The 220,526-nt window shown below is 66.0% G+C and carries 205 protein-coding genes, 1 tRNA gene and 1 pseudogene; 82 read left to right on the top strand and 125 right to left on the bottom strand.

Annotation, left to right across the window (positions count from 1 at the left end; genetic code table 11):
• The 7 genes from QQK25_RS00005 to QQK25_RS00035 form a co-directional block, all read right to left on the bottom strand.
• Positions 1-1,127 (bottom strand): FGGY family carbohydrate kinase (locus QQK25_RS00005; protein WP_284186171.1); only part of this gene is annotated, 1,127 nt, incomplete at its 3' end.
• A gap of 78 nt (positions 1,128-1,205) precedes the next feature.
• Positions 1,206-2,075, bottom strand: a complete 870-nt coding sequence (locus tag QQK25_RS00010) for a hypothetical protein (protein ID WP_284186172.1) — start codon at positions 2,073-2,075, stop codon at positions 1,206-1,208.
• A gap of 63 nt (positions 2,076-2,138) precedes the next feature.
• Complete coding sequence (locus tag QQK25_RS00015) at positions 2,139-4,139, bottom strand: sigma-54-dependent Fis family transcriptional regulator (RefSeq protein ID WP_284186173.1); 2,001 nt, start codon at positions 4,137-4,139, stop codon at positions 2,139-2,141.
• Between the two features lie 300 nt (positions 4,140-4,439).
• Complete coding sequence (locus tag QQK25_RS00020) at positions 4,440-6,404, bottom strand: AMP-binding protein (protein ID WP_284186174.1); 1,965 nt, start codon at positions 6,402-6,404, stop codon at positions 4,440-4,442.
• Between the two features lie 104 nt (positions 6,405-6,508).
• Positions 6,509-7,012: an acetone carboxylase subunit gamma gene (locus QQK25_RS00025; RefSeq protein WP_284186175.1), complete on the bottom strand. Its 504-nt coding sequence runs from the start codon at positions 7,010-7,012 to the stop codon at positions 6,509-6,511.
• A gap of 24 nt (positions 7,013-7,036) precedes the next feature.
• Positions 7,037-9,361: a hydantoinase B/oxoprolinase family protein gene (locus QQK25_RS00030; RefSeq protein ID WP_284186176.1), complete on the bottom strand. Its 2,325-nt coding sequence runs from the start codon at positions 9,359-9,361 to the stop codon at positions 7,037-7,039.
• Positions 9,362-9,388: 27 nt separating this feature from the next.
• A complete protein-coding gene (locus QQK25_RS00035) occupies positions 9,389-11,536 on the bottom strand; it encodes a hydantoinase/oxoprolinase family protein (protein ID WP_284186177.1) in 2,148 nt (715 codons plus the stop codon).
• Between the two features lie 364 nt (positions 11,537-11,900).
• On the opposite strand from QQK25_RS00035, the gene QQK25_RS00040 reads away from it, so the two are divergent.
• Positions 11,901-13,199: a hemolysin family protein gene (locus QQK25_RS00040; RefSeq protein WP_284186178.1), complete on the top strand. Its 1,299-nt coding sequence runs from the start codon at positions 11,901-11,903 to the stop codon at positions 13,197-13,199.
• A gap of 1 nt (position 13,200) precedes the next feature.
• Here the strand turns inward: QQK25_RS00040 and QQK25_RS00045 are convergent, their stop codons facing one another.
• The gene (locus QQK25_RS00045; RefSeq protein WP_284186179.1) at positions 13,201-13,743 is read right to left on the bottom strand and encodes a hypothetical protein; all 543 of its coding nucleotides are present in this window, start codon (positions 13,741-13,743) and stop codon (positions 13,201-13,203) included.
• Positions 13,744-13,891: 148 nt separating this feature from the next.
• On the opposite strand from QQK25_RS00045, the gene QQK25_RS00050 reads away from it, so the two are divergent.
• From QQK25_RS00050 to QQK25_RS00075, 6 genes are all read left to right on the top strand, one after another.
• Positions 13,892-14,182, top strand: a complete 291-nt coding sequence (locus tag QQK25_RS00050; RefSeq protein ID WP_284186180.1) for a DUF2325 domain-containing protein — start codon at positions 13,892-13,894, stop codon at positions 14,180-14,182.
• Positions 14,183-14,308: 126 nt separating this feature from the next.
• The gene (locus QQK25_RS00055; protein WP_284186181.1) at positions 14,309-15,322 is read left to right on the top strand and encodes a sulfate ABC transporter substrate-binding protein; all 1,014 of its coding nucleotides are present in this window, start codon (positions 14,309-14,311) and stop codon (positions 15,320-15,322) included.
• Positions 15,319-16,152, top strand: coding sequence for a sulfate ABC transporter permease subunit CysT (gene cysT / locus QQK25_RS00060; protein WP_284186182.1), 834 nt, complete (start codon positions 15,319-15,321; stop codon positions 16,150-16,152). Before QQK25_RS00055 ends, cysT begins: the two co-directional genes overlap by 4 nt.
• On the top strand, positions 16,152-17,045 hold the full coding sequence (cysW, locus tag QQK25_RS00065) for a sulfate ABC transporter permease subunit CysW (protein WP_284186340.1): 894 nt from the start codon (positions 16,152-16,154) through the stop codon (positions 17,043-17,045). The genes cysT and cysW overlap by 1 nt, the downstream gene beginning before the upstream one ends.
• 1 nt (position 17,046) lies before the next feature.
• Complete coding sequence (locus QQK25_RS00070) at positions 17,047-18,156, top strand: sulfate/molybdate ABC transporter ATP-binding protein (protein ID WP_284186183.1); 1,110 nt, start codon at positions 17,047-17,049, stop codon at positions 18,154-18,156.
• 3 nt (positions 18,157-18,159) lie between these two features.
• Positions 18,160-19,107: a CysB family HTH-type transcriptional regulator gene (locus tag QQK25_RS00075; protein ID WP_284186184.1), complete on the top strand. Its 948-nt coding sequence runs from the start codon at positions 18,160-18,162 to the stop codon at positions 19,105-19,107.
• Between the two features lie 122 nt (positions 19,108-19,229).
• Here the strand turns inward: QQK25_RS00075 and QQK25_RS00080 are convergent, their stop codons facing one another.
• Complete coding sequence (locus QQK25_RS00080; protein ID WP_284186185.1) at positions 19,230-19,880, bottom strand: PEP-CTERM sorting domain-containing protein; 651 nt, start codon at positions 19,878-19,880, stop codon at positions 19,230-19,232.
• Positions 19,881-20,255: 375 nt separating this feature from the next.
• On the opposite strand from QQK25_RS00080, the gene QQK25_RS00085 reads away from it, so the two are divergent.
• The 4 genes from QQK25_RS00085 to QQK25_RS00100 all read left to right on the top strand — a co-directional run bounded on the left by QQK25_RS00085 (position 20,256) and on the right by QQK25_RS00100 (position 24,143).
• Positions 20,256-20,549 carry a hypothetical protein gene (locus QQK25_RS00085; protein WP_284186186.1) on the top strand — a complete coding sequence of 98 codons (294 nt, stop codon included), beginning with the start codon at positions 20,256-20,258 and terminating at the stop codon, positions 20,547-20,549.
• A gap of 214 nt (positions 20,550-20,763) precedes the next feature.
• Entirely contained in the window at positions 20,764-21,138 is a 375-nt protein-coding gene (locus QQK25_RS00090) for a hypothetical protein (protein ID WP_284186187.1), read from the top strand.
• Positions 21,139-21,639: 501 nt separating this feature from the next.
• Positions 21,640-23,286 (top strand): AAA family ATPase, encoded by a 1,647-nt coding sequence (locus QQK25_RS00095; protein WP_284186188.1) that lies wholly within the window; start codon positions 21,640-21,642, stop codon positions 23,284-23,286.
• Complete coding sequence (locus QQK25_RS00100) at positions 23,283-24,143, top strand: HNH endonuclease signature motif containing protein (RefSeq protein WP_284186189.1); 861 nt, start codon at positions 23,283-23,285, stop codon at positions 24,141-24,143. Before QQK25_RS00095 ends, QQK25_RS00100 begins: the two co-directional genes overlap by 4 nt.
• A gap of 553 nt (positions 24,144-24,696) precedes the next feature.
• Here QQK25_RS00100 and QQK25_RS00105 read toward each other — a convergent pair.
• The 30 genes from QQK25_RS00105 to bioB all read right to left on the bottom strand — a co-directional run bounded on the left by QQK25_RS00105 (position 24,697) and on the right by bioB (position 52,270).
• Positions 24,697-26,562, bottom strand: a complete 1,866-nt coding sequence (locus QQK25_RS00105; RefSeq protein ID WP_284186190.1) for a family 2A encapsulin nanocompartment cargo protein cysteine desulfurase — start codon at positions 26,560-26,562, stop codon at positions 24,697-24,699.
• On the bottom strand, positions 26,537-27,472 hold the full coding sequence (locus QQK25_RS00110; RefSeq protein ID WP_284186191.1) for a family 2A encapsulin nanocompartment shell protein: 936 nt from the start codon (positions 27,470-27,472) through the stop codon (positions 26,537-26,539). Before QQK25_RS00110 ends, QQK25_RS00105 begins: the two co-directional genes overlap by 26 nt.
• A gap of 94 nt (positions 27,473-27,566) precedes the next feature.
• Entirely contained in the window at positions 27,567-27,809 is a 243-nt protein-coding gene (locus QQK25_RS00115) for a helix-turn-helix domain-containing protein (protein ID WP_284186192.1), read from the bottom strand.
• Positions 27,802-28,785 carry a serine O-acetyltransferase EpsC gene (gene epsC / locus QQK25_RS00120; protein ID WP_284186193.1) on the bottom strand — a complete coding sequence of 328 codons (984 nt, stop codon included), beginning with the start codon at positions 28,783-28,785 and terminating at the stop codon, positions 27,802-27,804. The genes QQK25_RS00115 and epsC overlap by 8 nt, the downstream gene beginning before the upstream one ends.
• A 4-nt stretch (positions 28,786-28,789) precedes the next feature.
• Entirely contained in the window at positions 28,790-29,320 is a 531-nt protein-coding gene (locus QQK25_RS00125) for a rhodanese-like domain-containing protein (protein ID WP_284186194.1), read from the bottom strand.
• Positions 29,321-29,503: 183 nt separating this feature from the next.
• Positions 29,504-31,081: a diguanylate cyclase domain-containing protein gene (locus QQK25_RS00130; RefSeq protein ID WP_284186195.1), complete on the bottom strand. Its 1,578-nt coding sequence runs from the start codon at positions 31,079-31,081 to the stop codon at positions 29,504-29,506.
• A 292-nt stretch (positions 31,082-31,373) separates the two neighbouring features.
• Positions 31,374-32,705: a phenylacetate--CoA ligase family protein gene (locus tag QQK25_RS00135; protein WP_284186196.1), complete on the bottom strand. Its 1,332-nt coding sequence runs from the start codon at positions 32,703-32,705 to the stop codon at positions 31,374-31,376.
• 148 nt (positions 32,706-32,853) lie between these two features.
• Positions 32,854-33,684 carry a MetQ/NlpA family ABC transporter substrate-binding protein gene (locus tag QQK25_RS00140; RefSeq protein ID WP_284186197.1) on the bottom strand — a complete coding sequence of 277 codons (831 nt, stop codon included), beginning with the start codon at positions 33,682-33,684 and terminating at the stop codon, positions 32,854-32,856.
• 49 nt (positions 33,685-33,733) lie between these two features.
• Complete coding sequence (locus QQK25_RS00145; RefSeq protein ID WP_284186198.1) at positions 33,734-34,411, bottom strand: methionine ABC transporter permease; 678 nt, start codon at positions 34,409-34,411, stop codon at positions 33,734-33,736.
• Positions 34,404-35,255: a methionine ABC transporter ATP-binding protein gene (locus QQK25_RS00150; protein WP_284186199.1), complete on the bottom strand. Its 852-nt coding sequence runs from the start codon at positions 35,253-35,255 to the stop codon at positions 34,404-34,406. The genes QQK25_RS00145 and QQK25_RS00150 overlap by 8 nt, the downstream gene beginning before the upstream one ends.
• Positions 35,256-35,443: 188 nt before the next feature.
• The gene (locus QQK25_RS00155) at positions 35,444-36,112 is read right to left on the bottom strand and encodes an RBBP9/YdeN family alpha/beta hydrolase (protein WP_284186200.1); all 669 of its coding nucleotides are present in this window, start codon (positions 36,110-36,112) and stop codon (positions 35,444-35,446) included.
• Between the two features lie 11 nt (positions 36,113-36,123).
• Positions 36,124-37,131, bottom strand: coding sequence for a sulfate ABC transporter substrate-binding protein (locus tag QQK25_RS00160; protein ID WP_284186201.1), 1,008 nt, complete (start codon positions 37,129-37,131; stop codon positions 36,124-36,126).
• Positions 37,132-37,314: 183 nt separating this feature from the next.
• A complete protein-coding gene (locus QQK25_RS00165; protein ID WP_284186202.1) occupies positions 37,315-37,743 on the bottom strand; it encodes a DUF1841 family protein in 429 nt (142 codons plus the stop codon).
• A 178-nt stretch (positions 37,744-37,921) separates the two neighbouring features.
• Positions 37,922-38,548, bottom strand: a complete 627-nt coding sequence (gene nth, locus QQK25_RS00170) for an endonuclease III (protein ID WP_284186341.1) — start codon at positions 38,546-38,548, stop codon at positions 37,922-37,924.
• Between the two features lie 16 nt (positions 38,549-38,564).
• Entirely contained in the window at positions 38,565-39,245 is a 681-nt protein-coding gene (locus QQK25_RS00175; RefSeq protein ID WP_284186203.1) for an electron transport complex subunit E, read from the bottom strand.
• A gap of 12 nt (positions 39,246-39,257) precedes the next feature.
• Positions 39,258-39,923, bottom strand: coding sequence for an RnfABCDGE type electron transport complex subunit G (locus QQK25_RS00180; RefSeq protein WP_284186204.1), 666 nt, complete (start codon positions 39,921-39,923; stop codon positions 39,258-39,260).
• Position 39,924: 1 nt separating this feature from the next.
• The gene (locus QQK25_RS00185; protein ID WP_284186205.1) at positions 39,925-40,947 is read right to left on the bottom strand and encodes an RnfABCDGE type electron transport complex subunit D; all 1,023 of its coding nucleotides are present in this window, start codon (positions 40,945-40,947) and stop codon (positions 39,925-39,927) included.
• Between the two features lie 21 nt (positions 40,948-40,968).
• Positions 40,969-42,669 (bottom strand): electron transport complex subunit RsxC, encoded by a 1,701-nt coding sequence (gene rsxC, locus QQK25_RS00190; RefSeq protein ID WP_284186206.1) that lies wholly within the window; start codon positions 42,667-42,669, stop codon positions 40,969-40,971.
• Positions 42,670-42,710: 41 nt separating this feature from the next.
• Positions 42,711-43,262 (bottom strand): electron transport complex subunit RsxB, encoded by a 552-nt coding sequence (rsxB, locus tag QQK25_RS00195; RefSeq protein WP_153161782.1) that lies wholly within the window; start codon positions 43,260-43,262, stop codon positions 42,711-42,713.
• A 4-nt stretch (positions 43,263-43,266) separates the two neighbouring features.
• Positions 43,267-43,851: an electron transport complex subunit RsxA gene (gene rsxA, locus QQK25_RS00200; protein ID WP_153161781.1), complete on the bottom strand. Its 585-nt coding sequence runs from the start codon at positions 43,849-43,851 to the stop codon at positions 43,267-43,269.
• 113 nt (positions 43,852-43,964) lie between these two features.
• Positions 43,965-44,978, bottom strand: coding sequence for a quinone-dependent dihydroorotate dehydrogenase (locus QQK25_RS00205; protein WP_284186207.1), 1,014 nt, complete (start codon positions 44,976-44,978; stop codon positions 43,965-43,967).
• Positions 44,979-45,019: 41 nt separating this feature from the next.
• Positions 45,020-45,493: a hypothetical protein gene (locus QQK25_RS00210; RefSeq protein WP_284186208.1), complete on the bottom strand. Its 474-nt coding sequence runs from the start codon at positions 45,491-45,493 to the stop codon at positions 45,020-45,022.
• Between the two features lie 12 nt (positions 45,494-45,505).
• A complete protein-coding gene (locus tag QQK25_RS00215; RefSeq protein WP_284186209.1) occupies positions 45,506-46,246 on the bottom strand; it encodes an arginyltransferase in 741 nt (246 codons plus the stop codon).
• Between the two features lie 6 nt (positions 46,247-46,252).
• A complete protein-coding gene (gene aat / locus QQK25_RS00220) occupies positions 46,253-46,954 on the bottom strand; it encodes a leucyl/phenylalanyl-tRNA--protein transferase (protein WP_284186210.1) in 702 nt (233 codons plus the stop codon).
• Between the two features lie 39 nt (positions 46,955-46,993).
• Complete coding sequence (locus QQK25_RS00225; RefSeq protein ID WP_284186211.1) at positions 46,994-47,530, bottom strand: C40 family peptidase; 537 nt, start codon at positions 47,528-47,530, stop codon at positions 46,994-46,996.
• 249 nt (positions 47,531-47,779) lie between these two features.
• On the bottom strand, positions 47,780-48,610 hold the full coding sequence (serB, locus tag QQK25_RS00230; protein WP_284186212.1) for a phosphoserine phosphatase SerB: 831 nt from the start codon (positions 48,608-48,610) through the stop codon (positions 47,780-47,782).
• Positions 48,610-49,686, bottom strand: coding sequence for a 3-deoxy-7-phosphoheptulonate synthase (locus QQK25_RS00235; RefSeq protein ID WP_284186213.1), 1,077 nt, complete (start codon positions 49,684-49,686; stop codon positions 48,610-48,612). Before QQK25_RS00235 ends, serB begins: the two co-directional genes overlap by 1 nt.
• Positions 49,687-49,735: 49 nt before the next feature.
• Positions 49,736-50,383 carry a pyrimidine 5'-nucleotidase gene (locus tag QQK25_RS00240; RefSeq protein ID WP_284186214.1) on the bottom strand — a complete coding sequence of 216 codons (648 nt, stop codon included), beginning with the start codon at positions 50,381-50,383 and terminating at the stop codon, positions 49,736-49,738.
• 3 nt (positions 50,384-50,386) lie between these two features.
• Positions 50,387-51,271, bottom strand: coding sequence for a methyltransferase domain-containing protein (locus QQK25_RS00245; protein ID WP_284186215.1), 885 nt, complete (start codon positions 51,269-51,271; stop codon positions 50,387-50,389).
• A gap of 9 nt (positions 51,272-51,280) precedes the next feature.
• Complete coding sequence (gene bioB / locus QQK25_RS00250; RefSeq protein ID WP_153161771.1) at positions 51,281-52,270, bottom strand: biotin synthase BioB; 990 nt, start codon at positions 52,268-52,270, stop codon at positions 51,281-51,283.
• Between the two features lie 71 nt (positions 52,271-52,341).
• Here bioB and QQK25_RS00255 point away from each other — a divergent pair, with 71 nt between their 5' ends.
• Together QQK25_RS00255 and QQK25_RS00260 are read left to right on the top strand one after the other, a co-directional pair.
• Positions 52,342-53,064 carry a ComFC family protein gene (locus tag QQK25_RS00255; protein ID WP_284186216.1) on the top strand — a complete coding sequence of 241 codons (723 nt, stop codon included), beginning with the start codon at positions 52,342-52,344 and terminating at the stop codon, positions 53,062-53,064.
• Positions 53,065-53,097: 33 nt separating this feature from the next.
• Complete coding sequence (locus QQK25_RS00260; RefSeq protein WP_284186217.1) at positions 53,098-53,562, top strand: tRNA (cytidine(34)-2'-O)-methyltransferase; 465 nt, start codon at positions 53,098-53,100, stop codon at positions 53,560-53,562.
• Positions 53,563-53,564: 2 nt separating this feature from the next.
• Here QQK25_RS00260 and QQK25_RS00265 read toward each other — a convergent pair whose 3' ends face one another.
• Genes QQK25_RS00265 through QQK25_RS00290 form a run of 6 tightly spaced genes read right to left on the bottom strand, consistent with a single transcriptional unit; the run spans position 53,565 to position 56,544 of the window.
• On the bottom strand, positions 53,565-54,545 hold the full coding sequence (locus QQK25_RS00265; protein WP_284186218.1) for an NAD(P)H-dependent glycerol-3-phosphate dehydrogenase: 981 nt from the start codon (positions 54,543-54,545) through the stop codon (positions 53,565-53,567).
• A gap of 4 nt (positions 54,546-54,549) precedes the next feature.
• The gene (locus QQK25_RS00270) at positions 54,550-55,008 is read right to left on the bottom strand and encodes an SH3 domain-containing protein (RefSeq protein ID WP_306664075.1); all 459 of its coding nucleotides are present in this window, start codon (positions 55,006-55,008) and stop codon (positions 54,550-54,552) included.
• Positions 55,008-55,463 carry a protein-export chaperone SecB gene (secB, locus tag QQK25_RS00275; RefSeq protein WP_153161768.1) on the bottom strand — a complete coding sequence of 152 codons (456 nt, stop codon included), beginning with the start codon at positions 55,461-55,463 and terminating at the stop codon, positions 55,008-55,010. Before secB ends, QQK25_RS00270 begins: the two co-directional genes overlap by 1 nt.
• 42 nt (positions 55,464-55,505) lie before the next feature.
• Complete coding sequence (gene grxC, locus QQK25_RS00280; protein WP_284186219.1) at positions 55,506-55,775, bottom strand: glutaredoxin 3; 270 nt, start codon at positions 55,773-55,775, stop codon at positions 55,506-55,508.
• Positions 55,776-55,777: 2 nt separating this feature from the next.
• A complete protein-coding gene (locus QQK25_RS00285; RefSeq protein ID WP_284186220.1) occupies positions 55,778-56,188 on the bottom strand; it encodes a rhodanese-like domain-containing protein in 411 nt (136 codons plus the stop codon).
• Between the two features lie 38 nt (positions 56,189-56,226).
• Entirely contained in the window at positions 56,227-56,544 is a 318-nt protein-coding gene (locus QQK25_RS00290) for an ArsR/SmtB family transcription factor (RefSeq protein WP_153161766.1), read from the bottom strand.
• A 288-nt stretch (positions 56,545-56,832) separates the two neighbouring features.
• Here QQK25_RS00290 and QQK25_RS00295 point away from each other — a divergent pair, with 288 nt between their 5' ends.
• The 3 genes from QQK25_RS00295 to QQK25_RS00305 are packed head-to-tail and all read left to right on the top strand — an operon-like array spanning position 56,833 to position 59,521.
• On the top strand, positions 56,833-58,251 hold the full coding sequence (locus tag QQK25_RS00295) for a S41 family peptidase (protein ID WP_284186221.1): 1,419 nt from the start codon (positions 56,833-56,835) through the stop codon (positions 58,249-58,251).
• A gap of 20 nt (positions 58,252-58,271) precedes the next feature.
• Complete coding sequence (locus QQK25_RS00300; protein ID WP_153161764.1) at positions 58,272-58,727, top strand: hypothetical protein; 456 nt, start codon at positions 58,272-58,274, stop codon at positions 58,725-58,727.
• Between the two features lie 44 nt (positions 58,728-58,771).
• Positions 58,772-59,521 (top strand): HesA/MoeB/ThiF family protein, encoded by a 750-nt coding sequence (locus tag QQK25_RS00305; protein ID WP_284186222.1) that lies wholly within the window; start codon positions 58,772-58,774, stop codon positions 59,519-59,521.
• On the opposite strand, the gene QQK25_RS00310 is transcribed toward QQK25_RS00305, so the two are convergent.
• The 8 genes from QQK25_RS00310 to QQK25_RS00345 all read right to left on the bottom strand — a co-directional run bounded on the left by QQK25_RS00310 (position 59,513) and on the right by QQK25_RS00345 (position 68,055).
• On the bottom strand, positions 59,513-60,490 hold the full coding sequence (locus QQK25_RS00310; RefSeq protein WP_284186223.1) for a sterol desaturase family protein: 978 nt from the start codon (positions 60,488-60,490) through the stop codon (positions 59,513-59,515). The genes QQK25_RS00305 and QQK25_RS00310 overlap by 9 nt on opposite strands.
• Complete coding sequence (locus tag QQK25_RS00315; protein ID WP_284186224.1) at positions 60,487-61,230, bottom strand: polysaccharide deacetylase family protein; 744 nt, start codon at positions 61,228-61,230, stop codon at positions 60,487-60,489. The genes QQK25_RS00310 and QQK25_RS00315 overlap by 4 nt, the downstream gene beginning before the upstream one ends.
• Entirely contained in the window at positions 61,230-62,192 is a 963-nt protein-coding gene (locus QQK25_RS00320; RefSeq protein ID WP_284186225.1) for a YVTN family beta-propeller repeat protein, read from the bottom strand. Before QQK25_RS00320 ends, QQK25_RS00315 begins: the two co-directional genes overlap by 1 nt.
• Before the next feature lie 106 nt (positions 62,193-62,298).
• The gene (gene ribD, locus QQK25_RS00325) at positions 62,299-63,387 is read right to left on the bottom strand and encodes a bifunctional diaminohydroxyphosphoribosylaminopyrimidine deaminase/5-amino-6-(5-phosphoribosylamino)uracil reductase RibD (RefSeq protein ID WP_284186226.1); all 1,089 of its coding nucleotides are present in this window, start codon (positions 63,385-63,387) and stop codon (positions 62,299-62,301) included.
• A gap of 10 nt (positions 63,388-63,397) precedes the next feature.
• A complete protein-coding gene (nrdR, locus tag QQK25_RS00330) occupies positions 63,398-63,880 on the bottom strand; it encodes a transcriptional regulator NrdR (RefSeq protein WP_284186227.1) in 483 nt (160 codons plus the stop codon).
• Positions 63,881-63,909: 29 nt separating this feature from the next.
• Positions 63,910-65,160: a serine hydroxymethyltransferase gene (gene glyA, locus QQK25_RS00335; RefSeq protein WP_153161757.1), complete on the bottom strand. Its 1,251-nt coding sequence runs from the start codon at positions 65,158-65,160 to the stop codon at positions 63,910-63,912.
• Positions 65,161-65,277: 117 nt separating this feature from the next.
• Positions 65,278-67,311 carry a methyl-accepting chemotaxis protein gene (locus tag QQK25_RS00340; RefSeq protein WP_284186228.1) on the bottom strand — a complete coding sequence of 678 codons (2,034 nt, stop codon included), beginning with the start codon at positions 67,309-67,311 and terminating at the stop codon, positions 65,278-65,280.
• Between the two features lie 105 nt (positions 67,312-67,416).
• Positions 67,417-68,055, bottom strand: coding sequence for a histidine phosphatase family protein (locus tag QQK25_RS00345; RefSeq protein ID WP_284186229.1), 639 nt, complete (start codon positions 68,053-68,055; stop codon positions 67,417-67,419).
• Between the two features lie 249 nt (positions 68,056-68,304).
• Between QQK25_RS00345 and QQK25_RS00350 the strand changes: the two genes are divergently transcribed.
• Together QQK25_RS00350 and QQK25_RS00355 are read left to right on the top strand one after the other, a co-directional pair.
• Positions 68,305-68,895, top strand: a complete 591-nt coding sequence (locus QQK25_RS00350; RefSeq protein ID WP_284186230.1) for a TRAP transporter small permease subunit — start codon at positions 68,305-68,307, stop codon at positions 68,893-68,895.
• On the top strand, positions 68,896-70,419 hold the full coding sequence (locus QQK25_RS00355) for a TRAP transporter large permease (protein WP_284186231.1): 1,524 nt from the start codon (positions 68,896-68,898) through the stop codon (positions 70,417-70,419). It abuts the gene before it with no gap.
• A gap of 66 nt (positions 70,420-70,485) precedes the next feature.
• On the opposite strand, the gene QQK25_RS00360 is transcribed toward QQK25_RS00355, so the two are convergent.
• The 6 genes from QQK25_RS00360 to QQK25_RS00385 form a co-directional block, all read right to left on the bottom strand.
• Entirely contained in the window at positions 70,486-71,463 is a 978-nt protein-coding gene (locus QQK25_RS00360) for a GGDEF domain-containing protein (RefSeq protein WP_194271221.1), read from the bottom strand.
• Between the two features lie 241 nt (positions 71,464-71,704).
• Positions 71,705-72,985 (bottom strand): dihydroorotase, encoded by a 1,281-nt coding sequence (locus QQK25_RS00365; RefSeq protein ID WP_284186232.1) that lies wholly within the window; start codon positions 72,983-72,985, stop codon positions 71,705-71,707.
• Positions 72,986-73,002: 17 nt separating this feature from the next.
• Entirely contained in the window at positions 73,003-73,962 is a 960-nt protein-coding gene (locus QQK25_RS00370) for an aspartate carbamoyltransferase catalytic subunit (protein WP_153161750.1), read from the bottom strand.
• Entirely contained in the window at positions 73,955-74,455 is a 501-nt protein-coding gene (gene pyrR / locus QQK25_RS00375; protein WP_284186233.1) for a bifunctional pyr operon transcriptional regulator/uracil phosphoribosyltransferase PyrR, read from the bottom strand. Before pyrR ends, QQK25_RS00370 begins: the two co-directional genes overlap by 8 nt.
• Entirely contained in the window at positions 74,442-74,870 is a 429-nt protein-coding gene (gene ruvX, locus QQK25_RS00380; protein ID WP_284186234.1) for a Holliday junction resolvase RuvX, read from the bottom strand. Before ruvX ends, pyrR begins: the two co-directional genes overlap by 14 nt.
• Positions 74,867-75,388, bottom strand: coding sequence for a YqgE/AlgH family protein (locus QQK25_RS00385; protein WP_438696417.1), 522 nt, complete (start codon positions 75,386-75,388; stop codon positions 74,867-74,869). Before QQK25_RS00385 ends, ruvX begins: the two co-directional genes overlap by 4 nt.
• A 124-nt stretch (positions 75,389-75,512) precedes the next feature.
• Here QQK25_RS00385 and QQK25_RS00390 point away from each other — a divergent pair, with 124 nt between their 5' ends.
• The gene (locus QQK25_RS00390) at positions 75,513-76,949 is read left to right on the top strand and encodes a cryptochrome/photolyase family protein (RefSeq protein ID WP_284186236.1); all 1,437 of its coding nucleotides are present in this window, start codon (positions 75,513-75,515) and stop codon (positions 76,947-76,949) included.
• On the opposite strand, the gene QQK25_RS00395 is transcribed toward QQK25_RS00390, so the two are convergent.
• Genes QQK25_RS00395 through QQK25_RS00410 form a run of 4 tightly spaced genes read right to left on the bottom strand, consistent with a single transcriptional unit; the run spans position 76,946 to position 80,092 of the window.
• Positions 76,946-77,782: a class I SAM-dependent methyltransferase gene (locus QQK25_RS00395; RefSeq protein ID WP_284186237.1), complete on the bottom strand. Its 837-nt coding sequence runs from the start codon at positions 77,780-77,782 to the stop codon at positions 76,946-76,948. The genes QQK25_RS00390 and QQK25_RS00395 overlap by 4 nt on opposite strands.
• A complete protein-coding gene (locus QQK25_RS00400; protein WP_284186238.1) occupies positions 77,779-78,348 on the bottom strand; it encodes a YqiA/YcfP family alpha/beta fold hydrolase in 570 nt (189 codons plus the stop codon). Before QQK25_RS00400 ends, QQK25_RS00395 begins: the two co-directional genes overlap by 4 nt.
• Positions 78,345-79,283, bottom strand: a complete 939-nt coding sequence (locus tag QQK25_RS00405; protein ID WP_284186239.1) for an alpha/beta hydrolase family protein — start codon at positions 79,281-79,283, stop codon at positions 78,345-78,347. The genes QQK25_RS00400 and QQK25_RS00405 overlap by 4 nt, the downstream gene beginning before the upstream one ends.
• Positions 79,268-80,092, bottom strand: coding sequence for an undecaprenyl-diphosphate phosphatase (locus QQK25_RS00410; RefSeq protein ID WP_284186240.1), 825 nt, complete (start codon positions 80,090-80,092; stop codon positions 79,268-79,270). Before QQK25_RS00410 ends, QQK25_RS00405 begins: the two co-directional genes overlap by 16 nt.
• A gap of 158 nt (positions 80,093-80,250) precedes the next feature.
• Here QQK25_RS00410 and QQK25_RS00415 point away from each other — a divergent pair, with 158 nt between their 5' ends.
• The gene (locus tag QQK25_RS00415; RefSeq protein WP_284186241.1) at positions 80,251-81,474 is read left to right on the top strand and encodes an HD-GYP domain-containing protein; all 1,224 of its coding nucleotides are present in this window, start codon (positions 80,251-80,253) and stop codon (positions 81,472-81,474) included.
• Here the strand turns inward: QQK25_RS00415 and QQK25_RS00420 are convergent, their stop codons facing one another.
• Positions 81,475-81,711 (bottom strand): DUF2789 domain-containing protein, encoded by a 237-nt coding sequence (locus QQK25_RS00420; RefSeq protein ID WP_284186242.1) that lies wholly within the window; start codon positions 81,709-81,711, stop codon positions 81,475-81,477.
• Positions 81,712-81,901: 190 nt separating this feature from the next.
• Here QQK25_RS00420 and QQK25_RS00425 point away from each other — a divergent pair, with 190 nt between their 5' ends.
• From QQK25_RS00425 to QQK25_RS00435, 3 genes are all read left to right on the top strand, one after another.
• Positions 81,902-82,459, top strand: a complete 558-nt coding sequence (locus QQK25_RS00425; RefSeq protein WP_284186243.1) for a DedA family protein — start codon at positions 81,902-81,904, stop codon at positions 82,457-82,459.
• A gap of 50 nt (positions 82,460-82,509) precedes the next feature.
• Entirely contained in the window at positions 82,510-83,085 is a 576-nt protein-coding gene (locus QQK25_RS00430) for a Tll0287-like domain-containing protein (RefSeq protein ID WP_284186244.1), read from the top strand.
• Positions 83,086-83,170: 85 nt separating this feature from the next.
• Positions 83,171-83,638, top strand: a complete 468-nt coding sequence (locus QQK25_RS00435) for a c-type cytochrome (RefSeq protein ID WP_284186245.1) — start codon at positions 83,171-83,173, stop codon at positions 83,636-83,638.
• Positions 83,639-83,699: 61 nt separating this feature from the next.
• Here the strand turns inward: QQK25_RS00435 and QQK25_RS00440 are convergent, their stop codons facing one another.
• Positions 83,700-84,389, bottom strand: coding sequence for a cytochrome b/b6 domain-containing protein (locus QQK25_RS00440; RefSeq protein ID WP_284186246.1), 690 nt, complete (start codon positions 84,387-84,389; stop codon positions 83,700-83,702).
• A gap of 116 nt (positions 84,390-84,505) precedes the next feature.
• Between QQK25_RS00440 and QQK25_RS00445 the strand changes: the two genes are divergently transcribed.
• Genes QQK25_RS00445 through QQK25_RS00465 form a run of 5 tightly spaced genes read left to right on the top strand, consistent with a single transcriptional unit; the run spans position 84,506 to position 88,842 of the window.
• Positions 84,506-84,847, top strand: coding sequence for a YfiM family lipoprotein (locus QQK25_RS00445; protein ID WP_284186247.1), 342 nt, complete (start codon positions 84,506-84,508; stop codon positions 84,845-84,847).
• A gap of 4 nt (positions 84,848-84,851) precedes the next feature.
• Entirely contained in the window at positions 84,852-85,517 is a 666-nt protein-coding gene (locus QQK25_RS00450; RefSeq protein WP_284186248.1) for a response regulator, read from the top strand.
• Positions 85,514-86,887: an ATP-binding protein gene (locus QQK25_RS00455; RefSeq protein ID WP_284186249.1), complete on the top strand. Its 1,374-nt coding sequence runs from the start codon at positions 85,514-85,516 to the stop codon at positions 86,885-86,887. The genes QQK25_RS00450 and QQK25_RS00455 overlap by 4 nt, the downstream gene beginning before the upstream one ends.
• 36 nt (positions 86,888-86,923) lie before the next feature.
• Entirely contained in the window at positions 86,924-88,126 is a 1,203-nt protein-coding gene (locus QQK25_RS00460) for an efflux RND transporter periplasmic adaptor subunit (protein ID WP_284186250.1), read from the top strand.
• A gap of 8 nt (positions 88,127-88,134) precedes the next feature.
• Positions 88,135-88,842: an ABC transporter ATP-binding protein gene (locus QQK25_RS00465; protein ID WP_284186251.1), complete on the top strand. Its 708-nt coding sequence runs from the start codon at positions 88,135-88,137 to the stop codon at positions 88,840-88,842.
• Positions 88,843-88,922: 80 nt separating this feature from the next.
• Here the strand turns inward: QQK25_RS00465 and QQK25_RS00470 are convergent, their stop codons facing one another.
• Positions 88,923-89,366, bottom strand: a complete 444-nt coding sequence (locus QQK25_RS00470) for a CBS domain-containing protein (RefSeq protein WP_284186252.1) — start codon at positions 89,364-89,366, stop codon at positions 88,923-88,925.
• A gap of 145 nt (positions 89,367-89,511) precedes the next feature.
• On the opposite strand from QQK25_RS00470, the gene QQK25_RS00475 reads away from it, so the two are divergent.
• The 3 genes from QQK25_RS00475 (at position 89,512) to QQK25_RS00485 (ending at position 92,486) form a co-directional block, all read left to right on the top strand.
• The gene (locus tag QQK25_RS00475; RefSeq protein WP_284186253.1) at positions 89,512-90,675 is read left to right on the top strand and encodes an ABC transporter permease; all 1,164 of its coding nucleotides are present in this window, start codon (positions 89,512-89,514) and stop codon (positions 90,673-90,675) included.
• Positions 90,672-91,841, top strand: coding sequence for an ABC transporter permease (locus QQK25_RS00480; protein ID WP_284186254.1), 1,170 nt, complete (start codon positions 90,672-90,674; stop codon positions 91,839-91,841). The genes QQK25_RS00475 and QQK25_RS00480 overlap by 4 nt, the downstream gene beginning before the upstream one ends.
• 165 nt (positions 91,842-92,006) lie before the next feature.
• The gene (locus QQK25_RS00485; RefSeq protein ID WP_153161727.1) at positions 92,007-92,486 is read left to right on the top strand and encodes a hypothetical protein; all 480 of its coding nucleotides are present in this window, start codon (positions 92,007-92,009) and stop codon (positions 92,484-92,486) included.
• Between the two features lie 69 nt (positions 92,487-92,555).
• Here the strand turns inward: QQK25_RS00485 and QQK25_RS00490 are convergent, their stop codons facing one another.
• The 7 genes from QQK25_RS00490 to pcnB form a co-directional block, all read right to left on the bottom strand.
• Positions 92,556-94,067 carry a glycosyltransferase family 39 protein gene (locus QQK25_RS00490; protein ID WP_284186255.1) on the bottom strand — a complete coding sequence of 504 codons (1,512 nt, stop codon included), beginning with the start codon at positions 94,065-94,067 and terminating at the stop codon, positions 92,556-92,558.
• Positions 94,068-94,145: 78 nt separating this feature from the next.
• Positions 94,146-94,982: a pantoate--beta-alanine ligase gene (panC, locus tag QQK25_RS00495; protein WP_284186256.1), complete on the bottom strand. Its 837-nt coding sequence runs from the start codon at positions 94,980-94,982 to the stop codon at positions 94,146-94,148.
• Positions 94,983-94,989: 7 nt separating this feature from the next.
• Positions 94,990-95,808 carry a 3-methyl-2-oxobutanoate hydroxymethyltransferase gene (gene panB / locus QQK25_RS00500; protein ID WP_284186257.1) on the bottom strand — a complete coding sequence of 273 codons (819 nt, stop codon included), beginning with the start codon at positions 95,806-95,808 and terminating at the stop codon, positions 94,990-94,992.
• Positions 95,809-95,911: 103 nt separating this feature from the next.
• Positions 95,912-96,550, bottom strand: a complete 639-nt coding sequence (locus tag QQK25_RS00505) for a deoxynucleoside kinase (protein WP_284186258.1) — start codon at positions 96,548-96,550, stop codon at positions 95,912-95,914.
• 16 nt (positions 96,551-96,566) lie between these two features.
• Positions 96,567-96,908 carry a DMT family protein gene (locus QQK25_RS00510; RefSeq protein ID WP_153161721.1) on the bottom strand — a complete coding sequence of 114 codons (342 nt, stop codon included), beginning with the start codon at positions 96,906-96,908 and terminating at the stop codon, positions 96,567-96,569.
• Complete coding sequence (gene folK, locus QQK25_RS00515; RefSeq protein WP_284186259.1) at positions 96,908-97,414, bottom strand: 2-amino-4-hydroxy-6-hydroxymethyldihydropteridine diphosphokinase; 507 nt, start codon at positions 97,412-97,414, stop codon at positions 96,908-96,910. The genes QQK25_RS00510 and folK overlap by 1 nt, the downstream gene beginning before the upstream one ends.
• On the bottom strand, positions 97,411-98,757 hold the full coding sequence (gene pcnB / locus QQK25_RS00520) for a polynucleotide adenylyltransferase PcnB (protein ID WP_284186260.1): 1,347 nt from the start codon (positions 98,755-98,757) through the stop codon (positions 97,411-97,413). The genes folK and pcnB overlap by 4 nt, the downstream gene beginning before the upstream one ends.
• A gap of 135 nt (positions 98,758-98,892) precedes the next feature.
• On the opposite strand from pcnB, the gene hyi reads away from it, so the two are divergent.
• From hyi to QQK25_RS00565, 9 genes are all read left to right on the top strand, one after another.
• Complete coding sequence (gene hyi, locus QQK25_RS00525) at positions 98,893-99,660, top strand: hydroxypyruvate isomerase (protein WP_284186261.1); 768 nt, start codon at positions 98,893-98,895, stop codon at positions 99,658-99,660.
• Positions 99,648-100,520 carry a helix-turn-helix domain-containing protein gene (locus QQK25_RS00530; protein WP_284186262.1) on the top strand — a complete coding sequence of 291 codons (873 nt, stop codon included), beginning with the start codon at positions 99,648-99,650 and terminating at the stop codon, positions 100,518-100,520. Before hyi ends, QQK25_RS00530 begins: the two co-directional genes overlap by 13 nt.
• A 155-nt stretch (positions 100,521-100,675) precedes the next feature.
• Positions 100,676-102,154, top strand: a complete 1,479-nt coding sequence (locus QQK25_RS00535) for an amidase (protein WP_284186263.1) — start codon at positions 100,676-100,678, stop codon at positions 102,152-102,154.
• Positions 102,155-102,231: 77 nt separating this feature from the next.
• Positions 102,232-102,993 (top strand): FadR/GntR family transcriptional regulator, encoded by a 762-nt coding sequence (locus QQK25_RS00540; protein WP_284186264.1) that lies wholly within the window; start codon positions 102,232-102,234, stop codon positions 102,991-102,993.
• Positions 102,993-104,507, top strand: coding sequence for an FAD-linked oxidase C-terminal domain-containing protein (locus QQK25_RS00545; RefSeq protein ID WP_284186265.1), 1,515 nt, complete (start codon positions 102,993-102,995; stop codon positions 104,505-104,507). The genes QQK25_RS00540 and QQK25_RS00545 overlap by 1 nt, the downstream gene beginning before the upstream one ends.
• Positions 104,507-104,668: a hypothetical protein gene (locus QQK25_RS00550; protein WP_284186266.1), complete on the top strand. Its 162-nt coding sequence runs from the start codon at positions 104,507-104,509 to the stop codon at positions 104,666-104,668. The genes QQK25_RS00545 and QQK25_RS00550 overlap by 1 nt, the downstream gene beginning before the upstream one ends.
• Positions 104,640-105,704 (top strand): glycolate oxidase subunit GlcE, encoded by a 1,065-nt coding sequence (glcE, locus tag QQK25_RS00555; protein WP_284186267.1) that lies wholly within the window; start codon positions 104,640-104,642, stop codon positions 105,702-105,704. The genes QQK25_RS00550 and glcE overlap by 29 nt, the downstream gene beginning before the upstream one ends.
• Before the next feature lie 3 nt (positions 105,705-105,707).
• On the top strand, positions 105,708-106,955 hold the full coding sequence (glcF, locus tag QQK25_RS00560) for a glycolate oxidase subunit GlcF (protein ID WP_284186268.1): 1,248 nt from the start codon (positions 105,708-105,710) through the stop codon (positions 106,953-106,955).
• Between the two features lie 208 nt (positions 106,956-107,163).
• Positions 107,164-108,009 carry a PP2C family protein-serine/threonine phosphatase gene (locus QQK25_RS00565; RefSeq protein WP_153161710.1) on the top strand — a complete coding sequence of 282 codons (846 nt, stop codon included), beginning with the start codon at positions 107,164-107,166 and terminating at the stop codon, positions 108,007-108,009.
• A 56-nt stretch (positions 108,010-108,065) separates the two neighbouring features.
• Here the strand turns inward: QQK25_RS00565 and corA are convergent, their stop codons facing one another.
• Positions 108,066-109,148, bottom strand: coding sequence for a magnesium/cobalt transporter CorA (corA, locus tag QQK25_RS00570; protein ID WP_284186269.1), 1,083 nt, complete (start codon positions 109,146-109,148; stop codon positions 108,066-108,068).
• Positions 109,149-109,319: 171 nt separating this feature from the next.
• On the opposite strand from corA, the gene QQK25_RS00575 reads away from it, so the two are divergent.
• The 3 genes from QQK25_RS00575 to QQK25_RS00585 are packed head-to-tail and all read left to right on the top strand — an operon-like array spanning position 109,320 to position 112,115.
• Positions 109,320-110,444, top strand: a complete 1,125-nt coding sequence (locus QQK25_RS00575) for an NAD(P) transhydrogenase subunit alpha (protein ID WP_284186270.1) — start codon at positions 109,320-109,322, stop codon at positions 110,442-110,444.
• Positions 110,445-110,457: 13 nt separating this feature from the next.
• Entirely contained in the window at positions 110,458-110,742 is a 285-nt protein-coding gene (locus QQK25_RS00580) for an NAD(P) transhydrogenase subunit alpha part 2 (protein ID WP_153161707.1), read from the top strand.
• On the top strand, positions 110,742-112,115 hold the full coding sequence (locus QQK25_RS00585) for an NAD(P)(+) transhydrogenase (Re/Si-specific) subunit beta (RefSeq protein ID WP_284186271.1): 1,374 nt from the start codon (positions 110,742-110,744) through the stop codon (positions 112,113-112,115). The genes QQK25_RS00580 and QQK25_RS00585 overlap by 1 nt, the downstream gene beginning before the upstream one ends.
• Positions 112,116-112,181: 66 nt before the next feature.
• On the opposite strand, the gene sixA is transcribed toward QQK25_RS00585, so the two are convergent.
• The 5 genes from sixA to moaC form a co-directional block, all read right to left on the bottom strand.
• The gene (sixA, locus tag QQK25_RS00590) at positions 112,182-112,634 is read right to left on the bottom strand and encodes a phosphohistidine phosphatase SixA (protein WP_284186272.1); all 453 of its coding nucleotides are present in this window, start codon (positions 112,632-112,634) and stop codon (positions 112,182-112,184) included.
• Positions 112,635-112,705: 71 nt separating this feature from the next.
• Positions 112,706-114,214, bottom strand: a complete 1,509-nt coding sequence (locus QQK25_RS00595) for a CYTH and CHAD domain-containing protein (protein WP_153161704.1) — start codon at positions 114,212-114,214, stop codon at positions 112,706-112,708.
• Between the two features lie 95 nt (positions 114,215-114,309).
• Positions 114,310-114,627, bottom strand: a complete 318-nt coding sequence (soxZ, locus tag QQK25_RS00600) for a thiosulfate oxidation carrier complex protein SoxZ (protein WP_284186273.1) — start codon at positions 114,625-114,627, stop codon at positions 114,310-114,312.
• Between the two features lie 11 nt (positions 114,628-114,638).
• A complete protein-coding gene (gene soxY, locus QQK25_RS00605; RefSeq protein ID WP_284186274.1) occupies positions 114,639-115,109 on the bottom strand; it encodes a thiosulfate oxidation carrier protein SoxY in 471 nt (156 codons plus the stop codon).
• Positions 115,106-115,588: a cyclic pyranopterin monophosphate synthase MoaC gene (gene moaC, locus QQK25_RS00610; RefSeq protein WP_284186275.1), complete on the bottom strand. Its 483-nt coding sequence runs from the start codon at positions 115,586-115,588 to the stop codon at positions 115,106-115,108. Before moaC ends, soxY begins: the two co-directional genes overlap by 4 nt.
• A gap of 41 nt (positions 115,589-115,629) precedes the next feature.
• Between moaC and QQK25_RS00615 the strand changes: the two genes are divergently transcribed.
• Entirely contained in the window at positions 115,630-117,078 is a 1,449-nt protein-coding gene (locus QQK25_RS00615) for a M48 family metalloprotease (RefSeq protein WP_284186276.1), read from the top strand.
• 3 nt (positions 117,079-117,081) lie between these two features.
• Here QQK25_RS00615 and QQK25_RS00620 read toward each other — a convergent pair whose 3' ends face one another.
• Genes QQK25_RS00620 through QQK25_RS00650 form a run of 7 tightly spaced genes read right to left on the bottom strand, consistent with a single transcriptional unit; the run spans position 117,082 to position 121,702 of the window.
• The gene (locus QQK25_RS00620) at positions 117,082-117,714 is read right to left on the bottom strand and encodes a hypothetical protein (protein WP_284186277.1); all 633 of its coding nucleotides are present in this window, start codon (positions 117,712-117,714) and stop codon (positions 117,082-117,084) included.
• Entirely contained in the window at positions 117,707-118,267 is a 561-nt protein-coding gene (locus QQK25_RS00625) for a GTP-binding protein (RefSeq protein ID WP_284186278.1), read from the bottom strand. Before QQK25_RS00625 ends, QQK25_RS00620 begins: the two co-directional genes overlap by 8 nt.
• On the bottom strand, positions 118,257-119,609 hold the full coding sequence (locus QQK25_RS00630; RefSeq protein ID WP_284186279.1) for a hypothetical protein: 1,353 nt from the start codon (positions 119,607-119,609) through the stop codon (positions 118,257-118,259). Before QQK25_RS00630 ends, QQK25_RS00625 begins: the two co-directional genes overlap by 11 nt.
• Positions 119,610-119,637: 28 nt before the next feature.
• Complete coding sequence (locus tag QQK25_RS00635) at positions 119,638-120,114, bottom strand: hypothetical protein (RefSeq protein ID WP_284186280.1); 477 nt, start codon at positions 120,112-120,114, stop codon at positions 119,638-119,640.
• Positions 120,111-120,857 (bottom strand): phosphate/phosphite/phosphonate ABC transporter substrate-binding protein, encoded by a 747-nt coding sequence (locus QQK25_RS00640; RefSeq protein WP_284186281.1) that lies wholly within the window; start codon positions 120,855-120,857, stop codon positions 120,111-120,113. Before QQK25_RS00640 ends, QQK25_RS00635 begins: the two co-directional genes overlap by 4 nt.
• A gap of 2 nt (positions 120,858-120,859) precedes the next feature.
• Positions 120,860-121,324, bottom strand: a complete 465-nt coding sequence (locus tag QQK25_RS00645) for a PAS domain-containing protein (protein WP_284186343.1) — start codon at positions 121,322-121,324, stop codon at positions 120,860-120,862.
• 24 nt (positions 121,325-121,348) lie between these two features.
• A complete protein-coding gene (locus QQK25_RS00650; RefSeq protein ID WP_228111886.1) occupies positions 121,349-121,702 on the bottom strand; it encodes a roadblock/LC7 domain-containing protein in 354 nt (117 codons plus the stop codon).
• 258 nt (positions 121,703-121,960) lie between these two features.
• Here QQK25_RS00650 and QQK25_RS00655 point away from each other — a divergent pair, with 258 nt between their 5' ends.
• Complete coding sequence (locus QQK25_RS00655; RefSeq protein WP_153161693.1) at positions 121,961-122,191, top strand: sulfurtransferase TusA family protein; 231 nt, start codon at positions 121,961-121,963, stop codon at positions 122,189-122,191.
• A gap of 80 nt (positions 122,192-122,271) precedes the next feature.
• Here QQK25_RS00655 and QQK25_RS00660 read toward each other — a convergent pair whose 3' ends face one another.
• The 4 genes from QQK25_RS00660 to QQK25_RS00675 all read right to left on the bottom strand — a co-directional run bounded on the left by QQK25_RS00660 (position 122,272) and on the right by QQK25_RS00675 (position 127,621).
• On the bottom strand, positions 122,272-125,118 hold the full coding sequence (locus tag QQK25_RS00660; RefSeq protein ID WP_284186282.1) for a valine--tRNA ligase: 2,847 nt from the start codon (positions 125,116-125,118) through the stop codon (positions 122,272-122,274).
• A gap of 84 nt (positions 125,119-125,202) precedes the next feature.
• Positions 125,203-125,697, bottom strand: coding sequence for a hypothetical protein (locus tag QQK25_RS00665; protein ID WP_284186283.1), 495 nt, complete (start codon positions 125,695-125,697; stop codon positions 125,203-125,205).
• Positions 125,694-126,125 (bottom strand): DNA polymerase III subunit chi, encoded by a 432-nt coding sequence (locus QQK25_RS00670; RefSeq protein ID WP_284186284.1) that lies wholly within the window; start codon positions 126,123-126,125, stop codon positions 125,694-125,696. Before QQK25_RS00670 ends, QQK25_RS00665 begins: the two co-directional genes overlap by 4 nt.
• Positions 126,126-126,133: 8 nt before the next feature.
• The gene (locus QQK25_RS00675; protein ID WP_284186285.1) at positions 126,134-127,621 is read right to left on the bottom strand and encodes a leucyl aminopeptidase; all 1,488 of its coding nucleotides are present in this window, start codon (positions 127,619-127,621) and stop codon (positions 126,134-126,136) included.
• 105 nt (positions 127,622-127,726) lie between these two features.
• On the opposite strand from QQK25_RS00675, the gene lptF reads away from it, so the two are divergent.
• Both lptF and lptG read left to right on the top strand, forming a co-directional pair.
• On the top strand, positions 127,727-128,803 hold the full coding sequence (lptF, locus tag QQK25_RS00680) for an LPS export ABC transporter permease LptF (RefSeq protein WP_284186286.1): 1,077 nt from the start codon (positions 127,727-127,729) through the stop codon (positions 128,801-128,803).
• Positions 128,803-129,879 carry an LPS export ABC transporter permease LptG gene (gene lptG, locus QQK25_RS00685; protein WP_153161687.1) on the top strand — a complete coding sequence of 359 codons (1,077 nt, stop codon included), beginning with the start codon at positions 128,803-128,805 and terminating at the stop codon, positions 129,877-129,879. Before lptF ends, lptG begins: the two co-directional genes overlap by 1 nt.
• A gap of 18 nt (positions 129,880-129,897) precedes the next feature.
• Here the strand turns inward: lptG and QQK25_RS00690 are convergent, their stop codons facing one another.
• Genes QQK25_RS00690 through QQK25_RS00705 form a run of 4 tightly spaced genes read right to left on the bottom strand, consistent with a single transcriptional unit; the run spans position 129,898 to position 131,943 of the window.
• A complete protein-coding gene (locus QQK25_RS00690) occupies positions 129,898-130,359 on the bottom strand; it encodes an RDD family protein (RefSeq protein ID WP_284186287.1) in 462 nt (153 codons plus the stop codon).
• Positions 130,360-130,376: 17 nt separating this feature from the next.
• The gene (locus tag QQK25_RS00695) at positions 130,377-131,036 is read right to left on the bottom strand and encodes a DUF3106 domain-containing protein (RefSeq protein ID WP_284186288.1); all 660 of its coding nucleotides are present in this window, start codon (positions 131,034-131,036) and stop codon (positions 130,377-130,379) included.
• On the bottom strand, positions 131,009-131,383 hold the full coding sequence (locus tag QQK25_RS00700; protein WP_284186289.1) for a DUF3619 family protein: 375 nt from the start codon (positions 131,381-131,383) through the stop codon (positions 131,009-131,011). The genes QQK25_RS00695 and QQK25_RS00700 overlap by 28 nt, the downstream gene beginning before the upstream one ends.
• Positions 131,380-131,943, bottom strand: coding sequence for an RNA polymerase sigma factor (locus tag QQK25_RS00705; protein ID WP_284186344.1), 564 nt, complete (start codon positions 131,941-131,943; stop codon positions 131,380-131,382). Before QQK25_RS00705 ends, QQK25_RS00700 begins: the two co-directional genes overlap by 4 nt.
• A gap of 175 nt (positions 131,944-132,118) precedes the next feature.
• Here QQK25_RS00705 and QQK25_RS00710 point away from each other — a divergent pair, with 175 nt between their 5' ends.
• From QQK25_RS00710 to QQK25_RS00730, 5 genes are all read left to right on the top strand, one after another.
• Positions 132,119-133,828, top strand: coding sequence for an acetolactate synthase 3 catalytic subunit (locus QQK25_RS00710; RefSeq protein ID WP_284186290.1), 1,710 nt, complete (start codon positions 132,119-132,121; stop codon positions 133,826-133,828).
• 109 nt (positions 133,829-133,937) lie between these two features.
• Positions 133,938-134,429, top strand: a complete 492-nt coding sequence (gene ilvN / locus QQK25_RS00715) for an acetolactate synthase small subunit (protein ID WP_284186345.1) — start codon at positions 133,938-133,940, stop codon at positions 134,427-134,429.
• Between the two features lie 74 nt (positions 134,430-134,503).
• Positions 134,504-135,520 (top strand): ketol-acid reductoisomerase, encoded by a 1,017-nt coding sequence (gene ilvC, locus QQK25_RS00720; protein WP_153161681.1) that lies wholly within the window; start codon positions 134,504-134,506, stop codon positions 135,518-135,520.
• A gap of 152 nt (positions 135,521-135,672) precedes the next feature.
• Positions 135,673-136,461, top strand: a complete 789-nt coding sequence (gene pssA / locus QQK25_RS00725; protein WP_284186291.1) for a CDP-diacylglycerol--serine O-phosphatidyltransferase — start codon at positions 135,673-135,675, stop codon at positions 136,459-136,461.
• 132 nt (positions 136,462-136,593) lie between these two features.
• A complete protein-coding gene (locus QQK25_RS00730) occupies positions 136,594-138,126 on the top strand; it encodes a 2-isopropylmalate synthase (RefSeq protein WP_153161679.1) in 1,533 nt (510 codons plus the stop codon).
• 18 nt (positions 138,127-138,144) lie between these two features.
• Here QQK25_RS00730 and QQK25_RS00735 read toward each other — a convergent pair whose 3' ends face one another.
• Both QQK25_RS00735 and wrbA read right to left on the bottom strand, forming a co-directional pair.
• Positions 138,145-138,513: a DUF2069 domain-containing protein gene (locus QQK25_RS00735; RefSeq protein WP_284186292.1), complete on the bottom strand. Its 369-nt coding sequence runs from the start codon at positions 138,511-138,513 to the stop codon at positions 138,145-138,147.
• On the bottom strand, positions 138,510-139,106 hold the full coding sequence (gene wrbA / locus QQK25_RS00740) for an NAD(P)H:quinone oxidoreductase (protein WP_284186293.1): 597 nt from the start codon (positions 139,104-139,106) through the stop codon (positions 138,510-138,512). The genes QQK25_RS00735 and wrbA overlap by 4 nt, the downstream gene beginning before the upstream one ends.
• Positions 139,107-139,208: 102 nt before the next feature.
• Between wrbA and QQK25_RS00745 the strand changes: the two genes are divergently transcribed.
• Positions 139,209-140,444: a YihY family inner membrane protein gene (locus QQK25_RS00745; RefSeq protein WP_284186294.1), complete on the top strand. Its 1,236-nt coding sequence runs from the start codon at positions 139,209-139,211 to the stop codon at positions 140,442-140,444.
• On the opposite strand, the gene QQK25_RS00750 is transcribed toward QQK25_RS00745, so the two are convergent.
• A complete protein-coding gene (locus tag QQK25_RS00750; RefSeq protein ID WP_284186295.1) occupies positions 140,432-141,925 on the bottom strand; it encodes a cyclic-di-GMP receptor FimW-related protein in 1,494 nt (497 codons plus the stop codon). The genes QQK25_RS00745 and QQK25_RS00750 overlap by 13 nt on opposite strands.
• Before the next feature lie 214 nt (positions 141,926-142,139).
• Here QQK25_RS00750 and rpsP point away from each other — a divergent pair, with 214 nt between their 5' ends.
• The 4 genes from rpsP (at position 142,140) to rplS (ending at position 144,210) form a co-directional block, all read left to right on the top strand.
• On the top strand, positions 142,140-142,391 hold the full coding sequence (gene rpsP, locus QQK25_RS00755) for a 30S ribosomal protein S16 (RefSeq protein ID WP_153161674.1): 252 nt from the start codon (positions 142,140-142,142) through the stop codon (positions 142,389-142,391).
• 37 nt (positions 142,392-142,428) lie between these two features.
• Positions 142,429-142,932 carry a ribosome maturation factor RimM gene (gene rimM / locus QQK25_RS00760; protein ID WP_284186296.1) on the top strand — a complete coding sequence of 168 codons (504 nt, stop codon included), beginning with the start codon at positions 142,429-142,431 and terminating at the stop codon, positions 142,930-142,932.
• On the top strand, positions 142,932-143,711 hold the full coding sequence (trmD, locus tag QQK25_RS00765; RefSeq protein WP_284186297.1) for a tRNA (guanosine(37)-N1)-methyltransferase TrmD: 780 nt from the start codon (positions 142,932-142,934) through the stop codon (positions 143,709-143,711). The genes rimM and trmD overlap by 1 nt, the downstream gene beginning before the upstream one ends.
• 88 nt (positions 143,712-143,799) lie before the next feature.
• Positions 143,800-144,210 carry a 50S ribosomal protein L19 gene (rplS, locus tag QQK25_RS00770; protein ID WP_284186298.1) on the top strand — a complete coding sequence of 137 codons (411 nt, stop codon included), beginning with the start codon at positions 143,800-143,802 and terminating at the stop codon, positions 144,208-144,210.
• An 81-nt stretch (positions 144,211-144,291) separates the two neighbouring features.
• On the opposite strand, the gene folE2 is transcribed toward rplS, so the two are convergent.
• The 4 genes from folE2 to QQK25_RS00790 form a co-directional block, all read right to left on the bottom strand.
• Positions 144,292-145,098: a GTP cyclohydrolase FolE2 gene (gene folE2, locus QQK25_RS00775; RefSeq protein WP_284186299.1), complete on the bottom strand. Its 807-nt coding sequence runs from the start codon at positions 145,096-145,098 to the stop codon at positions 144,292-144,294.
• Between the two features lie 71 nt (positions 145,099-145,169).
• Positions 145,170-147,068, bottom strand: a complete 1,899-nt coding sequence (gene dxs / locus QQK25_RS00780) for a 1-deoxy-D-xylulose-5-phosphate synthase (RefSeq protein WP_284186300.1) — start codon at positions 147,066-147,068, stop codon at positions 145,170-145,172.
• Between the two features lie 46 nt (positions 147,069-147,114).
• Positions 147,115-148,008 carry a polyprenyl synthetase family protein gene (locus QQK25_RS00785; RefSeq protein WP_284186301.1) on the bottom strand — a complete coding sequence of 298 codons (894 nt, stop codon included), beginning with the start codon at positions 148,006-148,008 and terminating at the stop codon, positions 147,115-147,117.
• Positions 148,005-148,232: an exodeoxyribonuclease VII small subunit gene (locus tag QQK25_RS00790; RefSeq protein ID WP_153161667.1), complete on the bottom strand. Its 228-nt coding sequence runs from the start codon at positions 148,230-148,232 to the stop codon at positions 148,005-148,007. The genes QQK25_RS00785 and QQK25_RS00790 overlap by 4 nt, the downstream gene beginning before the upstream one ends.
• 126 nt (positions 148,233-148,358) lie before the next feature.
• Between QQK25_RS00790 and QQK25_RS00795 the strand changes: the two genes are divergently transcribed.
• Complete coding sequence (locus QQK25_RS00795; RefSeq protein ID WP_284186302.1) at positions 148,359-149,462, top strand: aromatic ring-hydroxylating oxygenase subunit alpha; 1,104 nt, start codon at positions 148,359-148,361, stop codon at positions 149,460-149,462.
• Positions 149,463-149,565: 103 nt separating this feature from the next.
• Here QQK25_RS00795 and QQK25_RS00800 read toward each other — a convergent pair whose 3' ends face one another.
• Positions 149,566-151,392 (bottom strand): TolC family outer membrane protein, encoded by a 1,827-nt coding sequence (locus QQK25_RS00800; RefSeq protein WP_284186303.1) that lies wholly within the window; start codon positions 151,390-151,392, stop codon positions 149,566-149,568.
• A 358-nt stretch (positions 151,393-151,750) separates the two neighbouring features.
• Between QQK25_RS00800 and QQK25_RS00805 the strand changes: the two genes are divergently transcribed.
• Together QQK25_RS00805 and QQK25_RS00810 are read left to right on the top strand one after the other, a co-directional pair.
• Complete coding sequence (locus QQK25_RS00805) at positions 151,751-152,416, top strand: transglutaminase-like cysteine peptidase (RefSeq protein ID WP_284186304.1); 666 nt, start codon at positions 151,751-151,753, stop codon at positions 152,414-152,416.
• 4 nt (positions 152,417-152,420) lie between these two features.
• Positions 152,421-154,352 (top strand): bifunctional diguanylate cyclase/phosphodiesterase, encoded by a 1,932-nt coding sequence (locus QQK25_RS00810; RefSeq protein WP_284186305.1) that lies wholly within the window; start codon positions 152,421-152,423, stop codon positions 154,350-154,352.
• A 261-nt stretch (positions 154,353-154,613) separates the two neighbouring features.
• Here QQK25_RS00810 and QQK25_RS00815 read toward each other — a convergent pair whose 3' ends face one another.
• The 12 genes from QQK25_RS00815 to queA form a co-directional block, all read right to left on the bottom strand.
• A complete protein-coding gene (locus QQK25_RS00815) occupies positions 154,614-170,348 on the bottom strand; it encodes a cadherin-like domain-containing protein (protein WP_284186306.1) in 15,735 nt (5,244 codons plus the stop codon).
• 226 nt (positions 170,349-170,574) lie between these two features.
• Complete coding sequence (locus tag QQK25_RS00820; protein ID WP_284186307.1) at positions 170,575-171,204, bottom strand: response regulator transcription factor; 630 nt, start codon at positions 171,202-171,204, stop codon at positions 170,575-170,577.
• 19 nt (positions 171,205-171,223) lie between these two features.
• Positions 171,224-172,642, bottom strand: coding sequence for an HlyD family type I secretion periplasmic adaptor subunit (locus QQK25_RS00825; RefSeq protein ID WP_284186308.1), 1,419 nt, complete (start codon positions 172,640-172,642; stop codon positions 171,224-171,226).
• Between the two features lie 4 nt (positions 172,643-172,646).
• Entirely contained in the window at positions 172,647-174,851 is a 2,205-nt protein-coding gene (locus QQK25_RS00830) for a type I secretion system permease/ATPase (RefSeq protein ID WP_284186309.1), read from the bottom strand.
• A gap of 211 nt (positions 174,852-175,062) precedes the next feature.
• Complete coding sequence (locus QQK25_RS00835) at positions 175,063-175,374, bottom strand: hypothetical protein (protein WP_284186310.1); 312 nt, start codon at positions 175,372-175,374, stop codon at positions 175,063-175,065.
• Positions 175,375-175,404: 30 nt separating this feature from the next.
• Complete coding sequence (gene ispH, locus QQK25_RS00840) at positions 175,405-176,337, bottom strand: 4-hydroxy-3-methylbut-2-enyl diphosphate reductase (protein ID WP_284186311.1); 933 nt, start codon at positions 176,335-176,337, stop codon at positions 175,405-175,407.
• A gap of 17 nt (positions 176,338-176,354) precedes the next feature.
• Positions 176,355-176,786, bottom strand: coding sequence for an FKBP-type peptidyl-prolyl cis-trans isomerase (locus QQK25_RS00845; RefSeq protein WP_153161657.1), 432 nt, complete (start codon positions 176,784-176,786; stop codon positions 176,355-176,357).
• Positions 176,783-177,277 carry a signal peptidase II gene (gene lspA, locus QQK25_RS00850; RefSeq protein WP_284186312.1) on the bottom strand — a complete coding sequence of 165 codons (495 nt, stop codon included), beginning with the start codon at positions 177,275-177,277 and terminating at the stop codon, positions 176,783-176,785. The genes QQK25_RS00845 and lspA overlap by 4 nt, the downstream gene beginning before the upstream one ends.
• A gap of 31 nt (positions 177,278-177,308) precedes the next feature.
• Positions 177,309-180,113, bottom strand: coding sequence for an isoleucine--tRNA ligase (gene ileS, locus QQK25_RS00855; RefSeq protein WP_284186313.1), 2,805 nt, complete (start codon positions 180,111-180,113; stop codon positions 177,309-177,311).
• A gap of 22 nt (positions 180,114-180,135) precedes the next feature.
• Positions 180,136-181,068, bottom strand: coding sequence for a bifunctional riboflavin kinase/FAD synthetase (locus tag QQK25_RS00860; RefSeq protein ID WP_284186314.1), 933 nt, complete (start codon positions 181,066-181,068; stop codon positions 180,136-180,138).
• Positions 181,069-181,140: 72 nt separating this feature from the next.
• Complete coding sequence (tgt, locus tag QQK25_RS00865; RefSeq protein WP_284186315.1) at positions 181,141-182,253, bottom strand: tRNA guanosine(34) transglycosylase Tgt; 1,113 nt, start codon at positions 182,251-182,253, stop codon at positions 181,141-181,143.
• Positions 182,250-183,278, bottom strand: coding sequence for a tRNA preQ1(34) S-adenosylmethionine ribosyltransferase-isomerase QueA (gene queA / locus QQK25_RS00870; protein WP_284186316.1), 1,029 nt, complete (start codon positions 183,276-183,278; stop codon positions 182,250-182,252). Before queA ends, tgt begins: the two co-directional genes overlap by 4 nt.
• 58 nt (positions 183,279-183,336) lie before the next feature.
• Here queA and QQK25_RS00875 point away from each other — a divergent pair.
• Together QQK25_RS00875 and QQK25_RS00880 are read left to right on the top strand one after the other, a co-directional pair.
• Positions 183,337-183,421 (top strand) — tRNA-Leu (locus tag QQK25_RS00875).
• A gap of 126 nt (positions 183,422-183,547) precedes the next feature.
• Positions 183,548-184,501 carry an alpha/beta hydrolase gene (locus QQK25_RS00880; protein WP_284186317.1) on the top strand — a complete coding sequence of 318 codons (954 nt, stop codon included), beginning with the start codon at positions 183,548-183,550 and terminating at the stop codon, positions 184,499-184,501.
• A gap of 36 nt (positions 184,502-184,537) precedes the next feature.
• On the opposite strand, the gene QQK25_RS00885 is transcribed toward QQK25_RS00880, so the two are convergent.
• Positions 184,538-185,434, bottom strand: coding sequence for an adenylate/guanylate cyclase domain-containing protein (locus QQK25_RS00885; RefSeq protein WP_153161650.1), 897 nt, complete (start codon positions 185,432-185,434; stop codon positions 184,538-184,540).
• 262 nt (positions 185,435-185,696) lie between these two features.
• Between QQK25_RS00885 and QQK25_RS00890 the strand changes: the two genes are divergently transcribed.
• Positions 185,697-186,941, top strand: coding sequence for a nitronate monooxygenase (locus QQK25_RS00890; protein WP_153161649.1), 1,245 nt, complete (start codon positions 185,697-185,699; stop codon positions 186,939-186,941).
• 50 nt (positions 186,942-186,991) lie between these two features.
• Here the strand turns inward: QQK25_RS00890 and QQK25_RS00895 are convergent, their stop codons facing one another.
• Together QQK25_RS00895 and QQK25_RS00900 are read right to left on the bottom strand one after the other, a co-directional pair.
• A complete protein-coding gene (locus tag QQK25_RS00895; protein ID WP_284186318.1) occupies positions 186,992-187,981 on the bottom strand; it encodes an HpcH/HpaI aldolase/citrate lyase family protein in 990 nt (329 codons plus the stop codon).
• 113 nt (positions 187,982-188,094) lie between these two features.
• Positions 188,095-189,087 (bottom strand): malate dehydrogenase, encoded by a 993-nt coding sequence (locus QQK25_RS00900; RefSeq protein WP_284186319.1) that lies wholly within the window; start codon positions 189,085-189,087, stop codon positions 188,095-188,097.
• A 228-nt stretch (positions 189,088-189,315) separates the two neighbouring features.
• Here QQK25_RS00900 and QQK25_RS00905 point away from each other — a divergent pair, with 228 nt between their 5' ends.
• From QQK25_RS00905 to moaE, 18 genes are all read left to right on the top strand, one after another.
• Complete coding sequence (locus QQK25_RS00905; RefSeq protein ID WP_153161646.1) at positions 189,316-190,044, top strand: GntR family transcriptional regulator; 729 nt, start codon at positions 189,316-189,318, stop codon at positions 190,042-190,044.
• Positions 190,045-190,162: 118 nt separating this feature from the next.
• Positions 190,163-190,552, top strand: a complete 390-nt coding sequence (gene sdhC / locus QQK25_RS00910; protein WP_153161645.1) for a succinate dehydrogenase, cytochrome b556 subunit — start codon at positions 190,163-190,165, stop codon at positions 190,550-190,552.
• Positions 190,546-190,893 carry a succinate dehydrogenase, hydrophobic membrane anchor protein gene (gene sdhD, locus QQK25_RS00915; protein ID WP_194271218.1) on the top strand — a complete coding sequence of 116 codons (348 nt, stop codon included), beginning with the start codon at positions 190,546-190,548 and terminating at the stop codon, positions 190,891-190,893. The genes sdhC and sdhD overlap by 7 nt, the downstream gene beginning before the upstream one ends.
• A complete protein-coding gene (sdhA, locus tag QQK25_RS00920) occupies positions 190,894-192,687 on the top strand; it encodes a succinate dehydrogenase flavoprotein subunit (RefSeq protein ID WP_284186320.1) in 1,794 nt (597 codons plus the stop codon).
• A gap of 19 nt (positions 192,688-192,706) precedes the next feature.
• Positions 192,707-193,420 (top strand): succinate dehydrogenase iron-sulfur subunit, encoded by a 714-nt coding sequence (locus tag QQK25_RS00925; RefSeq protein WP_153161644.1) that lies wholly within the window; start codon positions 192,707-192,709, stop codon positions 193,418-193,420.
• Entirely contained in the window at positions 193,417-193,653 is a 237-nt protein-coding gene (locus QQK25_RS00930) for a succinate dehydrogenase assembly factor 2 (protein WP_153161643.1), read from the top strand. The genes QQK25_RS00925 and QQK25_RS00930 overlap by 4 nt, the downstream gene beginning before the upstream one ends.
• Positions 193,654-193,710: 57 nt before the next feature.
• On the top strand, positions 193,711-195,006 hold the full coding sequence (gltA, locus tag QQK25_RS00935; protein ID WP_153161642.1) for a citrate synthase: 1,296 nt from the start codon (positions 193,711-193,713) through the stop codon (positions 195,004-195,006).
• A gap of 155 nt (positions 195,007-195,161) precedes the next feature.
• Positions 195,162-197,987, top strand: a complete 2,826-nt coding sequence (locus tag QQK25_RS00940; RefSeq protein WP_153161641.1) for a 2-oxoglutarate dehydrogenase E1 component — start codon at positions 195,162-195,164, stop codon at positions 197,985-197,987.
• Between the two features lie 36 nt (positions 197,988-198,023).
• Positions 198,024-199,208 (top strand): 2-oxoglutarate dehydrogenase complex dihydrolipoyllysine-residue succinyltransferase, encoded by a 1,185-nt coding sequence (odhB, locus tag QQK25_RS00945; RefSeq protein WP_284186321.1) that lies wholly within the window; start codon positions 198,024-198,026, stop codon positions 199,206-199,208.
• Between the two features lie 81 nt (positions 199,209-199,289).
• A complete protein-coding gene (gene lpdA, locus QQK25_RS00950) occupies positions 199,290-200,711 on the top strand; it encodes a dihydrolipoyl dehydrogenase (protein WP_284186322.1) in 1,422 nt (473 codons plus the stop codon).
• 102 nt (positions 200,712-200,813) lie between these two features.
• A complete protein-coding gene (gene zapE / locus QQK25_RS00955; RefSeq protein WP_284186323.1) occupies positions 200,814-201,926 on the top strand; it encodes a cell division protein ZapE in 1,113 nt (370 codons plus the stop codon).
• Positions 201,927-201,932: 6 nt separating this feature from the next.
• Complete coding sequence (locus QQK25_RS00960; protein ID WP_284186324.1) at positions 201,933-202,721, top strand: hypothetical protein; 789 nt, start codon at positions 201,933-201,935, stop codon at positions 202,719-202,721.
• 9 nt (positions 202,722-202,730) lie between these two features.
• Positions 202,731-204,689 (top strand): DNA repair helicase YoaA, encoded by a 1,959-nt coding sequence (gene yoaA, locus QQK25_RS00965; protein WP_284186325.1) that lies wholly within the window; start codon positions 202,731-202,733, stop codon positions 204,687-204,689.
• Positions 204,690-205,042: 353 nt separating this feature from the next.
• Entirely contained in the window at positions 205,043-206,416 is a 1,374-nt protein-coding gene (locus QQK25_RS00970; RefSeq protein ID WP_438696416.1) for an ATP-grasp domain-containing protein, read from the top strand.
• Positions 206,413-206,907, top strand: a complete 495-nt coding sequence (mobB, locus tag QQK25_RS00975) for a molybdopterin-guanine dinucleotide biosynthesis protein B (RefSeq protein WP_284186327.1) — start codon at positions 206,413-206,415, stop codon at positions 206,905-206,907. The genes QQK25_RS00970 and mobB overlap by 4 nt, the downstream gene beginning before the upstream one ends.
• Positions 206,904-208,127 (top strand): molybdopterin molybdotransferase MoeA, encoded by a 1,224-nt coding sequence (locus QQK25_RS00980; RefSeq protein ID WP_284186328.1) that lies wholly within the window; start codon positions 206,904-206,906, stop codon positions 208,125-208,127. Before mobB ends, QQK25_RS00980 begins: the two co-directional genes overlap by 4 nt.
• Positions 208,128-208,134: 7 nt before the next feature.
• Complete coding sequence (gene moaD / locus QQK25_RS00985; RefSeq protein WP_153161633.1) at positions 208,135-208,389, top strand: molybdopterin converting factor subunit 1; 255 nt, start codon at positions 208,135-208,137, stop codon at positions 208,387-208,389.
• Positions 208,390-208,422: 33 nt separating this feature from the next.
• Complete coding sequence (gene moaE, locus QQK25_RS00990) at positions 208,423-208,887, top strand: molybdopterin synthase catalytic subunit MoaE (RefSeq protein WP_284186329.1); 465 nt, start codon at positions 208,423-208,425, stop codon at positions 208,885-208,887.
• 71 nt (positions 208,888-208,958) lie between these two features.
• On the opposite strand, the gene QQK25_RS00995 is transcribed toward moaE, so the two are convergent.
• The 5 genes from QQK25_RS00995 to QQK25_RS01015 all read right to left on the bottom strand — a co-directional run bounded on the left by QQK25_RS00995 (position 208,959) and on the right by QQK25_RS01015 (position 215,133).
• Positions 208,959-209,618, bottom strand: coding sequence for a hypothetical protein (locus tag QQK25_RS00995; protein WP_284186330.1), 660 nt, complete (start codon positions 209,616-209,618; stop codon positions 208,959-208,961).
• A gap of 81 nt (positions 209,619-209,699) precedes the next feature.
• Entirely contained in the window at positions 209,700-211,502 is a 1,803-nt protein-coding gene (locus QQK25_RS01000) for a TRAP transporter large permease (protein WP_284186331.1), read from the bottom strand.
• Between the two features lie 771 nt (positions 211,503-212,273).
• Entirely contained in the window at positions 212,274-213,314 is a 1,041-nt protein-coding gene (locus QQK25_RS01005; protein WP_284186332.1) for a TRAP transporter substrate-binding protein, read from the bottom strand.
• Between the two features lie 27 nt (positions 213,315-213,341).
• Positions 213,342-214,235 carry a TRAP transporter TatT component family protein gene (locus tag QQK25_RS01010; RefSeq protein ID WP_284186333.1) on the bottom strand — a complete coding sequence of 298 codons (894 nt, stop codon included), beginning with the start codon at positions 214,233-214,235 and terminating at the stop codon, positions 213,342-213,344.
• A gap of 274 nt (positions 214,236-214,509) precedes the next feature.
• Positions 214,510-215,133, bottom strand: coding sequence for a YitT family protein (locus QQK25_RS01015; RefSeq protein WP_284186334.1), 624 nt, complete (start codon positions 215,131-215,133; stop codon positions 214,510-214,512).
• A 297-nt stretch (positions 215,134-215,430) separates the two neighbouring features.
• Between QQK25_RS01015 and QQK25_RS01020 the strand changes: the two genes are divergently transcribed.
• Positions 215,431-215,574: a hypothetical protein gene (locus tag QQK25_RS01020; protein ID WP_284186335.1), complete on the top strand. Its 144-nt coding sequence runs from the start codon at positions 215,431-215,433 to the stop codon at positions 215,572-215,574.
• A 43-nt stretch (positions 215,575-215,617) separates the two neighbouring features.
• Here QQK25_RS01020 and QQK25_RS01025 read toward each other — a convergent pair whose 3' ends face one another.
• From QQK25_RS01025 to QQK25_RS01035, 3 genes and pseudogenes are all read right to left on the bottom strand, one after another.
• Entirely contained in the window at positions 215,618-218,743 is a 3,126-nt protein-coding gene (locus QQK25_RS01025) for an efflux RND transporter permease subunit (RefSeq protein WP_284186336.1), read from the bottom strand.
• 12 nt (positions 218,744-218,755) lie between these two features.
• Complete coding sequence (locus QQK25_RS01030) at positions 218,756-220,288, bottom strand: efflux RND transporter periplasmic adaptor subunit (RefSeq protein ID WP_284186337.1); 1,533 nt, start codon at positions 220,286-220,288, stop codon at positions 218,756-218,758.
• A pseudogene (locus tag QQK25_RS01035) lies at positions 220,285-220,526 on the bottom strand (TolC family protein); the annotation flags it as partial. The gene QQK25_RS01030 and the pseudogene QQK25_RS01035, both read right to left, overlap by 4 nt.

A 220,526-nucleotide genomic window follows, 5' to 3' on the forward strand; every position in this document is an offset into this window, starting at 1 on the left:
CGGGCGAGGTGGGCGCGGGTGACGCCGGCGGTGAGCCCGACCAGCGCGCCGCGGGCGCTGCCGTCCCAGTACGGGGCGCCGAGCCCGGCGAAGGCGGGCACGAGCACCGCGCCATTGGTGTCGGGCACGCTTGCGGCGAGGGCTTCCACGTCGTCGGTGCGCGCGATGATTCCCAGCCCGTCCCGTAGCCAGCGCACCACCGCGCCGCCGATGAAGACGCTGCCCTCCAGCATGTAGGTGGGCGCATCGTCGCCAAGCTGCCAGCCGAGGGTGGTGAGCAGGCGGTTGGCGGACGCGACGGGCTCGGTGCCGGTGTTGAGCATCAGGAAGCAGCCGGTGCCGTAGGTGTTCTTGGCGCTGCCGGGCGTGTGGCAGGCTTGGCCGAAGGTGGCGGCCTGCTGGTCGCCGGCCACGCCGCCGATGGGGATCGCTGCGCCGAACAGTGCGGGATCGGTCTCGCCGATCACGCCGCTGGTGGGCACGACATCCGGCAGCAGGGCGCGGGGGATGTTGAACAGGGCGAGGAGTGCGTCGTCCCAGCGCTGGCGGTGGATGTCGAAGAGCATCGTGCGCGAGGCATTGCTGGGGTCGGTGACGTGCCGCCTTCCGCCGGTAAGCTGCCAGACCAGCCAGCTGTCGATGGTGCCGAAGGCGAGCTCGCCGGCTTGGGCCCGGCGGCGGGCGTCCGGGATGTGATCGAGCAGCCAGGCGAGCTTGGTGGCGGAAAAGTAGGCGTCGAGCTCCAGCCCGCTGCGGTCGCGGATCAGCCCGGCGTGGCCGGCGGTGCGGAGGGTTTCACAGGCGGGCACGGTGCGGCGGTCCTGCCAGACGATGGCGGGGGCGAGGGGCTGGCCGCTGCGGCGATCCCACAGCACCGTGGTTTCGCGCTGGTTGGCGATGCCGATGGCGGCCACGTCGCGGGCGGTGAGGCCAGCGTCGGCCAGGGCGCGGCGGGCGCAGTCGAGCTGGGTGCGCCAGATCTCGAGGGCGTCGTGCTCGACCCAGCCGGGCTGGGGGTAATACTGCTGGAATTCCTGCTGAGCCAGGGCAAGGGCGGTGCCCGATTCGTCGAAGACGATGGCGCGGCTGCTGCTGGTGCCCTGGTCGAGGGCGAGAAGGACGGGCATGGCGTGCACTCCTCGAAACGGCGCCGGCTTCGGCGCGATCTTCAGGCTTGCAGCATACGCACTTCGGGGTGGCGGGCGCTAGCAGCCGCTGCCTGATTTTCGGGTGAAGCCGAAGCCGCCGCCGCCCAGGCTGGGGGGCTGGATGCAGATCATCAGCGCGAGGGAGCGGGCCGACTTGGCGATGTCCGGCGGGAAGGCCGAGAAGGGCGCGGCCTGATTGACCACCGACTTCACGAAGGCGATCTCTTCCTGCTGGTCGCCGCTGCGCACGACGATGAAGCTCTTCAGGCTGCCGTCCGGGTTGAGGCGGACTTCCACCGAGGCGGGCTGGATGCCCCGGGCGCGGGGGTCGTTCTTCACGAAGCTGGCGCTGCGGTTGAGTTTCTTGACCAGGGAGTCCAGGTAGAACTCCAGACTGAAGGGGTCGATGGGCGGGCTGTTGGGGATGCGTTCGATGAGGTCGAACGGGTCGTCCCGGTGACGGCGGCTTTCCCGTGCGCCCTCGCGGGCACTTTCACGGGCGATCTCGCGGGCCATGCCGAGGGAGCGCTCGGCGAGGTCGGGCTTGGGCGGGGTGGGACGGGGCTTGGCTTCGGTGGCGAGTTCGTCGAGGAAATTGTCCATTTCCTCTTTCTGGGCGACCGTCCATTTGGGCGTTGACTCGGCCGCGCGCTGCGTTGTGGTGGAGGGCTTGCGGGCGGTGAGGATGCGCGGCCTGTCGGGGGTCGGCGCGGGCTTGGCGGTAGGTTTTGCTTTGGGCCGGGGCGCCGGCGCAGGGGGGCGGACGTCGGCCTTGGGTGCTGCGGCGACGGGCGCGAGGCGTGCCTGCAGGGCGGGCTGGGGCGGTGTTTCGGGCTTCTCGACGTGAAGCAGCAGGACGAGCGCGTGCGCGGCGACGGAGACCGCCAGGCCAAACAGCAGGCGGCGCGATGGAGCAGGACTGCGCAAATCGGACATCGGCCGGATTTTAGACCGGCCGATGTCCGAGCGCGAAGCTTTTCGGCGTGGGCCTCAGACCGGCGCGCGCACCCGCTGGCGATCCGGCTCAAGGCCGTAGCGCTTGAGCTTGAGGTACAGCGTGCTCTTGGCGACGCCCAGCTGCCGCGCCGCGCCGGTGAGGTTGCCGCCCGTGGCGGCGATGGCGCGGCGGATCAGCTCCAGCTCGCCTTCGGCCATGCTGCACACCGCGGGCGCTGCCTTGGGCTGCGGACCGGTTGTGTTGTCGGCGGAGACTTCACCGGTGCAGCCCGCGAGTTCGGGCGGCAGCGCATCGATGCCGATGACCGGGGTGCCGCTCATCAGCACCATGCTTTCGATGGCGTTGCGCAGTTCGCGCACGTTGCCCGGCCAGGCGTAGGCCTGCAGCCATTCGAGCACGCCGGGGCCGAGGGTGCGCGGGCCGGTGTGGTGGGCGGTGGTGAAGCGTTCGAGGAAGAGATCGGAGAGCGGCACGATGTCCTCGGAGCGTTCCCGCAGCGGCGGCAGGTGCAGGGTGGTGACCGCGACGCGGTAGTACAGGTCCATCCGGAAACGGCCGGCGGCGACCTCCTCGCGGAGGTTGCGGTGGGTGGCGGCGACGAGGCGGAAATTGACCTTGCGCGGGGTGTTCTCGCCGAGCCGGTAGAGCTCGCCTTCTTCAAGCACGCGCAGCAGGTGGGGCTGCAGGTCGAGGGGCATCTCGCCGATCTCGTCGAGGAACAGGGTGCCGCCGTCGGCCGCCTCGATCTTGCCCATCAGCCCGCCCTTGCGGGCGCCGGTGAAGGCGCCCTCGGCGTAACCGAAGAGCTCGCTGGCGAGAAGATCGCGGGACAGCCCGCCACAGTTGAGCGCCACGTAGGTGCCGCCGGCGCTGGGGCTGGCTTCGTGGATGCCGCGGGCGAACTCCTCCTTGCCGACGCCGGTCTCGCCCAGCAGCAGCACCGGCACCCGGGAGCGGGCGAGCTGGCGGGCCTTGTCCACGGCGGCGAGGAGCGGCGGGTGGTGGCTGACGATGGAGGCGAAGTTGCGCGGCCTCGGGGCTGCCGGCCTGGCGGCGGCTTCAGGGCGGGGCGTGGGCCGCCCGCTGCGGGGCACGGGCATGACCAGCAGGGTGCCGATGTGTTGCCCCTTGCTCATCACCGGCACCAGCCAGTCGTCGCTCATCCAGGCGGGCAGCGGGCCGATGGGCGCGCTGGGGCTGCCGTGGGTGAGGGCCATCGCCGGCAGCCGGGCGGGGGCAGCGACGTTGATATCCCCGCCCCGGGCGGCAATGGCGGTGGCCGCGTATTCGTTGATCTTGACCGGCCAGCCGCGCCGGTCGAAGAGCACCAGCCCGTCGCCGGCACAGGCGCTCCAGCGGTTCATCGTGCCTTCGAGGAGGCGGTAGCGCAGTTCCATCTCGCGGGCGGCGAGGCGGCTCTCGATGCGGCTGGCGGTGGTGACGGCGAGAGCCAGGCTCTGCCGGCTGTAGGTTTCGGAGAGGCCGGAGACGTCGATCACGCCGAGGATCTCGCCATCCTGCGGGTGGCGGATGACCGCGGCGGAACAGGTCCAGCGCTTGATGCCGGCGCAGTAGTGCTCGGACGAGTGGATCTGCACCGGCTGCCCGACGGCCAGCGCGGTGCCGATGGCGTTGGTGCCGCACAGGCGCTCGGCCCAGCTCACGCCGGGGACGAGCTGGATGGAGCCGGCGGTGTCCATCGTGGCCGGGTCGCCTTCCATCGTGAGAATGGTGCACTGGGTGTCGGCCAGCAGCATCATGGTGCCGGTTTCGGAGAGGAAATCCCGGGCGCAGGCCATCACCGGGGCGCTGGCTTCCAGCAGGTCGCCGTTGGTCTGGATGAGGTCGTGCAGGGCGTGGTCGGCGATGGGCGGTGGGGCGTGCTGGCGATCGGGGTCGACCCGGGCCTGCTGGCAGCGGCGCCAGGAGCGGTCCACCAGGCTGCGCAGGGTGTTGCAGCGGCCGTCATCGCCCTTGAGGAAGGATTCCCAGGCGGTCATCACCGCGCGGTCGTTACAGGGATCGGAGAACAAGGCAGCCTCCGACACGGGATTCGTTCATGTCATCCTCCTTTGGTGGCGCCGGGCGGGGGCTGCGTCCGATGGAGGCAGCGGCGTTGTTGTGGTGTGGCTTGCTCGACCGACCCGGGCGAGACCGGTCTGTGCCGGTCAGGTTAGAGCTTAGCAAATGGGATGCCATTTTTCTGCAATGGGCGGAGGGCGCGCGGGTGGTGGATCTGTGGCCTGACGCACGGCGCGCGGCCCCGTCCGGCCGTCCGGAAATCGGACGGTCGGACGGGGTGGGCGTCCGGTTTTCGGACGGTTGGACGGCGGTCAGGCGCCCGCCGGACGGCACTGGCGGATGTGATCCAGCGCGTCGGGGGATTCCAGCGAGGTGGTGTCGCCGGCGGCCTGGCCCAGGTAGGCGCTGCGCACCAGCCGGCGCAGGATCTTGCCGTTGCGCGTCTTGGGCAGGCTGCGGGTGAGGTGCACCCGCGCCGGTCGCAGCGGCTTGCCGAGCTGGGTGCCCACGTGCTCGGCGAGCTCGCGCTCCCATTCCGGCCACGGCCGGGCCGCCAGCCGGCGGGCGTCGGCGACGGTGACGAAGCACACCGCGGTCTCGCCCTTGACCGGATCGGGCACGCCCACGGCGACGGCCTCGGTGACGAGCGGATGGCCCACCAGCGCCGATTCGTACTCCGCCGGGCCGACGCGCTTGCCGGCGATCTTCAGGGTGTCGTCGCTGCGCCCGTGGATGTACCAGTGGCCGTCGCCGTCCACCTGCGCCCAGTCGCCATGCACCCACACGCCGGGCAGGCGCGACCAGTAGCTGTCGATGTAGCGCGCGTCGTCCTGCCAGAAGCCGGCCGCCATGCCGGGCCACGGGGCGCGAATGACCAGCTCGCCCACCTCGCCGTTGGCGGGTTGGCCGTCGGCGGTGGTGACGTCTGCCGCGATGCCGGGGATCGGGCCGGCGAAGGCGCAGGGCTTCTGGGGCAGGCCCGGGAAGCAGGCGAGGATGCCGCCGCCGATCTCGGTGCCGCCGGAGTAGTTGATGATCGGGCGGCGGCCCTGGCCGACGGTGTCGTACAGCCAGTGCCACGGGCCGTCGTTCCAGGGCTCGCCGGTGGAGCCGAAGACGCGCAGGGTGTCGGGCAGCGCGTCCGGCAGTGCGGCGGGACCGGCGGCCATCAGCAGGCGGACGAGGGTGGGAGACAGACCGAGGTGGGTGACGTCGTGGCGGCGTACCAGATCCCACAGGCGATCCGGGCCCGGGTGGTCCGGCGTGCCCTCGAAGAGCACCAGCGTGGCGCCGCGCAGCAGCCCGCCGAAGACCAGCCACGGGCCCATCATCCAGCCCATGTCGGTGACCCACATGAGGGTGTCGCGGGGCTTGAGGTCGAAGGCCATCAGTTGATCTTGCGCCGCCTTGATGGGAAAGCCGGTGTGGGTGTGGAGCACGCCCTTCGGTTTGCCGGTGGTGCCGGAGGTGTAGATGAGCATCAGCGGCGTGTCGGCGGGGTGGATCGCCGGGCCCTGGGTGACGGGCACGTGGGCGATGAGCTGCTGGTAATCCACGGTGTGCCAGTGGCTGCCGTCCGGTGGGGTGGCGGCGGGCGATTCGCCCCGGGCGACGACCAGCAGGTTGCGCACTGTCGGGCAGCGGGCGACGGCGGCGCGGGCGTCGTCGAGCATAGGTACAGATTTGCCGCGCCGCTGAAACGAATCGGCACAGATGAGCAGGCTCACGCCCGCGTCCTGCAACCGGCTGGCCACCGAATCCGGCCCGTAGCCCGAGAACAGCGACACGACGATGGCGCCGAGGCGGGTGGTGGCGAGCATGGTGACGACGGCCTCGGGGCACATGGGCAGGTAGAGGGCGACCCGGTCGCCGGCCTGGACGCCGAGCCCGGCGAGGCCGGCGGCGAGGCGGCGGGCTTCCTGGTCGAGCTCGGCGTAGGTGTGGGTTCGGGTGGCGCCGTCGTCGGCCTCCCAGCGTAGGGCGGGGCGGTTTGGGTCCTCGCGGGCGACGCGGCCGACGAGGTTGTCGTAGAGGTCGATGCGGGCGCCGACGAACCAGCGCGGCCACATGGGGCCGTCGGCGAGGTCGAGGATCTCGGTCCAGGGCTTCGCCCACTGGATGCCGAGGGCGGTGACGACTTCGTGCCAGAAACGTCGGGGGGCGGCGGTGGCCGTCTGACGCAATTCGTCGAGGCTCGTGTAGCGGTTGGTGCACAGGAACTGGGCCAGGGCGGTGTCGGCGAAACGGACGCCGGTGGCGGTAAGTGGGGCGTTCACTGGGGGCTCCGTCGGAAAAAAGACGGGGTGCGGCGTGGGCCGGACCCCGTTAAAGAAGAGAGAACTTGTCAGGCGGTGCCCGAGGGGAGGCACCGCCAGCCGGATCAGGCGCGCTCGGGCACCGGGAGGCCCAGCCAGTCCTTGTAGAAGGCTTCGATGTCCGGCTCGAAGTCGTGGATCACCGGATACCACGGGGTCGGGGCCTCCACGTCGTGCATGGTTCCGCAGGTGGGGCAGTAGTACTCGCGGTAGACCTGCCACTGGGTGTCGGGCGCCATCAGCTTGGGGTAGACCTCGGTCATCGCCTCCTCGGTGTCGCGCACGTAGATGGCGGCATTGAGCTTCCAGTTTTCGCGGTAGTCGCCGAAGACGTGGCCGCAGTCGCACTGGGTGACCCATTCCTTGGTCTTGGCCGACTGCACGATGTAGAGGTGCGGGCCCAGGGGCAGGACGATGCGGTCCGGGAAATTCACTTTGGCCTGCAGGGCGGTGATGTACTGCTCGAAGCGGCCCTGATCCTTGGGCATGGACAGCATGCGGAGGGTGGTTTCCCAGTCGAGGGTGCCCTCGACGAGGTGGGCGACCTGTTCGTTGGTGTAGGCGGACATTTTCAATACTCCTCGATTCGGTGATTACTCTTCGACCTGGACGACGGTGGTGACGTCCGGCAGCAGCGACAGATCCATGCGGTGCTTGGCGCCGTAGGAGGGCACGCCCAGCTCTTCTTCCAGCAGCTGCCAGTCGGCCGGCAGGCTCCAGAATTCCTTGAACTGGTGGGTGAACTTCTCCGACAGCGCAAAGCTGGTGGCGAACATGTGCTGCACCTGGGTGGCAGCGTGCTTGTTGATGATCCGCTCGCGTTCTTCCTTCATCCATTCGCGGGTCGGCAGGGCGCGGGCGAGGCGCTCCCGGCGGATCTCGGCGCGGCGGGCCTGGGTGGCGGCCGCATCGACGGTGAACACGCCTTTGGCGTCCTGGCTGAACACCGCGCCATACACCTTGCGGGCGTACTCGGGCAGCAGGAACTGCTGGTTGAGGTCGGCCTCGATGGCCTTCGGCTCGCGGTCGAGGGGATCGCCGAAGCCGGGGCCGCCGCGCAGGTAGTTGAGGTAGAGGTCGTGGTTGGCGTAGCAGTCTTCGGTGGTGATGCACTGCTTGTCGCGCTTGACGGTGGCGGTGGCGTCCAGGTGGCGCTCGTAGTCCGGGTTGCTCGGGTCGAGATCCGCGCCCAGCGGCAGGGTGTCGCCGATGGCGATGCGCTTCTCCAGCCCGGTCTTGTGGGCCTCGAAGCGGTAGCCGGTGGCCGACGGGTAGCCGCCCATCAGGCCCCAGTCACTGTTCATGAAGCCGTTGCCCATGAAGAACATCGTCCAGTCCTGGGCGTTCCAGACCATGCGCAGGGTCTCGAAACCGCAGCCGCCGCGGTACTTGCCGTAGCCGCCGGAGTTGGCCTTGACGTTGCGGCCGAGGTACAGGAGCGGCTCGGCCATCTCCCAGATCTCGATGTCGCCCATGTCGCCTTCGGGGTTCCAGATCGCGGCGGCGTGGTTGAGGCCGTCCTTCACCGCGCAGGCGCCGGTGCCGCAGCTCGATGCCTCGAAGCTGTTCACCGCGTGGATCTCGCCGTCCTGGTTGATCCCGCCGCCCTGCAGCCAGTTGGAGGTGTTGGCGTTGCCGGCGTTGACCTCTTCCAGATAGCCGCGGCTGAAGTAGGACTGCGAAAGCCCGCGCCACAGGGCCGCCCAGCCGGACACCAGGAAGTGCCAGGCGTAGGCGTGGCCGGTGCGGCGATCGTCCGGGTTGCACCAGGTGCCCTTGGGCAGGCGGAACTCGGTGGCGAAGTAGGCGCCGTCGTTGATGCGCTGGGTGGGCACGAGGGTCTGGCACATCATCACCCAGATGCCCGAGGTGAAGGCCACCTGGTGGGCGTTGAAGGTGTGCCAGCCCCAGCGGCTCGCGCCTTCAAAGTCCAGCCGCCACTTGCCGTCGGGCTTGATGGTCATCTCGCAGGGCGAGTGCATGATCGAGTCGAGCTTGGCGAAGGCGTTGGAGACCTGCACGTCCTCGTGCTTGTAGGGCACATCCACGAAGGACACCTTGCGGTACTTGCCCGGCAGGGTCATGGCCTTGATGCGGCTCATCAGGCCGCGGCGGCCTTCCTCGATGACTTCATAGGCAAACTTCTCGTAGGCCTCGATGCCGTCGGCGCGGATCACCTCTTCCACCAGGTCGCGGATCATGTGGCAGCCGGCGATGCGGGTCTTCTCGTCGAGGATCCAGTACTTGGGCGTGCGCACCGAGCGCTGGGATTCGTGCAGCCAGTCGCGCAGGGGCTCGTCGTTGATGCCGGTCTTGCGGCAGGTGATCATGTAGCCGTCGCCGAAGCGCTGGGTCTGGCCGGTGGACATGGAGCCCGGCGTCACCGAGCCGGTGTCGATCACGTGGGTCACGCCGCCGACCCAGCCGATCAGCCGGCCTTCCCAGAAGATCGGCACGATGGTGGCGATGTCGCACGGATGCACGTTGCCGATCGAGCAGTCGTTGTTGGTGAACATGTCACCGGGGTTGATGCCGGGGTTGGCTTCCCAGTTGTTCTCGATCATGTACTTGATCGCCGCGCCCATCGTGCCCACGTGGATGATGATGCCGGTGGAGGTGAGCACGCAGTCGCCGACCGCGTTGTAGAGCGTGAAGCACAGTTCGCCTTCCTGCTCGACGATGGGGCTGGCGGCGATCTTCTTGGCGGTCTCGCGGGCATGCACCAGGCCACCGCGAAGCTTGGAGAAGAGCTTCTCGTAGCCGATCGGGTCGCTGTCGCGGAAGTTGAGCTTCTCGAGCCCGTTGTAGTGGCCGCTGGCCTGGGTGCGTTCGATGATGCCGTCGCGGAATTGCTTCAGCGTCTGGCCGTTCTTGAGCAGGTCGGCAAAGCCGAGTTCCTTGGTGTTCAGCATGTTCATGTCGATGTCTCCTTGTGCGGGGTCGGCTTAGCGGACTTCTTTCAGGTGGAACAGGCGGTGCTTGTCCACCGTGGTCTCGAAGCCGTCCGGGACGACGAAGGTGGTGGCGTCGGATTCGATGATCGCGGGGCCGACGATGTGGTTGCCGGCCTTCAGGCCTTCCATCTTCCAGAGCGCCGCATCGACCCACTGCTTGTGGCGGTAGAAGGGGCGGGTGCCCAGGTAGGCTTCCTTCGGCGGGGTGGGGCCGGCGTCCGGGTCTTCCGGCAGCACCGGCTTCTGGGTGACGACCATGCCGCGCAGGATCGCGCCGGTGATCGAGAAGCCCAGCTCCGGCGAGCGGGCCGAGCTCGCGTAGACGCGGCCGTAGGTGGTCTCGAAGGCATCGACGATCTGGTTCCAGTCGGCGGCGGTGGCGGCGGTGCCTACCGGCGAGACGATCTCCAGATCATTGAGCTGGCCCATGTACTGCATCTTGTAGCCGGGGATCAGGATCACGTCCTCGGGCTTGTAGCCGTTGAGCACGAACTCGTCGATCACCTTCACCGCCAGCTCGGACCACGCCTCCTGCAGCGTCGCGCAGGCTGCGGCCTTGGCTTCGTCCGGTGCGTGCTGGGCAACGCCCAGATCCACCGACTTGTCGTAGCGGTACTCGAAATCGGCGCAGGCGCAGCCGAAGGCCGAGAAGCCCGCCGCCCAGGCCGGCACCACCACGTCCTTGAAGCCGACGCCTTCGGTGTAGCCGTAGGTGTGCACCGGGCCGGCGCCGCCGTAGGAGAAGCAGGTGAACTCGGCGGGGTTGTAGCCCTTGGCGCTGATGTTGGCGCGCAGGTATTCGGAGAGGGTCAGGTCGAGCAGCTCGATCACGCCGGCGGCGGCGTCTTCCACCGACAGGTGCAGCGGGTCGGCGATCTGGGCCTTGATGTGCTGGCGGGCACGCTCCACGTCGAGCTTGATGGCGCCGCCGAGGAAGTTGTCCGGGTTGAGGTAGCCCAGCACCACGTGGCAGTCGGACACCGTGACGGTGTCCAGCCCGCTCTCCGGCCAGCAGGTGCCGACGCGGTAGCCGGCCGAGTCGGGGCCGAGCTTGATCGACTTGCTGTACGGGTCGAGGCGCACGAAGCTGCCGGCGCCGGCGCCCACCGAGTCCATCGCCACCAGCGGCAGCGACAGCACCAGGCGCGCCATGTCCGGGTCGGACTTGATCGCGAAGTTGCCCTTGGTGATCAGCGCCACGTCGAAGCTGGTGCCGCCGATGTCGGAGCAGGCGACGTTCTCGTCGCCCAGCGCCTCGCCCAGCAGCTTGGAGCCGATCACGCCGCCGATGGGGCCGGAGACGATGGTGCGGGCGAGCTCCTTGGCCTTCCAGCTGATGGTGCCGCCGTGGGTGGCCATCACCCGCAGGTCGAACTTGGCGCCGTGCTTCTTGAAGCGGTCGCTCACCTTCTTCAGCGTCTCGCGGGACGGCTCGGCGCCGTAGGCCTCGAGGATGGTGGTGTTCATCCGGTGGCTTTCCTTGCGCGACGGGTAGTAATCCACCGAGGCGAAGATCGGGAGTTCCACCCCGAGGCGGTCCAGTTCCTCGCGGACCACGTCGCGGGCGCGCTGCTCGCTGGCCTCGTTCTTGTGGGACTGCAGCAGGCAGATCACGATGGCCTGGGAGCCGGCCTCCACCAGCTCGCGGGTGGCGGTACGCACTTCGTCCTCGCGCAGCGGGATCACGACCTTGCCCTGCACGTCGGTGCGCTCGGTGACGCCGCGGGTGCGCGACACCGGCACCAGCGGCTCGTCGTAGCGGTGGGTGTTGAGGTGGATGCGGTCCTCCAGCGCGTAGCCCAGGTAGCTCTGCAGCGCCCGGCCCATGGAGTGGATCTGCTCGAAGCCCTTGTTGCAGATCAGGCCGACCTTGAGACCCTTGCGCATCAGGATGCGATTGAGCATCGCGGTGCCGGAATACACGCAGGTCGCAAGCTCGGGATAGACGTCGTCCACCGTGCGGTTCCAGTGGGCGAGGGCGTCTTCGGATGAGTTGAAGATGGCCAGGGATTCGTCGGCCGGGTTGCTCTGAGCCTTGCCGACGACGAAACGACCGTCGGCACGCACGAAGAAGGTATCGGTCATCGTGCCGCCGGCGTCGATGCCCATCACCTGTACTTGCGATTGTTGGACTTCCATTCTTGTCTCCATGTCTCCTTGGTTTGGGTCGGCACCGCTTTCGCGGCACCCCGGGGAACGCGGGATTCCCTGCCTGACATATCGCAACGGCCGTGCCAGCGGTGGTGCGTGGAGTGCAAGTGACTGAACGGAAATGATTTTGGGTGGCGATGTGGCGATTGTTGCGGAGCAGCGACGGCGCCGCAGGGAGACCGGAATCCGGACGGTCGTGCGGGGATCGGACGTACGAACGGGCGCGCCGGAGATGCCCAGCGTGATCGGTGCCACGGGGCCGGGCTAGGCGTGCAGGGGGCGGCAGCGGCTACAATACGGCCCGTCTTCATTCCCGGGCCGCGGGTCGGATCGACTTCGGACGGCCTTATCAATGGATTTATTGCTGATCGTTCTGCTGATTCTTCTCAATGGCGTGTTCGCCATGTCCGAAATGGCCGTCGTCTCGTCCCGCAAGGCGCGGCTGCAGAACCTGTCCGACGACGGCAGCCTCGGGGCCGAGGCTGCACTCAAGCTCCACCAGGAGCCCTCCAGTTTTCTTTCGACGATCCAGGTCGGCATCACCCTGGTCGGCATCCTGAGCGGTGCCATCGGTGAAGCCGCGCTGGCCGATCCGCTCTCCGAATGGCTGGGCAGCTTTGCCTTCATGGAGCCCTACGCCCGGGGCGTCGCGCTGACCATCACCGTGGTCACGCTGACCTATTTCTCGGTGGTGGTGGGCGAACTGGTGCCCAAGCGTCTGGCGCTGCTGGCGCCGGAAGGCATCGCGTCGTTGATGTCGCGGCCGATGATGATCCTCGCCCGCATCACCCATCCGCTGGTGGTGGTGCTGTCGGGCTCCTGTACCGTGATCCTGCGCCTGCTGGGCGCCCGGCGCCGCGAGGAGCCGCCGGTGACCGACGACGAGATCAAGGTGCTGATGGAGCAGGGCGCCGAGGCCGGCGTGTTCCACGAGAGCGAGCAGGAGATCGTCTCCAACGTGCTGCGCCTCGACGAGCAGCGCATCTCGGCGATCATGACCCCGCGCCGCGACATGGTGGTGGTGGATCTGGAAGAGGACGAGGCCAGCTGCTGGCAGACCATCGTCGAGACGCCGTTCTCGCGGCTCGTGGTGTGCCGCGACGGGCTCGAGCACGTGGTCGGCGTGCTCCAGAAGAGCGATCTGCTGAAGGCCGCGCTGCCGGGCGGCGGGGTGACGGTGTCGGATCTGGAAGCCCTGCTGCGCCCGCCGCTTTACGTGCCCGAATCGGTGACGACCCAGCAGCTGCTGGAGAGCTTCCGCCGGGCGCGCCTGCAGTTTGCGCTGATCGTCGACGAATACGGCGACGTGCAGGGCCTGGTGACGCTGACCGACGTGCTGGCGGCGATCGTCGGCGAGCTGTCGGTGCCCGAGGCGCCGGAAGACCGGGACATGCTCCAGCGGGAGGATGGCTCGTGGCTGGTGGATGGCGACGTGGGCATCGAGCGGCTCAAGTCGGTGCTCGACATCGGCGACGACCTGCCGGGCGAGGAGGAGCGCTCCTTCAACACCATCGGCGGTTTCATCATGCACGTGCTGGGGCGCATCCCCATGGCGACCGATCACTTCGTGGCGGCGGGCTGGCGCTTCGAGGTGATGGACATGGACCGCAACCGGGTGGACAAGGTGCTCCTCGCCCGCGTGGCGGAATGATCTAGCGGCTGCACCAGTCCCGTCGGTTGCCGCGGCCCCAGGGCATCGAGAGGCGCTCGGTGCTGCTGAAGGTGCTGCGCACCTTGCCGCTGGTGCCGTCGAACAGCACGTTGAAGCGGGCGGGCTCGCGGAACACGTCGCAGTAACGCCATTCCCACACCAGCTCGTCGCGGGCCTTGTAATACACCGTCCAGCCCGGGTAGGACGGCCCCAGGGTGCGCAGCACCTCGTCCTGGCTCATGCCGGCCCGGATGCGGGCGAAGTGGGTTTCTTCCAGCACGTTCTCGATGCTCACCAGACGCCCATCGGCCCCCAGCACCGCCATCCATGTCTGGTAGCCGGCCGGTCCGAAGGGGTAGGCGAGACGCTCGCCGCCGTCGGCCTCGGCCCAGCGCAGGGCCGGGGCGCCCATCGCGGCATCGAGATCGCCCCGGGTGCTCACGCCCGGCTGCAGGCCGGGGCCGAGCAGGCTGGCGCAGCCTGACAGCGCCAGCGCGACAAGCCCGCCGGCGAGGCGTGGAATATGGGCAGTAAAGCTGTTCATCGTGGGGCTCCGGGTTGTTCGTGACCTGAAAAGCTTATTCGTATCCGCCTGATTTGCATCGCTGAAATGCTTGGTTCCGTCGTGGGGCCTGCCGCGGGAGACTCGCCCCGTTGTGGCTTGGAGCCACGCTAAGACGGGAGGTTTCAGAATGCAGGCCCTGATCGTGGGCGCCGATCGTGTCGATACGATCCGCGCGGAAATCTACCGGGTGGCCGACCGCCTGGGCATCCGGGATGTGGACCACTGGCCCGGCCGCAAGGCGGGCGAGGGCAAGCGGGTGCTGCCGCGGCGCACCCGGCTGGTGGTGTTCGTGTGCGATCGCTCCAATCACATGCTGATGCGTCACGTGCGGCGTCAGGCCGAGGATCTGGGCGTGCCGATGGTGTTCTGCCGGCACTCGGCCACCGAGCTGCGCGAGCGGCTCGAAGGGCTGAACTGAGCGCTGATCGGACACATCCCCGTTTCTATTTTCATTTTTGGAATATAAAAAGCCGTTTTTATTCGTTGGGCGCCGGATAGACGGTTTTTATACTCGGGCCAATAACCCATTCCAAGGAGAGCCCGAATGTCCATCCACCGCTTTTCCGCACGCCCGCTCCTCGGGCTTCTCGCTGGCCTGACGATCATCGCGGCCGGCCCGGCCCACGCCGATGCGACGCTGCTCAATGTCTCCTACGACGTCTCGCGGGAGCTCTACAAGGAGATCAACCCGGCCTTCGTCGCCCACTGGCAGAAGACGGCCGGCGAGAAGCTCACCATCAACCAGTCCCACGGCGGGTCGAGCAAGCAGATCCAGTCGGTGATCGCCGGCCTCGACGCCGACGTGGTGACCATGAACCAGGCCGCCGACCTGGATGTGCTGGCCCGGAGCGGCCTCGCCTCGGCCGACTGGCGCAAGGCCTTCCCCAACGCCGCCGCGCCCTACACCTCGGCGACGATCTTCCTGGTGCGCAAGGGCAACCCCAAGGGCATCAAGGACTGGAACGACCTGGCCCGTGCCGGCGTGAGCGTGGTGATCCCCAACCCCAAGACCTCCGGCAACGGTCGCTACACCTATCTGGCCGCCTGGGGCTACGCCCTCGGCAAGGGCGGCAACGACGCCGCCGCCAAGGATTTCGTCGGCAAGCTGTTTGCCAACGTGCCGGTGTTCGACGGCGGTGGCCGGGGTGCCACCACCACCTTCACCCAGCGGGGCATCGGCGACGTGCTCGTCACCTTCGAGAACGAGGCCGTGCTGATCGACAGCGAAGTGGGCGGCGACCAGTTCGACGTGGTCTACCCGTCGGTGTCCATCGACGCCTCGGCGCCGGTGGCGATCGTGAACAAGGTGGTGGACAAGAAGGGCACCCGCAAGCAGGCGACGGCCTATCTCAACTACCTGTTCTCCCCCGAAGGCCAGGAGATCATCGCCAAGCACCACTTCCGCCCGCGCGACCCGGCAGTGGCCAAGAAGTACGCCAGCCGCTTCCCGGCGATCAAGACCTTCACCGTCGAAGAGAAGTTTGGCAGCTGGGAGGCCGTGCAGAAGACCCATTTTGCCGATGGCGGCATCTATGACCAGATCGCGGTGAAACGATGACGACTGCTACCCGTCGCGTGCTCCCGGGCTTCGGCCTGAGCCTGGGTTACACGCTGGCCTATCTCTCGCTGATCGTCCTGATCCCGCTCACTGCGGTGTTCTTCAAGGCGGGATCGCTGGGCTTTGAACACTTCTGGGATGCGGCCACGTCGCCGCGGGTGCTGGCCTCTTACAAGCTGTCCTTCGGCGCCTCGCTGATCGCCGCAGCGATCAACGCGGTGTTCGGGCTGCTGCTGGCCTGGGCGCTGGTGCGCTACTCCTTCCCCGGCAAGCGGCTGGTGGATGCGCTGGTGGATCTGCCTTTTGCGCTGCCCACCGCGGTGGCCGGCATCGCGCTCACCGCGCTGTACGCCAAGAACGGCTGGGTCGGCAGCCTGCTCGACCCGCTGGGCATCCAGGTGGCGTTCACGCCGCTGGGCATCCTGGTGGCGCTGATCTTCATCGGCCTGCCCTTCGTGGTGCGCACGGTGCAGCCCATCCTCGAAGACCTGGACACCGAATACGAGGAAGCCGCGGTGAGCCTGGGCGCCAACCGCTGGCAGGCCTTCGTGCACGTGGTGCTGCCCACGCTGTTCCCGGCGCTCCTCACCGGCTTTGCGCTGGCCTTTGCCCGCGCGGTGGGTGAATACGGCTCGGTGATCTTCATCGCCGGCAACATCCCGCTGGTCTCCGAGATCACCCCGCTGATGATCATCACCAAGCTGGAGCAATACGACTACGCCGGCGCCACCTCGGTGGCGGTGGTGATGCTGATCTTCTCGTTCATCCTGCTGCTCATCATCAACGGCCTGCAGGCATGGACGGCCAAACGTACCGGGAGGGCCCGCTGATGGCTGGCGCCGCTGCTGTATTGCACGGGTCGGCGGATCACGCCGCCCGCTTCGAATCCAAGGCCGCCACCCGCGAGCCGACCCTCGTCAAGTGGGCCATCATCGGGGTGTCGCTGACCTTCTTCGCGGTGTTCCTGCTGCTGCCGCTCATCGCCGTCTTCTTTGAAGCGCTGCGCAAGGGTTGGGACACCTACTGGGGTGCGCTGATCGACCCCGACGCCCTGTCGGCGATCAAGCTGACGCTCATCGCCGCGCTGATCTCGGTGCCCCTCAACCTCGTCTTCGGCGTGGCCGCGGCGTGGTCGATCACCAAGTTCGACTTCCGGGGCAAGCATTTCCTGATCACCCTGATCGACCTGCCGTTCTCGGTGTCGCCGGTGGTGTCGGGCCTGATCTACGTGCTGGTGTTCGGCGCCCAGGGCTGGTTTGGCCCGTGGCTGTCGGATCACGACGTGAAGGTGATCTTCGCGGTGCCGGGCATCGTGCTGGCCACCGTCTTCGTGACCTTCCCGTTCGTGGCCCGCGAGCTGATCCCGCTGATGGAAGCCCAGGGCAAGGAAGAGGAAGAAGCCGCCGTGGTGCTGGGCGCGCGGGGCTGGCAGACCTTCTGGCACGTGACCCTGCCCAACGTGAAGTGGGGCCTGCTGTACGGGGTGATCCTGTGCAACGCCCGGGCGATGGGCGAGTTTGGCGCGGTGAGCGTGGTGTCGGGCCATATCCGTGGCCAGACCAACACCATGCCGCTCCACGTGGAGATTCTCTACAACGAATACCAGTTTGCGGCCGCGTTTGCGGTGGCATCCCTGCTGGCCCTTCTGGCTCTGGTGACGCTGGTCATCAAGGTGTGGGTCGAGCGTCAGGCCGGCAAGGCGGCTTCATCCGAGGACGAATGAAATGAGCATCGAAGTCAAGAACATCGGCAAAGAGTTTGGCAGCTTTACCGCCCTGAAGGACGTGTCCCTCGATTTCCCCACCGGCGAACTGGTGGCCCTGCTGGGCCCCTCCGGCTGCGGCAAGACGACCCTCCTGCGCATCATCGCCGGGCTGGAGACCGCCGACGCTGGCCAGGTGCTGCTCGACGGCGCCGACGCCTCCGACACCCACGTGCGCGAGCGTCAGGTGGGCTTCGTGTTCCAGCACTACGCGCTGTTCCGCCACATGACCGTGTTCGACAACGTGGCTTTCGGGATGCGCATGAAGCCCCGCGCGGTGCGCCCGTCCAAGGCCGAGATCAAGGCCAAGGTCACCGAGCTCCTCAAGCTCGTGCAGCTCGACTGGGTGGCCGACCGCTTCCCGGCCCAGCTCTCCGGCGGCCAGCGTCAGCGTATCGCGCTGGCCCGGGCGCTGGCGGTGGAGCCGCGGGTGCTGCTGCTCGACGAGCCCTTCGGCGCGCTGGATGCCAAGGTGCGCAAGGAGTTGCGCCGCTGGCTGCGCCGGCTCCACGACGAGCTGCACATCACCTCGATCTTCGTCACCCACGACCAGGAAGAAGCGCTCGAAGTGGCCGACCGGGTGGTGCTGATGGACCATGGCAAGGTGGAGCAGGTGGGCACGCCGGAGCAGGTGTATCGCCACCCGGCTTCGCCCTTTGTGTACAGCTTCCTGGGCTCGGTGAATCTCTTCCACGGTCGCGTGGAAGGCGATTCGGTGCACGTGGCCGATAATCGCCTGTCTGCCGAGAAGGTCGATCTGACCCACGGCAGCGAAGTGGTGGCCTTCGCCCGGCCCCATGAGCTTTCCATCGTCGTCGATCCGAAAGCCACCGACGGCGTGTCGGCGCGGGTCAACCGCATCCTGGCGTTTGGCGTCACGGCGCGGGTCGAGCTCGACGGGCTCAATGGCTCCACCGGCCAGGTCTTCGAGGTGGAAATCACCCGCGACGAAGTGGCGCGGCTGGGTGTTGAAGAAGGGCAGGTGGTACGCCTCGTGCCGTCGCGCCTGAGTGTCTTCGGCCGCGATCCGGCAAGTCCGATCGCCGTGCCGGCACCGAATTGGGAAATCTGAGCGATGAACTTCCAGCAACTGCGCATCATCCACGAGACGGTGCGCCGCAATTTCAACCTGACCGAGGTGGCCAACGCGCTGTTCACCTCCCAGTCGGGCGTCTCCAAGCACATCAAGGATCTGGAGGACGAGCTCGGGCTCGAACTCTTCGTCCGCAAGGGCAAGCGCCTGCTCGGGCTCACCGAGCCGGGGCAGGAGCTGATTCATGTGGTGGACCGCATGCTGATGGACGCGCGCAACATCAAGACCATCGCCGCCCAGTTCAGCGCCCGCGACCACGGCCAGCTCACCGTGGCCACCACCCACACCCAGGCGCGCTACGTGCTGCCCCAGGTGGTCACGCAATTCAAGCAGGCCTTCCCCAAGGTGCATCTGGTGCTGCACCAGGCCAGCCCCGGCGAGATTGCCGCGATGCTGCTCGATGGCCGCGCCGACATCGGCATCGCCACCGAATCCCTCGCCGCGGTGCCGGATTTCGTGTCCTTCAGCTACTACGGCTGGCACCACTCGGTGATCGTGCCCGCGGGGCATCCCCTCGAATCCGTCGAGCCGCTCACGCTGGAAGCGGTGGCCGAGCATCCGGTCATCACCTATCACGAAGGCTTTACCGGCCGCGCCAGGATCGACGAGACCTTCGCCGCCGCCGGCCTGTCGCCGGACATCGTGATGTCGGCGCTGGATGCCGACGTGATCAAGGCTTACGTGGAGTTGGGGCTCGGCATTGGCATCGTCGCCTCGATGGCCTACGACCCCACCCGCGACCAGAACCTGCGCATGCTGCCCAGCAGCCACCTGTTCGGCGAGAACGTGACCCGCATCGCGGTGCGCAAGGGTCACTTCCTGCGCGGCTTTGCGTACCGTTTCATCGAGCTGTGTTCGCCGGCCCTCACCGAGTCGGTTGTCCGCTCCGCGCTACGGCCCGAGGCCGAGAGTGAGGCCGTGGTGTATTGAGGGCTTCCGCCAGCGCCTGACACCTTCACCGGGCAGGCGCCAGAGACAAAACGGCCACCGCGATGGAATCGGGTGGCCGTTCTGTTTTGTGCCCCGGCATCACCGGGGCTGGCGTCTGTCGGTCAGCGAGCCGAGCGGCGACGGGTGCGCAGGATGGCAGCGATGCCGGCGCCAACGAGCGCAAGGCTGGCCGGTTCGGGCACCTTGCCCGGCGTCGAAGAGCCGAAGGTGATGTTGTCGTAACCCACCTGATTCACCGTGCCGCCAAAGTCGATGGACTTGGCGATGCCGGCGAAAGACGCGCCCACGGCGGTCCAGTTGCAGAACCCGCCGGTCGGATCGCCCGTGCAGCCCTGGTTGAACTGCGCCGTCAGCGGAATATCTGCGAGCAGGGTGCCGGTGGCGTCGATGCCGTCATAGACCTTCACCGACGCAGCCGTCGAGGACGAGTAGAAGAACGAGAAACCCGTGTCGAAACCAGCGGCGTAGTTGAGGACGGCGCTGCCGCTCAGGAAGAACATGGTCGTCTTCGACGAGGGTTCGTTGGCGAAATTGCCGCTGCCGCCATCATCACTGTCGATGGCCGCCAGGGCGTTGGAGCCAAAGCCGATACCGTAGTTGGTGCCGCTGTTGCCGGCGCTGTCGGTGCCGCCGTTGTAGAAGTTGAGCAGCTGTGCGCCACTTCCCGCACCTTCAAAGTCGAGCACGATGGTCGCGTGCGCGTTCTGGGATAGTGCGGCTGCGATGACTGTCATTGCGAGCAGTTTCTTCATGGCACGACTCCTTGTCGTTTTGGGGATATGTCAAAACTGATAGCAAGTCGCGTGCCTTTTGCAAAAGTTTGTTAAAAATTACAAACTTAGACCAAGAATGGGTAGCGATGCCAGCCGTGTATGTAAATTTAATCGACGCCCATTGTGGGTTATCGTCACCCTCCTGTTTTGAATGATCGGGCTGGGCGCGTGCCAGAAAAGGTGATGTTTCCACCGTTGCGGGCGCCCGTATCTCATCGCATCAATGACACGGCTCGACGCCGACTGAGCGCGGAGGGTATCGCGCCCCCCACATCCGCCACACACACGGCGCCGCCGTGATGCCGTCCGGCGGAACATCGTTTGCCGGCAGCGCGACGATCCGGCCACCTGCGGGTGATCGACACCACGCTGGCCGCAGTCCACGCGCGCCAGCGCGCAAGCCGCGACTGCCCCCGTGCAAACAAATCCACCCGCCGCGCGAACAGTTCCAGCGCCTGCGTATTCAATGTCGACGACGGTGTGATCAATACACGCACGTCGACATTCAATGTCGATGCCCGTGCGAAGACATCTCGCGCCCGCGCGTTGATCACACCGGCGCTGAAGTTGATGTCACGCCACGGTGTACTCAATGTCGACGCCTGCGCGATGAACACGCAGGCACCAACATTCAATTTCACTGCGTGATGATTGATTACACCGGGGGCGAATCAATCCAGCGCCCCCTGTGCTGCGAGCGCGCGGACCGACGAACCCAATGGCGAAAGGTTGGCGGAGGAGGGGCGTCGATCAGACCGGTAATCTGTAATGAGTATGCGAAAAGCTTGACTTGCAGTGGTGGCAGCAGTACGGTGCGCTCTGCAACATTTCTTTCATATTGCATAGACATTGAGGAGGCCACATGAGCAACGTCAACGAGAACACCCGCGTCAGTCCCAAGCAGATCCTGAAGGACATCGAGTCCTACCATGCTCTGTGCACGATGACCGACTACAAGGCCAGCAACCCCGCCAACAGCCGCGAAGCCGCCGATTCCGCCTACAAGGTCCTGCGCGAAGCCGAACAGAACGCCGTCGCCACCCAGATCGCCGCCGCCGCCGGCATGGACGCCCTCATCGCCGCCCGCCGCGGCATGCACGGCGTGATCCTCGGCGTGAAGAACGAAGCCAAGGCCTTCTACGGCCCCAGCTCCGATCAGGTCGCGGCGCTGGGCTTGAAGAAGAAGTCGGAGCGGTCCCGTAGTGGTCGTGGGAAGAAGGGGACTGAGGGGGTTTAAGGAGAGAAAGCCCGCCGCCTGCTGTGAGGTGGGCGGAGGGTTGGTTGTTGGCCAGAACGGCTGCTGAGTTTGTGGCGTGTGTCGGGCTGATATGTGTCGGATACTTGCTGCTCCGCGACTTACCCTGAACGGTAGTTTTTCATTCTAGTGAGTACTTACTGCGAACCCACGAGTCACCACTGATCCCACTGCCGAAAAGTAGTCACTCATGTCAGATCTGTCGCAGCGCTGGAAGCCACAGTCAATTATCCGTGAGCTATAGTTGTCGATGGCCATCGGCAATGCGATGCTTTAGCTTTATGTCAAAATTATTGTACCGTTCAACAAACAGGTTGGTCGATATTAGCAGGGTTCCCGCAGTCACGCGAATGAAATAAGTCCCTTTCGGCATATGATCGTCTTAATATCTCAAACTGTTTTTTATAGGGTTGCCGACTTTTTAGAGAAAAATCTATGTTTTGTGAATTTCTCTGAAAGTCCTGTCGATATTTGGAGGGGTTGTTGAAAAAATTTTCTTTCTTGGTGAGAAAACCGCGTGGGCCTTGGCCAAAAGAGGGGTTGCCTGCTTTCGTTCTGGAACAGGATAACTGGAATGACTACGGCTTTCAGACGTTGTATAGACTTTCCTACGTTACACTGGATGCGAACGGCAGGATCGTCGAAGATTTGATCGGTCCCGTGAAAATACTCCGAGCGGCTCAGAGTTCTTCAGATGGGCTCCTTATCAATTCTGCGTTCGAACGTCTGGGCGAGGAGTTTTGCTCTGTAGGTACATCACTTGACTATTACGAGCGACTCAGAGCTCTGCCAGCCAGACTACGTCGCGTGGCTTTGGACGCGCTACGAGACGTAGTAGCAAAGCCTGCCTTAGTGCCTCGTTTTCGGCAAGAGAAGGGCTGGACTGAGTCACTATTTAGAGACGGAAAAGATGAGGGGTACCTCAGTCTCGCCCGTGGTCTTTTGACCGACGACTACAGTGCGCTGCCCGGGGATGATCTGTGCTTTTCGTTCAAAATGGCCGGATGGCTGGAACCGACGGAGTTCAGTTTTATTTCGAACACTGCTCCTTCACCAAATTTGTTGGTAGATGCTCTGCCGGGACGAGTTGCTGTACTCGTGGGAAAGAACGGCTCAGGGAAGAGCACAATGCTCGCTCGACTTGCGCGTATTGCTCACGGCACTGTTGAGCAGCGGGGCAGAGAACCCCTTAGCGAGCTTGGTTGCATCGCGCCATCCGGGATCGGCTTTCCGCGTGTAGTCACTGTTACTTTTAGCCCCTTCGACAGCTTTCGACTGCCCGGAACTGACGGACGAGAGCATCGCAAGATTCTCGGGGAGCTTGAAGCAGGAGAAGGGCGCTTCGCATTTATCGGCCTTCGCGATATTGCGGCTAAAGCGAGATACTCCTCGAAAAGTAAAGCATCCGTTGGCATAAACGGAATCTTGGACGCAGATCGGCTTGCGACGTCTCGATTAAAGTCTATCGACCAACTTTGCTCGGAGTTTTTGGTTTTTCTTGATCGTGTTCGAAAAAAGAGGCGGAAGAGGCTATTAAATACGCTGTTAGCTTCCGTGTTGGATGGGTCTGCATTTTCTCCTTTGCTTGACGAAGGGGTGGGTGATGCCGATCTGAATGATGTTCAGCGGTGCTTCTTGCTTTGCAGTACAGGGCACAAGATTGCTGCGCTCGTCATTTCCGGGCTATTAGCTACCCTTGAGAAGTCTTCACTCGTCTTGTTTGATGAGCCAGAGACGCACCTGCATCCGCCGCTCCTAGCGGCACTGATGCATGCTCTTCGCAAGATTTTGGAGAAGCACGAGTCGTTCTGTGTGGTTGCAACACACTCGCCAGTTGTGGTCCAAGAGTCGCTGGCGCGCTCGGTCAAGTTAATCAGGCGCGAAGGTAGTGAATCAATTGTCAGGACGCCTAGCAGTGAGACCTTTGGGGAGAGCATCGGACTAATAACGGCAGAAGTTTTTGGTCTTAATGCGGAAGCCACCGACTACCATGCGGTTCTAGACAAGTTGGTGGCGGTGCATAGAAATCACGAAGAAATTGAGGCATTGTTTTTGCATGGACAGATGAGTCATCAGGGGCGCGCCTACGTGATGTCTAGGTTGATGCAAGCCAAGGAAGATTATTCGTGATGTGGAACCTGCCAAAGCCCAGCATTGCTACAGCTCAAGCGCATCTCGACAAGCTTTTTCCGGATGATCCCCCTGGCTCAGTATTGAGCAAGATCGAAAAGGAAAAGATTTTGGAGTTGTATTGCGAGTACGAACTAGCTGCGGGGCGTCCGAACGTAGACTGGAAGGATGCCGGACTGTCAGCTGCAGCGCGAGCGGCCTTGCTTGGAGCCTACAGTGCTGTCAGTGAGGTCGGGAAACTGAAGGACTTGCGCGCAACCCTCAAGTTGAATGTCAATGAGTGCCCCTATTGCGGATTTGGCGAGATCAAAGATCTCGACCATCATCTTCAGAAGGCGCACTTCAATTGCTTTAGCATCTTTGCTTTGAATCTCGTACCCGCTTGCTCCAAGTGCAATGGTCATAAGCCCCGTAAGCCTCGCACTGATCCGAAGAAGCAGCATATTCATGCTTATCTTGAAGATATGTCTCAGTTTCAGTTTCTTTCGGCAGAGGTGGTGATTGGTCCGAGGTCGATGCAGGTAAAATTCAAGATTGACAAGGTTGAAGGAATGAGCGACGAGCTATATGCGCGACTCGTTCAGCATCTGAAAGACTTTCACCTAAATGACCGATATCCCGCACAGGTTAATGTTTTTCTCAGTGAACAGAAGGCAGGCCTAGAATTCGCATTTGAATTCGGTGGAGCGGACGGCGTAAGGAGCCTGCTCGACCGAAGTCGTTTGGCAATAAGGAAGACATTTGGAGAAAATGACTGGCGAGAAGCGCTACTGCGAGCTTTGGCATCTTCCGATCTGTTCTGTGCAGGAGCATTCCGCCTTGCGCTTGGGTACGAGGCCATTGAAAAGCCACGTTAGGAGATAAAGGGAGTGTTACATGTTTGCTGTTATGTGGTCAGCCAACTGGGTAAGACCCTCGATTGTATTCATTTCGAGAAAAGTACATATTCTATAAACAACAGTTGTTGCATATATATAGCAATGAGTTTAGAGGTCGTAGTAGTCGTACGATAGATCGGTAACTATGCTATTTGAGATTATTCGAAAACCCTAGATTTACTTGGTTACAGCAAAGTTTGGTTAGTTTTTAAAACACGACGATTCGATTCGAAGGGCCGGACGATCGCTTCGGCCGACAAACAGTCCTCCTCACACTCGAATCCATCCCGCGAGACGGCTTGGTCGGCCTTTTACCCTACCCGCAGCTCCTTAGCATCTTCCCTTGCTGTAGCCACCAAAGGGCAGTTCCGAACATCTGTTAAGTACCTACGATATCGGTGATTAAGTCATTCATGTCAGCTCTGACGAGCATGAACGACGGCCGGGCTGTGATCGCCGATTCGCGAGGTGACAAAACAAAACGGCCACGGTTTTCACCGTGGCCGTTTTGCATTCAGCAGAGGGAAGACACCTATCTCCCAATTCGCCCCTTGCCCCTCGCAAGGCGATGCAGCACCGCCACCATCCGGTCGATCTCCTCGCAGGTGTTGTAGAACGCGATGGAGGGTCGCACCGTGGCTTCCTGCCCGAAGCGGCGCAGGATGGGTTGGGCGCAGTGGTGGCCGGAGCGTACCGCGATGCCTTCTTCGTTTAGGGCTTTGCCCACTTCTTCCGGGCGGTAGCCATCCATCACGAAGGACATCACGCTGGCTTTCTCCGCTGCGGTGCCGATCAGCTTGAGGCCGGGCACGGTGAGCAGGCCGCGGGTGCCGTACACCAGCAGGTCGTGCTCGTAGCGGGCGATGTTCTCCATGCCGAGGCGCTCGACGTAGTCGATCGCCGCGCCCAGGCCTACCGCGTCGGCGATGTTGCCGGTGCCGGCTTCGAAGCGGGTCGGGGGGCCGTGGTAGATGGTCTTCTCGAAGGTGACGTCGGCGATCATGTTGCCGCCGCCCTGCCACGGGGGCATGTCTTCGAGGATGGACCGCTTGCCAAACACGGCGCCGATGCCGGTGGGGGCGAACACCTTGTGGCCGGAGAAGACGAAGAAGTCCGCGCCGATCTCCTGCACGTTCACCCGCATGTGCGACACCGATTGGGCGCCATCGACCACCGCCACCGCGCCGGCCTGGTGGGCCATGGCGACGATCTCCTTGACCGGCACCACGGTGCCCAGGGCGTTGGAGACCTGGGTGACGGAGACGATCTTGGTGCGGTCGGTGAGGAGCTTGCGGTATTCGTCCAGCAGCACCTGGCCGGTGTCATCCACCGGGATCACCTTGATGCGGGCGCCCTTGGCGGCGGCGAGCTGCTGCCACGGCACGATGTTGGCGTGGTGTTCGAGGTGGGAGACGATGATCTCGTCGCCTTCGCCCACGTTCTGCCAACCCCAGGTTTTGGCGATGAGGTTGATGCCCTCGGTGGCGCCACGCACGAAGATGATCTCCTCGCTCGAGCTGGCCCCCAGAAAGCGCGCCACCTTGTTGCGGGCGCCTTCGTAGGCATCCGTCGCGCGGGCGGCAAGTTCGTGCGCGGCCCGGTGGATGTTGGAGTTCTCGTGCTCGTAGAAATACGCGAGCCGGTCGATCACCGCCTTCGGCTTGTGGGTGGTGGCCGCGTTGTCGAACCACACCAGCTGTCGGCCATTGACCCGCTCCTGCAGGATCGGGAAATCGCGCCGCACGGCATTTACGTCGAAAGCCGGGTGGGCGGATTGCTTTACCTCGGGCACGTCCGCTTGCCGGTTCGGTGCGCCGGCGGTGTCGAGGAAGTAGAACTGGCTCGGTGCGCTGGTGGTGGGCGTGGCGGCGGTGCGCCGTTCGCCGGCGATCTCGGCGAGCAGGCTGTGCAGCTCGGCTTCACCGGGCAGGCCGAAGCTTTGCGGGACGATGCGGTTTTCAGCCACCGGCGCGACAGTCTGCGGTGCAGACTTGGCCGCGCCCGCTTCACCCAGAAAGTAATACGGGGTGGACGGGGCGAGCGGCGGCGGCGATGCCGGCGGGCTGAAGGTGGGCAGGGCAGCGGCGTAGGCTTCGGGCACGCCGAAGGCCGGGTTGCCGGCACGGCCGGCAGCCGAGGCGTGATCGAGCGGCACGGATTCGGCGCGCACCGGGGAAACCGGTGCGGCGGCGGTCAGCTGCGGGCCCACGTCGCCGAGGCGGATTTCGGGCTGAACTTCGGGTTGTAGTGCGGACGGGCTGCCGACGCCGCCGAAGCTGCCGGGCAGGGCGGCGAAGAAATCGCCGGCCAGCCGCGCCAGGGTGGCTTCGTCAGGCAGGCCCGCCGGCACGCTGCCGAGGGCCGCCAGCCCCTCACTTGTAGGTGTCGGGATAGTCATGGTATTTGCCGATCTCCACGTCATCCAGAACAGCCAGTGCGTCGTCGGTCAGCACGGCCAGGGAGCAATACAGCGAAATCAGGTAGGACGCGATGGCGTTGCGGTTGATGCCCATGAAGCGCACCGACAGGCCCGGGCTCTGCTCGCCGGCAAGGCCCGGCTGGAACAGGCCGACCACGCCCTGGCGCTTCTCGCCGGTGCGCAGCAGGATGATCTTGGTCTTGCCGTCTTCCACCGGCACCTTGTCCGACGGGATCAGCGGAATGCCGCGCCAGGTGAGGAACTGGGCGCCGAACAGGCTGACGGTGGGGGGCGGCACGCCGCGGCGGGTGCATTCGCGGCCGAAAGCGGCGATGGCGAGGGGGTGAGTGAGGAAGAAGCCGGGTTCCTTCCAGACCTTGGTGAGCAGGTCGTCCAGGTCGTCCGGGGTGGGCGCGCCGGTGAGGGTGGAGATGCGCTGCTCATCGGTAACGTTGGCAAGCAGGCCGTAATCCGGGTTGTTGATGAGCTCGGATTCCTGGCGCTCCTTGATGGTCTCGACGGTGAGGCGCAGCTGCTCCTTGATCTGGTCGTGCGGGCTGCTGTACAGATCGGAGACGCGGGTGTGCACGTCGAGGATGGTGGTGACCGCGTTGAGGAAGTACTCGCGCGGGGCTTCGTCGTAATCAACGAAGGTTTGCGGCAGCTCGGATTCGTCGCGCTGGGAGCAGGCGACGCGCACGTCGCGGGGGTTCTTGACCTTGTTGAGGCGGTAGATGCCGGCCTCGACGGGCAGCCATTGAAGCAGGTGCACCAGCCAGCGGGGGGAGATGGTGGAAAGCTGGGGGACGGTCTTGGTGGCGTTGGCCAGCTGCCGCGCGGCGGTGTCGCCAAGGGCTGTCGCTGTCTGGACGTCGGTGTGCTCGGACATTGCGTTTCCTTATCTCTGGAATGAAAGACGTTATGCAAATGATTGATATGAAAGTCTGATGCCGCAGGGGTGTGGCTTCAACCGGCTATAGCCGTCAGCCTGCAAGGCGGCCGTCGGGTGCGCGTTCGAAACGGGCGATCAGGGCGGAGGGCAACACGCCCAGTGCGGTGGCCAGCTTGGCGAGGGTGGCAAGGGATGGCATGGCCTTGCCGCGCTCGATGTCGCCGACGAAACCGCGGTTGAGGTCGGCGTGTTCGGCGAGCTGCTCCTGCGACCAGCCGCGCTCTTCGCGCAGATGCCGCACCGCGCGCCCGAAGTGGGTCTGCAGTTCAGTCATGGCTCGGCGCTCCGTGCTCACCGGCGCCCTGGGTGGAGCTGGCCTGGGTGACGTGGCTGCCGGGCGGCACGCTGTGGGTGAGCCACACGTTGCCGCCGATGCTGGAGCCGCGGCCGATGGTGATGCGGCCGAGGAGGGTGGCGCCGGCGTAGATCACCACGTCGTCTTCGACGATGGGGTGGCGGGCAAGGCCTTTTTCGAGGCTGCCGTCGGCACCCACCGGGAAGCGCTTGGCGCCCAGGGTGACGGCCTGATAAACGCGCACGCCGCGGCCGATCACCGAGGTTTCGCCGATCACCACGCCGGTGCCGTGGTCGATGAAGAAGCTGCCGCCGATGGTGGCGCCCGGGTGGATGTCGATGCCGGTGGCCGAGTGGGCGAGCTCGGAGACGATGCGGGCGATCAGCGGCACGCCGCGCCGGTAAAGCTCGTGGGCGATGCGGTGGTGGATGATGGCCAGGATGCCCGGGTAGCACAGCACCACTTCATCCACACTGCCGGCGGCGGGGTCGCCCCGGTAGGCGGCTTCCACGTCGCTGTCTAGGCAGGCGCGGATGGCGGGCAGGGCGGCGGCGAAGTCACGCACGATGCGCTGCACGGCGGCGGGGCTGGCGTCGGCATCGGGACGACCGTGGCGGATCTGGTAATGCAGCTCCAGGGCGATCTGGTCGGCCAGGGCCTTGAGGGCGGTGCCGAGGGTTTCGCGGACGTAGCCATCCTCGTGTTCCTGGCGCAGGTCGGCGGGGCCGAGGCGCATCGGGAAGAGGGCGCCGCGCAGGTCATCGACGATGCTGCGCAGGGCGTCGCGGGCGGGCAGTTCGCGGCCGCCGAATTCGATCTGGCGGTGCTGGGCGGTGCGCCAGCGTTCGCGCACGGCGCGCAGCTCACTCACCACGGTGTCGAGGTTGAGGCTGGTGGGTGCGGGGGCGACGCCGGGGAAGCCGGTTTCGGCGCGGAGCAGGTTGGCGGTGCTCATGGGCTCAGTCCTGAATCCACGGCAGGCCGTGGATGCGCCATCCGCCCAGGTTGCCGCGCCGGCTGTTGGCGTCGAGCTCGCCCTCAAAGCCTTCGAGCACGTTGAAGGCGTTGCCGAAGCCGGCCTTGGCGGCGGCTTCGGCGGCGGCGGCCGAGCGCTTGCCGCTGCGGCACAAGAAGAGCACCACCGCGTCCTTCTTCACCTTGGCTTCGAGTTCCTTCACGAAGCGGGGGTTGCGGGTGAGGGCGGTGCCGGTCATCCAGGCCACGTGGAGGGTGCCCGGCACGTGGCCGACGAACTTGCGTTCTTCGGTGGTGCGCACATCCACCAGTACGGCGTGGCCGGCGCTGAAGAGTTCCCAGGCTTCGGTGGGGCTTACCCCGCCGGCGTAGGGCAGGCCGCGTTCGCGGGCCTGCTGGCGGGCGTGGTCGAGAAGGGTGTCGAGTTCATCGGGCTGGCTGTCGGAAGCCAGGTTGGCCGGCTGCGGGGCCGACTGAGGTGCGGCGGTCGTGACGCCGTGGTGGGTGTCGAGCATGGGTGTCTCCACTGACTGTTGCTGGAGGACGTGCGGTGCGGCACGTCCTGTCCGGGTGGAGACACATTAGCGGGCGGGTCCGGCGATACGAACCAATAAGAATTCAGATGGATTCCACTGGAATCCGAAAATGCTTTGCAGGATGCGGCCTATGGGCGCCGGAAGCATTCCTGCGTTTGCGGGTCAGGCGGGGACGGGCTCCGGTGCGTGGAGCACGTGGCAGTTGCCGCCGCGTTTCTTGGCTTCGTACATGGCGGCGTCGGCGTTCTTGAAGAGGGTCTGGGGGGCCTGGGCGTCGGTGGGGAAGATGCTCACGCCGATGCTCGCCGATACCGGCAGGCCGCCGCTGTGGGTGTTGCTGCGGGCGACGGCGGCGAGCACCCGTCGCATGGTTTCGTCGATCTGGTCGATGTCGGTGATGCCGGTGATGAGCAGGACGAACTCGTCGCCGCCCCAGCGGGCCACGGTGTCGCCGGCCCGCACGGTGGCCTTGAGGTTGTGGGCGATGTCCTGCAGCACGTCGTCGCCGGCCTTGTGGCCGAGCTTGTCGTTGATCGGCTTGAAGCCGTCCAGGTCGGCCAGGCAGATGGCGACCTTGCTGTTGGCGCGGTCGGCCTGGGCGAGGGCCTGGGTCAGGCGGTCTTCGAGGAGGTTGCGGTTGGGCAGGCCGGTGAGGGCATCCTGGTGGGCCATGTCGCTGAGCTTGAGGCGCGATGCCTTGAGGGCGACGTTGAGCTGGTGGGTGCGCACGTAGAGGATCGCCAGCCCGAGCACCATCAGGGCGAGCCCGATGGCGACCGGCAGCAGGTACTGGCGCAGGACATCCGCGAGGTTGATCGGTTCGGACTTGTCGTAGGGGTAGATGTGGTGGCGCCGCATGACGGCCTGCACCTGCTGGTATTCCAGCGGGGTTGACCAGCGGTAGTAGCGGGCGCTCCGCGCGGCCGGGTGGTCGGGCGGCATCATCAGCAGGGTGGCGGCAACCTGGTTGGCGACGTCGATGGGAACGTGGGGCGCCGCCGCGAGCGGCCATTCCGGATAGAGCCCGGTGCTCACCAGAAACGGGAAATCGCGATGGGGGGTTGGTTCGATGACGCGCAGCCGGGAGAGCTGGATGCTGCCTTCCCGGGCCATGGCTTCCAGCACGCCGCTGCGGGCAAAGCCTGCGTCGGCGCGGCCTTCGAGCACGGCCATGACGCAGTTGTCCTGGGGGAAACCGAGGAATTCGAGGTGCGTGTCCTTGTCGAGGTCAAGGCCGACCTGCCTGGCGAGGTCGTACTGGAGCAGGAAGGCGGCGAAGGAGGTGCGGTCCACCGCCGCGATGCGCTTGCCCCTGAGGTCTTCCAGGCGCTGGATGTCCGGCCGGTCGCTGCGGGTGAAGATCACGCCGCCAAAGCGGTTGACGGTGACGTCGTTCTCGCGCTTGACCAGCGTGGCGAGGCGCGAGACGCCGAAGCGCGTCTCCATGATGATGTAGTGCTGGGGGTTGGTGAGCACGAAATCCAGCTCGCCTTGGGCGAGGGCGATCTCGAATTCGGGCAGCGTGAGCGGTACGGCGACGAAGTGCGTGCCGGGCATCCGCGACGAGAGGTAGTCCATCGTCGGCTGCCATTCGCGGATGGTGACGGACTTGTCGCGGAATGACGTGATGCCGACCCGGCGGACCGTATCGGTCTCCGGCACCGCTTCGGCATGGGCATCTGCGATGAGGCAGAAAAAAAGCGCAAGCAGCGCCACGACGAAACCCGGCAGGCCACGCACGCAAAGGTGCCCCGGGGTGTTTCTGAGGGCGTCCCCTCTTGTTGTCATTGTTTCCTCGCACCGTTACCGGTGAATCGTCTCCCCGCTCCAATTGTATGCCTGCTGCTGGAGCAGCACCAAAGGAGACAGCCCGATTCAAGCCGACGAGCCCGGTGTGCTGTGGCAAATCGGTTGATGGGCGGGCGCCGGCAAGTTTTGCCGGATACGCCCCCGCGCAGGGGGCGGGCCGTGTTGCTTGGGTGGCATGGCGAGGCTTGGCGTTGGGGTGCGTGGGGCGGTGCCTGGCCGGGCTTCAGCCCCACACGCCGCTGCGGCGGTCTTCCACGCGCTTGGCCTTGTGGGTGGCGCGGGGCAGGGTGTCGGGCGGCAGGATGTTCACCACCGCGCTGACGCCGGTGACGGCCTTTAGGTGGTGGGCGAAGCGGCCGGCGAGTTCGGCATCGGTGGCCGTGGTGGCGGCGCTGCGTTCGACCTCGACGGTGAGGCGATCGAGATGGTTTTCGCGCTCGACGATCAGCCGGTATTCGCCGGTGAGGTCGTGGTCGCGCCGGGCGATGGCTTCCACGTCGCTGGGGAAGACATTGACGCCCTTGATGATGAGCATGTCGTCGAGCCGGCCGTGGATGCCCTGCAGGCGGATGGAGGTGCGGCCGCAGGCGCAGGGGGCGGACGTGAAGGACACGATGTCGCCGGTGCGGAAGCGGATCATCGGGCGGGCGGTCTTCTTGAGGGTGGTGAGCACCAGCTCGCCGCGGCCGCCCTCGGACACGGGCTCGTTGGTGTCCGGGTGGAGCACCTCGACCAGGATGTGATCCTCGGCCCAGTGCAGGCCGTCTTTCTCCTCGCACATGCCGGCGCAGGAGCCGAAGATGTCCGACAGGCCGTAGTAGTCGTACACCGACGCGCCCCACAGGGCTTCGATGCGCTGGCGGGTTTCGGGGATCGAGCCGCCGGGCTCGCCGGCCACGAAGATGCGCCGCACCGACAGATCCTTCCGCAGGTCGATGCCTTCCTTGATGGCGGTCTCGCCCAGATACCAGGCGTAGGACGGCGTCGTCCAGATGGCGGTGACCTGGAACTGGCGCAGGATGGCGAGCAGGCGCTCGGACGGCACGGTGCCGGCGTGGATCGACAGGGCGCCGAGCTTCTGGGCGCCCAGCACGCAGGGGCCGCCGACGAACAGCGAGAAGTTGAGCGAATGGGCGTAACGGTCTTCCGGGCGCAGGCCGGACGACCAGAACTGGCGCGCCTCGTAGTCGATCCAGTCGTCGAAATCCTGGGCGGTGAAGGGCGAGGCGGTGGGCACGCCGGTCGAGCCGCTGGAGGCGGAGATGTAGACGATGTCCCGTTCGGGCACGGCCACCAGATCGCCGAAGGGCGGCACGGCGAGCTGGCGCTCGCGCAGGGTGGATTTGTTGATGAAGGGAAAGCGCCGGATGTCGTCGAGGCTGCGGACGATTTCGGGATGCACACCGGCAGCGTCGAAGCTCGCCCGGTAGAAGGGCGAGTGGTGGTAGGCGTGGAGCAGATGCTTCTGCAGCAGTTGCAGCTTCAGGGCGTCCCAGTCGGCACGGGACTGGGTTTCGAGGGCGGCGTCCCAGTAGGGACGGGCGGGGCTCAGCATGACGTGAATCCTTGGGGGGCGGACTGTAGGTCGGTGTGGGTCGGTGTAGGTCGTTGTAGGTCGGACTTCAGTCCGACATCGCAATCCGGCCGGCTGACGGAAATGTCGGACTGAAGTCCGACCTACACCGACCTACAGGCAGGCTCGATTACTGGAGGAAGGCCGGGCGGGCGTAGCCGGCGAAGTGCTTGTCCAGCACGGCGCGGTATTCGGAGGTGTGGAAGGCGCCGGCGATGTCCTTGGCCCAGGGCTTGTCCTTGTCCTCGGTCTTGACGGCGACCACGTTGAGGTAGTGGTCCGGGGTCTTTTCCAGCGCCACGGCTTCGGTGAGCTTGAGGCCGGACGAGATGGCGAAGTTGCCGTTGATGAGGGCGAACTCGGCGTCGTCGAGGGTGCGCGGCAGCTGGGCGGCTTCGATGGGGGTGAGCACCAGCTTGCGCGGGTTCTCGGCCACGTCCTTCTCGGTGGCCTTGAGCGGATCGACGCCGGCCTTCACCTTGATGAGCTTGTTCTGCTCAAGAAAGACCAGCGCGCGGGCCAGGTTGCTCGGGTCGTTGGGCAGGGTGATGCGGTCGCCGTCCTTCACGTCGGCGAGGCTCTTGCGCTTCTTGGAGTACAGGCCCAGCGGGGCGATGGGCGCCCTGGTGATGTCGGTGAGGTTCAGCCCCTTGTCGGCCGAAAATTTCTTCAGGTAAATGATGTGCTGGAAGAGGTTGGCGTCCAGCGAACCCTGGGCGAGGGCCAGGTTGGGCTGCACGTAGTCGTTGAATTCGACGAGCTTGACGGTGTAGCCCTTCTTTTCGAGCACAGGCTTGATGCCCAGCTTGAGCTGGTCGAAGTTGGAGCCGGCGGTGGCGCCGATGACGAGGGTCTTCTTTTCCTGGGCGTGGGCGGTGCCAAGGCCGAGCCCGGCGACGAGGCCGACGGTGGCGGCAAGCTGGGCAAGGCGCAGGGCGAAGTGGCGGCGGGTGCTGTGCATGGTGGTGTTCTCCGGAACGATTGGGTTAGAGGTGTTGTTGTTTTGGGGTTTAGCGCTTGTCCACCCGGCGGGCGAGCCACTGGCCGGCAAACTGGACGCTCTGGACGAGGGCGATGAGCAGGACGATGGTGATGACCATCACGTCGGTCTGGAACCGGTAGTAGCCGTAGCGGATCGCCAGATCGCCGATGCCGCCGCCACCCACCACGCCGGCCACCGCCGAGTAGGACAGGAAGCTCACCGCCAGCACGGTGATGGCCAGCACCAGGCCCGAGCGGGCCTCGACCAGCAGCACGTGGCGCACGATCTGCAGCGGCGAGGCGCCCATCGCTTCGGCGGCTTCGATCACGCCCCGGGGCACGTCGCGCAGGGTCTGTTCGATGAGGCGGGCGAAATAGAAGGTGGCGGCGATGGATAGCGGCACGCTGGCCGCCAGCGGCCCGATCGATGTGCCGGCGATCACCCGGGTGAACGGCGAGATGGCGACCAGCAGGATGATGAACGGGAAGCTGCGCACCACGTTGATGACGCCGTTGGTCACCAGATTGAAGACGCGGAAGCGTTCCAGCGACTGGCCGCGGCTGCTGAGGAACACCAGAATGCCCAGCGCGCCGCCCAGCACGAGGGCCACCGACAGGCAGATGGCGAGCATCAGCAGGGTCTCGCCGGTGGCTTTGAGGATCTCGGGCTGCAGTTCGATCAGCGTGTCGAGGAGGTTTTCAGGCATGGGCGGCCTCCAGGGCGAAGTGGTGCGGGGCGGGCGCAGCCGCTTCGGACTGCGTGGGGGACGGGCTGGCGGCCGGGCCGACGGCGCCGAAATCGGCCAGCCAGCTGGCAAGCCGGGAGCCTTCGGGGATCGCGCCGTTGGCGATGTCGAGCTGCTCGACGATGCGGCCACCCTCCATCACCGACACCCGGTGGCACAGTCGGCGGACCACTTCCATCTCGTGGCTGACGAGGAGGATCGTCACGCCGAACTGGCGGTTGGCGTCGGCCAGCACGTCGAGCAGATCCAGCGTGGTGCGCGGGTCGAGGGCCGAGGTGGGCTCGTCGGCCAGCAGCACATGGGGCTCGGGCGCCAGGGCGCGGGCGATGGCGACGCGCTGCTTCTGGCCGCCTGAGAGGCGACCGGGATACACATCCGCCTTGGCCGCCAGCCCGACGAAATCCAGGCAGGTGGCGACGCGCTTTTTGATGTGCGCCGGGCTGGCGCCGGCGATGCGCATGGGCAGTGCGACGTTCTCGGCGACGGTCTGGTTATGGAGCAGGTTGAAGTGCTGGAAGATCATTCCGATGCGGTGGCGGGCCTGGCGCAGGCCGGCGGCCGAGAGCCGAGTGAGGTTCTGGCCGTGGACGATCACCTCGCCGGCGTCGGGGCGCTCGAGGAGGTTGGCCAGGCGCAGGAGGGTCGATTTGCCGGCGCCCGAGAAGCCGATGATTCCGTGGATCTCGCCCTGGGGAACCACCAGATCGGTGGTGCGAACGCCGACCTCGCCGCCACCGGGGTCAGTGAAGCGGCGGGAGACGCCCTTGAGCGCGATGGCGGGCGTGGATGCTGGGGTAGCGGACATGGTGCGGTGCAAAAGTGCTGGGAACGCAGCCACTTTATTCGCCGGGGTCTGGCACCTGAACCAATTAAATCTGCAGAGCTATGCAGATGATTCGTGCAGAGCTTTGCATGCCTGACGGCCGGGCGACGTGCGTCCACGGCGAGCGGCCCGGTGTCCTTGCGGACCCGGGCGCGGGCGGTTTGCGGTGGTCAGATGCCGGCGAGCTGGCGGGTGCGGTGGCGGAGTCTGGCGAGTGCGCTGTGGCGGCCCCGGCGCCTGATCGAGCTGTTGTCGATGCTGCCGAGCGGCAGGTCTTCGCAGGCGGCCTGAAGACGCTGGAGCAGGGCGAGGCCCTGGGGCCACGGGCCGTGGCCGGAATCCACGTTGATGTGGCCGGCTGGCCCGATATCCACGAGCTGGCTGCCCCAGCAGTCGGCCCAGTAGGCGGCGGACGACAGCCGCACCCACGGGTCGTTGGTGCTGGCCACCACCAGGCTGGGGGCCGGCAGGGCGTGGCGGGGAATCCACTGGGCGAGGCTGTCCTGGTCGTGGTAGTCGGTTGCGTCCCGCAGGCCGGCGGGGGTGAAGCGGTCCGGATCGGCCGGGGCGACGAGCATGAGGCCGGCAACCCGGTCGGGGCGGTCGGCCGCCGCTACCACCGAGGCGAGACAGCCGAAGCTGTGGGCCACCACCCACACCGGCCCGGGCGAGCGGTCGATGGCATCCCGCACGGCGTTGGCCCAGCGGGCGAGGATCGGCCGCTCCCAGTCGATGTCGGCGACGCGGCGTGCGCCGGGCAGCTGCGCCTCGATCCAGCTCTGCCAGTGCGCCGGCCCGCTCCCCTGAAAGCCGGGCACGATGAGGGTGGTGTGGGGCATGGCGTGTGGCCTCAGCGGACGGTGGTGATCTGGTCGAAGATGCCGCCGTCGGCGAAGTGGAGCTGCTGGGCCTTCGTCCAGCCGCCAAAGGTGTCGTCGATGGTGAACAGCTTGACCGGGGCAAACTGCTTTGCGTACTTCGCGGCGATCTTCGGGTCGCGGGGGCGGTAGTAGTTGTCGCCGGCGAGGGTCTGGCCTTCGGGGGAGTACAGGTATTCGAGATAGGCCGTGGCGAGCTTGCGGGTGCCGCGCTTGTCCACCACCTTGTCCACGATGCTCACGGGCGGTTCGGCGAGGATGGAGATGGACGGGGTGACGAGGTCGAACTTGTCTGGGCCGAGCTCCTTGATGGCCAGGTAGGCTTCGTTCTCCCAGGCGATCAGCACGTCGCCGATGCCGCGCTCCACAAAGGTGGTGGTGGAGCCCCGGGCGCCGGAATCGAGCACCTTGACGTTGGCGTAGATCTTCTTCACGAAGTCCTTCGCGCTGGCGTCGGTGCCGCCGGGCTGCTTGAGGGCGTAGCCCCAGGCGGCGAGGTAGTTCCAGCGGGCACCGCCGGAGGTCTTGGGGTTGGGGGTGACCACCGCGACGCCTGGCTTGGCGAGGTCGTTCCAGTCGCGGATCTGCTTCGGGTTGCCCTTGCGCACCAGGAAGACGATGGTCGAGGTGTAGGGGGAGGCGTTGTGGGGGAGGCGCTTCTGCCAGTCGGCGGGGATCAGCTTGGCCTTGTCGGCGAGGGCGTCCACGTCGTAGGCGAGGGCCAGGGTGACCACGTCGGCTTCGAGGCCGTCGATCACGGAGCGGGCCTGCTTGCCCGAGCCGCCGTGGGATTGCTTGACGGTGACCGTCTCGTTGGTCTTGTTCTTCCAGTATTTCGCGAAGGCCGCGTTGAAGTCCTGGTAGAGCTCGCGGGTCGGGTCGTAGGAGACGTTGAGCAGGGTCTGCTGGGCCAGGGCCGGGGCGGCGAGGCCGAGGGCGAGGAGGCCGGCAAAAAGGCGGCGCTTGAAGTGTCGGGGCATGGTGATTTCCTTCTGGTTCTCGTGAATGGATGTGCCAAGTCTAGGGACGAGTCAGCGCTGGCCGAACCAATTAAAAGGAAGAAGCTAATCACCGGGATGGGATTGGGATTGGACGCGCCAATGGGCCGGCCCAAATGAAAACCCCCGGCGGGGCCGGGGGCGGATAGGGTGCTGCGGCTTGGCTTAGCTGCCGGCGCGCTTCCACACGCATTCGACGTAGGCCTTGCCGTCGAGGGGCGCCTTGTCGCGCTGGGCGCGCCAGATGGTTTCGCCAAGGCATTCGAGCACGTCGTGGAGCGCCGCGTGGCGATCGCCGTGGCGGGCCTGGGCGTGCTCGAAGGCTTCGCGGATGCCGGGGGGCTGGTTGATCGAGAGCTGTTCCTCGATCGCCAGATGCAGCGACAGGTGCAGGAAGGGGTTGATCTGGCCGTCGTCGGGGCTGAAATCCTTCTGCACGCCGTCCGGGTCGTTGATGAGCCCGTGGTACTCGGGGTGATGAGCGACGAGGTCGGCGGCGATGATCTCGAGCTGGGTCAGGACTTCGCGGTTCTGGTGCTTGCGCCAGGAATCGACGAAGAACTGGCGGGCCTGGTCACGGGAAGGATCGAACATGGTTTTTGGGGAGTGGGTATTGGGTATTGGGTATTGGATATTGGGGAGTGGGTAATGGGGAGTGGGTAATGGGGAGTGGGTAATGGGGAGTGGGGAGTGGGGCGCTGGAGCCGGGGAAGTGGCTGCGTCCCACTTCCTATTTCCCATTACCCATTACCCATTTTCCACCTCCCAGTCCCTACTTCCCTTTATAGAGGCATAGATCGCGGATGATGCACTCGTCGCACTTGGGCTTGCGGGCGACGCACACGTAGCGGCCGTGGAGGATGAGCCAGTGGTGGGCGTCGCGCAGGTATTCCTTGGGGATGCGGCGCAGCAGGCGCTTTTCCACCTCCAGCACGTCCTTGCCGGGGGCGAGGCCGGTGCGGTTGGCGAGGCGGAAGATGTGGGTGTCCACGGCCATCGTCGGCTCGCCGAAGATGGTGTTGAGCACCACGTTGGCGGTCTTGCGGCCGACGCCGGGCAGGGCTTCGAGGGCTTCGCGATCGTTGGGCACCTCGCCGCCGTGACGCTCGACGAGCAGGCGGGAGAGCTGCGCGGTGTTCTTGGCCTTGTTGCGGAACAGGCCGATGGTCTTGATGTATTCGGCGATGCCGTTCTCGCCCAGATCCGCCATCGCCTCGGGCGTGGGGGCCGCCGCGAAGAGCTTGCGGGTGGCGATGTTCACGCCCTTGTCGGTGGCCTGGGCCGACAGCACCACGGCCACCAGCAGCTGGAAGGGCGAGGCGTATTCGAGTTCGGTGGTCGGGTTGGGGTTGGCGTCGCGCAGCCGGCGGAAGGCTTCGGCGACCGCCGCGAGGCGCATGTCGGCCATGGCGTGGTCAGGCCTCGGCGGCCTTGGCCGCGAGGGCGGCGGCGTGGGCGCGGGCCAGCTTGCGGGCTTCGATCCAGTTGCGGCCAGCGATCAGGCAGCCCAGTGCGATAAAGGCGCCCGGCGGCAGGATGGCGACCAGGAAGCCCGGGTAGTCGTCGCCGAACAGGACGATGGGCTGCATGCCGGGGAAGATCATGTCGATGCCGGAGAGCAGGGTGCCGCTGCCGACCACCTCACGCATGGCGCCCAGCACGGCCAGCACGAGGGTGAGGCCGATGCCCATCGCGATGCCGTCCACCGTCGAGCCGCCGGGTTCGTTCTTGGCGGCGAAGGCCTCGACCCGGGCGAGCACGATGCAGTTGGTGACGATCAGCGGGATGAAGATGCCGAGCACCAGGTAGAGCTCGTGGAGGTAGGCGTTGAAGGCCAGATCGACCACCGTGACGAGCGCCGCGATGATCAGGATGAACACCGGGATGCGGATTTCGTAGGGGATGAAATTGCGCAGTGCGGCGATGACCAGGTTGGACATGGCCATCACCACGATGGTCGCGAGGCCCAGGCTGACCGCATTGACGATGTTGGTGCTGATCGCGAGGATCGGGCACAGACCGAGGATCTGGACGACGCCGGTGTTCTGCTTCCAGACGCCGTTCCAGGCGATGTCTTTATAGGCTTGGAGGTCCATGGCGGGGCTCCGTCAGGGGTTGCCGGCAAACTTCTCGCCGTTCTGCGCGGCGAAAAGGCGGTCGTGGTTGTCGGCGGCAAAGCGGGCGGCGCGGGCCACCGCGTTGGTCACCGCGCGGGCGCTGATGGTGGCGCCGGTGTGGTAGGCGATCTGTCCGCCGTCCTTCTTCACCTTGCAGCCGGGCAGGTCGGCGGCCTTGATGTCGGCGAACTGGGCGATCCAGGGCGAGGCCTTGTTCTTGTCCTTCTTGGGGTCGATGTAATCGCCGAGGCCCGGGGTTTCACGATGGGTGACGGCACGGACGCCGGAGACGCTGCCATCGGCGCGCACGGCGACGATCAGGTCGATGCGGCCGCTGTAGCCGTCGGGCGCGACGGTTTCGAGGAGCAGCCCGGCGGGCGCGCCGGCCTTGCGGGCACGGTAGATGCGGCCGCCTTCGTCGAGACCCAGCGCGGGCGTGGGGCCGAGGGCGACGAAGTCGTCGAGCAGCACGTTGTCGAAGCTGCTGGCGGGCAGGACTTCGGAGATGAGCTTCATCTTCTCGTCTGCCGCGGCGGCGTCGATCTGGACTTTGGTGGCGCCGTAGGTGAAGGCCATCAGGGCGGTGAACACCACGGTGAAGGCCACCATGATGGTGCCGGTGCGGGCGGACAGCCGGAGGGCGGTGGTCTCGCTCATGTCAGTCTTTCTTGTGGCCGAACACCGGCGCCTGAGTCTTCATGTCGATGATCGGCACGAGGATGTTCATCAGCAGGGTGGCGAAGGCGACGCCGTCCGGATAGGCGCCGAAGGCACGGATCACGAAGGTGAGCACCGCCGCGCCGGCCGCGAACAGCAGCTTGCCGCGGGCGGTGGTGGCGCCGGAGACCGGATCGGTCAGGATGAAGAAGGCGCCGATCATCGCGCCGCCAGAGGCCAGGTGGAACAGCGGCGAGGCGAAGCCGTCGGGATGGAGGCCCCACATCATGCCGGACACGACGAACAGCGCACCGCAGAAGGCCGCCGGGATGTGCCACGTGATGATGCGCTGCTGGATCAGCCACAGGCCGCCGACGAGGTAGCCAAAGGCCACCCATTCGCCGCCCTTGCCACCCATCATGCCGAAGGCCGGACCATCCTGGAGCTGGCTGGCGCGCAGGCCGTGGAATGGGGAATCTGGGTTGGTGGCGCCGCGCAGGGCGGTGCGCAGGGCGTCGAGGGGTGTGGCGCCGGTGATGGCGTCCACATCGCGCAGGCCTCCGAAGATCAGCTTGAGCTGGGTGCCGAAATCCAACTGGCCGGCGGCGGGCCACTGGGACATCAGCGCCGGGTAGGCGACGATCATCAGGCAGAAGGCCGCCATGGCCGGGTTGAAGGGGTTCTGGCCGAGGCCGCCATACAGCTGCTTGACCACCACCACCGCCAGCAGGGTGCCGGTGACGGTGAGCCACCAGGGCACGATGGGCGGAAAGGTGAGGGCGATCAGCCAGGCGGTGACGATGGCGGAGAGGTCGGTGAGGAACAGCGCTTTGGGCTTGCCGCGGATGGCGAGCATGGCGGCCTCGCCGGCCAGGGCTGCGGCGGAGGCGATGGCGAGCTGAACCAGGATGCCGGCGCCAAAGAACCAGACATAGGCGGCGATGCCCGGAACGAGGGCCAGCAGCACCTTGAGCATGACCTGCTGGACGCTGGCGGATTTGCGGACGAAGGGGGAATTGATCATCAGAGTGTGCGCGAAAGGGGCTCAGGCGCCGGCAGCGGGCGGCGCGTTGGTGGGCTTGTCGGCCCCGGCGGCTTCGCGGCGTGCGTCGATGGCGGCCATCTCGGCCTGGATCTCGGGGGCGGCGACCTCGGTGTTCTTGGGGGCGGCCTGGGCCTTTTGTTGGCGGGCCTTTTCCATCGCGGCTTCGATCAATGCGAGCTTGGCCGGGTCGACGGAGGGCTTGGGCTTGGCCGGCGCGGCAGCCGCGTCGGTGGCCGGGGCGGCGCCTTCGGCGGCGACCTTCTCGCGGGTGGCTGCAGCCTTGGCGGCGAGCTTCTCGGCCTTTTCCTGTTTCTCGCGTTCCTGGCGGTAATTCTTGAACTCGAAGCGGTCGCGGGCGGCGTCGGCGGCTTCCTTCTCCCGTTCGCGGGCCCAGATCTCGCTCTTGGAGAAGCGGAAGTAATCCACCAGCGGGATGTGGGACGGGCACACGAAGCTGCAGCAGCCGCACTCGATGCAGTCGAAGAGGTGGTATTCCTGCGCCTTGCCGAAGTTCTTGGCGCGGGAGAACCAGTACATCTCGAAGGGCGCCAGATCGGCCGGGCAGGCCTTGGCGCACTCGCCACAGCGGATGCACGGCATCTCGGGCGCCGGGGCCGGGAACAGCGCCGGGCTGCCCACCAGGATGCAGTTGGTGGCCTTGACCACGGGCACGTCGAAGCGCGGCAGGCGCACGCCCATCATCGGGCCGCCCATGATGTAGCGGTCGGTGTCGGCGCGGGGGCCGGCGAGGCGGACCACGTGGTCCATCGGCGTGCCGATCAGCACGTCGTAGTTGCGCGGGGCATTGACGTTGCCGGCGACGGTGACGACGCGGGAGATCAGCGGCCGGCCGAACTCGAGGGCTTCGTGGATGCTGAACGCGGTACCCACGTTGAAGCACTGCACGCCGAAATCGGTGGAGCGCCGGCCGTGGGGGACTTCGATGCCGGTGAGCACGCGGATGAGCTGCTTGGCGCCGCCCGCGGGATAGCGGGTGGGGATGGCGACGGCCTCGATGCCGGTCTCGCCGCTGGCGGCGATGGCAGCCTGCACGGCGGCGACGGCTTCGGGCTTGTTGTCCTCGATGCCGATCAGAACTTCCTCGGCCTGCAGCATGTGGCGCATGGCGATGATGCCCTTGAGCATCTCGGGGGCGCGCTCGCGCATCAGCAGGTCGTCGCAGGTGATGAAGGGTTCGCACTCGGCGCCGTTGATGACCAGCGTCTTGAGGCGGCCCTCCTTGCCCGGCTTGAGCTTGGCGTAGCTGGGGAACACCGCGCCGCCCAGGCCGACGACGCCGGCGTCGCGCAGGTAGTCGCGCACTTCGTCGGGCGCGGCGCTACGGAAGTTGATGGTGTCGAGCTGGCCCCAGGCGTCGTCCCCGTCGGGTTCGATGATCACCGACAAGGCTTCGAGGCCGGAGGTGTGGGGCATCAGTGCCGGCGCCACGTCGCGGACGATGCCGGAGGTGGAGGCATGCACCGCGGACGACAGGTTGCCGTCGGCGCCGCCGATGCGCTGGCCCTTGAAGACCTTGTCGCCGGGGGCCACGAGGGGCCGCGGGTGACCGCCCACCGCCTGGTGGAGTGGGATGACCAGACGATCCGGCAGCGGCACCTGCCCGATGGGCGCGGTGGTCGATTCGGTCTTGTTGGTCTGCGGCTTCACGCCGCCGTGGAACTTGAAGAGTTTGCGCAGCATGTCAGGCCTCGCCGGGGCAGGCGCGTGCGGAATGGTTCATGTCAGGCGGCCGCCTTGATCTCGAAGACCGGATAACGCCACTTCCAGGTATCGACGGTTTCGGCGATGGGCTCCATCACGATGCAATCCACCGGGCAGGGGGCGAGGCACAGCTCGCAGCCGGTGCATTCGGAGGCGATGATGGTGTGCAGCTGCTTGGCGGCGCCGACGATGGCATCGACCGGGCAGGCCTGGATGCACAGGGTGCAGCCGATGCAGGTCTGCTCGTCGATGACGGCCACCGACTTGGGTTTTTCGACGCCGTGCTCTTCGGAGAGGGGCTTGAACTCGCGGCCGAGGAGATCAGCCAGCTTGCGGATGCCTTCCTCGCCGCCCGGGGGGCACTGGTTGATCTCGGCTTCGCCACCGGCGATGGCCGTGGCGTAGGGCCGGCAGCCGGGAAAGCCGCACTGGCCGCACTGGGTTTGCGGGAGGATGGCGTCGATCTTGTCGACCAGCGGGTCGCCTTCAACCTTGAACTTGATCGATGCAAAGCCGAGCAGCGCCCCGAGGACGAGGGCGATGCCGGTCATGACGAGAAGCGCGGTGAGCATGATGTCAGTGGTACTTGTCGAGGCCGGCGAAGCCCATGAAGGCAAGGCTCATCAGGCCGGCCGTGACCATGGCGATGGCGGTGCCCTTGAAAGGCGTGGGCACGTCGGCGCCATCGAGGCGTTCGCGGATGCCGGCAAACAGCACGAGGGCGAGGGAGAAACCGACCGAGCTGCCGAAGCCGAACAGCAGGGATTCAAGCAGGTCGTGGTGCAGCGCGACGTTTAGGAGCGGAACGCCCAGCACCGCACAGTTGGTGGTGATGAGCGGCAGGTAGATGCCCAGCACCTGGTGCAGCGTGGGGCTACTCTTCTGGATGACGAGTTCGGTCACCTGCACGATGGCGGCGATGATGACGATGAAGGCCAGGGTGCGCAGGTATTCGACACCGGCCGGCATCAGCACGTAGTGGTCGACCAGATAGCTGGTGCCGCAGCCGAGGGTGAGCACGAAGGTGGTGGCCGCGCCCATGCCGACGGCGGTCTCGAGTTTCTTCGAGACGCCCATGAAGGGGCACAGACCGAGGATGCGGACCAGCACGACGTTGTTCACCAGAACGGCGCCGAGGATCACGAAGAGATAGCTTGTCATGGATGCCAGGAACGCGAAGATCCAGAGGGCAGGACGAAAGAGGGATTATCCCGCGCCGGCTGGCAGGGACTCAAGCCCGCCATAAGGTAGGGTTTTGGCCGGCGCGTGACGCATCAGGCGAAATCGCGGGTTTCGGCGACGGATTCGCGGACCAGCGCCGGTCCGCGATAGACGAGGCCGCTGTAGAGCTGGACCAGCTTGGCGCCGGCTTCGAGCTTGGCCCGGGCCTGGCGGCCGTTGAGCACGCCACCCGCGGCGATGATCGGCAGTTCGTTCTGGAGCGCCTTGGCCAGCGCGGCAACGACCGCAGTGGAGGCCTCGAACAGCGGCGCGCCAGAGAGCCCGCCCTGCTGGTCGCCAAATTTGATGCCCTGGACCTTGTCGCGGGCCAGGGTGGTGTTGGTGGCGATCACCGCGTCGATACGGTGGCGGCGCAGGGCGTCGGCGATGTTGGTGATCTGGGCGTCGTCGAGATCGGGGGCGATCTTGAGGGTGATCGGCACGTAACGTCCGTGCTTGTCGGCGAGCTGGGCCTGGCGCGCCTTGAGCTGGCCGAGGAGGGCGTCGAGTTCGGATTCGCCCTGCAGCTGGCGGAGATTTTTGGTGTTGGGCGACGAGATGTTGACGGTGATGTAACTCGCCAGCGGGTAGGCCTTGTCGAGGCAGATCAGGTAGTCGTCGGCGGCGCGCTCGATGGGAGTGTCGGCGTTCTTGCCGATGTTGATGCCGAGGATGCCGCGGTATTTCATCTGCTGGACGTTGCCGATCAGCGCGTCGATGCCGTGGTTGTTGAAACCCATGCGGTTGATGACGCCCTTGACCTCGGGCAGCCGGAACATGCGCGGCTTGGGGTTGCCGGGCTGGGCGCGGGGCGTGATCGTGCCGATTTCGATGAAGCCGAAGCCCATGCGGGCGAGGCCGTCGATGGCTTCGCCGTTCTTGTCGAGGCCGGCGGCAAGGCCGATGCGGTTGGGAAACTGCAGGCCCATGACCTCGACCGGATTGGCCGGAAGCGGGCGGGCGGCAGGCAGCAGGCGACCGGCGAGATTGAGGCCGGCGAGGGTGGTTTCGTGGGCGGTTTCCGGATCGAGGGAAAACAGCACCGGGCGGGCGATTTCGTAGAGCATCCGCCATTCTACCGCAGTGCGGAAAAGTCTTGTTTCTTCAATCAATCCACGGCGATACGCAGCTGTAGCCCGACGTAACCGCTATAGCCGGGAAGATTGGGCAGGGCGACCAGATTGGCACCCACCCGGCCGATCTGCGCCGATACGGCGGGCAGCACGAGGATGGGTGACGGATAGCCGGTGGCGAGCAGTCCGAAGGCACCAAAGCGGAAGGGCCCGGCTTCGAGGGGCATCCAGCGCCCGCCCAGATAGAAGGTGTTGCGGTCGTAGCTGTTGCGGAAGTAGCCGGCCGAGGCCACCCAGGGCGTGCCGGTGAGTTCGCGTTCCACGCCGATGCCCGGGTTCACTTCGCGCCAGTCGCGGCGGTCGGGCTGAAAGTGATGGGAGGCACCGGAGAGCGTCAGCCAGTCCCGGTGCGGGGCGGTGGAGAAGTCGTCAAGAGTGGGCGTGGCGTTGGCGCTGATCGCCGAGCAGGTGAGCGCGGCGGCCCACAGGGCTCGGATAGTGAGGGTCATGGCGGCGTGGAGTCAGTCGAGGCGGGTGAAGTCGGCGTCGGTGAGGGTGCGCCATTGGCCGCCGATGCGCCCCTGGAGCGGCCGGAAGCGCGCCTTGTAGGCCATCTTGCGGCTGTCGCGAATCCAGTAGCCGAGGTAGAGATAGGGTAGCCCGAGTTCGCGGCACACTTCGATCTGCCACAGCACCCCGAAGGTGCCAAGGCTGCCGGTGGTGATGTCCGGGTCGTAGAAGGTGTAGACGCTGGAAAGGCCGTCGGTGAGGCAGTCGATGACGCTCACCATGCGCAGGATGCCTTTCTCGCGGAACTCGATGAGGCGGCTGTCCACGTGGCTTTGCAGCAGGAAGTGGGTGTATTGCTCGCGGTTGTCCTGGTCCATGCCGCCGCCAGCGTGACGGCTGGCCTGGTAGCGCTGATAGAGGGCGTAGTGCTCTTCGGTGAATTCCAGCGGCAGCTCGCGGGGAAGCAGGTGGGCGTGGGCCGACCACGCACGGCGCTGGCTGCGGTTGGGTTGGTATTCGGCCACCGGGATGCGTACCGGCACGCAGGAGCGGCAGGCGTCGCAGTACGGGCGGTAGGTGAAGATGCCGCTGCGGCGAAACCCGCTGCGTACGAGCTCGCTGTAAAGCGGGGTGTCGATCAGGTGGCTGGGGGTGGCAACCTGGGAGCGTGCCTGGCGCTCGGGCAGGTAGGAGCAGGCGTAAGGGGCCGTGGCGTAGAACTGCAGCAGGGAATAGGGGTAGTCCTTGAGCATCGCACGTCAGGTCCAGGGGGCTTGGGCACCGTCAATCGGCCAGCGGGCGGGCAGCGGGCCGTCGCGGGTGAGGGTGTCGAGCAGCTTCACGAAATCTTCGCGGGGAATCTCGCGACCACCCAGTGAGGCCAGGTGGCGGGTGGTCATTTGACAATCTAGCACGCGAAAATCCCGTTGCTCAAGGAAGCGCGCCAGGTGCACGAAGGCAATCTTGGAGGCGTCGGTGCGGAGGCTGAACATCGACTCGCCGTAAAAGGCGCGTCCGACCGCCATGCCGTAAAGGCCACCCACGAGCTCGCCATCAACCCAGGTTTCGACCGAGTGGGCGTAGCCGAGTTCGTGCATCCGGATGTAGGCGTCCTGGATGGATTGGGTGATCCAGGTTCCGGTGGTTTCGCGGGTTTCGGCGCAGGCACGGATGACCGCGGGGAAGTCGCTGTCGAGGCGGACTTCGTAATGGGCGTTGCGGAGCGTCTTGCGCAGGGAGCGGGTGATGCGGATCTGATCGGGGAAGACCACCATCCGTGGGTCGGGGCTCCACCACAGGATGGGCTCGCCGTCGTTGAACCACGGGAAGATGCCGCGACGATAGGCGGCGAGCAGCCAGTCGGGCGTCAGGGCGCCACCGGCCGCAAGGAGGCCGTTGGGGTTGCGCAGGGCGCGGGATGTGGGGGGAAAATCAGGTTGGTCGCCGAGCCAGGGAATCATGTCACAGCGAACCAGGAAGCCGGCGGTGCCGGCAACGGATCAGTTGGCCTGAGTGGGCCGGGCCGAAGCGCTGGGCAGAACGCGGCGGGCGCCGTCGTAGCGGGCAGCCCAGTAGGAAACACGCATGTCCTCGACGCGAACCACGCCGCCGGCAGAAGGTGCGTGCACGAACTGGTAGTTGCCGAGGTAGATGCCCACGTGGGAGAAGGCACGGCGCATGGTGTTGAAGAACACCAGATCGCCGGGTTTCAGATCGTTGATCTTGACCTGTTCGCCGGTCTGGGACATTTCGGCCGCCGTGCGCGGGAGGCCGAAGCCAAGGGCGTCGGAGAACACCTTGCCGACAAAACCGCTGCAGTCGAAGCCGGTGAGGGGGCTGGTGCCGCCCATGCGGTAGGGGACGCCAAGGAAGTTGAGGCTGCGCGTGACGAGCGAACGCATCGAATCGGAGTAGCGCTCCAGCACGGTGGGTGCGGGCGCTTCTTCCTGAGCCGGTGCGATGGGTTCCGCAGCGTTGGCTGCGCAGGAGAGCGCGGCCGCTACAAAAAAGCCGACGATGGTCTTTTTGATAGGCATCTAATCAGTCTACCGAATGACGCAATTAGTGTAAAGAATTTCGACGGATATCGATGTTGCATTGCGCAATGTGCACTGCGCCACAGTATGCCGATGGCAGTGTCGGTAGTATTCGTTCCGCACTGGTCGCGGGCAGTAACGTCCGGGAGGCCGCGCGGAAGATGAGCTGAACCGGTCAGTACATCTTCACAAAAGGGCCCTTCGGCTTTCTGCGGCGAAGCACCCGCGCCAGTCGCACCAACAATCAGGTCACGCAAACAGGTTCAGGATGCCGTCCAGGCCGCTGTGGTTGAGGGCGTAGGAGGCCTTCTCCCGGACGACGGGTTTTGCGTGATAGGCGATGCCGACCCCGGCTGCGAGCAGCATCGGCAGATCGTTGGCGCCATCGCCGGCGGCGATCACGGTTTCGGGTGCGAAGCCGTGATGCCTGCGGACGAGTTCGAGGGTGTGGCGCTTGGCCTCACCGTCGATGATGTCGCCCTTCACCTTGCCGGTAAGCTTGCCGGCGCGGATTTCCAGTTCATTGGCCACGGCGTAGTCGAAACCGAGCTGTTTCTGCAGGCGCTCGGTGAAATAGGTGAAGCCGCCCGATACCAGTACGGTGACGATGCCGGCCTTCTTGAGTCCGGCGATCAGGCTTTCGGCGCCCGGGTTGAGCTTGAGCCTTTCGTGAAAGACGCGGCCCAGCGCATCCTCCGGCAGCCCTTGGAGCAGCGCGACACGGCGAGTCAGGGATTCGCGGAAATCCAGTTCGCCCCGCATGGCGGCTTCGGTGATCTCGGCCACCTCGGCCTTCAGGCCCTGCATGTCGGCGATCTCGTCGATGCACTCGATGGTGATGAGCGTCGAGTCCATGTCGGTGACGAACAGCCGGAAATCGGCAAGCCGCCGCCCTTCGGGCACGAAGGCGAAGTCGAGTTCGTGGGTTTCGCAGTACGCGGCGAGTTCCGGGTGCGGGTTGGCATTGATGAGGCGAACCGCATTCGGGCCAAGCCGACCCACCCCCTCCGAGCCGGTGAGGGTGGTCAGATCCTTCAGAGCGCGTGTTTCGAGCTTGCGTCCCTGGACAACCAGATTCATCAAGCCTGGCTCCGCTGGGGCAGGACCTCGCGCAGGATGTCGCGGGTGTTGCGGATCATCTCTTCGGTGGTCGCCCAGTCGACGCAGGCGTCGGTCACCGAGCAGCCGTAGCGCAGCTGGGTGAGATCGGCCGGGATCGGCTGATTGCCGGCTTCGATGTTGCTCTCGATCATCAGGCCGACGATGGAGCGATTGCCTTCGCGGATCTGGTGGGCCACGTCGCGCATCACCAGCGGCTGGTACTCGGGGTTCTTCCAGGAGTTGGCGTGGGAGCAGTCGATGACGATGTTGGCCGGCAGCTTGGCTTTGGCGAGGGCCTTCTCGGCAAGAGAGACGGAAACGGTGTCGTAATTGGGGCGGCCGCCGCCGCCGCGCAGCACCACGTGGCCGTAGGCGTTGCCGCGGGTGCGGATGACCGACGACTGGCCCTGGGCGTTGATGCCGAGGAAGCTGTGAGGCGCGGCCGAGGACAGGATGCCGTTCACGGCGGCGTCGAGGGAGCCGTCGGTGCCGTTCTTGAAGCCGACCGGAGTCGACAGGCCAGAGGCCATCTCGCGGTGGGTCTGGGATTCGGAGGTGCGGGCGCCGATGGCGGTCCAGGCGATGAGGTCGCCGTAGTACTGCGGGGCGATCGGGTCGAGGGCTTCGGTGGCGGCGGGCAGGCCGGCTTCGTTCACCTGCAGCAGGAAGTGGCGGGCTTTCTCCATGCCTTCGTCGATGCGGAAGGAGTCGTCCATGTACGGGTCGTTGATGTAGCCCTTCCAGCCGGTGGAGGTGCGCGGCTTTTCGAAGTAGACGCGCATCACGAGCACCAGGGTGTCGGAGACTTCGTCGGCGAGCTTCTTGAGGCGCTTGGCGTAGTCGAGGCCGGCGACGGGGTCGTGGATCGAGCACGGGCCGACGACGACGAAGATGCGCGGATCCTTGCGGTCGAGGATGGCCTGCAGGGTGCGGCGGCCTTCGAGGACGACGTTGGCGGCAGCGTCGGTCAGCGGGACGCGAGCGACGATCTCTTCGGGGGAGGGCATGCGGTCGAAGGCCGCGATGTTCAGGTTTTCAGTCTGGGCGGTGGTCATGGCAGTGGCTGCTCATCAGCGTGGCGCGCGGGGCGCCGAGTCCGGCATTTTACCTCGAAGTGACGCCGCGCATCGCGCGCCGCGCAAGGCCAAGCACCGACGGCAGGCGGTGATCGACGAAAGGCGGCTTGCGCAGGCTGCGGCTGATCCACACAGTGGTCATGCCGAGGCGTTTGGCGGTACGCAGGTTGACCGCGCTGTCTTCGACCATGATGCAGCGGGCCGGGTTGAGGCGGTGGTCGCGGAGCAGGTGCCGGAAACCGCGGGTGCCGGGCTTGGGGTGGAAGCGCATCTGCTCGACCGAGTAGACGTCGGCAAAGTGATTACGGATGCCCATCACGTCGAGCACGGCTTCGGCGTAACGCCGGGGGCCGTTGGAGAAGACGATCTTGCGTCCCGGCAGGCGACGCAGCAGGTGATGGAGGGCGCTGTCGAAGACGACCATCCGGGCGAGATCCGGAAACTGATGGGTGTCGTCGAGGAAGTGGCGAGGGTCGGTGCCGTGATGGCGCATGAGGCCGAGCAGCGTGGCGCCGTAGCGTCGCCAGTAGTCCATGCGCATCCGGTTGGCGGCCGGTTCGTCGAGATCAAGCTCGCGCATGAGGTAGGCCGTCATGCTGCGGTTGATGTGGGGGAAGATGTGCGGGCTGGCGTTGTGCAGCGTGTTGTCGAGGTCAAACAGCCAGACAGGTTGCATCGGTCAGACGGGTTTGGGCTGGAAGCGGACGATGGCGCGGCCGTCGTCGGCGACCTTGGGTTCGGCCTTCCAGGCGTGGCCGTAGACGACTTCGACGGTGACGGGCAGGCGGTCGTTCTTGCGCAGCTTTTCGTAGTGGCTGCGCAGGTGTTGCCAGTGTCCCTTGCCGACGAGCCCGCGGGGGCGGCTGGTGGAGGCGTTGGTGGAGCCGCTGGTGCGCAGGGCATTGAGCAGGTCGTCGAGCCCGGCGTAGGTGACGGTGATCATGTCCATGTCCATCACCGGATCGGCGAAGCCGGCCTTGACGAGGGCGTCGCCCAGATCGTGCATGTCGATGAAGCGGTGCAGGTGCTCGGCGTCGGACGGCGGCAGCGATGCGCGGAGTTCTTTCAGCGTGTCGGGCCCAAGGGTGGAGAACATCACCATGCCCCCCACTTCGAGCACCCGGTGGGCTTCCTTCAGCGCCGGTAGCGGATCGTGCAGCCACTGGAGCATCAGGTTGGACCACACGAGCGACACGCTGCTGCGGGCGAGGGGCAGGGCGGTGGCGTCGGCGCAGACAAAATACGGCTCGGCAGGCTTGCCGAAGCGCATCAGACGCTTGAGGAGGCCGGTGTCGCCGCGGGCCTGGGCGAGCATGGCCGGCGCCGAGTCGATGGCGATGCGGGGGATGCCGGGGTAGCGCTGGGCGAAGCCGGGGAGGTCGGCGCCGGGGCCGCAGCCCAAGTCGAGGATCCGCGTCGGGGTGATGCGGATGTAGTCGAGGCGCTCACCCATGCGGCGGGAGACTTCCCGCGCGAGGGTGTCGACCTTGCCGTAGCCCGCAGCAGCCCGTCCGGCCCGACGGCGCACGAGGCGCGGGTCGAGCTGGAAATCGGGAGCGGTCATCGGGCAGGCTTAGATGGACTTCAGGCCGAGACGGGCGAAGAGCTTGTCGTCGGCGTCGGCGTCCGGGTTGTCGGTGGTGAGCAGGCGCTCGCCGTAGAAGATCGAGTTGGCGCCGGCCATGAAGCACAGGGCCTGGAAACCATCGCCGAGCTCCTGGCGGCCAGCGGACAGGCGCACGTAGCTCTCGGGCATGGTGATGCGCGCGGCGGCGATCACGCGGACGAAATCGAACGGGTCGATGGCTTCGGCGCTGCCCAGCGGGGTGCCTTCGATCTGCACCAGGTTGTTGATGGGCACGGAATCCGGCGGCGGATTCATGTTGGCCAGCTCGGCGATCAGCGCGGCGCGGCTCTTCTTGGTCTCGCCTAGGCCGACGATGCCGCCACAGCACACGTTGATGCCGGCGTCACGGACCTTCTCGAGGGTGTCGAGGCGATCCTGCAGGGTGTGGGTGGTGATGATCTGGCCGTAGAATTCGGGCGAGGTGTCGATGTTGTGGTTGTAGTAGTCGAGACCGGCTTCCTTGAGCTGCTCGGCCTGGCCGTCCTTCAGCATGCCGAGGGTGACGCAGGTCTCGAGGCCCATGGCCTTTACCTCGCGGACCATGTCGAGCACCGGGGCGAGATCCTTTTCCTTCGGGCCGCGCCAGGCGGCGCCCATGCAGAAGCGGGTCGAACCCTTGGCCTTGGCGGCGCGGGCGTTTTCGAGCACCTCGTTCAGGGGGAGAAGGGTTTCCTTCTCGAGGCCGGTATCGTAGCGGGCCGACTGCGAGCAGTAGCCGCAGTCTTCGGAACAACCGCCGGTCTTGATCGAGAGCAGGGTGGAGCGCTGCACGGCGTTCGGGTCGAAATGCTCGCGGTGCACCTGCTGGGCGCGGAACAGCATGTCGTTGAACGGCAGCGCGAACAGGGCTTCGACCTCGGCGACGGTCCAGCGTTTACGGGTCGGCGTGGTTGCGGCGGTCGGGGCGCTCTCTGCGCAGGCGACGGTGGCGGTCATTGTCATGAACCCTTATTTTGGCTGTAATTCAAAATTACGAAGCCTTTTAGTTTCTCCGAAGGGGTCTGGATTTGTCAAATCAAGCACCTGGCCAGCGTGACTGGCTGGCCGTTGCGCGGGATGCCGTGGCAACGGCGATCTTTCCCCAGCAGTGCTTTGCCTGCGGCGCTGCCAGCGGGAGCGACGTGCTGTGCTCTGTCTGCCTTGCAGAGCTGCCCGGAAAGGGCGATGCGCGCTGTCCGGTGTGCGCCATCGGCCAGCCGCTGGGCGAAATCTGCGGCGCCTGCCTGCGCGAGGCGCCGCCCTTTGATGCGACCCGCGCGGTGCTCGATTACGGTTTTCCGGTGGATCGATTGATTCAGGCGCTCAAGTATGGCCATCGGCTCAGCACGTCGAGGTTGTTCGTCGACCTGATGGCGGCGGCGCCGGTTCCCGAGGCTGACATTGTTTTGCCGATGCCGCTCCACCCGGCGCGCCTCAGGGAGCGCGGCTTCAATCAGGCCGCCGAGCTGGCCCGTCCGCTGGCGCAGCGCTGGGGGTTGCCGGTGCTGCTGGATGGTGTGGTGCGCGATCTCGATACCTCGCCCCAGGCGAGCCTGCCCTGGAAGGCGCGGGTGGCGAACATCCGCGGCGCCTTCCGGGTGACCGCGCCGCTGGCGGGGAAGCGGGTGGTGGTGATTGATGATGTGATGACCACCGGCGCAACGCTGGCGGAGTTTGCCCGGGCGCTGAAGGCGGCGGGCGCCGAGCGGGTCGAGAACCGGGTGGTGGCGCGCACGCCTGCGCCGGCTTGATCGGGCGGGGACGGGCGTGCACAATCCGCGCCCATGTTCCATGTCGTCCTACATCAGCCGGAGATTCCTCCGAACACCGGCAACATCATGCGCATGTGTGCCAATTCGGGCGCGCGGCTGCACCTCGTCAAACCGCTGGGTTTCACGCTCGAAGAAAAGCAGCTGATCCGCGCCGGCCTGGATTACCGGGATATGGCGGTGGTGACGGTGCATGAAGACTGGCCGAGCTGCCGGGCCGGCTTCGAGGGGCAGCGCATCTTCGCGCTGACCTCCCATGGCGGGCGAAATTACGCGGAGGTGGCCTTCCAGCCGGGGGATGTGTTCGTCTTCGGGTCGGAATCCCGCGGCCTGCCGCCAGAGCTCCATGCGGAATTCGGCGACGAGCGCCGGCTGCGCATTCCGATGCAGCCGGGCAACCGCAGCCTCAATCTGTCGAATGCGGCTGCGGTGGTGGTCTATGAAGCCTGGCGCCAGTCGGGCTTTGCCGGCGGCGCCTAGGCTTATTCCTGCTTGGGATCGCGGGCGAGGAGCTGCTCGACCGCATCACGGGCCGACACGGTGCCGTTGAGCACGCCGTCGACGGCCAGCGTGATCGGCATGTCGACACCCAGCCGGCCGGCCAGGGCGGCGACTTCGTGGGTGGTGCTGACGCCTTCGGCCACATGGCCCAGGGCTGCGAGGATGTCTGGGAGCGTCTTGCCCTCGGCGAGCATCAGGCCGACGCGGCGGTTGCGCGACAGGTCGCCCGTGCAGGTAAGGACCAGATCGCCCAGGCCGGCGAGCCCCATGAAGGTGTCGCGACGGGCGCCGAGCTCGACACCCAGGCGGGTGATCTCGGCGAGGCCGCGGGTGATGAGCGCGGCGCGGGCATTGAGCCCGAAGCCCATGCCGTCGGCGACGCCGGCGGCGATCGCCATCACGTTCTTGACCGCGCCGCCCACTTCGGCGCCGACGAGGTCGTCGTTGGCGTAGAGGCGCAGCCGGTTGTTGTGCAGGGCTTGCACCCAATGGCGGGCAAAGCCGATGTCGCGGGCGGCGACGGTGACCGCCGCCGGCAGGCCTTTGGCGACTTCGGCGGCAAAGCTCGGGCCGGTGAGCACGCCGCAGGGCGCGTCTTCGCCGAGTTCTTCGGCGACGATCTGGTGCGGGAGCTTGGCCGTGCCGGCTTCAAGGCCCTTGCAGGCCCACAGCAGCGGGGTGCCCGGCGCCGCGGCGCGCAGGGCGCGGGCGGTGTCGCGCAGGCCGGCGAGGGGCGTGACGACGAGGTGCAGATCGGCCTTCGCGGCTTCGGGCAGGCTGTCGGTGAGCTCAAGCTCGGTCGGTATCGGAATGCCCGGCAGGTAGCGGCGGTTTTCTCCGTCGGCACGCAGCGCGGCGATCTCGGCGGATTCGCGGCTCCACAGCACGACCTGATGACCACGGGCGAAGGCGAGGGCGAGGGCGGTTCCCCACGCCCCTGCGCCAAAGACGGCGATGCGCATCGGCTTACAGACCCCAGACCTGGTTGATGCGGATGAATCCGCTGCTGCCATCGCGATGGCGGACGCCCACCCAGCCATCGGCGGGCGGCTTGTCGCCGAGCTCGAGGACTACGTCCTTCGCGGCCTCGAAGACCACGGAGGCGCCGGTGTCGGGCTTCTGGCGGATTTCGGCGCGGGCGGCGGTGATGATCACCGTGCGCTTGTCGGAAAGCTGGCGGCGTTCAAGCCATAGCAGACTGCCGGCGGGTTCGCGGACCTTCACCCAGCGGTCGATGTTCACGACCATCTCGACGGGCGTGTAGCGCTGGATCACGAACAGCGGCTTGCCTTGCTTGGACGGCGCATCGTAAAGGATGGCCGGCTCGGCGAGGGAGCGGAAATCCGAGGCGGCGCTCGCGCCTGCCGCCGCGAAGGCGAGCGACAGCGCGAGCAGCGCCGCAGTGGTGCGGCGGCGCATCGTCATTACTGGACCGGAACGTCGGTACCCGGGGCCTGCTGGCGGTTCTGCTGGAACAGGGCCTCGAAGTTGACCGGGGCGAGCAGCACGGGCTGGAAGCCGGCGCGGGTCACGGCATCGGAGACGGCCTCGCGGGCGTACGGGAAGAGGATGTTGGCGCAGCCGATCATCATGATCGGTTCCAGGTCTTCCTGGGGCACGTTGCGGATCTGGAAGATGCCGCACTGGGCGACTTCGACCAGGAAGACGGTTTTGTCTTCGGGCAGCTGGGCGGTCACGGTGACGGTCAGGGTGACTTCGAACACGCCTTCGTCGATGCCGTTGCCTTCGGTGCGCAGCTGGACGTTGATCTGGGGGGCTTCGCGCTCGAGGTAGATCTGCGGTGCGTTCGGCACCTCGAGGGACAGATCCTTGACGTAGAGCTTTTCGATGGAGAAGACGGGTTGGGCGTTTTCGGACATGGTGGTCTTTCCGGTTGAGAAATCAGGATTTCGTTGATCGGGTCAGGCGGCTTCGCCCTTGAGCAGGGCGTCGAGCTTGCCTTCGTGGTCGAGGGCGAAGAGGTCGTCGCAGCCGCCCACGTGGTAATCGCCGATGTAGATCTGCGGCACGGTGCGGCGGCCGGTGCGGGCCATCATCTCGTCACGGCGCTCCGGGTCGGTGTCGATGCGGACCTTCTCGATCTCGGTGACACCCTTGCGACGCAGCAGGCCTTCGGCGCGGACGCAGTAGGGGCAGACGGCGGTTGAGTACATCAGGATTTTGGGTTGCATGGTCACTTCTTCTTCTGACGGCTGATCGGCATGCCGGCTTGCACCCAGGCTTCGATGCCGCCTTCCAGGTTGTGTACGTTGGTGAAGCCGGCCTTGGTGAGGATCGCACAGGCGCTGGCCGAGCGACCGCCGCTCTGGCAGTTGAGGATAACAGGCTTGTCCTTGAATTTTTCGAGCTCGCCGATGCGCTTCTGGAGGTCGCCCAGGGGGATGTGGCGGGCGTTGAGCAGGTGGCCGGCGGTGAACTCGGCGGCTTCGCGCACGTCGACGACGAGGGCGTCTTCACGGTTGATGAGGGCGGTGGCCTGGGCGGGGCTGATGCCACGGCCGCCACGCAGCGAAGTGACGACGAGCATCACGCCGCTGACGGCAGCGAGCGCTGCCCAATACCAGTTTTGCTGGATGAATTCCACGAAACAAACTCCGGGGCTGAGGGAAAAGGGACGGGATATTACGAGTCTTCGCCGCAGAACACTTCACGCATCATGGCGATGAGCTGGAGCGTGCGTGGATCTCCCACGCGATAGAATACCCGGTTGGCATCCTTGCGGGTGAGCAGCACTTCCTTGTCGCGCAGGATGGCGAGGTGCTGGGAGATGTTGCTCTGGGAGGTGCCGACGGCATCCACGATGTCCTGGACACAGGCTTCCTCGCTGCCGATGACGCACAGGATCTTCAGGCGCAGGGGGTGAGCGATCGCTTTCAAGGCCCGGGCCGCGGTCTCGATGTGCTCCTGGTTGGCGATGAGTTCGGCGGTGGTTGTCTTCACGAACGATTCGGGTAGGCGCGAGTCAATATTATAAAATAGCATTTTTTGCACCACTGGTGCGGATGGCCCGGTCGGCCAGGGCCGGTGGGCGGCGGGCAGCAACGGTGGGAAGCGTTGATTCCGTCACGAAGCGTCTGTTCGGGCCGTGTGCAGATACGGGCGTTTGTGCCCGATTGGGCTGGCGGATTTCCGGTTTATACTTCCTGCCAATCATGGAATTCAGCCCGTTTACGGGCAGTACGGCCTGATCGAGACGGGCCAGGCGTTCAACGCCGCGACGGAGACTTTATGCGCAGCAAACTGCAACAAGCTGGTCTGGTGTTTACCGGGCTGTGTGCCGGGGTTCTGATCAGCCTCAACTTCTCGGCCAACGCGGACAAGTCGCCGCTGTCCCCGCTTCCGGTCGAAGAGCTGCGCAATCTGGCGGATGTCTTCAATGCCATCAAGCAGGGCTACGTCGAGCCGGTCGAAGACAAGAAGCTGATCACCTATGCGATCAGCGGGATGCTGTCCAACCTCGATCCCCATTCGGCCTATCTCGACGCCGAGGCCTTCAAGGAGCTTCAGGTTGGCACCCAGGGCGAATTCGGCGGGCTGGGCATCGAGGTTGGGTCGGAGGACGGTTACGTCAAGGTGATCTCCCCGATCGAGGATACGCCGGCCTTCCGCGCGGGCATCAAGGCGGGCGACCTGATCATCAAGCTCGACGAGACCTCGGTGAAGGGCATGGCCCTCAACGATGCGGTCAAGCGGATGCGTGGCAAACCCAAGACAAACATCGTGCTGACCATCATGCGCAAGGGCGAGGCCAAGCCGATCGTCGTGACGCTGGTGCGTGAAGTCATCAAGGTCCAGAGCGTCAAGTCGAAGGTCGTCGAGCCCGGTTATGGGTATGTGCGCGTGGTGCAGTTCCAGGAGCAGACCGCGGCGTCGCTGGCCCAGCATCTGGATCGGCTGGTCAAGCAGGGCGATCTGAAGGGCCTCGTGCTGGATCTGCGCAACGATCCGGGCGGGCTGCTGCATGGTGCAGTTGGCGTGTCGGCAGCCTTCCTGCCGCCGGGCGCGCTGGTGGTGTCCACCGACGGCCGGGCCGACGACGCCAAACGCAAGTACGTGGCTTCGCCGGAGGACTACCTGCGCGGCTCCCGTGACGACTTCATCCGCGGAATTCCCGCGTCGATCAAGACGGTGCCGATGGTGGTGCTGGTCAATGGCGGGTCGGCGTCGGCTTCCGAAATCGTTGCCGGCGCGCTGCAGGATCACAAGCGGGCGGTGGTGATGGGCACCCAGAGCTTCGGCAAGGGCTCGGTGCAGACGATCCTGCCCCTCAACAGCAACGCGGCGATCAAGCTGACCACGGCGCGCTACTTCACGCCGAATGGCCGCTCCATCCAGGCCAAGGGCATCGTGCCGGACATCATCGTCGAGGAAACGCCGGGCGGTTCGTCCCGCGAGCGTCTGCGCGAGGCGGATCTGGATCGCCACCTGGGCAACGGCAAGGAAGCCGACGTGAGCGCGCCGAAGCCGGTCGATCCTGCGCCCACGATGCCCAAGAAGGATCCGGCGTCGAAGGGCAAGGACAAGCCGAAGGATGCGGACGACGAGATGAAGCCACCCTTCGAGATCGCCGGCAAGGACGACTACCAGCTGGCCCAGGCGGTGAATTTGCTCAAGGGCCTGCAAATCCTCCAAAATAGCGCGAAATAATCCAGGAGCGAGGGGGCGATATGCGACGGGAGACTGCGTACAAGCTGGCCGGACGCAAGCATGATCATGCCTCGCATCACGCCGGCAGCGGGATCGCCAAGACGCGGGAGATCCGCTTCAAGGCCTTTCCCCCGGGGCAGGTTGTTCAGGCCCGTCGCTCGCTGGCAGCGTTGCGCGGCGTGCAGGTTGAAGAGGGTGGGGATGAGCTCAGTCTGCTCGTCCATTACAACGTGCTCGACTTCACCCTCCAGCTGCTCGACGAGGCGTTGATCGGCGCCGGCTTCCATCTCGACCGCTCGCTGCTCACCCGGCTTCATCGGGCGCTGATCTACTACGTCGAGGAGACCCAGGTGCACAACCTGCGGTCGCCCGAGCGGCTGATCAAGCAGTCCCACGAGGTGTACATCCAGGCGTACGCCCACCATCCCCACGGCGATCACGACGATACGCCGCCCGATCTGCGCGACTTCAAGTAACCGGAGGCTGCCTGCGGGCGGCCTGGGTTCACGCTTTAATTTCCATGAACGACGATCAGCTGCTGCGCTATTCGCGCCACATTCTGTTGCCCCAGATCGGTATCGAGGGGCAGGACGCCATCGTGGCTGCCCGCGTGCTGGTGGTCGGGGCTGGGGGCCTCGGTTCACCGGCCGCCATGTATCTCGCGGCGGCGGGGGTGGGCACCCTGGTGCTTGCTGACGGCGACACGGTCGATCTGACCAACCTGCAGCGCCAGATCCTGCACTCACAGGAGAGCGTCGGTCGGCTTAAGGTCGAGTCCGGCCGGGATTCCCTGGCGCGGCTCAATCCGGAGGTGCGCGTGGTGCCGGTGGCAAGCCGGCTCGAAGGCGCCGATCTGGACGCCGAGGTGGCTGCCGCCGATGTGGTGCTGGATTGTTCCGACAACTTTGCGACGCGCCACGCCATCAACCGGGCTTGTGTTGCCCATCGCAAACCGCTGGTCTCGGGCGCGGCGGTGCGCTTTGACGGTCAGGTGTCGGTGTTCGATCTGCGCAAGGACGAAAGCCCCTGCTACCACTGTCTCTTCCCCGAGGGCGAGGATGTGGAGGAGGTGCGCTGTGCGGTGATGGGGGTTTTTGCGCCGATCACCGGCATCGTCGGGGCGATCCAGGCGGCCGAGGCGCTCAAGCTGCTGGCGGGTTGCGGCGAGCCGATGGTCGGGCGTCTGCTGCTGCTCGACGCCCTCGGGGCGGACTGGCGGACGATCCGCCTCGGGCGGGATCCGGCCTGTCCGGTCTGCGGGTCACGCTGAGCGGGATTTCCCCGGGCCCGTAAGGGCCTTCCAGAACAGCACCAGCCCCAGCTTCTGTTGCGCCCAGAAGTTGTCGCGGGCGGCGATCTCTTCGGCGTTCCGCTCGTGGATGCCGGTGGGCGGCAAGCCTTTTTCGAGATACAGCGTGCCGAAAAGGATGTCCCAGATCGGCAGCAGGATCGCAAAGTTGCAGCCTTTCTGGAAGCGCGGATCGGCCGGCAGGTCGATGGCGTGGTGCCAGCGGTGGTAGCGCGGGCCGACAATCAGGTAATCGCCGATCGTGCCGAAATCCAGTCGGGTGTTGGTGTGCGAGAGGTTCTCCACCAGCCGCAGGGCGATCAGCAGGCCGATGAAGTGCCCGGGCGGCACACCGATCAGCAGCGACAGGCAGGCAAACCACACGCCGGCGATCACGTCGTCGAGCAGATGGTTGCGGGAGTCGGTCCAGAACGACATCTGCCGCTGCGAATGGTGGATGCCGTGCAGCGCCCACCACCAGCCAAAGGTGTGGGACAGGCGATGGCGCCAGTACTCGGCAAAGTCGAGGATCACCAGATAGATCACGAAGCTTGCCAGCGGCTTGGTGTCGAGGCCGGGCAGCCAGTCTTCGAGCTGGCGCGGGATGACGTCGTGAAAGCGCAACCAGCTCTCTAGCTCCATGAAAACCGGGGCGAGCAACACGAAGACCACCAGCGGGATCACGCCCATCCGGTTGAGCACCGAATAGATGATGTCCACCTTGACGGCGCGGCGTTCGGCCCATTTTTCGGCGGGCCACCAGGCTTCGAGGGGGCGCATCAGCAGGTAGGCGATGACCAGCTCGATGCAGCCCAGCAGGACGAATTCCACGCCCTCGAAACCCATTTCCACGTAGCTGGCGAGGCCCAGGGCAAACAGCACCGGCTGGACGAAGGTGTCGAACAGCCAGCCCTGGATCGTAATGAACAGGTCGGTCAGATGCTGCATCATTGGTTTGGAATGGTGGCGAAGCAGAAGCCGCGGTCCTTGAGCCCGGCGATCAGCGGATCGAGCATCGGGGCGAAAGGATCCTTGCGGGACCAGATGCCCAGGTGGGCCATCAGGATGTCGCCGTCGCGGATGTTGGCGAGGGCGCGCTTGAGCAGGGCTTCGTTGGGATAGACGTCGGACGGCAGCTCGTCGCCGAGGAAGCCGGCGGGCGCCCAGTGGACGTGACGGTAGCCGCAGGCTTCGGCGGCCTTGAGGGTGTTGGGCGTGGTGCGGCCGCCCGGGGCACGCCACAGGGCGTCGAGCTTGCGGCCGGTGAGTTCGGCGAAGCGGGTGTCCGGGGCCTTGAGTTCGGCGCAGATCTGCGCGGCGTCGAGGGTGGTCTGGCTGCCGTCCATCAGGTGGTAGCGCACCTTGCCGCCGGCTTCGTCCTTGCGGAACGAGCCGTGGCGCCAGGTGTGGCTGCCGAAGGCGTGGCCCTCGGCGACGCGGGCTTTCCAGAAATCGGCCCAGGTGGGATCGAGGGCCATGTCGCCGCGCAGGGTTTTCTCCTGGGCGACGAAGAACGTGGCCTTCACCCGGTGCTTTGCGAGGATGTTGGCGATGGCTTCGGCGTGGCGCATGTTGCCGGTGTCGAGGGTGAGGTAGACCGTTCCCCGGCAGGTGGCGTCAGCGGCCTGGGCGATGCCCGCTGCGGTGAGCAGCGGGGCGGCGAGGGCGAGCACGGCCGTGCGGAGCGGCATCACTGCCTCGGGGCGTGGCTGATGAAGGAGACGCCGTGGGGCGAGCGGCCGACCGGGATCGAGTAGGCGAGCTTCTTCTGCTCCAGATTCACGACCTGTACCTTGCGGGCGAAGCGGGCGGTGGCCCACAGCTCCTTGCCGTCGGCGCGGATTTCCATGTCGTCGGGGCCGCCGGGCACATCGTACTTTTCGACTTCGGTGAGGGTCTGCATGTCCACGAGGGAGATGCTGCCGTTCATCGAGCGGTTGGAGACGAACACATGACGGCCGTCGCCGCGGGCCAGGAAGTTGTGGGCGGCCTTGGCAGTGACGATCTTCTTGACTGTCTTGCGGGCACGCCAGTCGATCACTTCCACGTAGTCGGCGCCCATGCTGCCGACCAGCAGGTATTTGTCGTCCGGCGTCATGTGAATGCCGGCGGGCGTCGGGCCGACGGGTACCTTCCAGATGGGCTGCTGGGTCTTGAGGTCGATGGCGAGCACCTCGTTGGAATCCTGCAGGGTGATGAAGACGAACTGACTGGCCTTGTCGAAGGCCATGTGGGACGGCGTTTTTGCGGCGGGCACGCGGGCCACCAGCGAGTAGTCTGCCGCCCGGTACAGGTCGACCCGGTCAAGGCGCAGCGAGTTGGCGACGAACCACTTGTTGTCCGGCGAGAAACCGAGCTGATAGGGGTCGGAGATGTTCTTGATGCGCTTCTGTTCTTTGCCAGTTGCGGGATCGAAGAACACCAGTTCGTTCGAGACGGCACACGCGACGATCACCGAGCTGTCGTCAGGCGTGGCGATCAGATGGTGAGGTTCCTTGCAGGCCGGAGCGCGGCCGGTTTCCTTGTAGGTCCGGGTGTCGATGAAGCTGACGTTCTCGTCCACCGAATTGAGGACGATGGCAGTTTCAGCCTGGGCGGCGGAGATCGATAAAAGGGCGGAGGTGATGAGACCGGTCAGGAGGGGGAGCTTCATACGCTGGACGAATGACAAGGGAGTCCAGATTAACGGCCGCCGATGGCCGACGTTGACCCCCTCGGCGATCTATTTCAAACGTTTGCAATTCGCCGCTACAGGCGGCTCAGGCAGGCCTGGCAAGGATGCGCAGATCGGGGCCGATCTGGCGAATGTCATGAAAGACGAGCTGGCGCTTGTCCTGCAGGCTGGTGAGCGCCGGCAGGTTGAAGAGGCCCCGCGCGGCGTCGCCGACGAGGGACGGGGCGAGGTAGAGGACGAGTTCGTCCACGCAGCCTTCGCGCAGCAGCGAGCCGTTGAGCTTGAAGCCACTTTCGGCGAGCACCTCGTTGATGCCGCGCCGGCCGAGTTCGAGCATCAGCGCGTTGAGGTCGACCTTGCCGCCGTCGTTGGGCAGGATCACCACGTCCGCGCCCCGGCGTTGAAGGGCGGCGATGCGCTCGGGCTGATCGACGGCACCGGCGATGAGCACCTTGCCGCCATCGAGGAGCTTGGCGTTGAGCGGGGTTTCGAGGCGGGCGTCGACCACCACGCGCAGGGGCTGGCGTTCGGTGGGGATGGCGCGGACGGTGAGCTGCGGATCGTCGTCGCGGACGGTGCCGATGCCGGTGAGCACGGCGCACGAGCGGGCGCGCCAGCGATGGGCGTCGCGGCGGGCGTCGTCGCCGGTGATCCACTGGGATACGCCGTTGTCGAGGGCGGTCTTTCCATCCAGCGTGGCGGCAACCTTGAGGCGCAGCCACGGGCGGCCGCGGGTCATGCGCGACACGAAGCCGATGTTGAGCTCGCGGGCCTGGGCTTCCTGCACGCCGGACAGCGTCTCGATGCCTGCGTCGCGCAAACGGGCGAGGCCGCGGCCGGCGACCAGCGGGTTCGGGTCTTCCATCGCGGCCACGACGCGGGCGACGCCGGCCTTGACGAGAGCGTCGGCACAGGGCGGCGTGCGGCCGTGGTGGGAGCAGGGTTCGAGGGTGACGTAGGCGGTGGCGCCGCGGGCTGCCTCGCCGGCCATCGCCAGGGCATGGACTTCGGCGTGGGGCTCGCCGGCGCGCACATGCCAGCCCTCGCCGACGATCGCGCCGTCGCGCACGATGACGCAGCCGACACGGGGATTGGGCGTGGTGGTGAACAGGCCGCGCTCGGCCAGGACGAGGGCGCGGGCCATCCACCGGTAGTCGTCGGCGCTGGCGGTCATCGGCAGGGAATTACTGAGGGGTGTTGCGGGGGCGGCCGCGGGGTTTGGTGGTGACTTCGCGGATGACTTCCGAGAATTCGTCCACGTCCTCGAAGGCGCGATAAACGGAGGCGAAGCGGATGTAGGCGACCTTGTCGAGCTTCTTGAGCTCGCGCATGACGAGTTCGCCGATGCGTTCGGAAGCGATCTCGCGCTCGCCGGAGGAGAGCAGCTTGGCTTCGATGCGGTCGACGGCGGCTTCGACGCTTTCGGCGGTGACCGGCCGCTTGCGCAGCGCCAGCGTCAGGCTGCCGAGGAGCTTGTCGCGGCTGTATTCGGCGCGGCTGCCGTTCTTTTTGACGACCTGAGGCATCTTGAGATCGATGCGCTCGTAGGTTGTGAAGCGCTTGTCGCAGGAGAGGCACCTGCGGCGGCGCCGAACGATGTCACCGTCCTCGTTTTCACGGGTGTCGGTGACCTGGGTGTTGTCGGCGCCGCAGAAGGGGCAATGCATGGGCTTGCGCTAGCTGGCCGGGTGGCTGCTTACGCGCCGTACACCGGGAACTTGCGGCAAAGTTCGGCAACCTTGGCGCGCACGTTTTCGGTGGTGGCTTCGTCGTTGGGCTTGTCGAGCACGTCGGCGATGAGGTGGGCGATGCGCTCGGCCTCGATCTCGGTGAAGCCACGGGTGGTCATGGCCGGCGAGCCGATGCGGATGCCGGAGGTGACGAAGGGCTTCTGCGGATCGTTGGGGATCGAGTTCTTGTTGACAGTGATGTGGGCACGGCCCAGCGCGGCTTCGGCTTCCTTGCCGGTGATGTTCTTGGACTGCAGATCGACGAGGAACACGTGGCTTTCGGTACGACCGGAGACGATGCGCAGACCACGCTCTTCACCCAGCACGCGCGCCATCACGCGGGCGTTGGCGATGACTTGCTCCTGGTAGCGCTTGAAGCTGGGCTCGGCGGCTTCCTTGAAGGCGACGGCCTTGGCGGCGATGACGTGCATCAGCGGGCCACCCTGCAGGCCCGGGAAGATGGCGGAGTTGAGCGCCTTCTCGTGCTCGGCCTTCATCAGGATGATGCCGCCGCGGGGGCCGCGAAGGGTCTTGTGGGTGGTGGAGGTGACCACGTCGGCGTGGGGCACCGGGTTCGGGTAGTAACCGGCAGCGATGAGGCCGGCGTAGTGGGCCATGTCGACCCAGAAGATGGCGCCGATTTCCTTGGCGATCTTGGCGAAACGCTCGAAGTCGATGCGCAGGGCGTAGGCGGAGGCGCCGGCGATGATGATGCGCGGCTTGTGCTCGCGGGCCAGCGCTTCCATCTTGTCGTAGTCGATCTCTTCGTTCTTGTCGAGGCCGTAGGCGACGACGTTGAACCACTTGCCGGACATGTTGAGCGGCATGCCGTGGGTGAGGTGGCCGCCTTCGGCCAGGCTCATGCCCATGATGGTGTCGCCGGGCTTGGCGAAGGCCATCAGCACGGCCTGGTTGGCCTGGGAGCCGGAGTTGGGCTGGACGTTGGCCGCCTCGGCGCCGAACAGGGTCTTGAGACGGTCGATGGCGAGCTGCTCGGCCAGATCGACGAACTCACAGCCGCCGTAGTAGCGCTTGCCCGGATAACCTTCCGCGTACTTGTTGGTGAGCTGGGAGCCCTGGGCTTCCATGACAGCTGCACTGACGTAGTTTTCGGAGGCGATCAGTTCGATGTGATCTTCCTGACGGCGGTTTTCGGCCTCGATGGCCTGCCAGAGTTCAGGGTCGACCTTGGCAAGGGTATTTTGCTTGGAAAACATGGCTATCCAGGTGGGCTTGAGTCAAATTCGAATTTTAGCATGCCACTTTGGGCCGTGCAGAATGCAAGCGAGCCCGCAGGCCCTCGCGGGGCTGCGGGCTCGGGTCCGGCGGAGGCTTCAGACGTTGAAGTGACTGACCTTCGACTGGAGGTTGGCGGCCAGTTGTTCGAGCAGGGCGGCCTGTTCGTTGGTCTGGCGGGTGACCTGGTTGTTCTGGTCGGCCATGCGGGCGATGTCTTCCACACCGCGGGCCACTTCCTGGCTGGCGATGCTCTGCTCGCGGGTTGCGTCGGCGATGTCATTCACGGCGCTGGTGGTGCGGTCGCTCTCGTTGCGGATCGTCTCGAGCACGGCGCCGGAATCGGTGGCAAGGCGCACGCCGTCCCGCACCTCTTCGGTGACGCCGCGGATCATCGACACGACCCGTTCGGCCTCGGTCTGGACTTCGCTGACCGTGGAGCTGATTTCCCGGGTCGAGGTGGCCGTCCGTTCGGCGAGCTTGCGCACTTCGTCGGCAACCACCGCAAAGCCCCGGCCGCTCTCGCCGGCGCGGGCCGCCTCGATGGCGGCGTTGAGGGCGAGGAGGTTGGTCTGGTCGGCGATGTCATTGATGATCTTGCCGATGTTGGAGATTCGGGCCGAGCGTTCGGAGAGCAGATTGACCGCCACACCGGCGTTGTCGATCTCGGTAGAGATGCGGTCCATGCCGTGGATCATCTGGCGGACGGTGTCGCCACCGCTTTCGGCCTGTTGCTGGGCGCTCTGGGTGATGTTGCGCGCGGTGGCGGCGCTGTCCGAGACGTGGGTGATGCTGACCGAGAGTTCCTCGATGGCGGCGGCGAGGCTGGTGGCGGCTTCGTTCTGCGCGGTGGTGCTGCCCACGACGTTGTCGGAGCTGGCGCGGACGGATTCCGCCACCTCACGCACCGAGGCGCTGGCACGCTTCACTTCGCCAATCAGGGCGCCCACCTGACGGGTGGTGTTGTCGAGGGCGCTGCTCATGAGGTCGAGCTCGTTACTGCTGCCGGGTTCCACGCGGGGGAACTGGGCGGTCATGTTGCCTTTGCCCACTTCCTCCATTGTCTGCAGCAGGACGCGGATCGGCGAGAGTTGGCGGCGGGCGACGGCATAAAGGGCGATGGTCACGATCAGGGCGCCACCAATGCACAGTGCGACCAGGGTGTTGCGAAGGCTGCGTGCCTCTACGGTGAATTCGTCGATATAGCTGCCCGTGGCCATCAGCCAGCCCCAGGCAGGGATGGATTCCACGGCGGCCATTTTCCTTGCGGTGCGGCCGCTCTCGTCGGTCCAGTCATAGGTGGCGATGCCTTCCTTGCGGTTGACCAGTTCGCCCAGCACCTTTTCCAGCTGGGGGCTGTTGACCTCGCCGATCTTCTTGCCGGTGAGCGTGGGGTGATAGACGAACTCTGTCTTGGCCGGGTCGGCGTTGGGCGCCACGATGTACGCGTAGCCGGTGCTGCCGGATTTGATCTCGCTGAGGACCTTGAACAGGCGCTCCATGTCGCCGTGGATATCGATACGGGCGGCGAGGGCTGCGACAACCTGCCCCTTGTCGTTGGTGATGGGCTCGAGGGCCGAGATGTAATACAGGCCGTTGCGCCTGACGATGCCGGCGTAGGGCTTGCCCGCGAGCAGGGCCTGGACTTCCTTGCCGTCGGCAGGGAGGGCGGTGCCTTCAGTGCTCTTGCCGTCCTTGTCCTTGAGCAGGGTGGCGGCGCGGACGAAATCGTTGCCCGACCGCACGAGCAGGGCGGGGTCGGCGTCGACCTGCTTGCGCATCGACAGCAGCAGATCCGTGTTGCCGTTCAGCACCCGGTCGCCGGCGCGGATGACGGGGATCTCGTATTTTCCGGACTGGGTGGTTTCGGGGCCGACGCGCAGGGGGCCGAGGTTGTCCTTGACGCGTCCGAGGGCCTTGTTGGCTGCCGCGGAGGCGTTGGCGTGGGTCAGATCCAGCAGCCGCACCACATTGCGGACTTGCAGGGTCAGCTCCTCCTCTGTCTTTGTAAGGGCCGCGCGCTCTGAAAAATAGGTGGTAAAGCCGATCAGCACGGCGAACACAACAACGCTGACGAGCGCCGTTGCAATCGAAAGCTGGTGGACAACGGAAGCGCGCTTGATATTGAACATCCTTCAACTCCGGTCATTGAGGTCCATCCGTTGGACCCAACGTGCGTGTAATCGACCGGAATGAAGGAAACTTGAAAGCAGGCCGCCGGGGCGCTGCTTTCAAGGTCAGGCGTTGGGAAGTTCGTCGAGGGCCTGGTTGAGGTGCTGCTGCTGGGCCCAGGCGATGAGCGACCAGGCGGCGCCGTCCCAGCCGATCCAGTTGAGGGCAGCGTTGGGGATGGTGAAATCCCTAGGAGCGGTGAGCGGCTTGCCGGAGGCGAGGCGATGGACGATGTCGAGCACGCCGCCGTGGGTGACGATCAGCACCGTTCCGTCGGGGTGGCGGCGGGCGATGCCTTCGAGGGTTCCGTGGATGCGGGCTGCAAACTGCCGCAGGCTTTCGCCGCCTTCCGGAAAGGTGAATTCCGGATCGCGGGTTTCGAAGCGGTGGTAATCGTCGGGGAAGCGGGCCCGGGCTTCGTCGTAGGTGAGGGCCTGGAAGCTGCCATAGTGCCGCTCGCGCAGGGCGGCGTCGAAGGCCAGTTCGAGGCCGCAGCGCTCGGCGATGGCGGCGGCGGTCTGCCGGGCGCGGGTCAGGTCGGACGAGTAGGCCGCGTCGAAGCGCTCGGCAGCGAGGCTCGCCGCGGTGGCGCGGGCCTGAACGAGACCGGTGTCGTTGAGGGGAATGTCGGTGTGGCCCTGGAGCCGGCGTTCGGCGTTCCAGGCGGTTTCGCCGTGGCGGACGAGGCAGATTCGGGTTGCCATTGCTGCGATGCGGTAAAAAGCCGTGGGGAACGCAGTATCGCACGTGTTTTTAGGCTCTGGCGCTTCCCGGCGCTCACCGAAAAGGCGTTTTTTCGGGGCGGTGACCGAATATTTGTGCCGAAATCGCTTTTGGTAGGCGTAATCCCTTATTGCTGGCGGGTGGTTCTCGCCGATAATCCGGGCGCTGGAACCCTGGACGTTTCCGATATAAGAGACGGTCGTATAGTCAAATCAAAGGAGGTGCGGGACGTGCAAGCCCTGCTCAAACTATCGCGCGCGATCGATGCGCTGAACCAGCGGGTCGGAAAGGCTACGATCTGGCTGGTCCTGGTGGTGACGGTCATCAGCGCCCTGAATGCCGTAGTGCGCTACGCCTTCAACTACAGTTCGAACGGTCTGCTGGAAATCCAGTGGTACCTGTTCTCCGCCATCTTCCTGTTGTGTGCCGGCTACACCCTGATGCGTAACGAGCACGTGCGCATCGACGTGGTGTCCAGTCATTTCTCGCCGCGGGTCCATGCCTGGATCGACATCATCGGCACGCTGTTCTTCCTGGCGCCGATGGCCATCGCCGTGCTGTATCTCTCCTGGCCGATCTTCATCAATTCGTTCCTGAATAACGAATACTCGTCCAACGCCGGTGGCCTGATCGTGTGGCCGGTGCGTGGGCTCGTGCCGCTGGGCTTTGCGCTCCTGATCCTCCAGGGCATCTCCGAGCTCATTAAGCGGATTGCCTTCCTGAAGGGCCTGATCGGCGATCCCAACGCCAAGGCCGACGCGCCTTCGGCCGAGGAAGAACTGGCCCGGGCCATCAAGCAACAGCGTGGGGAGACCGCCTAAATGGAATTCATCGCTGCCAACATGGCGCCCCTGATGTTCGGGTCGCTGGTGATCTTTCTGCTGTTCGGCTATCCGGTGGCGTTTGCCCTGGCTGCCAACGGCGTTGTCTTCGGTCTGATCGGCATCGAGCTCGGCCTGCTCACGCCGGCGCTGTTCCAGGCGCTGCCTGACCGGATCTTCGGGGTGATGTCCAATGACACGCTGCTGGCGATCCCGTTCTTCACCTTCATGGGGTTGATCCTCGAGCGATCGGGGATGGCGGAGGATCTGCTCGATACCATCGGCCAGCTGTTCGGCCCGGTGCGCGGCGGCCTCGCCTTTGCAGTGATCTTCGTCGGCGCGATCCTCGCTGCGACCACCGGCGTGGTGGCGGCCTCGGTGATTTCGATGGGCCTCATCTCGCTGCCGATCATGATGCGTTACGGCTACGACCAGCGTCTGGCGACGGGCGTGATCGCGGCGTCGGGAACGCTGGCCCAGATCATCCCGCCGTCGCTGGTGCTGATCATCATGGCCGACCAGCTGGGTCGCTCGGTAGGTGACATGTACCAGGGTGCGATGATCCCGGGCCTGGTGCTGACCGGTCTGTACGTGGGTTACGTTGCACTGGTGGCGGTCTTCAAACCGGCGGCAGCCCCGGCGCTGCCGCTTGAGGCGCGCACGCTGCGCGGTGGCAAGCTGTTCCTGCGGGTGCTCACCACCCTTGTGCCGCCCCTGATGCTGATCTTCCTGGTGCTCGGCACGATCTTCCTCGGCATCGCGACGCCGACCGAAGGCGGCGCGATGGGTGCGGCTGGCGCGCTGGCGATGGCGGTCCTGCGAGGCCGGCTCAACGTGTCGCTGCTCAAGCAGGCGATGGAAACCACCGCCAAGCTGACCACCTTTGTGGTGTTCATCCTGGTGGGAGCGCGGGTCTTCTCGCTGACCTTCTACGGCGTGGAGGGCCACCTGTGGGTCGAGCACCTGCTCACCGCGCTGCCCGGCGGCCAGCTGGGCTTCCTGATCGTGGTGAACATCCTGATCTTCCTGCTGGCCTTCTTCCTCGACTTCTTCGAGCTGTCGTTCATCGTGGTGCCGCTGCTGGCGCCGGTGGCCGAGAAGCTGGGCATTGATCTGATCTGGTTTGGCGTGCTGCTGGGGGTGAACATGCAGACTTCGTTCATGCACCCGCCCTTCGGCTTTGCGCTGTTCTACCTGCGCTCGGTGGCGCCAGCCTCCATCAAGACGACCCAGATCTACTGGGGTGCGGTGCCCTTCGTGATCATCCAGATTATCATGGTCGCGATCATCATCACCTTCCCGCAGTTGGTGACCATGGGCCTCGACCAGCAGGAGAAGGTGGATACCGACTCGATCGAGATCGTGGTGCCGGAAGGCGACGCGCCGGAGGATTCGCCGGTTCAGTTTGATGCGCCGAAAGAAGGCGAGGGCAAGCCCGCCGCGGAAGGCGCCGAGGTTCCGCCGCCGGCCGAGGACGACGCGGCCAAAGCCCTCGAAAAAGCCCTGCAGCAGGACAAGAAGTAGGGCGGTTATCAGATGTAAAAAAACCCGGGGAGCGATCCCCGGGTTTTTGTTTTGTGGCGTACTTGCTCAAGCCTGGACGACCCGGTTCCGGCCGGCGTTCTTGGCGGCGTAGAGGGCCCGGTCGGTGCGGCTGAGCAGATCTTCGGCGGTTTCGCCAGGCTGGCGGCTGGCGATGCCGATCGAGGCGCTGATGTTGGTCAGCCGCTCGCCGGTGCGACTGTCCTTGAGCACCAGATGTTCGATTGAGATGCGCAGGGTTTCGGCCAGCTGGTGCGCCTGCTGGGCGGTGCCGCCGCAGAAGATCAGGGCGAACTCCTCGCCGCCGTAGCGATAGACCGACACCCCCACCCGCGTGGCGGCTGACAGCTGCTTGCCCACCAGGCTCAGCACGCGATCGCCCACCAGATGGCCGAAGCGGTCGTTGAACTGCTTGAAGTGGTCGATATCGAGCAGCGCGAGGTGGATCACCGGGCCCCGGTCGCTTTGCTCGAGGAACTGCGCGAGTTCCATGTCGAAGGCGCGGCGGTTGAATACGCCGGTGAGCTCGTCGTTCATTGCGTTCTGGCGCAAGGTTTCGAGCTCGCTGCGCAGGCGCCGGATTTCCTCGTTGGCTGCCGACAAGCGCTGCTCGAAGCGCGAGGTGTTCTGCTGCATCGCGGTGGAGCCCTGGAGCAGCTTGTCGAGGGTACCGAAGATGTCATCGACGCTGCCGGCGCCGGCAGTGGTGTTGCCGCGCAGGTCGCGGTTGCATTCGTCGAGGAGGGTCGAGAACGAGCGGGTGCCGGCGAGGGTTGCGTTGAGGTCGTGGTCGATGCCGCTGACCATCTGCTCGAAGCTGTCCTTCATCCGGTGGAGGGCGGTTTCGATGTCGCCGGTGGATGAGACGTGTTCGCGGAAGAGGTCCTCGGCCTTGGTGAGGGGGATCATCCCGTAGGCCGAGACAATCTCGTCGATGCGCTGGTTGAGCGTCGGATCTTCGTTCGAGACGTAGGTGTACCAGAGGGCGTAGTTGATCGGCGTCACCGGGATCTGGTGCTTCACCATGATCGGCACTGCCTTGCGAAGTCGTTCCGCCGCTTGTTCAACTGAACCGCTAATCACTCTGATCCTCCTGAAGGGGGCGGGTTGCAGCCCGGAGAGGTGTCCTCCGGTTTTCCAGTCCGGCCCGCGGCCTTTCTGGCCACACCTGAGCTTATCGGCGGGCGCGGCCAAAACTTCATGGTCGGGCGGAATGAACAACGGCGCCCGCAGGCGCCGTTGTGCTCAAAATGGGCAGTCTGCCCGTTTATGAGGCTTCGTACATCAGCGTGCCTTCGACCAGGGTGTAGCGCACCTTGCCCGGGAGTTCGAGGCCCAGGAATGGCGTGTTCTTGCCCTGGCTCTTGAGCATCGACCGGTCGATGAGCTGATAGGTGTCGGGATCGAACACGCACACGTCGGCGCGGGCGCCGACCGACAGGTGGCCACCTTTGGCGATGCCGGCAATTTTTGCCGCCTCGGAGGTGATTCGGGCAACGGCGTCGATCAGCGGCAGCTTGTGTTCGGCTGCCCACTTGAGGGTGAGCGGCAGCAGCAGTTCAAGCCCGGTGGTGCCGGGTTCGGATTCGCTGAAAGGAGCCTGCTTGGCGTCGTCGTCTACCGGCGTGTGGTCGGAGCAGATCGCGTTGATTCGACCGTCTGCCAGGGCCTTCGAGAGCGCGATGCGGTCGCGCTGGCTGCGCAGAGGCGGGATCACGTGGCAGTGGGGGTTGAAGTAGCCGATGTCCATATCGCACAGGTGCAGATGGTGGGCGGCCACGTCACAGGTCACATCGACACCGTCCTTGCGGGCCTGCTCGATGAGGTCGAGGCTTTCGGCGGACGACAGGCGGGTGATGTGCAGCCGCGCGCCGGTCTGGCGGGCGAGGCGCAGGTAGGTGAACAGCGCGACGATCTCGGCACTGGCGGGGATGCCGGGCAGGCCGAGGCGCGAGGCGACTTCGCCATCGTGGGCGACGCCGCCCCGGGCGAGGTAGGGATCAAGGGGCTGCAGCCAGACGCGGAAGCCGAAGGTGGAGGCGTACTGCATCGCACGGCCGAGCACCCGGGTGTCGAGGATGGGTACATTGGCCTGGCTGAAGGCCACGCAGCCGGCTTCGACCAGCTCGGCCATCTCGGAGAGCTGTTCGCCCTTGAGGCCGATGGTGAGGGCGCCGACCGGGTAGACGTGGGCGCGGTTGAGCTTCTTGGCCCGGTAGCACAGCATCTCGACGAGGCCGGGTTCGTCCAGCACCGGGTCGGTGTCGGGCGGGATGGCGAGGCTGGTGATGCCGCCGGCCATGGCCGCGTCCATCTCGGATTCGAGGGTGGCCTTGTATTCGAAGCCGGGTTCGCGCAGGCGGGCGGCGAGGTCGATCAGGCCCGGCGCGACGATCAGGCCGCTGGCGTCGATGGTGCGGGCGGCGGTGAAGCCGGCGGGCGCCTGGCCGACGCCGACGATCTTGCCGTCGGCGATGTAGAGATCCTGCTTCGCGTCGAGGCGGTTGGCCGGGTCGATGATCCGGCCATTCGTGATGTGGATGTTCATGGTCGAAAACCTGTTGATCAGTGACTGCCCAGCATGCTCATGACGGCCATGCGCACCGCGATGCCGAAGGTGACCTGCGGCAGGATCACCGCCTGACCGCCGTCGGCCACGGCGGAGTCGATCTCGACGCCGCGGTTCATGGGGCCGGGGTGCATCACGATGGCGTCGGGCTTGGCGAGGGCCAGCTTGTCGGCGGTGAGGCCCCACACCTTGAAGAACTCCTGCGGGCTGGGCAGCAGGGCGCCGTTCATGCGCTCGTTCTGGAGGCGCAGCATCATCACCACGTCCACGTCCTTGAGGCCTTCCTGCATGGTGGCGCAGTAGCGCACGCCCATTTTTTCGACGTCGGTGGGGAGCAGGGTCTTGGGGCCGATGACGCGCACTTCGGGCACGCCGAGGGTGGTGAGCGCGGCGATCTGCGAACGGGCGACGCGGGAGTGGAGCACGTCACCGACAATGGCGACGGTGAGGTTGTGGAACTCTTTTTTGTAGTGCCGGATGGTGTACATGTCCAGCAGCCCCTGGGTGGGGTGGGCATGGCGGCCATCGCCGGCGTTGACCACGTGGATGTGGTCGCGGCCGGTATTCTGCAGGTGCTGGGCGATCAGGTGCGGGGCGCCGCTGGATTCGTGGCGCACCACGAACATGTCGGCCTGCATCGCACAGAGGTTGTCCACGGTGTCGAGCAGGGTTTCGCCCTTCTTGGTGGAGGACGTGGACACGTTGAGGTTGATCACGTCGGCCGACAGGCGCTTGGCGGCGATCTCGAAGGTGGTGCGGGTGCGCGTGCTGTTCTCGAAGAACAGGTTGAAGACGCTCTTGCCGCGCAGCAGCGGGAGCTTCTTCACTTCGCGCTCGGCCATCTCGGTGAAGGGCGCGGCGGTGTCGAGGATCTGGGTGATGATGCTGCGCGGCAGGCCGTCGAGGGTCAGCAGGTGCTGGAGTTCGCCGTGCTTGTTGAGTTGAGGGTTATGCATGGATCAGCCTCATGGTGAGGGCGCCGGAGTCGTCGCGCTCGAGTTGCAGGTTTTGCCCGGCGGGCAGCGGTTCTGGCAGCGTGAGGGCGCAGAAGCGGGCGGCGATGGGCAGCTCGCGTCCGCCGCGGTCGATGAGCACGGCCAGGTCGACCTGGGCCGGGCGGCCATAGTCGAAGAGTTCGTTGAGGGCGGCGCGGGTGGTGCGACCGGTGTAGAGCACGTCGTCCACGATGACGATGTGGGCGTCTTCCACGTCGAAGGGGATCTTCGAGCCCTGGGGCTGCTGGTGCAGGCCCTTGGCGGCGTAGTCGTCCCGGTAGAAGCTCACGTCGACGCTGCCGAGGGGCTGGGTCAGGCCGAGGAGGGCGTGGAGGCGCTGGGCGAGCCACACGCCGCCGGTGTGGATGCCGACGAGCGCGGTGGCCGGCGTGACGTGGGGACGCATCGCGGCGGCCAGTTCGGCGATAAGGTGTTCGGCGTCAGGTAGCTGCATGTTTGGCACTTTCGAAGTACTGGAGCAGGATGATCTGGGCGGCGGCGGAATCGAGCCGGGGCTTCTGCTTGCGCCAGCCGTGGTGGCCGGCCTCGCTGAGACGGCCTTCTGCCTCGGCCGACGACAGGCGCTCGTCCACCAGCGACACGGGCAGGCCGTAGCGGCCGTGGAGCTGGTTGGCGAAGCGCCGGCAACGGACGGTCATGGCGTGCTCGGAGCCGTCGAGGTGCGTGGGCAGGCCGACAACGAGGGCCGACGGCTTCCATTCCGCGAGCAGTTTTTCAATCGCGGCAAAGCGCGCGGCGTTGGCTTCTTCGGCAATCGGCGCGAGGGGATGGGCGTGGCCGGTTTCGGTCTCGCCGACCGCCACCCCGATCCGCGCGAGGCCGAAGTCGAAGGACAGCAGGGTGCTCACGCGTGGCCGGCGACGTCGGACAGTTTTGCGAAGTCGACGCCGATGAGTTGCATGGCCGCGGCGAGGCGCTCTTCCGGCGGCAGGTCGAAGACGATGGTGAGATCGGCGGGCACGGTGAGCCAGGCGTTCTGGGCCAGTTCGTGCTCGAGCTGGCCGGCGGACCATCCTGCGTAGCCGAGGGCGACCAGCACCTCGCCGGGTTCGCCCTTGCTGGCGAGGTGCTGGAGCACATCGCGGGAGCTGGTGAGACCGACGGTGTCGCTCACCTTGAGGGTCGAGTGCCAGTCGCCGGCCGGGCGATGGAGCACGAAGCCGCGATCCGCCTGGACCGGGCCGCCGAAATACACCGGCAGGTCGGCAAAATCAGGCTGCTCGAAGGGGATGTCGATGCGCTCGAAGAGCGTTGCCAGCCGCATGTCGGTCGGGCGGTTGACGATGACCCCCATTGCGCCGTTCTCGTTGTGCTCGGCGATGTAGGTGAGCGTGCGCGAAAAGTTCGGATCGGCCATGGCGGGCATGGCGATCAGGAAGTGATCGGTGAGGTTGATGGTGGTCGTAGTCACGGGTGGTATTCTAAGCCGAGGTCGCCGATTGTAGCGGCAACTTTTCAGTCCTGCGTCCCCTTCAAGAGCCCCTGTTTCCATGTCATCTGCCCTTGTCTGGTTCCGTCGCGACCTGCGCGACTTCGACCATGCGGCGCTGTATCACGCGCTCAAGCGATTTCCGCAGGTCTTCTGCGTTTTTGTCTTCGATACCGCGATCCTCGACGTGCTGCCAAAGCGGGCCGACCGGCGGGTGGAGTTCATCCACGCCAGCGTTGTCGAGCTCGATGCCGCGCTACGGGAAAAAGGCGGCGGGCTGATCGTCCGCCACGGCGCGGCGCGGGACGTGATCCCGGCGCTGGCGGCGTCGCTGAGGGTGACGGCGGTGCTGGCCAACGGCGATTACGAGCCCGCTGCCATTGCCCGCGACGAGGACGTGGCCGAGCGGCTGCGCGTGCAGGGCATCGCCTTCGAAAGCTTCAAGGATCAGGTGATCTTCGAGAAGAGTGAGGTGCTCACCAAGAGCGCGACGCCGTTCTCGGTATTCACGCCCTACAAGCGGGCCTGGCTGGCGGCGCTCACCGATTTTCATCTGAAGGCCTATCCGGTCGAAAAATACGCCGCCCATCTGGCACCGCTGCCGGCGGGCGAGTCGATCCCGTCACTCGCCGAGATGGGCTTCGAGCCGACCAACCTGCAGGAAGTCGGCATCACGCCGGGCATGGCGGGTGGGCGCAAGCTGATCGACGACTTCGTGCGCCGCATCGACCGCTACAAGGCGCGGCGGGATTTCCCGGCCAGCAAGGGCGTGTCTTACCTGTCGGTGCATCTGCGCTTCGGCACCGTGTCGATCCGCGAGCTGGCCCGGCTGGCCCATGCGCGGGGCGGCGAGGGCGCGGACACCTGGTTGTCGGAGCTGATCTGGCGGGATTTCTATTTCCAGATCCTGTGGCACAACCCGCATGTGGTGGGCGCGAGCTTCCGGCCGGAGTACGACCGGGTGCGCTGGGATGACGCGCCGGATCTGTTTGCCGCCTGGTGCGAGGCGCGCACCGGCTACCCGATCGTCGACGCGGCGATGCGCCAGATTGCCCACAGCGGCTACATGCACAACCGGCTGCGGATGGTGGTGGCGTCGTTTTTGACGAAGGATCTGGGCATCGACTGGCGGCTGGGTGAAAAGTACTTTGCCGACGAGCTCAACGATTTCGATCTGTCGGCCAACAACGGTGGCTGGCAGTGGGCGGCGTCCACCGGCTGTGATGCCCAGCCGTATTTCCGCATCTTCAATCCGGTCAACCAGTCCGAGAAATTCGACCCGGACGGCAGCTTCATCCGGCGCTACCTGCCGGAGCTGGCCAAGGTGCCGGACAAGTTCATCCACGCCCCGTGGACCATGCCGCCCATCGACCAGAAGCTGGCCGGCTGCGAGATCGGCAAGGATTACCCGGCCCCCATCGTCGATCACGCCAAGGCGCGGGAGCGCACCCTGGCGCGCTTTGGCGTGGTGAAGTCGGCGGAGCCGGCGGCGGACTAACGCCGGGCGGTGGCGACCAGCACGGTGTAGTCGAGCACGTAGCCGTCGCCGTCCCGGTGGCTGGCGAGGTCGTCGGCCACCGCGGCGCGCAGCCTGGCCTGCATCGCATCGGGCAGGCGCGACAGCGATTCCGCCGCGCCGCCGGCCAGATCAAGAAAGGCCTGCCAGTAATCGTCGGCGCTGTCGAAGCGGCAGGCGAAGGTGTGCGGCGTGATGCTCACGTCGCCAAAACCAGCCTCGCCCAACAGCGTGGTGAGCACCTCGTGCTCGCCCAGCCGGAACACCGTCGGCCGGGCCACCTTGGGCGGCGGCAGCAGGCGGGCGATGCAATCCTGGGCGCGGGCGATGAGCGGCACGGCATCCCGCGGGCCCCACACCGACAGTGCGATGCGTCCACCCGGACGGAGCACCCGGTGAAGCTCGGCCAGCGCCTTGGCTGGATCGGGAAAGATGAACAGGCCCAGGCCGATCAACGCCACATCCACGCTGGCATCGGCAAAGGCCAGGTGCTCGGCGTCGCAGGCCGCGGCGAGGAGATCGGGCAGGCCTTCGGCGGTGGCCCGTTGCTGCCCTTCGACGAGCATGTTCTCGGCGATGTCGCTGGCGAGCACCCAGCCGTCGGGGAGCACCCGCCGGGCGGCGTCGCGGGCCAGCAGGCCGGGGCCGGCGGCGAGATCGAGCACCTTTTCACCCGGAGCCAGACCGGCGGCCTTGAGCAGCGCGGCCTGCAGGCCCGCGCGCAGCGGGGCGCCGTCGGCGTAACGGGCGGCGATGCGGTTGAAGCCGCTGCGCTCCAGGGCCTTGAAGCGGCGGGCGTCGAAATCGGTGCTCATTTCAGCAGTCCGGCAAATTGGAGAATTAGGTCAAGGTACTTGTCCCATTGCGTGAAGCTGTGGTCGCCGCCGGGTAGCACCGTCTGCCGGGCGCCGGGGTAGCGGGCCACCGCGTGGCGGTAGTCGAGCACCTCGTCGCCGGTCTCGACCATCAGCCAGTAGCGCTCGGGCAGCGTGATGGCTGCGGGTTCAATGGCGCGCAGCTGCTCCACGTGATCGAGGGTGAAATCGAAGGCCTCGCCGGTGTACATGTGGGTCTGGGTGCCGATGTAGGCGGACAGCGACAGGGGCGCCAGCACGGCGGGATTCACCAGCACGGCCTTGAGCCCGTGGCGCTCGGCGAGGCAGGTGGCGTAGTAGCCGCCGAGGCTGCTGCCGACCAGCGTGGGCGGCGTGCTGCAGCGGGCGATCTGTGCTTCCGCAAGGGCCATGGCTTCGTGGGCCGAGACCGGCAGCTGCCCGCCCCAGAAGGCGTCGCCGAGGCCGAGCTGATCCATGCGGGCCTTGAGGCTGCGGGATTTCCAGCTTTGCGGGCCGGAGCGGAAGCCGTGGAGGTAGATGATCATTTGTGTTCGAAGCGGTCGTCGGGCCGCAGGCGGGCGGGGAAGTCGTCGGTGAGCCAGTGCCGGGCTGCGGCATCACCGGCCAGGTGAGCGTGCCAGAAAACCGTGCTGGCAGCGAGGATGTGGGGGCGGAAGGCGGCGGGTTCGCGGCGGATGCGGAACATCGCGCCTTCTGCGTCGCTGGCCTCGCCGGCGAAATCCAGGTGGTTGCCGCCGGCAAATACCAGCAAGTATTTGCCGCCGTCGGCGGGCATGTGGCGGTAGGGCACCTCGCGGTTGGCGGCGGTGATGTCGGACAGGCCCATGCCGTCGTCGCGACTGCCGGTGATGCTGAGAAAGGGCAGGTGGATCTGGCCGAAGCGATGGTCGAGGCTGGGGCCGGTATCCGCCTGGCGGGCCGACGGGCTGAAGGCGAGCACGGCGCGGACCCGCGGGTCGAGCGGATGGGGCGGCTGGGTGGGACGCCGCTCGCCGGCCATCAGCTGCACCGTGACGGCGCCGAAGGAATGCCCGGCGAGGCCGATGGCGCTGGCGTTGTGGATGGCATCGGGCAGGCTGGCGTCGCGGCCGATGCGCTCGAGGACGAAACGGAAGTCATCCACCCGGTGGGTGAGCTCCTCCGGGTTCATCGCCGCCTTGAAGGCGCTGCGCAGCGACTGGGGCGAATTGTTGCGAAGAATGGAACAATCCGAGCCCGGGTGTTGCATTGCCAGCAACAAATAGCCGTGGCTGGCCCAGTGGCCGAGCCATGCGCTGCCGCCCTCGCGGGAGCCGCCGAGCCCGTGGGAGAACAGGATCAGCCCGCGGGGCGCGGGCGTGTCGGGCAGGTAGAGCTTGATCGGCAGGGTGCGCGCCCGCCGGGTGTCGTGCAGGTCGGTGTGGCGGGTGGTGACCCGCCACGGGCCGACGGCTGCGGGGTCGATCAGTGGGCCGTCCATTCGACGAGGCCAAAATGCCAGGTGGCCAGCACGACGATGCCGAAGGCGATGCGATACCAGGCGAAGGGCACGAAGTCGTGGCTGGAGATGTAGCGCAGCAGCCAGCGCACGCAAAGGAAGGCGGAGATGAAGGCCGAGATGAAGCCGACGATCCACATGCCCAGGTCGTCGGCGTTGAGGAGCGCACGCTCCTTGTAGACCTGATAGACCGTGGCGACGCCCAGGGTGGGGATGGCCAGGAAGAACGAGAACTCGGTGGCGGCCTTGCGGGACAGTCCGAACAGCATGCCGCCGATGATCGTGGAGCCCGAGCGGGAGGTGCCGGGGATCAGCGCGAAGGCCTGGGCGATGCCCATCTTCACGGCGTCCATCGGGCGCATTTCATCCACCGTTTCGATCCGCACGGTGTGATTCTTGCGCTCGGCCCACAGGATGACGAAGGCGCCGACGATGAAGGCGGTGGCCACCGGGATCGGGGCGAACAGGTGGGCCTTGATGGCCTTGCCGAAGGCGAGGCCCAGCACCGCGAGGGGCAGGAATGCAATGAACAGGTTGAGCACCAGCCGGTTGGCCTCACGCACGCGGCCAAGGCCGGCGAAGGTGGCGGCGAGGCGCGCGCGGTATTCCCACACCACCGCAAGGATCGCGCCGGACTGGATGACGATTTCGAACAGCTTGCCCCGGTCGTCGTTGAAGTTCAGCAGGTCGCCGGCGAGGATCAGGTGACCGGTGCTGGAGATCGGCAGGAATTCGGTCAGGCCTTCGACCACGCCGAGGATCAGCGCCTTGAGGAGCAGGATGATGTCCATGGAACGATAGAGTTTTCGATGCTAAAAGAGTCGGCATTATAGCCGGCGAATATTTACGCGCCGGTGGCTGGGTGTGGGAATCCGTCACGAACACCAGTTCAAGACGGGGCGTCCGGTGCCGATACATCCCGGGTAGCTATTCCAGATGTTCGCCCCTGATGCTGAAAAAAATTGCGGTGGCCCGGCTCCGGCCTGGCATGTTCATTCACGAGTTCTGCGGCGACTGGATGTCCCATCCATTCTGGCGCTCACGTTTCCGGCTCGACGGCGACGACGATCTGCGGCGTATCGTCGAGTCCGGCGTCGAGCACGTCTATATCGATACCGAACGGGGCCTGGACGACCAGGACGCGGTGCCCGCCGCCGAAGTGCGGGCGGCGGTCGAGCAGGAGATCGTCGCCGCGCTGGCGACGCCCGTCGATGTGCCGATGCGGGTTTCGGTCCACGAGGAAATCCAGCGCGCCCGCAAGGTGCACGACCAGGCCCATCGGGTGGTGCGCTCGATGATGAGCGATGTGCGGCTGGGCAAGGCGGTGTCGCTCGAGGATGCCGAGCCGGTCGTCGAGGCGATCACGGGCTCGGTGCTGCGTAACGGCGGCGCGCTGATGGGGCTCATCGGCATCAAGAACAAGGACGACTACACCTTCCTGCACTCGGTGAGCGTATGCACGCTGATGATCGCCTTCGGGCGGTCACTCGGGCTGGAGGGGGATGACCTGCGGCAGGGCGGGATCGGCGGGCTGCTCCACGATATCGGCAAGATGAAGGTGCCGGACGAGGTGCTCAACAAGCCGGGCCGGCTGACCGATGCGGAGTTCGAGCTCATCAAGCGCCACCCGGGCGACGGCCACGCCACGCTGGTGGAGACGCCGGGCATCGGCCCGGTGCCGCTGGACATCACGCGCCACCACCACGAGCGGCTGGACGGCAGCGGCTACCCCGATCGTCTGGCCGGCGATGCGATCTCAAGCATGGCGCGGATGGCGGCCATCGTGGATGTGTACGACGCCATCACCGCCGACCGTTGCTACCACAAGGGAATGCCGGCCGCCGAGGGTCTGCGCAAGATGTGGGAATGGAGCGCCGCGCACTTCGACCAGAAGCTGCTGCAGGCCTTCATGCGCTGCGTGGGGATCTACCCGGTCGGCAGCCTGGTGCGGCTGGAGTCCGGACGGCTCGGGGTGGTGATCGAGCAGAATGAATCCAACCTGCTCACGCCGCGACTGCGGGTGTTCTTCAGCACCCGCTCCAACGGCTACATCAAGCCTGAGGTCGTGGACCTCTCGCGGCGACTCGGCAGCGGTGGCGGTGACCGCATCGTGTCGGCCGAGGCGCCGGACCGCTGGGGCGTCGATCCGGGCCGCTTTCTGCTGGTGGCCTGATCAGCCGTGGCGCAGGCGGGCGTCGAGGGTATCCACCACGGCGCTCCAGTCGGCATCCTCGGCCAGCTCGGCGCGCAGGAAGGCCGCCTGGGCGGGCGTCCAGAAATCGGCGTCGGCCAGACGCTTGTCGTGGGGAAGGGGCGCATGGGCCGTGATGAACGCGTCAATCGAGGCCGTGTCGTCGGGCAGACCGAGCTGGGCGAAGAGATTGGTCATGGTGTGGGTCTGGGCTTCCATCTGGGGGCTCCTGGGTGGTGTTGCACTGGATCTGCCCGAAGGCGGCAGGAAAATGCCGGCCCGGGCCACGTGGCGGATTTTCTGAACCCGGGTACACTCTTTGTGGTCCCGGGGATGCGATAAGTTTCCTTGCACGGCGCCCTTGATCTGGCCCTTGCCCATTTAGCGCCAGCGCCTTTTTCGATATCTCATGACACTCAGTGATCTTGTTGCCCACTACGGCTATCTGGCGGTGGCGGTCGGGTGTGTGCTCGAAGGGGAAACCGTGCTGCTGATGGCGGGCTACGCCGCCCATCGGGGGATGCTCGACCTGCCGTGGGTGATGGCGGTCGCGCTGGTGTCGAGCTTTGCTGGCGATCAGTGCTGGTTCTGGCTGGGGCGGCGGAATGGGGCGACGCTGATCGATCGGTTTGCGTCGATCCGCCGGCTTGTGCCGCGCGTCCAGGCGATGATCCGGGCCCATCAGGACGCGCTCGTGCTGGGCGTGCGCTTCATGGTCGGCGTGCGGGTTGCCGGCCCGGTGCTGATGGGCTGGAGCGGCGTGCCGACGTACCGTTTCCTTGCGCTCAATTTCCTGGGTGCCGGCATCTGGGCGGGTGCGGTCGGCGGGGCGGGCTATGCCTTTGGTGAGGTGCTCGAGCGGATGCTGCCGGCGTTCAAGGAGGTGGAGGAGGGGGCTCTCGTCGTGCTGGTGGCGGGTGGCCTGGTTGTCCACGCGCTACGGATGTGGCGAAATCATCGTGGCTGAAACGCGCACATATCCTGTATATTAGAGAAATCTGATTTAAGGAGTCGCCCATGTTCCGTCGCTCGTTCGTCGTTGCCTCGACCCTCGCTGTCCTTGCTGGTGCCGTCCACGCCCAGGATCTCGACGCGCTGAAGGCCGATACCCGCAAGAACGCCTTGCCCGTGCTGCCCAAGGTGGTGGCGATGATGCAGGAAACCGTGGCCGAGAAAGGCGCCATCGAGGCCATCCCGGTCTGCAAGGAAAAGGCCCCGCTGCTTCTGAAGGAGCAATCCGCCAAGACCGGCTGGGACATGCGCCGCGTGAGCCTGCGCACCCGCAACCCCGAGCGTGGCACGCCGGACGTGTGGGAAGCCCGCCAGCTGGCCGATTTCAACATCCGCGCGGCCAACGGCGAGAAGATCGAAACCCTGGAAGCCGGCGAGATCGTCACCGAGAACGGCAAGCAGATCTACCGCTACATCCGCGCGGTGCCGGTGGGCGACGTGTGCCTGAAGTGCCACGGCGCGCCCGACAAGATCGAGGCCAGCCTGAAGAGCCAGCTCGCCAAGAGCTACCCCCACGACACCGCGTTTGGCTACGAGAAGGGCCAGATCCGCGGTGGGCTGACCGTCAAGCGGCCGCTGTGAGCTGCCGCCGGTGGCGATGACCACGGCGTTCTTGTGGAATAATCCGCCCACCCCATCCACCTCAACTTACAAAGGGAGTAGCCAGATGAAGATCAACAAACTGGTGTTTGCCGTTGTCGCCTTGGGCCTTGCCGCGGGTGCCAGCGCCCAGATGAAGCCGGAAGACCAGATCAAGTACCGCAAGGCCGGTTACAGCTTCATGTCCTGGAACATGGGCAAGATCAAGGCCCAGACCATCGACAACCCGGGCAGCTTCAACAAGGATCAGGTGGCCGGCGCGGCCAACGCCATCGCCGCGATCGCCAACTCCGGCATGGGCGCGCTGTATGGCCCGGGCACCGACAAGGATGTGGGCAACCAGAAGACCCGCGTGAAGCCGGAGTTCTTCCAGCAGCAGGACGAGGTGCGCAAGCTCGCCGTGGCCTTCGTCAAGGAGGCAAACGAACTCCAGAAAGTCGCCGCCACCGGCGACGCCGCCGCGATCAAGGCCCAGTTCGGCAAGACCGGCGAATCCTGCAAGGCCTGTCACGACAAGTTCCGCAAGGACGAATGAGCGTTTTCCGCTAGCCGGAAAGCAGAAGGGGCAGCTTGCGGGCTGCCCCTTTTTACATCCGTCACCAGGCAGGCGCGGCCGCTGGTGCTGGCGGCGGAGGTGGCTGCCAGACGCCAGTGGCGAGCCACGCCGCAGCGCATCCCACGGCCAGCGCGAAGATCAGCGCGACGGGGCCGCCACCGGTGGGCTCGGTACCACGTTCATGGGGGCCGACTTCCTTCCGGCCGGTGAGCATCGGCGCCACCAGCGATTCCTTCTTGACCCGCGTGTAGAACGCGATCGCCGCCAGATGCAGCGCCACCAGCAGGCCGACGAGCCAGAAGCCCTTGCGGTGCAGTCCGGTGATCCAGTCGCTGGTTTCCTTGGAAACGAGGTTGTAGAGCGGCCCCTGGAAGGCGATGTCGTCGTTGCCGAACAAGCCGCCGGCGGTCTGCAGCCCGACCACGCCGATCAGCCCCAGCACCGACAGGGCGCCGAGGGGATTGTGGCCCAGCCCGCGCCAGTCGCCGCGCAGGTAGGCGAGGATCGCGCCGGGGCCACGCACGAAGCTGGCGAAGCGCGAGTGGGTCGAGCCCACCAGGCCCCAGGCGAGGCGAAAGCCGATGAGGCCGGCGATCAGGATGCCGATCCGCCCGTGCCAGGTCATCAGGTTGCCGCCGATCTGGCCGCTGACCACCGCGGCGGCCACGGCCGCGGCCAGCAGCCAGTGGAAGATCCGCAGCGGCAGATCCCAGACGCGAACGCTTTTCATGAGGTGTTCTCCAAGCCATCAACTTTCCGAATTCTGACACGAGCCGCCCGAAGCGCGACCACTGCGGCGCCGGCTTACGTATCATTCGCGCGATGCATAACTTTCGGAGCACCTCCTTGAAGAACCTGTCCTGCCTTGCCCTGCTTGCCAGCCTTGCCGCGCCGGCCCATGCCTGCGGCCCCTATCACGACAGCTGGAGCGGCAGCGACAAGGCCGCCCATTTTGGTGTGTCGGCCGCCCTCGGCGCGGGCGCCTCGCGGCTCACCGACGACACCGCGACGGCCGTCGGCCTCGCCCTGATCCCCGGCCTTGCCAAGGAGCTCTACGACGCCGGGCAGGACTGCAACCGCTTCTCCTGGAAGGACATGGGCTGGAACGCCGTGGGCGCCTACGTGGGCGTGCGCACCGGCAACTGGCTGCTCGGGCCCACCGGCGTGAGCTACATCAAGGCCTTCTGAACCGATGCGCATCCTGCTGGTTGAGGACGACCGCCTGCTGGGCGACGGCGTGAAGGCCGGCCTGTGCGCGGCGGGTTTCGCCGTCGACTGGGTGCGGGACGGCGAAGCCGCGCTGGCTGCCGTTGCCGCGGAGAGCTTCGCCGCCATCGTGCTCGACCTGGGCCTGCCGCGGCGCGATGGCCTGTCGGTGCTGTCGGCCCTGCGTGGCGCGGGCAATGCGGTACCAGTGCTGGTGCTCACGGCGCGGGATCAGGTGGCCGACAAGGTGCGCTGCCTCGATCTGGGTGCCGACGACTACGTGGTCAAGCCCTTCGACCTGGACGAGCTGGCCGCCCGCCTGCGGGCGCTGGCGCGTCGTGCCCGGGGCCGGGCCGAGGCCAGTCTGCGCCACGGCGACGTGGTGCTCGATCCGGCGGCACGCAGCGTCACCCTGCGGGGCGAGCCGGTGGTGCTCACCAGCCGGGAGTTCGATCTCCTCCAGATGCTCCTCGATGCTGCCGGCCGGGTGCTCACCCGCCGGGTGCTGGATGAGCAGCTCTACGCCTGGGGCGAGGCGGTGGGCAGCAACGCGCTGGAGGTGCACATCCATCACCTGCGCAAAAAGCTCGGCGCCGATTTGATCCGCACCGTGCGCGGGGTGGGCTACATGGTGGACGAGGCGCCCCGGTGAGCGCGACGCGGGCGGTCTATTCCCTGCGCCGGCGCCTGGTGGCGCTGCTGATCGGCGTGCTCGCGCTGTTCTGGGGGCTAACGGCGATGCTGGCCTTCCGCACCGCCCATGCCGAGGCCGACTCGCTGTTCGACGCCCAGATGGTGCAGGTGGCCGAAACCCTGCTCGCCATCGTGGCCACCGGCAACCCGCTGGTGGCCGGCGAGATGGCCGAGCACCAGCATGCCTACCAGCTGCCGGTGGCCTTTCAGGCCTGGAAGCGGGATGACGGCGGCGCCTGGCAGCTGCTGGTGCGCTCGTCGGAGATGCCGTTCGAGCCAGTGGCCTCCGCGCCGGGTTTCGACGAGCACGACCTGGAAGGCGAGCTGTGGCGCTTCTTCACCATCGACCACGACCACAGCGGCTATCGGGTCATCGTCGGCCAGAACCACGGCGCGCGCTACCGGCTGGCGGGCACCTTCGCGCTGCATCTGCTGCTGTCGATCTGCATCGGTCTGCCGCTGATGGCGCTGGGGATCTGGGCGGTGGTTGGGCGGGCGCTGCGGCCGGTGAGCGCCACCGCCGATGCGGTGGGCGGGCTGGACCCGCGGCGGCTGGCGCCGGTGCAGGTGCCGGGCCCGCTGCCGGCGGAGATCGCGCCACTGGTCACTTCCATCGACGCCCTGGTGGGGCGGGTCAGCGAGGTGCTCGACAACGAGCGGCGCTTTACCGCCGACGCCGCCCACGAGCTGCGCACGCCGCTGGCCGCGCTGAAGATCCAGGCCCAGGTGGCCGCCCGGGCTGGCGACGAGGCGACCCGCAAGCACGCGCTGGAACAGGTGGCCACGGGCGTGGACCGGATGAGCCATCTGGTCGAGCAGCTGCTCACGCTGGCCCGGCTCGATCCGGACGCGGGGCGGGGGGCGATGGATCGCTTCGATCTGGCTGAACTCGCCGAAGGCGTGTGCTCGGTGCTCACCCCCCAGGCCCTTCGCCGCGGCCAGACCCTGGCGCTGGAGGCGCCGGCGTCCTTCGCCCTAAGTGGCAATCGCTGGTGGCTGGAGGTGCTGCTGCGCAATCTGGTGGATAACGCCCTGCGCTACTCGCCCGAAGGCGGGCGGGTGGTGGTGTCGCTGGATGCCTGCTCGCGCTGCCTGCGGGTGGCTGACGATGGGCCGGGCATTCCGGCGGCCGAGCGGGCCCAGATGCTCACCCGTTTCGCCCGGGGCTCGGCGGTCGAGGCCGAAGGCTGCGGGCTGGGCCTGTCCATCGTCGGCCGAATTGCGGAGATCACTGGCGCCACGCTGGCCTTCGAAGATGGCCTGAGCCGGGCCGACGGCGGTGCCGGCCTGGCGGTCGTGGTGCGCTTTGCGCCCGAGACCACGGGTTAGAATGCGCGGGTCATTCCTTCTTCCGACTGCCTCGCCATGAGCGAAACCGATCTCTCCCGTCTGCGCATCGACCGTCAGGCCACCCGACCGCCCCGGCGCCTCAGCAAACGCTGGGTGCTGGGCGGGCTCGCCATCGTGCTGGCGGGCGGGCTGGCCGTTTTCGGGCGGATGAACGCCCCTGTCGACGTCGAGACCGTGACGGTGGGTGAAGCCTGGCCCTACCAGGGCGTGACGCTTCTCAACGCCACCGGCTACGTGGTGGCCCAGCGCAAGGCGGCGGTGGGTTCCAAGGCTACCGGCCGGCTCGAATGGCTGGGTGTGCGGGAAGGCTCGGTGGTCAAGGCCGGTGAACTCATCGCCCGGCTTGAACAGCGCGACGTGTCCGCCCAGTTGCAGCAGGCCGATGCCAATGTGGGGGTGGCCCGGGCCAACATCGGGCAGGCGCGGGCAGAGCTGCGGGATGCCGAGCTGGCCCTGGGCCGGGCGCGGGATCTCAAGGCGCGCAACTTCATCGCCCAGGCCCAGGTGGATCAGGCTGAGGCGCGGGCGCTCAAGGCCCGGGCGGCGCTGGGTTCGGCCCAGGCGGCCGAGCGGGCGGCCGAGGCCGGCCGGCTGGCGGCCAGCGTGGCGGTAGGGCAGACCGAGATCCGCGCGCCCTTCGATGGTGTGGTGCTGGTCAAGAACGCCAACGTGGGCGATTTGATCACCAATCTCTCGGCCGCCGCCGACAGCAAGGGCGCGGTCGTGAGCATGGCCGACATGAGCACGCTGGAAGTCGAGGCCGATGTGTCGGAATCCAACATCGCCCGCATCAAGCCGGGCCAGCCCTGCGAGATCCAGCTCGACGCGTTTCCCGAGCTTCGCTTCCGGGGCGAGGTGTCGCGGCTGGTGCCCACCGTCGACCGCACCAAGGCCAGCGTGATGACTAAGATTCGCTTCCTCGACCCCGACCCTCGGGTGCTGCCGGAGATGAGCGCCAAGGTGGCTTTTCTGGCCGAACCCCTATCGCCCGAGCAGCGCAAGGCGCGCACGGCGGTGCACGGCGAGGCGGTCGTCCAGGCCGAAGGCGGTGCGGCGGTGTTCCGGGTGGCGGGTGGCGTGGCCACGCGGGTGCCAGTGACGACGGGCGCGAAGATCGGCGATCTGGTCGAGGTGAGCGGGGTGAAGCCGGGCGAGCGGCTGGTGCTGCGTCCGCCGGCGTCGCTGCGGGATGGCGCAGCGGTGAGTGTTGGCAAGTGACTTCGCCCATGAGCGCGTCGTCTGATCCGCTGGTGCGTCTGTGCGACGTGCACAAGCGCTATCGCCGGGGCAACCAGCTGGTGCCGGTGCTGGCGGGGATCAGCTTCGACATCGCGGCGGGGGAGTTCCTGGCGCTGATGGGGCCGTCCGGCTCGGGCAAGAGCACGCTGCTCAACCTGATCGCTGGCATCGACCGGGCGGACAGTGGCGAGCTGATCGTGGCCGGTGAGGACATCACGTGCCTCGACGAGGCCGATCTGGCCGATTGGCGGGCGAAGAACATCGGCTTCATCTTCCAGTTCTACAACCTGATGCCGGTGCTCGACGCCCGCGAAAACGTGGAGCTGCCGCTGCTCCTGACCGGCCTCAGCGGCCGCGAGCGGCGTGCCCGGGCGGAGTTCGCGCTGGAGATGGTGGGGCTGGCCGACCGGATGGATCACACCCCCAACGAGTTGTCTGGTGGCCAGCAGCAGCGGGTGGCGATCGCCCGGGCGTTGGTGTCGGACCCGACCCTGATCGTCGCCGACGAGCCCACGGGCGATCTCGACCGGGATTCGGCCACCGAAGTGCTGCGGCTGCTGCAACGCCTCAACGACGAGGTGGGCAAGACCATCGTGATGGTGACCCACGACCAGCGGGCGGCCGAGGCCGCCCACGCGATCATGCATCTGGAAAAAGGCGAGCTGTCGGTGCGCGAGGTCGTCCGCCCGCGATGATGGGCTGCGCCGGCGCCATCAGCAAAAACCCCGTCGTGCTGGAGCAGGACGGGGTTTTTGCTGGCCGGGGCCAGGGCGTGTCAGGTGCTCAGGCCGCCGGAGATGTAGCCGGAGAGCTGGTCGATGGTGGCCTGCTGCTGTTCCATCACCGACTTGACCGCATCGCCGATGCTGATGAGGCCGACAACCTTGCCGTGATCGACCACCGGCAGGTGGCGCACATGGTTGTTGGTGATGATGCACATGCATTCGTCGATGGTGTGGTTCGGCGACACGGTGAGCACGTTGGGCGTCATCAGGTCGCCGACCTTGGTGTCTTTCGAGGCGAGGCCCTTGAGCACCACCTTGCGGGCGTAATCGCGCTCGGTGAAGATCCCTGCGAGGCGCTCGCCTTCCATCACCAGCACGGCGCTGATGTTGCGCTCGGCCATCAGCTGGAGGGCCTGCAGCACGGTGGTGTCGGGGGTGACGGCGTAGCTCGCGTTGCCTTTGGTCTGGAGAATTTGTTGAACCGTTGCAGCCATTGTCTGAGTCCCTCCTCGTTATTGGTTTCCAGGCGCAGGACGGCGCTGCGTCGCCGCCCGTTGAAAGTGTATAGCTTGGGGGCTGGATCGCAAGAGCGCAATAGGGCGTCCGGGTTTTCATGCAATCTGATGTCAGGCCGCCGGCATGTCGGGTAGCTTTTTCAGGCTGATCTTCCGCAACGCCTGGCGGCATCGGCTGCGCTCCGGGCTGACGGTGCTGGGCATGGTGGTGGCGATCCTTGCCTTCGGCCTGCTTGGTACGGTGGTAGACGCGTGGTACGCGGGGGCGGAAGGGGCTGCTGCCAACCGGCTGATCACCCGCAGCTCGATCTCGCTGGTGTTTCCGCTGCCGCTCACCTACAAGGACAAGATCCGCGCCGTGGACGGCGTGCGCGACCTGAGCTGGGCGAACTGGTTTGGCGGCATCTACAAGGAGCCGAAGAACTTCTTTGCCCAGTTTGCGGTGGATGGGGAGAGCTACTTCCGGCTGTACCCGGAGTTCGTGGTGCCCGAGGCGCAGATGCGGGATTTCCTGCGGGATCGCAAGGGCTGCATCGTTGGGCGCAAGCTGGCCGACACCTACGGTTTCAAGGTCGGCGACACCCTGACGCTGAAGGGCACGATCTACGCCGGCAACTGGGATTTCGTGGTGCGCGGCATCTACGACGGTGCGAAGAAGGGCACCGATCAATCCCAGATGTTCCTCCACTGGGCCTACCTCAACGAGGTGGTCAAGGCGAAGATGCCCGGCCGGGCCAACAACGTGGGGGTGTTCATCGCCGAAGTGACCGGTGCCGACCAGGTGGCGGCGGTGTCCCGGGCCATCGACGCGGAGTTCGTCAATTCCCGCGCCGAGACGCTCACCGAGACCGAGAAGGCCTTCCAGCTGGGCTTCGTGGCGATGACCGAGGCCATTGTGGTGGCGATCCGCATCGTGTCGTATCTGGTGATCTTCATCATCATGGCGGTGATGGCCAACACCATGGCGATGACCGCCCGGGAGCGCACCGCCGAGTACGCCACCCTGAAGGCGCTGGGGTTCTCGCCGGGCTTCGTGGCGGCGATGATCTGCGGCGAGAGCCTGATGCTGGCGGGCGCCGGCGGGCTGATCGGGATCGGGCTGACCTTTCCGGTGGCCACAGCCTTTGCGGCAAAAATGGGCACGTTGTTTCCTGTGTTCAACGTCTCCCAGGCCACCGTGCTGCTTCAGGCCGGCTGCGCGCTCACGGTGGGCGTGGTGGCCGCGCTGCTGCCCATGCGCCGGGTGGCCCGGCTGGCGATCGTGGATGGCTTGAGGGCGGTGGCATGAAGGTGATCCCGTTCTCCTACAGCCTGCGCAACCTGTGGGCCCGGCGGCTCACCACGGCGCTCACGGCCGGTGGCATGGCGCTGGTGGTGTTCGTGTTTGCGGCGGTGCTGATGCTCGATCAGGGCCTCAAGGAGACATTGGTGGAAACCGGCCAGCCGGACAACGTGGTGGTGATCCGCAAGGGCTCCGAGACCGAAGTCCAGAGCGTGATCGAGCGCGGCCAGGCGGCGCTGATCGAGAGCCTGCCGCAGATCGCCCGCGGCGGCGGTGGCGTGCCGCTGGTGTCGAAGGAGACGGTGGTGCTCATCACGCTCGCCAAGCGCGATTCGGAGAAGCTGGCCAACGTCATCATCCGCGGTGTGGGGCAGGCGGGGGCGCTGCTCCGGCCGCAGCTGCGGATTGCCGAGGGGCGGATGTTTGCGCCGGGCTCCAACGAGATCATCGTGGGCAGCAGCATCGCGTCGCGCTTCCGGGGCATGGGCCTGGGCGATCCGGTGCGCTTCGGCGGGCGCGACTGGCGGGTGGTGGGCGTCTTCGATGCGGGCAAGAGCGGCTTCGATTCCGAGATCTGGGGCGACGCCGATCAGCTGCTGCAGACTTTCCGCCGCAATGCGTTTTCGTCGGTGGTGTTCCGGCTGGCGGATGCGTCGGCGTTTGCCGATGCCCGGCGGACGCTGGAGGACGACCCGCGGCTGACCCTCGAAGCCAAGCTGGAGCGCACCTTCTACGCCGACCAGTCGGCGATGCTGGCGAACTTCATCAACATCCTGGGGCTCACCCTGTCGGTGATCTTCTCGGTGGGCGCGGTGATCGGCGCGGCGATCACCATGTACGCGGCGGTGGCCAGCCGAACCGGCGAGATCGGCACCCTGCGGGCGCTGGGCTTTCGCAAGTCGAGCGTGCTGCTCGCCTTCATGGTCGAGAGCCTGCTTCTGTCGCTACTGGGCGGGCTTGCCGGCCTGGCGGCGGCGTCGCTGATGCAGGTGTTCACCATCTCGACGATGAACTGGCAGTCGTTTTCCGAGCTGGCCTTCAGCTTCCGGCTGACTCTGCCCATAGCCGTCAAGACGCTGCTCTTCGCCCTCGGGATGGGGCTGGTGGGTGGTTTCATGCCGGCGGCCCGGGCGGCCCGGATGAACATCGTCAGCGCGCTGCGGGAGTCCTGATCCGCGCTGCGGATGCATAGATGAGAATGTGACCGATTTCGCAGTCGCGTGATTTTCACCCCTTGCCGTTGGGATGTCCTCGGGAGAGCGTGAAGTAATCGGCAACGGCGGCCTCGGACGCCTTCTAACCTTTGAGCGTAAGAACTCATTTGCAGGAGGCTCATCATGGACACCACGCTGATCACGTGCACCGGGCTGCTGGTGCTGATGCTGGCCGCCTGGCAGTTTGTGCGTTCCCGTTCGGGGGCAGATAAATCGATTCCTACCGAGTGGATGGTGTCGATCGGCCGCATCGCCAACGACCAGGCCCTCGGCCATCACCGGGATGCCCGTCGCGGCGCGCTGCAGGTCATCCACGCCCTCAAACGGTCGCCTGCGGGCTCGCCTGTTGCGCACCATGTGCGCATCCGGCTGGCCGGGCTGCTGGCGAAGGACCCGGTCTATCCGGAAGTCGTCCATGCGATCCGCACGGCCTGCGTGGTCGAGCCGGCGGTGAGCGAGCTGGCGCTGTGCGTGCGCCTGCGGCACTTCCTGATCGAGGACATCCGCCAGTGCGAAGAGCTGGCCGAGAATTTCGGGCAGATCCGGCGGCGGGAAACCGGCGCCGAGGCGCTGCTGATCGCGCGATTCCATCACGCAGCCTGAGGCGGCGGTGGATAGCAGTCGGGGCCGGTCCGCTGGGCGGATCGGCCCCGATTCATTTTCGGCGTCGGGTCAGAGCAGGTGGATGCGGCAGTCGGTAACCACGGCCGTCCGGGCCTGCGGGTAGCGCTCGGCGATGCCCCGGGCGAGCTCGGCGTCGTGCCGCGGCGTGGGGCACAGCACGATGGCCGATGGTGCGCTGCGCAGGAAGCGGCCGGGGTTTTCGAGCACATCGAGCTCCAGCCGCTCCCAATCCGGCACGGTGAGGGAGCGCCGCTCGGAATAGAAGGCGGGCTCGCTGGACCAGTCGAAGCCGTACCAGATCACCGGTTTGTCGACAGGCGTGTGGGCTTTGACATAGCTGGCGACGGCGAGGGTTCGCTCGCCGCCGGTGAAGGTCATCCGCTTGAGGTCGAAGTAGTTGTTGTGGAAGAACACCGCGTTGGAGGCGATGAAGGCGACGAGCACGCCGACACCCATCGCCCTGCGGCCCCACTGGCGCTCACGCAGGACGTAAATCACCGCCACGCCGACCGCCACCGACAGGAACACCGAGTTGGCCGTCTGGTAGTAGTTGTGGATGGCGTGCAGGTTGGTGAACAGCAGGAATGGCAGCACGAACAGCGCCAGGCTAGCGGCGATGACACGCCGGGCGATCCGGTCGCGCACCACGACAAACGCGGCGATCACGAACAGCAGGCCGATGACGTTGAACGCTGCCTTCTTGATATTGCGGTTGAACACCACCTTGCCCCAGAAATCACCGGACAGGCGCTGCTCCAGCGTGCCGTAGTTCCAGGCGGAGAGCTTGGCCGAGGTGAGCAGGGCGCCGATGGGGTTGTCCAGCTTCACCGCGTCCGAGAACTTCACCCATGCCACGCCGAGGATCACCGGAATCAGCACGCTCACCGCCAGCTTGATCACGAAGCCGGGGACGGGCGCGGCCTGCCGGCGGATCAGCACGAGATAGCCGGCGGCGAGGCCGAAGAGGGCCAGCACGGCTGCGACGGTGGTGATCTTCTGGAGCAGCGCGAGGCCGAGGAAGAGGCCGAGAAAGACGAAATCCCGGTTGCTCACGTCCCGCTGGAAAACCTTGAGCGCGTAGTACAGGAAGGCCAGCGTGAAGCACAGGGCTGCGCCTTCGATCATGAAGGTGCCCGCCCAGAAGAGGTAGATCGGCGAGGTGAGGAAAAGTGCGAGGGAGAAGTCGATGGCGGCCGGATCGACCTTCAGCCGGCGCAGGCCGCAGCGCAGCGGGATGCAGCACAGCAGCACGAAGATCAGGTTGATGACCCGGCCGGTGGCGGTGAGGGGCGTGCCGAGGATGCTGGCGGCGGTGGCGACGAGTTGCTGGTAGATCGGAAACTCGAAGGGGATCGACCAGGGCTCGCCGACCACCGGCGTCGGGTAGCGCAGCGAGAAGCCCTCGAGCTGCAGGTAGTGGGCGGTGAGGGCGGTCTGGGTCTGGCGGAAGCCGTGCTGCTCGAGGATCGGCTGGCCGACGTTGAACAGGTTGAGCCCGACGATCGCCACCAGGGCCAGCCAGAACAGTAGGCGTGCAGTGCGGGTCAGCCCGTCTGGCATGCGGGCTCCAAAGTCGGCGTGTCCCGGGATGTGCATGGTGGGGCGCGCGGCCGGCGGTGTGTGCCGCCGGCGCGGGGCTCAGATTTCGAGGTTGTCGATCAGGCGGGTGGCACCGAGTTTGGCGGCGCCCAGCACGACCAGCGGGCCATCGGCGGCATCCTTGGGCGGGTGCAGGTCGCTGCGGCGGCGGATCGAGATGTAGTCGGGCTGCCAGCCGTGGGCAGCGAGCTCGGCCACGGCCTCGGTTTCGAGGCGCAGGAAATCGTGCTCGCCGGCATTGATGCGTTCGCGGATCCACTTGAGCTGGCGTTGCAGGCGCGGGGCTTCGGCGCGCTGCTCTGGCGTCAGGTACCCGTTGCGGGACGACAGGGCGAGGCCGTCGTCGGCGCGGCTGGTTTCGCCGCGGATGATCTCGATGGGCAGGGCGAATTCCCGGACCATGTTGGTGATGATCATCAGCTGCTGGTAATCCTTCTTGCCGAACAGCGCCACCTGGGGCTGGACGATGTTGAACAGCTTGAGCACCACCGTGGCCATACCGCGGAAGTGGCCGGGCCGGGCGGCGCCGTCGAGGATGTCGGTGTGGGCCGGGTTGGGCTCGACGTGGTAGCGCTGGGGCTCGGGGTACATCTCCTTCTCGTCGGGGGCGAAAAGGTGATCGACGCCGGCCTGGGTGAGGCGCGCGCAATCGTTCTGGAAGGTGCGCGGGTACTTGTCGAAGTCTTCGTTAGGGCCGAACTGCAGGCGGTTCACGAAGATGCTCGCCACCACGATGTCGGCGTGCTCGCGGGCCTGGCGCATCAGCGAGATGTGGCCGTCGTGCAGGTTGCCCATGGTGGGCACGAAGGCGACGCGGGCGGTCGGGTTGGCGGCGAGGGCGGCGCGCAGGCCGGCGATGGTCGGATGGATCTGCATGGCGGGATCAGTAGCTGTGTTCGGGGCCGGGGAAGCGCGACTCGCGCACGTCGGTCACGTAGCGGGTGACGGCTTCGTCGATGCTCGACGCGCCTTCCATGAAGTTCTTGGCGAAGCGCGGACGCTTGCCCGGGAAGACGCCGATCAGGTCGTGCAGCACCAGTACCTGGCCGTGGCAATCCACGCCTGCGCCGATGCCGATGGTGGCCATGGTGTTGAGGCTGTTGGTGATGTCGGCGGCGAGCTGCGAGGGCACCATCTCCATCACCACGAGGGCCGCGCCGGCCTGTTCGAGCGCCAGGGCGTCGGCCTTCAGCACGGCGGCGCCGGCATCGCTCTTGCCTTGCACCCGGTAGCCGCCCAGCTGATGCACCGACTGGGGGGTGAGGCCGATGTGGGCACACACCGGCACGCCGCGCTCGACCAGGAAACGCACGGTTTCGGCCATGAAGGCGCCGCCTTCGAGCTTGACCATCTGGGCGCCGGCGGCCATCAGGCGGACGGCGTTGCGCATGGCCTGCTCGGGGCTCTCGGCATAGCTGCCGAAGGGCATGTCGGTGACGACGAAGGTGCGGTTGGCGCCGCGGCTGACGCATTCGGTGTGGTAAGCCATCTGCTCGAGGGTGACCGGCAGGGTGGTCTTCTGGCCCTGAAGCACATTGCCCAGGGAATCACCCACCAAGATCACATCGACGCCGCAGCGTTCGAGGAGCGCCGCGAAGCTGGCGTCGTAGCCGGTGAGCATGACGATCTTGCGGCCTTCGGCGCGCATCTTGCCGAGCTCGAAAAGGGTGACGGGTTTGGTGTTGTCCTGCAGATAGCTCATGACGGTTCCTCCTCGCGGCGGCAGTTAACCCCAAACTTGTGCGCGGCACAAGCGGGCGTCGGGTGCGAAAGGTCGGGAGATGGCGGGTGGTGGCGTCGGGGCGTCAGCCGGCGTAGCCGAAAAATTCCCGGTAGCTGCGCATGGCCTGCAGGCGGGAATACAGCAGCTCGAAATCCTCGTCCTTGTCGACGGGATTGAGGGATTCGGCGTTCACGATGAACAGCGGCGCCGCATCGTAATGGTGGAAGAAGGTGGCGTAGCGCTCGGCCACGCGCTGCAGGTAGGCTTCGCTGATCTTGCGCTCGGATTCGACGCCGCGGCGGCGCACCCGGTCGATCAGAATGTCGGGTTGGGCCTGCAGGTAGATCACCAGATCGGGCTTGCGCACGCTGGGCTTCAGGCGGTCGTAGAGCTGGCGGTAGAGCTGGAGCTCGTCTTCCGCGAGGTTGAGCTCGGCGAAGAGCGGGTCCTTGTCGATCAGGAAGTCGGAGACGATGCGCCGGAAGGGATCGTGGGCGTGATCGAAGGCGGCGAGCTGTTCGCTGCGCTGGAACAGGAAGGCGATCTGGGTGGGCAGGCCCCAGCGTTCCATGTTCTGGTAGAAACGGCCCAGAAACGGATTGGCTGCCGGGTTTTCGAGCAGCAGATCGGCGTTGATGCGCGCGGCGAGGCGCTTCGCGAGAGTCGTCTTGCCAGCACCGATGGGGCCTTCGACGACGATGTAGCGCGCTTTATCGAACATGGGGTGTCTCCGCCTTTCAGGCGCGGAAGATGAAGTACACGGCGCCTAGGATACACAGGGCCGCCCACAGATAGTCAAGCTTGAGGGGTTGCTGCATGTAGAAAACGGCGAAGGGGACGAACACCGTGAGGGTGATCACCTCCTGCATGATCTTCAGCTGGGCGAGATTGAGTTCCTGGGCGCCGATGCGGTTGGCCGGCACCTGCAGGAGGTACTCGAACAGCGCGATGCCCCAGCTAACGAAGGCTGCGATGTACCACGGATAGGTGGCGAGATTCTTCAGGTGGCCGTACCACGCGAAGGTCATGAAGACATTCGAGGCGGCCAGCAGCAGGCTGGTCTGGGCCCAGATCGGCATTACATCGGCTCGCTGCGGGAGATTTCCTGGCTGGCCACACTGGGGACGAAATCCTGCGCCGGGCCGAGGCCGGGAAGAACGACGTCCGGGGCGATCTCGACGAGGGGCAGCAGCACGAAGGCGCGTTCGTGCATGCGCGGGTGGGGCAGGGTGAGCTCCGGGCTGGTCATCGTCGTGTCGCCGTGGAGCAGCAGATCGAGATCGAGCGTGCGCGGGGCGTTGGGCACGCTGCGCACCCGGCCGTGACGGGCTTCGATGGCGAGGAGGGCGTAGAGCAGATCGAGCGGCTCAAGGGTGGTGTCGACGGACACCACCGCGTTGATGAAATCAGGCTGATCCACCAGCCCGACCGGCGCGCTGCGATACAGGGACGAACGGGCGACGACGGTGGTGCCCGGCAGGGTGTCGAGGTCGACGACGGCAGCCCGCAGATGGCGGACCGGCTCGCCGATGTTGGCGCCCAGCGCCACGTAGGCGCGGGTGCGCGCGGGCACTGCGCTGCTCATGCGTCGGCCGGCGGGTTGCTGCCTGAGCCCGAGGGCTTGCGACGACGACGGCGTTTCTTGGCGGTGCCGGCCTTGTCGGGGACGAGCATGGACTCGCGGGAGTCCGGGTTGGCGTCGGCGAAGGCGTCCCACCAGTCGGGAAGCTCCATCGGAATCTCGCCCGACTGGGCGCGCAGGCGCAGGAAATCCCAGCCGGCGCGATAACGCGGTTGCTCGAGCAGGCGGTAGGGCGTCTTGCCGGCGCGCTTTTCGAAGCGCGGCTGGAGGGCCCAGATTTCCTTGATGTCGCCGGCGATGCGGCGGGTGATGGCGAGTTTGCCGGATTGCTTGTCGAGCACCGCGTCCATCGCGTCGAAGAGCGCGGGCTGCGAATGGGCGCCGTCGGCCTTGCGGGCTTCCCAGTCGGCCAGCACCTCGTGCCACAGCAGGGTGGCGAACAGGAAGCCGGGAGACACGGGCTTGCCCTGACGGACGCGATCGTCGGTGTTCTCCAGCGACAGCCACACGAAGCGTTCTCCCAACGGCTGTTCGAGGATCACATCCAGCAGCGGCAGCAGGCCGTGGTGCAGGCCTTCCTCGCGCAGCTGGCGCAGGCACTTGACAGCGTGGCCGGACATCAGCAGCTTGAGCATCTCGTCGAAGAGACGCGCCGGCGGCACGTTTTCGAGGAGTTCGGCCATCTCGCGGATCGGCGCACGGGCGGCCGGGTCGATGGACAGGCCGAGCTTGGCGCCCAGGCGGGCGGCGCGGAGCATGCGCACCGGATCTTCGCGGTAGCGCACGCGCGGGTCGCCGATCATGCGCAGCGTTTTTTGCTGGAGATCGGCCACGCCGTGGTGGTAGTCGATGACGGTTTCGTCGGTCGGGTTGTAGTACAGCGCGTTGACGGTGAAGTCGCGGCGGGTGGCGTCTTCGGCCATGCTGCCGAACACGTTGTCGCGCAGCACGCGGCCGTGCTCGTCGGTCTCGGTGGATTCGGCGTCCTGCATGGCGCGGAAGGTGGAGACTTCGATGGTCTCCGGGCCGCTCATCACGTGGACGATCTTGAAGCGGCGGCCGATGATCCGCGAGCGGCGGAACAGGGCGCGGACTTCTTCGGGCGTGGCGCTGGTGGCCACGTCGAAATCCTTAGGCGTCTGGCCGACGATGATGTCGCGCACCGCGCCGCCCACGACGTAGGCCTTGTGGCCGGCTTCCTGCAGCACCGTGCAGACCTTGTTGGCGGCGGGGGAAATCTGCTCCCGGCGGACGCCATGGCGGCTGACGGGAATCACGGCAGGTTCGGGAAGGGCGTTGGCGGGTGCGGCGCGGCGGAAAACCCGGCGCAGCAGTTTGCGGATCATTGGTGGGGCTTGGATTATCGGGTTCAAGTCGCGCATGATAACCCAACGAATGGCTGGCTTTTCGTGATGTGGTCGTTTTGGGCCGCTCCGGGCTGGTGTTTCCCCCGTTTGGATGCTGATCCAGGAGGTTTTCCGATGCTGCGCTTCTCTGCCAACCTGTCCTTCCTGTTCCTCGACCGGCCTTTTCTTGATCGTTTTGCCGCCGCGGCGGCCAATGGTTTCAAGGCGGTCGAGTTCCACTTTCCCTACGCCTTCCCGGTGGATGAGGTCGTCGATGCGGCGCACCGGGCGGCGGTCGAGGTGGTGCTGTTCAACTTTCCGGCCGGCGACTGGGCCGCGGGCGAGCGGGGCATCGCCTGCCTGCCGGATCGGGTCGCCGAGTTTCGTGAGGGGGTCGAACTGGCCGCCCGCTACGCCGAGGCGCTGGCCTGCCCGCGGGTGAATTGCCTCGCCGGGCGGCGCCCCGATGGCGTGGACGAGGCGCTGCTCTGCGCCACGCTGGTGGACAACCTGCGCCATGCGGCCGACGCCTTCGCGCCCGCCGGGCGGCAGGTGCTGATGGAACCCCTCAACACCCGCGACACGCCGGGTTTCCTGATCGACCGCACCGCACCGGCGCTGGCGGTGCTCGATGCGGCCGACCGGCCGAACCAGGGTCTCCAGTACGACATCTACCACGCTCAGGTGATGGAGGGCGACCTGGCCCGCACGCTCGAATCGGCGCTGCCGCGCATCGGCCACATCCAGCTGGCCGACAACCCCGGCCGCCATCAGCCGGGCACCGGCGAGATCAACTTTCCCTTCCTGTTCCGGCACCTCAAGGCCATCGGTTACGAAGGCTGGATCGGCTGCGAATACGTGCCCACCGGGCCGACGGAGGATTCCTTCGAGTGGATGGTTTGAGCGGCGGAAGGATGCTGCCGGACGGGATACATCTTCCGTCGCCAGGGCTTGCCGACTGCGTGCGCAGCGCGTTGGTCACGCATCTGCCCGGCGGTCGTTACATCCTGCCGGCGGCGCTGCATCCGGTGCTGCTGGTCATCGTGCAGGGCGGCATCGTGGTGCTGCGCGATGGCGTGGAGGTGCCGCTTCCCCGGCTGGCGTTGTGTGGCGGGACGCGCGGCCCCCGCGACGCCCGGGCCGAGGCGGGCACCCGGATCGTCACCCTGTCACTCCTGCCCGGCGGGGTGGGCGCGCTGTTCGGCATGCCGGCCGGGGCGCTGATGGAAGAGGCGGTCGATCTGGCGGAGGTGCTGGATGGCGCCGGCCGCGGATTGCTGGCGCGTTTTGTTGACGGCCTGGCGCCCGCCGCTGCGATGCAGGTCGATCTCCCTCGGCTGTGGGGGCTGCTGGAGGCGCTGCGGTGCGGTGCCGGCGATCGCGCCGACCTGTGGGTGCCCCCTTCGCTGCTGTCCCTTCCCGGCGCGGCGCTGGCGGCGCAGTTCGGTCTTGGTCAGCGGCAGTTCGAACGGCGCTTTCGGGAAAGTTATGGCCAGCCGCTGCGGAGTTATCGCCAGCAATTGCGCTGCAGCCGCCTGCTGCTGGCCCTGGGGGCGGCGATGAGGCCAGCCGACGGCTGGGCGGAAATTGCGGTGGCCGCGGGATATGCGGATCAGGCCCATCTGTGCCGGGACGTGCGCCGTTTCACGGGACATTCGCCCGCCGGCCTGCTGGCGGGCGTGGCGGGCGACGATCCGGCGTTCTGGCCCTATCGCATCGACCCGGTGATGCGGGCACGGCATTTCGGGCCTTCCGGTTTCTGATTTCTCGGGCTGGCATGTCGTCTGGGTTCAATACCGCCGGGCGGCGCGCGGGCAGGCTGACGTCTTCCATCCACTCAGCCTGCCCACGCCATGACTCGACCACGCCTGCCGTCTTTTTCTGATTGTCCTGCCACATCTGCCAGCGAGGGGGCGTGATGTCCGAGATCCAGCTCGACACGCTCACCGCGTCAGAGGCTGCCCGTGACATCCGTGAAGGGCGCCTGTCTGCCGAAACCTTGCTGGATGCATGTCTGGCGCGGATTGCCCGCTTCAATCCGGGCCTCAATGCTTTGGTCACCCTCGATGAGGCTGGCGCGCGGGCCGCCGCGAAAGCCGCCGACCGGAAGCGCGCCGCGGGCGGGGATCTGCCGCCACTGCTGGGTGTGCCGGTGTCGATCAAGGACGCGTTCGAGACGCGTGGCCTGCGGACGACGGCGAGCTTCAAGCCGCTGAAGGAGTACGTGCCGGATCGGGACGCGACCGTGGTGGCTCGCCTGAGGGCGGCCGGGGCGGTGATCGTCGGCAAGAGCAACCTGCCGGAGCTGGCCGGCGCGCCCCATTGCTGGAGCCCGCTCTTCGGGCTCACGCGCAATCCCTGGAACCCGGCCCTGACGCCGGGCGGCAGCTCGGGCGGCGCGGCAGTCGCCGTGGCTGCGGGCTTCTCACTGCTGGAGGCCGGCAGCGATCTGGCCGGGTCGATCCGGATTCCGGCGGCCTACTGCGGGGTGAGCGGTTTCAAGGCCACCGAAAACCGCATTCCGCGCACCGGCCACATCCCGCACCTGCCGGAACATCTGGGCGGCGTGCGCAGTGTGCGGCGGATGTTGTCGTTTGGCGCGCTAGGGCGCTCGGTGGCTGATCTTCAGCTTGGCCTTGCCGTGATGGCCGGGCCCGACGGGATCGACATCGAGGTGCCAGCGCTTCCGGTGGTCGGGGCGTCGCTCCGCGATGATGGCCGTCCGCTGCGCCTGCTGCTGTGGGACGACTGGGGGCTGCCCCTGTGCGAGCGGACCCGGGCCGTGTTCGCGCGGCTGCCGGAGACGTTGTCTGCCGCCGGCCATGTGCTTCGTCGCGGCTCCGTGGCGGGAATCGATCCGGCGGAACTGCGAGAGATCTTCGGGCTCATCGCTGGCGCCGAGATCGGGCTGGGCATGCCAGGCTGGCAGCGGCATGCGTTTCTGGTGCTGCGGCATCTGCTGCCTCCTTCGGAACAGTTGATGCGCGCGATCTCCCGCGGCTTGCGCTTCGACATGCGGGCGTACAACCGGGCGCTCGATCGACGGGATCAGTGGATCCGGCAACTGGAAGCCGCGCTGGCCGATGTGGATGCGCTGGTGTGCCCGGTGGCAAGCACCGTTGCCTATCCCGGGCAGCCCCTCGGGCCTTTCGACCGGCCTCCCCGGCTGACGGTTTCGGGCCAGCGGCTGCCCTACCTGGAGGCGACCATCGGGCTGACGGTGCCGTTCTCCCTCAGCGGCAGCCCGGTGGCGGCGCTTCCGGCGGGTGTCGAGGACGGGCTTCCGGTGGGTGTGCAGCTGGTCGGCCGGCGCTGGGGTGATGACGCCTTGCTGGCTGCGGCGGCACGGCTGGAGCCCGCGCTGGGTGGTTTCTCGACGCCGCCGGCCCTGCGTTGATCGACATGGCCCGCGCCCCTTTACAGGGGCGTCCCGGCTCTCTTAGACTGCGCCGAACTTGTCAGACAAGCTGACCAATGGCCGCGACCCGCTTCCATCAGATCAACCGCCCCCAGCGCCTTTCCGATGCCGTCGGATCGGCGCTGGAAAAGCGCATCCGCAGCGGGGCGCTGAAGCCGGGCGAGCGCTTGCCGACGGAAGCTCAGCTGGGTGCCCAGTTTGCGGTGAGCCGGGCCGTGGTGCGCGAGGCGGTGGCACGGCTGAAGGCCGAGGGGCTGGTGGAGAGCCGTCAGGGTTCCGGGGTGTTTGTTGCCACGCGCCCCGGTGCAGCGGCCTTCCGGATGAACGCCGGCTTGCCGGCAAGTGCCCACGACGCCCGGGATGTGTTCGAACTGCGCCTGATCGTCGAAGCGGCCGCGGCCGAACGGGCCGCCGTGCGGCATACCCCGGAAAGCCTTACGCAGATCGGCGAGGCGCTGGCCGCGATGGACGTGGCCATGGAGAGCGTGGCGGATTCGGGCGACGGGGCCGGCGCTGACGACGCCTTTCACTGCGCCGTGGCGGCTGCGAGCGGCAACCCGCTGATCCATCGTTTCATCGAATTCGTGAGCCAGGAGTTCTCCGGCTCCCGCCAGCCCACCTGGAGCCGCGACGGCCGGGATGGGGGGCTGGCGCAGGCATCCCAGAACGAACACCGGGCGCTGTTCGAGGCCATCGCGGCGGGCGATCCCGCTGCGGCCCGGGCGGCGGCCGAAAGGCACATCGTCAGCGCCGCGGGGCGCCTGGGCGTGATGCTGTCGCCCCGCGTGAGCGGACCGAACAACGAGGAGGAGACCTGATGGGCGAGCCGGCCGATCTACCCGATTTCAGCGTCGCCGAGCGCGACTTCTCAACGGTGGACAAGACGCGGCTGGTCTCGGCCCTGTCGCGGGTGCTGCCATCCGCCAGCCTGCTTCACGACCTTGAAGACCTGCGGCCCTACGAGTGCGACGGCATGTCGGCGCTGCGTCAGGTGCCGATGGTGGTGGCGCTGCCCGAAACCGAGGCGCAGGTGGTGGAGATCCTGAAGATCTGCGCCGCCCAGGGCGTGCCGGTGGTGGCGCGGGGCGCGGGCACCGGGCTTTCGGGTGGGGCGCAGCCGCACAAGTTCGGGTTGGTGCTGTCGCTGGCGCGCTTCAAGAAGATCATCCGGATCGACGCCCACGCCCGCCGGGCAGTGGTGCAGCCGGGCGTGCGCAACCTGGCGATCTCGGAAGCCGCGGCGCCCTTCGGCCTTTATTACGCGCCCGATCCGTCGTCGCAGATCGCCTGCACCATCGGCGGCAACGTGGCCGAGAACTCGGGCGGCGTGCATTGCCTCAAGTACGGGCTGACGATCCACAATCTGCTCAAGGTGCGCGGTGTGACCATCGCCGGGGAGATCGTCGAGTTCGGCAGCCTCGCGCTGGATACGCCGGGTTACGACCTGCTGCCGCTGGTCACCGGATCGGAAGGCATGCTGGCGGTGGTCACCGAAGTGACCGTCAAGCTGACCCCAAAGCCGCAGCTCGCCCAGTGTGTGCTGGCCGCCTTTGACGACGTGGTGAAGGCCGGCGACGCGGTGGCTGCGGTGATCGCCGCGGGCATCATCCCGGCCGGGCTGGAGATGATGGACCAGCCGGCCACGGCGGCGGTCGAGGAGTTCGTGCATGCGGGCTATCCGCTGGATGCCGAGGCGATCCTGCTGTGCGAATCCGATGGCACGCCGGAGGAAGTCGCCGAAGAAATATCCCGAGTCCGTGCCATCCTCGAAGCCAGCGGTGCGACGGAGGTGCGTGTGTCCCGCGACGAGGCCGAGCGGCTGCGTTTCTGGGCCGGTCGCAAGGCAGCGTTTCCGGCGGCGGGGCGGATCTCGCCGGATTATTACTGCATGGACGGCACCATTCCCCGCAAGCGCCTGGGCGAGATGCTGAAGGCCATCCAGCAGATGGAAAAGAAGTATTCGATGCGCTGCATCAACGTGTTTCACGCGGGCGACGGCAACCTGCACCCCCTGATCCTCTTCGACGCCAACAAACCCGGCGACCAGCACACGGCCGAAGCCTTCGGGGCGGAGATCCTGGAACTCTCCGTGGCGCTGGGCGGCACGATCACCGGCGAGCACGGCGTGGGTATCGAGAAGATCAACCAGATGTGCAGCCAGTTCGCGACGCCGGCGATCAATGCCTTCCACCGCGTGAAGGCCGCGTTTGATCCACAGGGGCTGCTCAACCCGGGCAAGGCTATCCCGACCCTCAACCGCTGCGCTGAATACGGTCGCGAGCGGATGGGAGGGAACGTGGCCCAGGCTCATCCGGATCTGCCGCGCTTCTGATGGAAACGATTCCCGAAGGATGGCTGCAGTTTCTGTTCGTCGCTGTTCCGGTGCTGTCGCTGATCGGCACCTGGATGGGGCTGCGCACCGCGGGCCGGCTGGCCGAGCGGCGCAACAAGGAGGGAGGAAAGCGTGAGCGAGCTGATTCAGGCGTGGAGTGAGCGCATCCGCGCTGCGGCGGCGAGCCGCCAGCCCCTGTGCATCCGTGGCGGCGGCACCAAGGCGTTTTACGGCGGGCCGGAGGTGGGTGAGCCCATCGTCACTGGCGCCTGTCGGGGTATCGTCAATTACGCGCCGAGCGAGCTGGTCGTGAGCGTCCGCGCCGGCACGCCGCTGGCCGATCTGGAAGCCGCACTGGCGGTCGAGAACCAGATGCTGGCCTTCGAACCGCCGCATTTTGCCGAAGGCGGCACCGTGGGCGGCTGCGTGGCGGCGGGCCTTGCCGGGCCGCGGCGGGCTGCCGTGGGCGGCGTGCGGGATTTCGTGCTCGGCGCCACCCTCATCGACGGGCGCGGCGACGTGCTGCGCTTTGGCGGCGAGGTGATGAAGAACGTGGCGGGCTACGACGTCTCGCGTTTCCTGGCGGGCAGCCTCGGCACGCTGGGGCTGATCGCCGAGGTGTCGCTGAAGGTGCTGCCCCGGCCGGTGGCCGAGGCCACCCTGCGTTTCGAGCTGGACGAAGCGGCGGCGCTGCATCAGCTCAACGTGTGGGCCGGCCAGCCCCTGCCGGTGTCGGCCAGCGTCTGGCGAGGTGGTGTGCTGCATCTGCGGCTCTCCGGCGCCAGTGCGGCGGTGGATGCGGCCGTTGCGCGTCTTGGCGGCGAGCGGCTGGCGGAAGCCACCGCGGCGGCCCTGTGGCGTGGCCTGCGGGATCATCGGGATGCGTTCTTCGGTGACGGGCTGCCCCTGTGGCGGCTCTCGGTGCCCAGCGACGCGCTGGCCGTGGCGTTGCCCGGCGAGCAGCTGGTGGAGTGGGGCGGCGCCCAGCGCTGGCTGCGCTCGGATGCGCCGGTGGCCGAGATCCGCGCCCGTGCGGCAGCCCTTGGCGGCCACGCCACGCTGTTCCGCGGTGGCGCGGGACGAAGCGATGTCTTCCACCCGCTGCCTGCGCCGATGCAGGCGCTGCAGCGCAATCTCAAGCAGGCCTTCGACCCGGCTGGGATCTTCAATCCCGGTCGCCTTCATCCGGAGTTCTGAGCGATGCAGACCCATCTCGCCGATTTCATCCGCGACACGCCCGAAGGCCGCGAGGCCGAGGAGATCCTGCGCAAGTGCGTGCATTGCGGGTTCTGCACCGCCACCTGCCCGACTTACCAGCTGTTGGGCGACGAACTGGATGGCCCTCGGGGGCGCATCTACCTCATCAAGCAGGTGCTCGAAGGCGAGCGCGCCACCGAGAAGACGCGCCTGCATCTGGATCGCTGCCTGACCTGCCGCTCCTGCGAGACGACCTGCCCCTCCGGCGTGCAGTACGGCCGGCTGGCCGACATCGGCCGCCACATCGTCGAACAGCAGGTGCCGCGGACCGGCGCCGACAAGCTGAAGCGCGCCGCGCTGCGGGAGTTTGTGCCAAACACCGGCCTGTTCGGCTCGGCGCTGGGGCTTGGGCGGATGTTCAAGCCGCTGCTGCCGCGGGTGATCGCCGAGAAGGTTCCGGCCGCCGGGGCCGCAGGGCCATGGCCGGCGCCGCGGCACGCCCGGCGGATGATTGCGCTGGCGGGTTGCGTCCAGCCGTCCATGCGTCCGGTGATCAACGCCGCCACCGCCCGGGTGCTCGACCGGCTGGGGATTTCGCTCGTCGAGGCGGAGCGGGCCGGGTGCTGCGGCGCCGTCCGCTATCACCTTCACGATCAGGCTGGCGGGCGCGACGAGGCGCGGCGGAACATCGACGCCTGGTGGCCGGCCATCGAGTCCGGCCAGGTCGAGGCGATCGTCGTCACGGCGTCGGGCTGCGGCGTGCAGGTGAAGGAGTACGGATACCTGCTCCGGCACGATCCGGCCTATGCCGCCAGGGCCGAGAAGGTGGCCGCGATGAGCCGTGACGTGGCCGAGGTGCTCGCCGCCGAGATGAAGACGCTGACATCCTTGCTCGAGTCATCCCGGACGCAGGGCAAGGCTGGCCGCCTGGCTTTTCATGCGCCATGCAGTTTGCAACACGGTCTGAAGGTCCGCGGCATGGTCGAAAGCCTGCTTTCCGCAGCAGGCTTTGAGCTCGTCCCGGTGCGGGATTCCCATTTGTGCTGCGGGTCGGCGGGCACGTATTCGCTGCTGCAACCCAAATTGGCCAGTGAACTGCGTGACGGGAAGGTGTCAGCCTTGCAAGAATACGGTGCCGACTGCATCGTTTCTGCCAATGTCGGCTGCATCGAGCACCTGGCAACAGCGGTCTCGCTGCCCATACGACATTGGATTGAATTGATCGATGAAAAAGTCACACCGGTAGTCTGAAAGCGAAACGTCGCCTTTATTACTAAAGAGATAAACGGTTAAACTTCGTGAATGTCAGTTGTCTGCCTGTTGGGCTGAGTGATCTTGTGAGTCAGTGCGGAGTCTTGTTTGCCCGGTTTTCGTCGTCGGTGTTCGCCCGAGCCGTGCCGATGTGCAGGCGCGTGGCGTGTTTTCGATGAGTTCGTCTCGTGCTGATCGTTCGAGTTACATGCTGAATCCAACGCTATCGTCCCTTTCCGCTCCCGATTCGGTGAGCTCCAAGAAGCGCTATCAGGCCGAGGCCTGCGTGGCGAAGCATACGGGCGACCGTACCGAGCAGCAGGATCGGGCGGCCGTCTTCGCTCATCCGACTCGCAAGGGCACGCTGATGGCGGTGCTGGCCGACGGCATGGGCGGGCACTCTGGCGGTGCCATGGCGGCCGAGCAGGTCGTGCTGAAGGCCAAGCAGAACTTCGAAGCCTACGCGCCGGCATCGGAAAGTGCCCCTGATCTGCTGCGCAGCGTCATCGATGAAGCGCATATCGTCATCAAGCTGACCCGCTTCACCAGCGAGCAGGACCCCCACAGCACTGCGGTGGTCTTCATGATGCAGCCCGATCGGGCGGACTGGGCCCATTGCGGGGATTCCCGTTTCTATCATTTCCGTCGCGGTGAACTGGTGACGCGCAGCGTCGACCATTCCCTGGTCGAAGAGCTCGTCCGCAAAGGCCGGCTCGACGCCGACGGCGCGCTGCGCCACCCCAACCGCAACGTGCTGCTGTCCTGCCTGGGGTCCGAGCGTGAGCCGCGGGTCGATATCGGCCATGCGTCGCCACTGGTGGGGGGCGATGCTTTCCTGCTGTGCTCGGATGGTCTGTGGGCCTACATCCCCGAAGACGAGATGGGGCAGATCCTCGACTCCCAATCCCCGCGGGACGCGGCCTCGACGCTGATCGAGCTCGCCCGCCAGCGGGCAAAGGGTGGCGGCGACAACATCTCGCTGGCCATCGTCAAGCTCGTCGAGGTTGTCCAGAAGCCACCGGCGCGGGGTGATTTCCCCCGGCTGGGCGGATGATGAAAGGGGCCGCGTTGGCCCCTTTTCTTTTTGTGTCGGTGGATGCGTGCCGGGCGTCAGCGGGTTCTCAGCCAGTTGCGACGCCAGAACGATGCGGCCATCAGCGCCGCGGCGCCCACCATCATGCTGAGCGCGACCCAGAAACCATCGGGCTTGTCGAGTAGGGGCATCTCGTGGAAGTTCATTCCGAAGATGCCGGCGATCAGCGTGGCGGGCATGAAGAGCGTGGTGAGCACGGTGAGGATCCGCACTTCGGTGTTGAGCCGGTTGCTGACGCTGGAGAGATAGATGTCCAGCAGGTCGGCAAGGAGATCCCGGACCGATTCGAGCGATTCGAGCACGTGCACCGTGTGGTCGTAGATGTCGCGAAGATAGAGCCGGGTGTCGGCGCTGAAGAAACCGTTGTCGGCGCGGGCCAGGGTGTTGAGGATCTCCCGTAGCGGCCAGACGGCCCTTCGAAGGATGAGCGCCTCGTGCTTGACCCGGTTGATCTCGGCAAGGAGCGCCGGGGTGGGGCGGGTCAGGGCGGCGTCCTCGAGGTCTTCGGCCATGTCGCTCAGGTTGTCGAGCATCACGAAATAGCGGTCGACCAGCGTGTCGAGGATGGCATAGGCGAGGTAGTCGGTGCCGTGGGCACGCATGGCGCCGTGCTCCGCGCGCAGGCGCTCCCGCACGGCCTCGAAGGCGCCGGTGGCCCGCTCCTGGAAGGTGAGCACGAAGTTGCGCCCGAGCACGATGCTCACCTGGTCGGAATTCAGGCTGCGGGTTTCGGCGTCGAAATCGAAGCAGCGGCCGACGATGAAGAGGTAATCGGTGTATTCGTCGCTCTTGGGGCGCTGCTGGGTGTTGAGGATGTCTTCCTGGACGAGCGGGTGCAGCTTGAAGCGGCGGCCGATCTCGGCCATCACGGCGGGGTCGTGCAGGCCATAGACGTTCAGCCACATCTTTTCGCGGGTGGCGTGATGGGCTCGGGATAGCTCGATGTCCTCGAAACGGGTCTCGGTGATGCCGTGGGAATCGTATTCGATGAGTGTGATGCTGGGCTTTTCGGTCTTGATCTCGCCAATATGGACAAGGGACCCTGGGGGTAACCCTAACTTACGGGTTGGGCGGGCACGTTTCTTGTTAGACTTTCTCATCGTGATCTTGCTCAATGGCCGAAAATTGCGACTTCTTTAACGAGAATCCGGTGATTTTCCCGATTTTTCAGGGTTGGCTGGGGTGTTTCACGGTAGAACAGCGTGTGCCGTCGTTGTCGATTCCCTCTCACGACGATAGCAGAAACCTAACAATTCTTATAAGGAGGTTCCATGCCTCTGGTCATCGGTGTGACCAAAGAGTTTACGCCGGGCGAGCGCCGTGTCGCGCTGGTTCCGGACGTGGCCAAAAAGTATCAGGGGCTTGGGGCGGCGCTGCTGCTCCAGGCGGGTGCCGGCGCATCGGCGTACTACCGCGACGAGGATTACGGCGCGGCCGAGCTGGTGGCGGATGCCTCGTCGGTGCTCAAGAAGGCCGACGTCGTGCTGCAGGTCCAGCCGCTCAGCATGGATGACCTGAACGAGCTCAAGCCCGGTTCGGTACTGGTCGGGCTGCAGCAGCCGTGGTCCAGCAAGGAGCGCGTCGAACTGTTGCGCCAAAAAGGGATCACCTGTTTCGCTTTGGAACTGTTGCCCCGTATCAGCCGTGCGCAAAGCATGGACGTGCTCTCGAGCCAGGCCGCCGTTGCCGGTTACGAGTGCGCGCTGATCGCTGCCGATCATTCCCCCAAGTTCTTCCCGATGCTCACCTACGCGGCCGGCACGATCCGTCCGGCCAAGGTGCTGGTGATCGGCGCCGGTGTGGCGGGCCTGCAGGCGATCGCCACCGCCAAGCGGCTGGGCGCGATGGTCTCGGGCTACGACGTGCGGCCGGAAACCAAAGAGCAGATCGAGTCTCTGGGTGCAAAGTTTGTTGACACCGGCGTGTCGGCTGCGGGCACCGGCGGCTACGCCCGTGAGCTCACCGATGACGAAAAGCGTCAGCAGGCCGAGAAGCTCGGCAAGGCGATCGCCGAGTGCGACGCGCTGATCACCACTGCGGCCATCCCGGGCAAGAAGGCGCCGGTGATCGTCTCCGCCGAGATGGTGGCGCGCATGAAGCCGGGTTCGGTGGTCGTCGACATGGCGGCCGAGACCGGCGGCAACGTGGCCGGCACGATGGCGGGCGAGAAGACCTGGGTTGGCGAAACCCTGATCATCGGCCCGACCAACATCCCGAGCCGCATGCCGGTGCATGCCTCCGAAATGTACGCCAAAAACCTCTTCAACTTCATCTCGCCCTTCATCAAGGACGGGGCCCTGGCCCTGGACTGGGAAGACGAGGTGCTGGCGGGCGCCTGTCTGACCCACGCGGGCGAAGTGCGCCACGCCGGCGTCAAGCAGGCCCTTGGCCTGTAACCGGGAGACGATCATGGACGGATTTGTCGCACTCTATATCTTCATGCTCGCCGCCTTCACCGGTTACGAGGTCATTTCCCGTGTGCCGGTGATCCTGCACACCCCGCTGATGTCGGGTTCCAACTTTGTGCACGGCGTGGTGCTGGTGGGCGGCATGATCGCCCTCGGCCAGGCCGAGACGCCGCTGGAGCAGGCCATCGGCTTCGTCGCCGTGCTGCTGGGCGCTGCCAACGCGGCCGGCGGTTACGTGGTGACCGAACGCATGCTCGCCATGTTCAAGTCGAAGGAGAAGAACTGATGGCGATCAAGTGGCTGATTGACGCGAGCTACTTCGTGGCTGCGGTGCTCTTCATCCTCGGTTTGAAGGGCATGAGCTCGCCGGTTTCGGCGCGCAAGGGGATCATCTGGGCGGGCGTCGGCATGGTGCTTGCCACGGTGGTCACGTTCCTCACCCCGGGCATGAACAACTTCGCCCTGATGGTCATCGCCATCGCCATTGGCGGTGCGCTGGCCTGGATCTCCGGCAAGAAGGTCGCCATGACCGACATGCCGCAGATGGTGGCGATCTACAACGGCATGGGCGGCGGCGCTGCGGCGGCCATCGCGGCGGTCGAGTTTGCCCGCGGCGAGATGCACGGTACCGTGGTCACGCTGCTGGCCACCCTGGGCGCGCTGATCGGTGCGGTGTCGTTCTCCGGCTCCGTCGTGGCCTGGGCGAAGCTTCAGGGCGTGATGAAGAAGGCCTTCCGGCTGCCGGCCCAGAACGCGGTGAACGTGGTCCTGGCCCTGGCAACCCTGGGCCTGGGCGCGGCGATCGTGATCGCCCCGGCCATCGACCCGATGCTGGTGGGTGCGTTCTTCATCCTGGCGCTGGTGCTCGGCGTGATCATCACGTTGCCGATCGGCGGCGCGGACATGCCGGTGGTGATCTCCCTGTTCAACGCCTTCACCGGCCTTGCGGTCGGCTTTGAAGGCTTCGTGATGGGCATTCCGGCGCTGATCATCGCCGGTATCGTCGTCGGCGCGGCCGGTACGCTGCTCACCCAGCTGATGGCCAAGGCGATGAACCGCCCGATCTCGAACATCCTCTTCGTGCCGATGGCTGCGGCCGGCGGTGGCGAGGCGGTCGAGGGCGAGCAGAAGGAAGTCGGCGCGATGGATGCGGCGGCGATGATGCGCTACGCCAGTAAGGTCATCATCGTGCCGGGTTACGGCATGGCGGTGGCCGGTGCCCAGCACAAGGTGTGGGAAATGACCGAGCTGCTGGAAGAAGCCGGCGTTGAGGTGAGCTTTGCGATCCACCCCGTCGCGGGCCGGATGCCGGGCCACATGAACGTGCTGCTGGCCGAGGCCGGCGTGCCCTACGAGAAGATCTTCGACCTGGAAGAAATCAACGCCGATTTCGCCCAGGCCGACGTGGCGCTGGTGATCGGTGCGAACGACGTGGTGAACCCGTCGGCGCGTACCGACAAGTCCAGCCCGATCTACGGCATGCCGATCCTCAATGCCGATCTCGCCCAGAACGTGATCGTCGTGAAGCGCGGCAAGGGCACGGGCTACTCGGGCATCGAGAACGCCCTGTTCTACAAGGACAACACCCGGCTGCTTTACGGCTCTGCCCAGCAGGCCATCGCCGAGGTGATCCAGCACGTGAAGGCGATGTCGGTCTGACCGGCAGCCTCCACGGCAACGAAAAAGCCACCCTCGGGTGGCTTTTTCGTTATTGGGGTAGCCGGATCAGACCAGATCGGCGGGCATCACGGTGCGCAGCACGGTCTGGGTCTCGCCTTCGCGGACCCGGTTGGTGAACCACCACAGGGCGCCTTTCTTGATCGTCCAGTCGGCCTCCTGGCCGGACAGCAGCAGGGCGGCCAAGCGGCCGAGCTCGGGCTGATGGCCGACCACCAGCACCGAACCGCCGGCGTCGGGCCAGCCGCAGGCGGCGAGGATCGCGGAGATGTCGTTGCCCGGGCCGAGGGCGGGCACGATCTCGAAGTTGTCGGTGAAGGCGCTGGCCGTCTGGCGGGTGCGGGTGGTCGGGCTCACCAGCACGCGCAGCTTCTTGGGGCGGCGGCTCTCCAGCCATTCGGCCACCTTGTGGGCCTGGCGGATGCCCCGCTCGGTGAGTTCGCGGGTGCTGTCGGGCACGCCGTCCACGGCTTCTGCGTGACGCCACAGCAGCAGATCCATTCTTGTCGTCTCCTCTTTCTTTGAATTAGCCGACAAGTCTGCGATGTCCAGATTACGCCCTGATGAACCCATCATCGCCGCCACGGGGCCTTGCCCCACAGGATGTCTTCGAGGGACGGCAGCACGCTCTTGCGCAGGCGGGCGATGCGCGGGGCGTGCCAGCCGGCGACGAAGGCGGCACCGCTGCGCAGCTCCGGGTCCTTGCCGGCCCAGCCCTTCAGACGGTTGCGGGCGACGGTCTCGTCGTTGAGGTAGCCGAGGATCTCCTGGGCTTCGGCCAGGTCGTTGGCGAAGCGGACGGTGGCCTTTTCGGGCAGCAGCGGCAGCAGGAACTCGATGGCGTAGCGCAGGCGCTTGAGGGAGACGCGCAGCTCGTGGAGCTTGTCGGCGTGCAGATCGGTCGCGGCGGCGGCGTAGCGTTTGCGGGCGCGCTTGCGCAGCTGGGTGAGCTGCAGGCGGGCGAAGGTGGTGAGGTTGGCCGACTTGACCAGAGAATCGCTCTGCAGGGCCATCAGATCGGCGGCCAGGGCCAGCATCTGACGGCCGTGGCTAGCGGCGAGGAGCTGTTCCCGGGCGGCGGCCTTCTCGCGATCGCGGCGGTCCACGGCCATTGCGATGAGGCGCTGGGTGGCTTCGTCGGCAAGCCCGGATTCGGCCACCGGGCCAAGCACTTCGGCCAGCATCACGTCGAGATCGCGGGCGGCGCCGAGGCCGTCAGCGGCGTCCTTGAGGCCCTGGGACCAGCGCTCGACAAACGCCTGGGGCAGAGCCGGGCCGAACAGCCGCAGCGCAGAGCGCAGGCGGCGCAGGGCTACGCGCAACTGGTGGATGAACTCGGGGTCGTCGCTCTCGCGGGCGCCGGATTCGTTGGTCTGCCATAGGGCGAGGCAGTCGAAGGCGATGATGCGGAAGGCGTCCACCGGCGATTGCTCGGCGGCGAGACGCGACGGGCGGGCCTTGGCGGGGCGCAGGGCGTGATTGGAGAACAGGCGGTAGCCGCGCTCGGCCTTGCTGACGTTCTCGGGGGTCAGCGGCAGGGATTCGGCGAGTTCCAGGGCGATCGCGTAGAGGGCCTGAGGATCGCCCTCGACCAGTTCGAGCTCCAGCTCACACAGGGGCCGGCTGTGCTCGCCCACCTCGATGGCGCCGTTGTCGATCATCGCCAGCACCTTGACGCCGTCACGGGGCGTGAGGATGCAGGTCTCGCGCTTGAAGCGGGTGCTGAACACGGGCACCAGGCGGGGGTGGTAATCCTCAAGCCGGTTGCGTACGTCGGCGTTGTCGATGGCGGAGAAGTCGAACACGCCGCCCACGTAGGGCTGCTCCCATTCGGGGCGAGACGAGAGGCCGCCGATGGATTCGGCCGCGCATTTCACCGTCTGGAGCCAGCGGGTGCCGGCCTTGCGGGTGCGCACGGCCATCCGGCGCTCGCGCAGTTCGAGCTCGGGCGTGTCGAAGTAGGTGTTTTCGAGGGTGACGCTGCGGCCGTCGCGGGGGGCGTCGGCGATCAGCGGGTGGCGGCGAAGGGCGGGAAGGGCCTTCTGGGGGAGCGTCAGCTTGAGTTCGATTTCGTGGCTCATGGTCGTGCCATCGGTAGTCAGGGGGCAGCCTGTTTCAAGGCGCGGGCCATTCTATTCCGATGGCGGCGCGCTGTCTCGCGCGCCCAGGTTACAACTCAGCCTGCTGCGAAACTGCCTTCGGCGCTTCCCCGCTGGCCCTTGTTGTCCACCCACGCCACGCCGAGGCGGTCGCCGGCCTTGACGCCCGCAAGCTGGAAGGCGAACAGCGGATTGGCCGACACGGCGGTGCCGAGCGCGCCTTCAATCACCGGCTTGCCGTTCAGGCTGACGATGACCGAGGTGATGTAGTGGGCAGGGATGAGCTGGCCGGCGGCGTCGCGGCGCTGGCCGGATTCCATGGGATGCGGCAGCAGCACCCGGACTTCGCCTTCGTCGCCTTTGACGGTGGCGCGGATCTTGATTGGATCGGGCATCGCATTGACTCCTATTCGCCGCAACCGCCGACGGTGACCTTCACCTCGCGGAGCACGGTGTAATGCTTGCCGCCGGCAAGGGCGACGATGCGCAGGCGCGAGCTCTCGGCCATCTTCAGCTTTGCCTGGAAGCGCGCGGCGGCGCCCGGCGCGAAGTTGAACTGCAGCGCCAGCGGAAAGGGGTTCTTGTCCACCAGCACCGACAGGCGCGTGGTGCCCGGGATCTGGCTGATGACCTCGATCGGTACCGCCGAGCCGTTCTCGGCGATCTCCGGTGCCTTGAGGACGATGTCCCGGCTGGCTTCGGCAGCGGTGGCGCCGATCAGCCGCAGGGTGTCGGCTAGGTTTTTGCTGTCGAAGGCGCTGCGGTTGAAGTCTACGGCGAGGGCGCGGGTGGGCTTCAGCACGCCGGCGCCTACCAGCCCGGCGAGCAGCGCGGCGTTGCCGAAACCCTGAAGAAAGCTGCGACGGCCGGTGTTCATGCTGCGTCTGCCCTCCAGTGCCCGGACTTGCCGCCTTCCTTCTCGAGCAGGCGGATGCCTTCCATGGTCATGCCGCGATCGACGGCCTTGCACATGTCGTAGATGGTGAGCAGGCCCACCTGGACGGCGGTCAGGGCTTCCATCTCGACGCCGGTGCGACCGACGGTTTCGGCGGTGACGGTGCAGCGGATGGTGTCATCGCCTTCGACCACGAAATCGGCGGTGACGCGGGTGAGGGGGATCGGATGGCACAGGGGGATCAGGTCGGCGGTGCGCTTGGCACCCTGGATCGCGGCGATCCGGGCGATGCCGATCACGTCGCCTTTCTTGTTGTCGCCGGCGAGGATGCGGGCGAGGGTGGACGGCTGCATCACGATCCGGCCCTCGGCACGGGCGACGCGGCGGGTTTCGGATTTGGCAGAGACATCCACCATGTGGGCCTGGCCCTGGGCGTCGAAATGGGTGAAGGTGTCGCTCATCAGGCGGGAAACCAAAATAGGGGGTCGGTTATCATAGCATCGTGAAAAAACGTCTGATTGCCGCCCTGTTGTGTGTGGTGATGATCCCCCAGGGAATCGCCCACGATCTGCCCGACCTGGGTGATTCTGCATCCTCCGAACTCTCGCCCCTGGCCGAGCAGCGCCTGGGGGCGCAGATCATGCGCGATATCCGCTGGAAGGATGCGGCTTACCTGCGCGATTCCGAAGTTGAAGACTACCTCAACTGGCTGGGCGACCGGCTGGTGGCGGCGGGGCCTGGCGCGGGGCTGCCTTTCCAGTTTTTCGGGGTGAATGATCCGACCCTCAACGCGTTCGCGATGCCCGGCGGCAACATCGGCGTCCATACCGGCCTGATCTTGGCGGCCCAGAGCGAATCGGAGCTGGCCGGCGTGCTGGCCCACGAGGTGTCCCACGTCACCCAGCGCCACATTGCACGGATGCTCGGCAAGCAGAGCCAGACCGGGATGCTGATGCTGGCTTCATTGCTGGTGGCGGTGCTGGCAGCCAAATCCAGCGCCCAGGTGAGCCAGGCGGCGATCTCGGCGGGGATGGCGGCGGGGATGAGTACCCAGCTTTCGTATTCGCGGGATTTCGAGAACGAGGCGGACCGGCTGGGGGTGCAGAATCTGGCTGCCGCGGGCTTCGACGTGCGCGGGATGGTCGGGTTCTTCGAGCGCCTGCAGAAGAATGCCCGGCTCTACGAGAACAACGCGCCGGCCTACATGCGCACCCACCCGCTGACGAGCGACCGGATCACCGAGATGGAGAACCGGGTTGCCCAGATGCCCTACCGGCAGGTGCCGGACTCGCTGGATTTCCAGCTGGTGCGAGCCAAGCTCAAGGTGGGGCGGCAGCCGTCGCGGGAAGTGATCGCCGAGTTCGAGACGGCCGCCCGGGGCAGCAACCCTCCGGTGGCAGCCCAGTATGGCCTGGTGCGGGCCTACCTCCAGACCCGACGGCTCGCTGACGCCGACCGGGAGATGGTCGAGCTGCGCAAGCGTAATGCCTTGTCGGCGATGATTGACGGGCTGGAGGGTGATCTTCGCATTGCTCATGGCGATCCGGCGGGGGCTGCGCGGCTGTTCCGTGAGGCGCGGGCGCGTTTTCCCCAGTCGCACCGGCTGATGTACGGGGAGATCGAGGCCCTGATCGACTCCGGTAAGGCGGCCGATGCGCTGACGGCGGTGAAGGCCGAGTTGCAGACCACCGCGGGTGACGCGACCCTGTGGGAATTCCGCGCCCGGGCCGAGGCGGCGCTGGGCAAGCGTCTGGGGCAGCACCGCTCGTTGGGTGAGGTGTACGCGATCCAGGGCAACTACGCGGCGTCGGCCGAACAGTTTGCGCTCGCCCAGACAGCCGGCGACGGGGATTTCTTCGAGCAGTCGGCGGTGGACTCGCGCCTGCGGGAGGTGCGGGCGCTGCTGGCCGAGCAGATGCGCGAGATGCGTGAGTCGCGCGGCCAGCGCTGAGGGCTAGATGGTGCCGTAGCGCACGTAGAGCGCCCAGACCAAGTCGGCAAAGGTGTTCTGGTTGAAGCGCGGGCGCCCGCTGACGGTGAGGGCGAGACGGGTCCGGCCGATGTGCATTGGCCAGAAGCTGAGGCCGCTGATGCCGGCGGCGTCCACGTTGCCCCAGCCATCGAGCAGGTGGTCGCCGAGCTTCGAGAGCGCGGCCGACTGGCGTTCGGCGACGGACAGGATGTCGGCGCCCACCGCAGCCAGCGCTTCGCCGGTCTCGCCGGGGTAGCCGGCCATCGCGAGGCAGAAGCCCATGTTGTCGGCGAGCACGGCCTGGCCGGTGTCGCTGAGGGTTTCGAGCAGATGCGGCAGGGTCGATTCGAGGGTGCCGACCGGCGCCATGCGCGGTGTGGACCACGCTTCGAGGCAGGCCGTTTCCTGGAGTTTGAGCAGCGGAGTGAGGGCGCGTTCGGTGCTGGTCTCGCCGGTCCAGGTGCGGGCCAGTTCGGCGCTGAGGGCCGGGCTCGTGGCTTCGCGGAGGATGGCCAGCAGGATGCGCCGCTCGATGCTGTCGTCGGCGCGGGCAACGGCCCGCCAGGCACCGTAAGGCGTTACGGTGAGGTAGGAGCCGGGGATTATCTCAAGCATCGATCAATCCGGGATTAAGGGTGTAGAGAAGGGCCTTGACGAGCATCGCCACGTCATCGCGGCTTCGCGCATCGACCCGGAAGATGGCCGGGACGGGGTGATGCCCGAGCTCGGCGAGCTTGGCCCGGTAGTTTTCGAGATTCGGGGTCTCGGAACTGTCCATGTGGGTGACGCCGATTGCCACGGCGGTGCTCGAGATGAAGTCCTTGAAGGCGCTGAGGTAGCCTTGAAGATCGGCGAGCGGATCGGGGTTGGCGTTGTTGATGAGCAGCACCAGGCCGATGCCGCCTTCGGAGAGGATGTCCCACATGAAGCTGAAGCGTTCCTGCCCCGGCGTGCCGTAGAGCATGACCTTCTCGCCGTCGGGCAGGTTGAGGACGCCGTAGTCCATCGCGACCGTGGTTGTCCGCTTGAGCTTGGCGGTTTCGTCGCTGGCGACCGCTTCGGTGCTGACCGGCGGGATGTCACTGAGGGCCGCAATGGCCGTGCTCTTGCCGGCGCCGACGGTGCCCGAGAAGATGATCTTGTTGTGGCGGGCGCGTTCAGACCGCATTGAGGAGTTTCCTGAGAATTCGGGACAAAATCGAAGGGCGTTGCTGTTGCTGTTGCTGTTGCTGTGCAGGGGGCGCCGCGTCTGTTGTGGGTTGTGCTGGTGCGGCGGTTCGCGCCTCCACCGTGGTGGCCCGCGGTTTCCTTGCGTCGATCAGCCCGGCAAAGCGGGCCGAGGCATAGACCGAGAAGACGTAGCGCTGGGGAATCCCGAGGCGTGCGGCGACGTCGATGGGGCTGGCCCAGGTGCGCACCCACAGGGCGACGATGCGCAGGGCGTGGGGCGACATGAAGACCTTGGTGAAGTTGGGCCAAGCCCGCAGCCGCACCGGCTGGTAGGGGTCGGTGCCTTCCGGCAGCCGGCCCCGCGCCGCCCAGGCGGCGACGTTCCAGAAGAAGTCCTCGGTCGTCCAGGTGGTGCCGTGGTTCGAGATGTGGGACAGGGTCGACGCGCTGACGATGCGCGCGGTGGTCTGGGGCAGCTGGGCCATCGACAGGGGGCGCAGCTGGTTGTCCCGGAAATCGGTGACGCAGATCGAGGCTGGCTGGAGCCGCACGCCGATGAGCCGGGGCAGGCCGGCGATCAGGTGAGGGCGGCCGGTGCTCGAGGCCTGATCGAAGGCGCGCTGCAGGTGGCCGATCAGGTAGTTGTCCGGGTTGAAGAAGATCTTGTCGGGCAGGGGATGGACCGGGTGCGCCGGGAGATCTTCAAGGGCTCCGCAGAGGTCGCGTTCGTCGTCGGTCTGCACGCCGTGCCCGAGGGAACCCGGTGGATCGGCCTGGGGTGTGCTGACTGGCGGTTCGGCAGTCGTACCGGACTGGTGCTGCAGCTCGGCCTGAACGACGGGCGCGGTGGCCACGACTACCGCAGGAACCGGGGAGGCCGGCGTGACGATGGGTACCCGCGGCGGTTCCTCGGATCCAGGCTGGATGGTCGGCGGTGCGGGCTGGGTCAGCGGCGCGACGCGGCGCAGGGATGGTGCAGCGATGGTCCGGGCGCTGTCGTGAGCCGCCTTGGCGAGGATGCTGGGCAGCGCCTCGAGATTGAGGGGCTTGCCGAGGATCACCCGGTTGGGAAAACGCTGGGCGTGATCCTTGGGGTGGAATGCGTAGCAGACCACGCCGATCCTCGGGTGGGGCGAGAGCCTTTCGAATGCGGCTTCGACGCCCGGCCGATCGCAATCGACCAGGACGACCCGGGCGCTTTCCAGCTCGCTCGCCAGACGTACCGAGTGCTTCCAGTGACGTTCTACGGAAAGTCCGATCAGCCGGGCGTCCATGCTGCCCACGTGGAGCAGGAAGAGGGCGGTGACGGGCTGGCCCGGTAGGATGGAATGGCGGCTCATTGGGATGTAAAGCGGATGGAGGTCGGGATCAGGAGGTTACTCCCGACAGCGTCGCGGAATCCTGTAAAAATATGCGATTGCCTTCCACGGGGCGGGCGAGTACGACACCGGGCAGGGCGAGCCGTGGGTCGTGGCGGTCGAGGCCGTCTTCGATGCGGGCGCTGAGGTAAAGCCCCAGATCGTGTTCTTCGAGGGCGTCGTAGTGCTCGCGCAGCATGCGCATCCGAAGCTCGGCGCCGTAACTGCCAAGGACGATCCATAGGTCGACAATGGCCGCGACCGTTGCCGCGGTGTCTTCCAGGTTGCTCCACAGGGAAATGCGCTGGACGTGCAGGTGCAGGTTGGCTGGCTTGCGCCCGATCTCGCCGGCCAGCAGTGCGCCTGTGGCCGGCGAGCGCCAGCGGGACGCGATCCGCAGCGTCCGGACGGGCAGACCGAAGACGGCCGGCGGCGCAGGACGGCGGATGCGTTCCGGGTTGGACGGATCGGTGACAAAAAGCTTCACTGGGTCAGCGTCGAGATGATGTCGATCATGAATTCCACGTCCTCGTGCTGAACAGCTTGCCAGCTACGGGCTCCGAGGGCTTCGAGGATACCGCGGCCCTTGTCGGTGTCGTGCATGGAAAGGAGCAGTTGTGTGATCTGTTCAGCATGGGGAGAGAGTGCGGGGCCGATCAGGAAGACGTGATGGATCACGTGCAGCTGGCTGGTGACGAGCACGCGCAGGTCGCGGCGCACGATGGACGACAGGGCCTCGAAGGCTTCGACCGGCAGGAAGCCGACATCGGCTTCGCCGCGGAGGATCTCGCGGGCGACCTGGATGTAGGTTTCGCGGCGGTGCTCGACGGTGTTGGCTGCGTTCAGATCGGCGGGTTCGAGGAGGATCCGGCCGACGGTGTTGACGCTCGGGTCATCGCTGCACGCGACGCGGGCGCCGGGCTTGAGATCGGGGATCTCCTTGAAAGGGCTCTCGGCGGCGGTGATGACGACCATCTCGTCAGGCTGCCCTTCGGGCCGGGCGATGGCACGGAAGCCTTTCTCGCGCACCAGCAGGGAGGCGTCGAAGGGGTTGGCGTAGATGATGTCCACCTTGCCCTCGGCGATCGCGGCGCGCTGGGTGCCGAAGCTGTCGTAGAGCTCGAGATGGATCGGAAGGGACAGCGCGCGTTGCAGCCAGGTGTTGAAGATGTACCAGTCGGAAATGCGCTCGTTGGGGAAGCTGGGGCTAACCGTGAAATTGAAAGTCATGATCAGTTCATGCTCCGGTACTGGGCTTCTGCAGCGAGAACCTTCTCGCGGGAAGGTTCGCGCCGAACCGAAGTGAAGCCGACGATCTTGCCGTCGCGCACGTTGGGGACTACCGTGGCGTACACCCAGTAGTGGCCGCCGTCCTTTCGCAGGTTCTTGACGTAGCCGTTCCATTGGCGGCCCGCCTGGACGGTCTCCCACAGATCGGCAAAGGCCGCGGCCGGCATGTCCGGGTGACGCAGGATGCAATGGGGCTGGCCGATCAGTTCGGCTTCGGTGTAGCCGGACATGTCGACGAAGGATTTATTGCACTGGGTGATGACGCCCGACGTGTCCGTCCGGGAAACGATCAGCTTGCCATGGGGATAGGGCGTTTCGACTGACGTGACAAATACCCGCCGACAGGTGCCATCGGCAAACGTCAGCGTATGTTCGACTGCTTCGCCCGGAACCTGGGCGCGATCCATATCCTTCACTACCAGCCCTCCCGATTAGCCGAGGATCCGGCCGATGGCGTCAGCGGCGCGACGTACGTCCAGGAAAACCAGGCCCAGCTTGGCGTTCGGCTTGGCCATCACGGTGAGCACGGCATCAGCGCCGGCCTGAACCATGAGGACATAACCCTTTTCACCCTTGATGAGCACCTGGTCGAGGGTGCCGCGGGCGAGTTCGCGGGCGGTACGGTCGCCGAGGGAGAGCATCGCGGCACTCATCGCGCCGACCCGGTCTTCGTCAACGGTGTTGGGGAGCAGGGCGGCCATCATCAGACCGTCGGAGGAGATGATGGCGGAGGCCTCGATGTCCGCGGAGGTGCCGTTCAGGTCATTGAGAACCGTTTGGAGCATGTTTGAGCGCATCGTGGTGTACCTTCAAGAAAAAAGCGTTAATGTTGTCGGGAAGAGCGAATCCGGCATGCCTTGGCGCATGGTGCCGCAATGCAGGGTATCGCCTCGTTTATGACGTTATTTTGAGTTGTCATTATTTCACAATTCGCCGGTGATTCTCCGGGCGGGAGTGAGGCGGGATGTGACGTTGTTATCGGGTCGGGGTGCGTAGCAGGTTAAAATCCGGCCTGGATTGTCCTAGGAAGCTGGAGTCGTAAGATGGATTTTGACAAGGAACTGGATGCACGCGGCCTGAACTGCCCCTTACCCATTTTGCGCGCCAAGAAAGCGCTCGCAGAAATGCAGGCGGCACAGGTTCTGCGGGTTGTGGCAACCGATCCCGGTTCGGTGAAGGACTTCGCGGCATTTGCCAAGCAGACCGGGAACGAGCTGATCGGCCAGAGTGAGTTGCCGGATAACGCCTACGAGTTTTTCCTGCGCCGCAAGTAAATTGGGCGGGCGCGGATCTCGCTGTAACACAAAAAAATGGCCACGCAGTTGCGTGGCCATTTTGCTTGCCGAAGCCTTCGTCAGGCTGGCGGCAGTTTGGCCAACTGCGGGCGCAGTTTCTCGAGCGTTGCGGTAAAGCCGGCCAGGCGTTCCTTCTCCTGGGCGACGACGGCCGCCGGTGCGCGGGCGACGAAGCTCTCGTTGGCCAGCTTGGCGTTGGCCTTGACGATCTCGCCTTCGATGCGGGCGATCTCCTTCGACAGGCGCTCGCGCTCGGCGGCGATGTCGATCTCCACCTTCAGCATCAGGCGCTGCTCGCCGACGATGGCCACCGGGGCGAGTTCGTCACCGCTGATCTCGTCGACCACCTGCACTTCGGAGAGCTTGGCGAGGCCGGCGATGTAGGGCGCGAACTTGCGCAGGCGATCGCCGTTGCCGCTCGCCACCAGCGGCATGCGCTGGGCCGGGGAGATGTTCATCTCGCCACGCAGGTTGCGGCAGGCGTAGATGAGGCCCTTGAGCTCGGCCACGTCGGCTTCGCTCTTCTCGTCGCAGCGGCCCAGGTCGGCCTGCGGGTAGCGGGCGAGACACAGGCTGTCCACGTCCTTGCGGCCGGCGAGGGGGGCGACGGTCTGCCACAGCTCTTCAGTGACGAAGGGGATCAGCGGGTGGGCGAGGCGCAGGATGGTCTCGAGCACGCGGATCAGCGTGCGGCGGGTGCCGCGCTGCTGGGCTTCGTTGCCGGTGTTGATCTGGACCTTGGCAAGCTCGAGGTACCAGTCGCAGTACTCGTCCCAGACGAATTCATAGATCGTTTTGGAGACGAGGTCGAAGCGGTAGTCGGCGAAGAGTTCTTCGATCTCCTTCTCGACGCGCTGCAGACGGCTGACGATCCAGCGGTCGGCGAAGGAGAAGTCGAGCGGGCCGTTGCCACCGCAGCTGGGGCCGTCCTGCTTGTGCTCGAGGCCCAGGTCGTGGCCCTGGACGTTCATCAGCACGAAGCGGGTGGCGTTCCACAGCTTGTTGCAGAAGTTGCGGTAGCCCTCGCAGCGGCTCATGTCGAACTTGATGTCGCGGCCGGGGCTGGCGAGGCTGGCGAAGGTGAAGCGCAGGGCGTCGGTGCCGAAGGCGGGGATGCCGTCGGGGAATTCCTTGCGGGTCTTCTTCTCGATGCTGGCGGCCTGCTTGGGGTTCATCAGGCCGGTGGTGCGCTTGGCCACCAGCGCATCCACACCGATGCCGTCGATCAGGTCGATGGGGTCGAGGACGTTGCCCTTCGACTTGGACATCTTGGCGCCTTCTGCATCGCGGATCAGGCCGTGCACGTAGACGTGTTTGAACGGGATCTTGCCGGTGATGTGCTTGGTCATCATGACCATGCGCGCGACCCAGAAGAAGATGATGTCGAAGCCGGTGACGAGCACCGTGGAGGGCAGGTAGAGATCCAGCGCGTCGTTGGACTTGGCCGGGTAGTCGGGCGTCCAGTCGAGGGTCGAGAACGGCCACAGGGCGGACGAATACCAGGTGTCGAGCACGTCCGGATCGCGGGTCAGCGGGCCGGGGTAACCGGCCTTGTCGGCCAGGGCGCGGGCTTCTTCTTCAGAGTGGGCGACGAAGCATTCGCCGTCGATGCCGTACCACGCCGGAATCTGGTGGCCCCACCACAGCTGACGCGAGATGCACCAGTCCTGGATGTTGTTGAGCCACTGGTTGTAGGTGTTGACCCAGTTGCCGGGTACGAACTCAATCTCGCCGGAGGAGACGACTTCCAGCGCCTTCTCGGTGATCGACTTGCCGTCGGCGCCGGGCTTGCTCATCGCCACGAACCACTGGTCGGTGAGCATCGGCTCGATGACGACGCCGGTGCGGTCGCCGCGGGGAACCTGCAGCTTGTGGGGCTTGGTGTCCACCAGCACGCCTTCGGCTTCGAGGTCGGCCACGATGGCCTTGCGGGCGTCGAAGCGGTCGAGGCCCTGGTATTTGGCCGGAGCGTGCTCGTTGATCTTCGCATCGAGCGTGAGGATGCTGATCTGCGGCAGGCCGTGGCGCTGGCCGACCGCGTAGTCGTTGAAGTCGTGGGCCGGGGTGACCTTGACCACGCCGGTGCCGAACTCGCGATCCACGTAGTCGTCGGCGATGATCGGGATGTTGCGGTCGCACAGGGGCAGGCGGACGCTCTTGCCGATCAGGTGGGCGTAGCGCTCATCTTCCGGGTGGACCATCACGGCCACGTCGCCGAGCATGGTTTCGGGACGGGTGGTGGCGACGGTGAGGCCGGTGAGATCACCGATCGGGCCATCCGCAAACGGATAGTTGATGTGCCACATGAAGCCGTCTTCTTCTTCCTGGACGACTTCCAGGTCGGAGACGGCGGTGTGGAGCTTCGGGTCCCAGTTGACCAGCCGCTTGCCGCGGTAGATCAGGCCTTCGTTGTAAAGGCGGACGAAGGTTTCGGTGACGACCTTGTTGAGGCCGGCATCCATCGTGAAGCGCTCGCGCGACCAGTCTGGGCTGGTGCCCATGCGGCGCATCTGCTGGGTGATGGTGCCGCCGGAGTATTCCTTCCACTCCCACACCTTCTCGAGGAACTTCTCGCGGCCGAGGTCGTGGCGGGAGATGCCCTGGGCATCCAGCTGGCGTTCGACGACGATCTGGGTGGCGATGCCGGCGTGGTCGGTGCCCGGCTGCCACAGGGTGTTCCAGCCGCGCATGCGATGGTAGCGGGTGAGCGCGTCCATGATCGTCTGGTTGAAACCGTGACCCATGTGCAGGGTGCCGGTGACGTTGGGCGGCGGCAGCAGGATGCAGAAGGATTGGTCGGCGGGCTTGCTACGGTCGAGGCCGGCGGCGAAATAGCCGCTCGACTCCCAGTGCTCATACCAGCGGCGTTCGATCTCCGCCGGCTCGAAACTCTTGGCCAGTTCCATGGGGGCTGTCTTTGAAGGCAAAACGCGGATTATAGCGGATGCGGGCCGCTCGCCCGGCAGCACGACTTGGCGTGCGGAGAGGGATTACAAGCCGGAATCGTTATCGAGGGTGTCGGCGATCTCGGCAGAGACGACGGGGAGCAGGGTGGCGCGCAGGTGGGCGGCGGCCTTGTCGCTGATGCGCGCGGCGAGCTCGTCGAGTTCGCGCGAAATGAGCTGGGGCAGCTCGGTGGCGACCCAGTTCTCGATGTGGCGGGCGATGGCGGTGTCGAGGGCGACCAGGCGTTCGGCGAGGTCGTCCGGGAGTGTCGTTTCGGCGGCGATGACGGGCGTCTCGTCGAGCATCTCTGGTTCGCCGATGGCGGGTTCATCAATGGTGGGCTCGAGGATGATCGGGTCGGCGTCGCCGATGAAGGGCTCGACGCGCTCGTCCACCACGTCGGTGAGCACTGGCAGGTCGTCGTCGTCGGGGGTGACGAAGCTGTCGGGGCGGTGCATCAGGGCGGCCTTCTCGATCAGGACTTCGCCGTCCTCGTCGTCGAGGGGGATTTCGAGTTCGGTCTTGGGATGAGGGGTCATTCGCCGCTCCGTTGGTTCAGATCGTGGGCGCTGAGAGTGTGGCCCTGTTCCTTGTAGCGCCGGAAGCGCCCGCGCGCCGCCTGGCGTTCGGGGTCGCTGGGGCCGACAACCTCGATGACCAGCGAGAAGCGCTCGAAGCCGTCGGGCAGATCGTCGCCGAGGTTGATGAGCACGTCGTCGTTGGGCAGGGCTTCAAGGCGGCTGCCGATGACCACCGGGGTTTCCGCTGCCAGGGGCGAGCCGGCCGGCACGTGGGGCACGAAGGCGAGGGGCTGGAAGCTCCACAGCATCTGGTCGAAATGCCGGGCGATGTTGCCATCCGGCGCGAAAACCGACACCCGCCGCCCGCCGCCGCTCGCCTTGGCGGTGAGCACGCAGGCTACCCGCAGGCGGTCGGGGGCGTTGTGGTAGAAGCGGACGTCGGTCATTCGGGGGCTTACTGGCCAGCGCGGCCGATCAGGAACTGGGTGAGCAGCGGCACCGGGCGGCCGGTGGCGCCCTTGTCGGCGCCGGATTTCCAGGCCGTGCCGGCGATATCCAGGTGCGCCCACTTGTAGGCTTTGGTGAAGCGGGCAAGGAAGCACGCGGCGGTGATCGTGCCGGCGCCCTTGCTGCCGATGTTGGGGATGTCGGCGAAGTTGCTCTTGAGCATGTCCTGATATTCGTCCCACAGGGGCAGCTGCCAGGCCTTGTCGCCGGCGGCCTGACCGCTGGCCAGCAGCTCGGCAGCCAGATCGTCATCGTTGGCGAGCAGGCCCGACGTGAGGTTGCCCAGGGCGATGATGCATGCGCCGGTAAGGGTCGCCACGTCGACAACCGCGACCGGATCGAAGCGCTCGGCGTAGGTGAGGGCGTCGCACAGGATCAGCCGGCCTTCGGCGTCGGTGTTGAGCACCTCGATGGTCTGGCCGGACATGGAGGTGACGATGTCGCCCGGTTTGGTGGCCGAGCCGCCGGGCATGTTCTCGGTGGTCGGGATGAGGCCGACGACGTTGATCGGCAGCTCCATCTGTGCGATGGCCTTGAAGGTACCCAGCACGCTGGCGGCGCCGCACATGTCGTACTTCATCTCGTCCATGCCTTCGCCGGGCTTGAGGGAGATGCCGCCGGTGTCGAAGGTGACGCCCTTGCCAACGAGCACGACCGGCTTGTCCTTGGCCTTGCTGCCCTTGTAGTTGAGGACGATGAACTTGGGCGGTTCGTGGGAACCACGGGCCACCGACAGCAGCGATCCCATGCCGAGCTTTTCCATGTCGCCTTTTTCGAGCACCTCGACCTTGATCTTGTGATCCTTGGCGAGCTTGCGGGCGGTGGTGGCAAGGTAGGTGGGCGTGCACACGTTGCCCGGCAGGTTGCCGAGGGTCTTGGCGAGGGCCATGCCTTCGGCGATGGCGGAGCCACGGCGCAGGGCGGCTTCGAGCGGGGCGGTGTCCTTGGCCTTGGCGATGATGACGATCTTCTTCACGCCTTTCTTGGATTCGTCGCGCTTGGACTTGAGCTCGTCGCAGCGGTAGGTGCTGTCCTTGAGGATCTGCGCGGCCTGGGCGAGACGCCAGGCGAGATCGCGGTGGGGCAGTTCTGCTTCGGTGAGGACGAACGCGGCGTCGGCGGCCACCGAGCCGGCGAGCTGCTTCGCGGCAGCGCTGACGGCGTCGCGGTAGGATTTGTCGGTGAGCTCGTCGGCCTTGCCGAGGCTCACCAGCAGCACGCGGGGTGCGGCCACGCCGGGCAGGTCGTGAAGCATCAGCGTGGCGCCGACCTTGTCGTCGAGTTCGCCGCGGGCGAGCAGGGCGGCGATGGCGCCGTTGGCAGCCTTGTCGAGGGCCCTGGCGGATGCGGTGAGATCGCCGCCGGCGTACACGCCGACAACGACGCAGCCGCTCTTGAGTTTTTCCGGCGATCCGGCCTTTATGGTAAATTCCACCCGCTTCTCCTTGGAAACACGCGTCATTGGGACATCGCGCCATTATGGCCGGCACCCTGGCGGACGTCAAAACGGCTGTCCGGCAACGCAAGACCCCTTCTCCGCATGATTTTTCTCCGAGCCGCCCAGCGCGAATTCACCCAGAACGCCGTCGCGGTTTTCGTGGCGCTGTTCGCCATCCTGATTTCCACCGTGCTCATCCGCCTGCTTGGGCAGGCCGCGGGCGGCCGCGTGCCGGCCGACGCCGTGCTGGCGCTGATCGGCTTCGGCGCCGTTGCGCAGATGCCGGTGGTGCTGTCGCTCACGGTGTTCATCGCCGTGCTGATGACGCTGTCCCGCTGGTATCGCGATTCCGAAATGGTCGTGTGGTTTTCCAGCGGCCTGCCGCTCACCGCGTGGGTGCGGCCGGTACTGCGCTTTGCGGTGCCGGTGGTGGTGCTGATTGCTGCGCTGTCGCTCTTCGTGGCGCCCTGGGCCCAGAAGAAGAGCGTTGAATACAAAGAACAACTCAGTAACCGCGACGACGTCTCGCGGGTAGCTCCCGGCCTGTTCCGCGAATCCTCCGGTGGTGAGCGGGTGTTCTTCGTCGAGGCGCTGTCGGGCGAGGAAGGCCGTGCTCGCAACGTGTTCGCCAGCAGCATGCAGAACGGCCGGCTGGGCGTGATGGTGGCATCAGAAGGTCACACCGAAGTCGATGCGTCGGGCAATCGCTATGTGGTGCTCGAGCGCGGCCGTCGTTACGAAGGCACGCCGGGCACGCCGAGCTATCGGGTGATGGAGTTCGAGCGGTATCAGATATTGATGGAATCCAGGGAGGCGCAGTCGGCGCCCCGTCAGCCCAAGACTCTCGCCTTGCCGGCGCTCATCAAGAGCGCAGATGACCGCAGCCGGGGCGAGCTGCTGGCTCGGATCAGCGCGCCGGTACTGGCGATCATGCTGTCGCTGCTGGCGATCCCCCTTTCCTTCGTCAATCCCCGTGCCGGGCGGACCAACAACCTGATCCTCGCGGTGCTCGTCTATCTGATTTACAGCAACGCGGTGAGCGTCTGCCAGGCCTGGGTGGGGCAGGGGCGCCTGCGTTTCGATGTGGGGCTGTGGATTCCCCATCTGGCGATGCTGGGCGTGCTGGCCATCCTGTTCTACCGGCGGATCAGCGTATTTGCGCGCTGGCGGAGGCGCTGATGATTCCCGTTTATATCCGCTACCTGAGCCGCGAGATCTACGCGGCGGTGTTCCTTGTCCTGCTGGCTTTCCTCGGGTTGTTCGCGTTCTTTGATCTCGTCAATGAACTCGACGAGATCGGCAAGGGGGGCTACATGCTTCATCACGCGGCGATTTACGTCGCGATGATCATGCCCGGCCGGGTGTATGAACTGATGCCCATTGCGGTGCTGATCGGCACGCTTTATGCGCTGACGACCCTCGCCCGGCACTCCGAGATCACGGTGCTCCGGGCCTCTGGCTTGTCCACCCGGCGCTTCCTGCTTGGCTTGTTGTCGATCGGCAGCGTGTTCGTGGTGATCACCTTCATTTTTGGCGAGTACCTCGCTCCGCCGGCCGAGCGCGCGGCCCAGCAGTGGCGGCTGGCGGCAACCCGTTCCATGGTTTCGCAGGAGCTGCGCACGGGCCTTTGGGTTCGTGATGGCCGCCGTTTCGTCAATGTGCGCAACGTGCTGCCGGACACCACGCTGCAGGGTGTGCGCCTGTATGAATTCGACGACCGGGCGGTGCTGCTTTCGATCAGTGAGGCCGAGAAGGGTGTCTACGACGAAAGTACCGGCTGGAGTCTCACCAACGTGGCGCAGACCCGCTTCCTGCCTGATCGGACCGAAACCGGAAAGCTCGACAGTCTGCTCTGGAAATCCGAACTGACCCCGGATGTGCTGTCGGTGCTGATGGTGGTGCCGGAGCGGATGTCGGTCGAGACCTTGTATTCCTACATCCGCCACCTGGAGGAGAACAATCAGCGCACCACGCGCTACGAGATCGCTCTCTGGAAGAAACTCGCCTACCCCTTTGCCGCGCTGGTGATGATGGGGCTGGCGCTACCCTTCGGCTACATGCAGACGCGCATGGGCGGGGTGAGCCTGCGGGTGTTCTCGGGGATCATGATCGGGGTCGGTTTCCATCTGCTGAACGGCCTGTTCTCTAACCTGGGCGTGATCAACGGATGGGTGCCGGCCGTCGCGGCGCTGACGCCCAGCATCACTTTCCTGCTGGCGGCGGCGGTGATGATGTGGTGGGTGGAGCGCCGCTGAGCGCTCCGTTTTTCGGGACTATTGCGGGGTTGTCAGGAGGACTATCCGGGTGCCGGCAAGGCGATCGTGCAGGAACTGGCGGTCCCGGTCGAGCAGCGCCCAGATCAGGCCCGCGCCAAGAAAACACACCGATGGCCATGCCAGCACATAGCGCAGTGCAGCTTGGCCCGTGGTGACAGGCTTGCCATCCAGGTCGACGATCCTCAGTTTCCAAGTCTGCATCGCCAGCGTCTGGCCGCCCCGGCGCCAGTACCACAGGTAATACCCACCCAGTACCACGAAGACGTACGCCCACAGGAAGCCGCCTTCCGGAGTGTAGTTGGTCCCAACTCCCAGGATGAGCAGCGGGACCATGAAGGTGAGCGCCAGCACGCCGAGGAGGAGCAGGCTTTCATAAAGCATGCTGGCGAGTCGGCGGCGGATGCCGGCCAGTTCGGCAGATTGCCGCGCAGACGGCCTGGCCGTCGGCTTTGTTTGCATTGGGGGCATTGGTTGGATCAGGGTTTTGCCGACGGGCCGACGGCCGGTGCGGCGGATGCGGTGACGGGAGTCTCGATGGCCGCAGGCACGGAGGAGATGGGTGTCTCTGCAGCCGCCGGCGCGGCGGTTGCCGCGGTCGGCGCTTCGACGACCGGTTTCTTGATGACGATCCTGGGCACGGCCGGGCGTGGCGGCGGCGGAGCGGTCAGCGGCTTGATGGGAGGCGCGCCTATCTTTGGAATGGCTACCTTGGCTGGCGGCGTCTTGGCGGCTTCCTCAAAGCGCTGCTTCTCTTCGCTGGGCAGATCCTTGTAGGTGTTCCACTTCTGGCGCAGGGCTTCGCGTTGCTCCGGCGGGATCCGTTGCAGGTTGCGGTATTGGTCGCGGGCAACCGCCCGCTGTTCCGGCGTCAGCGAGAACCAGGTTTCCATCCGGCCCTGAAGGCGTGACTGCTCCTCCGGCGTGTAGCCGGGGAAACGCTCGGAAATACCCGCCCACTTGCGCTTGCGCTCGTCAGAGAGTGCGTTCCACTCCTTGGCGAGCGGAGCCAGCGTGCGTTGCTGGTCCGGGCTCAGCTCATTCCAGGACGGCGCCTTCAGGGGCGGGGATGCAAGGGCGGATGTGGAGCACGCAATCGCGAGGATCGCGGTTACTCGGGCGAGTCGTTTTGAACCCATGCGTCGAATCCGCGATCCAGGTAGGCGTCAATGGGAAGATCGTCTGCGAGGAGGGCGCTGTCCAGTTCCTCCATTTCGGCAGTACGTTGCAGTTCGCCGAGGAAGCCGCTGCCCACGACAGCCAGAATGATCAGCAGCATCGCAAGGGCAGACCGGCCTTTCGGCGCGACGTAGTTCGAGAACAGGCTGCCGATGCCGGCGAGGCTCAAGCCGCCAACGGCGACCTTCTGTCGGTCGAGCGCTTTCTGGCGGGCCTTGTGAAGGCGGCTGGTGATGTCCGGCGAGAGTTCACGCGTGGATGCGTTCAGGTGTTGCCGGATCCGGAACTGAAGGTCGTGTTGATTCATAACGTGATGCCCTTTGCTGCAAGCGCCGCTGCAAGGGTGTGCGTGGCCCGGGAGCAGTGCGTTTTCACGCTGCCCTCGGAGCACCCCATTGCCTCTGCGGTCTCGGCGATATCCATTTCCTCCCAGTAACGCATGAGGAAGGCTTCGCGTTGACGTGGCGGAAGCTTTTCGATTTCTTTTTCTATGACACCCAGGGTCTGGCGTTGTTCAAGTTGCGCCTGGGGCGATTCGCTCTTGTGCTCGCTGTCGGCGGACTCGATGGTTTCGAGCGGATCGTGCTCGTCGTCCTCGGGGCCCGAGAAGGCGGACAGGAGAGTTGTCCACAGGCTGCGCACCTTCTGGCGGCGGTAGTAGTCGCGGATGACGTTCTGGAGGATGCGCTGGAAGAGCATCGGCAGCTCTTCGAGGGGCTTGTCGCCGTATTTCTCGGCGAGCTTCATCATCGCGTCCTGGACGATGTCGAGGGCCGATTCTTCGTTACGCACGGCAAACAGGGCCTGCTTGAAAGCCCGTTTTTCGACGCTCGCGAGAAAATCCGATAGTTCGAGGCGGGAGGGCAGGAGAAAATCCTCAGGAGTCGGGAAAGCGCGCCGCCGGGGCGCAGCAACCGGTAGTCTGCACCAAGGGTGCGGACGCTGTGTTCATTCGTGGAGCACGATGGCGTGCCTTGACCAATTGCTGCCTCGGCGGTATGGTTCGACGTTTTACATTGCCGAGACAGCTTCGGGTGCATAGATGGTATTGACCGGTGCGGAAATTGTAATCAGGTGTCTCCAGGAAGAAAAGGTTGATTATCTTTTCGGTTATCCCGGTGGAGCCGTTCTCTACATCTACGACGAGTTGTTCAAGCAGGACAAGGTTCGCCATGTGCTCGTGCGTCACGAGCAGGCCGCGATCCACGCTGCCGACGGCTACGCCCGCTCTACCGAGAAGGTCGGTGTTGCGCTGGTGACGTCGGGGCCTGGTGCCACCAATGCCGTGACCGGCATTGCCACCGCCTACTGCGACTCGATCCCGCTGGTGATCATCTCCGGTCAGGTGCCCGTGGGCGCCATCGGCCAGGATGCCTTCCAGGAAGTGGATACGGTCGGCATCACCCGCCCGTGCGTGAAGCACAACTTCCTGGTGCGTGACGTACGCGAGATCGCCGACACCATCAAGAAGGCCTTTTACCTCGCCAAGACCGGTCGCCCTGGTCCAGTGCTGGTCGATATCCCCAAGGACATCACCGCCCAGAAGTGCGAGTTCGAATACCCGCAGACGGTCTCGATGCGCTCCTACAACCCTGTCGTCAAGGGGCACCAGGGGCAGATAAAGAAGGCCCTGCAGCTGCTGCTCGAAGCCAAGCGCCCGATGGTCTATGCCGGTGGTGGTGTGGTGCTCGGCAATGCGGCGGACAAGCTGACCACGCTGGTGCGCAAGCTTGGCCTTCCCTGCACCAACACCCTGATGGGCCTCGGTGGCTATCCCGCCACCGACCGCCAGTATGTGGGCATGCTCGGGATGCACGGCAACTACGAAGCCAACATGGGCATGCACTACTGCGACGTGCTGCTCGCCGTGGGTGCCCGCTTCGACGATCGCGTGATCGGCAGCCCGGCGCACTTCGCGTCCGAACCCCGCAAGATCATCCACATCGACATCGATCCGTCCTCCATCTCCAAGCGCGTGAAGGTGGATGTGCCCATCGTCGGCGACGTGGGCGAGGTGCTCGGCGAGATGCTGGCCATGCTTGATGCCGGTGCCGAGACCAACGATCAGGAATCCCTGGGCGTGTGGTGGAAGCAGATCGAGGAATGGCGCCGTCGCGACTGCCTGAAGTTCAATCAGGGCGAAGAACTCATCAAGCCGCAGTTCGTCATTCAGAAGTTGTGGGAAGTCACCGGCGGCGACGCTTTCGTGACCTCCGACGTCGGCCAGCACCAGATGTGGGCCGCCCAGTACTACAAGTTTGACAAGCCGCGTCGCTGGATCAATTCCGGCGGCCTCGGCACCATGGGCTTCGGCCTGCCGGCCGCGATGGGCGTGCAGCTCGCGCATCCGGGTTCGCCCGTCGCCTGCGTGACCGGCGAGGCGTCGATCCAGATGAACATTCAGGAGCTCTCCACCTGCAAGCAGTTCCGTCTGCCGATCAAGGTGGTGATGCTCAACAACCGGTATCTCGGCATGGTCCGCCAGTGGCAGGAGATCTTCCACGGCAACCGCTATTCCGAGTCCTACATGAACGCGCTGCCCGATTTCTCGCGCCTTGCCGAAGCTTACGGCCACGTGGGCATCCGCGTGGACAAGCCGGGTGACGTGGAAGGCGCGCTGCGCGAGGCTTTCCAGCGCAAGAGCGACCTCGTCTTCCTCGACATCCAGGTGGATCAGACCGAAAACGTGTATCCGATGGTCCAGGGCGGCAAGGGCCTGACCGACATGATCCTGTCGGCCGAGGATCTCTGATAACGGCGGGCTGGCCGTGGTGAAGACTTCACGCCGGCAGCCCGATCCATCGACCCCGCTCGACGCCCAGTGGCTGCGCGGGCTGATGCAACTGCTAAACACCAAGACTATGCGACACGTCATCTCCCTTGTCATCGAGAATGAATCCGGTGCGCTTTCCCGCGTCTCCGGCCTGTTTTCCGCTCGGGGTTACAATATCGAATCCCTCACGGTGGCCCCCACCGAGGATGCTTCCCTCTCCCGCATGACGATCGTCACCTCCGGTTCGGACGACATCGTCGAGCAGATCACCAAGCAGCTCAACAAGCTGGTTGAAATCGTCAAGGTGGTTGACCTATCCGAATCCGCCCACATCGAACGTGAGCTCATGCTCATCAAGGTGCGGGCGACCGGCAAGGACCGGGAGGAAATGAAGCGTCTGGCGGATATCTTCCGTGGGCGCATCATCGACGTCACCGACGCCAGCTACGTCATCGAGCTGACCGGCACCCAGGCCAAGCTCGATTCCTTCGTCGGTGCGATCGAACCGGCCCTGATCCTCGAAACCGTGCGTTCGGGGATCTGCGGCGTCGGTCGTGGCGAGCGGGTATTGAAGGTTTAATGTTCGGGGCGCAGCGAATCCTCGCATCTCGCGTCGCCCCTTGATTTGCTCATCTTCTGTCAGAAAGGCAAGAAATGAAGGTTTTTTACGATAAGGACGCCGACCTCTCCCTGATCAAGGGCAAGCAGGTCACGATCGTTGGTTACGGCTCTCAGGGCCACGCCCACGCCCAGAACCTGAAGGAATCCGGCGTCAATGTGACCGTCGGTCTGCGCAAGGATGGCGCCTCCTGGAACAAGGCTGTGGCCGCTGGTCACAACGTTCAGGAAGTTGCCGAGGCCGTCAAGGTCGCCGACGTCGTCATGATCCTGCTGCCGGATGAATCCCAGCCGGACGTCTACAAGAACGACATCGCCCCGAACATCAAGCAGGGCGCCACCCTGGCTTTCGCCCACGGCTTCAACGTTCACTACAACCAGATCGTGCCGCGCGCCGACCTGGACGTGATCATGGTTGCCCCGAAGGGCCCGGGCCACACCGTCCGCTCCGAATACCTCAAGGGCGGCGGCGTGCCGACCCTGATCGCCGTCTATCAGGACAAGTCCGGCAAGGCCCGCGACATCGCCCTGTCCTACGCTGCTGCCAACGGCGGCACCAAGGGTGGCGTGATCGAGACCAACTTCCGTGAAGAAACCGAGACCGACCTCTTCGGCGAACAAGCCGTGCTCTGTGGCGGCGCTGTCGAGCTGGTCAAGATGGGCTTCGAGACCCTGACCGAAGCCGGCTACGCTCCGGAAATGGCCTACTTCGAGTGCCTGCACGAGCTGAAGCTGATCGTTGACCTGATGTACGAAGGCGGCATCGCCAACATGAACTACTCCATCTCCAACAACGCGGAGTATGGCGAGTACGTGACCGGCACCGAAGTCATCAACGAGAAGTCCCGCGAAGCCATGCGCAACGCCCTGAAGCGCATCCAGACCGGCGAATACGCCAAGATGTTCATCCTGGAAGGCAAGACCAACTACCCGTCCATGACCGCCCGTCGTCGTCTCAACGCTGCTCACCCGATCGAAGTGGTCGGCGGTCAGCTGCGCGACATGATGCCGTGGATCAAGGCCAACAAGCTGGTCGACCAGTCCAAGAACTGATCTGAGCTGTCTTGATTGACGCGCGGGGGACGAAAGTCCCCCGTGTCGTTTCCGGAGTCCCGCCTGGATTGAAACCCTTTTGGGTGCCATTTCAGGTTCGGCGGATTCACCTGCGTTACAATTCCGTCCGGTTCCATTCATCGCCCGAATCCATGGCCGATCTGCAATCCCGTAAGCCCTTGCTCAACCCCGAGCGGCGTCGCCGGGGCATCTACATCCTTCCCAACCTGTTCACGACCGCTGCGCTGTTCGCCGGCTTCTATGCCATCGTGCAGGCGATGAACGGGCTCTTCGAGCAGGCGGCGGTGGCGATCTTCATTGCCATGGTCCTGGACGGCCTCGATGGCCGTGTGGCGCGCCTCACCCGAACCCAGAGCGCTTTCGGCGCCGAGTACGACTCCCTTTCCGACATGGTTTCCTTCGGCGCGGCGCCGGCTCTGATCGTCTACGAATGGGCGCTCAAGGGCATGGGCAAGCTGGGCTGGATGGCGGCCTTCATCTACTGCGTCGGTGCGGCCCTGCGGCTGGCCCGCTTCAATACCAACATCGACGTGGTGGACAAGCGCTACTTTCAAGGGCTGCCCAGCCCGGCGGCGGCGGCCCTGGTGGCGGGCCTGGTGTGGGTGATGATCGACAACGGCATCGCCGGCCCCGACATCCGCTGGTACGCCTGCGCGCTGACGATCTTTGCCGGCATCTCGATGGTGAGCAACGTGCTCTTCTACAGCGGCAAGGAGATCAACCTGCGCAAGAGCGTGCCCTTCATCGTCATCATCGCCTTCGTGATCGGTCTGCTGCTGGTGTCGAGCTATCCGCCGGGCGTGTTGTTCGGCCTGTTCCTGTGTTATGCCGTATCGGGGTACGTGCTCGGCGCCTGGAGCCTCCTCAAGGGGCGCAAGCGCAGCGCCGCGGTGGCCGACAAGGCTGATCCTCAGCCCTGATCCGTAGGGATGCGGTGCGCGCTTTGCGCGCAGTTCGCCCGACCGTTTTCATTCCAATCCGAATTCCGTCCGGCCCATTGAACGGCCGGGCCATTGCCCAATCAAATTATAGAGACTCGGCAGGAGCCCATCATGAACGACCAGTTGATCATTTTCGATACGACCCTCCGCGACGGCGAGCAGAGCCCTGGCGCGTCGATGACTCGGGATGAAAAGCTGCGGATCGCCCGCCAGCTCGAGCGCATGAAGGTCGATGTGATCGAGGCCGGTTTTGCCGCGGCGTCCAATGGCGACTTCGAAGCCGTCCGCGCGGTGGCCGAGGCGATCAAGGAATCGCGGATCTGCTCGCTGGCCCGGGCCAACGAGAACGACATCCGCCGCGCCGGCGAGGCCATCCGCCCGGCCGCCCAGAGCCGCATCCACACCTTCATCGCCACCAGCCCGATCCACATGGAGAAGAAGCTGCGCATGGCGCCCGATCAGGTGGTCGAGGCAGCAGTCAAGGCGATCAGCTGGGCCCGCGAATACACCGACGACGTGGAGTTCTCGGCCGAAGACGCCGGCCGCTCCGAGATCGACTTCCTGTGCCGCATCTTTGAGGAAGTCATCAAGGCTGGCGCCAAGACCATCAACGTGCCCGATACCGTCGGCTATAACATCCCCGAGCAGTTCGCCGCGACCATCCGCACCCTGATCGAGCGGGTGCCGAATTCCGACAAGGTGGTGTGGTCGGTGCATTGCCACAACGACCTGGGCCTCGCGGTCGCCAACTCGCTGGCCGCCGTCCGTGCCGGTGCCCGTCAGGTGGAATGCACCATCAACGGCCTCGGCGAGCGTGCCGGCAATGCCTCTCTCGAAGAGGTGGTGATGGCTGTGCGCACCCGTCGTGACATCTACCAGTGCGACACCCGCATCGACACCACCCACATCGTGCCGGCCTCCAAGCTGGTGTCGGGGATCACCGGCTTCCCGGTGCAGCCGAACAAGGCCATCGTCGGCGCCAACGCCTTTGCCCACGAATCCGGCATCCATCAGGATGGCGTGCTCAAGCACCGCGAGACCTACGAGATCATGCGTGCCGAAGACGTGGGCTGGAGCGCCAACAAGCTGGTGATGGGCAAGCATTCCGGCCGCAACGCCTTCCGCTCCCGTCTGCAGGAGCTCGGCGTGGTGATCGAATCCGAAGAGCAGCTCAACCACGCCTTCGCCCGCTTCAAGGCCCTGGCCGACAAGAAGCACGAGATCTTCGACGAGGATCTGCAGGCGCTGATGAGCGACGAAAGCTCCGAGCCGAAAGAGCACTTCCGTCTGCTCTCCGCGGCCTTCCATTCCGAAACCGGCGAAGAGCCGAGCGCCCGCGTGACGCTGTCGGTGGGCAACAAGGAAGAGAACGTCCAGTCCTCGGGCTCCGGTCCGGTGGATGCGGCCTTCAAGGCGATTGAAGGGATTGCGAAGAGCGGCGCGCAGCTGCTGCTGTATTCGGTCAACGCGATCACCACCGGCACCGATGCTCAGGGTGAGGTGACCGTGCGTCTGTCGAAGGATGGCCGGGTGGTCAATGGCCAGGGCGCCGACACCGACATCATCGTCGCGTCGGCCAAGGCCTATCTCAACGCGCTCAACAAGCTGCAGAGCAACATCGAGCGGGTGAATCCGCAGGTCTGACCTGCGGATTCATGGGCTTCAGGCGCCGGGCTTCGGCGCCTGGGCCAGCCGGGACGGCGCGGTGGCGCGGGCGTAGAGCATCGCCGCCATGAAGAAGACCACGCTCAGCGCAGCCTCGGCCAGCGCCAGCAGGTTACCCGGCGGCGCATCGTTGGTGCGGATCACGCCTTCCGTCAGATAGAGCAGGATCAGCATCGTGCTCCACTGGTAGGTGTAGCGGTTTCCGCGCAGGATGCCGAAGAGCGGCACCATCAGCGGCAGCACCTTGAGGGTCATCCACGAACCGCCCGGACGGAGCGGGGCGAGGATCGCTTCCCACGCCAGGCAAAGGGAAATCAGGGCCAGCAGCGAGATGATGGCGATCAGCGAGAGGGTCTTGGGTTTCATTGGGGTGCGAGCTTCAGAGCGGTTTCGGCCAGACGTTTGCCCATGGCAAAGGCGAGGCGCTTTTCTTCTTCGGTGAGTCGGGTGTTTTCGTCCTTGCCTGCCACATGGGTGGCGCCGTAGGGCGAGCCACCGCTGGTGGTGCCGGTGAGGTCGGCTTCGGAAAAGGGCAGGCCGACGATCAGCATGCCGTGGTGCAGGAGCGGCGTCATCATCGACAGCAGCGTGCTTTCCTGGCCGCCATGCTGGCTGGCCGACGAGGTGAATACGCAGGCCGGCTTGCCGGCCAGGGCACCCGACAGCCATGGGCCCGCTGTGCCATCCAGAAAATATTTCATCGGCGCCGACATGTTGCCAAAGCGCGTGGGGCTGCCTAGCGCCAGGCCGATGCACTCTTCCAGATCCGACATCTCTGCATACGGAGCGCCACGCTCCGGGATGTCCGCCTCGATGGCCTCGCAGACCGCGGAGATGCGTGGTACGGTTCGCAGCCGTGCTGCGGCGCCAGGAACCGAATCGATACCGCGCCCGATCACTTCGGCAAGGGCGCGCACGGAGCCGCGGTGACTGTAATAGAGAACGAGGATTTCCTGCATGGTGGGGCCTGTAGAACGGAAGGGCATTATACGTAAATGAGTTCCCCCACTGACTCCCGGTCCGACCTCCAAGTGCAAGTCTCGCCGCCTGGAGAGTCGCTGATGCGGTCGGCGGCGCATCTGCTGCGCGTCATCTGGCAGCGCTTTAAGGAAGGGCGCTGTGCTCAGGTGGCGGCCAGCCTGGCCTTCACCACGCTGCTCTCGCTGGTTCCGTTCGTCACGCTGGTGGCCGTCGTGCTGAGCAAGTTTCCCCAATCCGCCCAGTTGGATGCGGCGTTGCGGGGCTTTCTGCTCGACAATCTGCTGCCCGAAAAGGCCGGCAAGGTGATCGCCACCTACGCGTTCCAGTTCAGCCAGAAGGCAACCAATCTGACCATTGTCGGTGCGTTGGTCCTGATTGTCACGGCAGTGATGCTGATGCGGACGATCGACACGGTCATCAACCAGATCTGGATGGTGCGTAGCCGCAGGCCGTGGGCCACGCGTCTGGCGGCGTACTGGGTGGCGCTGTCGTTCGGCCCGCTGCTGCTTGCCGGTGGTGTTTTTCTGGCAACGGCGATGCTGAGCATGTCTCTCGACATCGTGAACGAGCCGGTCTGGCTCCAGGCTGTCGGCCTGCGGGTGGTGTCGGTGACGATTCTCGGGTGCGTGCTCACCGCGCTCTACTTCGTTGTGCCCCATTGCAGCGTCAGGTTTTCGGATGCCGCCCTGGCCGGGTTTCTTGCGGCGCTGGCTTTCGTGGTGATGCAGCGGCTCTTTGGTCTGTACCTGAGTCATTTTCCCAGTTACACGCTGGTGTATGGGGCGTTTGCGGTGGTGCCGATCTTCCTGCTGTGGCTCTACCTGTCTTGGATTGTTGTCCTGCTGGGAGCTGTAGTTGCCGCCGTGCTGCCCGAACGTGACGTGCTGCGACGGCCACTGCCGGCGTTTCCGGGGCGGCGGGTCTATGTGGCCTTGTTGCTGCTGGTCGAGCTGGCGCTTGCCCAGCGCGCCGGGGCGAGTCGGGATGTGGCCCGGCTGTCGGTGGCTGGCCGGTGTGGTCACGGCGAGATCCAGGAATTGCTCGAGACGCTGGAGATGGCGGGCATCGTGGCCCGGCGCGAGCAGGGCGGATGGCTGCTTGCCCGGGCGGCGGAGGATGTTCAGGCGGGGGAGGTCGGTCGCCTGTTTGGCTGGAACAGTCTGACTCAACCGCAGCCCGTCGCCACCTCAGCCGGGGCCGCGGTCGATGCCTGCTGGCACGATGTGCTTGCCGCGCTGGACGCGTCGGCGTCCGTCACACTTGCGACGCTGGCAGCCAGCGGCGGCGGGCGCACTGGCTCGGGTCAGAGCGGGTAGGGGTCGATCTCGTACTGGAACAGCTCGACAGCCGGGGTCTGGATGTCGAGGCTGAGAAGCCGCCCCTGGGCGATATAGAGGCGCTGGACGTCGGAAACCAGCATGAAGCGCCGTGCCGAATAGGTGCCCGCAGGCGCCAGGATCGCCTGCTGGCGCCCCAGGGCCGCCACGGGCGGAAGCACCAGTGCGGGGCGCATGGGGCGTAATTGCTCGGCGTTACGGAAGCCCACCGAAACCGGCTTGGCGGCGTTGCCGATGACCTGCAGGCCCAGCTCGATCTGTTCCGGCGTTTCGGCACGAATCCAGCGCACGATGCACAGCGACCAGGGTTCCTCCTCGCTGCGGCGGATGGCAATGGCAATGCCCGGAGTCAGATTGTTGGCCGTCCCGGTCACCTGCATCACGGCATAGCCGGTCGGGCTTTCGTTAACGACCATCCATTCGGAGGCGTAGCGGTTCTGGCGGGCCGTCCCGGGTTCGCGAAGCATCTTCCAGATGGTCTCGAGGCCGCTGCAGACGCTGACGGCGTACTGATTGCGGCGCCGTGCGTGCTCGCGGTGCGGAGGGGACGCCCAGTATTCGCGAACGCGCCGGAGTAGCGTTGCCGTTGCCGAACGGGACAGGCCGGCGGGAAGGTTGGCGGGCTCGGGGCCTTCGCCTTCGAGTTGCTCAATCAGCGAAGTGGTGCGACGGGCGAGTTCTTCGGCCGTGAAATAGATGAGGCCGTCGACGGCCGGCGGGTCGCGCCGGTTGATTGAAACCGGCGGGGCGTCCTGATCGAGATCGATCCACAACCAGCCGTGCCCTGGATCGTTCGGCACCGAGTGCCGGATCGTCACGTACTTGGCGTTGGCCGAGAGGAATTCGGAAAGCCAGCTGATTTCGGCGCTGGTCAGCCCTTCCGGTTGTGCTGCGACGAAGGCCAGCAGGTATTTGTAGGCCTTGAGGGTTGCGTCGGGAATGCCGCCTGCCTTGGCGTCGGCGGGTGATTCGGCGCGACTGCCCTGGAAAAAGCCGTGGGCGCGCTGCCAGAACTCGAAAGGCGCACTGTTGCCGGCCAGGTGGGCGATGGTCAGTTGCTCGCCGAGGATTTCCAGCGCCTTGGCGCTGATGACTTCCGGGTTGCGGCGCATCGTCCGGACGAGCCGGTGCTGCACTTCGGCAAGCACTTCGCCATAGCCGGAGGCGACCTTTCCGAGGGCGGCCACGAGCCGGGAGGCGGAGCGGTGGAGGCTGACCGAGAGGGGCAGGGTGGCGACGGCGAAGCGCTCGCGATGCATCTTGCTGATCGCCAGCGCACGGGTGTGGAGCAGATCGAGACAGCGATGGAACTGGTTGCGGCTGATCTCCGGGCGACCGAGATCGTCGAGGTGACGGACGAGGGCCGCCAGCTCAAGGTCTGCATCGGCAGTGAGGTCGGTGGCCAGCCAATCGAGGATCGGGGCCGTGCGGTCGGATTTTGGGGAGTCGGCGGCGCTCATTGCCAAGGTTTTCTCGTAACCAGCTTGCTATTGTAATTAAGTTACCAGAAACATGTGGCTGGAATCCGCCTGTCTGCTTGCATTGGGTGCATTCCGCGAATCCGGCTGTCCGATTTGGCAGGGCTGGCGTGCAGGGCCAAGCTTGTCTTGCGGTTTTTCGCTAGGTGCCTTAATATCCAACGTTTTTCCAATTTCCATCGGATCAGGGATAGTCATGGTTGTCATTCGTCTTGCCCGCAGCGGTTCCAAGAAGCGTCCTTTCTACAACATCGTCGCCGCTGATTCCCGCAATCGCCGCGATGGCCGTTTCATCGAGCGCGTTGGTTTCTACAACCCGGTTGCCTCGGGCGCTGAAAAGGGCCTCGTCGTGAACACCGAGCGTCTGGCCTACTGGCAAGGCAACGGTGCTCAGCTTTCCGACACCGTCGCCCGTCTCGTCAAGCAGTCCGCCAAGGCTGCTGCCTGAGCGTCGGTATCAAACCCAGCCTTCTGAGCGTCGATCAATGATTGTATTGGGGCGAATTGTCGCTCCCTTCGGTGTCAAGGGTTGGGTGCGGGTTCATCCTTTCGGGGATGATCCGCTGTCATGGAAGAAGATGCCCCAATGGTGGCTCGGTACCGATCCTGATGGTTCGGACTGGGTGCCGTATACGTTGACGGGCTGTAAGGAGCATGGCAAGGGCGATCTTGTGGCCGCCTTTGCCGAAGTGCCCGACCGCAACGCTTCGGAAGCCGTCGCGGGTTACTACATCGCAGCCCCGCGGGAGGCGATGCCAAAGCCCGACGAGGATGAGTTCTACTGGGGCGATCTGATCGGCTTGGAAGTGCGCAACGCCGCTGGCGTCGTTCTTGGCAAGGTGACCGGCTTGCTGTCCACGGGCGCGCACGATGTGTTGCAGATTCAGGATGGCGATACCGAGCGCCTGATTCCCTTCGTCGCGAGCTATGTCGGCAAGGTGGATGTCCCTGCTGGCGTGATTTCGGTGGAGTGGGAAGCAGATTGGTGATGCCGGCTTCTGGTCGCAGGGCCTTTGACGTCATCACGCTGTTTCCTGAAATGTTTTCGGCGCTGTCCGGATTCGGGATCACCGGGCGTGCCCGGGAGCGCGGGCTCTACGAGCTCAACTGCTGGAACCCCCGGGATTTTGCCGAAGACCGTTACCGTACCGTGGATGATCGCCCTTATGGCGGTGGCCCCGGCATGGTGATGTTGCCCGGTCCGCTCGAGAAGGCGATTGTCGCCGCCAAGGCGCGTCAGCAGGATTCTGTCGGCAGTGCAGGGCGGGTGATCTACCTGTCGCCCCAGGGGCGTCGGCTGGATCATGGTCGTGTGCTCGAACTCGTGGCGGAGCCGGCGCTGGTGTTGCTGTGCGGTCGTTATGAAGGTGTTGATCAGCGTTTGATTGAACGCTGCGTCGACGAAGAGATTTCGCTGGGTGACTTCGTGCTTTCGGGCGGGGAGTTGCCGGCAATGGTTTTGCTCGACTCGATGATCCGGCAATTGCCGGGCGCATTGAACGACGAGGATTCGGCGGTGGAGGATTCCTTCGTCGATGGTTTGCTGGATTGTCCGCACTACACCCGCCCGGTGGTCTACGAGGACATGGCGGTGCCAGACGTGCTGCTGTCCGGCAATCACGCCGAGATCCGCCGCTGGCGGCTCCAGCAGTCCCTCGGCCGCACCGAACAGCGGCGGCCGGATCTGCTGGAAGGGCGTGCGTTGAGCAAGGAAGAATTCCGTCTGCTGGAAGCTTTCCGGCGGGCAGAAGCGAAACCGGCGGATTAGTCTTCCGGTTTCATAAAAAAGGCGTGTACCAGGTGGCGACCTGCTCTGCACGAAGGGCCAAAGGCCTCATCATTGATTGGAGTTACGCATGAACCTCATTCAGCAACTGGAACAAGAAGAAATCACCCGCCTGACCCAGAGCAAGACCGTTCCCGATTTCGCCCCCGGCGACACCGTGATCGTTCAGGTGAAGGTCAAGGAAGGTAACCGTGAGCGTCTGCAGGCTTACGAAGGCGTCGTCATCGCCAAGCGTAACCGCGGCCTCAATTCCGCTTTCATCGTACGCAAGATCTCTTCCGGTGAAGGCGTGGAGCGTACGTTCCAGACCTACTCCCCGCTGGTTGCCAGCATCGAAGTGAAGCGTCGTGGTGACGTGCGTCGTGCCAAGCTGTACTACCTCCGCAACCGCTCCGGCAAGTCCGCGCGGATCAAGGAAAAGCTCGATCACAAGTCCTTCGCTGCGAAGGCTGCTGCTGCCAAGGCTGCTGCAGCTGCCTGATCTTCAGGGGTACAAAAAAACGGCACCTTCGGGTGCCGTTTTTTTCGTCCTGCTCCGCCGTTGCCGGCAGAGGAGGGGGTGTTACTGCGCGCGCTTGTCGTGCTCGATGAGCGCGTAGGCCGAGTGATTGTGGATGGATTCGAAATTCTCGGATTCGACCACGTAGGCATCGATGCGGGGCTCGCGATTGAGGCAGCCGGCCACGTCACGCACCATGTCCTCGACGAACTTGGGGTTGTCGTAGGCGCGCTCGGTGACGTACTTCTCGTCGGGGCGCTTGAGCAGGCCGTAGAGCTCGCAGGAGGCCTGGCCTTCGACCAGCTGGACGAGTTCCTCGATCCACAGGTGATCGTTGGTGGTGGTGGTGACGGTGACGTGGGAGCGCTGGTTGTGGGCGCCGTACTCGGAGATCTTCTTCGAGCAGGGGCACAGGCTGGTCACCGGCACGACGATCTTCATCGTGAACTCATAGACGCCGCCTTCGCGGATCTCGCCGATGAAGGTGACTTCGTAGTCCATCAGGCTCTGCACGCCCGAAACCGGGGCAGCCTTGTTGATGAAGTACGGGAAGGTCATCTCCACGTGGCCGGTCTCGGCCTCGAGCTTGTGGACCATCTCGCGCAGCATGGGCTCGAAGGATTCGACCGAAATCTCCCGTTCGTGGCTGTTGAGGATCTCCACGAAGCGGGACATGTGGGTGCCCTTGAAATTGTGGGGCAGGCCGACGTACATGTTGAACATCGCGATGGTGTGCTGCACGCCGCCGTTCTTGTCCATCACCTTGATGGGGTGACGGATGGACTTGATGCCCACCTTGTTGATGGCGAGCTGGCGGGAATCCGCGGAGTTCTGAACGTCCGGGATGGCGGTTGGGGTCTGGGTCGTCATGGCTGTTCTCTATGGTCTCGCGGGAATCTGTGTTCCCAACGATTTGATCCTATCATTCCCGACAAAAGCACTCAACTATTCGGCTGATAGGCTTCTTCGATGCGTTTGAGGATGCCCGGCACATCGAGACCGATCTCGGTGAAGAGCTGGGCGTGGTCGCCGTGGTCGATGAAGCGGTCGGGCAGGCCGATCTGCAGCACGCGGACAGGCAAGCCCGCCTCGTGGAGGACGCGGGTCACCTCGGAGCCAGCGCCGCCGATGGTGGCGTTTTCTTCGAGGGTGACCAGCAGTTCATGCCCGGCGGCAAGCTGGAGGATGAGCTCGCGGTCGATGGGCTTGACGAAGCGCATGTTGGCCACGGTGGCGTCGATCTCATCGCCCGCCTTGAGGGCGTTGCCGAGCATGCTGCCGAAGGCGAGGAGGGCGGTGCGCTTGCCCTGACGGCGGATCTCGCCCTTGCCGATGGGCATCAGGCTCATGTCGGCCATCGGCGTGACGCCCAGGCCGCTGCCGCGCGGGTAACGCACGGCGGTCGGGCCGTCGTGCATGTATGCGGTGTAGAGCATCTGCCGGCATTCGTTTTCGTCGGCCGGGCAGAAGATCGTGAGATTGGGGATGCAGGCCAGGTACGAGAGATCGAACGCGCCGTGGTGGGTGGCGCCGTCGGCGCCGACGAGGCCGGCCCGGTCGATGGCCATCATCACCGGCAGGTTCTGCAGGGCCACGTCGTGGATGAACTGGTCGTAGGCGCGCTGCAGGAAGGTGGAGTAGATCGCCACCACCGGCTTGAAGCCTTCGCAGGCGAGGCCGGCGCCGAAGGTGAGGGCGTGCTGCTCGGCGATCCCCACGTCGTAGTAGCGGTCGGGGTATTCGTGGGCGAAGCGGACCATGCCGGAGCCTTCGCGCATGGCCGGGGTGATGGCCACCAGGCGCTTGTCGATGGCTGCCATGTCGCACAGCCAGTCGCCGAAGATCTGGGTGTAGGTGAGCTTGCCGCCGCCCTTGGAATCCTTGCCGGTGGCGATGCCTGCGGTGTGGTCGAACTTGGAGACGCCGTGGTAGAGGATCGGGTCGGCTTCGGCGAGCTTGTAGCCCTGGCCCTTGCGGGTGATCACGTGCAGGAATTGCGGGCCCTTGAGCGTGCGCAGGTTCTGCAGGGTGGGGAGCAGGGATTCGAGGTCGTGGCCGTCGATGGGGCCGATGTAGTTGAAGCCGAACTCTTCGAACATCGTGCCGGGCATCACCATGCCCTTGACGTGCTCTTCGGTGCGGCGGGCGAGCTCGAAGACGGGCGGCGGCAGGTTTTCGAGGAAGCGCTTGCCGATCTTGCGGGCGCCGTTGTAGATGCGGCCCGACAGCAGCCGCGACAGGTGCTTGTTGAGGGCGCCCACCGGCGGCGAGATGGACATCTCGTTGTCGTTGAGGATGACCAGCAGGTTGGTGTCGTGGATGTCGCCGGCGTTGTTGAGGGCCTCGAAGGCCATGCCGGCCGACATGGCGCCGTCGCCGATCACCGCGATGGCGCGGCGGTCTTCACCGCGCAGGCGGGCCGCTTCGGCCATGCCCAGGGCGGCCGAGATCGAGGTGGACGAGTGGGCGGTGCCGAAGGTGTCGTAGTCGCTCTCGCAGCGCCGCGGGAAGCCGGAGATGCCCTGGTATTGGCGGAGGCCCGCCATGGCCTCACGGCGGCCGGTGAGCACCTTGTGGGCGTAGGTCTGATGGCCAACGTCCCACACGATGCGGTCTTCGGGCGTGTTGAAGACGTAGTGCAGGGCGATGGTGAGCTCGACGGTGCCGAGGTTGGACGACAGGTGTCCGCCGGTACGGGAGACGGAATCAATCAGGAAGTTGCGCAGTTCGTCGGCCAGGACGGGGAGTTCGCTGGCTTCGAGCTTGCGAAGATCCGCGGGTGAGGCGATCCGGTCCAGCAGGCTGGCGCGGGGAGAGGCGGGCTGCGTTGCGTGAGGCATTCCGGGTTACCGGGTCGTTAATGGGCGAAATTCGGTTGGCGACGGCTCAGAACTGGCGGCGGATGATGAAGCGCGTCAGTTCGGCCAGGCGCTGGCTGCTGTCGCCGAAGGGCGCGAGGCGATCCAGGGCCTCCTGGCACATCTCTTCGGCGAGTTCGCGGGCGCGGGTGACGCCCAGCAGGCTCACATAGGTCGGCTTGTCGTTGGCGGCGTCCTTGCCGGCGGTCTTGCCCAGGGTGGCGGTGTCGGCCTCGGCGTCGAGGATGTCGTCCACCACCTGGAACAGCAGGCCGATCACCTTGCCCACATGGTCCAGCGAGGCCATCTGCGCTTCGTCGAGGCTGCGGCCGCATTGTACACCGAGGTTGATCGAGGCCCGGATCAAGGCGCCCGTCTTGTGGATGTGCATGAACTCGAGTTCGGGCAGCGTGAGTTGCTGGCCGACCGAGCCCAGGTCGATGGCCTGGCCGCCGCACATGCCGCGGGAGCCGCTGGCCTGGGCGAGCTGGCGGATCATGGCGATCTGGCGTTGCGGGTCGTCGCACACGGCACCGTCGGCAAGATGCAGGAAGGCCTGCGTCTGCAGGGCGTCGCCCACGAGGAGCGCGGTGGCTTCGTCGTATTCGACGTGAACCGTGGGTTTGCCGCGGCGCAGCACGTCGTCGTCCATGCACGGCATGTCGTCATGGACGAGGGAGTAGGCGTGGATCATCTCGATCGCACAGGCTACGCGGTCGAGGCGCTCGGGCGCGGCGCCGGTAAGCTGGCCGCCGGCGTGCACCAGCAGCGGACGGACCCGCTTGCCGCCGCCGAGAACGGCGTAGCGCATGGCGTCGTGGAGGCGGGTCGGGGCGATGTCGGCGCCGGGGAGGGCGCGATCAAGGGCGGATTCGGTGCGTTGCTGGATGTCGCCCATCCATTGGCTGAAGGTGGCGCTCATGGCTGGGTGTCTTCCGGCGTATTCTCGGTTTCGAGCACCCGGATGGTCTGCTCGGCCTTGGTCAGCTGGGCCTGGCACTGGCGCAGCAGCACGGTGCCGCGCTGGTAGGCGGCGAGGGCCTGATCCAGGGGGAGTTGCCCGTTTTCCATGTCCTGGACGATGGTCTCGAGCTCGGCGACGGCCGATTCGAAACTGGCGGGCTTGCTTGCGGATGATTTGACCATGCTGCCGGAACTGACTGGAGGCAAACCGTAAAAATAGCCTATCGCCGGGCTTCAGGTCAAACGCGTAATACTATATAATGGCGAGCTTTACGTTTCGGGCTTTCGCTTTCGACAAGGGGGTTCGGGATGTCTGATATCGCTTCTCAGGCACATCTATCGCCGGCTGTTTCCCAGTTGCCGGTATCGTGGTATTTCGACGAAAAAATCTTCGAGCTGGAGAAGCGCCTCCTCTTCGATGCCGGTCCGGGCTACGTCGGCCACGAGCTGATGGTGCCGGAAGTCAACCAGTACCGCTCGCTGGAGTGGCGGGATCACGCCAAGCTGCTGGTCAATCGCGACGACGGTTTCTACCAGATGTCCAACATCTGCCGTCACCGTCAGGCGGTCATGCTGCAGGGCACCGGCACGGCCGAGCGGAACATCGTCTGCCCGATCCACCGCTGGACGTACAACCCCGACGGTCTGCTGATCGGTGCGCCGCATTTCCCGGAAAACCCGTGTCTCAACCTCCAGCGTGACAAGCTTGAGAACTGGCAGGGTCTGCTCTTCAAGGGGCCGCGCTCGGCGAACGCCGATCTGTCCGGAATGCAGGTGGCGGGCGAACTGAAGTTCGACGGCTACAAGCTCGATCGGGTCGAGATCCACGAGTGCAACTACAACTGGAAGACCTTCATCGAGGTGTACCTCGAGGACTACCACGTGGTGCCGTATCACCCCGGGCTTGGGCAGTTCGTCACCTGTGACGATCTCACCTGGCAGTTCGGCGAGTGGTATTCGGTGCAGCGGGTGGGCATCACTTCGCTCAAGAAGCCCGGATCTCCGGCCTACAAGCGCTGGCACGACGCCGTGCTCAACTATGGCGGCGGTGAAATGCCGAAACATGGGGCAATATGGTTGACCTATTTCCCCAACATCATGGTTGAGTGGTACCCCAACGTGCTGGTGGTGAGCACCCTGATTCCGACCGACGTAAACAAGACGACCAACGTCGTCGAGTTCTACTACCCGGAAGAGATCCTCGAGTTCGAGCGCGACTTCGTCGAGGCCGAGCAGGCCGCCTACATGGAAACCGCCATCGAGGACGACGACATCGGCGAGCGGATGGATCGTGGCCGTCTGGCCCTGATGAAGGAAGGCCGCTCTGAGGTCGGGCCCTACCAGTCGCCCTACGAGGACGGGATGCAGCACTTCCACGAGTTCTATCGCCGGATCATCCAGCCGCACCTGTAAAGCCGCATCCGTGATGCCCGCAAGGGGTGTCACCAAAGACAAAGGGAGCCCATGTGGCTCCCTTTGTCTTTGTGCCCCGCGGGTGGCGGGGCGGGTGGGGCGATCAGCGGTTGGACTCGCGAATGATCTTCCACTGACCGTTTTCCAGCTGGTACTGGAGGGTCTTGTTCATCGCGTCGTTGAAGCCCTTTGAGCGGTAGTGCTGGACGAAGGTGGCTTCGGCGGTGCTGGCCGAGACGCTGCGGACGTTCAGCTTGTCGACTTCGACGGCGATCTCGCCAGGCCGGGTGACGCGCTTTTCACGGGTTGCCATCCAGGCCTCGCGGGTGCCTTGGTCGGGCTTGAAGGCGCTGGAGTAGAACGACTTGTAGCGTGCCACATCCTTGGCAGACCAGGCGGCGGCCCATGACTTGACCAGCGGCTCGATCGCCTGCGCTGCGCTCGGTGCGGCCGGGGCGCTGGTGCTCGCCACGCTGGCGGCTACCGCCTCGGCCATGGCCAGCGGGGTGGCTGCCGGCGGCGTGCGGCCCTGCATGGCGCCCGCGGTGTCGAGGGGCGCGACCACCGGCAGGGTGGTGCTGCACAGCAGGGTCTCGTCTTCGCCCGGTTCGGTAACGCCTGCTTCTTCAGGGCCGGTGCGGGCCACAGGCGCCAGCGTCACGCTCGGGAGGATGGTGTGGGTCTGGGTTAGGACGCGCAGTTCGGCCTGGGTCAGGTCGAAACGGGCCCGGGTGCTGGCGCGCTTGGCCTCGAACAGTTCGTTCTCGGTGTTGAGCACGTCGAGCAGGCTGCGCTGGCCGATATCGAACTGCTGACGGTAGGCGTCGCGCGCCTTCTCGGTGGAGAGCTGGTGCTGCTCCAGGTAGATCAGCTGTTCCTTGAGTTTCTTGACGTCGTTCCAGGCGATGGCAGTCTGCTGGCGGATGTCGCGGCAGGCCTTGTCGCGCAGGTCGGTGGCGTTGTAGAGCTGCTCGTGGGACTGGCGGATGCGGGCTTCGTCGGCGCCGCCCTTGAAGAGGTTCCAGTTCATCAGGACCTGCAGGGCGTTGGTGTTGGTTTCACCGGTCACGCCCAGGAGGTTCTTGTCCATGCCGGTGCTGGCGCGCACTTCGACGGTCGGCGAGTAGTTGGCGCGCTGCACGTCGATGTTGGCGCGGGAGGCGCGGATGTTGGCAACCGCGGCCTTGAAGCCGGGGTTGTCGGTGATGGCCTGGCGCAGCACGTCTTTCTCGGTGGGCAGCTTGTCGGTGAAGACGGGCGGCTTGTCGAGGGCGTCGGCCGGGGCCTCGCCGACGATGCGCTGGAAGCGCTGGGAGACGTCGTGGAGGTTGGAGCTTTCGGTGAGCCAGTTGGACTGGGCGAGGGCCAGACGGCCGAAGGCCTGTTCGAGGTCGACCCGGCGGCCGACGCCGGCCTTCACGCGGCGCTCGATCTGATCGACGGTTTCCTTGTGGATGGCCCAGTTTTCCTGGGCGAGGCCGGCGAGTTCGCGGTAGCGCAGCACGTCGAGGTAGGCGCGGGCGGCTTCGAAGGCGGTGTCGTCGGTGGTGCCGAGGAGCTCGAAATAACGGGTTGCGCGGGCAAAGCCCAGGCGCTTGACGTCGTTGCGCGTCGCAAAGCCATCGAACACCAGCTGGCGCAGTTGCAGCTGGTAGCCGGGACGGGAGTACGTGTCGGGGCCGGTGGTGGGTGTCTCGCGGCGCTCGCGGCCGGTGTAACCCTGCAGGTCGACACGGGGGAAGTAGCCGCCGCGCACCACGTCACGTTCGGCATCGGCGGCCTGGTAGTTGTGCAGGCGGGCCAGCACTTCCGGATTGCGCAGGATCGCTTTTTCAATCGCGTCGCGCATCGTGCCCGGCGCCGCGTGGGCAGGTGCCATGGAGAGCAGGGAGAGTGTCAGGCAGACTGAGAGCTTTGTTGCTTTGAACATTGTCGTCTCGTAGTTTCGAAATGTGCCGTGCTGGTGCGAAAGAATCCGGCAGATCGTTCGGGGCCGTTGATCTGAATGGGCTATCGCGATTGGATTCTACGGGCCAGAAACTGCCGAAGGTGCGCAGTATTTGGAGTTTTGGTCTTTTGGCCCTTGAATATGACCTAACGGAAAACATTTTTCACAATTTATAGCGCCTGTGGGCGAAATTTAACTTTTCCAGGGCGAGGCCGTACACCTGGACTGCCGGCGTGCCGCAAGGCGGCATTCGGCGCGACCCACTCCCCGAGACCAGCGACAGCCTTCCCGTTTCCCTTTGATGCGCTTCTTTCCTGTCTTGCGCCCAGGCCGTCCGGTGATGGCGTACCGCCGTCTCGCCGCAGTCGGCGGCGCGGTGATCCTGTTGATCGCCGGCGGGGCTCGGGGCGGCTTCGACATGGACCGGATGCGCCAGGTGGCGCAGCTGCGTTTTGGCACCGCCGCCGCAGAGGCGGTGGATGGCTGGCGTAGCGCGGTGGTTAGCTGGCGGGATCTGCCCGAGGAGGCGCAGCTCCAGCGGGTCAATGAGTTCTTCAACCGGCGCATCCGCTTTGCCGAGGACAGCCAGGTGTGGGGCCAGACCGATTACTGGGCGACGCCGCTGGAGGTGCTCGCCCGGGGCGCCGGCGACTGCGAGGACTATGTCTTCGCCAAGTATTTCACCCTGCGCGAGCTCGGGGTGGCGGAAGATCGTCTCAGGATGACTTACGTGCGGGCGCGGATCGGTGGCGCCGGCAGCAGCGTGACCCAGGCGCACATGGTGCTGAGCTACTACGCCACGCCCGACGCGGTGCCGCTGGTGCTCGACAACCTGGTCACCGGCATCCGGCCGGCGTCGGCGCGGCCCGATCTGGCGCCGGTTTTCAGTTTCAACATGCAGGGCATCTTCGTGGGCGGGGCGACCCAGGCGTCACAGCCGGTGGATCGCGTCTCCCGCTGGCGCGAGATGCTGCTGCGGATGAATGCAGAAGGTTTGAGGGATTAAGGTCATGTCACTGTTGAAGCGATTGTGGGTGAGTGTGGTGGTGGCGATGGGGCTGGTGCTGGTGGGCGCATTCGCCGTCAGCCTGATGACGGCCCGCGGCTACTTCGAGCAGCAGTTGCGGGCCCAGTCGAGCGACGGTGCGGTGTCGCTGGCGCTGTCCATGTCCCAGCAGACGAAGGACGCGGCGACGATGGAGCTGCTGGTCACGGCGCTGTTCGACGGTGGCCATTACCGGTCGATCCGCTTCATCGACAGCAGCGGCAAGGTGAAGATCGAGCGCAGCCAGCCGGATCAGCCCGAGGACGTGCCGGGCTGGCTGGTCACCGTGCTGCCGATGGACGTGCGCCCCGGTCAGGCCCAGGTGAGTGACGGCTGGCGCCAGATCGGGCTGGTGTCGGTGGAGGCGGCGCGGGGTTATGCCTACCGGTCGCTGTGGAATGGCGTGCTCCAGCTGGGCAGCCTGATGCTGGCGATCGGCCTCTTCTGGGCGATGGCGGTTTCGGCGCTGCTGCGCTGGGTGCGGCAACCGCTGGCCGAGATGGCCGAGCAGGCGGCGGCGATCGGCACCGGGCAGTTCCGGGTGCTGGCCGAGCCCAAGGTGGTGGAGCTGCGCAGCGTGGCGGCGGCGCTCAATCACATGTCGGAGCGGGTGCGGGCGCTGTTTGCCGAGCAGGCGGCGCGGATCGAGGCGCTACGCGACGAGGGCAGCCGCGATCCGGGCACCGGGCTGCTCAACCGGGCGTGCTTCAGCGGCGAGCTGCGCCGGGTGCTGGCCGATTCCGATGCGCCGGCCGTGGGTTGCGTGGGCATGCTGCGGATCGCCGATCTGGCGACGCTCAACCAGCATCTGGGCCGGGCCCGCACCGACGAATGGCTGATGGCCGTGGGCAAGGCGATGCAGGCCAGCCTGGACGGCGTGGACGACGTGTCGCTGGCCCGGGTGGGCGGCGCCGACTTCGCGATCCTGCTGCCGGGCCAGGGGCTCGACGAGGGCCGGCGGGTTTTCGAGCGGGTCCAGAGCGCGATCACCGCCCTCGACCTGCAGACCAGCGACGCGGGCGGCCTGAAGGCCCGCGCCGCGGTGATGGGTTACCGGCGCGGCGAGGCGGCGGGCACTGTGCTTGCACGGGTCGATTCCGCGCTGATGCGCGCCGAGTCCATCGACGCGCTGGTGGTCAATGGCGAAGGCGTGGATATCCCGACGCCGGCGCCGGGCGAAGGTGCCTGGCGGGAGCTGATCGAAGGTGCGCTGGCGCGGCATGAGTTCACCCTGGTGGATTATCCGGTGCTCGCCGGCGATGGCAGCCTGGTGCATCGGGAGTTCATGCTGCGGCTACCCACCGCCGACGGCAACGTGCTTACCGCCGGCCAGTTCATGCCGGCTGCGGTGCGGGTCGGGCTGGCGTCGGCCTGCGATCTGGAAGCGGTGCGACTCGGCATCGAGCGGCTGGCGCGATCAAACGATCCGGTGGCGATCAACGTGGCGCCCCGGTCGCTGATCGAGCCGGGCTTCCTCGACCAGCTGGATGTGCTGCTGGCCACCGCCGGCGCGGGTGCGTCGCGGATTGCGGTTGAGGTAAGCGAGCGCGGTCTGGATGCCAACTTGGCCGGGCTGGAGGCGCTGGCCGAGGTGCTGGCGCGTCACGGCGCGCAGCTGGGCATCGAGCACTTCGGGCGTCAGCTGGCGGCGCTGCCGCGGCTTTACGCGATCCGTCTGGCCTACCTCAAGCTGGATGGCAGCTTTGTGGCGAGCCTGCACGAAAACGTCGGCCACCAGCGGCTGGTGAAGGCCATCGTGGATGTGGCGCGGGGGCTGGGCGTGGTGGTGTACGCCGAACAGGTGCATTCGTCCGAGGAATGGGCGACGGCGGCGTGGCTGGGGGTTGGCGGCATGACCGGGCCTGAGGCGTCGCGCCGGCTGGCAGCCCAGGGCTGAGATGGCTTGAGCAGCGCGGGCGGAGGCCCGCAGGCTTCAGATGTGCAAAAACGGCAACAATGAGTCGATCATTGTTGCCGTTTTTTTGTGACGCCCGCTTTGATCGGGGACGACGTTGGATGTGAGGGGTGAGGAGTCGGAGGTCCGGAGTTAGGTGGCCTTGGCCGATCCGCTAGCTACCGCCAGCGCACCGCGTTTCAGCCCGCGACCTCCTCTCTCCTTACTCCTTTCTCCTCACGCCGCCCCGCCGCCGGGGCGGCCTCAGTCGGCGCTCAGTTTGCCCTTGGTGAGCAGGTCCTGAATGATCTGCGCATCGGTGCTGAGGGCGCCGCTGTTGGTCAGATCCACGCCCTGCAGGACGATCTTCTGGTCGGTGGCGCCGGCGACGAAGGTGCCGCCGGTGTAGCCGCCGTTGGTGCTGACGTGCACCACGGTGTCCGCGCCGGATTTCTCGAAGTGCAGGTAGTTGCCCAGGTTGCCGGTGGCGTTGCCAGTGTGGCTCTCGCCCTGCAGCAGGTCGCGCAGGTCGAGGATGTCGCCGCCACTGCTGGCGCTGCCGGTGACGCCCTTGTCGAAGTCGGTGATGGCATCGACCGCCGGTTTGGCGGTGGTGCCGGCATCGCCGAGGCTCCACTTGAAGGTGTCGGAGCCGAGGCCACCGGTGAGGGTGTCGTTGCCGCTGCCGCCGCCGATGAGATCGGCGCCGGCGCCACCGCGGATGATGTCGTTGCCGGCACCTCCGGTGAGGATGTCGCGGCCGTCGGTGCCGGTGATGTCGTCGTTGCCGGTGGAGCCGTCGAGCTGGGCGCCGGTGCGGACGAGCCAGCGGCCGTTCTGGCTGGGATCCTCGATGATGTCCTGGAGTGCCGACAGGGTGGGTGCGCTGGTCGGGGTGAACAGTGCGAAGTCGTCGGTACCCAGGGTCTTGTAGGCGGTGTCGGCTTCGCTGGAGAGCTTGACCTCGACGCGCAGACGGGCGTTGCCGCCCTGTTCCCAGTACAGCAGCTCGATGGGCTGCAGGCCGCTGGCCAGGGACACGCCGCTGTACACGCGGGTGGTGGGCGACTGGATGTCGTCGAACATGGCCACCGTCTTGCCGGCGATGTTGAGCCGGAAGCCGTCGTCGGCGGTCACGCGGATGTCGTAGCTGCCGCCATCCAGATTGACCAGGCCGACCATGCGCAGGCCGGAGTCGGTGGTGTAGCCGATGCCGGTGGTGGTCTTGAGCTCGGTGGTGTCGGCGCCGGTGGTGCCACCGCGCAGGAAGTTGTACAGCGCGCCGGAGTTGATCGCCAGGTTGCTGCCAAGCTGCGTCGGGTTGTTGCCCAGGTTGCCATTGACCGCGCCGGCGGTGGTGATGCCGGTGGTGTAGCCGAAACCGTAGTCCAGCTTGTCGGCGCTGAACGTGGCGTCCGCACCGGCGGCGGTGGCCGCGTTGTAGGTGCCGACGATGGTCTGGCCACTGCGCCCGTCGATGATGCTCACCATGTCGGAGACGTGGTCGAGGTTGCCGTAGCGGGTGTCGTCGGCATGGACGCGGGTGTTGGTGCTGCTGGTGGTTTCGTTGTAGCCGTAGAACTCGCCGGTGAGGCCGAGGTTGCCGGTGGCGATCGCCGAGGTGGTGGCGGTGGCCGTGAGCACGTTTTCGGCCGAGCGGCTGATGTTGAAATCGACGCTCGAGGCGGCGGTGTCGCCGTCCTTGTCGATCAGCGTGAATCCGAAGCCGTCATGGATGGTGTTGCTGACGGTGGAGATCGGGGTGTAGGTGTAGCTGCCGCTGCTCATGTTCACCACCAGGGTGCCGCCGGCGGCGGTGGTGACGGAAAGCTGCTGGGTGGCGGTGTTGAAGGTGCCGTGGCTGGTGCCGCCGGTAACGGTGATGCTGCCGGAGGCGGAGTCGTTGTAGGTGTAGGTGACGCCATCCACGGTGATCGACTGGATGTGGCCGCCGTCGGCACCGAAGGCGCTGGTGCCGCCCAAGAGGCCGCCCGAGAGGATCTCGCCTGCGGCCGGCGTGGGCACGGTGGCCTGCAGGGCGCTGGAGAGCTGGTTGAAGTCGCTGATCACCTGGCCGTCCAGGTTGGTCTTGGTGACGCCGTTGTAGGCGATCGGGTCGAGGTAGGACTGGATCGCGGCGACGCCCATGCCCAGCGCGAAGCTGGTGATCTGGTTGGTCTGCAGGTAGCTCTTCCAGCCGGTTTCGTCGGTGGTGCCGATTTCGGTGCCCAGGTTGGGCTGACCGTCGGACAGGAAGTAGGCGATGTTCTGCCCGGAGGCGAGCTTGCCCGCAGTGGTGAAGGCGGCTTCGCCGGCGGCGATGGCGGAATCGTAGTTGGTGCCGCCGGTGGCGGTGATCTTGGCGAGCTGGGCCTTGGCCTCGGCCACGGTGAACCAGGTGGAGCCGATTTCCCGGGCGGAGCTGTTGAAGGTCACCAGGCGGACGCGCACTTCGCCGAAGCTGTCGTAGCTGTCGAGCAGGGTGTTGAGGGCGCTGATGGCGCTGGACAGGCGGGTGGTGCCGCCGACGCCGTCCTTGAGGGTCATGCTCGCCGAGGTGTCGAGCATGATCAGCAGGTTGGTGTCGGCCGGGGCCACGGCGATGGCCTGGGTGGCGGCGGAGGCGATGGGGGCGTCGTCTTCGACGTTGACCGTCAGGGTGGTGGTGGTGGTGGTGACGCCGTCGCTGACATTCACGCCGAAGTTGATGGTACGGACGTCTTCGGTGGTCTTGTCGGGGTGATCCACCGGGCCGGAGAGCTTGACGGTGTAGGTGCCGTCGGCGGCGATGGTGGCGCGGATGATCTCGACGCCGCCGGCGGAGCCGATGAGTGTGCCGGTGCCGGCGCCCGTCCAGCTGATCGACATGCCACCGGAGGTGAGGTCGATCGGCGGCGGGGTGAGCGTGGCGGTGAGGGTGTTGCCGTCCACATCGCTGACGCTGATGACGCCGCCGGCGGTGGTGAGGTTGGTGGTGTCGCTGGTGCCAAAGTTGTCGGACGCGCCGTTGGTGAGGCCTTCTTCCGACACCGTGGCGGTACCGGTGCCGACCACCGGCGCGTCGTTGGTGCCGGTGACGGTGATGGCGATCTCGCGGGTGGTGCCGTCGAGGGTGGTGACGTTGATGCGGTCGACCACCTGCTGGCCTTGCTTGAGGCCCTGCACGTTGGCGGCGCCGTTGTTGAGGGTGTAGTTCCAGTTGCCGCTGGCGTCGATGGTGAGCGAGCCGTAGGTGCCGGTGACGGACTTGGCGACGAAGCCGGACTGGCCGGCGTCGGCGTCGGTGATGGTTAGCGTGCCGCTGGCGGTCTGGGTGCCGTCTTCGGTGACGTTGCCCAGGGCCGTGCCGCCGATCACCGGTGCGTCGTTGGTGCCGGTGACGTCAACCGTGAGCGTGGTGGTGGCGGTGCCGCCCTGACCGTCGGAGACGGTGTAGCTGAAGACGTCGGTGGCGTGCTGGCCGGCCTGCAGGGTGTTGTCGGTGGCGGTGTAGGTGTAGCTGCCGTCGGCGCGGATCAACAGGGTGCCGTGGGCGCCGACGACGCTGGTGCCGGCGGCGGTGACCGCGGTGGCCGGGGTGCCGGTTCCGGTGCCGATGCGGGTGACGGTGAGGGTGTCGCCGTCCGGATCGCTGTCGGCCCGGTCGCCGCCGATGCCCGCGCCGGTGACGACGTTGCCGCTGGCGCTGAGGTTTTCGGAGACGGCGAGGGTGTCGGCCACAGCGGTCGGGGCCGGGTTGGTGACGGCGAGCTGGAAGGTCTGGGTGACGCTCGCGCCGCTGCCGTCGGTGGCGGTGACGACGATGCTGTACGGGCCACCTTGCGAGGCGCCGGCGCCGAGGGTGCCGGTGATCACGCCGGTGTTCGGGTCGATCGCGAGGCCGGCCGGCAGGTTGGTGGCGGTGTAGTGCAGCACGTCGCCGCTGTCCGGATCCTTGAAGCCGGCCGCGGTGGGAATGCTGACGCCCTGGGCGTCGATGCCGCTGACGTTGGGCAGGGTGCCGACGGTGACCGGGGTGTCGTTGGTGCCGGTGACGGTGATGCGCAGCTCGGCGGTGTCGCTGAGGCTGCCGTCGCTCACGCGGTAGGTGAAGACGTCGGTGGCGGTGACGCCGGCAGCCAGGGCCGCGGCCTTGTTGGCGACATACACGTAGCTGCCGTCGGCCTGCAGGGTGAGGGTGCCGTAGGTGCCGGCGAGCGCGCTGCCGATGGTGCCGGCGGTGCCCGTGGCGGCTTCGGCGCCGGTGCGGATCTGGGTGACGCTGAGGCCGGTGCTATCCACGTCGGTGTCGGTGCCGGCGGGGTTGGCGGTGCTGGTGATGAGGCCGTTGGCGGCGGTCACGCTGAGGGTGTCGTCTTCAAGCACGCTGCCCACGTCGTTGGCGGCAACCGGGGCGTCGTTCACCGCCGTGACGCCGATGCTGGCCGTACCCTGGGCAGAGACGCCGCCGTTGTTGTCGGTGGCAGTGTAGTGGAAGCTGGTGTTGCCGTTCCAGTTGGCGTCGGGCTTGAAGTAGACGGTGCCGCTGGCGCCGCTGAGGGTGGCGCCAGCGGTGATCGGCTGGGTCATGGCCGCGTCGCGGTACAGGGTGCCGTGGGCGGGCAGGTCGGCGATGGTCAGCTGGGTGACGGTGCCATCCACGTCGGCGCCGCCAAGGCTGATGGCGATGGGCGCGGCCGGGTCTTCGCTGCCGGTGGCGCTGGCGGCGGTGACGGTGGGACGCTCGTTGGTGCCGAGCACGTCGATGGTGATGGCGCGGGTGGTGCCATCCACCGTGCTGACGGTGAAGGTTTCGACGCGGGTGTCGCCTTCCTTCAGGGCCTGCACATTGGCGGCGCCGTTGTTGAGTGTGTAGGTCCAGTCGCCCGCGGCGTTGATGCTGAAGGTGCCGTAGGTGCCGGTGACGGTGGCCGGGTTGAAGGCGGCCGGGTTATCCACGTCGGTCACGAACAGGGAGTTGCTGGCGACGAGCTGGCCGGCGGTGTCTTCCTTGACGGAGCCGGCGAGCGGCCCGTTGATCTGGGCTGCGTCGTTGGCGCCGGTGACGTTGATGGTGAGCGTGGCGGTGCTGGTGAGCGCGCCGTCGCTTGCCCGGTAGCTGAAGACGTCCTGCACCGTGGCGCCGGTGTTGAGGGCCTGAGCGGCAGCGCCCGGGGTGTAGGTGTAGCTGCCGTCGGTGTGGATCACCAGGGTGCCGTAGGTGCCGGCCAGGGTGAGGCCGGCGCCGCTGACCGTGCTGAAGGTGCCCGTGGTGCCGACGAGGGCGCCGGTGACGGTGAGCGTCGGGCTGTCCGGGTCGGTGTCGTTGGCGAGCACGCCCGGCGCGGTGCTGGTGATCGGCGCGTCTTCGGTGGTGGTGTTGGTGTCGGCGACTGCCTGCGGTGCGTCGTTGGCGGCCGCGATGAGGATCGTAGCGGTGGAGGTGCTGGTGCCGCCGTGGCCGTCGCTGATCGTGTAGCTGATGACCACCTGGCCGCTGACGTTGGTCGCCGGGTTGAAGGTGAGGGTGCCATCCGGGTTGACGGTGACGGTGCCCTTGGCCGGGTCGACGGTTGCGCCGGTGACGGCAAGGGTGTCGCCGTCCGGGTCGGAATCGTTGCCGAGGACGGCGAAGGTGACCGGGGTGTCTTCGTTAGTGCTGGCGGTGTTGGGGTTGGCCACCGGGCCGTCGTTGGTGCCGACGACGGTGATGGTGACCGTGGTGGTCGTGCCGTCGATGCTCTGGACGGTGAAGGTCTCGGTCTTGGTCTCGCCTTCCTTCAGGGCCTGGACGACGGGCTTGGTGTTGTCGACGGAGTAGGTCCAGGCGCCGGAGGCGGCGACGCTGAAGCTGCCGTAGGTGCCGGCGGTGTTGGTCTGGGGCTGGAAGGCGGCCTGGCCGGCGTCGGGGTCGACGATGCTCAGGGTGCCCGTGGCGCTGGTCTGGGCCGGGGTGTCTTCCTTCACCGTGCCGGTGCCTGTGCCGAGGATCGCCGGGTCGGCAATCGGGGCGATGTTGACGGTGGCGGTGGTCGTGGTGGTGCCGCCGTGGCTGTCGGTGATGGTGTAGGTGACGATCACCGGGCCATTGACGTTGGCGGCCGGGTTGAAGGTGAGGGTGCCGTCCGGGTTGACGGTGACGGTGCCCTTGGTCGGGTCGACGGTTGCGCCCGTCACGGTGACGGTGTCTCCATCTGGATCGGAATCGTTGCCGAGGACGGCGAAGGTGACCGGGGTGTCTTCGTTGGTGGTTGCGGTGTCAGGCTGCGCAACCGGGCCGTCGTTGGTGCCCTTGACGGTGATGGTGACGGTGGTTTCGGTGCCGTCGGCGCTCTTGACGGTGAAGACTTCGAGCTTGCTGTCGGTTTCCTTCAGGGCCTGAACGGCCGGCAGGCTGTTGTCGATCGTGTAGATCCAGGCGCCGCCCGCGCCGACCGAGAACGTACCGTAGGTGCCGGCGACGTTGGTCTGGGGCTGGAACACGGCCTCGCCGGCGTCCGGATCGATGATCGTCAGCGTGCCGGTGGCGGTGGTCTGGGCCGGGGTGTCTTCCTGCACGATGCCGGCGCCGGTGCCAAGGATGGCAGTGTCGGGCATCGGTTCGACCGTGACGGTGGCGATGGCCGTTGCGGTGCCGCCGTGGCCGTCGGAGATCGTGTATTGGATCTCGACCGGCCCGTTGTAGTTGATGGCCGGCTTGAAGGTGAGCGTGAGCGTGCCGTCCGGATTGACGACGACCGTGCCCAGGCTGGGATCGACGGTGGCACCGATGACGGTGAGGCTGTCGCCGTCAGGGTCGCCATCGTTGCCGAGCACCGCAAAGGTGACAGGCGTGTCTTCCTTCGTCGTGGCGGTGTCGTTGTTGGCGACCGGGCCATCGTTGGTGCCGACGACGTTGATGGTGACGGTGGTCGGGGTGCCGTCGATGCTCTGGACAGTGAAGGTTTCGGTCTTGGTCTCGCCTTCCTTCAGGGTCTGGACGTTCGGCTTGGTGTTGTCGATTGTGTAGGTCCAGGCGCCGGTGGTGGCGACGCTGAAGCTGCCGTAGGTGCCGGCGACGTTGGTTTGCGGCTGGAAGGCGGCTTGGCCGGCGTCGGGGTCGATGATGCTGAGCGTTCCCGTGGCGGTAGTCTGGGCCGGGGTGTCTTCCTTCACCGTGCCGCTGCCGGTGCCGAGGATTGCCGGATCGGCGATCGGGGCGATGTTCACCGTGGCGGTTGCCGTGGTGGTGCCGCCGTGGCCGTCGGTGATGGTGTAGGTGATGGTCACCGGGCCATTGACGTTGGCGGCCGGGGTGAAGCTGAGCGTGCCGTCAGGATTGACGGTGACGGTGCCCTTGGTCGGATCGACGGTGGCGCCGGTGACGGTGAGGGTGTCGCCGTCCGGGTCGGAATCGTTGCCGAGGACGGCGAAGGTGACCGGCACGTCTTCGTTGGTCGAGGCCGTATCCGGCGACGCCACCGGGCCGTCGTTGGTGCCGACGACGTTGATGGTGACGGTGGTCGGGGTGCCGTCGATGCTCTGGACGGTGAAGGTCTCGGTCTTGGTTTCGCCTTCCTTCAGGGCTTGGACGACGGGCTTGGTGTTGTCGACGGTGTAGGTCCAGGCGCCGGTAGTGGCCACGCTGAACGTGCCGTAAGTGCCGGCGACGTTGGTTTGCGGCTGGAAGGCGGCCTGGCCGGCGTCGGGGTCGACGATGCTCAGGGTGCCGGAGGCGGTGGTCTGGGCCGGGGTGTCTTCCTTCACCGTGCCGGTGCCTGTGCCGAGGATCGCCGGGTCGGCGATCGGGGCGATGTTGACGGTGGCGGTGGTCGTGGTGGTGCCGCCGTGGCTGTCGGTGATGGTGTAGGTGACGATCACCGGGCCATTGACGTTGGCGGCCGGGTTGAAGGTGAGGGTGCCGTCCGGATTGACGGTGACGGTGCCCTTCGTCGGATCGACGGTGGCGCCGGTGACGGTGAGGGTGTCGCCTTCGGGGTCGGAATCGTTGCCGAGGACGGCGAAGGTGACCGGCACGTCTTCGTTGGTCGAGGCCGTATCCGGGGATGCCACCGGGCCATCGTTGGTGCCGACGACGGTGATGGTGACGGTGGTCGGGGTGCCGTCGATGCTCTGGACGGTGAAGGTCTCGGTCTTGGTCTCGCCTTCCTTCAGGGCTTGGACGACGGGCTTGGTGTTGTCGACGGTGTAGGTCCAGGCGCCGGTAGTGGCCACGTTGAACGTGCCGTAGGTGCCGGCGACGTTGGTTTGCGGCTGGAACGCGGCCTGGCCGGCGTCAGGGTCGATGATGCTCAGGGTGCCCGTGGCGGTGGTCTGGGCCGGGGTGTCTTCCTTCACCGTGCCGGTGCCGGTGCCGAGGATCGCCGGGTCGGCGATCGGGGCGATGTTCACCGTGGCGGTGGTCGTGGTGGTGCCGCCGTGGCCGTCGGTGATGGTGTAGGTGATGGTCACCGGGCCATTGACGTTGGCGGCCGGGGTGAAGCTGAGCGTGCCGTCAGGATTGACGGTGACGGTGCCCTTGGTCGGATCGACGGTGGCGCCGGTGACGGTGAGGGTGTCGCCGTCCGGGTCGGAATCGTTGCCGAGGACGGCGAAGGTGACCGGCACGTCTTCGTTGGTCGAGGCCGTATCCGGGGATGCCACCGGGCCGTCGTTGGTGCCGACGACGGTGATGGTGACGGTGGTCGGGGTGCCGTCGATGCTCTGGACGGTGAAGGTCTCGGTCCTGGTCTCGCCTTCCTTCAGGGCCTGGACGACGGACTTGGTGTTGTCGACGGTGTAGGTCCAGGTGCCGGTGGTGGCAACGGAGAAGGTGCCGTAGGTGCCGGCCGTGTTGCTTTGCGGCTGGAAGGCGGCCTGGCCGGCATCGGGGTCGACGATGCTCAGGGTGCCGGTCGCGGTGGTCTGCGTGGGCGTGTCTTCCTTGACGGTGCCCGTGCCGGAGCCGAGTACGGCGTTGTCGGGCTGGGGCGCGACATTGACGGTGGCGGTGCCGGTGGTGGTGCCGCCGTGGCTGTCGGTGATGGTGTAGGTGACGATCACCGGGCCATTGACGTTGGCGGCCGGGGTGAAGCTGAGCGTGCCGTCAGGATTGACGGTGACGGTGCCCTTGGTCGGATCGACGGTGACGCCGGTGACGGTGAGGGTGTCGCCGTCCGGGTCGGAATCGTTGCCGAGGACGGCGAAGGTGACCGGCACGTCTTCGTTGGTCGAGGCCGTATCCGGCGACGCCACCGGGCCGTCGTTGGTGCCGACGACGTTGATGGTGACGGTGGTCGGGGTGCCGTCGATGCTCTGGACGGTGAAGGTCTCGGTCTTGGTTTCGCCTTCCTTCAGGGCTTGGACGACGGGCTTGGTGTTGTCGACGGTGTAGGTCCAGGCGCCGGTAGTGGCCACGTTGAACGTGCCGTAAGTGCCGGCGACGTTGGTTTGCGGCTGGAACGCGGCCTGGCCGGCGTCGGGGTCGACGATGCTCAGGGTGCCGGAGGCGGTGGTCTGCGCGGGCGTGTCTTCCTTCACTGTGCCGGTGCCGGTGCCGAGGATCGCCGGGTCGGCGATCGGGGCGATGTTGACGGTGGCGGTCGCGGTGGTGGTGCCGCCGTGGCCGTCGCTGATGGTGTAGGTGATGGTCACCGGGCCATTGACGTTGGCGGCCGGGGTGAAGGTGAGGGTGCCGTCCGGATTGACGGTGACGGTGCCCTTCGTCGGATCGACGGTGGCGCCGGTGACGGTGAGGGTGTCGCCTTCGGGGTCGGAATCGTTGCCGAGGACGGCGAAGGTGACCGGCACGTCTTCGTTGGTCGAGGCCGTATCCGGCGACGCCACCGGGCCGTCATTGGTGCCGACGACGTTGATGGTGACGGTGGTCGGGGTGCCGTCGATGCTCTGGACGGTGAAGGTCTCGGTCTTGGTCTCGCCTTCCTTCAGGGCTTGGACGACGGGCTTGGTGTTGTCGACGGTGTAGGTCCAGGCGCCGGTAGTGGCCACGTTGAACGTGCCGTAAGTGCCGGCGACGTTGGTTTGCGGCTGGAACGCGGCCTGGCCGGCGTCGGGGTCGACGATGCTGAGCGTGCCCGTGGCGGTAGTCTGGGCCGGGGTGTCTTCCTTCACCGTGCCGGTGCCAGCGCCGAGGATCGCCGGGTCGGCAATCGGGGCGATGTTGACGGTGGTGGTCGCGGTGGTGGTGCCGCCGTGGCCGTCGCTGATGGTGTAGGTGATGGTCACCGGGCCATTGACGTTGGCGGCCGGGGTGAAGCTGAGGGTGCCGTCGGGATTGACGGTGACGGTGCCCTTGGCCGGGTCGACGGTGGCGCCGGTGACGGTGAGGGTATCGCCGTCCGGGTCGGAATCGTTGCCGAGGACGGCGAAGGTGACCGGCACGTCTTCGTTGGTGGCGGCGGTGTCGGGCAGGGCGACCGGGCCGTCATTGGTGCCCTGGATCGTGACGGTGACGGCGCTGGGCGTACCGTCGAGCGTGGCGACCGGGAATGTTTCGGTGAGGGTTTCGCCGACGCCGAGGGCCTGGACGGTGGGGTTTGCGTTGTTGAGGGTGTAAGTCCAGTTGCCGGCGGTGTCGAGGGCGAACACGCCGTACAGGCCGGCGACCACGGGCTGCGGACGGAAGCCGGTTTCGCCGGCATCCGCGTCGGTCATCACCAGCGTGCCGCCGGTAGTGAGCTGGGTGTCTTCGACCACGGTGCCGAGGCCCGGGGTGACGATGGCCGGGTCGTTGGTGCCGACGACGGTGATGGTGATGGTGCTGGTGGTGCCGTCGGACAGGGCGACCGGGAAGGTCTCGATGCGGGTCTGGCCGTCGCCGAGGCTCTGGACGAGGTTGGACGCGTTGTCGAGGGTGTAGGTCCAGCTGCCGTCCGGGTTGAGGGTGAGGCTGCCGTAGGTGCCCGGGGTGGCCGGTTGCGGCACGAAGCTGGCGCCGCCGCTGGCGGTGAGCTTGCCGTCGGCGGTGATCGGGTTGTCTTCCTTCACGACGCCGAGGCCCGGTGCGCCGATGACTTCGTTGGTGCCGAGGATGGTGACGACGACGGTGCTGGGGGTGCCATCGACCCCGCGGACGGTGAAGGTTTCGGTGCGGCTGTCGCCGGTGGCGAGGGCTTGGACGACGGGGTTGCCGTTGTCGAGGGTGTAGGTCCAGTTGCCGCTGGCGTCGATGGAGAAGGCGCCGAAGGTACCCGGTGTGCCAGTCTGGGCCTGGAAGGCGGATTCGCCGGCGTCGGGGTCGGTGATGGTGAGCACGCCCTTGGCGATCAGGGTGGTGTCTTCCTGCACGCTGCCGACGCCGCTGCTGATGGTGGCCGCGTCGTTGACCGGGGCCACGTTGATGGTGGCGGTGCCGGTGGTGGTGCCGCCGTGACCATCGCTGATGGTGTAGGTGACGGTGACCGGGCCATTGACGTTGTTGGCCGGGACGAAGCGCAGGGTGCCGTCGGGATTGACCGTGACGGTGCCCTTGGCAGGATCGACGGTGGCGCCGGTGACGGTGAGGGTATCGCCATCGGGGTCGGAATCATTGCCGAGCACGGCGAAGGTGACGGGGACGTCTTCGTTGGTGCTGGCGGTGTCGGGATTGGCGACCGGGCCGTCGTTGGTGCCGACGACGGTGATGGTCACCGTGGTCGGGGTGCCGTCGACGCTCTGGACGGTGAAGGTTTCGGTCTTGGTTTCGCCTTCCTTCAGGGCCTGGACAGTCGGCCTGGTGTTGTCGATGTCGTAGGTCCAGGCGCCGTTGGCGGCCACGCTGAAGCTGCCGTAGGTGCCGGCCACATTGGTCTGGGTCTGGAAGGCGGCTTCGCCAGCGTCGGGATCGGTGATGGTGAGGGTGCCGGAGGCGGACGACTGGGCCGGGGTGTCTTCCTTGACGGTGCCGGTGCCGGCGCTCATCACCGCGTTGTCGGGCAGCGGGGTGACATTGATGGTGGCGGTGCCGGTAGTGGTGCCGCCGTGGCCGTCGCTGATGGTGTAGGTGACGGTGACGGGGCCATTGACGTTGGCGGCCGGGGTGAAGCTGAGGGTGCCATCCGGATTGACGGTGACGGTGCCCTTGGCCGGGTCGACGGTGGCGCCGGTGACGGTGAGGGTGTCGCTGTCGGGGTCGGTGTCGTTGCCGAGGACCGCGAAGGTGACGGGCTTGTCTTCTTCGGTGGTGGCGGTGTCGGGCTGGGCGACCGGGCCATCGTTGGTGCCGACGACGGTGATGGTGACGGTCGTCGGTGTGCCGTCAGCGCTCTGGACGGTGAAGGTTTCGGTCTTGGTTTCGCCTTCCTTCAGGGCCTGGACGTTCGGCTTGGTGTTGTCGATGTCGTAGGTCCAGGCGCCGTTGGTGGCAATGCTGAAGCTGCCGTAGGTGCCGGCGACGCTGGTCTGGGGCTTGAAGGTGGATTCGCCGGCGTCCGGGTCGGTGATGGTGAGCGTGCCGGAGGTGGACGACTGGGCCGGGGTGTCTTCCTTCACCGTGCCGCTGCCGGTGCCGAGGGTGGCGCTGTCGGGCTGCGGGGCGATGTTGACCGTGGCGGTGCCGGTGGTGGTGCCGCCATGGCCGTCGGAAATGGTGTAGGTGATCGTGACCGGGCCATTGACGTTGGTGGCCGGGGTGAAGCTGAGGGTGCCGTCCGGATTGACGGTGACCGTGCCCTTGGTCGGATCGACGGTGGCGCCGGTGACGGTGAGCGCGTCGCCTTCGGGGTCGGTGTCGTTGCCGAGCACGGCAAAGGTGACCGGCTTGTCTTCGTCGGTGCTGGCGGTGTCGGGGCTTGCGACGGGCGGAGTGTTGGCGCCGGCGATGTTGATCGTCAGCACGGCGTTGGCGCTGCCGCCCTGGCCGTCCTCGACCGTGTAGGCGAAGCTGTCCTGCAGGGTGGCGCCCGGAGCAAGGCCGGTGACGGCGGGGTTGGTGGTGTCCTGGATGTAGCTGTACTGGCCGTCGGCCTGGATCGTCAGGGTGCCGAAGAGGCCGGTGATGACGGTGGCGCCGCTGACTGGCGCGCCGGCGACGGTGGTGACGGTGAGGGTGTCGCCGTCCACGTCGCTGTCGATGCCGGCCGGGTTGGTGATGACGTTGCCGGTGGCGGGCAGGCTGTCGGTCTTGACCAGGCCATTCACGTCATTGCGCGCGAGCGGGTCGTCGTTGATCGGCGCGATGTTGACCGTGGCGATGCCGGTGGTGGTGCCGCCGTGGCCATCGGCGATGGTGTAGGTGACAGTGACCGGGCCGGTGACGTTGGCGGCCGGGGTGAAGCTGAGGGTGCCGTCCGGGTTGACGGTGACGGTGCCCTTGGCCGGGTCGACGGTGGCAGCGGTGACGGTGAGGGTGTCGCCGTCCGGGTCGGTGTCGTTGCCGAGCACGGCAAAGGTGACCGGGGTGTCTTCGTTGGTGCTGGCGGTGTCGGGATTGGCGACTGGACCATCGTTGGTGCCGACGACGGTGATGGTGACGGTCGTCGGGGTGCCGTCGATGCTCTGGACGGTGAAGGTTTCGGTGTGGGTTTCACCTTCCTTCAGGGCCTGGACATTGGGCTTGGTGTTGTCGATGGCGTAGGACCACGCGCCGGTGGCAGCCACGTTGAAGCTGCCATAGGTGCCGGCGACGTTGGTCTGCGGCTGGAAGGCGGCTTCGCCGGCGTCCGGATCGGTGATGGTGAGGGTGCCGGAGGTGCTGGACTGGGCCGGGGAGTCTTCCTTCACGGTGCCGGCGCCGGTGCCGAGCACGGCGTTGTCGGGCTGAGGCGCGACATTGATGGTGGCGATGCCGGTGGTGGTGCCGCCCTTGCCGTCGTCGATGGTGTAGGTGACGGTCACCGGGCCATTGACGTTGTTGGCCGGGGTGAAGCTGAGGGTGCCGTCCGGATTGACGGTGACGGTGCCCTTGGCCGGGTCGACGGTGGCAGCGGTGACGGTGAGGGTGTCGCCGTCCGGGTCAGAGTCGTTGCCGAGGACCGCGAAGGTGACCGGGGTGTCTTCGTTGGTGGCGGCGGTGTCGGGGTTGGCGACGGGGCCGTCGTTAGTGCCGACGACGGTGATGGTGACGGTCGTCGGGGTGCCGTCGATGCTCTGGACGGTGAAGGTTTCGGTGTGGGTTTCACCTTCCTTCAGGGCCTGGACGTTGGGCTTGGTGTTGTCGAGGGTGTAGGACCACGCGCCATCGGCGGCAATCGTGAAGCTGCCGTAGGTGCCAGCGGTGTTGGTCTGCGGTTGGAAGGCGGCTTCGCCGGCGTCCGGATCGGTGATGGTGAGGGTGCCGGAGGCGGTGGTCTGGGCGGGGGTGTCTTCCTTGACGGTGCCGGCGCCAGCGGAGACGGTGGCCGGGTCATTCACCGGGGCGATATTGACGGTGGCGGTTGCGGTGGTGGTGCCGCCCTTGCCGTCGGAGAGGGTGTAGTTGATGGTCACCGGGCCATTGACGTTGTTGGCCGGGGTGAAGCTGAGGGTGCCGTCCGGATTGACGGTGACGGTGCCCTTGGCCGGGTCGACAGTTGCGCCGGTGACGGTGAGGGTGTCGCCGTCCGGGTCGGTGTCGTTGCCGAGCACGGCGAAGGTGACCGGAGTGTCTTCGTTGGTGGCGGCGGTGTCGGGGTTGGCGACGGGGCCGTCGTTAGTGCCGACGACGGTGATGGTGACGGTCGTCGGGGTGCCGTCGATGCTCTGGACGGTGAAGGTTTCGGTGTGGGTTTCACCTTCCTTCAGGGCCTGGACATTGGGCTTGGTGTTGTCGAGGGTGTAGGACCACGCGCCATCGGCGGCAATCGTGAAGCTGCCGTAGGTGCCAGCGGTGTTGGTCTGCGGTTGGAAGGCGGCTTCGCCGGCGTCCGGATCGGTGATGGCGAGCGTGCCGGAGGTGCTGGACTGGGCCAGGGTGTCTTCCTTGACGCTGCCGGTGCCCGCGGAAATCGTGGCCGGGTCATTCGCCGGCGTGATGTCGATGGTGGCGGTGCCGGTGGTGGTGCCGCCGTGGCCATCGGAAATCGTGTAGGTGATGGTGACCGGGCCATTGACGTTGGCGGCCGGGGTGAAGCTGAGGGTGCCGTCCGGATTCACGGTGACGCTGCCCTTGGTCGGATCGACGGTGGCGCCGGTGACAGTCAGGGTGTCGCCGTCCACGTCGGTGTCGTTGCCGAGCACGGCGACGGTGACGGGGGTGTCTTCCCGGGTAGTGGCGGTGTCGGCCACGGCCACCGGCGGATCGTTCACCGGCGCGACGTTGATCGTAACGGTGGTGGTGGCGGTGCCGCCCTTGCCGTCGCTGATGGTGTAGGTGACGGTGTCGGTGCCGTGGAAATCGGGGTTCGGCTTGTAGCTGAGGCTGCCGTCCGGATTGACGGTGACGGTGCCGTTGCTGGCGGTGGCGCCGGTGACAGTGAGCGGGTCGCCGTCGGCGTCGGTGTCATTGCCGAGCACCGGGAAGCTCACCGGGGTGTCTTCGGTGGCGCTGACGGCAGGGTCGGGGGTGGCGACCGGCGGGTTGTTGGCGATGGTCGTCGTCGTGGGCGTGGCGATGCCGGCGTTGAGCGGCAGGAAGTCGATGCCGTCGCTGGTGGACGAGTATGCGAAAGCCAGCGGGGTGACTTCTTCAAGCACGCGCACGAGGCGCACGAAGTCGTGGGTCTGGTCGCCCAGGCCGCCACCGGCGAGGCCCGCGGCCGGATCTTCGATGCCTTCAAACGGGTCCTTGCCGCTGTTGAGCGCCTGGATGATCTTGTCGGCCTCGGCGCCCTGGCTGGAGATGACGTTCTCGGTGCGCTCCGGCACGGTGGTGGCGAAGAAGTCGTCGTTCAGCAGGAGCTCACGATCGGCGCCGACGCTGACCTTGGCGCCGGTGGCGAGCTGAAGTTCGACGACCGAGTCCGGCCCCGTGACGATGACCTGGCCTTCCCCGACCGGAGCGCCCGGCTTGATGGCGGTGAGCTTGCCTGCGGCGTCGCGCAGGAAGGCTTCGCCCTGCACGAAAACGACGGTGCCCTTGGCGGTGGCGTTGGTGGTGGCGTTGATCGGGGCGGACGGGGTGGCCATGACGGTCTCCGGAATTTGGGTTTTCAATCGATTTGCAATTTACGGCGGGGGGAGGGCGTTCTGTATTGTCCACGAGGACAGGTGGCGTGATGAATGCCACGCGGATGCGCAGGCAGCGTGACGCGCGGATGACTGGGCGGTCCAGTCATCCGGCAATGGATTGAGGCGGGGATCGGAAGGAGCACCGAACCGGGCGGTTCAGTGCAGGGCGCGCAGGGCGCTGCGCTCAGCGTACGCCGTGGACGCGCAGGGCGAGCTGCAGGCGATCGGAGAGGTCGAGCTTTTCGAACACAGCCTTGAGGTGCGCCTTGACGGTCCGCTCGGTGATGCCGAGGGCGAGGGCGATGGACAGGTTGCTGTCGCCGACGGCGGCCAGCTGGGCGACTTCGCGCTCGCGCTCGGTGAGCGGCGTGGCCCAGTCGGCGAGGCCGGTGCGGGGCAGGCGGGTATCCACCAGCCGCAGCAGACGAGAGAGCAGGGCGCGGCCGACCCACAGCTCGCCGCTGGCGATCACGTCGAGGGCTTGGCGCAGGGTGTCGGCGGGCGCGTGGGAATGGCAGTAGCCGCTGGCCCCAGCGTTGAGCACGGCGAGGCCTTCGTCGTCATCGGGGTTCGACGAGGCGGCCAGGATGGCGAGCCCCTCGGCGTTGCGCTGCCAGGCCGGGCGCGTCCAGATGGGCGCGGTGCCGCCCCGGGCGCAGCCCAGGTCCACCAGTACCAGCCGGTGGCCGGCGGCACGCCAGGCGTCGAGTCCGTCGATGCCGCGGGCACGTAGCGGAGATGGGGCGAGATCCTGCCAGCGCTGGGCGAGCAGGTCGTCATCGGTGATGAGGAGGAGGGGTTCCGGGGTCGTCATGATCGGGGTGGTCAGGGTCTCAGCGCTCGGTGAGCGCGTTGGCCTTGGCCCGCAGGACAGGTTTCATCAGGTAGCTGAGGAGCGATTTCTTGCCAGTGAGGATGTCCACCTCGGCCACCATGCCGGGGATGATGGGCATCTGCGCGTCGCCGATGGTGCTGCGGGTGGTGCGCACCCGCACGATGTAGAAGGCGTTGCCCTTTTCGTCGGTGATGGTGTCGGCACCAATCTGTTCGAGGGTTGCCTCGAGGCCGCCATAGATCGAGAAATCGTAGGCGGTGAACTTCACCAGCGCCGGCTGGCCCGGGCGCAGGAAGGCGATGTCCTTGGGCTGCACGCGGGCTTCGAGGAGTAGGGCGTCGTCGCTCGGGACGATCTCGATGATCTCTTTGCCGGGTTGCACCACGCCGCCCACGGTGTTGGCGAAGAGCTGCTTGACGGTGCCGTTCATCGGTGCGCGGATCTCGGCCTGCTTGACCCGGTCGGCGAGGCCTTCGCTGCCGGCCGACAGGGCGGCGAGCTTGGCGTTGGTTTCGGAGAGTTCGCTGCGGGCCTGGTTGCGCATGTTGAGCTCGACTTCCTCGATCTTGCGCTGGGCTTCGGAGATGGCGGCCTGGATGCGCGGGATCTGGGCGCCGGCGGCGTCCCGTTCGCCCCGGTAGCGGGCCACGTCCCGCTCGAGGCGCAGGAGCTCGACCTCGGACACCGCGCCGGTCTTGGCGAGCGGGCGGGTGACTTCGAGTTCTCTCGCGGTGAGGCTGTAGCTCTGGGTGGCCTGTTCGCGCTTGGCGGTGAGTTCGTTGAGCTCCTGGCGGCGCTGGGACAGCTGCTGGCGCGCCACGCCGACAGCGGCGTCGAGCTCGAGCCGCTTGTTTTCGTAGGCGCTGCGCTCCTGCTCGACGAGATCCGGCGCTTCCTTGATGAGCTCGGGCGGCGGCACGAAGGGCTTGCCGCTGGCAACGGCCGTGAGGCGCGCGGACTTGGCGAGGAGGGCGATGTACTGGGCACGGTTCTCGCGTAGCGACGACACGAAGCGGGTCGGGTCCACCTTGAGGAGGAGCTGCCCGGTCTTCACCTGCTGGCCTTCCTTGACCAGGATCTCGGAGACGATGCCGCCGTCGAGGCTCTGCATCACCTGCACCTGACGGGACGGGATGACCTTGCCTTCGCCGCGGGTGACTTCGTCGAGCTGGGCGAAGGCGGCCCACACGATGAGGATGATGACGGCCGCGAAGGTGAGGATCACGGCGATGCGGCTGCCGCGCAGCTTTTGCTCGGACATGGCCCATTCGGCGTCGGCCATGTAGTCGGAGTCGTCGTGGATCTCTTTCCTCTCGACGCCATCGAGGATGCGGTCGAAGGTGCGCGAGGCGCGTTGATAGAGCGCGTTGTAGGCGGGCTGGAAGAGGGCGGCAATGCGCAGGAAGAGGGCTTTCATGGTGTCACCCCGCCCTTCCGATGCGGCCCTGCTGCAGGGCTTCGACCACCTGGGCCTTGGGCCCGTCGGCGACGATCTGGCCCTGGTCGAGGACGATCAGCCGGTCGACCAGATCGAGCAGCGAGGTGCGGTGGGTGACGAGGACGATCGTCTTGCCGGCAGCAAAGCGGCGCAGGCGCTGCTTGAGGCCTTCCTCGCTCTGGTGGTCCATGCTGCTGGAAGGTTCGTCCAGCAGCAGCACCGGCGGGTCGTTGAGCACCGCGCGGGCGATGGCCACGGCCTGGCGCTGGCCACCGGAGAGGGATTCGCCCCGCTCGCCGATGGGCATCTCGAAGCCTTGCGGGTGGGTGTTGGCGAACTCGCGCACGCCGGCCAGATCGGCCGCGGCGAGGATCGCGCTGTCGTCGGCGAAGGGCGCGCCCATCGCGATGTTCTGCTTGAGGGTGCCGTAGAAGAGGGTCACGTCCTGGGGCACGAAGCCGATGGCGCGGCGCAGCTCGGCCGGGTCGATCTGGCGGGAGTCGATGCCGTCAACCAGCACCGCGCCCTCGGTGGGCTGGTAGAGGCCGAGGATCAGCTTTTCGATGGTGGTCTTGCCGGAACCGATGCGGCCGATGATGGCGACCTTCTCGCCGGCCTTGAGGCGGAAGCTGATCTTCTTGAGCACGGCCTGGTCGCGGCCGGGGTAGCAGAAGCTCACGTCCTTGAACTCGATGTCGCCGGTGAAGCTGGGGCGATGCACGAAGCTGGCGCCCTCGGGGCGTTCGACCGGCAGGTTCATGTGGGTGCCCACCGAGGCGAGGGAGGTGCGGGCGTTCTGGTACTGCATCATCAGCCCGGCCACCTGGCCCAGGGGCGCCATGGCGCGACCGGAGAGCATCGACGCGGCGATGATGCCGCCCATCGACATGTTGCCCTCGGAGAGCTCATACACCCCGACGATGATCACCGCGATGTTCACCAGCTGCTGCATGAGCTGTGCGAAGTTGACCGTGCCCGAGGAGAGCAGCTTGAGCCGGCCGCTGACCTGGGCGATGAACAGGGTGGCGCGTTCCCACTGGCGCTGGACGCTGCTTTCGGCGCCGAGGGTTTTGAGGGTTTCGAGGCCGACGAGGCTTTCGACCAGCGTGGCGTTACGCTGGGCGCTGGCCCGGTAGGTGGTTTCGGTGAGCTCGTGCATCTTGTCCTGGGCGACCAGGGTGACGAACAGCACGGCGAGCATCCCCACCAGCGGCGGCACCAGCAGCCACGGGGAGATCCAGGTCATCACGACCAGAAAGAGCAGCACGAAGGGCAGATCGATCAGTGTGGTGACGGTGGCCGAGGCGATGAAGTCACGCACGCCTTCGAAGGCGCGCAGGTTGGCGGCAAACGAGCCGACCGAGGCTGGCCGTGCGTCCATCCGCAGGCCGAGCACACGCTCCATGATGCGGGCCGAAAGCTGCACGTCGATGCGCTTGCCGGCGGTGTCGACGATGTAGGCGCGCAGGGTGCGCAGGCAGAAATCGAAGCCGAGCACGAGGATCGCCCCGACGGCCAGCACCCACAGGGTTTCGACCGCGTGGTTGGGCACGACCCGGTCATAGACCGTCATCGAGAACATCGGGATGGCCAGGGCGAACAGGTTGACCACCAGCGCCGCCAGCAGGGTGTCGCGGTAGAGCCGCCAGTTTTCGAAGACGGTGCCCCAGAACCAGTGGGTGGAGCGCACGGCCTTGACCTGGGGCGCGCGGGCCTCGAAGCGGAAGCGTGGGCGGACGAAGCACACCAGCCCGGTGTAGAGGGCGGCGAGCTGTTCGCCGCTGAGGATGTCTGCGGATTCGCCGGCCTCGGGGAAGCGCACCCGGGCGCGGCCGTCCGGCAGGCGCTCGAGCAGGATGCAGGCGCGGCGGTCGTGGAGCAGCAGGATCGCGGGCAGCAGGCTGGGGGTGATTGCCTCGACAGGCTTGCGCACGATGCGCGCGGAGAGCCCGGCGCGGGCCGCGGCGCGGGGCAGCAGCGACGGCGTGAGGCAGTTGTCCACGAGCGGCAGGCCGGCGGACAGCGCCGCGCCGGTGAAGGGATTGCCGTGGATCTGGGTGAGGATGACCAGTGCGTCGAGCAGCGGGTCTTCGTGGGTGATCGTCACGCCCGGATGCCAGTCGGCATCGACGTTGGCGGGGCCACCGGCTTGCGGGGCGGAGGAGGCGGAAGGTGCGGCGTCAGTCATCGGCACAATCGTAAATGGGGTCGTTTCTCGACCAGGCAAGGGGCTTGCCGTGCCTGGGCAGATCGCCGGGGATGCCGGCGGACGTCCGGATTGTAGGGATAACGGGTGACCGTGGGGGAACTTGAGCCTTCAGGCGTCCGATGCCGGACGGTTTTGCGGGGCATGCCTGGTGGTGCTACCGGGCCACTGGCGGGCCCGGCGGGGTGGGGCGTCAGATGATGTCGCTGGGCCCGAGGAGATCGAGACCCTGGCGCAGGCGCGCCCGGGCGCCCTTGCGGGCCAGCAGCTTGCGCTGGGCGTCGGGCGGTAGATCGGTGAGGCGCAGCAGGCCCCGGTCGATCAGCACGTCCACTACGTCCTCGATGACGCGGATGAGGTCGGCATCGAGGCGGGCGAAATCGCCCGAGCCGGTGAGGGCGGCGGTGTCAGGGTGGCCGAGGGGGAGCTCTTCCTCGTGGCCGGGGGCGGCCTCGGTGAAGAGGGCAACGACCCGACCGGTGGCATCGCGTTGAACGTAGGGCATGGCGGCTCCGGGGTTGGAGGACGGACGGGCTCAGGCCGCGGGCGTCTGGAGTTCCTTGGGCAGCGGGAAGGTGATGCGCTCGGGCACGCCCTCGAGGGCGCGGACGGACGCGGCACCCAGCGCCTTCAGGCGGGCGATGACGGATTCGACCAGCACTTCCGGCGCCGACGCACCGGCGGTGACGCCGATGCGCTTCTTGCCGACGATCCAGGCCGGATCAATGGCCTCGGCGTTGTCGATGAGGTAGGCGGGCACGTTGAGGAGCTCGGCCACTTCACGCAGGCGGTTGGAGTTGGAGCTATTCACCGAGCCCACCACCAGCACCAGATCCGACTGGGGCGCCATGAACTTCACGGCGTCCTGGCGGTTTTGCGTGGCGTAGCAGATGTCGTCCTTCTTGGGGCCGACGATGTTCGGGAAGCGCTCGCGCAGGGCCGTGACGATGGCGCCGGCGTCGTCCACCGAGAGGGTGGTCTGGGTGACGTAGGCGAGCATGTCGGGGTCGGTGACCACGAGGCCGGCCACATCGGCGGCGTTCTCGACGAGGTGGATGCCGTCCTTCACCTGGCCCATCGTGCCTTCGACTTCCGGGTGGCCCTTGTGGCCGATCATGATGACCTCACGACCCTGGTCGCGCATGCGGCCGACTTCGAGGTGCACCTTGGTGACCAGCGGGCAGGTGGCGTCGAAGACGCGCAGGCCGCGGGCGTCGGCCTCGGCGCGCACCGACTGGGGCACGCCGTGGGCGCTGAAGATCACGGTGTTGCCGGCGGGCACGTCGGCGAGATCCTCGATGAAGATGGCGCCCTTGGCGCGCAGGCCTTCGACGACGAAGCGGTTGTGGACGACTTCGTGGCGCACGTAGATCGGCGCGCCGAACTGGGCCAGCGCCCGTTCGACGATCTCGATGGCACGTTCGACGCCGGCGCAGAAACCGCGGGGATTGGCGAGCAGGACTTCCATGGCTTTCCTCGTGTCGCTCAGTTGACGCCGATGATCTGGACTTCGAAGCGGATCGCCTTGCCAGCCAGCGGATGGTTGAAGTCGATGGTGGCGTGGGTGTCGCCGACTTCGCGGATCAGGCCGGGGTAGCGGGTGCCATCGGGGGCGGTGAATTCCATGATGACCAGCGGTTCGACGGCGGCGCCATCGGGGAAGTCTTCGAGGCGGACCTTCTCGACGAGGTCGTCGCGATAGGCGCCGAAGGCTTCGTCGGGCTGGAGCAGGAAGGTGTGGTGTTCGCCCACGGCGGTGCCGGCGAGGCAGCGCTCGAGGGTCGGCAGCAGATCGCCGCGGCCCAGGTGCATGGTGGCCGGCGTGGTCTCGAAGGTGCTGATGAGCGACTGGCCGTTGTCGAGGGAGATCCGGTAATGGAGGGTGACAAGGCTGTCGGGCTGGACGATCTGGGTCATGAAAGTTTCTCTTGAATGGGGGCGTGGCGGCTTTCGCGGAACTGGGCGACGAGCATCAGCGTGACACCCACGCAGATGGCCGAATCCGCCACGTTGAATGCCGGCCATCCGTAGCGGCCGACGTGGAAATACAGGAAGTCGACCACCGCGCCGAACACGAAGCGGTCGATGACGTTGCCGATGGCGCCGCCGATGATGAGCGAAAAGGCCAGCGGCTGCAGGAACTCGTGCTGGTGCCGGGCGAGGAGGCGCAGCAGCCAGCCGCAGATGACCGTGGCGAGGGCGACGAAGAACCAGCGCTGCCAGCCGGCCTGATCGGCCAGAAAGCTGAAGGCGGCGCCCGGATTGAAGGCCAGCACCAGATCGAACCAGTCGGTGACGTGGATGACCTCGCCGTTGCGCAGTTCGCCGCGCACCAGATGCTTGGTCAGTTGATCCACGAGGACGACGATGGCCGACAGGCCGATCCAGTTGCCGAGGCGAAGTTTCAAGGGCGGGGCTCCAGGCTTTCGGGTTGTGGGGTCAGGCGGCGCTGCGGGCTTCGCCGGCGCCGTGCAGATTGGACGTGCAGCGGCCGCAAAGTTCCGGATGCGCGGCGTCGTGGCCCACATCGGCGCGGTAGTGCCAGCAGCGGTCGCACTTGGCGTGGGCGGACGGGGTGACGACAATGGCCTCGGCGGCTTCGTCGGCGGCCTTCACCAGGGTGGTCTTGGAGCAGATCAGCACGAAGCGCAGGTCGTCGTCGAGGCTGGCAAGCACGTCGTAACGGCCACCAGCGGCGCGGATCTCGACCTCGGCCTGGAGCGACGAGCCCACTTGGCCGGCGGCGCGCACGGCTTCGATTTCCTTCTGCACGTCGGCGCGGATGGCGCGAATGGCCGTCCATTTGTCGAGCAGGGCCTCTTCGCCTTCCTGGGCCGGCAGGGTGTGGAAGGTGTGAAGCATCACGCTGTCGTCGGCGTCCTTGCCCAGCAGCAGCCAGATTTCCTCGGCGGTGAAGGAGAGGATCGGCGCCATCAGTTTGACCACCGACTGGAGGATGTGCCACAGGGCGCTCTGGGCCGCGCGGCGGGCGGTGGAGTTGGCCTGGGTGGTGTAGAGGCGGTCCTTGAGGACGTCGAGGTAGACCGCGCCCAGGTCTTCGGCGGCGAAGTTCTGGAGGGCCTGCACCACGCGGTGGAACTCGAAGCGTTCGTAGTCGGCCTTGGCCTGATCCTGCAGCTTGCGGGTGAGGGCCAGGGCGTAGCGGTCGATCTCCAGCCAATCCGACACCGGCAGCATGTCGGTGGCGGGGTTGAAGTCGGCGGTGTTGGCGAGCAGGAAGCGCAGGGTGTTGCGCAGGCGGCGATAGACTTCGACCACGCGGTCGAGGATCTCCTTTGAGATGGACAGCTCGCCGGAGTAGTCGGTGGAGGCGACCCACAGGCGCAGAATCTCGGCGCCCAGCTTGCCGGTGACTTCCTGGGGCACGACCACGTTGCCCAGCGACTTGCTCATCTTGCGGCCGGTGCCGTCCACGGCGAAACCGTGGGTCAGCAGCGACTTGTAGGGCGGGTGGCCGTCGATGGCGCAGCCGGTGAGGAGCGACGAGTGGAACCAGCCGCGGTGCTGGTCGGAGCCTTCGAGGTAGAGATCGGCGCGCGGGCCGGTGGCGTGGCCATCGTTGTGGGAGCCGCGCAGCACGTGCCAGTGGGTGGTGCCGGAATCGAACCACACGTCGAGGGTGTCGCTGATCTTGTCGTACTGGGCGGCTTCGTCGCCGAGGAGCTCGGTGGCGTCGAGCTTGAACCAGGCGGCGATGCCTTCGACCTCGATGCGCTTGGCGACTTCTTCCATCAGCTCCACGGTGCGCGGGTGGAGTTCGCCGGTCTCGCGGTGGAGGAAGAACGGGATCGGCACCCCCCAGTTGCGCTGGCGCGAGATGCACCAGTCGGGACGGTTGGCGATCATGGCGTGCAGGCGGGCCTGGCCCCAGGACGGGAAGAACTGGGTGGCATCCACGCCGCCGAGGGCGAGCTCGCGCAGGCTGGGGCCGCCGTTGGGCTTGAGATCCATGCCGACGAACCACTGGGCGGTGGCGCGGTAGATCAGCGGCGTTTTGTGGCGCCAGCAGTGCATGTAGCTGTGGCTGATTTTCTCGTGGGAGAACAGGGCGCCCACTTCCTGCAGCTTTTCGACGATGACCGGGTTGGCCTTCCAGATGTGCAGGCCGCCGAAGAAGGGCAGCGATTCGGCGTACACGCCGTTGCTCTGCACCGGGTTGAGGATGTCGTCGTTGGTGAAGCCGTTGGCCTTGCAGGAGTTGAAGTCATCCACGCCGTAGGCCGGGGCCGAGTGGACGATGCCGGTACCGGCATCGAGGCCCACGTAATCGGCCACGAAGACCGGCGAGACGCGGTCGTAGAAAGGGTGGCGGAAGGTGATGTGGTCGAGCTTGCCGCCGTTGGTGCGGGCGATGATCGTGCCTTCGAGGCCGAAGCGCTTGAGGCTGGATTCGGTGAGCTCGGCCATCAGCACCAGCAGGCCGCGGGGGGTGTCGACGAGCGCGTATTCGTGCTCGGGATGGACGTTGAGGGCCTGGTTGGACGGGATCGTCCAGGGCGTGGTGGTCCAGATCACCGCGTAGGCGTCCTTGCCTGCAGGCAGGGCGGAGAGACCGAAGGCGGCGGCGAGCTTTTCAGGCTCGGCGCACACGAAGCCCACGTCGATGGCGGGGCTCTGCTTGTCCTGGTACTCGACCTCGGCCTCGGCCAGCGCCGAGCCGCAGTCGAAACACCAGTTGACCGGCTTCAGGCCCTTGAACACCCAGCCGCGCTTGACCATCTCGGCCAGGGCGCGCACTTCGCCGGCTTCATTGCCGAAGTCCATGGTGCGGTAGGGCTTGTCCCAGTCGCCCAGTACGCCGAGGCGGATGAAGTCCTTCTTCTGCTCTTCGATTTGCTCGGCCGCGTAGGCGCGGCACAGCTCGCGCACCTTGTCGGCGGGCAGGCCCTTGCCGTGGGTGACTTCGATCTTGTGCTCGATGGGCAGGCCGTGGCAATCCCAGCCGGGCACGTAGGGCGCGTCGAAGCCGGCGAGGGTCTTGGAGCGGACGATGATGTCCTTGAGGATCTTGTTGAGCGCGTGACCGATGTGGATGCTGCCGTTGGCGTACGGGGGGCCGTCGTGTAGGACGAACTTGGGCCGGCCGGCGGATGCCTTGCGGATCTTCTGGTAGAGCTTCTTCTGCTGCCAGTCGGCGATCCAGCCCGGCTCGCGCTTGGCGAGGTCGCCCCGCATGGGGAAGGGAGTGTCGGGCAGGTTGAGGTCGTTGCGCTTCTGGGACATGGTTCTATGCGGCCTGTGGAATTCAGAGAGGATTCTGGGCGAAGTAGGCGCGGGCCTCGTCGGCGTCGCGGGCGATCTGGGCGGTGAGGGCGTCGAGGCTGTCGTAGCGCTCCTCATCGCGCTGCTTGCGCAGGAAATTGACGCGCAGGTGGGCGTCGTAGCATTCGGTGTTCCAGTCGAAGAGATGCACTTCGAGGCTGGGTCGGCCGGCGTCGTTGATGGTGGGACGTACGCCGACGCTGGCCACGCCGGGCCACGGCTTATCGGCCAGGCCTTCGACGCTGACGGTGTAGATGCCCATCAGCGGCGGGCTGCGGTGTTTGAGCTGGATGTTGGCGGTGGGAAAGCCGATGGTGCGGCCGATCTTGTCGCCGTGCAGCACGCGCCCGCTGATGCTGTAAGGCCGGCCGAGGAGGCGGGCGGCGTGGGGCATGTCGCCTTCGGCCAGCGCGGCGCGCACGGCAGAGCTGGAAACCCGCTCGCCTTCGTGGTCGACGGTGTGCATGGCTTCGACGGTGAAGCCGACCTGTTCGCCCACGCTGCGGAGCATCTCGAAGTTGCCGGTGCGCCCCTTGCCGAAGCGGAAATCGTCGCCAATCAGCAGGTGGCGCACGCCGAGGCCCTGGATCAGCACGTCTTCGATGAAGGCCTCGGCGGTGAGGCCGGCGAAGCGCTGGTTGAAGCGGGCGATGTAGAGGCGGTCGACACCCCGGGCTTCGAGCAGCTGGATCTTCTCGCGCAGGGAGGTGAGGCGCCGGGGGCGGTTCTCGTGGGCGAAGTATTCCCGCGGGTGGGGCTCGAAGGTCATCACCGCAGCGGGCAGACCGGTGGTCAGCGCCTTGGCGGAGAGCTTGGCCAGCAGCGACTGATGGCCGCGGTGCACGCCATCGAAGTTGCCGATGGTCAGCACGCAGCCATGTTGGGCTCGCTCGGGGATTCCACGGAAGACCTGCATGGACGGATTTCGGGCAAAGGGGCGATTATAGCGGCAAGGCGCCGGCCGGCGAAGCCGGCGCCCGAGCAGGCTTCAGGCGCCCTGGCCGGCGCGTTCGCGGTGGAAGCGGGCGACGTAGTCGGTGAGGGTGCCGCTGGCGATGGCGTCGCGCAGGTCGCGCATCAGCTGCTGGTAATAGTGCAGGTTGTGGATGGTGGCGAGCCGCGCGCCGAGGATCTCGTTGAGGCGGTTGAGGTGGTGCAGGTAGCCCCGCGAGAAGTTGCGGCAGGTGTAGCAGTCGCAGGTCTCGTCGAGCGGTCGGGTGTCGGACTTGTGGCGGGCGTTGCGGATCTTGATGTCGCCGTGGCGGGTGAACAGCCAGCCGTTGCGGGCGTTGCGGGTGGGCATCACGCAATCGAACATGTCGATGCCGGCCTGCACCGCGAAGACGATGTCTTCCGGCGTGCCCACGCCCATCAGGTAGCGGGGCTTGTCCTTGGGCAGGCGCGGCGCGGTGTGGTGCAGGATGCGCTGCATGTCGTCCTTGGGCTCGCCCACCGACAGGCCGCCGATGGCGTAGCCGTGGAAGCCGATCTCCTCGAGCCCGGCCAGGGATTCGTCGCGCAGGTTTTCAAACATGCCGCCCTGGACGATGCCGAAGAGGGCGTTGTTGTTTTCGAGGCGATCGAACTCGTCCCGCGAACGACGCGCCCAGCGTTGCGACAGGCGCATGGAATCGGCGGCTTCGGTGACGGTGGCGGGGTAGGGTGTGCACTCGTCGAAGATCATCACCACGTCGGAGTTCAGCACCTTCTGGATGCGCATGGATTCCTCGGGGGTGAGGAAGAGCTTGTCGCCATTGACCGGCGACGAAAAGCGCACGCCTTCCTCGGTGATCTTGCGCAGGGCGCCCAGCGAGAACACCTGGAAGCCGCCGGAGTCGGTGAGGATCGGGCCGTCCCAGGCCATGAACTGATGCAGGCCGCCGAAGGCTTCCATCACCTCAAGGCCCGGGCGCAGCCACAGGTGGAAGGTGTTGCCCAGGCAGATCTGGGCGCCGATGTCGCGCAGGTCCTGCGGCGAGATGCCCTTCACCGAGCCGTAGGTGCCGACCGGCATGAAGGCCGGGGTGTCGACGGTGCCGTGGTTGAGGGTGAGGCGGCCGCGACGGGCGGCGCCGTCAGTGGCGAGGAGTTCGTATTTCATTCGGAAGTCCGGGTCAGGAACATGGCGTCGCCGTAGCTGAAGAAGCGGTAGCGCTCGGCGATGGCGTGGGCGTAGGCGCGGCGGATGGTGTCCATGCCGGCGAAGGCGGAGACGAGCATCAGCAGCGTGGATTTCGGCAGGTGGAAGTTGGTGATGAGCGCGTCGGCCACGTTGAAGTGGTAGCCCGGCAGGATGAACAGGTCGCTCTCGGCCTCGCCGGCGACAGCCTGGCCACCCTTGGCGCAGGATTCCAGTGCCCGCATGCTGGTGGTGCCGACACACACCACGCGCTTGCCGGCGGCCTTGGTGGCGGCGATGGCATCGACGGTGGCCTGGGGCACGAAGTAGGCCTCGGTGTGCATCTTGTGTTCGGACAGATCGTGGACGCGCACCGGCTGGAAGGTGCCGGCGCCCACGTTGAGCGTCACGAAGGCGCTATTCACGCCCATCTGGGCGAGGCGAGCGAGGAGGGGTTCGTCGAAGTGAAGGCCGGCGGTGGGTGCGGCGACCGAGCCCGGATTCTTCGCGAAAACCGTCTGGTAACGGGATTCGTCGGTATTGCCGGCGGCGCGCTCGATGTACGGCGGCAGCGGCAGACGCCCGTGCCTTTCGAGCAGTACGACGAGATCCTCGCCGGCCGGGAAGCGCAGGTGGAAGAACTCGCCGGCGCGGCCGAGTACTTCGACTTCAAGCGCGCCTTCGAGCATCAGCCGGGTGCCCGGCTTGGGTGACTTGCTGGCGCGGATCTGGGCGAGGGCTTCGTGGGCGCCCAGCGGGCGCTCGATCATCACCTCGACCTGGCCGCCGGTGTCCTTGGTGCCGAACAGGCGGGCGTGGATCACCCGGGTGTCGTTGAAGACCAGCAGGTCACCTGGGGAAAGCAGGGCGGGAAGATCGGCAAAATGCAGGTCGGCCAGCTGCGGGCCAACCTGCAGCAGGCGGCTGTCGGTGCGGCGGTCGAGGGGAGCCTGGGCAATCAGTTCCTGAGGGAGCGGGTAATCGAAATCGTCTAGGGTCCAGGCCATGAGTCTTGGGGCGAGTTGATGCAATAAGCAGATTCGTAGATAATGTGCGGCTTCCCATGCCGGGATGGCGGAATCGGTAGACGCAGCGGATTCAAAATCCGCCGCCGCAAGGTGTGTGGGTTCGAGTCCCACTCCCGGCACCAATAAAATCAATGGGTTAGAAAATTGTAGCAAAAAACGGGCTGGTTTTTCCGTTTTTGGTGCAAATTTGGCCCGATTGGTTTCTGCATCTCCTGATTTTCCCTTCTGTCGCTCCCGGATTAGCCGCCATGGCCCTCGACCCCCAAGCCCAGGCCCTGCTTGCCATGATTTATCGCGTCGGTGCGCCGCGTTTCCACGAGCTGGATACGCATCAGGCCCGACGTTCCTTCGAGAAGCTTCAAGGCACCTTCGGGCCCGAAGCACGAGCCGTGTCATCGGTGACCGAAGTGCCGATTCCGGCGACCCACGCGAAGGATGGCGTGATCATGGCGCGGCTTTACCGGCCGCTCTCGGCTGGTCCGGACGATATCCTGCCGGTGGCTTTCTATTTTCACGGTGGAGGCTGGTGCATCGGCGATGTGGCGAGCTACGACGGCCTGTGCCGCGAGCTGGCGCATCTCGGCGGCGTGGCCGTGCTGTCGGTGGATTACCGGCTGGCGCCCGAACATCCGTTTCCGACCGCCGTTGAAGACGCACTGCGCGCCGTGACCTGGAGCCTCGCCAATGCAGTGTTGCTGGGGATCGATCCGAGCCGTTTTGCGCTGGCCGGCGATAGTGCAGGCGGCACGCTGAGCGCCGTCACGGCCCTCCAGCTGCGTAACGCCAACGGCCCCCAGGCCGCGCTGCAGCTGCTGATCTACCCGTGCACCGACATCCTCAGCCAGCGCCCGTCCCGGCGCGAGTTTGCCAGCGGCTACTTTCTGGATACCGAGAGCCTCGCGTGGTTCTTCGAGCGCTACCTGCCCAATCAGGACGACTGGCAGGACTGGCGCGCATCGCCGATCAATGCCGGGCGTTTCGACGGCCTGCCGCCGGCCACCTTCATCCTCGCCGAATGCGATCCGCTCACCGATGACGGCAAGGCCTACGCAGCGCTGCTCGGTGAAGCCGGAGTGCCGGTGACTGTGCATGAGTTCGAAGGCATGGTCCACGGCTTCTTCTCGCTGGGAAAGTATTTTCCGCAGGCGGTGAAGGCGGTGGAGCGGGCAGGGGGTGCGCTGAGGGCTGCGCTGCTGGGGTGATGTTTGGCCTGGGCGGCGTGCCCGGCCTGCGTCAGCCTAGATGCAGACGAAGCTGACCACGTGAGGGCTGCTGGAGCAGCTGCGGCCGAGGGCAAACTGGCCACGGCCCCGCAGCACGACCTCCTCGCGGGATAGCAGGAATTCCCGTTCGCCTTCGATCTGCACGAAGGTGCCGTTGCTGCTGCGGTCGATGAGCACGAACTTGTCGCCACGCAGTTCGATCTCCGCATGGCGCCGCGACGACTGAGTGTCGCCCACGACCAGATCGGCTGCCGGATCGCGTCCGATGCGAGCGCTCGGTCGGGTTGAATTGAGCACCAGCGAGGTCGAGTCGAGATAAAGGCGCAGCTCCGGCTCGGTGTCGAGCAGGAAGTGATCGCTCTGGACGATGGTGAGTTCGCCCACCGCTTCGCACATCAACTCGCACAGCTCCACCGGGCGGGTCACGCCGCGAATCACCCGGGGCGGCAGGGCGTGCAGCACCGACCGCCATTCGGGCCCGAGCCGGCGGGCGGTTTCGCTCGAAGTGATGGCCTTGCCCGGCGACGCGAGTTCGGCCAGGCGGGCGGCGAAATTGACGGTGTCGCCGAAAACATCCGTACCGCTGGCGACGACGGCCCCGAAGTGAAAACCGATGCGCACGGCCAGACGTTGCTGCTCGGCGGTGCTGGGGAGTTCCTTCAGGGTCTGGTGGATCGCCAGGGTGGCGTCGGCAGCGCTGTCGGCATCGCTGAAGACGGCCATCAGGCCGTCGCCGGTGTGCTTGACGACGCGGCCACGCTTGGTTTCGACAGCGATCCGCATGGCGCGGATGCTGCGGTCGACAACCTCGAACGCCGAAGTGTCACCCACGCGCTGATATAGCTGTGTGCTGCCCACAAGATCGGCAAACAGGACAGCGCATTCCTTGGCGGGGTGAGAGGAGTCCGACATCTGATAGTGGTTGGCTAGCGAGCCGTGATTTTAGCGGACTACGTGACTTTTTCCGCACACCGGAAGGTAACAAATTTTGCCCCCATCTGTCGCGCCGCCTGTCGGTCTGAAGCGGGCGGCAGTCGGTTTTAAGAGGTAGATTGAATTTTCCTTGATCTAAACGGCCTCAAGGGGGGCTGTGAGGTGGGATAATGATGTATTCGGCTACATATTTCGCTTGGCGATCGTCCTTGATGCGTCAGGTCTGTCTGGAAGGAGTTTCATGAAACGAGTTGATGATTTCCGTCTGCGCTTTGGCAAGCAGGAGCTGGTGCCCATCGTGGTTGGCGGGATGGGGGTGGATATCTCCACCGCTGACCTGGCGTTGGAAGTGGCGCGGCTGGGCGGAATAGGTCACATCTCGGATGCGATGGTCAAGACGGTAGCCGATCGCCGATTCAATACCAAATACGTCAAGGAAAAGCTCAAGCTCTACAAGTACAACGTCGAGAACCCCGACAAGTCGGTCGTCCAGTTCGATCTCGGCCAGCTTGCCGAGGCGACCCGCCTGCACGTGGGCAAGACGATGGAGGCCAAGAAGGGCCCCGGCATGATCTTCGTGAACTGCATGGAAAAGCTCACGATGAACGCCCCGAAGGAAACCCTTCGGGTGCGTCTGGCCACTGCGCTGGATGCTGGCGTCGATGGCATCACGCTTGCTGCCGGCCTGCACCTGGGTTCGTTCGCGCTGATCGAGGATCATCCCCGTTTCCGTGATGCCAAGCTCGGCATCATCGTGTCGTCGCTGCGGGCGCTGCAGCTTTTCCTGCGCAAGAGCGCGCGCACCAACCGCCTCCCCGACTACGTGGTGGTCGAAGGCCCGCTTGCCGGTGGTCACCTGGGTTTTGGCATGGACTGGGCGCAGTACGACCTGGCCACCATCGTCGCCGAGATCCATGCCTGGCTGATTGCCGAGAAACTCGACATTCCGCTGATCCCGGCGGGTGGCATCTTCACCGGTAGCGATGCGGTGTCCTTCCTCGAAAACGGCGCTGCGGCCGTGCAGGTGGCGACTCGTTTCACGGTTACCACCGAATGTGGTCTGCCCGAGAAGGTGCAGCAGGAGTATTTCCGCGCCAGCGAAGAAAACATCGTCGTGAATCAGGTGTCGCCGACCGGCTACCCGATGCGGATGCTCACCAACAGCCCAGCCATCGGCTCCGGCATCCGCCCGAACTGCGAGGCCTATGGCTATCTGCTCGACGCCAACGGCAGCTGTGCCTACATCCAGGCCTACAACCGCGAAGTCGCGGCTCATCCGGGCGCCAAGCGGGTGTCGGTGATGGATAAGACCTGTCTGTGCACCCACATGCGCAACTTCGACTGCTGGACCTGCGGGCACTACACCTATCGCCTGAAGGACACCACCCGCAAGGCGGAAGACGGCAGCTACCAGATCCTCTCTGCCGAGCACGTCTTCAACGACTATCAGTTCAGCACCGACAACAAGATTGCGCTGCCTGATTGATCTGCGGTTTCCGCAATAAAAAACCCGGCCTTGCGCCGGGTTTTTTATTGTCAGAAGAATCGCTTCAAGGCGTCACCCGGAATGTCCATTCCGGTACTGCGGGCGCGCTTGAGAAGTTCCCAGTAATAACGGTAGGACGCCCGGTCGTGCAGCTTTCCGGCGTGCTGGATCGGACCCCAGTGCTTGTCCTGGGCAGCGATCAGGATGCTCGCCGCCTCCTCGACTTCGGTGAAGTCGGGGCGCATGGCTTCGACGATCGGGACGATCTGGTTCGGGTGAATGCTCCACATGCGCAGATAACCGAACTCCTTGCGGGCACGCTCGGCGTCGTGGCGGATGTAGGCCAGATCCTTGAGCTCGGTGGTGACGTTGTGGGAGGGCACGACGCCGTTGGCGAGGGCTGCGGCGGAGATATCGCACTTGGCGCGAATGACCAGCGGGTGTTCAAACTGGCCGGGGCTGCGCATCACCGCGCCGGGGATTGCGCCGTGGTGACCGCTGACGAAATCCATCAGACCGAAGTCGAGGGATTCCACACGATCCAGTGCAGCGATCTCCCAGGCGTCGCGCAGGGCGCCGTGGGTCTCGATGAGCACATGAACCGGAATCTCCCGCTTGATGCCGTGGCGTTCTTCGGCGTTGCGGATCGCCTCGATCTGGTGGGCGGCATCGGCGACGCTGCGGGGCTTGGGGATGGTCAGGAAGGCGAGCCGCTCGCCGGCCTGGCCGACCAGGATGTCTACGTCCTGCTCCCAGTGGGCGTGGGTGATGTCGTGGATGCGGGCACCGACGCGGCCGAAGCGGTTGTCACCGGACATGACGAGTTCCGCTGCCATCGCCGCGTGCTCTGCCTCGGCGCCGGCGTGGGCGCCATCCTCGCAGTCACAGGTGATGTCGAACACCGGCCCGAGCTCATGCTGAAGGCTCAGGGCCTTGCGCATCAGCTTTTCACTGCCAGCGTAATGGTCGACGGCTGGGAGGATGGGGAAGGGCTTTTCGCCCTGGAAGAGCACGTGGTCGGGATGCGGCAAGGCGGACATGGCGGATACTCGAAGTGATCTGGCAGGCGGAGGAGGGTAGCAAAAAACGGCGTGAACGAAAAACGCGGGAGCATTTCTGCCCCCGCGTTCTGACCGGCTGAGAACTGCGGCGATCAGGCCAGCAGATCCTTCACGCCGTCACGCTCTTCGAGCAGCTCGTTCAGTGTGTGGGTCATGCGCTCACGGGAGAACTCGTCGATTTCCAGGCCCTGGACAATCTTGTACTCGCCGTTTTCGGTGGTGACCGGGAAGCCGTAGATGATGCCTTCGGGGATGCCGTAGGAGCCATCGGACGGGATGCCCATGGTGACCCATTCGCCGTTGGAGCCGAGCACCCAGTCACGGATGTGGTCGATGGCGGCGTTGGCGGCCGAGGCAGCGGAGGACAGGCCGCGGGCTTCGATGATCGCAGCGCCACGCTTGCCGACGGTGGGCAGGAACACGTCGCGGTTCCAGGCGTCGTCGTTGATCAGACCCTTGACGCTGTCGCCATTGGAGGTGACGGCGCGGTAGTCGGCGTACATCGTGGGGGAGTGGTTGCCCCAGACGACCAGGTTCTTCAGGCTGGAGACGTCACGGCCGGACTTGGTGGCCAGCTGGGACAGGGCGCGGTTGTGGTCCAGACGCAGCATGCCGGTGAAGTTCTTGGCATTGACGCGGCCGTACTTGACGGCGATTTCCTTGGCGATGTAGGCGTTGGTGTTGCAGGGGTTGCCCACAACCAGCACCTTGACGTTCGGATCAGCGAACTGGCCGATGGCGGCGCCCTGAACGGTGAAGATCTTGGCGTTTTCGGTCAGCAGATCCTTGCGCTCCATGCCGGGGCCGCGCGGACGGGCGCCGACCAGCAGGCAGACTTGGGCGTCCTTGAAGGCGACATTGGGGTCGTCGGTGGCAATCATGCCGGCCAGCAGCGGGAAGGCACAGTCTTCCAGTTCCATCATGACGCCCTTGACAGCCTTCTGGGCTTGCGGGAGGTCGAGCAACTGGAGGATGACGGGCTGATCCTTGCCCAGCATTTCGCCACTGGCGATGCGGAACAGGAGGCTGTAACCGATCTGACCGGCGGCGCCGGTGACTGCGACACGAACGGGGGCTTTTGCCATTATTGAAACTCCCTCTACATAGAAAGTGTTATCGAAACTAATTCACTGCTGATTCGCGCCGCCAGCGAGTCGCCGCGATGCTGATCTTGGGTTGGCGCTGGCGCTGAGCCGGTCAACGTTCGAATCGTAGGAGCATTTGGAAAGGCTGTCAATTTCCTTGTCTTATATCTTATATAAGATATAAGACTGATTATAGACTGTCTTTCGAAAGTGTGTTCAAATACACGCATGCGACACGACTCGCCCACCTTCAGCCCCCTGTACCGTCAGATCAAGAATCTGATGCTTAATGCTTTGGAGTCCGGCGAGTGGCGCCCGGGGCAGGCGATTCCCAGTGAACAGGAACTCGCCATCCGCTTCAGTGTAAGCCAGGGTACGGTGCGTAAGGCCATCGATGAGATGGCGGCCGAGAACCTCCTGGTTCGCAAGCAGGGCAAGGGCACCTACGTCGCTTCCCATAACGATCCCCGTGCGCTGTTCAGATTCCTCCGGCTTGTTCCCATGGATGGCGATCTCGCGCATCCGCAAAGCGTACCGCTTGATTGCTGGAAGGCCAAGGCGGGGAACGAGGCTGCGCGCATGCTGGGCATCGAGCTCGGTGCGCCTGTCACCATCCTGCGGCGTCTGCTGCGTTTTGCAGGAAAGCCGGTGGTGGTGGATGAGATCTATCTGCCGGGTGAGATCTTCCAGGGTCTGACCATGGAGGTTCTGCAGGGCTCGCATGGTTCCCTATATAGTCTGTTCGAAAGCCGCTTCGGTGTGCGGATGATCCGTGCCGAAGAGCGGATCCGCGCGGTTGCGGCCGACCGTATGACCAGCGAAACCCTCAATGTCGCGGAAGGTACGCCGCTGCTGTCCGTCGAACGGGTAACCTACACCTATGGCGATCGGCCGGTTGAATGGCGTCGGGGGCTTTATCTGACGGCGGATCATTATTATCTTAACGAATTGAATTGACGGTTTTGAATTGATGGGAGGGCCCGGCCTGTCAGTTGATGGTAAGGGTATATACTTATAATTTTGTTTGTGTGGGAAATGAGCGACTTGCGAGTTGCTATTGTTAGAGGGAAATCTTATGACAGAGGTGATTTTGAAGAAACAGCGCCCGAAGCATCTGGCGCTGAACGAGATCAGGCTCCCGCTTGCCGGGAAGGTCTCGATTCTGCATCGGGTGAGCGGCGCTGGTCTGTTCCTCATGCTGCCGGTGCTGCTTGCGCTCTTCGGCGCCAGCGTGGGCTCTCCGGAATCCTATGCTGAATTCGCCAAGATTGTCGGGAATCCTTTTGTCAAACTCATCCTGAGTGGCCTGGTGTGGGCGTACCTGCACCATTTCTGTGCCGGCATCCGTTTCCTGCTGCTTGACTTGCACGTCGGCGTCGACAAGGAATCTTCGGTCAAGAGCGCCCGCATGGTGCTGATCGTCAGTCTCGTTCTCACTGCCCTTCTGGTGACCAAGCTATGGTAAAGCCCGTCATTGTTGGTGCCCACTACGGTTTCCGCGACTGGCTCGCCCAGCGCGTCACGGCTGTCGTGATGGCACTCTATACCGTCATTATTGCAATTTGCGTCCTGACCATGCCTGATGGCTCCTACGAGAGCTGGCGCGGTGTCTTCAGCGGCGGCTTCATGAAGTTCGCGACCTTCCTGTTCTTCATGTCGCTGTTCTTCCACGCCTGGATCGGCGTGCGTGACATCTTCATGGACTACATCAAGCCCACGGGTATCCGTCTTACCCTGCATTCGATCGTTGCCCTCGCGCTCATCGGCTACGCCGGCTGGGCTGCTCAGATTCTCTGGAGGCTGTAAGTGAAAGTCGCTAAGCATACTTTTGACGCGGTTATCGTCGGTGCCGGTGGCGCCGGCCTGCGGGCGGCGCTCCAGCTCTCCGAAGCCGGCCTCAAGACGGCCGTCCTGACCAAGGTCTTCCCGACCCGCTCCCACACCGTTGCTGCGCAGGGCGGTGTTGCCGCTTCCCTGGGTAACTCGACCGAAGACAACTGGCACTGGCACATGTACGACACCGTCAAGGGGTCGGACTGGCTGGGTGACCAGGATGCGATCGAGTTCATGGTCAAGAAGGCCAACGAAGTCGTCGTCGAACTCGAACACTACGGCATGCCGTTCGACCGTACCGACAACGGCAAGATCTACCAGCGTCCGTTCGGCGGTCACTCGCAGAACTACGGCCAGACCCCGGTGTCTCGCTCCTGTGCCGCGGCCGACCGTACCGGTCACGCGATGCTGCACGCGCTGTATCAGCGCAATGTGCGCGCGAACACCCAGTTCTTCGTCGAATGGATGGCGATGGACCTGATCCGCAACGCCGACGGCGATGTGCTGGGTGTGACCGCCATGGAAATGGAAACCGGTGAGGTTTCGATCTTCCACGCCAAGGCGACCATCTTCGCCACCGGCGGTGCCGGTCGTATCTACTACAGCTCCACCAATGCCTTCATCAACACCGGCGACGGTGTCGGTATGGCGGCTCGTGCCGGCATTCCGCTGGAAGACATGGAGTTCTGGCAGTTCCACCCGACGGGCGTGGCCGGCGCTGGCGTGCTGATCACCGAAGGCGTGCGTGGCGAGGGCGGCATCCTGCGTAACGCCGCCGGCGAGCGCTTCATGGAACGCTATGCCCCGAACCTGAAGGATCTGGCCTCCCGTGACGTCGTGTCGCGTTCGATGGTCACCGAGATCAACGAAGGCCGTGGCTGTGGTTCCGAGAAGGATCACGTGCTCCTCGACATCACCCACCTGTCCCCCGAGACCATCATGAAGCGCCTGCCCGGCATTCGTGAAATCTCGATCCAGTTTGCTGGCGTCGATCCGATCAAGGCCCCGATCCCGGTTGTGCCGACCTGCCATTACCAGATGGGCGGTATTCCGACCAACTACAAGGGTCAGGTCATCGTCCCGAAGGACGGCAACCCGAACGTCCCGGTTTCCGGCTTCTACGCCGCTGGCGAATGCGCCTGCGCATCGGTGCACGGCGCCAACCGTCTGGGCACTAACTCGCTGCTCGACCTGCTGGTGTTCGGCAAGTCCGCCGGTGAGACTGTGGTTGCCGACTTCCGCTCCGGCCAGCTCACGCTCAAGCCGCTGCCGGACGACGCCGCCGATGTGTCCCTGGCCCGTATCGCCCGTCTCGAAACCCAGACCAGCGGCGTTGAAGTCAACGACGTTCGTCTCGACATGCAGCGCACGATGCAGAAGCACGCCGGCGTGTTCCGTTTTGCCGACATGCTCAAGGAAGGCGTCGAGAAGATCCTCGAAGTGGCCGAGCGCGCCAAGCATACCCAGATCAAGGACAAGTCCAAGGTCTGGAACACCGCTCGCACCGAAGCCCTCGAACTCGACAACCTGATCGAAGTCGCCAAGGCGACCATGATCTCCGCCGAGGCCCGCAAGGAATCCCGCGGTGCCCACGTGCGTGATGATGCACTCGATTGCGCCGAGACCCCCAACGGCCGTGACGACAAGAATTGGCTCAAGCACACGCTGTGGTACAGCGAGGGCAACCGCCTCGACTACAAGCCGGTCAATCTGCAGCCGATGTCCGCCGACGTCGAGCCGATCGCGCTGGCCAAGCGTACCTACTGAGCGTTCCGGAGATTAGAAGATGAGCAGCAAGCGAACCGTACAGTTCAAGATCTACCGCTACAATCCGGACAAGGACGACAAGCCCTACATGCAGGACATCTCTGTCGAACTCGAAGAGTCCGACAAGAAGCTCCTTGATGCACTGGTCCGTCTGAAGGCTAAGGACGACACCCTGTCCTTCCGTCGCTCCTGCCGTGAAGGTGTGTGTGGCTCCGACGCCATGAACATCAACGGCAAGAACGGTCTTGCCTGCCTGACCAGCGTCGAAGAACTGGCCCAGCCGATCACCATCCGTCCGCTGCCCGGCCTGCCGGTCATCCGCGACGTGATCGTCGATATGACCCAGTTCTTCAAGCAATACCACTCGATCAAGCCTTACCTGGTCAACAACGATCCGGCTCCGGAGCGCGAACGCCTCCAGAGCCCGGAGGACCGGGAAGAGCTCAATGGTCTCTACGAGTGCATCCTCTGCGCGTGCTGCTCCACGAGCTGCCCGTCGTTCTGGTGGAATCCGGACAAGTTCGTTGGTCCGGCCGGCCTGCTGGCGGCTTACCGCTTCCTCGCCGACACCCGCGACCAGGCGACCAGTGAGCGTCTCGACAACCTGGAAGATCCGTACCGTCTCTTCCGCTGTCACTCCATCATGAACTGCGTCGACGTCTGCCCGAAGGGTCTCAACCCGACCAAGGCGATCGGCAAGATCAAGGACATGATGGTCCGTCGCGCCGTATGACGCTCAATCGGGGGCGCGTGCGCTGGCAGTGCCGTCGGGCTCTTCTGGAGCTCGATCTGGTGTTCACGCGCTTCCTCGAAAGGCACTTCGATCGTCTCACCGACGATCAACTGGCGGATCTGGATGACCTGCTGCTCGTCGAAGACCATGACCTCTGGGCCATGGTCAACGGCAGCCAGCCGGTCACCAACGACCGCTGGAAGGAAATGATGGATCTGCTCCGGGCCGGCTGACGGGGCAGGGCATCGCTAGGGAGTTGTGGAGTTTCAACAGGGAAAAGGGACCAAAATATGACCACGCAACGTACTGCTACACTGACCGTAGATGGCAAGGCCGTAGAGTTTCCGATCATGTCGGGGACGCATGGCAATGATGTGATCGATATCCGCACCCTCGGCGGAAAGACCGGGTACTTCACGTACGACTCCGGTTTCCTGTCCACGGCCAGCTGCCAGTCCAAGGTCACCTACATCGACGGTGACAAGGGCGAACTGCTGTACCGCGGCTACCCGATCGAACAACTGGCCGACAACTGCAACTTCCTCGAAGTCACCTACCTGTTGAAGAACGGCGAGCTGCCCAATGCCGCTCAGAAGTCCGACTTCGAGAACACCATCAAGAAGCACACGATGGTGCACGAGCAGCTGTCCAAGTTCTACTCCGGCTTCCGCCGTGACGCCCACCCGATGGCCGTCATGACCGGTGTGGTTGGCGCGCTGTCCGCCTTCTACCACGACGCCATGGACTTCTCCGACGTGGAGCACCGCAACGTCAGCTTCAACCGTCTGGTTGCCAAGCTGCCGACCATCGTTGCGATGGCCTACAAGTACAACACCGGCATGCCGTTCATGTACCCGGACAACGAGTTGGACTACACCGCCAACTTCATGCGCATGATGTTCGGCAACCCGTGCGAAAAGTACGTGCCGAACCCGGTGCTGGTCCGTGCGCTGGACGTGATCTTCACGCTGCACGCCGATCACGAGCAAAACGCCTCCACCTCCACCGTCCGTCTGGCCGGTTCGTCCGGTGCCAACCCGTTTGCCTGTATCGCCGCCGGCATCGCCTGCCTGTGGGGCCCGGCGCACGGTGGTGCGAACGAAGCCTGCCTGAACATGCTGGAAGAGATCGGTGACGTCTCCCGCGTCGGCGAGTACATCGCCCGCGCCAAGGACAAGAACGACAGCTTCAAGCTGATGGGCTTCGGTCACCGCGTCTACAAGAACTTCGACCCGCGCGCCAAGCTGATGCGCAAGGTCTGCCACGACGTGCTGGGTGAATTGGGCCTCGAGAACGACCGCCTGTTCAAGCTGGCGATGGAACTCGAAAAGATCGCCCTGGAAGACCAGTACTTCGTCGAGAAGAAGCTCTACCCGAACGTGGACTTCTACTCCGGCATCGTTCAGAAGGCGCTCGGCATCCCGACCGACATGTTCACCTGCATCTTCGCGCTGGCCCGCACCGTCGGCTGGATGACCCAGTGGGAAGAAATGATCACCGATCCGGAATACAAGATCGGTCGTCCGCGTCAGCTGTACATCGGCGCCGCCCGTCGCGACGTCGTGCCGCTGGCTCAACGCGGCTAAGCAATACGGAGGGGGAGGGGGAAACAGGGGAAACGAATGCGGGATGGTCGATCATTGGGCCATCCCGCTTCGTTTGTCCATAAGAACACAGAATCAGGGATTTCTCCCCACCGCATAAACACTCAGAAGACAAGACACAAGCCTGGTGGTCGCCCATGATGAAACAGCTTTTTGAGAGCTCCCAACTGTTCGGCAGCAATGCTCCGTTCATCGAGGAACTTTACGAGAACTATCTCGACAATCCGGATTCCGTCTCCGATGAATGGCGGACCTATTTCGATGCGCTGCAGAACACGCCGGGCAACGGCCGTGATGTAGCCCATTACCCGATCATCAACGCCTTTGCCGACATGGCGAAGCGCGGCCCGGTGCGCACCGTGGTGGCGAGCGGCGCCGACCAGAAGCAGGTCAGCGTCCTGCAACTGATCAACGCCCACCGTTTCCTGGGCACCCGCTGGGCGCAACTCGATCCGCTGAAGCGGACCGAGCGTCCCGAGATCCACGAACTCGAGCTGTCCCACTACGGCTTCACCGAGGCGGATCTCAACGAGACCTTCAACACCGGCTCGTTCCACGGCCTGCCGGGCGATCGCGCCACCCTGCGCGAGATCCTCGACGCCGTGCGTCAGACCTACTGCGGCTCCATCGGCGCCGAGTACATGTACATGACCGACATCGGTGAGAAGCGCTGGATCCAGGCGCGTCTCGAGCCGACCCGCGGCCGTCCGACCTTCGACAATCAGAAGCAGCGTCGCATCCTCGAGCGCCTCACCGCCGCCGAGACCATGGAGCGTTACCTGCACACCAAATACGTCGGTCAGAAGCGTTTCTCGCTGGAAGGTGGTGAGAGCACCATCGTCGCGATGGACGAACTGATCCGTGTCGCGGGTAGCAAGGGCGTCCAGGAAATCGTGATCGGCATGGCTCACCGTGGCCGCCTCAACGTGCTGGTGAACACCCTCGGCAAGTCGCCGAGCATGCTGTTCTCCGAGTTCGAAGGCAAGGCTGCGTCCGATCTGTCCGCGGGTGACGTGAAGTACCACATGGGCTTCTCCAGCGACGTGATGACCGCCGGTGGTCCGGTGCACCTCACGCTGGCGTTCAACCCGTCGCACCTGGAAATCGTCAACCCGGTGGTCGAGGGCTCGGTGTATGCCCGTCAGACCCGTCGTGGCGAGAACGGCAAGTCCGAAGTCGTTCCCGTCATCATCCACGGTGATGCGGCCGTTGCTGGTCAGGGCGTCAACCAGGAAATGCTCAACTTCGCGCAGACCCGCGGCTACGGCACGGGCGGCACGATCCACATCGTGGTGAACAACCAGATCGGTTTCACCACCTCGGATCCGCGCGATTACCGTTCCTCGCTGTACTGCACGGACATCTTCAAGATGGCCGAAGCGCCGATCTTCCACGTCAATGGCGACGATCCCGAAGCGGTCGCGTTCGTCATGGGCCTGGCTGTCGAGTACCGTCAGGAGTTCAAGAAAGACGTGGTTGTCGACATCGTCTGCTATCGCAAGCTCGGCCACAACGAAGCCGACGAGCCGATGGTGACCCAGCCGCTGATGTACAAGAAGATCGCCAAGCACCCCGGCACCCGCAAGCTGTACGCGGAAAAGCTGGTTGCCCAGGGCGTCTGCCAGGCCGACGAGCCGGAACAGTTCATCAAGGATTACCGCGCAGCCCTCGACAAGGGCGAGCTGCTGGCCAATCCGGTGCTGTCCGACTTCAAGCGTCAGTTCTCCCAGGACTGGGGCCCGTACGCCAACAAGAAGTACACCGACAAGTGCGACAGCAAGGTGCCGATGGCGGAACTCAAGCGGCTCTCCAAAGCCCTGACGACCACCCCCGAAGGCTTCGTGCTGCACCCCCGCGTCCAGAAGATCATCGACGATCGCAAGGCGATGGGCGAAGGCAAGCTGGCCCTCGACTGGGGCATGGGCGAAAACCTCGCCTACGCCAGTCTGGTGGTTCAGGGCTTCGGCATCCGCATCTCCGGTGAAGACGTCGGCCGTGGCACCTTCTTCCACCGTCACGCTGCGCTGCACGATCAGAACCGTGACCAGTGGCACGACGGCACCTACTACCCGCTGCAGAACATCCGCGACGGCCAGGCCCCGTTCTACTGCTACGACTCCGTGCTGTCCGAAGAGGCCGTGCTGGCCTTCGAATACGGCTACGCGTCGGCCGAGCCGAACCAGCTCGTGATCTGGGAAGCCCAGTTTGGCGACTTCGCCAACGGCGCCCAGGTGGTGATGGACCAGTTCATCAGCTCCGGTGAAGCCAAGTGGGGCCGTCAGTGCGGTCTCGTGATGATGCTGCCGCACGGCTACGAAGGTCAGGGTCCCGAGCACTCTTCCGCGCGTATCGAGCGCTACATGCAGCTGTGCGCCGAGATGAACATGGAAGTGTGCATCCCGTCCGGCCCGTCGCAGATCTTCCACCTGCTGCGTCGCCAGGCCCTGCGCAAGCTGCGCAAGCCGCTGGTGATCATCACGCCGAAGTCCCTGCTGCGTCACAAGGATGCCGTCTCCTCGCTGGAAGAGCTCTCCAAGGGCACCTTCCAGACCGTCATCGGCGAGATTGACGATCTCGATGCCAAGAAGGTCAAGCGCGTCCTGCTGTGCTCCGGCAAGATCTACTACGAACTGCTGGCTCACCGTCGTGCCCAGGGCATCGACGACATCGCCATCGTGCGCATGGAACAGCTCTATCCGTTCCCGGCCGAGGCCTTCGCGGCCGAGGTGAACAAGTACCCGAACGCCAAGGAAGTGGTGTGGGTGCAGGAAGAGCCGCGCAACCAGGGTGTCTGGTACTGGCTGGCCTCGCGCCACCACCTGGACAGCAACCTCGGTGAAGACCACAAGTTCCTGCTTGTGGCCCGTCCCGCGGCGGCTTCGCCGGCTGTCGGCTACTACGCCAAGCACAACGCGCAACAAAAGGCTGTCATCGAAAATGCATTTGGCGAAATCAAGGCCTGATGCAATCCATGCCGAACTGAACACAAGGGAGAAAACATGCTGATCGAAGTCAAAGTGCCGCAACTGTCCGAGTCCGTCTCCGAAGCCACGCTGGTTAGCTGGCACAAGAAGGAAGGCGACGCTGTTTCCCGCGACGAGAACCTGATCGACATCGAGACCGACAAGGTCGTGCTGGAAACCCCGGCACCGGCTGACGGCGTGCTCGTCAAGATCGTCAAGAACGGCGGCGACTCCGTGACCTCCGGTGAAGTCATCGCCACCATCGACACCGAAGCCAAGGCCGCTGCCGGCGCTCCGGCTGCCACTGCCGCTCCGGCCGCTGCCCCGGCTGCTGCCGCTGCTGCTCCGGTTTCCGCCGCCAGCCCGTCCGCCCGCAAGATCCTCGACGAGAAGGGCATCGCTGCCGCCGACGTCGCCGGCTCCGGCCGTGGCGGTCGTGTCACCAAGGAAGACGCCGTTGCTGCCCAGGCCAAGCCTGCCGCCGCCGCTGCCGCTCCGGCGGTTGCCGTGGCCACCGGCGACCGCGCCGAGCAGCGCGTTCCGATGACCCGTCTGCGCGCCCGTATCGCCGAGCGCCTGATCCAGTCGAAGAACGAAAACGCCATCCTGACGACCTTCAACGAAGTCAACATGGCGCCGGTCATGGCCCTGCGCAAGCAGTACGCCGAGAAGTTCGAGAAGGCCCACGGCGTGCGTCTGGGCTTCATGGGCTTCTTCGTCAAGGCCGCGGTTGCTGCCCTGAAGAAGTTCCCGATCCTGAACGCCTCGGTGGACGGCAACGACATCATCTACCATGGCTACATCGACATCGGTATCGCCGTCGGCTCGCCCCGTGGCCTGGTGGTGCCCATCCTGCGTGACGCCGACCAGATGTCCATCGCCGACATCGAGAAGAAGATCGCCGAATACGGCCAGAAGGCCAAGGACGGCAAGATCTCCATCGAAGAGCTCACCGGTGGCACGTTCTCCATCTCCAACGGTGGTGTGTTCGGTTCGATGATGTCCACCCCGATCATCAACCCGCCGCAGTCCGCGATCCTGGGCATCCACGCCACCAAGGACCGTGCCGTCGTCGAAAATGGTCAGGTCGTGGTCCGTCCGATCAACTACCTCGCCATGTCCTACGATCACCGGATCATCGACGGCCGCGAAGCCGTGCTGGGTCTCGTGACCATGAAGGAAGCGATGGAAGATCCGTCCCGTCTGCTGCTGGAAGTCTGATCTAACTGACCCGAGGCACGGCCGCGGCAGGATTCCTGTCGCTGCCGTGCCTTGTTTCAATCCGAACAAGGAAGAACACACATGGCGAAGCAATTCGACGTTCTGGTTATCGGCGGTGGCCCCGGCGGCTACGTGGCAGCGATCCGCGCCGCGCAACTCGGTTTCAACACGGCCTGCGCCGAATCCAATCCCTATGCCGACCCGAAGGGCGAACCGCGCCTGGGCGGCACCTGCCTCAACGTGGGCTGCATCCCGTCCAAGGCGCTGCTGCACACCTCGCACCTGTTTGAAGAAGCCGGTCACGCCTTCGAAGAGCAGGGCATCTCCGTTGGCACGCCGAAGATCGACGTGGCCAAGATGATCGGCCGCAAGTCCAAGATCGTCGAGCAGCTGACTGCCGGCATCAAGGGCCTGTTCAAGAAGAACAAGGTCACCTTCCTGGCTGGCCACGGCTCCTTTGTCGCGAAGACCGACGGCGGCTGGCAGGTCAAGGTCGGCGAAGAAGTCGTCGAGGCCAAGCAGGTCATCGTGGCGACCGGCTCCACCGCCCGTCACCTGCCGGGCATTCCGGTGGACAACAAGCTGGTGTGCGACAACATCGGCGCCCTCGACATTGATTCCGTGCCCAAGCGCCTCGGCCTGATCGGTTCCGGCGTGATTGGCCTGGAAATGGGTTCGGTCTGGAACCGTCTCGGCTCTGAAGTCACCATCCTCGAAGCCATGGACAGCTTCCTCGGCGCTGCCGACCAGGATCTGGCCAAGGAAGCCCTCAAGCTGTTCACCAAGCAGGGCCTCGACATCAAGCTGTCCGTCAAGGTCGGCAAGGTCACCGTCGGCAAGAAGTCGGTCACCGTCGAGTACGAAACCAAGGATGGCGCCCAGAAGGCCGAGTTTGACCGTCTGATCGTCTCCGTCGGCCGCGTGCCCAACACCGCCGGCCTCAACGCCGAAGCGGTCGGCCTCAAGATCGACGAGCGTGGCTTCATCGACGTGGACGGCCACAACCAGACCAACCTGCCCGGCGTGTGGGCGGTGGGTGACGTGGTGCGTGGCCCGATGCTGGCCCACAAGGCGATGGAAGAGGGCGTTGCCGTGGCCGAAACCATGGCTGGCCAGAAGGGCCACACCAACTTCGACACCATCCCCTGGGTCATCTACACCTCGCCGGAAATCGCCTGGGTCGGCAAGACCGAGCAGCAGCTCAAGGCCGAAGGCGCCGCCTACAAGGTCGGCAAGATCCCGTTCATGGCCAACGGCCGTGCGCTGGGTGCCGGCACCCCGGCTGGCTTCGTGAAGATGATCGCCGATGCCAACACCGACCGTATCCTCGGCGTGCACATCATTGGTTCCAACGCGTCCGAGCTGATCGGCGAAGCCGTTGTGACCATGGAGTTCGCCGGCGCGTCGGAAGACCTCGCCCGCATCTGCCATGCCCACCCGACCCTGTCGGAAGTGGTGCACGAAGCAGCGCTGGCGGTGGACAAGCGTCCGCTGCACTTCTGATGAAGCGGCCGGCCTTCGGGCCGGCCAGTCTTCAGCCGGGGGCGGTCAGGCGGTAAAATGCCTGCCCGCCCCCGATCCCATTGGTTTTACCGAATCATCACCATGCCGCACCGAATCCTTAAAGTTGCCGAGAACGGCATGATCGAAGCCTACGAGTCGCTCCTCAAGGCCCGGGGCTTCAAGTCCGATCCCGCCCAGCGGGCGGCGGCCCAGCGTCTGCAGGGGCTGTATTCCGAACTCGTGGCCTTCAAGGCGGCGCGGCGCGGCACGATCCGCAAGCTGCTGTCCCGGCCGAAGCAGCCGCGCAGCGTTTATTTCTGGGGTGGCGTGGGGCGTGGCAAGAGCTTCCTGATGGACTGCTTCTTCGACTCGGTGCCCTATCAGCGCAAGCGCCGGGTGCACTTCCATGCCTTCATGCAGGAAGTCCAGAACGACCTCAAGAACCTCAACAACGAGCCCGATCCGCTGCAGAAGGTGGCCGACCGCATCGCCCGCCAGACGCGCCTGCTTTGCTTCGATGAGTTCCACGTGTCGGACATCGCCGATGCGATGATCCTCGGCCGCCTGCTCGACGCGCTTTTCGCCCGCGGCACCATCTTCGTGATGACCTCGAACTACCCGCCCGATGGCCTCTACCCCAACGGCCTGCAGCGGATCAACTTCCTGCCGACCATCGAAATGATCAAGCGTCGCTTCGATGTGGTCGAGGTGGATCACGGCACCGACTACCGCCTGCGCACCCTCGAGCAGATGGACGCCTTCCTGGTGCCCGCCGACGATGCCGCCGACAAGCACCTCGCCAAGGATTTCGAGCAGATCGCCGGCACCAAGGGCGCGCCGGGCGAGATCGAGGTGCTGGAGCGCAAGCTCAAGGTGGTGCGCAAGGCGCCGGGGGTGATCTGGTTCGACTTCGACACCCTGTGCGGCGGCAACCGTTCCCAGAACGACTACCTCGAGATCGCCCGCGAGCATCACACGCTGATCCTCTCCCGCGTGCCCAAGATGAGCGCGGCGATGGCCTCGGAAGCGCGGCGTTTCACGTGGCTGGTGGATGTGCTCTACGACCACCGGGTCAAGCTGCTGGTGAGCGCCGAGTGCCAGGCCTACGACCTCTACGTGGAAGGCCGTCAGGCCAGCGAGTTCCACCGCACCGTCAGCCGCCTGATCGAGATGCGCTCCCGCGATTACCTCGCCGAAGCCCACCGGGTCGACTGACGCCCGATGCGCCCGTCTGCCGCCTGTTTCCTGTTGGCCGGCGCCGTGCTGGCGCAGCCGGTGGCGGCCGACTACGGCCTCACGATCATCCCCCTGCGGCACCGGCCGGCCGAGCAGGTCGTGCCCAGCCTGCGTCCGATGGTGGAGCAGGGCGGGGCGATCAGCAGCATGGGCGACAAGATCCTGCTGCGCGTCTCGCCGGGCAACCTCGCCGAACTCCGCACGGCCATCGCTGCGCTGGATACGCCGCTGCGTCGGCTGGTGGTGTCGGTGCGCCAGGGTGAGGTGCGCGAAGCATCCGGCGGTGGGGTGGGCGTGGATGGCCGCCTTGAGCCCGGCAACAGTCGGGTCATCATCCGCGGTGGCGCCGGCAGCAGCGAGCAGCGCGACGACGTGAGCCAGCAGGTGCAGGTGGTGGAAGGGGGCAGGGCGCTGATCCAGGTTGGCCAGTCCCTGCCGCTGATGATGCGCGAATGGCGCGCCGCGCCCGGTGGCTGGGTGCAGGTGGATTCGGTGCGCTACATGGATGTGGGCACCGGTTTTTATGCCGCGCCGCAGGTGGTCGGCAATCAGGTGACGATCGAGATCAGCCCGTCGATGGAGCGCCTTGGCGCCGATGGCGTGGTCGAATCGTCCCGGCTCGCCACCACCGTCAGTGGCGCCCTTGGCAGCTGGATTCCGCTGGGCGGCAGCGCCACCACCGGCCAAGCCACCCGCTACGGCACCGGCGGTTACGCCCAGGGTGCCCGCCGCGTCGACGGCCAGGTGTGGCTGCGCGTGGACGCCCTCGAATAGATTTCTCCGATGAACGTAGAACAAGCCTTTGCCGCCGACGGCCCCCTCGCCGCGGCGATCCCTGGTTTCTCCCCGCGCCCCCAGCAGCTGGAGATGGCCGCGCACATCGCCCACACCCTCAAGGAGAACGGCGTGCTGGTGGCCGAGGCCGGCACCGGCACCGGCAAGACCTACGCCTATCTGGTTCCGGCGCTGCTCAACGGCGGCAAGGTCATCATCTCCACCGGCACCAAGACGCTGCAGGACCAGCTCTTCAACCGCGATCTGCCCACCATCCGCGCCGCCCTCAAGGTGCCGGTGGGCGTGGCGCTGCTCAAGGGCCGGGCCAATTACGTGTGCCACTACCACCTGGCCCGCAATCTGGTGGATGGCCGTTTCACCACGCCCGAAGACGCCGGCCACCTGCGCACCATTGGCCGCTTCATGGAAATCACCCAGAGCGGCGACAAGGCCGAGTGCCCCGAGGTGCCCGAGGATGCCGCCGCCTGGATGTTCGCCACCTCGTCCCGGGATAACTGCCTGGGGCAGGAATGCCCCAACATCAAGGAGTGCTTCGTCGCCGCCGCTCGCCGCGCTGCGATGGAGGCCGACGTGGTCGTCGTCAATCACCACCTCTTCTTTGCCGACGTGATGCTCCGCGACGAAGGCATGGGCGAGCTGCTGCCCTCGTGCAACGCGGTGATCTTCGACGAAGCCCACCAGCTGCCCGAAACCGCCAGCCTGTTCTTCGGCGAGAGCGTGTCCACCGCCCAGCTGCTGGAGCTCGCCCGCGACACCCGCTCCGAGACCGTGGCCGCCGCCCGGGATTGCCTCGCCCTCATCGAAGCCACCCGCAAGCTCGAAAAAGCCGCGCGGGATCTGCGCCTGTCGGTGCAGGCCGAGAACGCCCGCTTCGGCTACGCCCAACTCGCCGACAACAAGGAATTCCACGAAGCCGTCGATGCGCTCGATGCCGAGCTCACCGATTTCTGCACGCTGGTCGAATCCCAGGCCGAGCGCTCCGAGGGCCTCGCCAACTGCCTGCGCCGCACCCAGGAGATCCAGCAGCGCCTGGCCCGCTGGCAGGTGCCGGAGGGCACCGACTGGGTGCGCTGGGTCGAGGTTTTCAGCCAGACCCTGGCCCTCAACGCCACGCCGCTGTCCATCGCCTCGATCTTCAAGCGCCAGATGGACGGCCACCCGCGGGCGTGGGTGTTCACGTCCGCCACCCTGGCGGTGGGGCGCGACTTTGGCCACTACTGCCGAGAGCTGGGCCTCAACTGGGTCGAGCCGCCCATCGAGACCGCGGTGTGGGGTTCGCCCTTCGACTACCCGGCTCAGGCCGTGCTCTACGCGCCCCAGAACATGCCCGAGCCCAACAGCCCGGACTACCCGGACGCGGTCGCCAAGGTCGCGATTCCCCTGATCCGCGCCGCCCAGGGCCGCACCTTCGTGCTGTGCACCTCGCTGCGCGCCATGCGGCGCATCCACGAGCTGATCGCCGACGCGCTGGAGCGGGACAAGCTCGACCTGCCCCTGCTGATCCAGGGCGAAGGCTCGCGCACCGAGCTGCTCGATCGCTTCCGCCGCCTCGGCAACGCCATCCTCGTGGCCAGCCAGAGCTTCTGGGAGGGCGTCGATGTGCCCGGCGATGCGCTTTCGGTGGTCGTGATCGACAAGCTGCCCTTCGCCCCGCCCGACGACCCGGTGCTCGCCGCGCGCATCGAGCACATGAACAAATCCGGCCGCAACCCCTTTATGGAATACCAGCTCCCGCGGGCGGTCATCAACGTCAAGCAGGGTGCCGGCCGGCTGATCCGCACCGAGCGCGACAAGGGCGTGCTCGCCATCTGCGACCCGCGCATGCTCACCAAGCCCTACGGAAAGCGCGTCTGGCAGAGCCTGCCGCCGATGACCCGCAGCAAGGTCGAATCCGAGGTGGTGGCCTTCCTCGAGGATCTGCCGCCGCCGGCTGCGCGGCAGGGCTGATTGCCGGCGTTGGCGCCGATCAAGCGCCGATCAAGGACGGGGCGCCCATCGATGGGTAAAGATGGGCCATGCATGAGTCTTTATTGCCCATCGATGAGTCTCGGAGACTCATCGATGAACGGATTTCACTCACGCGTGAATGGCGGAAACTCATCGATGGCTTGCGCCCGCCCATGCATGGATGGCGACGACTCACCGCTGAGTCATCGGGATTCACCCATGAGTCGCCGTCGCTCATGCATGGATCGCCGGTACCCACCGATGAGCCGATTTCACCCACGCATGCGTGGCGCGTCTTCGATCAACCCGGCGCGCCCCCGCTGCTACAATCCCGCGCCTGACACCTTGCTCCGATGCCGTCCTTGACCGATCCGAACGCCAACGCGCTGTCGTCGCCCTCCGCCCTCATCGCCCGCCTCGCCGCCGGCGCCCATGACTGCGTCGACGCGGCCGAAGCCCTCAACGCCGGCTGCCAGTGCGTGTCGCTGGACCGCCAGGCGCTGGTGTCGGCGCTGGCCCGGGACCCTCGGGACGGCGCGCTGCAGGCGATGATCGCCGAGTCGCGCCCGCACCTGTTCGCCGAATCCATGGCTTTCGTGTCGGCCGCGCATGTGCAGCAGATGGCCGATCTGATTGCCGCGACCCACCGCGTGGTGGCCTTGCCCGGCTGGCAGGACGCGGTGCTGGCCCACGCGCCGGAGTCCGCCCGCCACGTCACCGGCGCGTCCGGCGTGTTTCTCGGCTACGACTTCCATCTCTCGGATGCCGGCCCCCAGCTCATCGAGATCAACACCAACGCCGGCGGCGGGCTGCTCGCCGCCATCCTTGGCCGCGCCCAGCGGGCCTGCTGCGACGAGGTGGCCGAAGCCATGGCCGCCATGCAGGGCCACGCCTCGGGCGATCTGGAGCGGGTGTTCTTCGAGATGTTCCGGGCCGAATGGCGGGCGGAGCGGGGCGATGCGCCGCTGCGTACGGTCGCCATCGTTGATGAAGCGCCCCAGGGCCAGTACCTGCTGCCCGAGTTCCTGCTCTTCCAGCGGCTGTTCGAGCGCCACGGCGTGGCCGCGTGGATCTGCGATCCGTCCGAGCTCGCGCACACCGCCGACGGCCTGACGCTCCACGGCCAGCGGGTGGATCTGGTCTATAACCGCCTCACCGATTTCTCCTTCGACACCCCCGCCAGCTGCGCGCTGCGGGACGCCTGGTTCGCCGGCTCGGCAGTCATCACGCCGCACCCCCGTGCCCACGCCCTGTACGCCGACAAGCGCAACCTGGTGCTGCTCTCCAACCCCGACGCCCTGCGCCAGATTGGCGCGGCGGAAGCCGACATCGCGGTGATCACCGCCGGCGTGCCGCGCACCGAGGCCGTCACCGCTGCCCAAGCTGCGGATTTCTGGGCCCGGCGGCGCAGCCTGTTCTTCAAGCCCGCCAGCGGCTTTGGCAGTCGCGGCGCCTATCGGGGCGACAAGCTCACCCGGCGGGTGTTCGACGAGATCATCGCTGGCGACTACATCGCCCAGGCCCTCGTGCCGCCCTCCGAGCGGCGCCTGTCGGTGGGCGGCGAGGCGGTGGCCCTCAAGATGGACTTACGCAACTACGTCTATCGGGGCCAGGTCCAACTGGTCACCGCACGGCTTTATCGCGGCCAGACCACCAATTTCCGCACCCCCGGCGGCGGCTTCGCCCCGGTGCTGGCGGTGCCCTGCGGGCACGAAGGAGCAGCATGAAGGTTTTCGGATTTGCCGGCTGGTCCGGCTCGGGTAAGACCACCCTGATCGAGCAGGTCATCCCCGAGATCACCCGCCGCGGCCTCAAGGTGTCGGTCATCAAGCACGCCCACCACGGCTTCGACATCGACAAGCCGGGCAAGGATTCGTGGCGCCACCGCGAGGCCGGCGCCAGTGAGATCCTGCTGATCTCTGACGAGCGCTGGGTGCTGATGCACGAACTCCGCGGCGAGCCCGAACCTGATCTCGACGCCCAGCTGGCGCGCCTGTCGCCCTGCGATCTGGTGCTGGTCGAAGGCTTCAAGGCGGTGCAGATCCCCAAGCTCGAAGTCCATCGCCCGGCGGTGGGCAAGCCGCTCCAGTACCAGGACAACCCGGCCATCGTGGCAATCGCCACCGACGTGCCCCTTGATGCGCCGCTGCCGCGCCTAGACATCAACGATCCGGCCGCCGTGGCCGCCTTCATCCTCCAACACCAGGGCCTGATATGAGCAATCCCATGCGTCCCTTCGACGACGTGCGGGCGGCGCTGCTGGCCGCCGCCAAGCCCGTTTCCGCCATCGAACACGTGCCCACCGCCGAAGCCCTCGGCCGCGTGCTGGCCGTCGATCAGGTGTCGTCCCTCAACGTGCCGCCCCTCGACAACTCGTCGATGGACGGCTACGCGGTGAACACCGCCGACGTGACCGCGCCGGGCGCGCGCCTCACGGTTGCCCAGCGCATCCCCGCCGGCAGCGTCGGCCACAGCCTGGCCCGCGGCACCGCCGCACGCATCTTCACCGGCGCCCCGGTGCCCCACGGTGCCGACGCCATCGTGATGCAGGAGCTGTGCACCGCCGACGGCAACAGCGTGACCATCGACCACGTGCCCCGCGCGGGCGAGTGGGTCCGCCGCGCCGGCGAGGACATCGCGCTGGGTTCCACCGTGCTTTCCGCCGGCCATCGCCTCACGCCCCAGATGCTGGGCCTCGCCGCGTCGGTGGGCTGCGCCACACTGCCGGTGTATCGGCGCCTCAAGGTGGCGCTGTTCTCCACTGGCGACGAGCTGGTGATGCCCGGCGAGCCGCTGCCGCCCGGCGCCATCTACAACTCCAACCGCTACGTGCTGCGCGGCCTGCTCGAAGCCCTCGGCTGCGAAGTGGAAGACCTCGGCATCGTGCCCGACACGCTGGAGGCCACCCGCGCGGCCCTGCGCAGCGCCGCCGCGGCCAACGACCTGATCGTCACCAGCGGTGGCGTGTCGATGGGCGAGGAAGACCACGTGCGCCCGGCGGTGCAGGCCGAGGGCCGGCTCGATCTGTGGCTCGTCGCCATGAAGCCCGGCAAGCCGGTGGCCTTCGGTCAGGTGAACGACCCGGCCGGCGGCGAAGGCGCGGCCTTCATCGGCCTGCCCGGCAACCCGGTGTCGAGCTTCGTCACCTTCCTGCTGCTGGTGCGGCCCTTCGTGCTGCGTTCGATGGGCGTGGCGAACTGCCTGCCCCGGTCGATTCCGCTGCCGGCTGGCTTCAACTGGACCAAGCCCGATCGCCGCCGCGAGTTCCTGCGCGCGCGCATCGGCGACGACGGTCGCGTCGATCTCTTCCCCAACCAGGGCCCGGGCGTCCTCACCTCAACCGTGTGGGCCGACGGCCTGGTGGATAACCCCGCCGGCCAGCCGGTGGCCGCGGGCGATCTGGTCCGCTTCATCCCTTATTCCGAACTTCTTTCGTAAGCGCCTCATGAGCATCAAGGTTCTGTACTTCGCCAGCCTCCGTGAAACCCTCGGCTACTCCCACGAGACGCTGACCCTGCCGGCCACCATCGCCACCCTGGGCGACCTGCGCGCCCACCTCGCCAAACGCGGCGGCGCGTGGGAGGCGCTGGACGTCGGGCGCAACGTGCGGATGGCGATCAACCAGGAGATGGCCGGCGCCGACACCGCCGTGGCCGACCGGGACGAGATCGCCTTCTTCCCGCCCGTCACCGGCGGCTGATTCAACAACCCTTCACCACCTTCGAGGCCCACCATGAATTCCGTCAGCGTCCAGGAAGCCGATTTCGATGTCGGTGCAGAGATCGCCGCCTTGTCCGCCGGCCGCAGTGATGTGGGCGCGGTGGCGAGCTTCGTCGGCCTCGTGCGGGCCGACAAGGTGGCGGGGGAGGGCAGCGCCGTCTCGGCGATGACCCTCGAGCACTACCCGGGGATGACCGAGAAGTCGCTGGAAGCCATCGTCCTGGAGGCCGGCAGCCGCTGGCAGCTGCTCGGCACGCGGGTGATCCACCGCTTCGGCCGCCTCGAGCCGGGCGAGCGCATCGTCTTCGTGGGCGTCGCCAGCAGCCACCGGGGCGACGCCTTCGCCGCCTGCGAGTTCATCATGGATTACCTGAAAACCCGCGCCCCCTTCTGGAAGAAGGAAGACACCCCGGAAGGCGGCCGCTGGGTGGACGCGCGGGACGCCGACGACTCCGCCGCCGCGCGCTGGGAAAAGTAAGACCGCCCGCGCCGGACGACGTGCTGCCGCCCCTTCTGGCGCCAGCGCGTGCCGTTTTTGCCGATGGCGGGTCAGGCGGCCGGCGTCGTCTGCAGATATTCGATCAAGGCCTGAAAGCGGGTTCGGCTCGCGCCGCTCGGGTCGACGATGCTGTGGCTGAAGTAGTTCTCGATGTTGGCCGCGGTGATCGGCGTGCTCAGTGGGTCGTAGCTGCTGCCGCCCGCGCCGCCGGCCGAGTGGCCCATCATGCGTACCAGGGCGATCTGGCCGATGCCCGCCGCTGCCTGGGTATTGCAACTGGCAACCGCCTTGTCGTAAAGCGCCTTCTCTGCCGGGCTGAGGTTGGCCATGGTGTTCACCAGCCCGGTGGCCTTCTGCATGTAGTCCAGTTCGTCGGCGGTGAGCTGATCGGGTGACTTCTGCTGGGCCGCGATCGCGGCCAGCCGCGGGTCGTTGGCAAAGAGGAAAGCCTGGTCTTCCTGCGATCGATTCACCGCGCCTCTGGCCCTGATCTCGGCCAGTCGTGCTTCAACGGCGCCATCCGCATCTCCGGCTTTGGACGACGCAGCTGCCTCGGCGGCGAGCGCCTGCCTTGCGGCTCCGGAGATGCTGACGGAATCGGCAGTGCTTGCCGGGGCGGTGCCGTTTGCCGGCACCGCTTGCCGGGTGATAGGCGATTGAAGGCGGATGCCGTAGGTGGTGGCGAGATTGCTCGGGCTCTGGATCTGCATGGTTTGCTCCTGCTTGCATGTGCTGGCGCGTATGCAAGAGGCAAGCCAGGCGTTGTGGTGTGACCTAGGCAGCGTTTGGGATCAGCCCCCGGCCAGCAGCCCCGGCAGCCCCGTCGCCAGCCACGGCACGGCCGAGATCGCCAGCGCACCCAGGAAGATCGCCGCGAGCGCCGGCAGCACCGACGCCGCCACTTCGCGGATCGGTTTGCCGAACATCGCCGACGCGAAAAAGATGTTCATCCCCGCCGGCGGGCACAGAAAGCCCATCTCCATCACCGCCAGGAAGATCACCCCGAAGTGCACCGGGTCGATGCCGTAGCTCACCGCCACCGGCAGCAGCAGCGGCACCAGCACCACGATGGCGGCGTAGATCTCCATCAGCGCGCCGGCGGCAAACAAAAAGACGTTGAGCGCTACCAGGAAGGCGAAGCGGTTGGGCAGGGCGCCCTGCACCCATTCCACCGCCGCATCGGGGATGCCGGCATCCACCAGATAGTTGGTAAGGCCGAGCGCCATGCCGAGGATCAGCATCACGCCGCCGATCACCTGGGCGCAGTCGGCCAGGCAGCGGCGCAGCAGCGGCCCGTCGAGCTCCTGGTGGGCGATGGACTGGGTGAGGAGGGCGTAGGCGGCGGTGAGCGCCGCGCTTTCGGTGGGGGTGGCGAGGCCGCTGGCCAGCGAACCGATGGCCACCACCGGGGCGAGGATCTCCCAGCGGGCCGCCCAGGCGGCCTTGCGGGCGGCGGTGAAGTCGGCCTTCGGGCGCTCCAGTTGCGCGATGCCGTCCCGGCGCAGGTAGCCGCCCACGGTGAGCAGGAAGAACACCATCACCAGCGCCGGCACCACCCCGGCCAGGAACATGGTGTTGATGGGCACCCGGGCGATGATGGCGTACATGATGAGCGGCACCGACGGGGCCAGCAGCACCCCCAGCGCGCTGGCGCTGGTGACGAGGCTGATCCCGCGCTTCTCCGGCAGCCCGGCGTCCTTCAGCAGCGGCAGCAACAAGCCGCCCAGGGCCAGGATGGTGACGCCGCTGCCGCCGGTGAAGGCGGTGAAGAACGAACACAACAGCGCCGCCGCGATGGACGAGCCGATGGCGCCGCCGCCAAAGCTGGCGGTGAACAGCGCGCCCAGCCGCACGGCCGCGCCGCTGCGGGCGAAGATCAAACCGGCGAGGGTGAACAGCGGCAGCGCCGGCAGCGACGGATTCACCGTGATCTGGTAGTGCGAGAGCGGCACCGACGCCAGCGGCTGCCCTTCGGACCAGAACAGGGCCAGGGCCAGCCCGCCCAGCACCGCAAAGATCGGCGCCCCGGCCAGCAGCGCCAGCATCAGCCCGATGGCGAAGGGGGCGAGGGGCAGCGTCGATCCATCGAAATGCTGCGCGAAGAGATAGCCTGCCGCGGTGAGCACTACGCCCAGCACGACGCGCAGCGCCAGCCCGCTCGCGCAGCGGCTGCCGAGCTTGACCCCCAGCAGCACAAAGCCGGCGGGCATCAGCGCCTGGATCGTCCACACCGGCAGGCCGTAGGCAAGTTCCCGGCCGGCGTCCATCTCGCTGGCGACGAACTGCCAGCTCGCCTCGGCCAGCATCCCGCACAGCACCGCCGCGCTGCCCTTGGCAAAGAGGTTTGCGGCGTGCCGCACGGCCGGATTGCGGGCACTGGCAAAGCTGTTGCCGAGGCTGGTGAGATGGTTGCCCCGCTCGGCCAGCACCGCGCCGGCCATCGCCAGCACCAGCCCCAGGTGCTGGACGATCATCGGGGCGTTGGCGATGCCCATGCCGTGCAGCGGCCGCAGGGCGATCTCCACCAGCGGGATCAGGGTCATCAGCAGCAGCGCAGCGGAGGCGATGGCTTCGTCGAAGGGCAGTCGGCGCATGGGTGGGCTATTCGGGTGGGGGGCGTGTTGAGGGTGGATGAGGGGGTGGGATCGTGGGTTGATCCCGGACTTGAACCCGCGCAAGTCAGACTTGAAATCGTTCAAGTTGGACTTGAGTGACTTCAAGTGGGACTTGAACCACTTCACCTCGCTGGTGCGTGATCGCAAGTCGGACTTGGGTGGGTTCAAGTCCGACTTGAACTTTTTCAAGTTTTACTTGGGACATCTCAGGTTTTTGTTGAACCGGTTCAAGTTCGACTTGAACGGTCGCACGTTTTAGGTGGACTTTTTCAAGTCGGACTTAAACCTGTTCAACCTGTAGGTCGGACTTCAGTCCGACAACACCCGCTCGGTGTCCGGATGTCGGACTGAAGTCCGACCTACAGGGGGCATCTTCAAGTTTTACCTGGGGCACCCCGGGTTTTTGTTGGACGGGTTCAAGCTCGATCTGGAAGGTCGCAGGTGCTGATTGGATCTGTTCAAGCTGTAGGTCGGACTTCAGCCCGACAACACCCGCTCGGTGTCCGGATGTCGGACTGAAGTCCTACCTACAGGGGGCATCTTCAGGTTTTACCTGGGGCATCCCGGGTTTTTGTTGGACGGGTTCAAGCTCGATCTGAAAGGTCACAGGTGCTGCTTGGATCTGTTCAAGCTGCAGGTCGGACTTCAGTCCGACATCCTCCGCCGGGCAGGCTTTGTCGGACTGAAGTCCGACCTACAGGAGGCGGGGGCTGGGGTTTTGTAGGTCGGACTTCAGTCCGACACCGGAGCTTAGCGCTTGCCGGCGCGGTAGTCCTTCAGGAGCTTCATCACTTCGTCGAAGGTGTCGGCCGGCACCATCTTGCCGCGGATGCGGGGGTAGAGCTTGTCGGCGAGGTCGTTCCATTCCTTCATCTGTTCGGGCGTCGGGGTGTGGATCTGCAGGCCGCGCTTCTTCATGGCTTCGACTGCTTCGTCCACTTCCGCCCGGGCCTTGGTGCGCATCTGCAGGCCTGCTTTGGCGCCGGCGGTCTTGAGGGCCTCCTGGGCGGCGGGGCTCATGTCGTCCCAGGCCTTCTTGGTGACCACTAGGGCGCCGACGATGGGCGCCCAGTTGATGTCGAGCATGTGGGGCGCGGTGGCGTAGACCTGGCTCGCCAGCGCGAAGTAAGGGGTGGCGGGCACGGCGGTGATCATCCCGGTCTGGATGGACGGGAGGATGTCGCTGGTCTCCAGGGGCACCGGGGTGTAGCCCAGGCTCTTCATGATGTCCTGCTGCTCGGATTCGCCCGCCCAGGCGAAGAACTTCATCTTGCGGTAGTCGTCCGGGCGCACCGCGGCGTCCTTCGAGAAGAAGCGCACCCAGCCGGCGTCGCCCCAGGCCAGCACCACGAAGCCTTTTTCGAGGAACTTGCGCTCCATGCCCGGGCGCAGCTTCTCGCGCACGTAGTCCACTTCGTCCCAGCTCTTGAAGAGCAGCGGCATGTTCTGCAGGGCCGAGATGGAGGGCTCGATCTCGCGCAGGCCGACCACCGACAGCAAGGCGCCTTGCAGTTGGCCGATGCGCATCCGGCGGGCCATGTCGGTTTCGCCGCCCTGGCCGCCGTCCGGGTAGATCACGTACTTGGCGCCGTCGCCCTGGGCGCTGCGCCAGGCTTCGCCCACTTCCATCAACTGGCGGTGGTAGAGGGAGTTCTTGGGGGCCAGGGTGCCGATGCGAAGCTGGCTGGCGGCGTGGGCGCCGGGGGCGGCGAACGCACCGATCAGCAGGCCCAGGAGCAGGCCCAGCAGGGAGACGAGGTGGGGGTGGAGGCGGTCGATGAGTCGGTGCATGGCGGGCTCGTCCGGAATGAAGGGGGGTCAGAACAGGTCGTCGGCGGTGTCCAGCAGCCAGCGGGCGCGGCGGCGCATCACCTCGTTGGCCAGCATCTTCGGGCTGCCCGGGGCGTCCTTCACGGCCAGCGCCTGGCCCAGCAGATCGGTGAAGGCGGCCTTGTCGCCGGCCGGCAGGGCGATGCCTTCGGCCTTGGCGACGAAGGCGCCTGCGCTCGTGCCGTGGGCGAGGCGGATTGCCTCGTCGAAGTATTTTTCGGCCTGGATGCGGCTGCCGCCCGGGCGGGCCGCCTCGAAGCTGCCCATCAGGCTGGCCATGTCGCCGTCGCCAAAATTGGGGTTTGCATCCCAGGCCAGCCTGGCAAGGCGGGCGGCGAGGGGCAGGTCGGCCACGGTGTCCGGGTCGTCCTTCGAGAGGGAGATCTGCCCGCCCCAGGCCGCGGCGGCCCAGTAGGCGAGGGGCACATCGGCGGCTTTGAGGCGCAGCGGCGAGGCCGGGTCGGCCAGCTGGCGGCGCAGATCCGGGTGGGTGGTTTCGAGAGCGGTGAGGGCGTGATCGCGGGCCCGGCGGTAGAGCCGCGCGGCGCGCTCCCGCAGGCGCTGGGCGGCCTTGGCGTCGGTGGCGTCGAGGCGATCGGCATCGAAGGCCACGAAGGCGTAGGCGTACTGGGTGAAACCGGCGGCCACGGCCGTCGCCAGCCCGGCGTGGTCGGGCTGGCCGCGCAGCACGGATTCGGAGAGCTTGAGGTGGTAGGCGCTGGCTTCGCGGGCCAGATCGAGGTCATCCTCGGGGGCGCTGCCCTGGCTGGCCAGCTCGTCGGCGAGGCCGTGCATCACCATCTGGCGGGGCGAACAGGCCGACAGCACGAGGGCTGCCAGGACGATCAGGGCAGAGCGGCAGAACGGAGCGGATGACGCCATGGCGCAGCTTGGATTGCGCCATGCCCGCGGCCGGCGTCGAATGATGAGACGCGGCGGAAGATAGCGGGGCGATGTTGCGGGGGGATGACGAAGCGGTGACGGCGCCGCGTTGCCGCTCGGACTGCAGGTCGGACTGCAGGTCGGATTGTAGGTCGGATTGTAGGTCGGACTTCAGTCCGACAACGCGGGTTGATCCATCCACATGGCCGGTTGATCGGGCAGGGTTTGTCGGACTGAAGTCCGACCTACAGGGTGGCCCGAGGGATGTGTCGACTCAGAACCCGTGATACCTGTCCGGCCGGTGATTGACGCCGATCACCAGGTTGAGCGCTGCGGCGCCGAGGACGGACAGCATCACCTGATGGGGCTCGACGACGAGGAGGCCGGTGGCGAGGATCAGGCTGTCGAAGGCCATCTGCACGGTGCCGGCGCGCCAGCCGCGGGTCTTCTGGAGGTAGATGGCCATCACGCCGACGCCGCCGAGGCTGGCGCCGTGGCGGATCAGGATGAGGATGCCGATGCCGATGGCGAGGCCGCTCATCACCGCGGCGAATACCGGGTCGAGGTGGGTGAAGCCGATGAGGCCGGGCACGATCTCGGTGAAGATGGACAACAGGCCGATGGCGCAGAAGGTCTTGAGGGTGAAGCGCGGCCCCAGCGCCTTGTAGCCGAACACGTAGAAAGGCAGGTTGATGAGGAAGAGCACCGTGCCGAAACGCCAGCCACCCAGGTAATGGGCGATGAAGGCGAGCCCGGTGGTGCCACCGGAGAGCAGCCGCGCCTCCCGCAGCATGACCACGCCGAGGGCGGTGAACAGGCAGCCGATCACCATTGCCTGGATGTCCTCGAGCAGGGTGTGGGGCGCGGCTTGGAGGGGGGCGGTGTCGTGGCTGGGCATGGGGAACGGGGTGAAAGGTGCGCGGCCACATCATAGCGGCGTGGTCGGCGGGGCGACAGGGGCGGGGCACCCGGCCGTCTGGTCGTGCCATGTGTTGCACAAATGCAGCGGAGTTGGCCCGAAACGGGTTTTCATGGCGTGCGGGTGACATAGTTCTCATCCGCACCGCCCCCGGCGGGCGCATGCTTTCAGCACGCCACAGGAGACCCGGATCCATCCGGCCGCCAGGGAAGGTCAGGACGGCCGGCATTCATTCCGGGCTCTTTGGGGCAGTGCAAGAAGAAAGGAGTTCACATCATGAACCCGCTAGCCTGGTGGATCGACTATTGCGTGGGTGCGGTCAGCACCAGCGCGTCCCGTTTCGAGATGTGGGGCCTGCTGCTCCTCAAGAAGCCCCTCGAAACCCTTGCCGAGCAAGGCAAGGCGCCCGACCCCAAGTAAATCCCCGTCCGCGTTGTTCCCCTGCCCGGGACGGCCCCTGTTTTCAGGCGCCGTCCCGTTGCCATTGCTTGACCAGCATGTAGATCGCCGGAATCACCGCCAGGGTGAGGATTGTGGATGAGATCATCCCGCCCACCATCGGCGCGGCGATGGGGCGCATCACCTCGCTGCCGGTGCCGCTGCCCCACAGGATGGGCAGGAGGCCGGCCATGATGGCGACGACGGTCATCATCTTGGGGCGCACCCGTTCCACCGCGCCTTCCATCACCGCCTCGTAAAGATCGGCGAGGGTCGGCGTCTCGCCGGCAGCGGCGCGGCGGGCCCTGGCCTCGGCCCAGGCGTGGTCGAGGTAGATCAGCATCACCACGCCGGTCTCGGCCGCCACGCCGGCCAGCGCGATGAAGCCCACCGCCACCGCCACCGACAGGTTGTAGCCCAGCAGCCAGATCAGCCACACGCCGCCCACCAGCGCGAAGGGCACCGACAGCATCACGATGAGGGTTTCGGTGAGGCGCCCGAAGTTTACGTAGAGCAGCAGGAAGATGGTGAGCAGGGTGAGCGGCACGACGATCTTCATCCGCTCGATGGCGCGCTCCATGTATTCGAACTGCCCGCTCCAGGCCACGTAGTAGCTGGGCGGAAACTTCACCTGATCGGCCACGGCCTTCTTGGCGTCGGCCACGTAGCCGCCGATGTCGCGGCCGCGGATGTCCACGTAGATGTAGGCGGAGAGCAGCGCGTTTTCGGTGCGGATGCCCGGCGTGCCCTTGGCGATCACCACCTTGGCAAGTTGCCCGAGGGGCAGCATGGCGCCGTTCATGGTCGGCACCAGCACCTCGCGGGCGATCTGCTCGGGGCTGGAGCGCAGCTCGCGGGGGTAGCGCACCGTCACGCCGTAGCGCTCGCGGCCTTCCACGGTGGTGGTGACCATCTCGCCACCCAGCGCGCCGGCGATCACGTCCTGCAGCTCGCCCACGGTGATGCCGTAGCGGGCGAGCTGCGCCCGGTCGGGCTCGATGTTGAGGTAGAAGCCGCCGGTGATGCGCTCGGCGAAGGCGCTGGTGGTGCCGGGCACGGCACGGACGACGCCCTCGATGGTCTTGGCGAGGCGTTCGAGCTCGTCCAGATCCTTGCCGAACACCTTGATGCCGATGGGCGTGCGGATGCCAGTGGACAGCATGTCGGTGCGGGCCTTGATGGGCATCGTCCAGGCGTTGGCGACGCCGGGAAACTGCAGCGCGGCGTCGAGTTCGGCGATGAGCTTGTCGGTGGTCATGCCCGGCCGCCACTGGTCGTGGGGCTTGAGGTTGATGATGGTCTCGAACATCTCGATCGGCGCCGGATCGGTGGCGGTGTTGGCGCGGCCGGCCTTGCCGAAGACGGAGGCGACCTCGGGGAAGCTCTTGATGATCCGGTCCTGGGTCTGCATCAGCTCGGCGGCCTTGGTGACCGACATGCCGGGCAGGGAGGAGGGCATGTAGAGCAGGGTGCCTTCGTCGAGGGTGGGCATGAACTCGGAGCCCAGGCGCGAGGCCGGGTAGAGCGTGGCCACCAGCGCCAGCACCGCGAGGCTGATGGTGAGCTTCTTCCAGCGCAGCACGCCGCGGATGATGGGGCGGTAGAGGCGGATCAGCACGCGGTTCACCGGGTTCTGGGCCTCCGGGACGATCCGCCCGCGGATGAAAAGCAGCATCAGCACCGGCACCAGGGTGACGGATAGCAGCGCGGCGCTGGCCATCGAGAAGGTCTTGGTCCAGGCCAGCGGCGAGAACAGCCGGCCTTCCTGGCCTTCGAGGCTGAACACCGGCAGGAACGACACCGTGATGATGAGCAGCGAGAAGAACAGCGCCGGCCCCACCTCGCGGCAGGCGGCGAGCATCGCCTCGGCCCGGTCGGCGGTGGTGTGACCATCGGGCAGGCGTTCGAGGTGCTTGTGGGCGTTCTCGATCATCACGATGGCCGCGTCGATCATCGCGCCGATGGCGATCGCGATGCCGCCCAGGCTCATCAGGTTGGAGTTCATCCCCAGGAGGCGCATGGCGATGAAGGCCATCAGCACGCCCACCGGCAGCATCAGGATCGCCACCAGCGCGCTCCTCACATGCAGCAGGAAGACCACGCACACCAGCGCGACGATCAGGGATTCCTCGACCAGCGTGGATTTGAGGGTGGCGATGGCGCGCTCGATGAGCTCGGAGCGGTCATACACCGGCTGCACCGTCACGCCTTCGGGCAGGCCGGGGCCGATCTCGGCGACCTTGGCCTTGAGGTTGCCGATGACCTCCAGCGCGTTCTGGCCGTGGCGGGCCATGGCGATGCCGGCCACCACCTCGCCGTCGCCGTCGAGTTCGGCGATGCCGCGGCGCTCGTCGGGCACCAGCTCCACCCGGGCCACATCGCGCACCAGCACGGCGGTGCCGCGCTCGGCCTTCAGCACCAGCGCGCCGATGTCGTCCTTGCCGCGCAGGTAGCCCTTGCCGCGCACCATGTACTCGGTCTCGGCCATCTCGACCACCCGGCCGCCCACGTCGCGGTTGGAGTCGCGGATCACCTGGGCGACCTTCATCAGCGGGATGCCGTAGGCGCGCAGCTTCACCGGATCGACGGTGACCTGATAGGTCTGCACGAAGCCGCCCACCGACGCCACTTCGGCCACGCCCGGCGCCTTGGCGAGCTGGTACCGCACGTACCAGTCCTGGATCGAGCGCAGCTCGGCGAGGGTCTTGTCCCGCGCCAGCAGCACGTATTGATAGACCCAGCCCACGCCGGTGGCGTCCGGCCCGATCTGCGGGGTCACGCCCTTGGGCATGCGCCCGGCGGCGAAGTTGAGGTATTCCAGCACCCGCGAGCGGGCCCAGTAGATGTCGGTGCCGTCCTCGAAGATCACATACACGAAGGACGCGCCGAAGAAGGAGAAACCGCGCACCACCTTGGAGCGCGGCACCGACAGCATCGCGGTGGTGAGCGGGTAGGTGACCTGATCCTCCACCACCTGGGGCGCCTGGCCGGGGAACTCGGTATAGACGATCACCTGCACGTCGGAGAGATCCGGCAGGGCGTCGATGGGGGTGCGGAGCAGGGCGAAGACGCCGGCGAACACCACGAAGGCGGTGGCGAGCAAAACCAGCACCCGGTTGCGGCCGGACCAGTCGATGAGCTTGGCGAGCATGGGGGCTTTCCGTCAGTGTCCGGCGTGGGCCGCGGACGTGGTGGCGGCGGGGCGGATCACGGTGATGACCCATTCGCCCGGCGCGCGCTCGACGAACTCGAAGGCCACCTTGGCGCCCGGCTTGAGCCCGGCCTGCAGCGACGGGTTGGCGAACTTGAACTCCATGCTCATCGCCGGCCACTTGAGACTGGCGACGGGGCCGTGGGTGAGCATCACCGTTCCGTCGGAGACGTCGATGCTCTCCACCACGCCCTCTGCCTTGTGCCCCACGCTGGCGGCGGCGGGCTGGGGCGGGGCGAAGCCGCCCAGCGCCGCCTTGAGGTTGCTCTCGGCGTCGATCAGGAAGTTGGCGGCCACCACCACCGCGTCGCCAGCTTTGAGGCCGTCCAGCACCGCGACCCGATCTTCCCCGCGGCTGCCGAGCTTCACCTCGCGCGGGGTGAAGCGGCCTTCACCCTCCGCGATCAGCACCACCTGGCGGGTGCCGCTGTCGATCACAGCCGAAGTCGGCACGGTGAGCACCTGCGCGCTGCTGCCGGCATTGATCTCGATGCGGGCGAACATGCCGGGCTTGAGCAGCAGGCCGGGGTTGGCCAGCTCGACCCGCACCGGCGTCGTGCGGGTGTCGGCGTTCACGCTGGGGTAGAGGTAGGCGATGCGGCCGTCGAAGCTCTTGTCGGGGTAGGCGTCCACCCGAACCTTCACCGGCGCACCCACGCGGGCGGCGGCGATGTCCTGCTCGAAGACGTCGGCCATCACCCACACGCGGGAGAGATCCGCCACCTGATACAGCGCATCGCCGGGCATGAAGCGGGCGCCCTGGACGGCCTTCTTCTCGGTGACGATGCCGGCCACCGGAGACTGGAAACTGATCGTCCGCGTTGCGGCGCCCGATTTGGCGAGGGCACGCAGCTGGGCGTCGGAGATGTCCCAGTTGCGCAGGCGGATGAGGGCCGATTCGGCCAGCTGCTTCATCCCGGCCTGGGCCTCGTTGCCGGCGTTCTTGAGCGACTCGACGCCCTGGGCGGCGATCTGGTATTCCCGCTGGGCGGCGACGAGCTCGGGGCTGTAGGCCTCGAACAGCACCTGACCGCGGGCTACCGGCTGGCCGGTGACGTTTACGTGCAGGCGCTCCACGTAGCCCTCGAACTTGGGGGCGATGGTGTAGAGGCGCTGCTCGTCCGGCTCCACTCGCCCGGCGGCGCGGATCTGGGCGCCAAGGGGGCGCAGCTCGGCAGTCTCGGTGCGCACTCCGAGTTTCTGGATGCGCTCGGCGTTGATCTTCACCTGGCCGGCGGGGGCCGGCGTGGCTTCCGCTTCGCCCTCATACACCGGGATGTAGTCCATCCCCATCGGGTCTTTCTTGGGTGTTTGCGAGGTGTCGGGCAGGCCCATGGGGTTGCGGTAGTAGAGCAGCTTGCGGGCGGGCTTGGCGTCGGCGGCGGGCGCAGGCGGCGTGGCGCTGCGGGTGCCGAACCAGTAGCCGCCGGCGGTGCCGCCCACGGCGATCACGGCGGCGAGGGCGAGGGCGGCGGTGGATTTCACAGGTCTTCTCCAACGATGCGTTCGATCTCGGCGAGGCTCATCTGGGCCTCGAACTGGGCCTTGATGCGGCTCTGGCGGGCAATGCGGATCTGGCGCTGGGCGTCCATCAGGGTGGCGAAATCCACCTTGCCGTTTTCGTAGGCGGCCAGCGCCGACTTGAAGCTGAGGTCCGCCTGGGGCAGCAGGCTGGTGGCGATCAGCGCCTCGGTGCGGCGGGCGGCGTCGAAGGCCGACAGCT

Origin of the sequence: Zoogloea oryzae (assembly GCF_030161255.1) — a bacterium.
Taxonomy (GTDB): Bacteria; Pseudomonadota; Gammaproteobacteria; order Burkholderiales; family Rhodocyclaceae; genus Zoogloea; species Zoogloea oryzae.

Coding starts and splice junctions, on each gene's coding strand:
- QQK25_RS00980 (WP_284186328.1), top strand. CDS start 206,904: ATGAGCAATCCCATGCGTCCCTTCGACGACGTGCGGGCGGCGCTGCTG.
- QQK25_RS00420 (WP_284186242.1), bottom strand. CDS start 81,711: ATGGAAGCCCAGACCCACACCATGACCAATCTCTTCGCCCAGCTCGGT.
- QQK25_RS00835 (WP_284186310.1), bottom strand. CDS start 175,374: ATGCCCTACGTTCAACGCGATGCCACCGGTCGGGTCGTTGCCCTCTTC.
- tgt (WP_284186315.1), bottom strand. CDS start 182,253: ATGAAATACGAACTCCTCGCCACTGACGGCGCCGCCCGTCGCGGCCGC.
- QQK25_RS00425 (WP_284186243.1), top strand. CDS start 81,902: ATGACACTCAGTGATCTTGTTGCCCACTACGGCTATCTGGCGGTGGCG.
- QQK25_RS00125 (WP_284186194.1), bottom strand. CDS start 29,320: ATGCTCGACACCCACCACGGCGTCACGACCGCCGCACCTCAGTCGGCC.
- yoaA (WP_284186325.1), top strand. CDS start 202,731: ATGAACGTAGAACAAGCCTTTGCCGCCGACGGCCCCCTCGCCGCGGCG.
- QQK25_RS00040 (WP_284186178.1), top strand. CDS start 11,901: ATGGATTTATTGCTGATCGTTCTGCTGATTCTTCTCAATGGCGTGTTC.
- QQK25_RS00750 (WP_284186295.1), bottom strand. CDS start 141,925: ATGAGCGCCGCCGACTCCCCAAAATCCGACCGCACGGCCCCGATCCTC.
- moaD (WP_153161633.1), top strand. CDS start 208,135: ATGAGCATCAAGGTTCTGTACTTCGCCAGCCTCCGTGAAACCCTCGGC.
- QQK25_RS00235 (WP_284186213.1), bottom strand. CDS start 49,686: ATGACCACCGCCCAGACTGAAAACCTGAACATCGCGGCCTTCGACCGC.
- ilvC (WP_153161681.1), top strand. CDS start 134,504: ATGAAGGTTTTTTACGATAAGGACGCCGACCTCTCCCTGATCAAGGGC.
- QQK25_RS00665 (WP_284186283.1), bottom strand. CDS start 125,697: ATGACCCCTCATCCCAAGACCGAACTCGAAATCCCCCTCGACGACGAG.
- serB (WP_284186212.1), bottom strand. CDS start 48,610: ATGAATCTGGTTGTCCAGGGACGCAAGCTCGAAACACGCGCTCTGAAG.
- QQK25_RS00035 (WP_284186177.1), bottom strand. CDS start 11,536: ATGGAAGTCCAACAATCGCAAGTACAGGTGATGGGCATCGACGCCGGC.
- QQK25_RS00575 (WP_284186270.1), top strand. CDS start 109,320: ATGCCTCTGGTCATCGGTGTGACCAAAGAGTTTACGCCGGGCGAGCGC.
- QQK25_RS00805 (WP_284186304.1), top strand. CDS start 151,751: ATGGCGTACCGCCGTCTCGCCGCAGTCGGCGGCGCGGTGATCCTGTTG.
- QQK25_RS00930 (WP_153161643.1), top strand. CDS start 193,417: ATGACGCTCAATCGGGGGCGCGTGCGCTGGCAGTGCCGTCGGGCTCTT.
- QQK25_RS00145 (WP_284186198.1), bottom strand. CDS start 34,411: ATGCCTGAAAACCTCCTCGACACGCTGATCGAACTGCAGCCCGAGATC.
- ileS (WP_284186313.1), bottom strand. CDS start 180,113: ATGTCCCAGAAGCGCAACGACCTCAACCTGCCCGACACTCCCTTCCCC.
- QQK25_RS01015 (WP_284186334.1), bottom strand. CDS start 215,133: ATGCCCAGCCACGACACCGCCCCCCTCCAAGCCGCGCCCCACACCCTG.
- QQK25_RS00265 (WP_284186218.1), bottom strand. CDS start 54,545: ATGCGCATCGCCGTCTTTGGCGCAGGGGCGTGGGGAACCGCCCTCGCC.
- QQK25_RS01020 (WP_284186335.1), top strand. CDS start 215,431: ATGAACCCGCTAGCCTGGTGGATCGACTATTGCGTGGGTGCGGTCAGC.
- QQK25_RS00790 (WP_153161667.1), bottom strand. CDS start 148,232: ATGGTCAAATCATCCGCAAGCAAGCCCGCCAGTTTCGAATCGGCCGTC.
- QQK25_RS00340 (WP_284186228.1), bottom strand. CDS start 67,311: ATGTTCAATATCAAGCGCGCTTCCGTTGTCCACCAGCTTTCGATTGCA.
- QQK25_RS01000 (WP_284186331.1), bottom strand. CDS start 211,502: ATGCGCCGACTGCCCTTCGACGAAGCCATCGCCTCCGCTGCGCTGCTG.
- wrbA (WP_284186293.1), bottom strand. CDS start 139,106: ATGCAGGAAATCCTCGTTCTCTATTACAGTCACCGCGGCTCCGTGCGC.
- QQK25_RS00245 (WP_284186215.1), bottom strand. CDS start 51,271: ATGACCGCTCCCGATTTCCAGCTCGACCCGCGCCTCGTGCGCCGTCGG.
- QQK25_RS00465 (WP_284186251.1), top strand. CDS start 88,135: ATGAGCGCGTCGTCTGATCCGCTGGTGCGTCTGTGCGACGTGCACAAG.
- QQK25_RS00710 (WP_284186290.1), top strand. CDS start 132,119: ATGGTATTGACCGGTGCGGAAATTGTAATCAGGTGTCTCCAGGAAGAA.
- QQK25_RS00460 (WP_284186250.1), top strand. CDS start 86,924: ATGAGCGAAACCGATCTCTCCCGTCTGCGCATCGACCGTCAGGCCACC.
- QQK25_RS00730 (WP_153161679.1), top strand. CDS start 136,594: ATGAACGACCAGTTGATCATTTTCGATACGACCCTCCGCGACGGCGAG.
- lpdA (WP_284186322.1), top strand. CDS start 199,290: ATGGCGAAGCAATTCGACGTTCTGGTTATCGGCGGTGGCCCCGGCGGC.
- QQK25_RS00355 (WP_284186231.1), top strand. CDS start 68,896: ATGGAATTCATCGCTGCCAACATGGCGCCCCTGATGTTCGGGTCGCTG.
- corA (WP_284186269.1), bottom strand. CDS start 109,148: ATGAGAAAGTCTAACAAGAAACGTGCCCGCCCAACCCGTAAGTTAGGG.
- bioB (WP_153161771.1), bottom strand. CDS start 52,270: ATGACCGCCACCGTCGCCTGCGCAGAGAGCGCCCCGACCGCCGCAACC.
- QQK25_RS00315 (WP_284186224.1), bottom strand. CDS start 61,230: ATGCCGCTCCGCACGGCCGTGCTCGCCCTCGCCGCCCCGCTGCTCACC.
- QQK25_RS00270 (WP_306664075.1), bottom strand. CDS start 55,008: ATGACGATGCGCCGCCGCACCACTGCGGCGCTGCTCGCGCTGTCGCTC.
- QQK25_RS00585 (WP_284186271.1), top strand. CDS start 110,742: ATGGCGATCAAGTGGCTGATTGACGCGAGCTACTTCGTGGCTGCGGTG.
- QQK25_RS00045 (WP_284186179.1), bottom strand. CDS start 13,743: ATGAACAGCTTTACTGCCCATATTCCACGCCTCGCCGGCGGGCTTGTC.
- QQK25_RS00580 (WP_153161707.1), top strand. CDS start 110,458: ATGGACGGATTTGTCGCACTCTATATCTTCATGCTCGCCGCCTTCACC.
- QQK25_RS00295 (WP_284186221.1), top strand. CDS start 56,833: ATGCGCAGCAAACTGCAACAAGCTGGTCTGGTGTTTACCGGGCTGTGT.
- QQK25_RS00890 (WP_153161649.1), top strand. CDS start 185,697: ATGAAACGAGTTGATGATTTCCGTCTGCGCTTTGGCAAGCAGGAGCTG.
- QQK25_RS00825 (WP_284186308.1), bottom strand. CDS start 172,642: ATGAAAGCCCTCTTCCTGCGCATTGCCGCCCTCTTCCAGCCCGCCTAC.
- nth (WP_284186341.1), bottom strand. CDS start 38,548: ATGCGCCTCGCGGCGGTCGCCGAAGCCTTCCGCCGGCTGCGCGACGCC.
- aat (WP_284186210.1), bottom strand. CDS start 46,954: ATGATTCCCTGGCTCGGCGACCAACCTGATTTTCCCCCCACATCCCGC.
- zapE (WP_284186323.1), top strand. CDS start 200,814: ATGCCGCACCGAATCCTTAAAGTTGCCGAGAACGGCATGATCGAAGCC.
- QQK25_RS00400 (WP_284186238.1), bottom strand. CDS start 78,348: ATGATCATCTACCTCCACGGCTTCCGCTCCGGCCCGCAAAGCTGGAAA.
- QQK25_RS00300 (WP_153161764.1), top strand. CDS start 58,272: ATGCGACGGGAGACTGCGTACAAGCTGGCCGGACGCAAGCATGATCAT.
- QQK25_RS00885 (WP_153161650.1), bottom strand. CDS start 185,434: ATGTCGGACTCCTCTCACCCCGCCAAGGAATGCGCTGTCCTGTTTGCC.
- secB (WP_153161768.1), bottom strand. CDS start 55,463: ATGTCCGAAAACGCCCAACCCGTCTTCTCCATCGAAAAGCTCTACGTC.
- gltA (WP_153161642.1), top strand. CDS start 193,711: ATGACCACGCAACGTACTGCTACACTGACCGTAGATGGCAAGGCCGTA.
- QQK25_RS00660 (WP_284186282.1), bottom strand. CDS start 125,118: ATGGAACTGGCCAAGAGTTTCGAGCCGGCGGAGATCGAACGCCGCTGG.
- QQK25_RS00545 (WP_284186265.1), top strand. CDS start 102,993: ATGGGCGAGCCGGCCGATCTACCCGATTTCAGCGTCGCCGAGCGCGAC.
- QQK25_RS00440 (WP_284186246.1), bottom strand. CDS start 84,389: ATGAAAAGCGTTCGCGTCTGGGATCTGCCGCTGCGGATCTTCCACTGG.
- QQK25_RS00385 (WP_438696417.1), bottom strand. CDS start 75,388: ATGCCCGCCATGGCCGATCCGAACTTTTCGCGCACGCTCACCTACATC.
- QQK25_RS00310 (WP_284186223.1), bottom strand. CDS start 60,490: ATGATGCAGCATCTGACCGACCTGTTCATTACGATCCAGGGCTGGCTG.
- QQK25_RS00535 (WP_284186263.1), top strand. CDS start 100,676: ATGTCCGAGATCCAGCTCGACACGCTCACCGCGTCAGAGGCTGCCCGT.
- QQK25_RS00365 (WP_284186232.1), bottom strand. CDS start 72,985: ATGAACATCCACATCACGAATGGCCGGATCATCGACCCGGCCAACCGC.
- QQK25_RS00895 (WP_284186318.1), bottom strand. CDS start 187,981: ATGTCCGCCTTGCCGCATCCCGACCACGTGCTCTTCCAGGGCGAAAAG.
- QQK25_RS00670 (WP_284186284.1), bottom strand. CDS start 126,125: ATGACCGACGTCCGCTTCTACCACAACGCCCCCGACCGCCTGCGGGTA.
- QQK25_RS00900 (WP_284186319.1), bottom strand. CDS start 189,087: ATGGCAAAAGCCCCCGTTCGTGTCGCAGTCACCGGCGCCGCCGGTCAG.
- QQK25_RS00070 (WP_284186183.1), top strand. CDS start 17,047: ATGAGCATCGAAGTCAAGAACATCGGCAAAGAGTTTGGCAGCTTTACC.
- QQK25_RS00480 (WP_284186254.1), top strand. CDS start 90,672: ATGAAGGTGATCCCGTTCTCCTACAGCCTGCGCAACCTGTGGGCCCGG.
- QQK25_RS00815 (WP_284186306.1), bottom strand. CDS start 170,348: ATGGCCACCCCGTCCGCCCCGATCAACGCCACCACCAACGCCACCGCC.
- QQK25_RS00105 (WP_284186190.1), bottom strand. CDS start 26,562: ATGACTATCCCGACACCTACAAGTGAGGGGCTGGCGGCCCTCGGCAGC.
- QQK25_RS00820 (WP_284186307.1), bottom strand. CDS start 171,204: ATGACGACCCCGGAACCCCTCCTCCTCATCACCGATGACGACCTGCTC.
- QQK25_RS00505 (WP_284186258.1), bottom strand. CDS start 96,550: ATGTTCGATAAAGCGCGCTACATCGTCGTCGAAGGCCCCATCGGTGCT.
- rplS (WP_284186298.1), top strand. CDS start 143,800: ATGAACCTCATTCAGCAACTGGAACAAGAAGAAATCACCCGCCTGACC.
- QQK25_RS00415 (WP_284186241.1), top strand. CDS start 80,251: ATGCTGAAAAAAATTGCGGTGGCCCGGCTCCGGCCTGGCATGTTCATT.
- trmD (WP_284186297.1), top strand. CDS start 142,932: ATGCCGGCTTCTGGTCGCAGGGCCTTTGACGTCATCACGCTGTTTCCT.
- pcnB (WP_284186260.1), bottom strand. CDS start 98,757: ATGATCCGCAAACTGCTGCGCCGGGTTTTCCGCCGCGCCGCACCCGCC.
- QQK25_RS00695 (WP_284186288.1), bottom strand. CDS start 131,036: ATGGGTTCAAAACGACTCGCCCGAGTAACCGCGATCCTCGCGATTGCG.
- QQK25_RS00210 (WP_284186208.1), bottom strand. CDS start 45,493: ATGACCCTCACTATCCGAGCCCTGTGGGCCGCCGCGCTCACCTGCTCG.
- QQK25_RS00180 (WP_284186204.1), bottom strand. CDS start 39,923: ATGAGCGAGACCACCGCCCTCCGGCTGTCCGCCCGCACCGGCACCATC.
- QQK25_RS00305 (WP_284186222.1), top strand. CDS start 58,772: ATGAACGACGATCAGCTGCTGCGCTATTCGCGCCACATTCTGTTGCCC.
- odhB (WP_284186321.1), top strand. CDS start 198,024: ATGCTGATCGAAGTCAAAGTGCCGCAACTGTCCGAGTCCGTCTCCGAA.
- QQK25_RS00395 (WP_284186237.1), bottom strand. CDS start 77,782: ATGAGCACCGATTTCGACGCCCGCCGCTTCAAGGCCCTGGAGCGCAGC.
- QQK25_RS00940 (WP_153161641.1), top strand. CDS start 195,162: ATGATGAAACAGCTTTTTGAGAGCTCCCAACTGTTCGGCAGCAATGCT.
- QQK25_RS00225 (WP_284186211.1), bottom strand. CDS start 47,530: ATGCCTATCAAAAAGACCATCGTCGGCTTTTTTGTAGCGGCCGCGCTC.
- moaC (WP_284186275.1), bottom strand. CDS start 115,588: ATGAGCGACACCTTCACCCATTTCGACGCCCAGGGCCAGGCCCACATG.
- QQK25_RS00640 (WP_284186281.1), bottom strand. CDS start 120,857: ATGACTTTCAATTTCACGGTTAGCCCCAGCTTCCCCAACGAGCGCATT.
- QQK25_RS00390 (WP_284186236.1), top strand. CDS start 75,513: ATGTCATCTGCCCTTGTCTGGTTCCGTCGCGACCTGCGCGACTTCGAC.
- folK (WP_284186259.1), bottom strand. CDS start 97,414: ATGAGCAGCGCAGTGCCCGCGCGCACCCGCGCCTACGTGGCGCTGGGC.
- rpsP (WP_153161674.1), top strand. CDS start 142,140: ATGGTTGTCATTCGTCTTGCCCGCAGCGGTTCCAAGAAGCGTCCTTTC.
- sdhC (WP_153161645.1), top strand. CDS start 190,163: ATGACAGAGGTGATTTTGAAGAAACAGCGCCCGAAGCATCTGGCGCTG.
- QQK25_RS00880 (WP_284186317.1), top strand. CDS start 183,548: ATGGCCCTCGACCCCCAAGCCCAGGCCCTGCTTGCCATGATTTATCGC.
- cysT (WP_284186182.1), top strand. CDS start 15,319: ATGACGACTGCTACCCGTCGCGTGCTCCCGGGCTTCGGCCTGAGCCTG.
- QQK25_RS00475 (WP_284186253.1), top strand. CDS start 89,512: ATGTCGGGTAGCTTTTTCAGGCTGATCTTCCGCAACGCCTGGCGGCAT.
- QQK25_RS00165 (WP_284186202.1), bottom strand. CDS start 37,743: ATGTTCGATCCTTCCCGTGACCAGGCCCGCCAGTTCTTCGTCGATTCC.
- QQK25_RS00435 (WP_284186245.1), top strand. CDS start 83,171: ATGAAGATCAACAAACTGGTGTTTGCCGTTGTCGCCTTGGGCCTTGCC.
- sixA (WP_284186272.1), bottom strand. CDS start 112,634: ATGGATCTGCTGCTGTGGCGTCACGCAGAAGCCGTGGACGGCGTGCCC.
- lptF (WP_284186286.1), top strand. CDS start 127,727: ATGATTTTTCTCCGAGCCGCCCAGCGCGAATTCACCCAGAACGCCGTC.
- mobB (WP_284186327.1), top strand. CDS start 206,413: ATGAAGGTTTTCGGATTTGCCGGCTGGTCCGGCTCGGGTAAGACCACC.
- QQK25_RS00135 (WP_284186196.1), bottom strand. CDS start 32,705: ATGCTGAGCCCCGCCCGTCCCTACTGGGACGCCGCCCTCGAAACCCAG.
- nrdR (WP_284186227.1), bottom strand. CDS start 63,880: ATGCATTGCCCCTTCTGCGGCGCCGACAACACCCAGGTCACCGACACC.
- panB (WP_284186257.1), bottom strand. CDS start 95,808: ATGAGCTATCTGCAGGACAACACCAAACCCGTCACCCTTTTCGAGCTC.
- rimM (WP_284186296.1), top strand. CDS start 142,429: ATGATTGTATTGGGGCGAATTGTCGCTCCCTTCGGTGTCAAGGGTTGG.
- QQK25_RS00690 (WP_284186287.1), bottom strand. CDS start 130,359: ATGCAAACAAAGCCGACGGCCAGGCCGTCTGCGCGGCAATCTGCCGAA.
- QQK25_RS00565 (WP_153161710.1), top strand. CDS start 107,164: ATGCTGAATCCAACGCTATCGTCCCTTTCCGCTCCCGATTCGGTGAGC.
- QQK25_RS00370 (WP_153161750.1), bottom strand. CDS start 73,962: ATGCATAACCCTCAACTCAACAAGCACGGCGAACTCCAGCACCTGCTG.
- QQK25_RS00960 (WP_284186324.1), top strand. CDS start 201,933: ATGCGCCCGTCTGCCGCCTGTTTCCTGTTGGCCGGCGCCGTGCTGGCG.
- rsxA (WP_153161781.1), bottom strand. CDS start 43,851: ATGACAAGCTATCTCTTCGTGATCCTCGGCGCCGTTCTGGTGAACAAC.
- QQK25_RS00645 (WP_284186343.1), bottom strand. CDS start 121,324: ATGGATCGCGCCCAGGTTCCGGGCGAAGCAGTCGAACATACGCTGACG.
- QQK25_RS00540 (WP_284186264.1), top strand. CDS start 102,232: ATGGCCGCGACCCGCTTCCATCAGATCAACCGCCCCCAGCGCCTTTCC.
- QQK25_RS00845 (WP_153161657.1), bottom strand. CDS start 176,786: ATGACCCAGATCGTCCAGCCCGACAGCCTTGTCACCCTCCATTACCGG.
- hyi (WP_284186261.1), top strand. CDS start 98,893: ATGCTGCGCTTCTCTGCCAACCTGTCCTTCCTGTTCCTCGACCGGCCT.
- QQK25_RS00905 (WP_153161646.1), top strand. CDS start 189,316: ATGCGACACGACTCGCCCACCTTCAGCCCCCTGTACCGTCAGATCAAG.
- cysW (WP_284186340.1), top strand. CDS start 16,152: ATGGCTGGCGCCGCTGCTGTATTGCACGGGTCGGCGGATCACGCCGCC.
- QQK25_RS00055 (WP_284186181.1), top strand. CDS start 14,309: ATGTCCATCCACCGCTTTTCCGCACGCCCGCTCCTCGGGCTTCTCGCT.
- QQK25_RS00470 (WP_284186252.1), bottom strand. CDS start 89,366: ATGGCTGCAACGGTTCAACAAATTCTCCAGACCAAAGGCAACGCGAGC.
- QQK25_RS00430 (WP_284186244.1), top strand. CDS start 82,510: ATGTTCCGTCGCTCGTTCGTCGTTGCCTCGACCCTCGCTGTCCTTGCT.
- rsxB (WP_153161782.1), bottom strand. CDS start 43,262: ATGCTCACCGCGCTTCTCGTCATGACCGGCATCGCCCTCGTCCTCGGG.
- QQK25_RS00240 (WP_284186214.1), bottom strand. CDS start 50,383: ATGCAACCTGTCTGGCTGTTTGACCTCGACAACACGCTGCACAACGCC.
- QQK25_RS00510 (WP_153161721.1), bottom strand. CDS start 96,908: ATGCCGATCTGGGCCCAGACCAGCCTGCTGCTGGCCGCCTCGAATGTC.
- QQK25_RS00345 (WP_284186229.1), bottom strand. CDS start 68,055: ATGGCAACCCGAATCTGCCTCGTCCGCCACGGCGAAACCGCCTGGAAC.
- QQK25_RS00450 (WP_284186248.1), top strand. CDS start 84,852: ATGCGCATCCTGCTGGTTGAGGACGACCGCCTGCTGGGCGACGGCGTG.
- QQK25_RS00700 (WP_284186289.1), bottom strand. CDS start 131,383: ATGAATCAACACGACCTTCAGTTCCGGATCCGGCAACACCTGAACGCA.
- QQK25_RS00655 (WP_153161693.1), top strand. CDS start 121,961: ATGGATTTTGACAAGGAACTGGATGCACGCGGCCTGAACTGCCCCTTA.
- panC (WP_284186256.1), bottom strand. CDS start 94,982: ATGCAGATCCATCCGACCATCGCCGGCCTGCGCGCCGCCCTCGCCGCC.
- QQK25_RS00175 (WP_284186203.1), bottom strand. CDS start 39,245: ATGGACCTCCAAGCCTATAAAGACATCGCCTGGAACGGCGTCTGGAAG.
- QQK25_RS00030 (WP_284186176.1), bottom strand. CDS start 9,361: ATGAACATGCTGAACACCAAGGAACTCGGCTTTGCCGACCTGCTCAAG.
- QQK25_RS00485 (WP_153161727.1), top strand. CDS start 92,007: ATGGACACCACGCTGATCACGTGCACCGGGCTGCTGGTGCTGATGCTG.
- QQK25_RS00995 (WP_284186330.1), bottom strand. CDS start 209,618: ATGCAGATCCAGAGCCCGAGCAATCTCGCCACCACCTACGGCATCCGC.
- QQK25_RS00785 (WP_284186301.1), bottom strand. CDS start 148,008: ATGAGCGCCACCTTCAGCCAATGGATGGGCGACATCCAGCAACGCACC.
- folE2 (WP_284186299.1), bottom strand. CDS start 145,098: ATGACGACCCAGACCCCAACCGCCATCCCGGACGTTCAGAACTCCGCG.
- QQK25_RS00745 (WP_284186294.1), top strand. CDS start 139,209: ATGCGGTCGGCGGCGCATCTGCTGCGCGTCATCTGGCAGCGCTTTAAG.
- QQK25_RS00830 (WP_284186309.1), bottom strand. CDS start 174,851: ATGACTGACGCCGCACCTTCCGCCTCCTCCGCCCCGCAAGCCGGTGGC.
- epsC (WP_284186193.1), bottom strand. CDS start 28,785: ATGAGCACCGCCAACCTGCTCCGCGCCGAAACCGGCTTCCCCGGCGTC.
- QQK25_RS00810 (WP_284186305.1), top strand. CDS start 152,421: ATGTCACTGTTGAAGCGATTGTGGGTGAGTGTGGTGGTGGCGATGGGG.
- dxs (WP_284186300.1), bottom strand. CDS start 147,068: ATGCCTCACGCAACGCAGCCCGCCTCTCCCCGCGCCAGCCTGCTGGAC.
- QQK25_RS01010 (WP_284186333.1), bottom strand. CDS start 214,235: ATGGCGTCATCCGCTCCGTTCTGCCGCTCTGCCCTGATCGTCCTGGCA.
- moaE (WP_284186329.1), top strand. CDS start 208,423: ATGAATTCCGTCAGCGTCCAGGAAGCCGATTTCGATGTCGGTGCAGAG.
- queA (WP_284186316.1), bottom strand. CDS start 183,278: ATGGCCTGGACCCTAGACGATTTCGATTACCCGCTCCCTCAGGAACTG.
- QQK25_RS00490 (WP_284186255.1), bottom strand. CDS start 94,067: ATGCCAGACGGGCTGACCCGCACTGCACGCCTACTGTTCTGGCTGGCC.
- QQK25_RS00205 (WP_284186207.1), bottom strand. CDS start 44,978: ATGCTCTACGAAATCGCCCGCCCGGTGCTGTTTTCCCTCGATCCGGAA.
- QQK25_RS00650 (WP_228111886.1), bottom strand. CDS start 121,702: ATGCTCCAAACGGTTCTCAATGACCTGAACGGCACCTCCGCGGACATC.
- QQK25_RS00625 (WP_284186278.1), bottom strand. CDS start 118,267: ATGCGGTCTGAACGCGCCCGCCACAACAAGATCATCTTCTCGGGCACC.
- QQK25_RS00405 (WP_284186239.1), bottom strand. CDS start 79,283: ATGGACGGCCCACTGATCGACCCCGCAGCCGTCGGCCCGTGGCGGGTC.
- lptG (WP_153161687.1), top strand. CDS start 128,803: ATGATTCCCGTTTATATCCGCTACCTGAGCCGCGAGATCTACGCGGCG.
- QQK25_RS01025 (WP_284186336.1), bottom strand. CDS start 218,743: ATGCTCGCCAAGCTCATCGACTGGTCCGGCCGCAACCGGGTGCTGGTT.
- QQK25_RS00795 (WP_284186302.1), top strand. CDS start 148,359: ATGTCTGATATCGCTTCTCAGGCACATCTATCGCCGGCTGTTTCCCAG.
- QQK25_RS00160 (WP_284186201.1), bottom strand. CDS start 37,131: ATGCCCCGACACTTCAAGCGCCGCCTTTTTGCCGGCCTCCTCGCCCTC.
- QQK25_RS00630 (WP_284186279.1), bottom strand. CDS start 119,609: ATGAGCCGCCATTCCATCCTACCGGGCCAGCCCGTCACCGCCCTCTTC.
- ispH (WP_284186311.1), bottom strand. CDS start 176,337: ATGGAAGTCCTGCTCGCCAATCCCCGCGGTTTCTGCGCCGGCGTCGAA.
- QQK25_RS00075 (WP_284186184.1), top strand. CDS start 18,160: ATGAACTTCCAGCAACTGCGCATCATCCACGAGACGGTGCGCCGCAAT.
- QQK25_RS00150 (WP_284186199.1), bottom strand. CDS start 35,255: ATGTCCGCTACCCCAGCATCCACGCCCGCCATCGCGCTCAAGGGCGTC.
- QQK25_RS00970 (WP_438696416.1), top strand. CDS start 205,043: ATGCCGTCCTTGACCGATCCGAACGCCAACGCGCTGTCGTCGCCCTCC.
- QQK25_RS00080 (WP_284186185.1), bottom strand. CDS start 19,880: ATGAAGAAACTGCTCGCAATGACAGTCATCGCAGCCGCACTATCCCAG.
- ribD (WP_284186226.1), bottom strand. CDS start 63,387: ATGACCGCCAGCGCCGACGACTACCGGTGGATGGCCCGCGCCCTCGTC.
- QQK25_RS00140 (WP_284186197.1), bottom strand. CDS start 33,684: ATGCACAGCACCCGCCGCCACTTCGCCCTGCGCCTTGCCCAGCTTGCC.
- QQK25_RS00735 (WP_284186292.1), bottom strand. CDS start 138,513: ATGAAACCCAAGACCCTCTCGCTGATCGCCATCATCTCGCTGCTGGCC.
- QQK25_RS00155 (WP_284186200.1), bottom strand. CDS start 36,112: ATGCCCCACACCACCCTCATCGTGCCCGGCTTTCAGGGGAGCGGGCCG.
- QQK25_RS00090 (WP_284186187.1), top strand. CDS start 20,764: ATGAGCAACGTCAACGAGAACACCCGCGTCAGTCCCAAGCAGATCCTG.
- QQK25_RS00185 (WP_284186205.1), bottom strand. CDS start 40,947: ATGATCAATTCCCCCTTCGTCCGCAAATCCGCCAGCGTCCAGCAGGTC.
- QQK25_RS00320 (WP_284186225.1), bottom strand. CDS start 62,192: ATGAAGCTCCCCCTCCTGACCGGTCTCATCACCTCCGCCCTTTTATCG.
- soxZ (WP_284186273.1), bottom strand. CDS start 114,627: ATGCCCGATCCAATCAAGATCCGCGCCACCGTCAAAGGCGACGAAGGC.
- pssA (WP_284186291.1), top strand. CDS start 135,673: ATGGCCGATCTGCAATCCCGTAAGCCCTTGCTCAACCCCGAGCGGCGT.
- QQK25_RS00800 (WP_284186303.1), bottom strand. CDS start 151,392: ATGTTCAAAGCAACAAAGCTCTCAGTCTGCCTGACACTCTCCCTGCTC.
- ilvN (WP_284186345.1), top strand. CDS start 133,938: ATGCGACACGTCATCTCCCTTGTCATCGAGAATGAATCCGGTGCGCTT.
- QQK25_RS00925 (WP_153161644.1), top strand. CDS start 192,707: ATGAGCAGCAAGCGAACCGTACAGTTCAAGATCTACCGCTACAATCCG.
- QQK25_RS00110 (WP_284186191.1), bottom strand. CDS start 27,472: ATGTCCGAGCACACCGACGTCCAGACAGCGACAGCCCTTGGCGACACC.
- QQK25_RS00025 (WP_284186175.1), bottom strand. CDS start 7,012: ATGTCCGCCTACACCAACGAACAGGTCGCCCACCTCGTCGAGGGCACC.
- QQK25_RS00215 (WP_284186209.1), bottom strand. CDS start 46,246: ATGCTCAAGGACTACCCCTATTCCCTGCTGCAGTTCTACGCCACGGCC.
- rsxC (WP_284186206.1), bottom strand. CDS start 42,669: ATGCTGCGCAAACTCTTCAAGTTCCACGGCGGCGTGAAGCCGCAGACC.
- QQK25_RS00860 (WP_284186314.1), bottom strand. CDS start 181,068: ATGCAGGTCTTCCGTGGAATCCCCGAGCGAGCCCAACATGGCTGCGTG.
- QQK25_RS00115 (WP_284186192.1), bottom strand. CDS start 27,809: ATGACTGAACTGCAGACCCACTTCGGGCGCGCGGTGCGGCATCTGCGC.
- sdhD (WP_194271218.1), top strand. CDS start 190,546: ATGGTAAAGCCCGTCATTGTTGGTGCCCACTACGGTTTCCGCGACTGG.
- glcF (WP_284186268.1), top strand. CDS start 105,708: ATGCAGACCCATCTCGCCGATTTCATCCGCGACACGCCCGAAGGCCGC.
- QQK25_RS00050 (WP_284186180.1), top strand. CDS start 13,892: ATGCAGGCCCTGATCGTGGGCGCCGATCGTGTCGATACGATCCGCGCG.
- QQK25_RS00620 (WP_284186277.1), bottom strand. CDS start 117,714: ATGCTTGAGATAATCCCCGGCTCCTACCTCACCGTAACGCCTTACGGT.
- QQK25_RS00260 (WP_284186217.1), top strand. CDS start 53,098: ATGTTCCATGTCGTCCTACATCAGCCGGAGATTCCTCCGAACACCGGC.
- soxY (WP_284186274.1), bottom strand. CDS start 115,109: ATGAACACCGGCCGTCGCAGCTTTCTTCAGGGTTTCGGCAACGCCGCG.
- QQK25_RS00410 (WP_284186240.1), bottom strand. CDS start 80,092: ATGGACATCATCCTGCTCCTCAAGGCGCTGATCCTCGGCGTGGTCGAA.
- grxC (WP_284186219.1), bottom strand. CDS start 55,775: ATGCAACCCAAAATCCTGATGTACTCAACCGCCGTCTGCCCCTACTGC.
- QQK25_RS01005 (WP_284186332.1), bottom strand. CDS start 213,314: ATGCACCGACTCATCGACCGCCTCCACCCCCACCTCGTCTCCCTGCTG.
- QQK25_RS00595 (WP_153161704.1), bottom strand. CDS start 114,214: ATGAGCCACGAAATCGAACTCAAGCTGACGCTCCCCCAGAAGGCCCTT.
- pyrR (WP_284186233.1), bottom strand. CDS start 74,455: ATGCAGCTACCTGACGCCGAACACCTTATCGCCGAACTGGCCGCCGCG.
- QQK25_RS00360 (WP_194271221.1), bottom strand. CDS start 71,463: ATGGTGAAGCACCAGATCCCGGTGACGCCGATCAACTACGCCCTCTGG.
- QQK25_RS00550 (WP_284186266.1), top strand. CDS start 104,507: ATGGAAACGATTCCCGAAGGATGGCTGCAGTTTCTGTTCGTCGCTGTT.
- glyA (WP_153161757.1), bottom strand. CDS start 65,160: ATGTTTTCCAAGCAAAATACCCTTGCCAAGGTCGACCCTGAACTCTGG.